Origin of the sequence: Ureibacillus sp. GCM10028918, assembly GCF_042666115.1 — a bacterium.
In the GTDB taxonomy this organism is placed as follows: domain Bacteria; phylum Bacillota; class Bacilli; order Bacillales_A; family Planococcaceae; genus Ureibacillus.
The window spans coordinates 692056-922741 of sequence record NZ_JBHTFK010000005.1 but is presented as its reverse complement, the minus strand read 5'-3'; the positions used below and the strand labels follow the sequence as shown (position 1 = coordinate 922741).

194 protein-coding genes, 2 pseudogenes and 1 other annotated feature (2 of these 197 running past the window's edge) are annotated in these 230686 nt (G+C 36.7%); of the genes and pseudogenes, 150 read left to right on the top strand and 46 right to left on the bottom strand.

Annotated elements, in window-relative coordinates:
- From ACFQU5_RS07545 to ACFQU5_RS07400, 30 genes are all read left to right on the top strand, one after another.
- On the top strand, nucleotides 1–108 hold the end of the coding sequence (locus ACFQU5_RS07545) for an L-threonylcarbamoyladenylate synthase (protein ID WP_390286328.1). 927 nt of this gene lie to the left of the window's left edge; only the last 108 of its 1035 coding nucleotides appear in the window; its start codon lies beyond the left edge, outside the window; the stop codon is at nucleotides 106–108.
- 312 nt (nucleotides 109–420) lie between these two features.
- Nucleotides 421–927 (top strand): manganese efflux pump MntP, encoded by a 507-nt coding sequence (locus ACFQU5_RS07540; RefSeq protein ID WP_390286326.1) that lies wholly within the window; start codon nucleotides 421–423, stop codon nucleotides 925–927.
- A gap of 23 nt (nucleotides 928–950) precedes the next feature.
- Entirely contained in the window at nucleotides 951–1400 is a 450-nt protein-coding gene (locus tag ACFQU5_RS07535; protein WP_390286324.1) for a low molecular weight protein arginine phosphatase, read from the top strand.
- On the top strand, nucleotides 1400–2695 hold the full coding sequence (locus ACFQU5_RS07530) for a methyl-accepting chemotaxis protein (RefSeq protein WP_390286322.1): 1296 nt from the start codon (nucleotides 1400–1402) through the stop codon (nucleotides 2693–2695). The genes ACFQU5_RS07535 and ACFQU5_RS07530 overlap by 1 nt, the downstream gene beginning before the upstream one ends.
- A gap of 294 nt (nucleotides 2696–2989) precedes the next feature.
- On the top strand, nucleotides 2990–3427 hold the full coding sequence (gene rpiB, locus ACFQU5_RS07525; protein WP_390286320.1) for a ribose 5-phosphate isomerase B: 438 nt from the start codon (nucleotides 2990–2992) through the stop codon (nucleotides 3425–3427).
- Nucleotides 3428–3436: 9 nt separating this feature from the next.
- A complete protein-coding gene (locus tag ACFQU5_RS07520) occupies nucleotides 3437–3994 on the top strand; it encodes a TIGR01440 family protein (RefSeq protein WP_390286318.1) in 558 nt (185 codons plus the stop codon).
- Between the two features lie 119 nt (nucleotides 3995–4113).
- Entirely contained in the window at nucleotides 4114–5373 is a 1260-nt protein-coding gene (locus ACFQU5_RS07515) for a serine hydroxymethyltransferase (protein WP_390286316.1), read from the top strand.
- 787 nt (nucleotides 5374–6160) lie between these two features.
- Nucleotides 6161–6790, top strand: coding sequence for a uracil phosphoribosyltransferase (gene upp, locus ACFQU5_RS07510; RefSeq protein WP_390286314.1), 630 nt, complete (start codon nucleotides 6161–6163; stop codon nucleotides 6788–6790).
- Nucleotides 6791–7025: 235 nt separating this feature from the next.
- Entirely contained in the window at nucleotides 7026–8147 is a 1122-nt protein-coding gene (wecB, locus tag ACFQU5_RS07505; protein WP_390286312.1) for a non-hydrolyzing UDP-N-acetylglucosamine 2-epimerase, read from the top strand.
- Nucleotides 8148–8671: 524 nt separating this feature from the next.
- Nucleotides 8672–9043 carry an ATP synthase subunit I gene (locus ACFQU5_RS07500; RefSeq protein ID WP_390286310.1) on the top strand — a complete coding sequence of 124 codons (372 nt, stop codon included), beginning with the start codon at nucleotides 8672–8674 and terminating at the stop codon, nucleotides 9041–9043.
- 30 nt (nucleotides 9044–9073) lie between these two features.
- A complete protein-coding gene (gene atpB, locus ACFQU5_RS07495) occupies nucleotides 9074–9787 on the top strand; it encodes a F0F1 ATP synthase subunit A (protein WP_390286308.1) in 714 nt (237 codons plus the stop codon).
- Between the two features lie 74 nt (nucleotides 9788–9861).
- Nucleotides 9862–10074 (top strand): F0F1 ATP synthase subunit C, encoded by a 213-nt coding sequence (gene atpE, locus ACFQU5_RS07490; protein WP_036200106.1) that lies wholly within the window; start codon nucleotides 9862–9864, stop codon nucleotides 10072–10074.
- Nucleotides 10075–10278: 204 nt separating this feature from the next.
- A complete protein-coding gene (gene atpF / locus ACFQU5_RS07485) occupies nucleotides 10279–10800 on the top strand; it encodes a F0F1 ATP synthase subunit B (protein ID WP_390286306.1) in 522 nt (173 codons plus the stop codon).
- Nucleotides 10797–11330, top strand: a complete 534-nt coding sequence (locus tag ACFQU5_RS07480; protein WP_390286304.1) for a F0F1 ATP synthase subunit delta — start codon at nucleotides 10797–10799, stop codon at nucleotides 11328–11330. The genes atpF and ACFQU5_RS07480 overlap by 4 nt, the downstream gene beginning before the upstream one ends.
- Before the next feature lie 27 nt (nucleotides 11331–11357).
- Nucleotides 11358–12866 carry a F0F1 ATP synthase subunit alpha gene (atpA, locus tag ACFQU5_RS07475; RefSeq protein WP_390286302.1) on the top strand — a complete coding sequence of 503 codons (1509 nt, stop codon included), beginning with the start codon at nucleotides 11358–11360 and terminating at the stop codon, nucleotides 12864–12866.
- A 55-nt stretch (nucleotides 12867–12921) separates the two neighbouring features.
- Nucleotides 12922–13785 (top strand): ATP synthase F1 subunit gamma, encoded by an 864-nt coding sequence (gene atpG / locus ACFQU5_RS07470; RefSeq protein WP_390286300.1) that lies wholly within the window; start codon nucleotides 12922–12924, stop codon nucleotides 13783–13785.
- A 117-nt stretch (nucleotides 13786–13902) separates the two neighbouring features.
- Entirely contained in the window at nucleotides 13903–15318 is a 1416-nt protein-coding gene (atpD, locus tag ACFQU5_RS07465; RefSeq protein ID WP_390286298.1) for a F0F1 ATP synthase subunit beta, read from the top strand.
- 24 nt (nucleotides 15319–15342) lie between these two features.
- Nucleotides 15343–15750: a F0F1 ATP synthase subunit epsilon gene (locus ACFQU5_RS07460; protein WP_390286296.1), complete on the top strand. Its 408-nt coding sequence runs from the start codon at nucleotides 15343–15345 to the stop codon at nucleotides 15748–15750.
- 162 nt (nucleotides 15751–15912) lie between these two features.
- A complete protein-coding gene (locus tag ACFQU5_RS07455) occupies nucleotides 15913–16155 on the top strand; it encodes a DUF1146 family protein (RefSeq protein WP_390286294.1) in 243 nt (80 codons plus the stop codon).
- A gap of 680 nt (nucleotides 16156–16835) precedes the next feature.
- Nucleotides 16836–18158, top strand: a complete 1323-nt coding sequence (murA, locus tag ACFQU5_RS07450; protein WP_390286292.1) for a UDP-N-acetylglucosamine 1-carboxyvinyltransferase — start codon at nucleotides 16836–16838, stop codon at nucleotides 18156–18158.
- Nucleotides 18159–18582: 424 nt separating this feature from the next.
- Nucleotides 18583–19548 carry a stage II sporulation protein D gene (spoIID, locus tag ACFQU5_RS07445; RefSeq protein ID WP_390286290.1) on the top strand — a complete coding sequence of 322 codons (966 nt, stop codon included), beginning with the start codon at nucleotides 18583–18585 and terminating at the stop codon, nucleotides 19546–19548.
- 67 nt (nucleotides 19549–19615) lie between these two features.
- Entirely contained in the window at nucleotides 19616–20275 is a 660-nt protein-coding gene (locus tag ACFQU5_RS07440) for a peptidoglycan DD-metalloendopeptidase family protein (protein WP_390286288.1), read from the top strand.
- A 440-nt stretch (nucleotides 20276–20715) separates the two neighbouring features.
- Nucleotides 20716–20970: a sporulation transcriptional regulator SpoIIID gene (locus tag ACFQU5_RS07435; RefSeq protein WP_036200116.1), complete on the top strand. Its 255-nt coding sequence runs from the start codon at nucleotides 20716–20718 to the stop codon at nucleotides 20968–20970.
- A gap of 264 nt (nucleotides 20971–21234) precedes the next feature.
- Nucleotides 21235–22233, top strand: coding sequence for a rod shape-determining protein (gene mreB, locus ACFQU5_RS07430; protein ID WP_390286285.1), 999 nt, complete (start codon nucleotides 21235–21237; stop codon nucleotides 22231–22233).
- A 121-nt stretch (nucleotides 22234–22354) separates the two neighbouring features.
- A complete protein-coding gene (locus ACFQU5_RS07425) occupies nucleotides 22355–23191 on the top strand; it encodes a flagellar hook-basal body protein (RefSeq protein WP_390286283.1) in 837 nt (278 codons plus the stop codon).
- Nucleotides 23192–23208: 17 nt separating this feature from the next.
- On the top strand, nucleotides 23209–24048 hold the full coding sequence (locus ACFQU5_RS07420; RefSeq protein WP_390286281.1) for a flagellar hook-basal body protein: 840 nt from the start codon (nucleotides 23209–23211) through the stop codon (nucleotides 24046–24048).
- 35 nt (nucleotides 24049–24083) lie between these two features.
- Complete coding sequence (locus tag ACFQU5_RS07415; RefSeq protein ID WP_390286279.1) at nucleotides 24084–24365, top strand: DNA-directed RNA polymerase subunit beta; 282 nt, start codon at nucleotides 24084–24086, stop codon at nucleotides 24363–24365.
- A 132-nt stretch (nucleotides 24366–24497) separates the two neighbouring features.
- Nucleotides 24498–24935 (top strand): 3-hydroxyacyl-ACP dehydratase FabZ, encoded by a 438-nt coding sequence (gene fabZ, locus ACFQU5_RS07410; RefSeq protein WP_390286277.1) that lies wholly within the window; start codon nucleotides 24498–24500, stop codon nucleotides 24933–24935.
- A gap of 198 nt (nucleotides 24936–25133) precedes the next feature.
- A complete protein-coding gene (locus ACFQU5_RS07405) occupies nucleotides 25134–25526 on the top strand; it encodes a hypothetical protein (RefSeq protein ID WP_390286275.1) in 393 nt (130 codons plus the stop codon).
- 145 nt (nucleotides 25527–25671) lie between these two features.
- Nucleotides 25672–26064 carry a hypothetical protein gene (locus tag ACFQU5_RS07400; protein WP_390286273.1) on the top strand — a complete coding sequence of 131 codons (393 nt, stop codon included), beginning with the start codon at nucleotides 25672–25674 and terminating at the stop codon, nucleotides 26062–26064.
- Between the two features lie 130 nt (nucleotides 26065–26194).
- Here ACFQU5_RS07400 and ACFQU5_RS07395 read toward each other — a convergent pair whose 3' ends face one another.
- Nucleotides 26195–26620, bottom strand: a complete 426-nt coding sequence (locus tag ACFQU5_RS07395) for a YwpF family protein (RefSeq protein WP_390286271.1) — start codon at nucleotides 26618–26620, stop codon at nucleotides 26195–26197.
- 252 nt (nucleotides 26621–26872) lie between these two features.
- Between ACFQU5_RS07395 and ACFQU5_RS07390 the strand changes: the two genes are divergently transcribed.
- On the top strand, nucleotides 26873–27283 hold the full coding sequence (locus tag ACFQU5_RS07390) for a single-stranded DNA-binding protein (RefSeq protein WP_390286269.1): 411 nt from the start codon (nucleotides 26873–26875) through the stop codon (nucleotides 27281–27283).
- Nucleotides 27284–27777: 494 nt separating this feature from the next.
- Here the strand turns inward: ACFQU5_RS07390 and ACFQU5_RS07385 are convergent, their stop codons facing one another.
- Together ACFQU5_RS07385 and ACFQU5_RS07380 are read right to left on the bottom strand one after the other, a co-directional pair.
- Entirely contained in the window at nucleotides 27778–30615 is a 2838-nt protein-coding gene (locus ACFQU5_RS07385) for a DEAD/DEAH box helicase (protein ID WP_390286267.1), read from the bottom strand.
- A complete protein-coding gene (locus ACFQU5_RS07380) occupies nucleotides 30612–32210 on the bottom strand; it encodes a hypothetical protein (protein ID WP_390286265.1) in 1599 nt (532 codons plus the stop codon). Before ACFQU5_RS07380 ends, ACFQU5_RS07385 begins: the two co-directional genes overlap by 4 nt.
- A 501-nt stretch (nucleotides 32211–32711) precedes the next feature.
- On the opposite strand from ACFQU5_RS07380, the gene ACFQU5_RS07375 reads away from it, so the two are divergent.
- On the top strand, nucleotides 32712–33188 hold the full coding sequence (locus ACFQU5_RS07375) for an IDEAL domain-containing protein (RefSeq protein WP_390286263.1): 477 nt from the start codon (nucleotides 32712–32714) through the stop codon (nucleotides 33186–33188).
- Between the two features lie 292 nt (nucleotides 33189–33480).
- Here ACFQU5_RS07375 and csaB read toward each other — a convergent pair whose 3' ends face one another.
- From csaB to ACFQU5_RS07350, 5 genes and pseudogenes are all read right to left on the bottom strand, one after another.
- On the bottom strand, nucleotides 33481–34554 hold the full coding sequence (csaB, locus tag ACFQU5_RS07370; protein WP_390286261.1) for a polysaccharide pyruvyl transferase CsaB: 1074 nt from the start codon (nucleotides 34552–34554) through the stop codon (nucleotides 33481–33483).
- Nucleotides 34554–36362, bottom strand: a pseudogene (locus tag ACFQU5_RS07365) (DUF5693 family protein); the annotation flags it as partial. The gene csaB and the pseudogene ACFQU5_RS07365, both read right to left, overlap by 1 nt.
- A gap of 165 nt (nucleotides 36363–36527) precedes the next feature.
- A pseudogene (locus ACFQU5_RS07360) lies at nucleotides 36528–38081 on the bottom strand (putative polysaccharide biosynthesis protein); the annotation flags it as partial.
- Nucleotides 38078–38818, bottom strand: coding sequence for a WecB/TagA/CpsF family glycosyltransferase (locus ACFQU5_RS07355; RefSeq protein WP_390286259.1), 741 nt, complete (start codon nucleotides 38816–38818; stop codon nucleotides 38078–38080). The gene ACFQU5_RS07355 and the pseudogene ACFQU5_RS07360, both read right to left, overlap by 4 nt.
- Before the next feature lie 175 nt (nucleotides 38819–38993).
- Entirely contained in the window at nucleotides 38994–40934 is a 1941-nt protein-coding gene (locus ACFQU5_RS07350; RefSeq protein WP_390286257.1) for an S-layer homology domain-containing protein, read from the bottom strand.
- 284 nt (nucleotides 40935–41218) lie between these two features.
- On the opposite strand from ACFQU5_RS07350, the gene ACFQU5_RS07345 reads away from it, so the two are divergent.
- The 8 genes from ACFQU5_RS07345 (at nucleotide 41219) to ACFQU5_RS07310 (ending at nucleotide 51700) form a co-directional block, all read left to right on the top strand.
- On the top strand, nucleotides 41219–42637 hold the full coding sequence (locus ACFQU5_RS07345) for an N-acetylmuramoyl-L-alanine amidase (RefSeq protein WP_390286255.1): 1419 nt from the start codon (nucleotides 41219–41221) through the stop codon (nucleotides 42635–42637).
- Between the two features lie 413 nt (nucleotides 42638–43050).
- The gene (locus ACFQU5_RS07340; protein ID WP_390286253.1) at nucleotides 43051–43290 is read left to right on the top strand and encodes a hypothetical protein; all 240 of its coding nucleotides are present in this window, start codon (nucleotides 43051–43053) and stop codon (nucleotides 43288–43290) included.
- A 537-nt stretch (nucleotides 43291–43827) separates the two neighbouring features.
- Nucleotides 43828–47316: an S-layer homology domain-containing protein gene (locus ACFQU5_RS07335; RefSeq protein WP_390286251.1), complete on the top strand. Its 3489-nt coding sequence runs from the start codon at nucleotides 43828–43830 to the stop codon at nucleotides 47314–47316.
- A gap of 1690 nt (nucleotides 47317–49006) precedes the next feature.
- The gene (locus ACFQU5_RS07330) at nucleotides 49007–49822 is read left to right on the top strand and encodes a leucine-rich repeat domain-containing protein (RefSeq protein ID WP_390286249.1); all 816 of its coding nucleotides are present in this window, start codon (nucleotides 49007–49009) and stop codon (nucleotides 49820–49822) included.
- 569 nt (nucleotides 49823–50391) lie between these two features.
- Nucleotides 50392–50640 carry a hypothetical protein gene (locus tag ACFQU5_RS07325; RefSeq protein WP_390286247.1) on the top strand — a complete coding sequence of 83 codons (249 nt, stop codon included), beginning with the start codon at nucleotides 50392–50394 and terminating at the stop codon, nucleotides 50638–50640.
- Nucleotides 50633–50908 (top strand): helix-turn-helix domain-containing protein, encoded by a 276-nt coding sequence (locus ACFQU5_RS07320; RefSeq protein WP_390286245.1) that lies wholly within the window; start codon nucleotides 50633–50635, stop codon nucleotides 50906–50908. The genes ACFQU5_RS07325 and ACFQU5_RS07320 overlap by 8 nt, the downstream gene beginning before the upstream one ends.
- The gene (locus tag ACFQU5_RS07315) at nucleotides 50905–51282 is read left to right on the top strand and encodes a hypothetical protein (RefSeq protein ID WP_390286243.1); all 378 of its coding nucleotides are present in this window, start codon (nucleotides 50905–50907) and stop codon (nucleotides 51280–51282) included. The genes ACFQU5_RS07320 and ACFQU5_RS07315 overlap by 4 nt, the downstream gene beginning before the upstream one ends.
- A gap of 226 nt (nucleotides 51283–51508) precedes the next feature.
- Nucleotides 51509–51700 carry a hypothetical protein gene (locus tag ACFQU5_RS07310; protein ID WP_390286241.1) on the top strand — a complete coding sequence of 64 codons (192 nt, stop codon included), beginning with the start codon at nucleotides 51509–51511 and terminating at the stop codon, nucleotides 51698–51700.
- A gap of 88 nt (nucleotides 51701–51788) precedes the next feature.
- Here ACFQU5_RS07310 and ACFQU5_RS07305 read toward each other — a convergent pair whose 3' ends face one another.
- The 5 genes from ACFQU5_RS07305 to recJ form a co-directional block, all read right to left on the bottom strand.
- Nucleotides 51789–52127, bottom strand: a complete 339-nt coding sequence (locus ACFQU5_RS07305; RefSeq protein WP_390286239.1) for a hypothetical protein — start codon at nucleotides 52125–52127, stop codon at nucleotides 51789–51791.
- Between the two features lie 223 nt (nucleotides 52128–52350).
- Complete coding sequence (locus ACFQU5_RS07300; RefSeq protein ID WP_390286237.1) at nucleotides 52351–54531, bottom strand: hypothetical protein; 2181 nt, start codon at nucleotides 54529–54531, stop codon at nucleotides 52351–52353.
- A 521-nt stretch (nucleotides 54532–55052) separates the two neighbouring features.
- Complete coding sequence (locus tag ACFQU5_RS07295; protein WP_390286235.1) at nucleotides 55053–55949, bottom strand: tyrosine-type recombinase/integrase; 897 nt, start codon at nucleotides 55947–55949, stop codon at nucleotides 55053–55055.
- A 75-nt stretch (nucleotides 55950–56024) separates the two neighbouring features.
- Nucleotides 56025–56918: a helix-turn-helix domain-containing protein gene (locus ACFQU5_RS07290; RefSeq protein ID WP_390286233.1), complete on the bottom strand. Its 894-nt coding sequence runs from the start codon at nucleotides 56916–56918 to the stop codon at nucleotides 56025–56027.
- Nucleotides 56919–56971: 53 nt separating this feature from the next.
- Nucleotides 56972–58621: a single-stranded-DNA-specific exonuclease RecJ gene (gene recJ, locus ACFQU5_RS07285; RefSeq protein ID WP_390286231.1), complete on the bottom strand. Its 1650-nt coding sequence runs from the start codon at nucleotides 58619–58621 to the stop codon at nucleotides 56972–56974.
- A 236-nt stretch (nucleotides 58622–58857) separates the two neighbouring features.
- Here recJ and ACFQU5_RS07280 point away from each other — a divergent pair, with 236 nt between their 5' ends.
- The 10 genes from ACFQU5_RS07280 (at nucleotide 58858) to ACFQU5_RS07235 (ending at nucleotide 71994) form a co-directional block, all read left to right on the top strand.
- Nucleotides 58858–59265: a hypothetical protein gene (locus ACFQU5_RS07280; protein WP_390286229.1), complete on the top strand. Its 408-nt coding sequence runs from the start codon at nucleotides 58858–58860 to the stop codon at nucleotides 59263–59265.
- 390 nt (nucleotides 59266–59655) lie between these two features.
- Nucleotides 59656–60504 carry a hypothetical protein gene (locus ACFQU5_RS07275; RefSeq protein WP_390286227.1) on the top strand — a complete coding sequence of 283 codons (849 nt, stop codon included), beginning with the start codon at nucleotides 59656–59658 and terminating at the stop codon, nucleotides 60502–60504.
- A 293-nt stretch (nucleotides 60505–60797) separates the two neighbouring features.
- The gene (locus ACFQU5_RS07270; RefSeq protein WP_390286225.1) at nucleotides 60798–61328 is read left to right on the top strand and encodes a lecithin retinol acyltransferase family protein; all 531 of its coding nucleotides are present in this window, start codon (nucleotides 60798–60800) and stop codon (nucleotides 61326–61328) included.
- A 401-nt stretch (nucleotides 61329–61729) separates the two neighbouring features.
- Nucleotides 61730–62539 (top strand): DUF4839 domain-containing protein, encoded by an 810-nt coding sequence (locus ACFQU5_RS07265; protein WP_390286223.1) that lies wholly within the window; start codon nucleotides 61730–61732, stop codon nucleotides 62537–62539.
- 189 nt (nucleotides 62540–62728) lie between these two features.
- Entirely contained in the window at nucleotides 62729–62953 is a 225-nt protein-coding gene (locus tag ACFQU5_RS07260; protein ID WP_390286221.1) for an SHOCT domain-containing protein, read from the top strand.
- A gap of 359 nt (nucleotides 62954–63312) precedes the next feature.
- Nucleotides 63313–64284, top strand: a complete 972-nt coding sequence (locus tag ACFQU5_RS07255) for an HNH endonuclease (protein WP_390286219.1) — start codon at nucleotides 63313–63315, stop codon at nucleotides 64282–64284.
- 210 nt (nucleotides 64285–64494) lie between these two features.
- Complete coding sequence (locus ACFQU5_RS07250; protein ID WP_390286217.1) at nucleotides 64495–65358, top strand: hypothetical protein; 864 nt, start codon at nucleotides 64495–64497, stop codon at nucleotides 65356–65358.
- A 647-nt stretch (nucleotides 65359–66005) separates the two neighbouring features.
- The gene (locus ACFQU5_RS07245) at nucleotides 66006–67403 is read left to right on the top strand and encodes a WG repeat-containing protein (RefSeq protein ID WP_390286215.1); all 1398 of its coding nucleotides are present in this window, start codon (nucleotides 66006–66008) and stop codon (nucleotides 67401–67403) included.
- A 471-nt stretch (nucleotides 67404–67874) separates the two neighbouring features.
- Complete coding sequence (locus ACFQU5_RS07240; RefSeq protein ID WP_390286213.1) at nucleotides 67875–68435, top strand: copper amine oxidase N-terminal domain-containing protein; 561 nt, start codon at nucleotides 67875–67877, stop codon at nucleotides 68433–68435.
- A 1498-nt stretch (nucleotides 68436–69933) separates the two neighbouring features.
- Complete coding sequence (locus ACFQU5_RS07235; protein ID WP_390286211.1) at nucleotides 69934–71994, top strand: hypothetical protein; 2061 nt, start codon at nucleotides 69934–69936, stop codon at nucleotides 71992–71994.
- A 369-nt stretch (nucleotides 71995–72363) separates the two neighbouring features.
- Here the strand turns inward: ACFQU5_RS07235 and ACFQU5_RS07230 are convergent, their stop codons facing one another.
- The gene (locus ACFQU5_RS07230; RefSeq protein WP_390286209.1) at nucleotides 72364–72666 is read right to left on the bottom strand and encodes an integrase core domain-containing protein; all 303 of its coding nucleotides are present in this window, start codon (nucleotides 72664–72666) and stop codon (nucleotides 72364–72366) included.
- A gap of 284 nt (nucleotides 72667–72950) precedes the next feature.
- Complete coding sequence (locus tag ACFQU5_RS07225; protein ID WP_390286207.1) at nucleotides 72951–74048, bottom strand: integrase core domain-containing protein; 1098 nt, start codon at nucleotides 74046–74048, stop codon at nucleotides 72951–72953.
- A gap of 217 nt (nucleotides 74049–74265) precedes the next feature.
- Between ACFQU5_RS07225 and ACFQU5_RS07220 the strand changes: the two genes are divergently transcribed.
- From ACFQU5_RS07220 to ACFQU5_RS07205, 4 genes are all read left to right on the top strand, one after another.
- Entirely contained in the window at nucleotides 74266–75075 is an 810-nt protein-coding gene (locus ACFQU5_RS07220) for a stalk domain-containing protein (RefSeq protein ID WP_390286205.1), read from the top strand.
- A 116-nt stretch (nucleotides 75076–75191) separates the two neighbouring features.
- Nucleotides 75192–75791, top strand: coding sequence for an S-layer homology domain-containing protein (locus tag ACFQU5_RS07215; RefSeq protein ID WP_390286554.1), 600 nt, complete (start codon nucleotides 75192–75194; stop codon nucleotides 75789–75791).
- 799 nt (nucleotides 75792–76590) lie between these two features.
- Nucleotides 76591–78351, top strand: coding sequence for a methyl-accepting chemotaxis protein (locus ACFQU5_RS07210; protein ID WP_390286203.1), 1761 nt, complete (start codon nucleotides 76591–76593; stop codon nucleotides 78349–78351).
- Nucleotides 78352–78686: 335 nt separating this feature from the next.
- Nucleotides 78687–80033 carry a TraB/GumN family protein gene (locus ACFQU5_RS07205; RefSeq protein ID WP_390286201.1) on the top strand — a complete coding sequence of 449 codons (1347 nt, stop codon included), beginning with the start codon at nucleotides 78687–78689 and terminating at the stop codon, nucleotides 80031–80033.
- A gap of 102 nt (nucleotides 80034–80135) precedes the next feature.
- On the opposite strand, the gene ACFQU5_RS07200 is transcribed toward ACFQU5_RS07205, so the two are convergent.
- The gene (locus ACFQU5_RS07200; protein WP_390286199.1) at nucleotides 80136–80942 is read right to left on the bottom strand and encodes a GIY-YIG nuclease family protein; all 807 of its coding nucleotides are present in this window, start codon (nucleotides 80940–80942) and stop codon (nucleotides 80136–80138) included.
- Nucleotides 80943–81157: 215 nt separating this feature from the next.
- On the opposite strand from ACFQU5_RS07200, the gene ACFQU5_RS07195 reads away from it, so the two are divergent.
- Together ACFQU5_RS07195 and ACFQU5_RS07190 are read left to right on the top strand one after the other, a co-directional pair.
- Nucleotides 81158–82021, top strand: a complete 864-nt coding sequence (locus ACFQU5_RS07195; RefSeq protein ID WP_390286197.1) for a hypothetical protein — start codon at nucleotides 81158–81160, stop codon at nucleotides 82019–82021.
- Between the two features lie 461 nt (nucleotides 82022–82482).
- Nucleotides 82483–85329, top strand: coding sequence for an S-layer homology domain-containing protein (locus ACFQU5_RS07190; RefSeq protein ID WP_390286195.1), 2847 nt, complete (start codon nucleotides 82483–82485; stop codon nucleotides 85327–85329).
- Between the two features lie 555 nt (nucleotides 85330–85884).
- On the opposite strand, the gene ACFQU5_RS07185 is transcribed toward ACFQU5_RS07190, so the two are convergent.
- Entirely contained in the window at nucleotides 85885–86109 is a 225-nt protein-coding gene (locus tag ACFQU5_RS07185; protein ID WP_390286193.1) for an S-layer homology domain-containing protein, read from the bottom strand.
- On the opposite strand from ACFQU5_RS07185, the gene ACFQU5_RS07180 reads away from it, so the two are divergent.
- The gene (locus tag ACFQU5_RS07180) at nucleotides 86038–86613 is read left to right on the top strand and encodes an S-layer homology domain-containing protein (RefSeq protein ID WP_390286191.1); all 576 of its coding nucleotides are present in this window, start codon (nucleotides 86038–86040) and stop codon (nucleotides 86611–86613) included. The genes ACFQU5_RS07185 and ACFQU5_RS07180 overlap by 72 nt on opposite strands.
- Nucleotides 86614–86897: 284 nt before the next feature.
- Nucleotides 86898–90311, top strand: a complete 3414-nt coding sequence (locus ACFQU5_RS07175) for a chitobiase/beta-hexosaminidase C-terminal domain-containing protein (protein WP_390286189.1) — start codon at nucleotides 86898–86900, stop codon at nucleotides 90309–90311.
- A gap of 175 nt (nucleotides 90312–90486) precedes the next feature.
- On the opposite strand, the gene ACFQU5_RS07170 is transcribed toward ACFQU5_RS07175, so the two are convergent.
- Nucleotides 90487–91941 carry a carbon starvation CstA family protein gene (locus ACFQU5_RS07170; protein WP_390286187.1) on the bottom strand — a complete coding sequence of 485 codons (1455 nt, stop codon included), beginning with the start codon at nucleotides 91939–91941 and terminating at the stop codon, nucleotides 90487–90489.
- Between the two features lie 148 nt (nucleotides 91942–92089).
- On the opposite strand from ACFQU5_RS07170, the gene ACFQU5_RS07165 reads away from it, so the two are divergent.
- Both ACFQU5_RS07165 and ACFQU5_RS07160 read left to right on the top strand, forming a co-directional pair.
- Entirely contained in the window at nucleotides 92090–92608 is a 519-nt protein-coding gene (locus tag ACFQU5_RS07165; RefSeq protein WP_390286185.1) for a vWA domain-containing protein, read from the top strand.
- 129 nt (nucleotides 92609–92737) lie between these two features.
- Complete coding sequence (locus tag ACFQU5_RS07160) at nucleotides 92738–94252, top strand: glycosyl hydrolase (RefSeq protein WP_390286183.1); 1515 nt, start codon at nucleotides 92738–92740, stop codon at nucleotides 94250–94252.
- A 107-nt stretch (nucleotides 94253–94359) separates the two neighbouring features.
- Here ACFQU5_RS07160 and ACFQU5_RS07155 read toward each other — a convergent pair whose 3' ends face one another.
- Complete coding sequence (locus tag ACFQU5_RS07155; RefSeq protein WP_390286181.1) at nucleotides 94360–94848, bottom strand: hypothetical protein; 489 nt, start codon at nucleotides 94846–94848, stop codon at nucleotides 94360–94362.
- Between the two features lie 385 nt (nucleotides 94849–95233).
- On the opposite strand from ACFQU5_RS07155, the gene ACFQU5_RS07150 reads away from it, so the two are divergent.
- Nucleotides 95234–97729, top strand: coding sequence for an S-layer homology domain-containing protein (locus ACFQU5_RS07150; protein WP_390286179.1), 2496 nt, complete (start codon nucleotides 95234–95236; stop codon nucleotides 97727–97729).
- Nucleotides 97730–97932: 203 nt separating this feature from the next.
- On the opposite strand, the gene ACFQU5_RS07145 is transcribed toward ACFQU5_RS07150, so the two are convergent.
- Entirely contained in the window at nucleotides 97933–99843 is a 1911-nt protein-coding gene (locus ACFQU5_RS07145; protein WP_390286177.1) for a copper amine oxidase N-terminal domain-containing protein, read from the bottom strand.
- Between the two features lie 406 nt (nucleotides 99844–100249).
- Between ACFQU5_RS07145 and ACFQU5_RS07140 the strand changes: the two genes are divergently transcribed.
- Complete coding sequence (locus ACFQU5_RS07140; RefSeq protein WP_390286175.1) at nucleotides 100250–102124, top strand: FAD-dependent oxidoreductase; 1875 nt, start codon at nucleotides 100250–100252, stop codon at nucleotides 102122–102124.
- 145 nt (nucleotides 102125–102269) lie between these two features.
- Here ACFQU5_RS07140 and ACFQU5_RS07135 read toward each other — a convergent pair whose 3' ends face one another.
- Both ACFQU5_RS07135 and ACFQU5_RS07130 read right to left on the bottom strand, forming a co-directional pair.
- Nucleotides 102270–102458 (bottom strand): hypothetical protein, encoded by a 189-nt coding sequence (locus ACFQU5_RS07135; protein ID WP_390286173.1) that lies wholly within the window; start codon nucleotides 102456–102458, stop codon nucleotides 102270–102272.
- A 304-nt stretch (nucleotides 102459–102762) separates the two neighbouring features.
- Nucleotides 102763–104490: an LTA synthase family protein gene (locus ACFQU5_RS07130; protein ID WP_390286171.1), complete on the bottom strand. Its 1728-nt coding sequence runs from the start codon at nucleotides 104488–104490 to the stop codon at nucleotides 102763–102765.
- 645 nt (nucleotides 104491–105135) lie between these two features.
- Here ACFQU5_RS07130 and ACFQU5_RS07125 point away from each other — a divergent pair.
- The 3 genes from ACFQU5_RS07125 (at nucleotide 105136) to ACFQU5_RS07115 (ending at nucleotide 108240) form a co-directional block, all read left to right on the top strand.
- Nucleotides 105136–106056 (top strand): C40 family peptidase, encoded by a 921-nt coding sequence (locus ACFQU5_RS07125; protein WP_390286169.1) that lies wholly within the window; start codon nucleotides 105136–105138, stop codon nucleotides 106054–106056.
- A gap of 258 nt (nucleotides 106057–106314) precedes the next feature.
- A complete protein-coding gene (locus tag ACFQU5_RS07120; RefSeq protein ID WP_390286167.1) occupies nucleotides 106315–107385 on the top strand; it encodes a CAP and S-layer homology domain-containing protein in 1071 nt (356 codons plus the stop codon).
- Between the two features lie 273 nt (nucleotides 107386–107658).
- Complete coding sequence (locus tag ACFQU5_RS07115) at nucleotides 107659–108240, top strand: TetR/AcrR family transcriptional regulator (RefSeq protein WP_390286165.1); 582 nt, start codon at nucleotides 107659–107661, stop codon at nucleotides 108238–108240.
- Nucleotides 108241–108358: 118 nt separating this feature from the next.
- Here ACFQU5_RS07115 and ACFQU5_RS07110 read toward each other — a convergent pair whose 3' ends face one another.
- On the bottom strand, nucleotides 108359–109723 hold the full coding sequence (locus tag ACFQU5_RS07110) for a S41 family peptidase (RefSeq protein WP_390286163.1): 1365 nt from the start codon (nucleotides 109721–109723) through the stop codon (nucleotides 108359–108361).
- Between the two features lie 143 nt (nucleotides 109724–109866).
- Complete coding sequence (brnQ, locus tag ACFQU5_RS07105) at nucleotides 109867–111168, bottom strand: branched-chain amino acid transport system II carrier protein (protein ID WP_390286161.1); 1302 nt, start codon at nucleotides 111166–111168, stop codon at nucleotides 109867–109869.
- Nucleotides 111169–111512: 344 nt separating this feature from the next.
- Here brnQ and ACFQU5_RS07100 point away from each other — a divergent pair, with 344 nt between their 5' ends.
- Nucleotides 111513–112688 (top strand): C40 family peptidase, encoded by a 1176-nt coding sequence (locus ACFQU5_RS07100; RefSeq protein ID WP_390286159.1) that lies wholly within the window; start codon nucleotides 111513–111515, stop codon nucleotides 112686–112688.
- Between the two features lie 276 nt (nucleotides 112689–112964).
- Here the strand turns inward: ACFQU5_RS07100 and ACFQU5_RS07095 are convergent, their stop codons facing one another.
- Together ACFQU5_RS07095 and secA2 are read right to left on the bottom strand one after the other, a co-directional pair.
- Nucleotides 112965–113870 carry an accessory Sec system S-layer assembly protein gene (locus tag ACFQU5_RS07095; protein WP_390286157.1) on the bottom strand — a complete coding sequence of 302 codons (906 nt, stop codon included), beginning with the start codon at nucleotides 113868–113870 and terminating at the stop codon, nucleotides 112965–112967.
- 2 nt (nucleotides 113871–113872) lie between these two features.
- On the bottom strand, nucleotides 113873–116233 hold the full coding sequence (gene secA2 / locus ACFQU5_RS07090; RefSeq protein WP_390286155.1) for an accessory Sec system translocase SecA2: 2361 nt from the start codon (nucleotides 116231–116233) through the stop codon (nucleotides 113873–113875).
- A 293-nt stretch (nucleotides 116234–116526) separates the two neighbouring features.
- On the opposite strand from secA2, the gene ACFQU5_RS07085 reads away from it, so the two are divergent.
- Nucleotides 116527–117597 (top strand): glycosyltransferase family 4 protein, encoded by a 1071-nt coding sequence (locus ACFQU5_RS07085; protein ID WP_390286153.1) that lies wholly within the window; start codon nucleotides 116527–116529, stop codon nucleotides 117595–117597.
- Between the two features lie 366 nt (nucleotides 117598–117963).
- On the opposite strand, the gene ACFQU5_RS07080 is transcribed toward ACFQU5_RS07085, so the two are convergent.
- Both ACFQU5_RS07080 and ACFQU5_RS07075 read right to left on the bottom strand, forming a co-directional pair.
- Nucleotides 117964–119025, bottom strand: coding sequence for an LCP family protein (locus ACFQU5_RS07080; protein ID WP_390286151.1), 1062 nt, complete (start codon nucleotides 119023–119025; stop codon nucleotides 117964–117966).
- Between the two features lie 332 nt (nucleotides 119026–119357).
- Nucleotides 119358–119990 carry a YigZ family protein gene (locus ACFQU5_RS07075; RefSeq protein ID WP_390286149.1) on the bottom strand — a complete coding sequence of 211 codons (633 nt, stop codon included), beginning with the start codon at nucleotides 119988–119990 and terminating at the stop codon, nucleotides 119358–119360.
- A gap of 176 nt (nucleotides 119991–120166) precedes the next feature.
- On the opposite strand from ACFQU5_RS07075, the gene ACFQU5_RS07070 reads away from it, so the two are divergent.
- The 20 genes from ACFQU5_RS07070 (at nucleotide 120167) to ACFQU5_RS06975 (ending at nucleotide 139259) form a co-directional block, all read left to right on the top strand.
- Complete coding sequence (locus tag ACFQU5_RS07070) at nucleotides 120167–121333, top strand: sensor histidine kinase (RefSeq protein WP_390286147.1); 1167 nt, start codon at nucleotides 120167–120169, stop codon at nucleotides 121331–121333.
- Between the two features lie 34 nt (nucleotides 121334–121367).
- Nucleotides 121368–122042 (top strand): response regulator transcription factor, encoded by a 675-nt coding sequence (locus ACFQU5_RS07065; RefSeq protein WP_390286552.1) that lies wholly within the window; start codon nucleotides 121368–121370, stop codon nucleotides 122040–122042.
- Nucleotides 122043–122320: 278 nt separating this feature from the next.
- A complete protein-coding gene (locus ACFQU5_RS07060; RefSeq protein WP_390286145.1) occupies nucleotides 122321–122860 on the top strand; it encodes a DUF4440 domain-containing protein in 540 nt (179 codons plus the stop codon).
- 228 nt (nucleotides 122861–123088) lie between these two features.
- Complete coding sequence (locus ACFQU5_RS07055) at nucleotides 123089–123934, top strand: DegV family protein (protein WP_390286143.1); 846 nt, start codon at nucleotides 123089–123091, stop codon at nucleotides 123932–123934.
- A gap of 221 nt (nucleotides 123935–124155) precedes the next feature.
- The gene (locus tag ACFQU5_RS07050; protein ID WP_390286141.1) at nucleotides 124156–125598 is read left to right on the top strand and encodes an ATP-dependent helicase ComFA; all 1443 of its coding nucleotides are present in this window, start codon (nucleotides 124156–124158) and stop codon (nucleotides 125596–125598) included.
- Entirely contained in the window at nucleotides 125585–126196 is a 612-nt protein-coding gene (locus tag ACFQU5_RS07045; protein ID WP_390286139.1) for a ComF family protein, read from the top strand. Before ACFQU5_RS07050 ends, ACFQU5_RS07045 begins: the two co-directional genes overlap by 14 nt.
- A 106-nt stretch (nucleotides 126197–126302) precedes the next feature.
- Complete coding sequence (locus ACFQU5_RS07040; protein WP_390286137.1) at nucleotides 126303–126713, top strand: TIGR03826 family flagellar region protein; 411 nt, start codon at nucleotides 126303–126305, stop codon at nucleotides 126711–126713.
- A 167-nt stretch (nucleotides 126714–126880) separates the two neighbouring features.
- Nucleotides 126881–127144, top strand: coding sequence for a flagellar biosynthesis anti-sigma factor FlgM (gene flgM / locus ACFQU5_RS07035; protein ID WP_390286135.1), 264 nt, complete (start codon nucleotides 126881–126883; stop codon nucleotides 127142–127144).
- 33 nt (nucleotides 127145–127177) lie between these two features.
- Nucleotides 127178–127678: a flagellar protein FlgN gene (locus ACFQU5_RS07030; protein ID WP_390286133.1), complete on the top strand. Its 501-nt coding sequence runs from the start codon at nucleotides 127178–127180 to the stop codon at nucleotides 127676–127678.
- Nucleotides 127679–127725: 47 nt separating this feature from the next.
- Nucleotides 127726–129393, top strand: a complete 1668-nt coding sequence (flgK, locus tag ACFQU5_RS07025; RefSeq protein WP_390286131.1) for a flagellar hook-associated protein FlgK — start codon at nucleotides 127726–127728, stop codon at nucleotides 129391–129393.
- Nucleotides 129394–129445: 52 nt separating this feature from the next.
- Entirely contained in the window at nucleotides 129446–130447 is a 1002-nt protein-coding gene (gene flgL, locus ACFQU5_RS07020; protein ID WP_390286129.1) for a flagellar hook-associated protein FlgL, read from the top strand.
- A 61-nt stretch (nucleotides 130448–130508) separates the two neighbouring features.
- Complete coding sequence (locus ACFQU5_RS07015; RefSeq protein WP_390286126.1) at nucleotides 130509–131060, top strand: DUF6470 family protein; 552 nt, start codon at nucleotides 130509–130511, stop codon at nucleotides 131058–131060.
- A 15-nt stretch (nucleotides 131061–131075) separates the two neighbouring features.
- Nucleotides 131076–131510 (top strand): flagellar assembly protein FliW, encoded by a 435-nt coding sequence (gene fliW, locus ACFQU5_RS07010; protein ID WP_390286124.1) that lies wholly within the window; start codon nucleotides 131076–131078, stop codon nucleotides 131508–131510.
- A complete protein-coding gene (csrA, locus tag ACFQU5_RS07005; RefSeq protein WP_390286122.1) occupies nucleotides 131511–131729 on the top strand; it encodes a carbon storage regulator CsrA in 219 nt (72 codons plus the stop codon). It begins immediately after the preceding gene.
- Between the two features lie 160 nt (nucleotides 131730–131889).
- Nucleotides 131890–133023 (top strand): flagellin N-terminal helical domain-containing protein, encoded by a 1134-nt coding sequence (locus tag ACFQU5_RS07000; RefSeq protein ID WP_390286120.1) that lies wholly within the window; start codon nucleotides 131890–131892, stop codon nucleotides 133021–133023.
- 74 nt (nucleotides 133024–133097) lie between these two features.
- Nucleotides 133098–133427, top strand: coding sequence for a hypothetical protein (locus ACFQU5_RS06995; protein WP_390286118.1), 330 nt, complete (start codon nucleotides 133098–133100; stop codon nucleotides 133425–133427).
- Nucleotides 133420–136389, top strand: coding sequence for a glycosyltransferase (locus ACFQU5_RS06990; protein WP_390286116.1), 2970 nt, complete (start codon nucleotides 133420–133422; stop codon nucleotides 136387–136389). Before ACFQU5_RS06995 ends, ACFQU5_RS06990 begins: the two co-directional genes overlap by 8 nt.
- Nucleotides 136390–136533: 144 nt before the next feature.
- Nucleotides 136534–137721, top strand: a complete 1188-nt coding sequence (locus tag ACFQU5_RS06985; RefSeq protein ID WP_390286114.1) for an N-acetyl sugar amidotransferase — start codon at nucleotides 136534–136536, stop codon at nucleotides 137719–137721.
- A 2-nt stretch (nucleotides 137722–137723) separates the two neighbouring features.
- Complete coding sequence (hisH, locus tag ACFQU5_RS06980) at nucleotides 137724–138332, top strand: imidazole glycerol phosphate synthase subunit HisH (protein ID WP_390286112.1); 609 nt, start codon at nucleotides 137724–137726, stop codon at nucleotides 138330–138332.
- 165 nt (nucleotides 138333–138497) lie between these two features.
- On the top strand, nucleotides 138498–139259 hold the full coding sequence (locus tag ACFQU5_RS06975; RefSeq protein ID WP_390286110.1) for an AglZ/HisF2 family acetamidino modification protein: 762 nt from the start codon (nucleotides 138498–138500) through the stop codon (nucleotides 139257–139259).
- Between the two features lie 338 nt (nucleotides 139260–139597).
- Here the strand turns inward: ACFQU5_RS06975 and ACFQU5_RS06970 are convergent, their stop codons facing one another.
- The 7 genes from ACFQU5_RS06970 to ACFQU5_RS06940 are packed head-to-tail and all read right to left on the bottom strand — an operon-like array spanning nucleotide 139598 to nucleotide 146548.
- Nucleotides 139598–140260: a NeuD/PglB/VioB family sugar acetyltransferase gene (locus ACFQU5_RS06970; protein WP_390286108.1), complete on the bottom strand. Its 663-nt coding sequence runs from the start codon at nucleotides 140258–140260 to the stop codon at nucleotides 139598–139600.
- An 18-nt stretch (nucleotides 140261–140278) separates the two neighbouring features.
- A complete protein-coding gene (locus tag ACFQU5_RS06965) occupies nucleotides 140279–141391 on the bottom strand; it encodes a DegT/DnrJ/EryC1/StrS family aminotransferase (protein ID WP_390286106.1) in 1113 nt (370 codons plus the stop codon).
- A 2-nt stretch (nucleotides 141392–141393) separates the two neighbouring features.
- On the bottom strand, nucleotides 141394–142359 hold the full coding sequence (locus tag ACFQU5_RS06960) for an NAD-dependent epimerase/dehydratase family protein (RefSeq protein ID WP_390286104.1): 966 nt from the start codon (nucleotides 142357–142359) through the stop codon (nucleotides 141394–141396).
- A 39-nt stretch (nucleotides 142360–142398) separates the two neighbouring features.
- Nucleotides 142399–143526: a DegT/DnrJ/EryC1/StrS family aminotransferase gene (locus ACFQU5_RS06955; protein WP_390286102.1), complete on the bottom strand. Its 1128-nt coding sequence runs from the start codon at nucleotides 143524–143526 to the stop codon at nucleotides 142399–142401.
- Between the two features lie 22 nt (nucleotides 143527–143548).
- On the bottom strand, nucleotides 143549–144124 hold the full coding sequence (locus ACFQU5_RS06950; protein WP_390286100.1) for an acyltransferase: 576 nt from the start codon (nucleotides 144122–144124) through the stop codon (nucleotides 143549–143551).
- Nucleotides 144124–145203, bottom strand: a complete 1080-nt coding sequence (locus ACFQU5_RS06945; protein ID WP_390286098.1) for a Gfo/Idh/MocA family protein — start codon at nucleotides 145201–145203, stop codon at nucleotides 144124–144126. Before ACFQU5_RS06945 ends, ACFQU5_RS06950 begins: the two co-directional genes overlap by 1 nt.
- A gap of 10 nt (nucleotides 145204–145213) precedes the next feature.
- A complete protein-coding gene (locus ACFQU5_RS06940) occupies nucleotides 145214–146548 on the bottom strand; it encodes a nucleotide sugar dehydrogenase (protein ID WP_390286096.1) in 1335 nt (444 codons plus the stop codon).
- A 237-nt stretch (nucleotides 146549–146785) separates the two neighbouring features.
- On the opposite strand from ACFQU5_RS06940, the gene ACFQU5_RS06935 reads away from it, so the two are divergent.
- The gene (locus tag ACFQU5_RS06935; RefSeq protein WP_390286094.1) at nucleotides 146786–148402 is read left to right on the top strand and encodes a flagellinolysin; all 1617 of its coding nucleotides are present in this window, start codon (nucleotides 146786–146788) and stop codon (nucleotides 148400–148402) included.
- Between the two features lie 161 nt (nucleotides 148403–148563).
- Here ACFQU5_RS06935 and ACFQU5_RS06930 read toward each other — a convergent pair whose 3' ends face one another.
- The gene (locus ACFQU5_RS06930; RefSeq protein ID WP_390286092.1) at nucleotides 148564–149922 is read right to left on the bottom strand and encodes an IS1182 family transposase; all 1359 of its coding nucleotides are present in this window, start codon (nucleotides 149920–149922) and stop codon (nucleotides 148564–148566) included.
- Between the two features lie 383 nt (nucleotides 149923–150305).
- Between ACFQU5_RS06930 and ACFQU5_RS06925 the strand changes: the two genes are divergently transcribed.
- From ACFQU5_RS06925 to ACFQU5_RS06815, 23 genes are all read left to right on the top strand, one after another.
- On the top strand, nucleotides 150306–150659 hold the full coding sequence (locus ACFQU5_RS06925) for a flagellar protein FlaG (RefSeq protein WP_390286090.1): 354 nt from the start codon (nucleotides 150306–150308) through the stop codon (nucleotides 150657–150659).
- 17 nt (nucleotides 150660–150676) lie between these two features.
- Nucleotides 150677–152188 (top strand): flagellar hook-associated protein 2, encoded by a 1512-nt coding sequence (locus tag ACFQU5_RS06920; RefSeq protein ID WP_390286088.1) that lies wholly within the window; start codon nucleotides 150677–150679, stop codon nucleotides 152186–152188.
- Between the two features lie 42 nt (nucleotides 152189–152230).
- Nucleotides 152231–152632 (top strand): flagellar export chaperone FliS, encoded by a 402-nt coding sequence (gene fliS / locus ACFQU5_RS06915; RefSeq protein WP_390286086.1) that lies wholly within the window; start codon nucleotides 152231–152233, stop codon nucleotides 152630–152632.
- Nucleotides 152629–152982, top strand: a complete 354-nt coding sequence (fliT, locus tag ACFQU5_RS06910; RefSeq protein ID WP_390286084.1) for a flagellar protein FliT — start codon at nucleotides 152629–152631, stop codon at nucleotides 152980–152982. The genes fliS and fliT overlap by 4 nt, the downstream gene beginning before the upstream one ends.
- A gap of 234 nt (nucleotides 152983–153216) precedes the next feature.
- The gene (locus tag ACFQU5_RS06905; protein ID WP_390286082.1) at nucleotides 153217–153606 is read left to right on the top strand and encodes a PilZ domain-containing protein; all 390 of its coding nucleotides are present in this window, start codon (nucleotides 153217–153219) and stop codon (nucleotides 153604–153606) included.
- A 284-nt stretch (nucleotides 153607–153890) separates the two neighbouring features.
- Nucleotides 153891–154445: a ribosome hibernation-promoting factor, HPF/YfiA family gene (hpf, locus tag ACFQU5_RS06900; protein WP_390286080.1), complete on the top strand. Its 555-nt coding sequence runs from the start codon at nucleotides 153891–153893 to the stop codon at nucleotides 154443–154445.
- A 272-nt stretch (nucleotides 154446–154717) separates the two neighbouring features.
- On the top strand, nucleotides 154718–155017 hold the full coding sequence (locus tag ACFQU5_RS06895; RefSeq protein ID WP_390286078.1) for a hypothetical protein: 300 nt from the start codon (nucleotides 154718–154720) through the stop codon (nucleotides 155015–155017).
- Nucleotides 155018–155040: 23 nt separating this feature from the next.
- A complete protein-coding gene (locus ACFQU5_RS06890) occupies nucleotides 155041–155598 on the top strand; it encodes a hypothetical protein (RefSeq protein ID WP_390286076.1) in 558 nt (185 codons plus the stop codon).
- A gap of 540 nt (nucleotides 155599–156138) precedes the next feature.
- The gene (gene cpaB / locus ACFQU5_RS06885) at nucleotides 156139–156930 is read left to right on the top strand and encodes a Flp pilus assembly protein CpaB (protein WP_390286074.1); all 792 of its coding nucleotides are present in this window, start codon (nucleotides 156139–156141) and stop codon (nucleotides 156928–156930) included.
- 18 nt (nucleotides 156931–156948) lie between these two features.
- Nucleotides 156949–158109: an AAA family ATPase gene (locus ACFQU5_RS06880; RefSeq protein WP_390286072.1), complete on the top strand. Its 1161-nt coding sequence runs from the start codon at nucleotides 156949–156951 to the stop codon at nucleotides 158107–158109.
- 12 nt (nucleotides 158110–158121) lie between these two features.
- On the top strand, nucleotides 158122–159471 hold the full coding sequence (locus ACFQU5_RS06875) for a TadA family conjugal transfer-associated ATPase (protein WP_390286070.1): 1350 nt from the start codon (nucleotides 158122–158124) through the stop codon (nucleotides 159469–159471).
- Nucleotides 159468–160394: a type II secretion system F family protein gene (locus tag ACFQU5_RS06870; protein ID WP_390286068.1), complete on the top strand. Its 927-nt coding sequence runs from the start codon at nucleotides 159468–159470 to the stop codon at nucleotides 160392–160394. The genes ACFQU5_RS06875 and ACFQU5_RS06870 overlap by 4 nt, the downstream gene beginning before the upstream one ends.
- Nucleotides 160395–160398: 4 nt before the next feature.
- The gene (locus ACFQU5_RS06865; protein ID WP_390286066.1) at nucleotides 160399–161331 is read left to right on the top strand and encodes a type II secretion system F family protein; all 933 of its coding nucleotides are present in this window, start codon (nucleotides 160399–160401) and stop codon (nucleotides 161329–161331) included.
- 16 nt (nucleotides 161332–161347) lie between these two features.
- Complete coding sequence (locus ACFQU5_RS06860; protein ID WP_390286064.1) at nucleotides 161348–161557, top strand: hypothetical protein; 210 nt, start codon at nucleotides 161348–161350, stop codon at nucleotides 161555–161557.
- 82 nt (nucleotides 161558–161639) lie between these two features.
- Nucleotides 161640–163049 (top strand): vWA domain-containing protein, encoded by a 1410-nt coding sequence (locus tag ACFQU5_RS06855; protein WP_390286062.1) that lies wholly within the window; start codon nucleotides 161640–161642, stop codon nucleotides 163047–163049.
- Between the two features lie 60 nt (nucleotides 163050–163109).
- Nucleotides 163110–164789, top strand: coding sequence for a hypothetical protein (locus tag ACFQU5_RS06850; RefSeq protein WP_390286060.1), 1680 nt, complete (start codon nucleotides 163110–163112; stop codon nucleotides 164787–164789).
- A gap of 210 nt (nucleotides 164790–164999) precedes the next feature.
- Complete coding sequence (locus ACFQU5_RS06845) at nucleotides 165000–165374, top strand: hypothetical protein (RefSeq protein WP_390286058.1); 375 nt, start codon at nucleotides 165000–165002, stop codon at nucleotides 165372–165374.
- Nucleotides 165371–166039, top strand: coding sequence for a hypothetical protein (locus ACFQU5_RS06840; protein ID WP_390286056.1), 669 nt, complete (start codon nucleotides 165371–165373; stop codon nucleotides 166037–166039). Before ACFQU5_RS06845 ends, ACFQU5_RS06840 begins: the two co-directional genes overlap by 4 nt.
- 494 nt (nucleotides 166040–166533) lie before the next feature.
- Complete coding sequence (locus ACFQU5_RS06835; protein ID WP_390286054.1) at nucleotides 166534–167133, top strand: hypothetical protein; 600 nt, start codon at nucleotides 166534–166536, stop codon at nucleotides 167131–167133.
- Nucleotides 167134–167321: 188 nt separating this feature from the next.
- Nucleotides 167322–167714: a TadE/TadG family type IV pilus assembly protein gene (locus ACFQU5_RS06830; RefSeq protein WP_390286052.1), complete on the top strand. Its 393-nt coding sequence runs from the start codon at nucleotides 167322–167324 to the stop codon at nucleotides 167712–167714.
- Nucleotides 167711–168406: a pilus assembly protein TadG-related protein gene (locus ACFQU5_RS06825; protein ID WP_390286050.1), complete on the top strand. Its 696-nt coding sequence runs from the start codon at nucleotides 167711–167713 to the stop codon at nucleotides 168404–168406. The genes ACFQU5_RS06830 and ACFQU5_RS06825 overlap by 4 nt, the downstream gene beginning before the upstream one ends.
- A gap of 132 nt (nucleotides 168407–168538) precedes the next feature.
- A complete protein-coding gene (locus ACFQU5_RS06820) occupies nucleotides 168539–168748 on the top strand; it encodes a helix-turn-helix transcriptional regulator (RefSeq protein ID WP_390286048.1) in 210 nt (69 codons plus the stop codon).
- Nucleotides 168741–169043: a hypothetical protein gene (locus ACFQU5_RS06815; protein WP_390286046.1), complete on the top strand. Its 303-nt coding sequence runs from the start codon at nucleotides 168741–168743 to the stop codon at nucleotides 169041–169043. The genes ACFQU5_RS06820 and ACFQU5_RS06815 overlap by 8 nt, the downstream gene beginning before the upstream one ends.
- Nucleotides 169044–169176: 133 nt before the next feature.
- On the opposite strand, the gene ACFQU5_RS06810 is transcribed toward ACFQU5_RS06815, so the two are convergent.
- Nucleotides 169177–169602: a VOC family protein gene (locus ACFQU5_RS06810; RefSeq protein WP_390286044.1), complete on the bottom strand. Its 426-nt coding sequence runs from the start codon at nucleotides 169600–169602 to the stop codon at nucleotides 169177–169179.
- A gap of 242 nt (nucleotides 169603–169844) precedes the next feature.
- Between ACFQU5_RS06810 and secA the strand changes: the two genes are divergently transcribed.
- Nucleotides 169845–172349, top strand: a complete 2505-nt coding sequence (gene secA / locus ACFQU5_RS06805; RefSeq protein ID WP_390286042.1) for a preprotein translocase subunit SecA — start codon at nucleotides 169845–169847, stop codon at nucleotides 172347–172349.
- A 134-nt stretch (nucleotides 172350–172483) separates the two neighbouring features.
- A protein-coding gene (prfB, locus tag ACFQU5_RS06800) for a peptide chain release factor 2 (RefSeq protein ID WP_390286550.1) occupies nucleotides 172484–173588 on the top strand; the annotation gives its coding sequence in 2 pieces (ribosomal slippage) (nucleotides 172484–172555 and nucleotides 172557–173588; 1104 coding nt in all).
- A 76-nt stretch (nucleotides 173589–173664) separates the two neighbouring features.
- Here prfB and ACFQU5_RS06795 read toward each other — a convergent pair.
- Complete coding sequence (locus ACFQU5_RS06795; RefSeq protein WP_390286040.1) at nucleotides 173665–173892, bottom strand: hypothetical protein; 228 nt, start codon at nucleotides 173890–173892, stop codon at nucleotides 173665–173667.
- Between the two features lie 260 nt (nucleotides 173893–174152).
- On the opposite strand from ACFQU5_RS06795, the gene ACFQU5_RS06790 reads away from it, so the two are divergent.
- Nucleotides 174153–174545 carry a YhjD family protein gene (locus tag ACFQU5_RS06790; RefSeq protein ID WP_390286038.1) on the top strand — a complete coding sequence of 131 codons (393 nt, stop codon included), beginning with the start codon at nucleotides 174153–174155 and terminating at the stop codon, nucleotides 174543–174545.
- Here the strand turns inward: ACFQU5_RS06790 and ACFQU5_RS06785 are convergent.
- The gene (locus ACFQU5_RS06785) at nucleotides 174517–175173 is read right to left on the bottom strand and encodes a competence protein ComK (protein ID WP_390286036.1); all 657 of its coding nucleotides are present in this window, start codon (nucleotides 175171–175173) and stop codon (nucleotides 174517–174519) included. The genes ACFQU5_RS06790 and ACFQU5_RS06785 overlap by 29 nt on opposite strands.
- A 286-nt stretch (nucleotides 175174–175459) precedes the next feature.
- Here ACFQU5_RS06785 and ACFQU5_RS06780 point away from each other — a divergent pair, with 286 nt between their 5' ends.
- From ACFQU5_RS06780 to ACFQU5_RS06715, 14 genes are all read left to right on the top strand, one after another.
- On the top strand, nucleotides 175460–175726 hold the full coding sequence (locus ACFQU5_RS06780) for an IDEAL domain-containing protein (protein WP_390286034.1): 267 nt from the start codon (nucleotides 175460–175462) through the stop codon (nucleotides 175724–175726).
- A 165-nt stretch (nucleotides 175727–175891) separates the two neighbouring features.
- Nucleotides 175892–176884 carry a LacI family DNA-binding transcriptional regulator gene (locus ACFQU5_RS06775; RefSeq protein ID WP_390286032.1) on the top strand — a complete coding sequence of 331 codons (993 nt, stop codon included), beginning with the start codon at nucleotides 175892–175894 and terminating at the stop codon, nucleotides 176882–176884.
- A 185-nt stretch (nucleotides 176885–177069) separates the two neighbouring features.
- Entirely contained in the window at nucleotides 177070–178512 is a 1443-nt protein-coding gene (locus ACFQU5_RS06770; RefSeq protein WP_390286030.1) for a hypothetical protein, read from the top strand.
- A complete protein-coding gene (locus tag ACFQU5_RS06765) occupies nucleotides 178466–179935 on the top strand; it encodes an aldehyde dehydrogenase family protein (RefSeq protein WP_390286028.1) in 1470 nt (489 codons plus the stop codon). Before ACFQU5_RS06770 ends, ACFQU5_RS06765 begins: the two co-directional genes overlap by 47 nt.
- A gap of 15 nt (nucleotides 179936–179950) precedes the next feature.
- A complete protein-coding gene (locus ACFQU5_RS06760; RefSeq protein ID WP_390286026.1) occupies nucleotides 179951–181141 on the top strand; it encodes an iron-containing alcohol dehydrogenase in 1191 nt (396 codons plus the stop codon).
- A gap of 261 nt (nucleotides 181142–181402) precedes the next feature.
- Nucleotides 181403–183382, top strand: coding sequence for an excinuclease ABC subunit UvrB (uvrB, locus tag ACFQU5_RS06755; protein WP_390286024.1), 1980 nt, complete (start codon nucleotides 181403–181405; stop codon nucleotides 183380–183382).
- A gap of 6 nt (nucleotides 183383–183388) precedes the next feature.
- Nucleotides 183389–186256, top strand: a complete 2868-nt coding sequence (uvrA, locus tag ACFQU5_RS06750; protein WP_390286022.1) for an excinuclease ABC subunit UvrA — start codon at nucleotides 183389–183391, stop codon at nucleotides 186254–186256.
- A gap of 187 nt (nucleotides 186257–186443) precedes the next feature.
- A complete protein-coding gene (locus ACFQU5_RS06745; RefSeq protein WP_390286020.1) occupies nucleotides 186444–187652 on the top strand; it encodes a DUF4097 family beta strand repeat-containing protein in 1209 nt (402 codons plus the stop codon).
- Nucleotides 187653–187974: 322 nt separating this feature from the next.
- Nucleotides 187975–188661 (top strand): cell division ATP-binding protein FtsE, encoded by a 687-nt coding sequence (gene ftsE, locus ACFQU5_RS06740; RefSeq protein WP_390286018.1) that lies wholly within the window; start codon nucleotides 187975–187977, stop codon nucleotides 188659–188661.
- Nucleotides 188651–189547: a permease-like cell division protein FtsX gene (gene ftsX, locus ACFQU5_RS06735; protein ID WP_390286016.1), complete on the top strand. Its 897-nt coding sequence runs from the start codon at nucleotides 188651–188653 to the stop codon at nucleotides 189545–189547. Before ftsE ends, ftsX begins: the two co-directional genes overlap by 11 nt.
- A 75-nt stretch (nucleotides 189548–189622) precedes the next feature.
- The gene (locus ACFQU5_RS06730; RefSeq protein WP_390286014.1) at nucleotides 189623–190924 is read left to right on the top strand and encodes a murein hydrolase activator EnvC family protein; all 1302 of its coding nucleotides are present in this window, start codon (nucleotides 189623–189625) and stop codon (nucleotides 190922–190924) included.
- A 188-nt stretch (nucleotides 190925–191112) separates the two neighbouring features.
- On the top strand, nucleotides 191113–191697 hold the full coding sequence (locus ACFQU5_RS06725; protein WP_390286012.1) for a peroxiredoxin family protein: 585 nt from the start codon (nucleotides 191113–191115) through the stop codon (nucleotides 191695–191697).
- A gap of 152 nt (nucleotides 191698–191849) precedes the next feature.
- Nucleotides 191850–193292: a S41 family peptidase gene (locus tag ACFQU5_RS06720; protein WP_390286010.1), complete on the top strand. Its 1443-nt coding sequence runs from the start codon at nucleotides 191850–191852 to the stop codon at nucleotides 193290–193292.
- A 153-nt stretch (nucleotides 193293–193445) separates the two neighbouring features.
- Entirely contained in the window at nucleotides 193446–194615 is a 1170-nt protein-coding gene (locus ACFQU5_RS06715; RefSeq protein ID WP_390286008.1) for a PDZ domain-containing protein, read from the top strand.
- 122 nt (nucleotides 194616–194737) lie between these two features.
- Here ACFQU5_RS06715 and ACFQU5_RS06710 read toward each other — a convergent pair whose 3' ends face one another.
- Entirely contained in the window at nucleotides 194738–195061 is a 324-nt protein-coding gene (locus ACFQU5_RS06710; RefSeq protein ID WP_390286006.1) for an AzlD domain-containing protein, read from the bottom strand.
- The gene (locus ACFQU5_RS06705) at nucleotides 195058–195750 is read right to left on the bottom strand and encodes an AzlC family ABC transporter permease (RefSeq protein WP_390286548.1); all 693 of its coding nucleotides are present in this window, start codon (nucleotides 195748–195750) and stop codon (nucleotides 195058–195060) included. Before ACFQU5_RS06705 ends, ACFQU5_RS06710 begins: the two co-directional genes overlap by 4 nt.
- Nucleotides 195751–196193: 443 nt before the next feature.
- Between ACFQU5_RS06705 and ACFQU5_RS06700 the strand changes: the two genes are divergently transcribed.
- The 12 genes from ACFQU5_RS06700 to ACFQU5_RS06645 all read left to right on the top strand — a co-directional run bounded on the left by ACFQU5_RS06700 (nucleotide 196194) and on the right by ACFQU5_RS06645 (nucleotide 215674).
- Nucleotides 196194–196844: a TVP38/TMEM64 family protein gene (locus ACFQU5_RS06700; protein ID WP_390286004.1), complete on the top strand. Its 651-nt coding sequence runs from the start codon at nucleotides 196194–196196 to the stop codon at nucleotides 196842–196844.
- 173 nt (nucleotides 196845–197017) lie between these two features.
- On the top strand, nucleotides 197018–200539 hold the full coding sequence (gene addB, locus ACFQU5_RS06695; RefSeq protein ID WP_390286002.1) for a helicase-exonuclease AddAB subunit AddB: 3522 nt from the start codon (nucleotides 197018–197020) through the stop codon (nucleotides 200537–200539).
- Nucleotides 200520–204236 carry a helicase-exonuclease AddAB subunit AddA gene (gene addA / locus ACFQU5_RS06690; protein ID WP_390285999.1) on the top strand — a complete coding sequence of 1239 codons (3717 nt, stop codon included), beginning with the start codon at nucleotides 200520–200522 and terminating at the stop codon, nucleotides 204234–204236. The genes addB and addA overlap by 20 nt, the downstream gene beginning before the upstream one ends.
- A gap of 218 nt (nucleotides 204237–204454) precedes the next feature.
- The gene (locus ACFQU5_RS06685; protein WP_390285997.1) at nucleotides 204455–205609 is read left to right on the top strand and encodes a DUF418 domain-containing protein; all 1155 of its coding nucleotides are present in this window, start codon (nucleotides 204455–204457) and stop codon (nucleotides 205607–205609) included.
- 187 nt (nucleotides 205610–205796) lie between these two features.
- Entirely contained in the window at nucleotides 205797–206699 is a 903-nt protein-coding gene (locus ACFQU5_RS06680) for a fumarylacetoacetate hydrolase family protein (protein ID WP_390285995.1), read from the top strand.
- Nucleotides 206700–206853: 154 nt separating this feature from the next.
- Entirely contained in the window at nucleotides 206854–207219 is a 366-nt protein-coding gene (locus ACFQU5_RS06675; RefSeq protein ID WP_390285993.1) for a YisL family protein, read from the top strand.
- A gap of 839 nt (nucleotides 207220–208058) precedes the next feature.
- Nucleotides 208059–209513 carry an alpha-amylase family glycosyl hydrolase gene (locus tag ACFQU5_RS06670; RefSeq protein ID WP_390285991.1) on the top strand — a complete coding sequence of 485 codons (1455 nt, stop codon included), beginning with the start codon at nucleotides 208059–208061 and terminating at the stop codon, nucleotides 209511–209513.
- Nucleotides 209514–209834: 321 nt separating this feature from the next.
- On the top strand, nucleotides 209835–210863 hold the full coding sequence (locus ACFQU5_RS06665) for an ABC transporter ATP-binding protein (RefSeq protein WP_390285989.1): 1029 nt from the start codon (nucleotides 209835–209837) through the stop codon (nucleotides 210861–210863).
- A complete protein-coding gene (locus ACFQU5_RS06660) occupies nucleotides 210841–211788 on the top strand; it encodes an ATP-binding cassette domain-containing protein (RefSeq protein WP_390285987.1) in 948 nt (315 codons plus the stop codon). Before ACFQU5_RS06665 ends, ACFQU5_RS06660 begins: the two co-directional genes overlap by 23 nt.
- A gap of 2 nt (nucleotides 211789–211790) precedes the next feature.
- Complete coding sequence (gene opp4B / locus ACFQU5_RS06655; protein WP_390285985.1) at nucleotides 211791–212753, top strand: oligopeptide ABC transporter permease; 963 nt, start codon at nucleotides 211791–211793, stop codon at nucleotides 212751–212753.
- Between the two features lie 32 nt (nucleotides 212754–212785).
- Nucleotides 212786–213694, top strand: coding sequence for an ABC transporter permease (locus ACFQU5_RS06650; protein ID WP_390285982.1), 909 nt, complete (start codon nucleotides 212786–212788; stop codon nucleotides 213692–213694).
- Between the two features lie 153 nt (nucleotides 213695–213847).
- Nucleotides 213848–215674 (top strand): oligopeptide ABC transporter substrate-binding protein, encoded by a 1827-nt coding sequence (locus ACFQU5_RS06645; RefSeq protein WP_390285980.1) that lies wholly within the window; start codon nucleotides 213848–213850, stop codon nucleotides 215672–215674.
- Between the two features lie 116 nt (nucleotides 215675–215790).
- On the opposite strand, the gene ACFQU5_RS06640 is transcribed toward ACFQU5_RS06645, so the two are convergent.
- Complete coding sequence (locus ACFQU5_RS06640; protein WP_390285978.1) at nucleotides 215791–216642, bottom strand: DegV family protein; 852 nt, start codon at nucleotides 216640–216642, stop codon at nucleotides 215791–215793.
- Nucleotides 216643–216722: 80 nt separating this feature from the next.
- On the bottom strand, nucleotides 216723–217529 hold the full coding sequence (locus ACFQU5_RS06635; RefSeq protein ID WP_390285976.1) for a Cof-type HAD-IIB family hydrolase: 807 nt from the start codon (nucleotides 217527–217529) through the stop codon (nucleotides 216723–216725).
- 213 nt (nucleotides 217530–217742) lie between these two features.
- Here ACFQU5_RS06635 and ACFQU5_RS06630 point away from each other — a divergent pair, with 213 nt between their 5' ends.
- From ACFQU5_RS06630 to ACFQU5_RS06620, 3 genes are all read left to right on the top strand, one after another.
- A complete protein-coding gene (locus tag ACFQU5_RS06630) occupies nucleotides 217743–218504 on the top strand; it encodes a serine aminopeptidase domain-containing protein (protein ID WP_390285974.1) in 762 nt (253 codons plus the stop codon).
- A 56-nt stretch (nucleotides 218505–218560) separates the two neighbouring features.
- Nucleotides 218561–218875, top strand: a complete 315-nt coding sequence (locus tag ACFQU5_RS06625; RefSeq protein WP_390286546.1) for a metal-sulfur cluster assembly factor — start codon at nucleotides 218561–218563, stop codon at nucleotides 218873–218875.
- A 207-nt stretch (nucleotides 218876–219082) separates the two neighbouring features.
- The gene (locus ACFQU5_RS06620) at nucleotides 219083–220222 is read left to right on the top strand and encodes a zinc-dependent alcohol dehydrogenase (protein WP_390285972.1); all 1140 of its coding nucleotides are present in this window, start codon (nucleotides 219083–219085) and stop codon (nucleotides 220220–220222) included.
- A gap of 298 nt (nucleotides 220223–220520) precedes the next feature.
- Here ACFQU5_RS06620 and ACFQU5_RS06615 read toward each other — a convergent pair whose 3' ends face one another.
- Entirely contained in the window at nucleotides 220521–220814 is a 294-nt protein-coding gene (locus ACFQU5_RS06615; protein WP_390285970.1) for a Crp/Fnr family transcriptional regulator, read from the bottom strand.
- Between the two features lie 263 nt (nucleotides 220815–221077).
- Here ACFQU5_RS06615 and ACFQU5_RS06610 point away from each other — a divergent pair, with 263 nt between their 5' ends.
- Entirely contained in the window at nucleotides 221078–223207 is a 2130-nt protein-coding gene (locus ACFQU5_RS06610) for an ATP-dependent Clp protease ATP-binding subunit (protein ID WP_390285968.1), read from the top strand.
- 114 nt (nucleotides 223208–223321) lie between these two features.
- Here the strand turns inward: ACFQU5_RS06610 and ACFQU5_RS06605 are convergent, their stop codons facing one another.
- Nucleotides 223322–223513, bottom strand: coding sequence for a DUF2929 family protein (locus ACFQU5_RS06605; protein ID WP_390285966.1), 192 nt, complete (start codon nucleotides 223511–223513; stop codon nucleotides 223322–223324).
- A gap of 191 nt (nucleotides 223514–223704) precedes the next feature.
- Between ACFQU5_RS06605 and ACFQU5_RS06600 the strand changes: the two genes are divergently transcribed.
- The 3 genes from ACFQU5_RS06600 to ACFQU5_RS06590 all read left to right on the top strand — a co-directional run bounded on the left by ACFQU5_RS06600 (nucleotide 223705) and on the right by ACFQU5_RS06590 (nucleotide 226572).
- A complete protein-coding gene (locus tag ACFQU5_RS06600; RefSeq protein ID WP_390285964.1) occupies nucleotides 223705–224643 on the top strand; it encodes a beta-ketoacyl-ACP synthase III in 939 nt (312 codons plus the stop codon).
- Between the two features lie 53 nt (nucleotides 224644–224696).
- A complete protein-coding gene (gene fabF, locus ACFQU5_RS06595) occupies nucleotides 224697–225932 on the top strand; it encodes a beta-ketoacyl-ACP synthase II (RefSeq protein ID WP_390285962.1) in 1236 nt (411 codons plus the stop codon).
- 421 nt (nucleotides 225933–226353) lie between these two features.
- On the top strand, nucleotides 226354–226572 hold the full coding sequence (locus ACFQU5_RS06590) for a hypothetical protein (protein ID WP_390285960.1): 219 nt from the start codon (nucleotides 226354–226356) through the stop codon (nucleotides 226570–226572).
- On the opposite strand, the gene trpS is transcribed toward ACFQU5_RS06590, so the two are convergent.
- Entirely contained in the window at nucleotides 226526–227515 is a 990-nt protein-coding gene (trpS, locus tag ACFQU5_RS06585; RefSeq protein WP_390285958.1) for a tryptophan--tRNA ligase, read from the bottom strand. The two genes, ACFQU5_RS06590 and trpS, sit on opposite strands and share 47 nt — an antisense overlap.
- Nucleotides 227516–227575: 60 nt before the next feature.
- Nucleotides 227576–227786: a binding site (T-box leader), on the bottom strand.
- 528 nt (nucleotides 227787–228314) lie between these two features.
- Between trpS and spxA the strand changes: the two genes are divergently transcribed.
- The 3 genes from spxA to ACFQU5_RS06570 all read left to right on the top strand — a co-directional run.
- On the top strand, nucleotides 228315–228710 hold the full coding sequence (gene spxA, locus ACFQU5_RS06580; protein WP_181418012.1) for a transcriptional regulator SpxA: 396 nt from the start codon (nucleotides 228315–228317) through the stop codon (nucleotides 228708–228710).
- A gap of 477 nt (nucleotides 228711–229187) precedes the next feature.
- Nucleotides 229188–229838 (top strand): adaptor protein MecA, encoded by a 651-nt coding sequence (gene mecA, locus ACFQU5_RS06575; RefSeq protein WP_390285956.1) that lies wholly within the window; start codon nucleotides 229188–229190, stop codon nucleotides 229836–229838.
- A 237-nt stretch (nucleotides 229839–230075) separates the two neighbouring features.
- Nucleotides 230076–230686, top strand: the 5' portion of a protein-coding gene (locus ACFQU5_RS06570; protein WP_390285954.1) for a competence protein CoiA. 517 nt of this gene lie beyond the right edge of the window; 611 of the gene's 1128 nt are visible here — the first part of the coding sequence; its start codon is at nucleotides 230076–230078; the stop codon falls past the right edge of the window.

The following is a 230686-nucleotide window of genomic DNA, read 5'->3' as shown; positions in this document are numbered from 1 at the left end:
ACGGAAGCAACCCTTATATTAGCTACAACTACAACAACAGAAGGCGTTGGTGCAGCCATCATGAATCGACTAGAAAAAGCTGCTGGTGGTAAATGGTATAACCGATAAAATAAAAGCTTGCTTTTGTCTTGGGACAAAAGTGAAGCTTTTTTTATTTTTGGATAAAAATGGATAATAATTGATTCATTCATGGGGTCTATTTAAACTGTGTATTCAGATTGTTTTTTTGTAAACTTAGTTTGGCTTTTTATTAATAAATTCAATGCAATTTAAGTAGACTAAGAGGATTGTCTCAATATACAACTTTATTAAATTATGTAGGCGTTTTGCACTTAATGCAAGATGGACAAGATTCCATTGATAATGAATTAGGACGGGGCATAAGATAGTATAAAACTTATAAAGGAAAGAGGAGTGTTTTTGCAAGAAATACTTACGGGACTTATTGTAGCACTAGATGTAGTGGCTCTTTATTTACTGCTACCAGATGTAAAGCAGCGGTTCTTGCTATCAATGTGGACAGCTCTTCTACATATGATTTTCCCGATTATTGGTTTTACAGTAGGAAGTTGGATGGTAAATATTCTTCTGCAATGGTCCAATTTAGTTTCGAGTATTTTACTGTTTTCGATTGGGTTACAGTTGATCCTTTCGACAAGAAATCGTCAAACAATCGTGATTCCTATCACAATTTTAGCAATAACAGCAAGTTTAGACACCTTTTCAGTAAGCATATCTTTTGGTATGCTAAATTTAGAAAAGTATTTATTTATCCTCAGTGCAGGTATATGGACTTTTGCACTATCTTACATTTCTTTATATCTGGCAAAAAGTCGTCTGAAAATAAAAGGCGATGCTCTAAAATGGATCGCAGGTATGGCGCTAATTATCATTAGTGTTTATACATTCATTTATCATATCGAATAATTTAAAAGAAAGAGTGGACGCACGTGAATATTTATTTCATTTGTACGGGTAATACATGTAGAAGTCCTATGGCAGAAGCTATTTTAAGTAATAAAAAACTTGACGGGGTACAAGTGAAGTCAGCAGGTATCTATGCATTGGAAGGAGGAGAAATTTCAGAGAATGCGAAAGCTATAATTGAACAGGAGCAAATACCCTATTTTCATATTACTTCCCAAGTAAAGCAAGAGGATATTGAATGGGCAGATATAATTTTAACAATGACTCTAGCTCACAAAAATATGATTTTGCTTTCTTATCCGAATGCTCAAGGCAAAACATTTACACTGAAAGAATACGTAGTTCCCTTCAGCTCTAAAGATGTTTCCGATCCGTTTGGCGGCGATCTTACTACGTACAAACATACTTATCTAGAATTAAACCGATTAATAGACGAATTAGTGATGAAAATTTCTGGAGGTAACTCTAAATAATGAAGAATAAAACAACATTCAGCTTACGCAAAAAATTAGTTTTATTTGTAGGTATATTAGCATTCGTTACGTATTCAACGAGTTTTGTATTTATACACTATCTTCACCCAATATTCTTCTCGCAGTTTATTGAAAGTAAAAGAGTTTTTGAAATTCTTACATACGTTCTAGGAATCACATGGTCTTGTATCTTAGCAGCTATATTCAGTGTCATTTTAATAAAATCGTTACAACAGCTTGAAAAATCAGCAACTTTAGTAGCAGAGGGGAAAATAGGGCGAGAGGTGAATGTGCCAAACTCTCGTGATGAAATCGCATCCGTTGCTGAAGCGTTCCAATTGATGGTGACAAACCTTCGACAAATGGTGGAAAGTATCGAAGGCAACTTTAACAAAACGAACGAAATCATCATTGAACTGTCGGAACAAACATCATCTGCTTCACGCAAAGCGGAAGGGATTGCGCAGACAGTCAGCCAAATTTCCCTAGGTGCAGAAGGTTCAGCCGTTGCTGTTCAAGATACTGCCGAAGCGATTGAGGATGTACGATTGTTAGCATCGGAAGTAAATACGCGTGCACTTAATTCGGCCAATCACTCCAAGGAAATTATACATAACTTAAAAACTACAACAGATTCGATTCAAGGATTAGTGTCGAGTATCCAACAAATTGCACAAGGCAATGAAAAAGCCCTTGGCAATATTCATCAGCTTGAAAAGAATGCGGAACAAATTGAACGCATCATCGGATTGGTAGGGGATATTGCGGCACAAACAAATCTTTTAGCCCTAAATGCCTCCATTGAAGCAGCGCGTGCTGGAGAACATGGTAAAGGCTTTGCAGTCGTTGCAGAAGAAGTTCGTAGTTTAGCGGACGAAAGTGCAAAAGCGGTACAAGGCATTACTAGTTTAATTCAAACAATGCAAGAAAATGTAGCAATTGTTGTAAACCAAATGAATGAACAAGTAAGTTTTGCAGTAAAGGAATCTTCGAAGGTTTCAAAAACTACAGAAACTGTAGAAGGAATGGCTACCAGTGTGCGGGAAATGGCGGATGCAGTGGTGACGATTTCCCAACTAGTAGAAAAACAAATGGTCAACATCGAAACAACTGCACGCCAATCCCAGGAAGTGGCGGCAATCGCTGAGCAAACTTCGGCTGGAGCCCAGGAAGTTCGTGAATCAACAGAAGAACAAGCCTATGCAATCGAACAAGTCGAAAACCTATCCAAAGATTTGAAGCGCCAATCCGAAGAACTATACAAAATGATCCAACAATTCGACCGCTCGAACTAATAGACAAAATCTCATGCTTTGATGGCATGAGGTTTTTTTTTGTGTGAGAATCCCACGGAAAGTTTTCTGAATTGTACAGGAATTGTTTGTGCGCCTGGCACCCAAACAATTCAAACACGAATTATATGAAAGAAATTTCAAGGATTTTAGGTCAAAATATGAACGAATATTACTCTATAAACATTAATATTCGTATTTCGGTTAAAATATTATATAAAAGTTTATAAAATACATGTAATTATTTCAAATTTAGTGGTAAACTGTTCATGACAATACACACTAGGAGGTAACGTAGTGAAAATTGCAATTTCTTCAGACCACGGTGGAAATAACTTACGAAAAGAAATTATGTCACTATTAGATGAACTTAACATTGGCTATCAGGATTTTGGTCCACAGTCTAGTGATTCAGTTGACTATCCTGATTTTGCAAAGCCGGTAGCAGATGGAGTAGCAAGTGGTGAATTTGAACGTGGAATATTGATTTGCGGAACTGGCATCGGTATGTCAATAGCTGCAAATAAAGTAAAAGGCATTCGTTGTGCACTTGTTCATGATGTGTTCAGTGCTAAGGCAACTCGCTGTCACAACGATTCAAATATTTTAGCAATGGGTGAACGTGTCATTGGTCCTGGCTTAGCGGTTGAAATCGTAAAAGCTTGGTTAGGTACAGAGTTTGAAGGTGGCCGTCATACGCGCCGAATTGAAAAAATTACAGAGCTTGAAGGGTAAGAGGTTACCATGACTTCATTACAACAAGTACAATCACAATTGTCCCAGTTGCTATATGAATTAGAACAACAGGTAAGTTTTGCACCAAACCAGCTTTTCGTCATCGGTTGCTCAACATCTGAAATAGCCGGCTCCCGCATTGGTACTTCCGGTGCCATCGAGATAGCGGAAATACTGTTTGAAGAGTTTTCGAAATTTGCTAACAAACATAATCTTTATTTAGTCTTCCAAGGGTGTGAGCACATTAATCGCGCCTTGACAATGGAAGCAAAAGCAGCTCAAATGTATTCATTGGAACCAGTTACAGTCGTTCCTGTCAAACGTGCAGGCGGTTCAATGTCTGCCTATGCTTACACAAAACTAGAAAATCCGGTTGTTGTTGAACATGTTCGTGCACACGCTGGCATTGATCTTGGGCAAACGCTTATAGGGATGCATCTAAAAGAAGTGGCGATTCCAGTTCGGACGTCCATTCGTCAAATTGGGGAAGCGATTGTTACTATAGCAAAAACGCGTCCAAAATTAATCGGTGGAGAAAGGGCTTCTTACAATAGAACTGTAGAATAGCTCACATACACACGAATATACAGAAAAGTTAGATCAGGTAGTATCAATTTGGGATAAAAATCCGAAAATAGGATTTTTCATTAATAAAAAAATGAAAGAATTTTAGGGGGATTTAGACAATGGCTTATGAAAAAATTGCAGCACAAGATAACGCGGTATTAGAAGGTATTTTAGCAGAGAAAAAACGTCAGCAAGCTAACATCGAATTAATCGCATCAGAGAACATCGTTTCTGAAGCAGTTATGGAAGCTCAAGGATCAGTATTAACAAACAAATATGCTGAAGGTTACCCAGGTAAACGTTACTATGGTGGATGTGAGCATGTGGACGTTGTGGAAGATATCGCTCGAGATCGTGTGAAACAGATCTTCGGCGCTGAATATGCAAACGTTCAACCGCACTCCGGTGCACAAGCAAATATGGCTGTATACTACACAGTGCTTGAACAAGGCGATACAGTTCTTGGTATGAACCTTTCACATGGTGGTCATTTAACTCATGGATCTCCTGTAAACTTCTCTGGTGTACAATATAAATTTGTAGAATACGGTGTGACAAAAGATACTCATGTAATTGATTATGAAGATGTTCGTGCAAAAGCTTTAGAACATAAGCCAAAGTTAATCGTTGCTGGTGCTTCTGCTTATCCACGTGAAATTGACTTCAAAAAATTCCGTGAGATTGCTGATGAAGTTGGCGCATATTTCATGGTAGACATGGCTCATATTGCAGGTTTAGTAGCAACTGGCGAACACCAATCTCCAGTACCTTACGCAGATTTCGTAACTTCTACTACACATAAAACATTACGTGGTCCTCGCGGTGGATTAATTTTAACTTCTGAAGAATGGGGTAAAAAGATTGATAAATCCGTATTCCCTGGGATTCAAGGCGGTCCATTAATGCACGTAATCGCTGCAAAAGCTGTAGCATTTGGGGAAGCATTACAACCGGAATTCAAAGATTACGCGAAGCAAATTAAAGCTAATGCAAATGCACTTGCTGAAACTTTAGTTTCTGAAGGTTTAGAGCTTGTATCTGGTGGTACAGATAACCACTTATTATTAGTAAACGTAAAATCAGTTGGACTAACTGGTAAAGTGGCTGAAAAAGTGCTTGATGAAGTAGGACTTACAACAAATAAAAACACAATCCCTTACGATGAAGAAAAACCATTCGTAACTTCTGGTATCCGTCTTGGAACGGCAGCTGTAACAAGCCGCGGCTTCAAAGTAGAAGACCTGAAAGAGGTAGGTTTAATCATTGCGAAACTTCTTAAAAATCCAGAAGACGAAGCAGTAAAACAAGAAGCAACAGACCGCGTAAAAGTACTAACTGATAAATACCCAATCTACGAAGAGTTAGTAACAAATATTTAATGGTTGTAGCTAGTGAGGAAATCACTCACTAGCTTTTTTTGCGCAGATTTTTAGTGATGAGTTAGATAACCACTAATTTTATGAGATAGATAGAATGTAGGAGAAAATCGTTAGAAGTTTGTCCGATTAGAACTTGTATAGTGGCGAATCCAAGCTCCAATAACTCTGATTTGTCCGATTAGGCCTTGTATAGTGACAAATCCAAGCTCCAATAACTCTGATTTGTCCAATTAGAGCTTGTATAGTGACGAATCCTTGCTCCAATAACTCCGATTTGTCCGATTAGAACTTGTATAGTGGCGAATCCAAGCTCAAACATTATCAATAAATCAACTTATTCAGTAATCTCTAAGCATTGTCGAGGACAGTTTAATAATCAAAGTATCAAAATCAGCTCACAAGAAGCATTTTCACTTAAACACCAACGAATAAAATACCGAACCCGAAGAAAAGAAAACTAGTCTAAACTCTCGAGTAATCCCTCTATCAAAAGAAACCTCTAAATTCTATGCCCGCATAAACATAAAGAAACCGCTAACCAAGGAAACACGTCAATTGCTTGGGTTCATCTAGCGAAACAAAACAAATTACACTGCATACATCCTCGAATTAACTACAAGCGCCAGCACGCAGAGTATCCGAAAAGACATAGAACTTCCGAAAAACCCATTCGACATATTGTTTTATGTTATGACTTTTTTTGATATACTAGGCTAGATACAGTGAAGCTACATTTAGTTGGGAGAAATCTCGCTTAATGTCAGGTTACAAAAAGGAGCGAAATCAATTGAGCAAAGTATATGTATTTGACCACCCATTAATCCAACATAAGTTAACTTATATTCGTGATAAAAACACGGGAACAAAGGAATTTCGTGAGCTTGTTGACGAAGTGTCAACATTAATGGCTTTTGAAATTACGCGAGATATGCCACTAGAAGAAATTGAAATTGAAACACCAGTAACAGTCTCAAAAACAAAAGTACTTTCTGGTAAAAAAATTGCCATTGTTCCAATCTTGCGTGCGGGAATCGGGATGGTTGACGGTGTACTTAAACTGATTCCAGCTGCTAAAGTTGGACATATCGGATTATACCGTGATCCAGAAACGTTAAAACCTGTTGAATACTACGCAAAACTTCCAGCTGATGTGGAAGAACGCGACTTCATCATCGTTGACCCAATGCTTGCAACGGGTGGTTCAGCAGTAGAAGCGATTAATTCATTAAAAACGCGTGGTGCAAAAAATATTAAATTCATGTGCTTAATTGCAGCTCCAGAAGGTGTACAAGCCATCCAAGAATCACACCCGGACGTAGATATTTATATCGCAGCACTTGATGAAAAATTAAATGACCACGGTTATATCGTTCCTGGTTTAGGGGATGCTGGCGACCGCTTATTTGGCACTAAGTAATTCCACTAAAATTTATTGCGGCGGAAATAATTAAAAAAATGGCGGATATACCGGTGAAACTGGCGGATATTTCTCTCAAATCTGCGGATAAACTTCTATAACTAGCGGATAAACTTCACTCTAATTCTAGAAAAACATCCGCCAACCTAACCAAACATCTAATAACATTAATTAAAATACGACCTTCTCTTATAATAGGAAGGTCGTAAACTATTTGAAGGACGGTGCATTTCAATTGAGTAAAAAATGGAAGGTAATGACGATTTTTGGAACAAGACCGGAAGCGATTAAAATGGCCCCGCTTGTTTTGGAATTACAGAAACACCCTGAACAAATTGAGTCAATTGTGACAGTTACTGCTCAACATCGTCAAATGCTGGACCAAGTATTAGAGACATTTAATATTAAACCTGATTACGATTTAAATATTATGAAGGATCGTCAAACATTAATTGATGTGACGACAAATGCTCTTCATGGCTTAGATCGTGTAATGAAGGAAGCACAACCTGATATTGTTTTAGTTCACGGAGATACAACGACTACTTTTGTTGGAAGCTTGGCTGCATTCTATAATCAAATTGCAATCGGCCATATTGAAGCAGGATTGCGTACAGGCAACAAATATTCACCTTATCCAGAAGAAATGAATCGCCAACTGACTGGGGTTATGGCAGATTTACATTTTGCTCCAACTGAAAACTCGAAAGAAAATCTGTTGAAAGAAAATAAAGAAGAAAAAGTGATATTTGTTACAGGAAATACAGCAATTGATGCATTAAAAACAACTGTTAGTGAAAACTATAGCCATCCGGTTTTAGAAAAATTAGGAGATGACCGTATGATTCTTCTAACTGCTCATCGCAGGGAAAACCTTGGACAACCAATGCGTAATATGTTTAAGGCGATAAAACGACTATTAGCTGAGCATGAAGACGTTCAAGTTGTATATCCTGTTCATTTGAATCCAGCTGTTCGGGAAGTAGCAGATGAAATTTTAGGAAATGAACCTCGCATTCATCTGATTGAGCCTCTAGAGGTGTTTGATTTCCATAACTTTGCTGCACGTTCGTTTGTGATCTTGACGGATTCTGGTGGTGTACAAGAAGAAGCGCCTTCTTTAGGAAAACCTGTTTTAGTATTGCGAGATACGACGGAACGCCCGGAAGGTATTGCAGCAGGAACTTTAAAACTGGCGGGTACAGAAGAAGAAACAATCTATAAGTTGGCTAAAGAATTATTAGAGGACGGCGCTGCTTATGAATCAATGGCACAAGCGTCTAATCCATATGGAGATGGCCATGCCTCGAAACGTATTGTAGAAGCGTTGATTAGTTTCTTCGAAAAAGGTCAATAATAAGGCTCATTACAGAAATGTTGTTATTAAAATGATGTTTCTGGCAAAATTTTGATGAAAAGTCTATTTTATTTACTAAAGAAAGTAGTTTTAATCTTTTTGTTTTTATTTCTAACACAAATTTGTCAAGAATTTGACAACATTTCAGTTCTTGTGAAGTTTTTCACCTGAACCAATTGACATCAATTTACCCCTATTGTATGCTTACAAAGGGTAAGAATGATAAGGGTTTAATGGGAACAATTAACCCCCTAAACACTTGTTATATCAAGTTTCTACTAGATTGACAGTTGAAACTATTCAACGTCAATTTGCAACGTTTTCAGGCGTCTGGCATTTATGAGTTTACAGCAAAGAGAACTTTGAATAATAGAAAATTCTCATTTAAACGAGGAGATTTTACTATTTTCTTTTGTTTATTCGACAATAGTTGAAAACGCCTGTAAATCATTCGCAACGCTTGATTCCAAAAGTAGAGAACGATTTAAACTTTACTCGAAAAAGATTTGGGAGATAAATTGCCAATGCTAGATTTGCATCACATTTTCGCTATGCAGAAGAAAGCGTTATTTTTTTTGCTCGCTCTTTGTGCATTAGGATGGGGATTTACCTCGTACCCTCCAGTATTTGCTGGTATTGCTGTCGGTGCTTGCTTTGGTACATATAACTTTTGGATTCTTGTTCGAAGAATGGACAAGTTTGATCGTTCCATTAGTGAAGGGAAAAAAACAGTATCACTCGGTTCAGCTTTACGCTTTGGATCAGGTATTGCAGCAGTCGCTATCGCAATTACGTTGCCACAATATTTTCATCTAATTAGCACAGTGATAGGGCTAATGATTCCATACGTTTTCCTATTTATAGGAGTAATCGTATCGTCGGTTAAAAACAAATAACGTAACAAAGAAAGTGAGGTGAATGCAAGAATGGATCATTTAGCTCCAGAGCTAGAGATAGGCTTTTTAACTTTCAACTTATCCACAGTCTTAATGCTTCTAGTTACAGCAATTATCGTATTTTTAATCGCGTTTATTGCAACACGCAACCTAAAGCTTAAACCAACGGGGATGCAAAACTTCATGGAATGGGTGATGGATTTCGTTAAAGGAATCATCAAAAACAACATGGATTGGAAAACTGGTGGTAGATTCCATATTTTAGGGATTACCCTAATTATGTTTATCGCTGTAGCAAACTTATTAGGTTTACCGTTTTCGGGAATCAGTTACGATGGTTATCTATGGTGGAAATCACCAACTGCCGACCCTACAGTAACTTTAACTTTAGCATCAATGATTACTGTTTTAGCAACTTACTATGGTATCAAGATGCGTGGTACTAAGCATTATTTCGGGACATTCGTCCAACCAATGTCATTTTTATTACCGTTGAAAATTATCGAGGAATTTGCGAACACATTAACGCTGGGTCTTCGTCTTTACGGTAACATCTACGCTGGTGAGATTTTACTTGCTTTAATTGCAGGTATTGCCGGAACAGGAGTAGTAGGCTTCCTAGGTGGTCTTATCCCTGGTATGGCGTGGATAGGATTCTCTATCTTCATTGGCTTTATCCAAGCCTTTATCTTCACAATGTTAACAATGGTTTACTTATCTCACAAAGTGAGTGCAGACCATTAATATAAAGCTTTTAGTGTAAAACATTAGATGCTTAAAACAAAAAATAACAAACAATTCCAAGGAGGAAATATTCAATGGGTTTATTAGCAGCAGCAATCGCAATCGGTTTAGGTGCACTTGGTGCAGGTATTGGTAACGGTCTTATCGTTTCACGTACAGTAGAAGGTATCGCTCGTCAACCAGAGGCTCGTGGCGTTCTTCAAACTACAATGTTCATCGGGGTAGCATTAGTTGAGGCCCTACCGATCATCGCAGTAGTAGTAGCATTCATCGTAATGAACCGATAATTGTCGGCTCAAGATTACATGTGGCGAAGATGATTCCACAAGAAGAAGCTTCGCCATTCCTTTTGTTTAAAATGCAAGTCTTTTATTAACTTGAAAGTAAAGAAGTACAAAACATAGATCTTATAAAATGTTTCGATCGTCTAATAGATGAACTTATACGGAACTATATAATTTTTGATAGCTCTTGAAGGGAGTGAAACAATCGTGAATTTGGATTACCTAGTACTAGGTGCTGGTGCCCACGGATTTAATGGTGGGGATGTATTAGCAACACTTTTAATCTTCCTAATTTTAATGGCGCTGCTTAAGAAATTCGCTTGGGGTCCATTAATGGGCATTATGCAACAACGTGAAGAGTTAGTCGCAGGAGAAATCGAAGCAGCTGAAAACGCTCGCATCGAATCTGCGAAAGCTTTAGAAGAACAAAAAGTTCTTTTAAAAGAAGCTCGCACAGAAGCACAAGCAATTATTGAAAGTGCTAAAAAACAAGGCGAAGTTCAACGTGATGAAATTATTACTGCGGCTCGTACTGAAGCGAATCGCTTAAAAGAATCAGCTGTTCGTGAAATCGAAACTGAGAAAGAAAAAGCAATCGCTGCAGTTCGTGATGAAGTCGTTTCATTATCAGTTCTTGCTGCATCTAAAGTTCTTGGGAAAGAAATTTCTGAAGAGGACAATAGCGCACTAATTAAAGAAACGATTGCGAAGGCAGGCGAAGCGAAATGAGTTCGACAATAGCTAATCGTTATGCTGAAGCTTTGTTTCAATTAGCATTGGAAAAACAAATTGTTGCGGAAGTTAACGCTGATTTAGAAGAGTTAGTGAAAGGGATTGAAACAACTCCTGAGTTAGTTTCACTACTTACAACTCCTAAATTTTCAATTGAACGCAAAAAACAAATTGTTGCTGAAGTTTTTGCTAATGCAAATCCAATCGTAGTAAATACGCTTGTACTTCTTATTGAAAAAAAGCGTTTTAATGAGATTGGAAATTTAGCGAAAAGCTTTAAACAACTAGCAGCACAAGCTCAAGGTTCTGCTGAAGCAACAGTTTTCTCTACGCGCGCACTTACTGATCAGGAAAAAGATGAAATTTCTTCTTCTTTCGGTAAATTGGTGGGTAAAGAAAAACTTACTATTACAAACGTAATCGAACCATCAATTCTTGGTGGAGTTCGTGTTCAAATCGGTAACTACATTTTTGATAACACAGTAGCTAGCAAGCTAGATAATCTTAAACGTACGTTAGTTGGTTAATTAAAAGAAATGTGAGAGGTGACATTCATGGGCATCAAGGCTGAAGAAATCAGCGTGCTGATAAAAAAGCAGATTGAAAACTATCAATCTGATCTAGAAGTAAGCGAAGTTGGTACTGTAATCACAGTTGGTGACGGTATTGCTCGTGCTCATGGCCTCGACAACTGCATGGCCGGAGAATTATTAGAGTTCTCTAACGGTGTAATGGGTATGGCACAAAACCTTGAAGAAGGTAACGTTGGTATCGTTATCTTAGGTAACTACCTAGGCATTAAAGAAGGCGATGAAGTACGTCGAACTGGCCGTATTATGGAAGTACCAGTTGGTGAAGAACTAATTGGTCGCGTTGTTAACCCACTTGGTCAACCAGTGGATGGACAAGGCCCAATCAATACTACAAAATCTCGTCCTATCGAAAGCCCAGCTTTCGGTGTAATGGCTCGTAAATCTGTACACGAACCATTACAAACAGGTATCAAAGCGATTGACGCTCTTGTACCAATCGGTCGTGGTCAACGTGAGTTAATCATCGGGGACCGTCAAATTGGTAAAACTTCAATTGCAATTGACACAATCCTTAACCAAGCAGACCAAGATATGATCTGTATCTATGTTGCGATTGGTCAAAAAGAATCAACTGTTCGTGGTGTTGTTGAAACACTTCGTAAAAACGGTGCTCTAGATTACACAATCGTAGTAACTGCATCTGCTTCTCAACCAGCTCCATTATTATACCTAGCTCCTTATGCTGGTGTATCTATGGCTGAAGAGTTCATGTTACAAGGTAAACACGTATTAATCGTATATGATGATTTATCTAAACAAGCAGCAGCTTACCGTGAGCTTTCATTATTATTACGTCGTCCTCCAGGTCGTGAAGCTTACCCTGGTGACGTATTCTACTTACACAGTCGTTTATTAGAACGTGCTGCGAAATTAAACGAAACATATCAAAATGGTTCGATTACAGCACTTCCATTCGTTGAGACACAAGCTGGGGATATCTCTGCATACATCCCAACTAACGTTATCTCAATCACTGATGGGCAAATTTTCTTACAAGCAGATCTATTCCACTCAGGTGTACGTCCAGCGATCAACGCCGGTCTTTCTGTATCACGTGTAGGTGGTTCTGCTCAAATTAAAGCGATGAAAAAAGTTGCTGGTACACTACGTCTTGACTTAGCTGCTTACCGTGAACTTGAATCATTCGCACAATTTGGTTCTGATTTAGATAAAGCAACTCTTGCTAAACTTGAGCGTGGTAAGCGTACGGTTGAAGTTCTTAAACAAGACCTAAACAAACCAATCAAAGTTGAAAAGCAAGTAACAATTCTTTATGCATTAACTCGTGGTTTCTTAGATGATATCCCTGTACAAGATATCGTTCGCTTCGAAGCTGAATTATACAGCTGGTTAGATGTAAACCACACAAACGTTTTAGATCATATTCGCACTACAAAAGAACTTGCATCTGATGCTGAAATGGCAGCTGCTCTTAATGAGTTCAAAAAGACTTTTGCTAAATCAGAATAAGTTCTGTCCGTACAATGTGTTTTGTGATTAAAAACGAAAAGGTGGTGAAATACCAGTGGCAAATTTACGTGAAATAAAAACTCGTATTACTTCAACAAAGAAAACGAGTCAAATGACGAAAGCCATGCAAATGGTTTCTGCTTCTAAGAGTAAACGTGCAGAGTCAAATGCAAAGAAATATGTTCCTTACATGGAAAAAGTACAAGACGTTGTTGCTGCAATCGCTTCAGGTGCAACTGATGCATCGCACCCAATGTTAACATCTCGCCCAGTTAAGAAAACAGCTTATCTTGTAATTGGTTCTGACCGTGGTCTTGCAGGTGCATATAACTCAAGTATCTTACGTCAATTAGAACGCACGCTAAAAGAACGTCATAAATCACAAGATGAATATGTGATTTTTGCAGTCGGTCGTGTTGCTCGTGATTATTTTGTAAAACGTGAATTCAACGTAATAGATAGTATTGTTGGTTTACCGGACCAACCTTCATTCTCTGACGTGAAACAAATCGCTCGTAAAGCTGTTGGTATGTTCGCTGACGGTACATATGATGAACTTTATATGTACTATAACCACTTTGTCAGTGTTATTTCACAAGAAGTTACTGAGAAAAAGGTATTACCTATCACTGATTTAGCTCCAGCTTCAGAAGGCGTATCTGCTTCATATGAATTCGAACCATCAGGTGATGCAATTCTTGAAGTATTACTTCCACAATACGCTGAAAGCTTGATTTATGGTGCTTTATTAGATGGTAAAGCTAGTGAACATGCTGCTCGAATGACAGCGATGAAAACAGCAACAGATAATGCTAACGACATTGTTAGAGATTTATCACTTGTATATAACCGTGCGCGTCAAGCGGCGATTACACAGGAAATTACAGAAATCGTTGGTGGAGCTGCAGCCTTAGAATAGGGCTGCTACTCTCCAACGAGTGTTTATAAAAGGAAGAAAAGCGGGATCATCAATTGCCTTACATAGTTAGTCAATTCGAGCCGCTCGGACACCCAACTCGATAGGAGGTACACAAGAATGAACATAGGACACGTTATTCAAGTAATGGGTCCCGTTGTAGACGTAAAATTCAGCAACGGTCAATTACCAGCAATCTATAACGCCTTAACTGTTAAGATTGAGCGTCGTAATGGAGAAGTTGAAACTTTAACTCTTGAAGTTGCTCTTCACCTTGGTGACGATTCTGTTCGTACAATTGCCATGTCTTCTACGGACGGGTTACAACGTGGAGCAGAAACAACAGATTTAGGTCAAGCAATCTCTGTACCGGTTGGTGATGTAACTTTAGGACGTGTATTCAACGTACTAGGTGAAGTTATCGACTTAGGAGAAGAAATTCCAACAGCAGCTCGTCGTGATTCAATTCACCGCGAAGCGCCAAAATTTGATGAATTAACTACAGAAGTACAAATCCTTGAAACAGGGATTAAAGTAGTAGACTTATTAGCTCCTTATATCAAAGGTGGTAAAGTAGGTTTATTCGGTGGTGCCGGTGTAGGTAAAACTGTATTAATTCAAGAGTTAATCAACAACATCGCTCAAGGTCACGGTGGTATCTCGGTATTCGCTGGTGTAGGTGAGCGTACTCGTGAAGGGAACGACTTATTCCACGAGATGAGTGACTCTGGCGTTATTAGCAAAACATCAATGGTATTCGGTCAAATGAATGAGCCACCTGGTGCACGTATGCGTGTAGCATTAACTGGTCTTACAATGGCTGAATTCTTCCGTGATGAGCAAGGACAAGACGTTCTTTTATTCATCGATAACATCTTCCGCTTCACTCAAGCAGGTTCGGAAGTATCTGCCCTATTAGGTCGTATGCCTTCTGCGGTAGGTTACCAACCAACTCTTGCTACTGAAATGGGTAACTTGCAAGAACGTATTACATCAACAAACAAAGGTTCTGTTACATCGATCCAAGCGATCTATGTACCAGCCGATGACTATACTGACCCAGCCCCAGCTACAACTTTCGCTCACTTAGATGCAACTACTAACTTAGAGCGTAAATTATCTGAGATGGGTATCTACCCTGCGGTGGATCCATTAGCTTCAACTTCTCGTGCTTTATCACCTGAAATCGTTGGTGAAGAACACTATGCTGTTGCTCGTGGCGTTCAAATGACGTTACAACGTTATAACGAATTACAAGATATCATCGCCATCCTAGGTATGGACGAGTTATCTGACGAAGATAAGCAAACAGTTGAACGTGCTCGTCGTATTCAATTCTTCTTATCTCAAAACTTCCACGTTGCTGAACAATTCACTGGTCAAAAAGGATCTTTTGTAAACGTAAAAGATACTGTTCGTTCATTCAAGGAAATCCTTGAAGGTAAATACGATCATTTACCAGAAGATGCGTTCCGTTTAGTTGGTAGCATTGAAGAGGTAGTAGAAAAAGCGAAAAGCATGGGCGTAGAGGTATAATCTGCGGACGAAAGGAGCAAAAATATGAAGACAGTTAAAGTCAATATTGTTACTCCCGACGGCCCAGTATACGATTCAGAAGTCGCAATGGTTATCGCTAAAACAGTTTCAGGTGAAATTGGGGTTCTTCCAGGACATATTCCTACAGTTGCCCCACTTGCAATTGGTGCTGTTACACTTAAAAAAGAAGACGGTTCACAAGAACGTGTAGCCGTTGGTGGTGGTTTCATTGAAATACGTCCTGAACAAATTTCAATATTAGCTCCTTCTGCAGAATTAGCAGCTAATATCGACATTAATCGTGCAAAAGAATCTCTTGCACGTGCAGAGCAACGTCTTCAAAAGAAACAAGATGACATCGATTTCAAACGCGCTGAGCTAGCTTTAAACCGTGCGATTAATCGTATCAGCGTTCATGAGGGTAATATGTAAATTCATATAAAAGCGGACGGGTAACTGTCCGCTTTTTTAGTGAATAGATATATCTTTTACATTTCTGTGAAAGATGTTACAACAACTCGACCTTTTTTGGTCGGGTTGTGTTTTTGTAGCAAGCATGTACAGAATCTAATTTAGCTTCGAGGAGGTTTTGAAATGGAAGTATACCAAACTTTAGGTATTCAGGCCGTTATGGGTTTGGTTTCCCATATCTTTTTTATTGCCATTACCTTTTACGCTTTACAAGCTTTTCGATTAGAACAACTATTTAAAAAAGGAAAGGTTTTTCAAATTCAGCTAATTTATATTTTATTAAGTATCGCAATTGGATCGGCTGTGTCCAATTTTCTAATTGACTTTACCTCTTGGTCACGACAATTACCATACATTTTTTCTTAAAATTAGGGTAACTGTTGAAATAGGGCAATTTATATATCTTGTAAGGACAAATGACAATTCGTTTTTCGTTACATAATATATATAAGAAGTTCTATTCCAAATACATACTTTTTAAAAATGCAAAGCAAAACAAATAATATTTCATATGTATTTTATGATGAATTGCCAAATACTTGGCGAAATAATAGTTTTTTGAATATTTCCTGGGTAATATTGTTGAAATATGTTTTAGGACTTTTTTCTTGGGTATATATCAAGCAAGCGCTAAATAATTTTTTCGAAGTATTACGGCATATAAAATTCACAAATATGTTTAAATGAGCGTAATATAAGTTGTAGAATATTATTAAAATTTAGGGTAAAATAGTGATTTGGATGCTTGTTAAGCAATTCATTTAGCAGTACTATATTGATAGTTTTTGTGAATTATAACTTCATTCATTTTTACTTACATGACAAAATATGAAATAAAAAAGTTGAAAATTAAATTCAAAAAATTAAAAGTTACTTGATGAATGGGGTTAAAGCCTTTAGCGATTTATGAAAATATTGGCGAAAATAATCGAGCAATCTCGAACAAGTTCGGGTAAGCTCAATGCCAGCAAATTCACCAAGGCTATTATGATAACCAATCAACAAGGTTTGACAGTTTTGGACAATTGAATTCGGAGGGACGAATTGTGGAGAAAATTATCGTTACGGGAGGCCAGAAGTTACGAGGTATCGTAAAAGTAGAAGGAGCCAAAAACGCCGTACTACCAATCCTAGCAGCTTCATTGTTAGCTTCAAAGAATAAGAATATTATTAGAGACGTTCCGAATCTAGCGGATGTTCATACAATAAATGAAGTACTAAAAAGCCTAAATGCAGATGTTGCATATAACGTAGAAAAAAATGAAATTCATATCAATGCAGAAAAACAACTATCTAGTGAAGCACAGTTTGAATATGTAAGTAAAATGCGTGCTTCCATATTAGTGATGGGTTCATTATTAGCGCGTAATGGATATGCCCGTGTAGCATTACCTGGAGGTTGTGCAATCGGATCACGACCAATTGAGCTGCATTTAAAAGGGTTCGAAGCAATGGGGGCTAAAATCTCATTTGGCCATGGTTACGTCGAAGCAAAAACAGTCGATGGACTAAAGGGTGCCGATATCTATTTAGATTTCCCAAGTGTAGGAGCAACAGAGAATATTATGACTGCCGCTGCTTTAGCGAAAGGGACAACAATTATTGAAAACGCAGCTAAAGAGCCAGAGATTGTTGACTTAGCGAACTTTATAAATGGAATGGGTGGCCGTGTAATCGGTGCGGGTACGGATACAATCCGTATAGAAGGAGTAAGAGAATTAGGTGGTACAACTCATCACATCATTCCTGATCGTATCGAAGCGGGTACTTTTATGGTTGCAGCAGCTATTACGCGTGGAGATGTCTTCATTGAAAATGCAGTACCAGAGCATATGTCTGCTTTAATTGCGAAATTACGTGAAATGGGTGTAGAAGTAATTGAAGAGGGTGAAGGATTAAGAATCCGTGCAAATCATCCACTGAAAGCTGTAGATCTGAAAACAATGCCTCATCCTGGTTTCCCGACAGATATGCAAGCTCAAATGATGGCGTTATTATTAACAGCGGATGGTACTAGTATTATTACTGAGACCGTGTTCGAAAATCGATTCATGCATGTAGAAGAATTCCGCCGTATGAACGCCTTAGCTAAAATTGAAGGTCGTACTGTATTCATCGAAGGTCCTGTTAAATTACAGGGTGCTGAAGTTTCAGCAACAGATTTACGTGCTGCAGCAGCACTAATTTTAACTGGTCTTGTGTCTGAAGGGATAACACGTGTCACGAAGTTAACTCACTTAGATCGTGGATATGTTGATTTCCATAAAAAATTAGCTTCTTTAGGTGCCATCATCGAACGTGTAAATGATGATGAACTAATAGTAGAAGAGATAAATGCAGAATCTAAAGAACAGGTTGTTGAAATTTAACCTAATCTTTAAAGAAGCAGGTACATTTTCATTTTAATCAAGCATACGTACCTAAAAGAACAATTAGAACTGATAATGTGAAAATTTTACGACAAAATCTTAAAAAAGATTTTGTCGTTTTTTTAAGATTAAACTTCTTTTTACAAAGAAAGTTATTTAACTAAGAGACGTAGCCTATTTAAGTTAAGTTGCGTACTTTATAAAAAGTGGTTGGCCTTTCAATAAACCGCTGCTGCTCTTGGCAGCATGACCAACATCGTGTTTGTCCTAAGAGAAGTCGTAGAGATCATGACATGTTTATTCGAGCTCCATTAGTGCTTAAACCGTTCACCTAATCAGTTTCTATATAAGTATTTCTTTTGCCATTCAAATTTTTATAATAAATACAGATATAATTCCTTGATTCCAGGCATAAGTAATATGTATGAAAAAAATAAAAAATTATAAGAACCCAATAATGGTCGTATCAGTCATAGGCTTTGTTATTGCACTTTTTTTCTTTCCTTTTCTTTTCATGAAGTCTGAACAAAAATCTGAAGCAGCTCCACAAAAGTCGGCGACAACAAACACATCTGCCAATGCCTGCGCCCTTACGATTCAGGTGAGTGGGAGTGATATTCCTATTGATCTGGAAGAGTATGTGGTAGGAGTAGTAGCTGCAGAAATGCCTGTTGGTTTTAATCTTGAAGCATTAAAAGCCCAGGCTATTGCAGCAAGGACCTATGTGTTGAAGTCAACAAACTTTGGACAAGCCCAAATTGAACCGACAGTTGCCAAACAAGTATTTTATGATGAGGATACTAGGAAAGAAAATTGGAATGATGCATATGAGGATTATGAAAAGAAAGTACGTGAGGCTGTTGAAAGTACACGCGGTGAGGTTATTCAATATAATGGAGAACTCATAACAGCGATGTTCCATTCGATGAGTAATGGAATGACAGAGAGCTCTGTGAACTATAGTGGTACAGAACTGCCTTACCTGCAATCTGTTTCGAGTACTGATTTTCAATATGCGGATAATTATGAAACTACGTCCACTTTTACAATTGAAGAATGGAACAGCAAATTAAATACACAATCGACAATAGAGGAAATTAAACAGATTCGTTTGCAAAAAAATAATACCGGGAGGGTAGAGACTGTTAGTTTGAAAGGGCATGAGTGGACAGGCCGTGATTTTAGAACTCTATTAGGCTTACGTTCTACGGATTTCCAAATCAAAGCACAAAATGGACAAGTCACCGTTATTACAGAAGGTTACGGACATGGTGTCGGCATGAGCCAGTATGGAGCAGATGCAATGGCGGATAATGGTTCTACTGCCCATGAAATTATTAATCATTACTATCAAAATACAAGCATTGAAAAAATAAATTGTGAAAATTAAGGATTTTTTTCCAAAAAGTGAATAGAAATGTAAAATATTGTTCACACTTCAATCAGAGGTGATGAACATGAGAGAAGAAAAACAAATTAAGGCTTCTCCTAACAAAAACGGTTGGCAAAAAAAGCCATGGTTTTGGCCGTCAGTTTATGCAGCGATTGCTGTCGTATTAATCGGTCTAATTTTCAGTTATAATGCGCTTATTGGGGATGAGGAAGAAACAGAAGTGGTCCAAGATGGAACGGCTTCTGAGGATTCAACAGTCATTGAGACAAATGCTCGCACTGAAAACTTGAAATATCCTTTCAGTGAAGAAGCATTAGACAGCTTAGAAGTTTTGCAAGACTTCTATGATGTAACTGCTGATGCAGAAACGAGAGAAAAGGCACTTTTAGTGTTTAATCAAACATTCTCTACTTCATCGGGAGTATCCTTGTCTGTGAACAACGAGCCATTTGAAGTACTTGCTGCCATGAGCGGCGAGGTAACTGAAGTAAAACTTGATGAATTTACTGGAAATGAAATCGTGTTAACACATCCGAATGGAATGGAAACACGTTACAGCTCTGTTTCAGACATACTAGTAAAACAAGGCGATAAAGTAACTCAAGGTCAACCTTTAGCTACTACAATCGAAAATGAATGGAATCCAACAGCAGGAATCCATCTCCACTTCCAAGTGCTGCAAGATGGAGAACATGTTAACCCACGAAATTTCTTAGCTTTCTAATGAATGAAACTTTGCCATCTCTTTGAAAATTGAGGTGGAAACCCTTTTGTTGCCCAATTCTTGTGACCGAAGATAAGCAGCTGGTAAACGCTGCTCATCTTCAAAATTGCATGCTAGGCTTAATGCTCAAAGGTTCAGGCAATAAGTTCGTGTATTGCAGTTGAAGATCAATAAAATTGTACAAGCAATGATGAACGCCCAATGAATGCTCAAAGACGTGAAACCTTTTCACTTTTCTTACGTCTCAGGAGATTATTGGGCGTTTTTGAAGTTTTCTTGTAAAAAATAGTTCTGAAATTTCGAAAAACCTCATATTGTGAATAAACGTTAAATCGCTAGTTGCAAACGTCCATGAAACACTCACAATATAAACACGTCGAAAAAAACACCTCTCGTTAGCAAAACGGCACATTCTTATATCCGATAGAAAGGAAGAGAACGTGCACGAGCACATTCGGCATCGCTGCGTTCGACTTGGGGAGCTGCTTATTGAAACAGGTGAAACGGTTCGTGTCCTCGCGAAAATGACGGGTTATTCCAAAAGTACTGTTCATAAAGACCTAACTGAACGATTATTCTTAGTTAATGAACAATTAGCAAATGAAGTCAAAGAAATCTTAGCATATCACAAATCAATTCGTCATTTACGAGGAGGAGAGGCGACACGCAAGAAATGGCAGTCCCAAAACTATTGAAAAAGCATTTAGTTTGGCTTTCAAAAGTCAACTAAGTGCTTTTTTACTATGTGTGCCTAAAACGCTTTGAGTGCCTGGCAAACACACAATAGTGAATTTTCAGAATTATCTTTGAATTTTGCGTGTGTCAGGTACGTATTGCACCAGCCACTTCCAGTATAAATAAAGGTGTAATTGGTATGTGAATATGATAAAATAATCTAGATAAATGTATATACTAGCACGTGTATAATGTTGGAATTGGCAGGAAGGAGAAATTATTAAATGTTTTCTAAAGATATTGGGATTGATTTAGGAACGGCAAATGTGCTCATCTATGTGAAAGGAAAAGGAATTGTATTGAATGAGCCATCTGTTGTTGCAATCGATAAGAATACGAAAAAAGTATTAGCTGTTGGTGAAGAAGCACGTCAAATGGTCGGTCGTACCCCTGGGAATATTGTAGCAATTCGTCCATTAAAAGATGGTGTAATTGCGGATTTCGATGTGACTGAAGCTATGTTAAAATATTTTATAAATAAGTTAGACTTGAAGGGATTTTTCTCAAAGCCACGTATTCTTATTTGCTGTCCAACAAACATTACTAGCGTGGAACAAAAAGCAATTAGAGAAGCTGCGGAGAAATCTGGCGGCAAAAAAGTATACTTAGAGGAAGAACCAAAAGTAGCTGCAATTGGTGCGGGCATGGATATTTTCCAACCGAGCGGCAATATGGTGGTAGATATCGGCGGCGGTACTACAGACGTAGCTGTTCTTTCTATGGGCGATATCGTTACAAGCGAGTCAATCAAGGTAGCTGGAGATGTTTTTGATAACGATATTCTGCAATACATAAAAAAACAATATAAACTGTTAATCGGTGAACGTACGGCTGAAGCCATCAAGATGAATATCGGTACCGTTTATCCGGGCAGCCGTGAAGAATCAATGGAAATTCGCGGGCGTGACATGGTAACAGGATTACCAAGAACTATAGAAATCCACTCGATTGAAATCGAAAAAGCTTTACATGAGTCGGTTTCACTAATTGTTCAATCAGCCAAAAATGTACTAGAAAAAACACCACCTGAATTATCAGCTGATATTATTGATCGCGGTGTTTGCATCACAGGTGGCGGTGCTTTATTACATGGCATGGATCAATTACTGACACAGGAGTTAAAGGTTCCTGTATTTGTAGCCGAAAACCCAATGGATTGTGTAGCTGTTGGGACAGGTTTAATGCTGGATAACATCGACCGTTCTCCAGGATCACGTATTTAAGAGCATCCATCTGAATTATAGGAAGATTCTGTTGAAGTCTTGTAAAGTTGCAAGAAATGAAAAAGGTCAAGTTGATGGTACATCTGACTTATTACAAAAATACTTTTAGAGGTGAAAAAAATTGTTTAAAGGGTTTTATACTGTCGCAACGGGTATGGTGTCTCAACAAAGAAAAACAGAAATAATTACGAACAATATGGCGAATGCCAATACACCTGGTTTTAAGTCAGATCAATCAACAATCCGTTCATTTCCCGATATGCTGATGTCTGCTGTAGGGAGAACAAATCTTCCAACTGAAAATAATCTAAGTTTTGGGCAGATTCAGCAAATTGGTTCGGTCAATACAGGTGTATACTTGCAGGAAACGCTAGCAAACTATGCACAGGGGTCAATTTATGAAACAAGCCAAAATACGGACGTGGCCCTAATTAACGGTGCAATGCCCATGGATGAGGAATCTGGTCAAGCAGGGACAATCTTCTTCCGCCTAGAACACCCGGAAGGCGGAGAAGCATATACACGTAACGGGAACTTCACATTGGATGGAGAAGGCTACTTGATTAATGCTCAGGGGCTATATGTTCTTTCGTCTGAAGGCGAAAGAATCCAGTTGCCGAATGATCAATTCAACCTTACAGATGAAGGAAATATACTTGTAAATGATCAACTTGCTGCATCACTTGGTGTATCTTTTTCGGCGAATCCCAACACATTATTGAAACAAGATAATGGTTTATATCGTTCAATAGATGGAACAAATTTACCTAGCGCTTTAGATCAAGAAGGGGTTAGTTTCTCTATGCAACAAAGTTACCTGGAAGGTTCGAATGTCGATTCTGCTCAATCCATGACAGACCTTTTAACAGCGTATCGCGCCTTTGAAGCCAACCAAAAAGTATTGCAAGCCTATGATAAAAGCATGGAAAAAGCCGTAAATGAAATTGGAAGAGTATAGGATAGGGAGGGAAAATCATGCTTCGTACAATGATTACAGCAACAAACACATTAGGGCAGTTGCAAAGTCAAATTGATACAATCAGTAATAATATTGCAAATAGTAATACTGCGGGTTACAAAGCAAAAGAAGCCACTTTTTCTGAACTTCTTTACCAACAATTCAACAATGACCAATTAGATCCGACTGTTCGAAATTCACCGGTTGGAATACGCTACGGTGTTGGTGCTTATCTTGGACAAATTCAAACAAACTTTACTCAAGGTGGCCTACAAACAACTGATCGTGATCTAGACTTAGCTTTCACAAAAGAAAAACAATATTTTAATATTTTGATGCCGGATGGCGAAAATGGTCAAAGAACGGTTTACTCTCGTCAAGGGGATTTCTATGTAACGCCAGTCGAAAATGGACAAGCAATGCTTGTTAATGGTGATGGTTACTCTGTAGCTGATTCGAATGGAGACGCCATTTATTTCCCGGATAATGTAAGCAATTTTAGCTTATCAAATGATGGCACATTAGGCGTAAATTACCCAGACGGCGACACGCTGACTTTTGAATTGGGCATAACAGAAGTACAAACACCTCAAGTGATGGAGCATGTTTCGGATACATATATCGCATTGCCATCTAACTTTAATGAGTTAGGCTATAATGAGGCTGACATTCTAATAGATTTACAAGGAGCCGCTCGTACGGAAGTTGGGATGACAAACGGAACACTCGAGTTATCAAACGTAGATCTATCAACAGAAATGTCGAATTTGATTAATGCACAACGAAATTATCAATTCAGTTCCCGCGCAATTTCAATTGCCGATCAAATGCTAGGTTTGATTAATGGGATAAGATAATCGTTAAATGTAAATTTTTTTAAAGGGAGACGGCCATGACAAACGAAGTGAAAAGTGAATCAACACAGCCGAAAGTTCCTCAGAAAGAAAAGAAAGAAAAAAGAAGCGAGAAAAATCAAGAGAAACCAATGCGTTGGTATAATCTTCGACTGATACCAATTTGGTTAAGAATCATCCTCGTCCTTGCCTTACTAATCATTGCTGGTGCCGCTGGATTAATGATTGGTTTTGGAGTAATCGGGAACGGGGAACCGTTGGATGCACTCAAACAAGATACATGGCAGCATATGTTGGATATAATAAACGGTAAAGAATAGAGAATTATAACTACAATTCGAATCATTGGCTAGAATGGCTTGTAGTATTTTTTTCTATTCTACTTTTTCATGTGCGTTTTCTTTAATATTAATACAACTTAACTTACATAGGGATTAAAGGGGGATTTTGCAATGTTAACAGCTGAACAAATTCAAGAAATTTTGCCACACCGATACCCATTTTTATTAGTGGACCGTATTTTAGAGGTCGAAGAAGGAAAACGTGCTGTAGGTATTAAAAATGTTTCAATCAATGAAGAATTTTTCAATGGGCACTTTCCAGGATATCCAGTAATGCCTGGTGTTTTAATCGTCGAAGCACTAGCACAAGTAGGTGGAGTGGCTTTGTTAAAATCTGAGGAATTCAAAGGCCGCCTAGCATTCCTAACTGGAATCGATAACTGTCGCTTTAAACGTCAAGTAGTTCCTGGAGACCAATTAAAATTAGAGGTTGAATTTGTAAAACTGCGCGGTGCGATGGGGAAAGGCCATGCGATAGCGACAGTAGATGGGGAACTGGTTTGTGAAACGGATATCTTGTTTGCAATTGGTCCAGTTCAACCGAAATAGCCTAAAATGAAACACAACTCTATTTTGTCAGTATAATTATGTAAAACTGTGTTTTAAATACACTAAGAAGGATTTTATAGTGGGTACGTGTATTTGCATTTTACTAATAAAGGCAGTAAAATAAAAACTTGATGTCAGGATGACAGATGTAGTTAAAGGTATGATGGGGCTTTTTGAAACGTAGGAGGTTTTAAATTAATGTATAAACAGTTATCTTCAGGCGTAAAGATAAGCATTACTCGATCGATCTCGACGTCTTTTGAATTATATTTAGCGAGTATTGGATGGGATGAGGACAAATTTTCAATGGAAGAATTCATGAAAATTTGGCAAAAATATTTTACCGAGAATGCAGCTTGGTTTGATAAAGTGCCTCAGGATGTTTTACTGAGCCAGGAATTTCATGAAGAACTGGCACAGAAAATAGATGAAGTCATTGCCAAGATTTTAAATGAAAAGCCAACAAAAAAGCAAATAGATTCAATTGAAAAAATGCAAAAGCAATTGGGAACGAACTTTACATATGAATGTAAAGCAGAAGCTGCATATGTAGAACAGCAGTTAAAAGAACAGCTTACAAAAGAAGACTAACTTTTCTTTAAGTGTAATGATTTTGTAAAAGAGCCAAAATCTTTGGCTTCTTTTTCATGGATAGTTCCTTGCTTTCTCGGGTACTCTATGACTAATCACAGTCCTGTTGTGATGGAGTATAATCTGAAAGGGAGGGAACTTTTTTATGTGGAAAAAACCAATGTTAGCAGTAGTGCTCGGGTCAGCTTTATTGGTCGGTTGTAATAATGCAGCGGAAGAGGATGCTGTAAACGACGTTGAGGATGTTGGAGAGGATGTCGGTCAGGACGTCAATGAAGGCGTAAACGACGTACAAGAAGGTGTGGACGACATGCTTGAAGGTGACTCCTATGGTAACGGTGATGGTGACGGAAATAACAATAATACCGAAGTTAATGATCTAGGGGAAGACTTAAACGGTGACACGGGTACTCTTGAAAATAATAACAGCACCGTTGATGAAGACGGTGTTTCAAATAGTAATGGTGCTGGCCAAAACCAAACTGGCGATGTAACGAACAACGACGAACGTGTCGATAACGAAAACGAAAATCAATAATACATCGAAGGTTTTGGTTAGTTCCATCAAATCGCCTCAATTATTGGGGCGATTTTTTTCTGCAAAAAGAAGACCCCGCATAAAAAAAACTCAAAAAAAGATTAGGCATGTAAATGCACACCTAATCAGTCTACGATTCTTTCAAACGAGGTCTCTCACGCATTCCTTTTTTGAAGCGTGTCATTAACTCTTCGCTCGACAAATTCTCGCTCAACAATGATTTTAACAATGCTTCTGCATACTTACTTCGTCGTGTTTTGATCGTTCCTTTTAATAAGACGGTGATTTTTTCCCCAATATCTTGAATATCGCTGACCTTCACTTTAAAAGGAGCCGGCTCATTATCAGGAAATGAAATGATGACATGGACTTCAAACAATTCATCTGATTCTTTGAGGTTTTCAAATATTGATTGGTATTCTTTGGAAAGAAATAACTCTAAAATCCACGATTTACGGCTGTTCTCCTGATTGATTACAATGCCGTCGACAATGGGAATATTCATCCCGCCTTGTTCATTTATCAAGTCAAAGGATAGCAATTTAAACGTCTTCATAGCGACCCCCCAGTAATTTTTCAACTTATATAAGTATAACATAGAAAAACTGCGAAAATTAATATTTGGCCCTTACAATTTTGTGACTACAAAGCTTAGAGCCACAATGGTTTGAGTCCATATGATACTTTTTTGATATGTCGATATTTAAATTTCTGAGTCGATAATAATAGGCAAAATCTACTTTTCGGGTTTTGCCAAATTCGCACCGCTTAGTTTATGATGGTCTCATAAAGAAAGGAGGTGGAAGGAATGAACCAAGTCGGACTAGTCGGTCGGTTTACGAGAGATCCTATTCTCAAGACATTTTCAGGAAATCGAGTACAGACTCATTTTGTCCTGGCAATCAATCGCAACTACCGAAATAATGAAGGAAACGTAGATGCAGATTTCGTTACTTGCATAGCATGGGGAAGGCTTGCAGAACGAATTGTCAACTATTGTGGAAAAGGCTCTTTGGTAGGAATAAGCGGTCGGTTGCAAACCAGGTCATTCACAAACAAGGAAAATGTAAAAGTTTTTACAACAGAAGTTATTTTAGATGATGTCCGATTCTTTATTTTAAAGTCGCCTGAAAACAAAAGTGGGACAACCCAAAACAACTTAGATGTGCCAAATGACTTTGTTCTCCCGGAACAAGTGGCAAATACGCCTGTTCCTTAGAATCAAGGCAATAGTAAGGATTAATGCAAGTTGATATTAATAGCTGAGCTAATGTTGTAGAGGTATCAAAGGAAAGAAAATTCTTAAAAAACGTAAGTGTCTCATCTCTCCTAAAAAGTGTTTACTAAAAACTCTCCTAGAAATTCAAGTTATTTCACATCTCAGATTCAAAAATACCCTAACTCAAAATTGAACGAAGAATTAAATAAAAAGACTCTCTTTTATGTTTGTGTCCTTAAAACTTATTACTAGATCAGAAAACTCCCTTCCAAAAAATTCTACTATCACTAAACCATCCTCGATTACAAACTGCTGGAAAGGAGGTGATAAAAAAATCACTGCTGCAGACCGCACAGTAGTGACGCCATTTCTCCTAAGCTCTACATAGTAGAGAACAACAATTTAATATGGATAAACCGATAATGGATAACGAGAGACTGCAAAACAGAGTCGATTAGTATCTTACTACCAATCGACTCTGTTTCACTTTATTATTATTTCAGTGCATGTGTATCGAGCATTAATAAATCCATTAATTCATCTTCTTGCAGCTCGGTTAACCAATTGCTTGATTGAATCAATTCTTCCGAAAGGGCAGATTTAATTTCAATCATTTTATCAATTTTTTCTTCAATTGTTCCGATGGTGATGAATTTATGAACCTGAACAAATTGTGTTTGACCTATTCTGTATGCTCGGTCTGTTGCTTGATTTTCCACCGCGGGATTCCACCAACGATCCGCATGCAATACGTGATTTGCAGCAGTTAGGTTGAGACCTGTCCCTCCAGCTTTCAATGACAGTAGGAAAATTGGGAACTCACCTGCCTGGAAACTATCGACAAGATTATCTCGTTGCTGCTTTGGCATGCTGCCAGTTAAGAATGGAATATCAATATTGTAAAGCTCCGAGAAACAATGCTGTAATAACTGGCCCATACCAATATACTGCGTGAAAATTAAGCATTGCTCGCCATTGTCCACGATATCGGCCGCGAGCTCGACAATGCGCTTTAGCTTGATGGATCGATTTAAAAGCGTTTTCGCATCATCTAAAGGTTCTTTCAGATATAAAGCTGGATGATTACATAACTGTTTTAGCTTGCTCAACATTTGTAAAATACGACCTTTTTTCTCAAATGCCGTCATAACCTCAAGCTGTGCCAGTGTATCCTCTATATACCCTTCATAAAGAGCAGCTTGTTCACTTGTTAACCCACAGAATTCCTTCGTTTCTTGCTTTTCAGGCAAATTCAGCATTAAATCAGGATCATTTTTTGTACGACGCATCAGGAACGGGCGAATTTTTGTACGTAAAATTTCCTTATGACGATCGGATTCTTCACGTTCAATTGGAACAATGAATTGCTCCTGGAACTTCCCGAAACTCCCCAAATATCCCTTGTGAATGAAATCGAAAATTGCCCAAAGCTCAGATAGTCTATTTTCGATTGGAGTCCCGGTTAAAGCAATATGATGCTTGCCGTTTAATCGACGAATCGCCTTGGATTGTAAGGTCTGCATGTTCTTAATATTTTGGGCTTCATCTAATGTCACGGTTGCCCAATCAATATGTTGTAAAAACTCAATATCTTGTGAAATCGTTCCATAAGTAGAGAGTACAACATTTGGTTTTTCTCTTTGTAGCACGTATCTAAGCTCGGAGTCTTTTATGCGGTTTGCACCATAATGAGTCATCACTTTTAATGATGGCGCAAAGCGGTCAAGTTCTTTTTGCCAGTTTCCTAAAACAGAAGTAGGACAAATAATAATCGTAGGATCGGTTTCATTTAACTTCTCAACCGTATATAAAAGATAACTAATCATTTGAACCGTTTTGCCAAGTCCCATATCATCCGCTAGCACGGCACCAAACTTTTGCTCTCGCATAAATGTCATCCATTCAAAACCTTCTTGCTGGTAAGGACGCAATTCTGCATGCAGTCCAGTAGGCTGGGGGATAGAAGGAAGTCCCTTTTTCGTCGTCAGCTGGTCTACATATTCCTGTAAGGAACGCTGCATTTCAAAAGCGAATAGTGGATCATCGGATTCGGAATCCTCCTCTTCTAATGGAGCAGAAAGCTCATTTGGCAACTCACGGAATAACAGCTCTCGCACTGTCCAGTTTTCTTCCTCTGCCTTATCCATTAGCTCGCGAATTTCATTCATCCAATTCACATCCATACGGAACCATTCATCGCCGATTCGCACAAATTCTCGATTTTCATCGACAATTTTTCGGAATTCCTCCGCATTGATTTCTTCTCCATTGACAGAAAGCTGCCATTTGAAGGCTAAAATATCATCCAACCCTGCGACAGATTTTTGTGACTGATTACTCGCACTCACACGGACGCGCATTTTCGTCTGCTTTAATTCACGCAACCATGCAGGTAAAACGACCTCAAAGCCAAGTGCACTAAGCTTAGCAAAGTCATCTCGCAATAACTTGCGAACATCCCCATCATCTATGGTTGTATGTATAAACGTGTCGGGGGAAACATGATAAGCACTTAAATCCACCAGCTCAAGTATTTGTGACTGTTGGTTCACAATTTCGTCCGCAAATTCCAGCCACTTCTCGGGAAGTGCTTTTTCTACAGGCAACTGTCTTTTGCGGACTGCCGGTGTCCATAGCTTTGTTGTTTTTGTTGAGCTAAGAACCGTTTCTAAAAGCCATTCTGATGAATTTTCCTCCGGTTCACTTAAACGGATTGCAACTTTAAGATTACCTAGTGAACGGTCCTTATTTAATGGCCATCCTCCATTTTTAAAGAAAGGAAGCAGTGCTGGCAAATCCCTAGGATGTAAACTTGCAAAGGCTAATTTTTGATAAGCTGCTTGTGTCAGAAGGGACTCATATTCATGTAATGGTATATCTTTATCTTTCGTAAATGCTCGGACAAACTCATCTTCCAAAAAGCCTTCAGGCAGCTGAAAAGTAAATGTCAATTCACCCGATTCTTTTTCATCCGTAACTACGTAATCCCATAGCGCACTGTTGTTCCAAAGGAGCTGGATTCCTTTCATCGCAGCGAGCAGCTTATCAGATTGGTCATCATCTCCCTTTAATTGAATAAAGGGATGTTTATATAATGGTGACAATAAATCAACGAGCTCCACTGTCGTTAATCGAAGATCGGTATCAGTTACATTTGCATTTAAACCAAAGAAATTAGGTTCATATCGAAAAAATAATTGTCTTGTCCAGTTTATGGGAGACATGGGTGTATGATCGTCATTGAATGCTGTGACAGAAAAGAAAGCTGGTGTGAGTTCTTCTATAGATATTCGAATTATTTTCGTAAAAGGGGTTTGTTGAATTTCTGTCATACCAGTAGATTTCCTTTCTCTAATTCTTCCTGTAAGGCACGTAACCGTTTATATTGTTCACGTACTGTATGGATATAATCAGTCCAAAAGTTGGTTTTCCCACATTTTTTTGAAGCAGATTTCATCATTTTCCAAATTCGAACAGCTTGTTTATAGTTCATTCTTGATTTTTGCTTCACTTCTTCAAGTGCATAGAAATGATATAGCGGCAATGTCACTTCCGGTGCCTCTTCAATAACTTCCTTCAGCCCGCATGTTTCTAAATAAGAAATCGAGGATGGATATAATTGATGAAGGGCAACCCACTCTTCGTAGCGCTTCTCCTTCAGCAAATAATGGGAATAGGGTTGAACGCCATAAGTGCCAAATGCGGAATAGAGCATCAGTTCTTCCTGTTCCGAAAGCACGATATGATCATATAAAACATGAATTCTCCTCACATACATTTGTCGTTGATGTGGCGGAAGATAGCCATTAATATACTCATTTAAAAGCGGAAGCATGGCCTTTAAAATTAATTCAGTAGCAATTTCATCATGACGGGAAGACGCAAACTTAGCCAGTCCAAAATAGACACTCATCTGGTCTGAAGATATGCTTTCTAAATGCTGTTTTAATGAATCATAATCTTTTAATAGTATATGAAAAACATTATATACAGGCGAGAGTGGCACTTCTTCACTTAATTTTAGCTTTAACTCGTCGTTTTCAACGTAACTTTTAAGGATTTCTAATTCTTCTTGGGCACGTCTTTTTTCGATAAATACAGTATCCCAAAATAATAAATAGATATTTAATCTTCTACCGATATAGTGATGTCTTTCCAGTAAAAATTTCCTTATCAAAACTTGCAATGCATCAAAAAATGGATCTGTTGCGAAAAGTCGCGATTTCCCGGACAGTTCATCAATTGTATTTTGGATAGCTTCGAACCGACGATCGAAAAAATATTCAAAGTAGTCACCGCTATTATAATTCTTATTAGATTGATTTAAATGTTGCCAAATTTTATCCAATATCGCAATTTCCATAAACAACTTGTAAATAGGCTGCCATTCCCGTTCAAAAGGGAGATGTTTTCTTAGTTTGGTGTGTGCGTTTTCTGAAATGCTAGAAATCAGGTGCTTCTCAATTTGACGTCCTTCTGGCAACAGATGGGTCATTACTTCGTCTACCATGGCAAGCCAGTTTTCCGGAGTACGGTCCGATGCAAGCATGTGCAGATTGATACTTTTTTTCGTCCGCCATTTTCCAGCCCAGTCTTGAACAGAGCCAATATATTGAAATAAAGCCAGGATGACACTAACCTTATGGCGACACCACTCTTCCTGAGGGCAGTCACAGCTAATTTCATTCGTTTTAAAATTAACGCTGACATGTGTTAGTCGGACATCCTGTACAGATGCATAAAGCGTAGTGGTAGCAGGAATATAGCGTTCTAAATTTACTGATTTATTCCGTACTGCAAAGAGTGCGCGGCGTACAAGTTCCTCGTCTTCAGTGACAGATGGATGTAAAGATTGCTCGATATGTTCTAGTTGAGTTCGAATGAATGCAGCTTGTTCCCATGCAAGTGTTGAAATCGATAAACCCATAGTAATACGCTCCTTAGAAAAACACAGAACATCGATGAACTATGTTTTTTCTTTTGACTTATTGAAAATTTTTGAACTTCGTCTAAAAAAGTCTGTCCTTCCATTATAACTTGAAAAGGCGGGAATGATAAGCAAAACAGAAATTTTGTAAAAAGGTTACCACGAATCGGTTTGAAACGGATAAAAATGGGAATATGTATTCTACGTAAATTTGTAAAACAAAGGTTTGCCAGCTCGTATGCAAATTGATTTACAAATATCGATAAAATTAGTAACAATCTGCTAGTTTGAAAAGCGAAAAGTATGGAGAATATAGCATTAACGAGCTATAAAATTCGTATGATAAGTAAACGCATTGTAGATGGCTGCCACTCGTGCGGCTTACCGGATAATACATATGAATATTTATTCAGCATTCATTTAGTATTGAAATCGCTTACACGTACTAAAAACTGGGAATTGATATAATTATCAAAAAAATCCCAAATAGGAGGGGATAGCATGATTCAAGTACAGTTTATGAAACCTTTTTATACGAAAGTAAATGGAAAGACGCTACGCTTAGTATTCGCTTATCAATATTTTTCAATTGTTAAGGATGATGAGTTGTATCATTTTGTTCCGGTGGAAGGGAAGGAAATGATTATCGATCTTGAAACAAAGCAAATCGAAAATCTGTCAGAGATTTTTGTGTTCCAACGCGGAAATCGTTTTATTCGTTTACCTTTATATCAGTTGCTTTTAATTTCTAACGTGCATGAACATTTAACTCCTATCTTAGATCAAGCCACAACACCAGAAGATAAAACCAATAGTGTACAAAAAGAGCAAAGTGAAACAGAAATCCAAATAATGATTCGCGAACTCGAGGAACAAAATTTAGAGCATCTAATCAACCAAGCACTCGAAAATCGCGACGAAAAACGCTTCTACGAACTAGCATCGCAAAAAACAAAACTGCATGAGGCAAATAAATAGTGAAGACTCTTGTCTGTGTGGGCAGACGGAGTACGAGTAGAGCAAAAGCACCTGAATCGTTTGATTTCAGGTGCTTTTGTTGTAATGGGTATTGCTAAAATAATACCCAGAGCTTGAAGTGTCGAAAATAATTGATAAAGTGGCGGATATTCGACAAAAAGTGGCGGAAATATTCATGAAAGTGTCGGATTTATACTGAATTCGACTGATATCCCCGATTCATAACCCACACTCCATTCAACAAAAAAGAAGAGCCCTATTTCAAGGACTCTTCTTTCTATCTTCATTAGTATCACTTAGCAAATACATCTAAAGCCATTTTTGCAGTGTCGAGTGCTTGACTCTGTATAGGTTGAATCGTGGCTTTCATTTTAGCCCCAAGAGTATCTCGATTTTCAAGCATGCTTACCGATTGTTCGTACAGTTGATTGCCATTCCAGTTGTCTTGTTCGACGTGGCCGATAATCGGTTGCCCGGCAATTTTTGCAAAGGCGTCGATTTTCGGGTCGTATGAAATAGCGATAAACGGTGTGTAGAAAATACTTGAAAAGATGAGAGAATGAAGTCTCATGCCAATTAATAGTTTCGACTGGCCGATAATCGCGATTTTTTCTTCAATGGATAAATCTGAAGGAGCAACCATGCTTTTTTCCTTCATCAGTTCCCCGAATTCCTTCGACGTTTTTTCATCGTGCTCACCGTGCATCGGGACAAATACGATTGTTTCCCCGTGGCGTGCTAGTTGGTCTAAGCCAGCAACAATTTTTTGTTTGTAGTCAACCGTTGTTGGCCAATCTCTCACACTTACCGAGATATAATTAGTCAACTCAGCACCCTCAAGCCATTCACTACGGAAACTGCTACCATACAGCCCTGTAACCGGATCTGGTACAAGCCCAATCGATTTCTTAACTCCAATGCTCTCAAGAAGCTTTTTAGAATCTTCATCTCTGACAGTAATGTGATCCACTTTGTTTAAAGTGTTTCGCACAATCAGCTTACTGATTCCTTTATTGATTGGCCCCATTCCTTGTGCGTAGACAAATACAGGTTTCTTGTTCATTTTCGCTATTTGCATGATGCCGGAATAATAGGGGATGGATTTCATGCCGGTTTGGTCTTGCAGTAAGCTGCCGCCGCCACTGATTAACCCATCCGCATTTTTAATGGCAGTGTTGACTTCTTTCATCTTCCAGCGGTTGACTGCCTGGACGCCATACGTTTTTTCCGTTGACTCTGGGTTATTCGATAACACGGTAATTACAATGTCACTTTGTAGCTTTCTCAATGCACTAATGATGGAGAAGAGGATGGCCTCATCTCCAACATTATCAAAACCATAATAGCCAGATAAAACGACATGCACTATGACCACCTCGTTTTTGCTTTAGTAAAGTAGTGGACTGCAATTTTGAAAATCACGATGAATACAAGACCGATCACAAATCCTAGTACTGTACTGTAAAGCGTACGTAATAACGAAACAGATACAGGAATGTGTAAGTGCGTGAATGTATTCATGATGGATAGGAATCCAATGACACCAGGAATAAGTAAAATTGTTCCCCATTTTTTGCTAATGCCCATCACGTAAAGTGCTAGTACGAAGAATGGGAAGCCGATTAGGAATTCCTTCGTTCTTGGGCGTACATATAGTGCATTTTCTAGCCATTGTCTAAACGCTAATTCCAATTCACTTACTGAACCGGAGTTGCCAGTTCGGCCGATATAGAAGTAGCCAACTGCTGCTACGACCATCAACACTAAGATATGCCAGTATTTAACTTCTTTATTTAGTAATGTTACCGATGTATTAAGCGAGCCTTTTAAGCCGTTCTTCGAAATTTCATAAACCTGGAATAAAGCGAATAAAACAATTCCTGCAATAGGAATCACATAAACAAGCTTCACGCCTCTAAATACTTCATAACCTGTAACAAAGCCGTTGCCGTTTAATAAGCCAATAACAATGTAGATCCCAATTAAGCTGATCGCAATCCCTTTTACATATTGGACGAAAATATCTCGAATGCGAGTAGAACCGTTCGCTGATTTAATCACGGCATAAATTGGCGTTAATACCGCAATAATTAAGGCGAATGCTTGTAGGAACAATACGCGATTCAGTACAAAATAAGCGACCGCCAATAATGCCATAAAGAGAACTGCCAGAATTCGCAGTTTGTTCACTTTGATTAGCTCAGAGATTAAATACATGAAGATCATGCCTGCTAATAATATCAGAGCCGTCACCCATGCTGGAACAGAGATTTTCTCAAAATGCTTCGGTGCACCTAAAGTAAAGTGGCTCGGCATTTTGTCTTGAACCTCTGTTAAGTAAAGAACTGCCTCATCCAGATTTTCTTCGGCATTTCCTATTGTTTTAATGTGATAGAAAATCGATTTGATATTACGTTCTTTCACTGCTCGCGTTGTGCGATCAACACTTTCCGTAACCGTTAAGTTGGTTTGTTTGTTCACATCAATACTATGTAAACGAATCATGTCATACTCGAAAGTTTTCGCTAAATCATATTCTCCTTTAAGCTGGCTTCCTTCAATTGTATAGAAGCTATAGCCTGCTTGTTGCAGATCTTGAATCCAAGCACTTCTAATTTGGTCAGGGTGCCCAAATCCAATCACTTCTGTACCTGAACCTAAAAGTCCAAGTTTATTGTTATCCTTCATTTCCACTAATTGTTGAACGATTTTCGAAATGGCTGCGTCACTTTCCATATTCGTCGTTCTAAAGACAACCATTAAGCCTTGTGCATCCAGATGGTCAACTACAGATTGATCGTATCCGAAAGGCATGTCCACTTCGAAGTGTTCAGTTGAACTTGGGATGAAGTAGAAAGGTTTTCCAGCAACCGTCACTTCTTCCGTTTGAAGATTTTCTGTTATAAAGTCTTGATAATAGGCTTCTTCTGGAATTGTTACATAATAGCCTGTTTCCTCAGTATCGACAGACCCTTCATACTCAGTAAAGAGTAAGCTGTCTGCAAGTTCATTTTCTTCATAAACCGATAGTACGTTTTGTTCTTCCAGATTTTCTAAAGACACCGGCTCAATGCTTACGGAAGTCAGTCCTGCATCCGCTAACGTTGAAAGTACTTCATCAGCCGTTAAATCACTTTCTTCTACGACAGTCGCGATTTCATTATATGGAATAATCACTTCGTAGTTGTCGTTTGCTGATTCTGCGTGCCACCTGTTGATGATTCCAGGGATAGAAACAATCAGAATTAGGAGAAGGATCCCCCACAGCCACTTTTGTTTAATCATTAACTTGTTCTTCCTCTCATTCGTTTGCGATGGTTTCCCATCAGGTTGTTTTCCATTAAAACGTTTCCCGATGATTGGGAGTTGTTTGATATCTTCATTGTTAATTGCGCGTGTGAACCATAGGGCACCGAAGTAAATCGATCCTCCAAGAAGTATTGCTACAAAGACGTACCCCATAGCTACTATTCTTGACCAGCTCGCAATGTCAAACCATAATGTCGGGAGTCCGATTACTGCCCCCATCAATAGTGAAGCAAAGATGATTTTCACGATACTGCCATTGATAAATGAAAAACGCATCCTCTTATAGATGAAAACTGTATTGACGATAAATAAAACAAAATACACCAATAATGTAGAGAATGCAGCCCCATCTAATCCATAGGATGGGATCAAGAAAATGTTCGCAAATATCTTTAGCAATACGCCACTGATAATAATGATGGCCCCTGCTCTTGCAGAGTTCATCCCTTGCAGAATGCCAGTCCCTAGAATCGTCAGGGAAGTGAAGACAGAACTTAGGTTAATAATTGCAAGCATCGTGCTGCCTTCAAGATTGGTGAACAAAGCAAGGTTTAAAGGAAGTGTAAGTGCAAATAGCCCGAGTGCTGCTGGCCAAGAAATGAGATGGGTTAAACGATGTGTCCGTTCAATAATTGCACGTGTTCCAAGTAAATCATTTTCAGCTAATTTCTTTGTGATTAGCGGGACAAGCGGCAAAATAATCGACGAAGCGAAAATCGTTGCGATTTGGACAAGTGTAAGTCCTCGTCCGTAAATCCCATATTGATAAGTGATTTCATCATGCTCGACACCGGCATTTCTTAACCCGTATGTAACCGTAAAGGAGTCGACAAAGTTGAATAAAGCCATTGTTACCGATCCAATGGCAATCGGAAGCGATATTTTTAAGATGACTTTACTCCAAGACTTGAATTGCCCCATCGTGACCTTTTGGGAAGAGGTTACTTTTACCGAAGAACGGGTATATTGAATCCGTAAATAGAGCAATGAGGCAAGGGCACCGATTACAGAGCCAATCATGACACCACCAGATACGATTTCTGTGGAATAATCCATTGCCACTAAAATATACGACACAAATAAGATTAAGCAGACGCGAACAAGCTGTTCAATCACCTGGGAAATCGCAGTCGGCTGCATATTTCCGAATCCTTGGAAATAACCTCGGTAGACGGCCATATAAGGGGCCACTAATAACGTGAGGGCAACGACGATTAAAGTAAGTTTAACTTCAGGACCACCTAAAGCGTTGGCAATGAAGCCCGAGAAGCCCATAATAACCGCAAAGCTCAACACACCAAAGCATAAAGTCAAAATACTCGCTGTAAAGTAAATTTCTTTTACTTTATGATGCTCGTTTTTCAGCTGAGCCTCGGCAATCAGCTTTGAAATGGCAATGGGAATTCCAGCAACTGACAAATAAAGTGCCACCATATAGACGGGATACACGGCTGTAAAGATCCCAAGTACCTCGTCTCCGGCAATGTTTTGTAACGGGATGCGGAAAATGCTTCCTAACACTTTGGAAAGAAGGGTAGCGATTGTCAGGATAATTGTACTTTTTACCAATGTGGACTGACTCATCTACTAGACCCCTGACCTTTGCCTTTTAACTGATACACCTTGATGGCAAATCGAGGAAGAGCAAGCATTCGTTTAAAGCGAGTTGGTTGGGAAAGCAGGCGATATAGCCATTCAAGATTCATTTTTTGCCAAATGACTGGTGCACGTTTGACTGTTCCGGCAATGACATCGAATGAACCACCCACACCCATGAATACACCGTGCGTGAATTTATCGAGATTTTCTGAAATCCATTTTTCTTGTCTTGGTACACCTAAAGCCACAAAGACTAAATCAGGTTTTGTTTGTATGATTCTTTCGGAAATATCGTTATCTTCCCAATTGAAATAGCCATCCTGATAGCCGACTACTTCGACATTCGGGTAGGTTGCATGAATATTGTCGACAGCCTTTTGCAATGTGTCGTTTTGTGCACCTAATAGGAAGATTTTATAATGTTTCTGATTGCCAGTTTCCAGTAGCTGAATCATCGAGTCATAGCCTGTTACACGTTCTGGCAATGATTCGCCGAGAATTTGCGCGGCTTTGACAACACCAATGCCATCTGCACAAATATACGTGGCTTTGTCGAGATACTGCTTAAATTGCGGATTTTCATTTGCGGTCATCACTACTTCTGGATTCGCAGTGACAACAAACGTTTTTTCTTTTTGTTGAATTCGATTTTCTAATAAGGAAACAAAGCCTTTTTGATCAATATGTAAAAAAGGGACACCCATTATTGTGACTTGCTTCATATAGTACTCAAACCTTTCTATTAATACCTGTTTTACGCAAACTATCATACCATAAATGGCATCAGTACAGTTAATTTTCGAAAGACATTGAAAAATGGGGAAGTATGTAGAAAAAAACTCCCTCGAATAATCGAAGGAGTTTGTAGAGGACTGCTGATTAACGCCATCAAGTCAGTTAAGGAGTAGTTACAGGAACGTTAGTTTGTGCAGGTTGTTCGATGTAATCTCCTGATACCCACCCAGGTTCCTGATTATAAAGCACTTTATACCAACTACCATCTTTAATATATTGGCCGTTCTCGTCTTTCACACCAAGAATATAGCTGCCACCTTTGGCCATTCCGATAATTCTGCTAGTTGTATTTGGCTCGAATCGAACGTTAAGACCCGACGTGTTGTTTTTAATTTTTAAAGCATCTGGGAAAGTTAAGTATTGTCCAGAAACCCATCCTGTTTTACCGTTCGCTGTGATTTTGTACCAGCCACCGTTTTCACCAAGTACAGTAACTTCTGTATCGTTCGCTAATGTTGCCATCACCGTTCCGTATACAGGGTACGTTCTGAAATTCAATGGAATTGTTGGTGATACAACTTTTCCTGTAGCACCATTTAAAGTCGGATATACAACATATTGATTTTCCACGCTAGGCTTTGGAGACGTAGCCGGTTGCCCCTGATAAGTTGGCACTTCAAATACTAATTTCGTCGTTTTATCAGCACCAGTTATCTCATAAATGTCACGGATCTTATCTCCTTGGAGAATCGCCCACATTACATGAGTTGCATATTGATGGTCAGTCGGTTTAGCAGGATTCCAACGCATTTCATATAATGTGTCTTGTCCGATGCCGATATACTTTTCTTTTACAAAGGATGCACCGCCAATAATTGCTTGTTTGACAGTAAACCAGCCGTTTTTATAGGCTGTTTCGGAACCATATTTATTTGGATTTTTGTCAACTGCACCAATGCCGTATACATTATAGGTTTTTTTGATGTTCGTTAAGTTTGCTCTATTCTGAGCCGTGACCATTTCTGGGTTGCCTTGTGCATTAAGCCCCACTTCAATCCCCATGGCTAAAGCTGATGCTCCTTTACCCGTTTCATGCAGTGCATGGGACATTAAATAAGCAGCATTAACGCTAAAATCCTTTCCTGCTTGAATAAATGCATCGGCCGTGTTTGCTAAATTACCCATACCATTTAAAACTTGAGTGTTAATAACTGTAGTATTCAACCCTTCTACCGGAGTAGAGAGTTTTAAAAACTGATAGAATTCTCCACTACCCTTTTGGAAGTTGCTTGGATTCATATAATAAGCAACTAAAGAATCAGTTGCAGTAAATAATCCAGCTCCGTCTACTTTAGGACTATTGTTCGCTTGCAGGGATAGAGCAGTTGAAAAATTAGAAGGATAGGAAACCGTTACATACTCTTTGCCAGGAACAACAACTGGAGTTTCAGGTTGTTCCACTGGCGGATTTACAGGAGTTTCATCTGAATTTTCTTCAGCCTTTAATACACGATAAATCACTGTTGAAGCTTCTGCACGTGTTGCATTGGCACTCGGGCTGAATGTGTTGTTTTCACGACCAAAAAGTATGTTTGATCCTACTGCATATTGAATGGATTCCTTTGCCCATGATGCAATTTGAGCATTGTCGTTAAATGAAATAGACGATTTTGTCGTCTCAACGCCCGCATAATCTAAAGCCCGCTTAATCATAACAGCCATTTCCTGACGATTAATCTTCGCGTTCGGGTTGAATTTACCATTTCCGACACCAGCGATTAAATTGTGAGAAGCCGCTAGATTAACAGAAGAATAAAACCAATCTCCTTGATTCACATCTGTAAAACGAACAGTAGAAGACTTCGGAGATAACTCTAAAGCTCTTACTAGAAAACTAGCAAATTCTGCACGCGTTACATCATTATTCGGTAAATAGTTCCCATTTTGGTCCCCAGCTAAAATCTTTTGATTGATGAGATAGTTCATTTCTGTATATGCCCAGTGATTTGAGATGTTTTCAGCATGTGTTGTACCAGGTGAGGCGGTTAGTACTGCTGAAGCAAATAGTCCAAACCCTAATGCAAGTGATAATCTTTTATTCATTTCATTTCTCCCCTCAAAAATATATTATGCTATATATAAATCTACCAAAATATGAGACAAAAATATAGGGAAGATTTTAATTTAGTTGGAAGGGGAGTGAGTAGCCTCAATTTGAATAGGTTCTAGGGCGTGCACCTTGGCTCCTATAAACGATTCTAACCTTTTCCAATTCTAAACTAGTAGTATTCTACCGTTATGCTGATAAATGTCGAAAGTCTTGCTGAAATATGGTATATTTTGAATATCTTTAATAGAAATCAAAAATATAGTAAGGAGCTTAAAGAATGGAAAAAGGAAGGATCGGTTATTGGTTTATCCTCTTGTTGGTATGTTTGATTCTGGTACCAAATCAGTCAGTTTCTGCGAGCACTCTTTCTGATATACCCCAAACCTATGAGAAAGAGATTAACTATTTAATAGGAAAGAACATCGTAACAGGTTATGAAGATGGGGAGTTTAAACCAAACAAATTAGTAACTAGACAAGAAGCCGCGACAATGATTGGGAAAGCTTTAAATTTAGACGGAGCCAAGCCAAGGCAAACCGTGTTTAGTGATGTAAAAGCAGATTCATATGCTTCTGGCTACATCCAAGCAGCTTATGACAAGAACATTATTAATGGCTATGAGGACGGAACATTTGGGCCAACGAAAAATATGACACGTTTAGAAATGGCCTACTTGATTACAAGTGCATTTAAATTAACTGCTTCAAGTGATTTTTCATATGCAGATATGCCATCATCATCCAATGCAGCGAAAGCTATATCGAGTGTGACAAGTGCTGGAATTACAAATGGCTATGAAGATGGAACTTTCCGACCGAATAATTCCATTACACGATTGGAATTTGCTATCATGCTGGCACGTGCACTTAATCCGGAGTATAGAATCGAGCCGGTAAAGCCAAGTGAGCCAAAACCAACAGAACCAAACGAGCCGGGTGAAACTACTGAAGGTCAAACTATGTATGTAACAGTTGCCAGCCTGAATGTTCGAAGTGGTCCGGGCACGAGTTATGCAAAAGTTGGCTCTCTAACGAAGGGCAATGAAATTACTGCCTACGAAAAGACCGGAGATTGGGTTTACATGACGAGCAGTAAAGTTTCAGGCTATGTACATACTGGTTATCTTTCTTCTAAAAAGCCGAGCTTGACTAAAGTAATTGCCATTGACCCAGGTCATGGCGGGCACGATCCTGGTGCGGTAGGCAATGGACTATATGAAAAAAACTTAACCCTTGGTGTAGCTCTTCACTTAAGAGATTATTTAAATAATGCGGGCATCAAAGTCGTGATGACACGTTCAACAGATAAGTTTATTGCGTTGGAAGACAGAGTAACGATTGCCGAAAATGCTGGTGCGGATACATTTGTGAGTCTTCATATGAACGCAGCAACAAGTTCTGCGAGTGGAACAGAAACGTATTATACAACTTCTGGTACTGCTTCAAGAGCAGAATCAAGTAAAGCATTGGCACAATTCATTCAAGGCAGATTAGTAGATGCAATCGGATCCAAGGATCGCGGTGAAAAAACAGCCAACTATAAAGTAATATACAAAAATCCACTTCCATCCGTACTGGTGGAAATGGGCTTCATCTCCAATAAGGAAGAAGCAAACTACATTAACAATCATCAAAAAGAAACTGCCTATGCGATTTATCTAGGAATCCAAGATTACTATAAATGGTTAGGGCAATAAGAAAAGTGAACAGTTTAGCCTCCGTCAGCTCTTTAAAGCAGACGGGGTTTTTTTTATAAGTGATGCAGCTAGACTTTTCTACAAACTTAAAAACTTATAACTTTTTATTTTCAATCTAAAGACAAGACATCATTTTACCTACAGTACTGGTAAGATGCGGCTTGTCTTTTTTTAATTTGATATAAATTCTTAAAAAAGCGAACAGTTGGCGATTATAGTAGGATGTTTTGAAAAATACCCCTTCCTGAATTTTGCAAATTGTTCTGAAAATAAGGTTCAAACGTGAGAGCTAGTTGGACATGTATAATATCCAGGTTAAACAGATCATATTAGTTTTTAGCGCAAAATAGGGCATAAAGGCGGGAGCAGATATAGTTGTCAGTCTGGAGATGAAGTAGCAGGTAGTACGGCAAGTGAAACAGAGACGTATTATACAAATGCAAATACTGCTTCAAGAGCAGAATCAAGGATTAATTCATTCGATACAGATTAGTGAATGCAAAAAGTCAAAGGATGGGCGTGAAAAAACGCCAATTAAAGTAATATACAAAAACCCGCTTCCATCCGATTTATTCGAGATTTTCACCATCAAGAATAAGAAAGAAGCCAATTACATTAATAATCATAAAACACAGCTTATGCCATTTATTTAGGAATAGATGACTACTAAATGTTGCTGAAAAAAAAGGAGACAAGACGTCAATTAACCTATGAAATTGGTAAAATGAGTCTTGTCTTTTTTTTGTAATAATTGACATAAATTCTTAAAATAAGCATACAATTGGTAAGTATTGTGTTAAAATAAAAGGGTATTTTGGAAAAATATTCTTGTAAATATTAATGAAACCATTGGGAGAGTAAGGCTCAAGAGAAATGGTTGAGTGGAAATTTGTAGTATCCATATTAACCAAATGTTACTAATTTTATTAGCAATCTTTGGATAGATTCTCAAAAATTGAATTAGTTGCTTGAATTTAGAAATTCCTAGTGTTATACTTTCGTAGTAAGTAAATGATTCTACTAAGAGGTAATATGTCATATTACTTGTTTAGCAGATTTACTACAGAATTTACTTTGTGTTCCTTATTATTCCAGAGAACTATAATACATAATACTATTAGTTTTTAAACTAGTAATATAGTTTTCATAGAATAATATGACTTTTAAAGAATCCAGGGAGGAATAAATGAATGACAAAGCAAAACAAAGGTCGTAAATTATTCGCGACAACAGCAACAGCAGCATTAGTTGCATCAGCAATCGTACCAGTAGCATCAGCTGCGGTATTAAACGACATCGATAGCGTGCCATCTTGGGCAAAAGACGCTGTTCAAAAATTAGCTGACAACGGCGTATTAGAGGGAGATACTAAAGGTAACTTCAATCCAAGCGGTATTGTAACTCGTGCACAAGCTGCTCAAATTTTCTACAAAGAGTTAGGTCTAACTGCTGAAGGATCTGAAAACTTCTCTGACGTAGAACCAGGTCAATGGTGGTACCAAGCAGTTGTTGCTACTTCTCCAGAATTATTCGAAGGTCGCGGAAACGGTGCATTTGCACCTAAAGCTGAGTTAACTCGTGCAGAAGCTGCAAAAGTTATCGTAGCTGCTTACGGTTTAACTGGTTCAGCTGACCTTTCTACATTCGATGATGCTTCTAGCGTAAAAGCTTGGGCTCAAGACGCTTTCTCTGCTGCAGTTGCAAACGGCGTAATCAACGGTAAAGGAACTAAATTAGCTCCTAACGATTCAATCACTCGTGCTGAATTCGCAACTATGGTAGCTCGTGCAAGCGAATCTGCAGTAGCTACTGGTGTAGAATCAGTAACTGCAATTAACTCTACAACTGTTGAAGTTGATTTCGAAGATGCAATCGAAGATATCAACACGATCGGATTTGCAATCGAAGGTTTAACTGTAACTAACGCTGTAGTAAAACAAACTGACTCTTCTGTAGCTGTATTAACTACATCTGCTCAAGAAGGCGGTAAAGAATATACAGTAACTAACGCTGGTGAAAAACTTGGTACATTTGAAGGTGTATCTGCTGTATTACCAACTGCTGTTAAAACTACAGTTGCTTCTCAACAAGGGATTATCGGTAAAGAAGTAACTTTATCTGCAGAAGTAACAGTTGCATCTGGTCAATCTAAAGCTGGTATTCCTGTAACTTTCAACATTACTAATAACGCTAAAAATAACGAAACTATCGAAGTAGAAGCATTAACTAACGCAGAAGGTATCGCTTCATACTCATATACTCGTTACTATGATGGAACTGATTCAGTAGCATCATACGCTACAGACAAATCAAGTGTTAAAGATTCAGCTAAAGTTTACTGGTCTGACGAAGCACTTTTAACTATCAAATCAGATACAGAAAAAACTGAGTTAGACAACGCAGATTCAGTTGAATACACTGTAAATTCATCAACAGGTGCTGATTTTGCTTTCGTAGCATTTAAAGAAAACTTAAATGTTGATATCGAAGATGTTAAAGAAAATGCATATGTAACTGATGCACTTGGTTTCAGCAGTGACGATAACGAACTTGATCTTGATGTAGATGGTGACTCTTTAAATGATGACTCTCAATATACGTATATTGACGGTAAAGTTACTAAAGAACTTTCAGGTGCTGATGTATTCCCATACCTAGAAGATGCAGATGACTATCAATTAGTTGTTGTAAAGCTTGATTCTAAAGGTGAAGGTAGTTTCACAGTAACTGGTGAAAATGCTGATAAAGTAACACCAATCGTATACCTTCCAGAAACAGATTCAGGAATCTGGACAAAAACAGCATTACAAGCAGAAGCAACTGGTGTATCATTTGATAACGAACAAGATATGACGTTAACACTTGAAGCAAAAGGTGTTGAAAGAGCAGCTGCTGTTGATGGTTTAGATAGCGAATCTGCAATCGAAGCTAGATATGATGGTGACGATTATAACATTGGTGGTCGTTCATATACTGCGAAATTAGTTGATGAAGATAAAGACGCAGTAGATGGTACTAAGGTATCTGTAGTAGTACCAAAAGATAAACTAAGCAAAGGTACTGATAAAGAAGTTTGGTTAATCGACGAAAATGCTAAAACAGCAGAAGATGCAGTAACTAAAGTTGAAGCAGACAAACCAATCACATTAACAACTAATAACAGTGGTGCAGTAAACTTCCGCTTAGTTGGTGAAGAATCTGCATTTGCAACACCTACAGTTTACTATGACAATGGTGATGACAAAGGTGAATTAGATTCAGACGATTTACAAGCAACAGATGAACGCGTTGTCTTTGATGATGCAGAATTCGGAGCTGCTGAGGCATATATTGAAGATAAAAACGGCAATACAGTTACAGCTTTACCAGTCGGTGAAGAAGGTACAGTATACTATGAATCTGTAGATCAAAACGGTAATCTGTATGTAGATGGTTCAGTTGAAGGAAAAGAAGCATCATTTATTATTAAAGCTGAAAAAGGTTCTGTAGAAGTTGATGGAGATACAGTTGCTGTTGATGAATCTGTAACAATTAAGCCAAAATTCAGCAAAGCTGGAGTAGCGAGTGTTACAATTAAGGCTACTGATGATGCAGAAGTATCAATTAAACTTTCATCTAAAGATCCTAAAATTGCTTCAAAATCACTTTCTCTAGAATTTGATGGTCGTCTATTAACTGTACCAGCTTCTCATACAGACGTTTTAACAAAAGCTGGACAAATTGATACTGATGAAAACACAATTACATTTGAAGGATATCGTGAAATCGAATATTCAACTTCAAATATTACCAATGAAAGTAACGGATCTGTAGAACACCTTACATCTTCTCAGTTTGAAACATTAATTACTAATGGATTAGCTGCTGGAAAAGAATTCAAAATTAAAGCAGTGAAAAATGATGATGGTAAGTATACTATTACTGTTAAAACAGTTACGAATGGTGGAGTTACAACACCAGAAACTGGTGTAACTCAATCTGTATTAGATGAAGTTAATATTATTGGTGAAACAACTAAATCAGTAACTGAAACAAAAGTTGCTTTACGTTCTGTATCTAAGTTTGCAGCATTATCTGATGCAAATCAAACTACAGTTGCAAAAGCTATTAGTGAGAATGCACCATTTGCAAGTATCACGGCTTTAGAAAATGCTTTAAAAGCTCAATATGATCTTTTAGATGCAACAACAGCAGCCGACAAAGCTTTAAATGATGCAAAAGCAGCAGCAGCAACTTACACAGTAGCAGTGTTAGCAGATTACACTACTACAACTGCAACAGCACTAACAGATGCACTTAAATTAACAGAAACAACTACTCAGAATAAGGTAGATAAAGCAGCAGCTATTAACAAAGCTATTGCTGAATTAAAACCTGCAACTTTGGTAAGTGTTGATGATTTAGAATTAACATTTACACCACTAGTTGAAGGTGCAGATGTTGCCTTTGATGTTTTATCAGCTGTGTATACAGTAAAAGCAGATGGTACTACTCCAACTGGTACTACAGTTGGTGAAGCAGTGAAGGATTCTAATATCTTAACTGTTGTGGAAAATCAAACTGAAGCTGATGGAGATACTATTAAAGTTTCAGGTAAAGCTAATGGTGAGTCATTCACTTTAACATTAGAGTATGACGCAGATACAACTTCTTGGAAATCTGTGCCAGTAACTCCTTAATAAAAATAAACGAAACGTTACTTCATAAAATCATATTTATTGAATTAAAGAAGTGGAACAAACCTCATGATAATGCTTATTTAGCCTCTTGCATGAGGTTTTGTTCTAACTATTACTTCCAATTAGTGGGTGAAATACCTACTCTTGCTAACAGTCCAAGGCAAGTGCCTAATCCTCCTGCATCCAGTGAGACTCTATACCAGTTGAAGGGATGAAGTCAGGTGAAGTCGTACTCAAAATAATGAGGCGGGGTTCTTTAAAAGATGGCTATGGCTAGGAGACGAATCCATGTTAATCCAGGATGAGGTAGTGAATATTACGTAGAAGCTAGGAGTTTAGTATTCATCCTTATTTGTGAAATCAAGTAATGGCGATTAGAACAATTGACTGTTAAACTAGTCGTTCTCATTCCTGAAAAGTGGAAGCCTAAGGTCATCAAAAAAAGGGAAAGAAGTAATGGAACGTTTGAAGTCTTGCTAGAAGAGGTGGGTAAGCACCAGTGAAGCTAGTAAGATGGCGGCGGGTTCATAGTAGTGTCGATCGCTAGCCGTTTGTACTTGTATGGTAACATACGAGGAGGGTAAAACTAGCAGGAGCGAAGGAACCCAGTCAGTAGTAGATTTCTAATAAAACTTATTTCCCCAAAAGTAAGTTTAGGGTACCAATCATGTGTATGCATGATTGGTATCTTTTTGTAATTATAATAGTTAAGTAATTGCTCTATCTACTATTGACGGATCGCCGAATGCGCTGAAAGGCGCCTGTTCGGTGAAGGCTCGAATCGAAAGCTACAGTAAAGTAGTATAAGACGAGAATAGCTTACCACGACTATAATTACTTAGTGGAAATACAGTTAAATCCAGGTTCATAGAAGCAATATTCAGACACGTATTTTTTTCTTGTAATCCAATTTTCAAATAGAAAATATTAAAATAAAATGAGTTAATAAGTTCTAATGCCATCTCGGTGTTAGGACTTTTTTTATTCTGGAGTGAAGTTAATGAAAGAGAATTAGTACGACCCGTAAAACGTGTCAATATAGATTAGTTGAGATGAAGAAAAATATTAAATCAAGAATCGTCGGGTTCATTCCCCACATAACTGAGCTTTATTTTAATAATGAAGCAATGAAATGGTAAGAAAAATTCCCTTCTTATTAGTAAGTAATATGTATTGATTCAAATTAACTAGAAAAATTTGTGGTAATATGTTACAATTTTTATTGGGGAAATAAGTAAATATTGGTGATATAAAGCAGCTGCTGACGGATCGCCGAATGCGCTGAAAGGCGCCTGTTCGGTGAAGGCTCGAATCGAAAGCCACTAGTGTGGTATAAGACGAGAATAGCACAACAATAAATACAGCTGGAACTTACAACTTAACAAATGAAACTACTATTTATGGTACACCAGTTACTGGAAACGTTGTAATCAACTATACAGGTTCTGGTACATTAACAATTGATTCAAGTTTAGTAATTACTGGCGGAACACTTACAGTAAATGCAGAAAACGCAACTGTTAATAACTATGCAACTGCAGATGGTGGAATTTTTATTACTGATGTAAGCGCAAGCACATGGAATGAATATGCAAATGGAAATAGTTTAACTTTCAATGATCCAGATGCTGGAACCAACTTAAAGATTTATGGAAATGTAAATGATTTAACAGTTAATAGTAATGCAAATGTGAGTATTGCACCAAATGCAGCAATTGATAGATTAACTGTGACTGCTGAAAAAACTGTTGATATTACTAATGAAGGTACGATTCAACAAATTACTGGTACAGGTTCTATAACTCTTACGGGAAATGGAAACGTAGAAATTGTATCTAATGCTTCAGTGGCACTTCAATACGCGATTAATGCAAAAGAAAAATTTGAAGAAGCCAAGACAACTGGTAATTTAAATTGGGATACTCTTATCACTGCAATTCACTTCTATGAGGAAGCTAAAGAAATAGGTGCAGAAGTTTCGTCTTTAACTGAATACTATTCTTCTATCGCATCTTTGGATTTGAGTGAGAAATCTGAAAGTAACTATGATATCTCAACTGGGGCGCTTGTTTACTTTACAGGTCTGACTAAACTAGATTTATCCAAAACAGGAATTAAAGAGATTGGTGGATTAGTAAATCTTACTGACTTGGAAACTTTAGATATTTCAGGAAACGAAATTGAAGACCTCGGTGCATTAGCAAATATGAGTAATTTAAGTGAGCTTAATATTTCAAACACTAGCATTAAAGACATAAACGTTTTAGTTAAAGAGGATACTACAACACGTTTTGTAGACTTAATTAATCTACAAGCGCAAAATATCCCATCATTAACCTCTATCGCTGGTTTAGTTCATATTTCAATTAATGACGTTCAAACTGATAGTGTAACATGGGATTTTAGTGGTAGTGTACTAGCTGGTACAGATGCCCAAAATCATATTGACCAAATCAACGCTACCAAAGATGAAGCAAGTTTTATAGCACCAACTGTTACACAATAATCTAACAATAGGTAATTTAGACTCTGTAGGGATAAAATCCTTACAGAGTTTTTTGAGTGCTATATTTTCTGATGAAATGGTTGTTATCATCAATGCTAATTAAGCATTAGTTTTATAAATTAATTCAAGTGTATGACTGTAATCAAAACGCATATTTTCTGAACGTACCTTCCGATACTATAAATGTATCAAATTTAGGAATTGTTTTCTTATGCCAACAAGCAAAGTATCGATTGTTCCAGTCAAATTGGAACCACTCCAACTGCATCTAACTCTGTTTGTCGATCACCAGCTAAACCAATCTGCGTGATTCAAGCGAATCATCTAAAAATCTCCTTCTACCCTGACGTTAAGAAATATGTCGTTCAAACATCCCACTGTTCATACTGTTGCCTGCAAAAAATGTCTGTTGAGCTCTCTTTTTCGCGGAATTTGTGAATATTTCTGGTGAACATTTCATATGTATTAGTAAAGGTAGGTAAATGATAACGACTTTGTACAAGTTCCTCCTCCTGCATTACATACCTAATTTCAATTGGTATGGAAAATAATAAATGGGAGGAATATTAATGGAGATGGAGATTACAAATGAGGATTACAAGTTACTACAAGAAATGTTGGGAGAGGAAATCCGCAGCCAAGTAAATTGGTTAAAAACGAAAAAGGATCCTCAGTATAAGTTGTTTAATGCTGGACAAGTTAAAGCATTTGAACATGTCTTGGACCTTTTAGAAGTAAATGAGGAAAACAGAGAGGCGGTTATGGGTGACCACGAGTGTGGTCCCCTTATCCATGGGGGGATTGCGAGCAATGGTTGAGATTAATGATGTAATAATAAAGGAACTAGGATTGCAGCCTTCCATTGAACAATTTGAGTTTATTCCTGATGACTGGGTATTAACACCAATTGATGTGGCAAATTTAACAGGAATGAGTGCAATCACGATTAGAAGATGGTGTAGAGAAGGAAAAATTCCATCGTACCAATTTCAACGGAAATATGTTATTACAGGAAAGGAATTTAAGAAGTTCTTAAAAAGGGCCAAAATTCAAAGCAAATTCATACGAAGGATGAAAGAGTTGTGAGTTCAGAGTATGTTGTTTTGTCATTTTTTAAAAGCAAGCGTATACACTATCATTACGAAAAACCCACAATCATCTTTCCTTGTCCACACTGCGGCCTAGAAGCTAAAATGAATGCCATGATTGGTTTATGGAAATGTGAAGGATGTTTGCAGCAGGGGACGTTGGTCACATTAATGGAGATGATGGATGCAGATGGCAAAGAGCAAAGATTGCTTCAACATGTGAAGATATATAATCCAAAAGAGGAGTATCAGCTCATCAAGCGTTCCTTTGAAAGGTTAATCGAAGTACATGGTGACAGAGTGGAGAAATTATACAAAAGGGTGGAGAAGTTGATTGACTATCATCAAGAAGAAAAGCAACGTAGAAATTAACCTGTTTGGACGAGCCTGCTGATATGAAAAAGCAAGGCTCGTTTTTTTATATAAACTAATATGACGATTTATATCATTCTTTCGCGAAAAATGGGTATATTTCTAGTTGCTAATGCATAAATAATAGTAAAGAGTGGAAAATGAAACCAAGGTATAAATTGATCACCTTCCAGCATTACATACCGTTATTTTGGGTATGGAATATACTAGTTTAGGAGGAAGGTAGATGGAAACTACACAAATTGATTACAATCTTCTATTAGAAATGGTGGAGGACAAAATCCGTGATCAAGTAAATGAGTTAAAGACAAAAAGGGCTCCTTATCAAAATAGACTGTTCAATGCAGGGCAAATTAGAGCATTTGAACATGTCCTTAGTCTTTTGGCGGTAAATGATGATACTAGACAGGGTAATTAATAATAGGAGACCACATTATGTGGTCTCCTTCAAATGAATTAAAAGGGAACGAATAACGAATACATATTAATTTGAATAATAAATTCCATCACTCCTCATCCTCACCAAGTAACTCCAGGATAAGTTGAATTTTGTCATGTAGGTGGCTAATTGATTTTAGTCTCTTTTTTATAGAGGCAAGTTGTTCCTGAAATAACTTTTCCTTTATATCGATCCCTTTAACGATATAGGGATATTTGCTTTGATATTTAACTTGTCCATTTGTACAATATCTTCTTAATGTAATAACGGATTTCCCTGTTTTCTCTTCAAGATCTTCTAATGTGTATTCAAAATCATCAAAGATTTGATCGAAAAAATCGGGTAAATATTTGTAAGCGGGGACACCAAGGTCCCCTAGTATTTTTAAGAATTGCTGGTAGGTCATTAGATGCTATTCTCCTTTATCAGCAAGGCTTTTTAATGAGTCGAACATTTCCAATAAGGCATGTACACCTCATTAGTTGTGCGAGCCTTTCATCATATTTTTCTTCCATTGATTGCCGATTGATAGTAGTTGATTTTGATAATAATTGGTACATCTTTTTTAATACTGGCATTGATCCAATAGCTAGAGTTGGAAAGCATACAGAGAATTTTTGCTGTTTAATTTAAGACAGTTCCTTTCTTACTTTATTTTTTTTGGCGGTTAAATTTCGGACCTCTTCTTGCAATTTTTTTGCTCTGGCAATCCTTTCATCATTGGATAGACCTAACTTTTTATAGTAAGAAACCTTTCCAAGCTGTTTTAATTCCTCATTTAATTTCGAAATTTCCTCATCCAACTCGTCCAACTCTGCTTCGCATTTATGGTCCTTTTGATTTTCCTCCATCTGATTATGAGTAGCCTTCCTAGACATGTCTTCTTCCCATTCCTCCAACTCATTTTTATCGAGTGGAAAGTTTAATGCAGCATTGATAATGGTTGCATAAATATTTTCGGTTAAGTGCGCCTGGTAATTTTCTCGGTTGACCGACTTTATCCCCTTGTGCCGCGCATGGTATTCCGCAACCTTCTCCTTAGATTGCTCTAGTTTAGGGTCGTTGAAAAAAGTCTCATTCGCAATAAGGTTATTTCCAGTATGTCTGGTGTCATAACTTGAAAAATTCTTCAATTGCTCAGTTGAGAGAATATCAGCGAACATAGATTTGTTATTTGAGACCCATTCAAACATCGTTTTAGCATTTGCGTACTGTGCATTTGGGTTGAATTCGTCTGTATAGGGGCGAAAAAGGTAACCAGTTCCTTTATGCTCAGGGTACTTCTCGTACAACTCTGATAAATAATGGTTCACAATCCTAACGGCTCTTGGTACTAATAATAATCCGTATGGTCCAGAAGGAGATAAGTTCATTTTACTTATCTCACTTTGGATGGTAATCCTTGCAAATTGGTATCCATGAATGTCCTTTAGTTCTAATAGACCTGTTTTCTGATTCGGTTGAAGATCTTCAATCTTAAGCCTCCATAATTCAACGGGTCGAATGATTCCAAAAAAGGCTAGAGCAAACATCGCAGCACATTTCAACGGATATTGTAATTTACCACTATCATTTTCCAGTACCCTTCGGACGAGTGCGGCCACTACTTGTCGATTTAGGTAAACAGAACGGGATGTAGTGAGCCTCATCTGTTTTCTATTAACAGGCAAATATTTTTCAAAGGCTTCTTCAATAAAATCTGCTTTCCAAACTAATGCGGCAAAATCCGTTTCTGGCTTATAATCAGAAGAGGTGTTTGCCCTCTCATTGATTTTCTCCTTTTTTCGCATTAAGGTGTAGTAAAAGAGACCCAGGAAGGTATTTTTATAATTCATTCTGGTACGGGGAGATTTCCTTCCATGACTAATTGCTTGAATATCACTTTCCTTCAGGTCATCGAGCTGGAATAGGCTTGGATCATATTGAGGTAGTTCTTCTTCTGTTAAAGAGCGATAACCAAATCCGCTATCTGTTGTTACCCAGTAATTTTTAAGTCCGCTACGTGCACAAATAATCGAGTAAAAGATTCTTGTTAAAACATCTCGATGGTAAATAAACGCATCTTTCGTTAGAAACGCCTCATATCTAGCGTATTTTGTAAAGATAACCGTTGAATCCTTTCTATACTCAATATACTCGCTTATTAATTTCCGATGTTCTTCTGCTAGAAGCTGCCACAATGTGTTGGCATTCTCTTGCACATTTTTCTTTGCATTTTTACGAAGAGATTCTTTAATTTTCATGAAGTTCTCAGTTATCCACTTTTTATTCCAGCGAGTACGGCTCATCCGAGCAACATCAAAATTTCCTGCAAGTGAATAATTTTGAAAGATACTATAGGAAATGTTCATCTCCTTAGCTATATCCCCCAAACTCTTACAGTTTTCTGCAAATTCAATGGCCTTGTCCTTTTTTAATACATATTTGGGTACAAAGGTTTTCTTGTCTAAAGATGGCGCAACATCAATTCCTACTTTTACGATAAGATCATCCAGAAATCCTTTCTTTTCAAGTTGAACATATGTTTTATGGTCCATATTGGCTAACTCATAAAACTCTTTTTTTATGATTAACCCACCATATCGTTTACTGACATCCTCCCAGCCGAAACCATGTTTTTCTGCTAAAGTCACTGCTTTTTTTCTGATTTTCGTAAGTTGTACAGAAGAAAAGCCGAGTTGAGTAAGATCCTCCTTTTTCTCCAATAGAATACTGGAAACAGAATCATACCCATTTTCTAACAATAACTTTTTCTCCCTACTAGTGAGATCCATTTCGTCAATTTTTACCGCAAATAAAGTCGGTTCCATGCAAATTCACCTCAATGAAACATATGATTAAAACGATCATAATAGACTAGTTTTTTCGCCAAAGCTCAAAAGCTTTTGCGATAAAGTGACACCATTATGATCAAAATGATCGAATGCTGTAGAATTTTGGTAACATACAATCAAAAAAATATAGAAGAACTCGTGTTAAGTTTTGGAAGTATTTTAAGATCTTTGAGCGCATTTACATTTGCACGTGCTTACCAATAAAACCCTTTTATCAGTTTTCATTCATATAAAATGAAGACAATTAAATAATCTTTTTTCGTTCATTCCATCCCATTCTTTAACGAAAGGCTAAAACGAAAAACATAAAAATATAAAACAGAAAACAGAAAACGAAAAAAGAAAAAAGAAAAAACGAATTCTTTTTTGCTTTTTTGGTAAAGATAGAAGTACGAAATATATTTTTATCTATTTTGATTGAACGAAAAATATCTAAAATAGATATTTCATTCGTACTTCTATTTCAAGACTAGAGGAAAGTATGGTTTCCTTTAGGGTTAAAAATGATCTAACTTATTTAACTTTGACCGTAGATTTTCCACATTTAGCTTTTGATAACGGTCCGTAGCTCTTAGATCCGAATGTCCCAAAATTGTCGCAATGAATTTTTGGTTTACATCTAGCAGGGTCAAATGAGTTGCAGTTGAGTGCCGCAACAAATGTGGATAGACTCGCTTTTTAATACCTGCTTTGGCTGCAATCTTTTTGATATTTACACGGATACAAGCCCTGCTAACAGGTTGATTTTTTATCTTTGGAGAAGGGAATACATACTTTGAATGATTGTGTCTTGTTTCGATAAAATAATCAGCCAGAATAGGAATAACCGCCTCATGTAGGGGCAAATGCAGGTCCTTATCATTCTTTACTTTTGGAAAGTAAACCTTTTGTTGATCCAAATCAATATGCTCTTTTAGTAACTCTCGAATAGGGCTGATTCGACTACCCGTATAATAGGTAAGGCTAAAAAGGGCATGAAAGAAAGTTGAGTGTTCTTTCGCTGCTTGAAAAAAGGCTTCGATTTCTTCAAAAGACAACGGTTCAGGTAAAGGTGTATAAACCGCTTTGTGTCTGATTCGACCAGCGACATCCACTTTAAAATCCATTTCAAATACCAAAAATTTGTAGAAGGATTTCAGTGTGGATAGATGGCGTAAAATTGAATTGGGTGCCAAATTATCCTCTTCTAAAAAGGCGAGAAAATCTTGAATGTCCTCTTTCTGGATTTCTTCGGTTAGAATATTTCCTTTATACGTTTGAAAAAGGAAATCATCGAACCTGTTTAAATCCTTTTGGTAGGCGAGGATGGTATCGGCCGAATAATGCTGCCGCTTTAAGTACCTAAAAAACTTGTTAGCAAAAATGGGTAAATCATACGTGGGTGTGATTAACACCAGTTACCACTCCTTTCAATATAGGGTTACCAGTAGTATGTGCAAATTTTGCCGTATTATGTAAAGAAACCTCTGCTAAGAGGCAGAGACTTCCTGATTTGACTTTTCTTCTTTTAAAAATTGCTGAATATACCAATTTAGTTGGCTTTCGGTACATTGAACGCGATCCATTTGAATGCCGTTATCCAATAAATGCTTATATTTGTCCAATGTTGAATTAGCTGGGCTATACCAGATAAAGGTGGCGACCCTTTGTGGCTGTGTTAAGTGAGTAAACTCTTTGTCGTTTAAATAGCGGATGCTATATTCTCCCAGCCAGTTTTCAAATATTGAAATATGGCTTTGTTCAGGATATAAAAGAGAAACGATTAATGTTAAGTCACCAAAATAAATGTTGAAAAATACTTCTTTATCTTGGTGCAGAAAATAGCCGTTCAATTCCTTGTTTAACGGTTCAAAGGGCTCTTGAACCACTTTCTGTTGAATAAGATTAATCCAATTTCTTTTAACATCCATCACCATTTTTTTAACAGATGGCAAATCATACGGGGTTAAATATTGATAGAGTTGCTTTTGTAATTGCCCCTTGAATTCCTCGATGATTCTTTTACAAGCAGTTTCTTCGATTTTGGATAATAGTTCCATAAACCCGATAATATAATCAGGATAAGTTTGTGTCGTTGTGATTCTTTTTTTTTCCTGGTTTTGGTCTATCTGTACCACGAAATCCTTCTGATCTCTTAAATGAATAAGTTCATTGGAATCAATATTAAAGTATTCGGCCATTTTCTTTAAAAGTGGGTTGGAGCCATTCCGAGTTCCCTTTTCCAAAAATCCAATATAGGCATGACTAACACCGAGCTGATCTGCCAACAGTTCCTGGGTTAAATGGTTCTTTTTGCGCAATGATTTAATACGGTTTCCAAGAGGGGAAGGTATTGTTTCACATATTTTCTTTTCATTACTCATTTTCCATCTACACTCCCTACATATATTTTTGTGATGTTAAGGTTCGTAAAATCTTATCTCGCATCAACCAACAAAAAGTCATGCTTATCCGTTGAGTTGATTGTGTAAAGAAATTGGACCTTCTTTTTTGGCTTCAATCTTACCCCTTTGTAACGAAAAGCCCATATATTTCGATTAGCCACAGACAGCAAATAATGTTCGCTAGATTTTCCAAGTGGCCTGCAGCGGTCAAACCAAGATTCAGAGTAAAAGTGGGGTTTGGAATTTCCAATTCCAAAAGGCTCAAGCCGTTTGAATTCTTCTATTAGTTTGTCTGGAAACTGATAGATCGGTAATTTGTTTTGGAAATACACCTTGGGAATAACTCGCTCTTGGTGCTCGGCGGCTAAGTGAATAGCCCTACGAAAACTATCAATTTTACTTGATGATATCGTTAGCCCAGCCGCCGCTTGATGTCCTCCAAATTGCTCCAAATAACCATTGCACAATTCCATTGCTTTTATGATAGAGAAGTCTGTACCCTGGACACTTCGGCAAGAACCTTTCCCGTTCTCATTAAGGACGATTGCTGGTTTTAAATATTTTTCCGATATCCGTGAAGCTAATAATCCAATAATACCTTCATGGAAAGGGCCTTGAATGACAACGACATTATATTCTTCCAAGTGATGATCCTGAATAATGACTTCGGCTAATTCGAATTGTTCTTCGGTCATCCTTTTTCTTTGTGCATTGATGTGTATTAATTCAAGCAATTCTTCTGTTGAAAGGTCCCCGTTACACAAATAACGAGTGGATACATTTGGATCAGCAATCCGCCCGCATGCATTGAGTAAAGGACCAAATCCGAATCCAATGGTAGAACTGGTTACATATTTGTCAGGTAATTTTTTAAGAATCTTTTTGAAGATAGGTTTTGGTTGTTGATTTAATACTTTAAGTCCAAGCGCAACAATGGTACGATTTTCGCCAACGAGCGGCATCATATCGGCAACCGTTCCAATAGCAGCAAAGTCGAGAAATCCAATTAAATGCCTCTTCCATCCATCCCCTTTACAAATAGTTATTAATAGAGCTTGTACTACCTTTAACGCAACTCCAACACCAGCCAAATGTCTAAAAGGATAATCTTGATCTTCTCGCTTTGGGTTAATAAAGGCATAACAATCTGGATAACCCCGCAAAATTTCATGGTGGTCTGTTACAATAACATCTATTCCCATTTCCTTCGCTTTTGCCATGGCATCATGTGCGCTTGTTCCATTATCAACCGTAATGATTAACGAAACTTCTCCTGGTTTTATTTTTTCAAGAGCAGACCGTTTTAACCCATATCCTTCCGACCGTAGGGGAATTTGAAAGTCAATATTCGCACCTATGGAAGCCAACGCGCGATACAATAATGCAGTCGATGTTTGGCCATCACAATCATAATCCCCGAAAATCACAATCTTCTCCTGAAATCTAACAGCATCAATTATTCGTTGAATGGCCCTTTTCATATCCCGTAACATAAAGGGATCATGAAGCTGTTCCATGGATGGGTTAAGATAATCTTGAATTTCCCTTAGTGTTTTATATCCTTGGGAGTAAAGATAGTTCATTAATATATGGTCCAAATGAAAACGTCGTGAAAAATAACGAATATAAAAGCGTTCGGGATTACTGCGATGGAAAATGTTTTGATATTGCCATTCCTTCAATTAATCATCTCCTTAGCATTGGATATAATTGACCGCTTTCTCAAAAAATATTCATGTCTGGGTTACCTTTTAAAATTAGTAAGTATATGTGAGTGAAAATAAAAAATTTATATAACAGGATAATTATTTAAAATTGGGAAATAAATATAGCGAAAAAAATTGAGGATTTTTTATCCATGACTTAATCTTCAAGTTATAATATTGAAAAATATGGAAATTAAAAGAGGGGAATAATTATGTTAAAGTTAAAGATAGTGGAAAAATGGGCAATAAGAGAAAAAACAATGGATGTGGATAATACTACCGTAGCGCGGCTAGCCTTTAATTACCGTGATATCCAGGTATTTGATAACCTTGAGGCCGCCAAGAAAGAACATGATAATCTATTTTTATTTCGCATTTTTCAAATTCACAACTATGAATTGGCTTTGGATGAATGTTATTTAACGCTTGCGGAAGCGAAGGAGAAAATGGTAGAAATCGAAAATGAATCGATGGAGGAGGAGGAAGTATTCGAATATCTGGAGGAAATCGGTTATAACATTCGTTATGATGATGGTAGCTTTAATACTTATGTTGCTATCGAGATGGCTGTGAATGAGAGATTTCGATATCATGAAATACTAGATCGGTGGTTTAAGTAGATATGGAATTGAGTTAAACTAAGAAGTTTATTTTCTCTATTAAAATTAGAAGCCTGTTTGTAACGGGTTCGGATAGAAAACAATAAATAACAATGTAATTAGAGACACAATTTGCATATGAATTTGTGTCTCTTTTTTTGTTAATATATCACATTTATCTTATTTTCTTTTTCTACTAACGATGGCGATTATCCACCAGGAATTAACGTTTTTTAGTCGAAGTTATTGTATTAAAAGGGCGTTTAGTTGAGAGTGTTTTATTACTGTTGTTCAACAATAGACCAGATTGTTGAACAACATGGTATAACATAAATAAAAATTGGAAGAGTTCTACTTAGTTATAGAAATCAATAGAAAATGTTACCTATTCATCCATATGATGGTAATATTATGAAATATAAAATGAAAAAGGGGCTACTGGGAGTGAAAAAGAGAACAATTAGATTGTTAAGTGTATCTATATTAAGCATTGCACTATTGAGTGCTTGTGGCGACAACAATAAAGAAACAGCCAAACAAATAGTAGGAGAACTACAGGAGAAACGCTACGGACTAGCAAGTGATATTTATGATGAAAGTAAAAAAGAACTTTCAGTGGAAGATAAAGAGGCTCTGGATAAAGAGATATCATTAGCGATAATTGATTATTTAGAAACCAGTTATAGTGAAATGGAGTCAGGCAACATTAACAAAGCAACGTTTTATAATTCACTATATAAAATTAACCAAATAGGAATCGAGAATAGCGATTTGCTCTCTACTCTTGATAAGTATAATAAAAACGATGAAGAAAAAACATCAACGCAAGTTGTCAATACAGTTCCACAGCAAGTTAATAATGGTCAGGAACAATTAAAAATAGCATTTGAAAATGATTTGGTAGAATTCAACACTCTCTATGGTGAACTAGTATCGGTTGCAAAGCCAGTAGTAAAGGGACTAGCAAATGATCCTACCAGTGTGGATGAAGCTTCTATTTATGCAATGATTGATAAGCTAGAGGAATTTGTAGCGTATATGAAAATGAGGCCAGATTTTTCTAGTATTGAAAAATACGAGCAAACAAATAAGTATATCTTAGAGATGGCTGGTAGCCTTATTACAGCCTATTCATTTATGTCCAGTAATATGGAAAGTAAAAATTATGATTTAGTGATAGAAGGAATAGGAAAATTTACGGAAGCAGAAGAATATCTTGAAAAAGCATCAGAAATGTATGAACTAGAATCACAAAAATAAAATGTACTATTAACACACAATATGTTAATTGGTATGATTTTATAAAAAGGAACAAAATAAACATTTTTTCTTCAACATTGGGTGCAATTCTTGAGTAGAATTGTACTTATCTTCTTTTAATGCCAAACGAGAGTTTGGGTTCGTTTAGGCTTTTTTATATTGGCCTGTCTACTATTTTATCTGTCTATTAAACCACTGCTTTAAAAAAATTAACCAACAACTATTGGTTTGTTTGTTTCTATAGGAAATAGTGATACAATTAAGGGATATTTTAACAATTGGTGGTGGTTTTTATGTCATTATTTGGACTAATGTTTAGCAATAAAAAAGTCCGTAACGCTATTCAAGAAAAGGTTGAGGAAGTTGCCTATAATGTTAACCCTAATGTTGGAGATCTTGTAAATAAAGGTAACAAAATTCACAATAAAGCTATCGAAACTCAAGAACGCTTTGGCCAAACTTTACGCAATGGATTAGATAGTAAAGGGCTAGCTCCTTATTTACGCCGTTATTTAGGAAAAGATGCTGATGATTTACAGATAGGTGATCATCTATGGGTACAACGGTTTCAATATACACATCACGGTATCTATTATGGGGATGGTCAAGTAATACACTATTTAATCGAAGGTGTCACTGTTGATTCATTGGAAACCTTTGCCGATGGAAGTATTGTTCGCAGAAAGAATGCTTATCAAAGCCCAACGAATTATAGTCCTAATGAAATCATAACACGTGCGCAGTCAAGACTAGGAGAATACTCTTATAATTTAGTATTTAACAATTGTGAACATTTTTGCCGTTGGTGTAGGAAGGGTGACTAATTAAGATAATGAAATTTAGAAATTTTTTTGCAATTGTAGGAAGATTTATTAAATAGTTAAATAGTTGCTGATGAAGCAGTGTACTTAAACAAACAGCTGCTAAAGTGCAAAAGGGCCTATAAAGCATATAAAATAAACTTAATAAAGGTTCCCAAATGAAAGTTAGGGAACACACCAAAAAGCCATGAACGTTGTGAAAACATCGTTTCTTGGCTTTTCCTTTGAATATTGTTTTTACAGCTCTTTTATGCAAAGGTATATTCTTTCGTATCTTTCAAATTCACTATAATGAACTTGTTTTGGATGAATGTTATTTAACACTATATATTGTGTATGGAAAATAATAACAAGAACTCGTTATCTTCTGGTATGATTCAAGTATGATGACGAGGAGGAACAAAATGAAAAAGATAATTAGTATTTTTGTCGCTTGTATAATTATTACATTAATGGGGTGTTCTGAAAATTCAAATGGACATGAAGGTGAAGCAAAAACACCGTCAGGTTCAAGTATACAAGAAGGTAGAGATTACCAAGAGGTTGTTAATGAGTTTGAGGAAAAAGGGTTCAAGAACATTAAAACAGAAAAGCTAGAAGATTTAATAACAGGTTGGTTGACAAAAGATGGTGAAGTTGAATCTGTTTCGGTTGATGGAGATAAAGACTATTCGCCTGATGAATGGTACTCTAACGACGTAGAAGTAATCATTACATATCACACACATCCTAAAGAAGAGAAAAGTGAGACCGAAACTGCTGAGGAAAATAGTTCTCAGACAGATGACCGATCAACCAATGATACATCTGATGAAAGCAATCAGGAAATATTAACGGTAGAAAACAATGAAGATTTTGCAGCTGTCTTAGCAGTGAAGAATGAAGCTGATCCAATCATCGGTGAATTTGCAAAAAAATATGCAGGTAGAACCATTGAATTTGATGGATATATCGCAAATATGATGGAACATGGGAATTATAAAACACGATATAACATTTTAATTTTAGAGGGTGATTATGGTGGAACAACATTTAGTGGACCTAATTTTCAGTTCGAGGATGTCAATGTTGTTTCTGATTTAAATCTTTTTGGTTCTAACATACCAGATACTATAGGTATGGGACAAAATCTTCATATTACCGCTGTAGTGGAAGAATACAATGAAAATTCTGGACTTTTCTTGCTTGAGCCAGTTTCTACTGAAATAAGATAATGGTTATTGAAGAATAATTGTATGAGTAGGGTTATCACAGTGCTCATATAAAGAAATAATATACAATATTGCATATTACAGAGATCTTGCATAGACAACTATTAATAGACGATTAAGCTTAACGTAACCGTTGCAATATTATCAAAATTAAAGTCTAAACAATATATATCAGATTGGAGAATCGGTACTATGAGCGAATGGGATTTCCTATGGGATTTAAATGGAAAAGAACTTGAGGATGCAATGACATCTGGTGGCACAGCTAATGATTGGGCTTATGTTGAAGAACAAGAGAGAAAAAAGCGAAAGGCAGAGTGGGAAAATCTTAAGTCCTTGAGAGATGGTGGATTAATTTCGAAAGAAGAGTTTAAAAAAAGAAAAGCGGCTTTATTTTCTAGTGATATTAACGTTTAAGCGGGATTTTAATTGAGTGGGCTATTTGATTAGCCATAAAGCGATATTTGTTGCATAGTTGGATAGTTTTCAATAGAAAAAGTTCTTCCACAAACGAGCACAATTCTTGAATAGAATTGTGCCTTTTTCAGCTATAGGGCCATATTGTTGGACAAATATCGATAATTAATAATTAAATGTATTTGAGTCTGGGGTTCCAAAATGATAGTGCTAATATTCTTTGTAAATGTAAAAATTTGTTGAAGTAATAGACTTTAATACTATAATATTATTAAGGTGAAATTACCTAAAATTAGAAAGAGATAATATAAAATAGCATTAAGAATACAAAACTATTTTGTAAAAAGGCGGATATTGACTTGGCAGATATAAAAAAAACTGGTTCATTTTTAGGTAAAGTAGCAGGAACAATAACAGGCGAACCAATGAAATTTCTAGGAAAGAAATTAAATAATGAGTACATACAAGAAATTGGAGAAGAAGTAAAAAATGCTTCAACAAATACAGGTACAATCTTAGGAGGTATCGCCGAAGGTACTTGGAATACAGCTTCAGGACTAATTAACAAAGATGAACATAAACGTGAAGAGGGAATAAGTGAATTAAAGGATACTACAATTAAAACTGCTAAAGGTGTGGGATATTCAATTAAGAATACATATACAAGTGGAAAAAATGTTGTTCAAGGAGTAGTTTACAATGATAAAGAACAATTGATTAATGGGGCAAAAGAAATCGGAAAGACAGTTGCTGTTGCAACAATTGCAGTAGGCGTATTAGATGCATTAGACATAGTAGAGCTTGATGGTGTAGATGACCATGTACAAGCTGATACAATTGATAATACTATGGTGGATAATGGCACCTCTCCTGCAAGTGGAATAGAAGGAACTACTGGAAATGTTGAGATTCATCATCTTGAAACACGTAATGACGTTTTAGTAGGGGAATACCATCCTATAACTGGTATCGAATTTGAATCAAAAGTTGTCACGCTTCCTTCTGGAGAAGCTGTTGAGGGTGTTTTTCCTATATTTGAAAGTGAGTATACTGCAACACTTCCCCAATCGTTTTATCTTGAAAGTGATGGGACACAATTTTACACTGCTAATGAACAATTAGCAGAAGCGATTAATCAAGATGCTGAACTTGCTAGAGTATTTACAGATGAACAACTCGCACAAATATTAGCAAATGAAACGCCTGAAGGTTATACATGGCATCATAGTGAAGTACCTGGAGAAATGGAACTGGTTGATGAAGAGATTCATGCTGAAACAGGTCATATAGGTGGAAGAGAAATTTGGGGCGGAGGTTCGGAATTTAGGTAAAAAAATTCCTTATAACTGATTATCGGACCGAAAATTATATTACCGCACAAAATTTAGTGGAGGTTTGAACTGATACATTATTCTTATTTTGTTTAACTACTATTGCATAGTACAACTATACTATCCAATAGACAGATATGATGTTCAATAATCGGGCGCTTTCCTGTAAAAAGGGAAGTGTCCTTCGTGCTTATAAAAGGAGTGGAAATAATGATAGATTTTGTATTTTCAGGGGCAATGTCTGCAATCAAGACTTATAATGGTGTGCAAGATAAAAAGGAAATTGTAAATAAATTAATTAAATTAGAAGCTGAACAGACACGCTTGTTTGATATGTTTGCAAATGAAATTAAGGCTATTCAGGATGGCCCGTTTTACGTAGGTTTAACATATTTAGAAGAAGCAAGAGAAGACCATCGCGATGCAAAGGATTCTAAAAGAATGTTAAAAGATGCTTTGCAAGAGTTCATTAAAGCATATGGTATACAACGTGCAAAAATAAGAAAGACAGCGTTTGATATTCATTTTATGGGATTTGTTCAATCGTATATTAGCATTACCTGGTTAATGCTAGATTCACCAAAGGATGCACAAAATTGGATTGAGAAATCAATTGTTGCATTGCAAGAAGGGCAACGTTTATTTAAGAATGATCTTGCTAATTTAAATCAAGAGATTTCCGCGATTCAGATAGAAAGTAACCGATATGATCGCAAAGTAAATGACTCGATGATTCATGCAGGGTTAGATTTCTTCTTTGGAAATGAATCGTTAGAGATGAAAAAACGAAAAATTCCAGAGTATAGAAATCTAGTATCTCGTTATTCGAGAGCGCAAACGGAAAGTAATAAATATATGCTCGAAATGCAAGATTTACAAAAGCAAATTAAAATTGAAACATTAAAATATGAAGAGTCCAAAAGTGAAATTACAAGCAGAATAACAGGGATAATTGGAACTATAACGGATAGTCCGAAATCGTTTAGTGAAAAATTATCAAAAGATGCAATTTTATCGAATTTAAATAGTGATAGTCCGAAAGGGTTAATTAATAGGTTTAAAAATAAAAGTTAATGATACTATTCAATAGAATAATGTGATGTTCAACAATTGGGCATGAGGAATTAATTAGTGATGTGCAAGGCAATGAAATTATTTAATTTATTCCATTGGCAGCTGATTACAAAACATATTTTTGAAAGTGTTAGATGAAAATTTGGAACTTTTTATCAAAAAGACAAGCAGTTGGGGGGCTACTTGTTAAAAAGGTTGTGAAGATCTCTACTTTGAATATGTTTGCCCTATAAGCATTATGTTAAAGTAAAATCATCAACAAACGGGGCTTTCCTTGAATAAGGGAAGTCCTTTTTCATTAAACGGGCCATATTGTGAAGTAACATTCGATAAGTAAATTGGATGTTTATGTTTAAATTTAGGTGAGTTGTACTAATGAGGTGATTTAGTAAAACTATAAAAATACCTAGTCAACAATAAATATATTCTGATATAGTTATACTATATAACTTGGTAGATATGGTATTTATATACTACCAAGGAATCCAATCCTTTATTTTTACCATTTTAATTTATAGTGGGGATGCAGTAAAAAGTGTGAGAATTCAAATTCAACTATACTATCTTTAAATAGTATTAGAAAAATTACGGCATCCCCCTAAGTTAATTTAAAGGAAATAACTATTGCAACAAGGAGAAAAGCGAATATGAAAAATGGAAAATTATTAGCTTCATTATTAACTGTATCCGCCCTAATGGTAGGATGCAATCAACAAGAAACTAAACAAGAAGAAAAAGTAGAGGAAATTCAAGATAGCGCCAATGAGGAAGTTTCTACAGAGGCAACACTAGAAGAAGAAACACAAATGAGGCTTGTTGAACAAGGATTTGAAATTGAGCAACTTCATACATTCGAAAATGAAGATGTTATTTTATTAGAATTAATTCGTGAAGGTGACACTTATTATGCAATGATGAATGGCGACTACGAATGGGTTTTAAAACCAACAAACGAAATAAAGGATATGGAGTACAACGATTACCACGCATTACCCGAGTATGATCTAGTTGTTTATGAAACAGAAAAAGCTTCCATCATTCAAGGAGGACTCATTGCATTGGCAATTCAGGATGAACGTCCAAGAGAAGATGATGGATTGTTATGGGGTTATATGAATACAGAAGGGGAATGGGTAATTGAACCTCAATACCGTTCTGTTCAACAATTCTCTGATGGTATTGCAATTGTTGAAACTATTGAAGAAGATCGTGATGATTTGCAAAACTCACGTATGATTGCAATTGATAAAGAAGGTAATGAGCTATTCGAGATTTCAAAGAGTGTTGAAGGTGAAGAAATTGATTCGGATTCTTCAATTAGTTTTGATGTCTTTAAAAATGGATATCTGAAAACGAGCAAAGGTGTTTTCAATAAAAAAGGCGAATTGTTCTCTCTTGATTTCATACCAGAATTCAATGAGGTAGAGGATGGTTTCTTCAATGGTTATGAAGTAATTAAAGATCAAGTTGTTACGGTTATTGATAGTAAAATCAAAGTATTTTCGCTTCAAGGGAATTTAGTAAAAGAGTTCTCTTATCCTTCAACTGAAGATGTGCAATATACAAATAATGAAATATCTAATTACGATTTAAAATTATATACGAATACAAAGCTTGCTGAATCTGGCAAGTTTGTTATTAGAAGTAAAATATTAAATTTAGATGGTAAGGTTGTATTCGAAAGTGATAGTATGCGGATTGAAGATGATATTATCATAACAAGAAGTTTTAAAGGTGAAGAAGCTGTTTGGAACTTCTACGACTTAGATGGAAACCCAATCACAAATGCTGCTAATAAAGTAGGCATCCAATTAGAAGAATCATTTTATAATGACGAACCTCATTGGGAAAAAGGGAACGAATATTATAAGTTAATCTCTCCTAAAGGTGAAGAATTGATTGGTGAAGACCGAAAAGTTAGTACCGTACTGAGAGTTGGAGATCAAATTATTTGGGGTGGCGTGACAGACCCATCAACTTTAGAGGAAATTGATGTATTAATAAATACAAATACTTTAGAATTTATTAAAGAAGTCGATTTGTAAATTATAATAGGAGATAGTCTTCGGACTGTCTCTTTTATACGTAAATAATATTATTGATAGAAAATATCCAGAATGGTGAAAATGATTATTCTTACAATTTTTAACAAAGTCTAATACACTAGATTATAATTCGTCGCTTGCTAATTTCTCCGCTTTTAGCAACCTACATCATATCGACTAATTGACCATGTTTCAGCACTTTTAACAATTGATTTTTTATATTACGCTTCAGTAAATGCGAATGTTCCTACTTTATATTAATTATAGAACGATCTTTCGTTCGCGTTTTAACAATAGAAATAATACCTTTTATTGTTCATTCTAGAAGAACTTATTTATTAAATAATTTTACCTACAAACGTACACAGTATTGGCGGTAATGAAAGTCTATATAATTAGATATTTTTTCCTTTAAATATTGCTCTAGACACTAAATAGATTTATAATCTCTCTGGAGGTGTTTTGAATTTTATGAAGAAAAAGGTATTTTTAGCTCTTTTTATAATGCTTTTAACAGTGAGTGTCACTGCAATAGCAGCAACAAACATAACTTTAATTGTTAATGGAAAACAAGTTACTACAGCGAGTCCGAAAGTAGAAAACGGGACAACTTATGTACCTTTAAGAGCTGTTTCTGAAACATTAGGTGCAACTGTAAATTGGAATCAAAAAACTAAAACAGTTTCAATTTCACAAGCAGATCAAGTTTCATTAATTGGTACTTGGGAAGGTGTCTACACAGCTTCACAAGGTGAAACAAAAGCAACATTAGAATTCTCAAAGGATACGGTTGCAATCAAATTTGGACCAACTGAAACGAATACAAAGGTTCCAACTGGAGAAATTGTGGCTCTTTACGAGTATGACACGGTTACCAAAGGTATTAAAATTGAAGGTGTTAAATGGGTAACACAACCTTCTAATTATTCATTCGTAGATTTCAATGGCGCAATTTCAGGTAACCGCATGACGGGTGCAGTTATTTCGACTTCTAACGATTATATAGGAGATTTCTCCTTTGTAAAAAAATAAAAATCTCACTTTAAAAGTTTGATAGGGATTAAAAGGTACCTCATATGATAGACAAATTCAATAGTCTATCCTTATGGGGTACTTTTTTAAGGTTAAAGATTACACATTAAACTGCTGCATCAACTTACCGTAGAATTTCTAATAATAAAGGTAAGGCCTAAGTATGATATAGCCCATCTTTCGGGTTAATTTAATAATTCCCGAAAAAATGAGTGTTATTTCTAAGGAAAGAGTAAACAGTAAATAATACTGAAAAACGCTCAGATTAAACTAGTGAGCGTTTTTGCTTGCCATTTACATTGCCAATTTACTGTTAAAATGTATGTTAATTGGGTTGTTATTACATTGCTTTTAGGTTTTTTCTACCCATTAACCGAACCAGTTAGCCTGTGTGGCTCTTTTTTTCTGGGGCAAAAAGAAAACTTTAATTGAGGTTTAACAGGTCACGATCATAACGAGTGTTACAGTTATAACGATCATAACAATCACAGAATTAGCAATTAACTCTACAACTGTAGAAGTTGACTTTGAAGATGCAATCGAAGATATCAACACAATCGGATTTGCAATCGAAGGTTTAACTGTAACTAACGCTGTAGTAAAACAAACTGACTCTTCTGTAGCTGTATTAACTACATCTGCTCAAGAAGGCGGTAAAGAATACACAGTAACAAACGCTGGTACTAAACTTGGTACATTTGCAGGAGTATCTTCAGTATTACCAACTGCTGTTAGCACAACTGTTGCTTCTCAACAAGGTGTAATCGGTAAAGAAGTAACTGTATCTGCATCAGTAACAGTTGCTGAGGGTCAATCAAAAGCAGGTATCCCTGTAACTTTCAACATTACTAATGACACTAAAAACAACGAAACGATCGAAGTAGAAGCGTTCACTAATGCAGAAGGTATTGCTTCATACTCTTATACTCGTTACTATGATGGAACTGATTCAGTAGCAGCATACGCTACAGACAAAGCAAGTGTTAAGGATTCAGCTAAAGTTTACTGGTCTGACGAAGCACTTTTAACTATCAAATCAGATACAGAAAAATCTGAGTTAGATAACGCAGATTCAGTTGAATACACTGTAAACACAACAGAAGATGTTGATTATGTTTTCGTAGCATTTAAAGAAAACTTAAATGTTGATATCGAAGATGTTGCTGACGATGCTTATGTAACAGATGCTATCGGATTCAGCAGTGATGATGTTGAAATTGATTTAGACGTAGAAGAAGATTATGATGAAATTGATGCTGCTATCGGATCTAACGGTCTTGATGGAGAAAATCTATTCCCATACCTAGAAGATTCAAATGACTATCAATTAGTTATCGTTGAACTTGATTCTAAAGGTGAAGGTACTTTCACTGTAACTGGTGAAAATGCTGATAAAGTAACACCAATTGCATACCTTCCAAATACAGATTCAGGTGTATGGACAAAAACAGCATTACAAGCAGTAGCAGGAACTATCTCATTTGATAACGAGCAAGATATGAACTTATCAGTGGAAACAGATGGTGTTGAAAGAGCAGCTGCAGTAGATGGTTTAAATAGCATTGCTGCAATTGAAGCTAGATATGATGGTACTGAATATAACCTTGGTGGTCGTTCGTATTCTGCGAAATTAATCGACGAAGATAAAGACGCAGTAGATGATACTAAGGTATCTGTAGTAGTACCAAAAGATAAATTAAGCAAAGGTTCTGATAAAGAAGTTTGGTTAATCGACGAAAATGCTGACACAGATGATAAAAATGTATATCTAGTTGAAGCAGATAAAGAAATCGAATTAGAAACTAACAACAGTGGTGAAGTTAACTTCCGCTTAGTTGGTGAAGAATCTGCATTTGCAACACCTACAGTTTACTACGATAATGGTGATGACAAAGGCGAATTAGATACAGATGATTTACAAGATACTGGTGAACGCGTTGTCTTTGATGATGCTGAATTCGGAGCTTCTAAGGCATATATTAAAGATGCAAACGGTAATACAGTAACTTCATTACCAGCTGGTAAAACAGGTACAGTATACTATACATCTGTAGATCAAAACGGTAATCCATATGTAGATGGTTCAGTTGCAGGTAAAGAAGCATCATTTATTATCAAAGCTGAAAAAGGTTCTGTAAAAGTTGGTAACACAACTGTTGGAGTTGATGATTCTGAAACATTCAAACCAACATTCAACGAAGCTGGAGTAGCTAGTGTCAAAATTACGGCTGAAGATGATGCAGAAGTATCAATTAAACTTTCATCTAAGGACCCTAAAATTGCTTCAAAATCACTTTCTCTAGAATTCGATGGTAGTCTATTAACTGTACCAGATTCTCATACTGACTGGTTAACAGCATCTGGTCACATTGATACAGATGAAAATACTATCACTTTTGCTGGATATCGTGAGATTGAGTACTCAACTTCAAATATCAAAGATGAAAGAAGCGGATCTTTAGAGCCACTTACATCTTCTCAGTTTGAATCATTAATTACTACTGGTTTAGCTGGTACAACTGATTATAAAATTAAAGCAGTGAAAAATGAAGATGGTAAGTATACTCTTACTATTAAAGATGAAGATACAAATGGAATCGATGTAGCTGATCCAGTAGTTACACCTCCAGCAAGCAATACTGCACCAGTTGCTAAAACTGGTTTAGATACAAATGTTACTGCTACTTCTGCTACTAATGAATTAGTTTTAACAGCTAATCAACTAGCAACTGATGTAGATGCATTAGATACACTTACTATTAAAGGTGCTATTTCATCTAATACAACTGTTGCAACTGTTGCAGCTACAACTACTGGTATCACAGTTGATGCAAAAGCAACTGGTTCTTCTACAATTACTGTTGTAGTAACTGATGGAAAAGAAGATATCAATGTAACATTTAAAGTTGATGTTTCTACTGGTGCGGTTTCTGCTGTATCACAAACTGTTGCATATGTGCCTACATCAGATGCAACATCTGCAAAATATACTAGTGGAGCAATTACTTCAACACTTGCTGGTACTGCTGAAATAGTACTTGATATCGATGATGCATATACAACTCCAGTAGGCGAAACTATCTCATTAGCGGGATTATCAACTGCACAACAAGTAGCAGATGCAATTAATGCTGAATTCCCTGGTGTAGCAACAGTTTCTGGAGATCAAGTTGTTTTAACTAGTACAACTGATGGTATCTCATCTGAAATCGACATTACTTCTGTTACTGCTGCTCCATTTGTAGTAACTACAGTAAATGGTGTAAACGCTGTTACTACTGCAACAAAAGCACAATTCGCTTTCACTGTTGTTGCTTCTCCTGTTGTAGGTGAGGAAATTCAAATTGGTAATGAAACATTTACAGTAGTTTCTGGAACACCTGCAAATGATTTCGAAGTTCAATACGATGCTACTCCAGCAACATTTGCAACTAACTTGAAAAATGCAATCGCTGCAGATAGTACAGTATACAACGCTACAGTTTCAACAGCTACTATTACTTTAGAGCAACGTACAGCTTCTGCTGATTCAGCTCCAGTAGTAAAAGTTACAAAATAATATAATATTAAATATTGGGATAGTTATATCTATTAATATTTATAAACTCTGTTGAGAGAAATCTCTTCAGAGTTTTTTTGTCCTCTTTAAATACTTAATTTATGAAAAATGGTTTTTTCCACTAATTCCTTGATGTGTTCGGTCTCTGTTATAGTATTAGAGGATGTATTTGAGAAGCTGTCCCCTTCAAAAACTAAAATTCTAGTTGAATCACTTTATTTTTCATAGGGGGGCTCATTTTTTATACGATAATATGTAATTAGGTTGGACTATATGAAAAGAAAATAACTGTGGGAAATTGATAGGAGTTATAAAAGTGCATGACAAATAAGCCTTTCATTGAAGGCTTTTTAAAAAGTAATGAGGCTTTTATGCTTCTTTTTTGTATGTATGATAAAGACCATTCAACATAGGTGTTTTTCTAGTTTTGTTTCTGTTATGCTTGTCGGGCAAGGGTACTTTACCTTTAATGCCTTGATGTGTTCGATTCGTGTTGTAATAATCGTTTATGTATTCGTGAAGTATTTTACGTAAGTATAATTGGTTCAATAGAATGATGTAATCTAATAGTTCCCTCTTAATTGTACGAATGACTCTTTCTACATTTGGATTTTGCGATGTTGAACGATAAGCTGTTTTCTTAGAAGTGATTTCTGGAGATGATAAGAACATTTGAAATGCTTTAGATTGGAAAATCGAATCGTTATCATGAACAAGCTATTTCAGTACACATTCAAAATGCGTGGCGTTTCTAAATTGTTGGACTGTCCCCTTCAAAAATTAAAATTCTAGGTAAATTACTTTATTTCCCATAGAGTAATACATTTTTTTATTCCACAATCATTAACTATTCTGGTCAAAAAGTGAAGGCGTATATCCGAGGAAATTATGAGGAACTAAAAAAGTGCAAGACAAATAAACCTTTTGATAGAGGCTCAAAAAATACTAGTGAAGATTTATGCTGTCTTTTTGTATGTATGATAAAGACCGTTCAATACAGGTGTTGCTTCTAGTTTTGTTTCCGCTGCAGATGTCGGCATATAGATTGGCGAAGTAACTGGTGTCTTACCTTTAAGTCCTTGATGCGTCCGATTAGTGTTGTAATAGTCATTTATGTATTCATGAAGTAGTTTTCGCAGATGTAGTTGATTCAGTGGAATGATTTTATCTAATAGTTCTCGTTTAATCGTACCAATAACCCTTTCTGCATATGGATTTTGCCACGGTGAACGATAGGCCGTTCTCTTTGAAGTAATACTCGATGAAGATAAAAAGCGTTCAAATGCTTTGGAGCGGAAAATGGGATCGTTATCATGAACGAGATATTTTGGTACATCACCAAATGGCGTGGCGTTTCTAAATTGCTGGATAGTCCATTGTGCAGTTGGATTATAGGTAACGCCAAAACAAACAATTTTTCGAGTTTGATGATCAATAATCACCAATACATAAAGTACGCCAAAGGTTAACGTTGGAATTGTTAAGAAATCAGTTGCCCAAGTTATTGACTGATGATTTTTTAAAAATGTCTTCCATGATTGGATTTGCCTTTCAGTAGGTGGTTTTCGAGAGCTAGGAAGATACTTAGCAATTGTATTTGGTGCAGGAACATCTTTAATTCCAAGTAATCTAAGTTTTTCATGAATTTTCTCAGGTGATAATAATGAGTTCTCTTTGTGTATCTTTTTTATTAAGCCAATAGTTTCGAGAGAAGTTTTTGGACGTCCCAATTTCTTTGATTTTTGTTTCCAATAAAATTTGAAAGCTGTTCGATGCCATTTGATAACTGTTTCGGGTTTCACAGTGATTAAGTAATCTTTCCAGTTTTCTATGTGCTTTGAAAGCAATACCCAAAGTTGGCGAAAAGCTGGAGTCGGTCTTGGTTTTGGAAGTTTATATTTTTCGTATCGTTGTACATACAATGCTAGCTGACTTCTTAAAGCGATATTTTCCATTTTATTTGCATATGATGATTTTAAGTATAGGTGCAGAAATTTTAAAAAATAACGACACCATTCTTTTAAGAATAGTATCAACGAACGAGTAGCTGCCATTTCGAGTCCTCCCAGTGATTTACATACTTTTACCATTTATTCTATATAAACATTTATAGAACTTCTATAGCTCGAAGGAAGTTTGCGTTTAATATGACGATTCCGTACTATAAATTCTATAATTAAATGTAATATATAGAAAAATATATATTTACTACCAATATTTCTCATATTAATATATACTAAATATTGTAAAGAAAATGAGAGGTGGAATACTATGAATAAAAAAACGTTTACGAAAATGGGAAAAGGTATTGCTACAACAATGGTTGCTGGATTTATGCTATTTGCACAAACGAATGTCTCTGAAGCAGCTGTAATCTCGAAAAAAGTTGAGACAAACCCTCAAATTAAGATTTTAAATAATAGTGTTCAAGTATCTAAAGATGTAACGCCAATTATGGTTGATGGAACTACTTATCTACCTGTTCGCTCCTTATCTGGCGCCTTAAATATGAACGTTCGATGGGAAGGTTCAAGTAAATCTATCTACATAACGGATCCGAATGAATCATTATTAAGGAATGAACTACAAGCAAAGATAAATGAAATCTACAATTTAGAAAACTTCGTTAAAAATAAGGATAATAAGATTGCTGAATTAGAAAAAAACAGTAAAACGAAGGATGCTAAAATTACTGAATTAGAAGCAGCAAGTAAAACGAAAGATGCTAAAATAGCTGAATTAGAAAGACAATTAAAATTAAAATCTACTGCATCCCTTGATGATCTAGAAGATCAACTAAATGACGACTACGGCGGTTGGGAGGATCTGGAGTTAGACATTTCGTTAAATGGAGATGCAGACGATATCGAAGTAGAAATTGAAATCGATTTAGATGATAATGATAATAGCGACTGGTTAGAATTTTCAGATACGAAGATAGAAAGGTTCATCAATGCTATTGCAGACGATATTTGGGATGAATTCGAAGATGCAGAAATCACTGGCGAAGTAATTGATATTGCTGAAAATGAAGAGTTATTAGAATTCTCTGGTGAAGATGGAGATTTAGATATAAAGTAATTTTATGAACAAATAAATTGTTTATAGGTGGAGAAAAAATTTTATATTTTTCTCTGCCTTTTTAGTTTGCTGGATAGAAAGGAAAAAATAGGGGATTGGAATGAAAAAAATCCAAAATTAGTACTTACTACTTTGCTAATTACGAGCACCACCGTTCCAACATTAACTGTAGAAACAACTTTTTCAACCTAAATAACACGTATGCAAAGGATACCATTCTACAATTGGCAGAAGCAGGTATTATAAATGGTAAGGACGGTGGTAAATTTGACCCTACTGGCAAGATTATTAGACAAGACTTCGTTAGTATTTTAGCAAAAGCCCTTAACTTGGATGTTAATAATCCTCCACAAGAGACGACCTTCTCAGATGTCCCAGCTAATCATTATTCTTATAAATATGTTGAAGTTGCAGCTAATGCGGGTTTAATAAAAGGAAATGGTGAGGGAACATTTGGTACGGGACAAAACCTATCCAGGGAACAAATGACCGTTCTATTTGTAAGAACATTAGGTGTAGATGCAACGGGCTATGCTGATAAAATATCATTCAGTGATGCAGATCGGAATGAGGATTATGCAAAAGATGCTGTTGGATATGCCGTCGAGGATATGTTATTAAATGGCTATAATAATAAGTTCGATCCAAAGAGGAATGCCGAGCGTCAATTATACAGAAACGGCCTCCCAATCTGTGGAGGCTATTTTAATTGCTAAAAAAGTTTTCATAAGTAAGTCAAAAGAGTAGCCTAAAATATTTTATTCCTTTACCGATATCCTAAATGGAAATAATTTTAAAGGGGCAATAGTATTGGATATTAAGGATATCATTTCAAAAATTAATAAAACAGTGGATGAATTAGTTTACCACTGCAAGGAAGTACATTGAAGAAAATATTGAACTAGTCAATCAAAATCGAATTCATTTAAAAAGCAACGCGAGAGAAATTCTTAGGTTTTTAAATAATCAGATAGAGTCTGGTGAAAAACCGTTAACAAAAGCTGAAATTAATTTACTCAACACGCTTAACGTGTATGCAACGAGATTTGATATAAGAAGTATGAAGCGGAATTTAAAAGGAAATGAGCAATTACTTTTGAAAAAAGAGTCTATCAATTACCTAAATACCGATGCGCGGATTTTTTTTAGAAAGTATGGGCGCAATACATAAGCAATAGTTGATTTTACTAACCTTCAAAGTTTTTGGAGGTTTTTATTTTATTATTCAAAAAAACATTCTATGACACTAAGCAATATAATGGTATCTGCCGAGAATTAGATTTATCCGCTAAAAAAATTCGAGTTTCTTCTATCTTAATACTAATATATCTTTCTTCTATTGAAAGTATTGGATATTTTGCCGAAATATTACTAGAGTCCGCAAAAGATATTGAAAAGTAGCTTTAGTAGGAATATAATCATATATCGAATGGTCTATTTTAATAATTCTTTGGACTTAATAATATATTCGAAAATAGACTTTTGTCTATTAATTGAAATGTGAGGATGGTATGAATGAAATTTAACTTGCTTGCTTTTTTTACGGGAACGATTAAACGAAAGCTACTGACTGTTTCAATTCTACTACTAATCGTTCCTTTGCTTGTTTTGGGAGCGTTTAGTTATGAAAAGAGCAGTAGTAGTTTAGATGAATTGGGTCAAACGAATTTAAAAAATAGTGTAGAACATACGATTGAACTGATGAAGGTGCTCAATCAGCGAGTGGAGGAAGGCAACATTTCGCTTGAGGAAGCACAAGAAAAAGTAAGAATTGCAATATTGGGAGAAAAGGATGGAGAAGGTAAACGACCGATTAACAAAAATATTGATTTAGGTGAAAATGGCTATATGTTTGTTGCTGATCACCAAGGGACTTTGGTTGCCCACCCCGGTAAAGAGGGCCAGAACATTTGGGACACTAAAGATAAGAATGGTACATACTATGCACGGGAATATGTTGAAAGGGGAATCAATGGTGGAGGGTTTACCTATTTTATAGCTCCATTCATAGATAATCCAAATTCATACGGGGAAAAAGTTGCCTACTCCCAGGATTTCGCGGAATGGGGATGGGTAGTGGTGGCAGGTACGTATATGGTAGATTTTAATGCACCTGCAAGTGAAATTCTAACATTAAATGTAATTGTTACGGGTATAGCGTTACTCATTGGTATTGTGATTATTTGGCTATTCGCCAATAATGTAACGAATCCTATTAAAAAAGTAACGGAACAAATGACCCATATCGCGGATGGGAATTTAACGATTGGTGAACTGGACATCAGGTCAAAAGATGAAACTGGAAAATTAGCCAATGGACTCAATCATTTACATACGAACTTAAAAGATATGATACAAAATATTTCACAAGCTTCTCAAGCGATTTCGGGTCACAGTGAGGAGCTCACACAATCCGCAAATGAAGTAAAAGTCGGGACAGAGCAAGTCGCCAAAACAATGGAGGAAATTGCATCTGGTACAGAATCACAAGCGAGTCTGGCTGGTGAACTGTCGACTTCCATGGGCAGCTATGTCGAGAAAGTGGAAGAAGCGAATGACAATGGCGAAAAAATCTACCAGTCCTCAAATGAAGTATTAAAATTGACGGACAACGGCTCAGAATTGATGAGACAATCTGTTGAACAAATGACGACAATCGACCGCATCGTGAAAGATTCCGTTCAGAAAGTACAGCAGCTAGATAATCAATCCAATGAAATTTCTAAATTAGTAACCGTCATAAGAGAAGTTGCAGAACAAACAAATTTATTGGCTCTCAACGCAGCGATTGAGGCAGCTCGTGCTGGAGAACATGGGCGAGGATTTGCGGTTGTTGCAGAAGAAGTGAGAAAGCTTGCAGAAGAGGTATCCAAATCGGTAACGGATATCACAAAAATTGTAAGTAAAATTCAAAATGATACTTCTGGAGTGGTTGACTCATTGCAAATGGGGTATTCAGAAGTAGAGAAAGGAACCGACCAGCTGAAAACAACAGGCGAGACATTTAGAGTTATTAATGAGTCTGTTAAAGAGATGTCTTCCACTATTAGAGTCGTTAGTGATAACTTAACGCTGATGAAATCGACTAGCCAAGATATGAATTCATCCATTGAGGAGATTGCCGCTATCTCGGAACAATCGGCAGCTGGTGTCGAACAAACATCTGCCTCCACTCAGCAAACAAGCAGTTCAATGGAAGAGGTTGCTGCAAGTTCCGAAGAGCTTTCTAAACTGGCAATTGAGTTAAATGATTTGGTGGGGCAGTTTAGGGTTTAATTATTAGGCTTCTTTGTATAGTAAGGATTTTAATAGTTTTATATAACCCCCCTTAACAATGGAAGTGTTAGAGGGGTTATTTTTTGTGTTTAATCCTATAAAGGTAAGAGAAAATCAAGGTGGCGATAGTTTGAACATTTAAGTATTTAAATGTTCATTTCAATTAGAAGTAGTGGGAATAATTATATAGTTGATATTTCAAAAAAAGGAAAATTATGTTACGATGGTTAGGTGGTTTTTTACTAAGTAAGAGAATTATGGTTTTTTTATGCTGTGTAAAACACCTATGTGAGTTTCATATATATGAAACTAGTAAGTGGAAGGAGAATGGTCGGATGAAGAAAATGTACAAAAATCTGATTGCAACAATGCTCGGACTTGTGCTCATGTTATCAACGGTTGTACCGGCAATCCAAGCAGAAGAAGGCATTCCTGACGTTAGTCCTTGGGCAACCGAGATACTAAATGAAGGCGAAAAGTACGGAATTTTCTCAACGGATCTGTATTTTGACGGATTTAGAAGTGAGGTTTCCATTGAAAACCTTAATGAATTATTAGCCTTAACTGAGGATAAAATTGCATCCTTACAACTTGCTGAAAACAAAGAATTCAAACCAGCAAGCTTTCAAAAGAATACAACTAGAGAAGATATTATCAATCGCCTTTATAATATCGTTGCCCAATATGATTTACCAGTCGGCGACGATGCAGTAGCTTATATGACAGAACACCACATCTTAAGAGGTTCTGGCAAGGGACTAGACTTAGATAAGAAAGCAACGACGCAAGATGCAGTAGTGTTAGCTATTCGCGTAATCAAGGATACGTTCCACCTAGCAGACCAAGGTTCGAAAGGTGTGGCTTGGGTAGTTGAAGATGAAGATACGCAAGTGTACTTACTAGGTTCAATCCACTTAGGAACACCTGACCTATATCCATTCAACCAAAAATTATTAAATGCCTTTGAGGAATCAGATGCTTTATTAGTAGAAGCGAATATTCTAGATTTAGAAGCGCTTGATTACTATGCCGAAAAAGCAATGTATACGGACGGCACAACACTTAAAGATGCAGTAAGTGCAGAAACCTATGCAAAACTTGAAAAGGTTGCAAAGCTTTACGAGCTTCCAATGGAACAATTAGTGATCCAAAAACCTTGGATGTTATCCAGTTCTCTATCAACGCTAAGTATGGACGATGCTTTTGGGATTTCTCCAGAGGAAATGTCGATGCACGGAATTGATATGTATTTCTTACTAGATGCCATGGTTAAAGGAAAGCCAATCATCGAATTAGAGGGCACGAAAACACAAGTCGACTGGTTCGATGCGATTTCGCCTGAAGGTCAGGAACAGATGTTAGTCGACACTTTAGATGCTATTCTAGAGCCAGCTGCAGAGTCAGAAAATGATATGATGCAAGAATGGTTTGACAGCTGGAAAAAAGGCGACTTCGAACCGTTTGCAGCAAGCTTACAAGAGATGGAAGGCGACACTTCCGAATTTAACGCAATGCTGTTCGGTGAACGTGACGCGAACATGGCTGAAAAAATTACCACTCTATTAGAAGAGGAAGAAGGCACATACTTCGTAGTTGTAGGTGCTGGCCACTTCACAGTCGACAAAAACATCCGTTACCACCTTGAACAAGATGGCTATACAGTTGAGCCGTTTTATCAATAAGCTTGTTTATGGCGTTAGTTAAAGACAAAAGCGTATTTGAGGTGAACTCTCAAATACGCTTTTCCTTTTGGATAGTAAAAGGCACTATTTTATCATGGACACTTAGTTTTTATTTAACTGAATTTCATTGTAGGGTCCTCTGTTAACTGTTCCAAGTGTTTTTTTCCAAAGAGACTCTTTTTGGATAATTTCAGAATCAGTTCCCTCAATAAACTCGATTACGGAAAATAGAAGGGAATCGTAACCATTCTCTAAAACATATAAATTCAGATGATGAGCATTACCAAGAAACTCTAAATGGGCCATCCATCTACCAATAATCCCACCCGAACCATAGGCACTACCTATATACCGGCTCGTTCCATCGATAGAACGTTGTATGTAAATTCCGTTTTGACTCAATACTTTTTTCAACTTATTTTCTTCTGTTTTATCCTCCCAAATCGCAATAACTTCTTTCCAAGAAAAGGTTTGGCCAAAAACATCTTCCATAGAGGTGTCTACATCCGGTAACTTCAATCCTTCAAATTTGGATGTATGTGCAAGTCTACTAGTTGCTTTACTTTCCTTTATAACCTCGTCAGAAGTAAGAATTTCAGCAATAGTAGTTGCTAATTGAACAAAGTCGGCAACTTGATAATCAATATAATAGCTTTTAATCTTAACTACCCCTGGAAGGGATTCAAAAATTGTTTTTAAGCCTTCATTCAAATCTGGTGCATGATAAACTCTAAAAATGGTATTTGGTTCAGCATTCCATAACTCAAAAGATCTAATTTTATAGATATTCGTCTTCAAGCGATATGCCACCCAAGGCGTAGCTTCAAGAGTATTGTCCTCTCTTTTTTTAATCTCAAACAGACTAGCCAAACCACTTGAAACAAGAATGGATTCCAATAAATTAAACATAATCTTTTTTCTCCTTTAATATGTAATAGTTAAATTATAACAATTACAATGTGTGGATTGGTGATTTGTTTTGTTAGTCTGTTTGGATGCTGGTTGGGTGCCAGGCACACGTACAATTCTAAATATTTCGAGTGCCTGGCATCTAAAATAATCAAATTCCTGCTATTGTTCAATTGTGCTATAATACCAGTAATATAGTTAAAAGGTGGGATTTGATGAGATTTATACAATCTCAAGAGATTTCTGGAAGCCGAATTCCTACAGATGGTATGTATGTGGGTACCAAGAGTGGAGATAGTAGTCAAGAGAGTAGTTGGAAACTGGTTTTTGGAGATGAAGCGAGAAAAATTAACCCTCTTTTTGATGTGAAAGTCAAACGTGACGAGTTGATTATCAGTTCTATTCAGAATAATGATTGGTCTGAGTATAACAAGTTTGAAGCTGCACAACATCCTGCTTGGTATGAAGAAGTGAATGGGGAATACCAGCCCAACAAAATGTATTACGGGAACCTGATTGAGTCCAAAATAAATGCACTAAAAGAGGCCAAAGCCGAAAATGATAGTGAGAAAATTGAAATCTGGTCAAAAAACCTTAAAGAAGCGATTATCAACTTTAACAATGCGCCAGGAATCGTTCCTTACATAGTTGGTCTAAATCACAATGAGCAAACTGCAGCTGAAAATGGTGTTCCTGAACCTGGGGATGACTTTTTCGATAGCAAATGGAACTCATCAATCGTAGCTGATCAGGGGAAATTTGAACAAAACATGTGGTATGACAATGCATACCTTGCACAAAACCAAGACTTAAAACAACATGTTGAAACACTAGTCGCTGGAACTTTCCCGACTTCATGGGAATTAAATGAGGGAATTACAGTGGTGAATGCATCTGATGATTTTAGTAAATTGAAGGGGAACGATTCGGCTGAAAAGACAGAAGAAGTTGAACAATTAGCGAAAACAGCCTCTACAAATACTGATACGGATGAGACTAGTTTACAGTCCGTTTTATTACATAATTTAAAATTTGCCTTCAAGCCAAGCTTGAATGTTGTTGAAGCGTTATATAAATAAAAGAATTACCATTTATAGTACAGTATGCCAAAAAAGAGATGAATTCGATTCTTTGAATCAATTCGTCTTTTTTTTGTGGAATTATTATGTAAAAAAATAATTTAATAGAATTATCTATAGTGTTTTAAGAAAGGTGTAAATAATACTAGTAATTTGTTAAATTTTTATTAAAAAATTGGATATTTTATCCTTATTATCCAATGACCTAACAGTATTGTATTATTTTTGAGTATTTATTTATGATAAAAAATAGTATATTATTAGTTTGTAAGGCAAATGAGAGAAAAAATGGTAGGAAAAATACCAAAATTTTATTCGTTTGGTTTGCAATAGCTATTATAGCAATTAGTTTTATTCGTGAAAACTTGGGTATACATACATCGGAGAATATAGTAATCATCGAAGAATATGGTTTTCATAGAATAAACTTCAAAACTTTAACTTACGGGGGAATATTCATAATGTCTAAGAAACATAAATTATTCGCATCAACTGCAACTGCAGCATTAGTTGCTTCAGCAATCGTACCAGTAGCATCAGCTGCTGACTTAAACGACTTTGATAGCGTACCAGCATATGCACAAGAAGCGGTTCAACACTTAGCTGACAATAACATCTTACAAGGTGACGAGAACGGTAACTTCAATCCTTCTCAAACTTTAACTCGCGCACAAGCTGCAGAAGTTTTATCTAAAGCAAAAGGTTTAGAAGCTACAGGAATTGAAGACTTCTCTGACGTTAAAGAAGGCCAATGGTTCTACGATGCAGTAGTAGCAACTTCTCCAGAATTCTTCGAAGGTGACGGAACTGGCAAATTCAATCCAAACGCTCAATTAACTCGTGCACAAGCTGCAAAAGTTATCGTACTTGCTTATGGATTAACTGGTGAAGCTGACCTTTCTAACTACTCAGATCTTAAAGACGTTCCAGCTTGGGCTGAAGAATTCTTCGCAACAGCTGTAGAAAACAAAATCATCAATGGTAAAACTGCTACAACTTTAGCTCCTAACGCTAAAATCTCTCGCGCTGAATTCGCGACTATGGTTAAACGTGCAATGGATACAGAAGTTGAAGTAACTGTTGAATCTGTAAGTGCAGTTAACGACATCACTGTAAACGAAGGCGAAAAAGCTTCTTTACCAGAAACAGTAGAAGTTACACTTTCTAACGAAGAAAAAGCTCAAAATGAAGTTGAGTGGGATGTAACAAAATTAGATACAACTAAACCAGGCGTATACACAGTAAAAGGTGACGTAGCTGATACTGATCTTGAAGCTTCTGTGAAAGTTACTGTTGTAGCTGTAGCTCCTGAAGTAACTGGTGTGAGTGCGGTTAATTCAAAACAATTAGTTGTTACTTTTAATAAAGCAATTAAAGAATCAACAGTTATCTCTAATACAACTACTGGTGCATTAGTAGCTAATAGTGTAGCTGTTTCTCGTACAGTTGCTGATTCAAACAACCCAAATAAAAGTGTTACTTCTGTAACTGGTTCATTAAGTGAAGATGGTAAAACTTTAACATTAACAGCAGCTGCTTCAACTTACTTTGATGGTACTTATGCAATCGTACTTGCTGATTCTATTAAAGCTACTGATGCACAAAAGCTAGATGCATACGCTGGTACAGTAACTGCATCTGATAAAGTTGCACCAACAGTTTCAAAAGTAGAATTCAATCCTTCTACTGGAAACTTTGAAGTAACATTATCTGAGCCTGTTGCTTCTACTCCAGATGTATTACGTGTTAATGGAACACCTGTTTCTGGTCTAGCTCCAGTAGCAAACTCAAATAATACTAAATTTACAGTTGCTAAACCTGCAAGTATTGCTGCAGGAACTACAGCATCAATTCACTTAGCTGGTACAGCTGATTACGCTGGTAATATTTTAACAGCCTTCGATGGTAGCGTTGTTGTTTCTGACGATCAATCAGCAGTTCAAGTAGTTTCAACTACTCAAATTAGCTCAAACCAAGCTAAAATCGTATTAAACAAACCTATCGCAAGCAGTGATGATACAATTGATGCTGCAATTAGTGCACTAATCGATGGTCAATCAGTAACTGCTGCAAACGTTGCATTTGCAAAAGATACTACTGACAAATCAGGAAAAACTATCATTGCTACATTCAATACTGGTTACACTGCTCCAAATTACTTCTATGGTACGGCTTCAAGCAAAGATGTAACTTTCGTATTTGCAAATGAGCAAATCGTTGATGTATATGGCAAAAAACTCGGTACAGCTACTCAAACTGTTACAATGTCAAAAGATGTAACTGGTCCTAAAGCAGTATCTACAAAAGTTTCTACAGATGGAAGCTACATCGAAATTACTTTTGATGAAGTTATCTCAAACTTAGTTAAAGGCGCGGATAATTCTAATATTACACTTCGTAAAGATGGTGTAGCTGTTGCTATGAATGGTTCTGATGCTGATGTAGTAATCGCTGCTGATGAAAACGGAGACAACAAAGTATTAAGAATTTCTCCGGATGACACTGCAGATTTAACTGCTGGTACTTATACAGTTAGATTAGCTGCTGGTACTGTTGAAGACACTCATACTAATGATGCTGCTATCGTAAATGTAAATACTACTGTATCAGGTACAACTACTGATCTTACAGCTGCATTTGCAAACTTAGGCGGTAATAACAACCAATTCCAAGTTACTTTCAGTGAAGCTGTAGATAGCTCTGCACTTGAAAGAACTAACTATACTTTAGATGGAACTGTGTTACCGGAAGGAACAGACATCTACTTTGCAGATTCATCTAAAACTTTAGTTAACATCGTGTTACCTACTGATTCTGTTAACTTCGGAACTGTTGGTGGCTCAGCTTCTACAAACAATGCTCGTTTAGGAGTTTCTAAAGTAACAACTTCTGCTGGTAAAGTTGTAGTAACTAACTCTGCAACTGTTAAAGTTGAAGATAATACAGCAGCTGAATTACAATCTGCTTCTCTTGTTGGAAACAACATTATCAAACTTACATTTAATGAAAACTTATCTGCATTCTCTTCTTCAGATATTGCAGATATCATTGATGACCTAGTAATTACTGATGGTACAAATACATTTGCTGCTACTGCTGTTGCTTCAGGATCAGATGCTGCTACAGCTACTTCAAGTGTGTCTGGTAAGGACCTTATTATCACAGTAACACCTGGTGATTCTAACTGGGCTACAGTAACAGGTGCTTCATCTGTAACAGTAAAAACAGTTGACACTGGCGATGGTGATATTCAAGATGCTAACGGTGTAGAAGTTAAAGCTGATAAATCAGTTACTTTAACTAAATAATATACATTCAATAGGAAATCAGATTCTGATGTCCAGAACGTTAGTATAATAAATAAAGCTCTGTGGAGAAAAATCTCCTCAGAGCTTTTTTTTGAAAATTATTCTAAATGATTGTATTTTATTGAGCAACTGTTGAATTATGATATTTACACTTCCCTAAAATAATTTATAATGTTTTAAATTCCTAATACTCAACAATTATCAAACAATTCTCAAGCACTCAGTGAACTGTCTAACCAATAATCCCCTCCCAATCCTCCAATCTATTTAAAACTTTTTTTCTTCGTATATTTATGAATCGAATTATATACTATCAAGTATGTAAGTTGCTAGAACATAAAAAACAATTTGGGGGAAATAAATAAATGAAAAATACTACCACTTTTAAATATATGAATACGTAATGGAGCAGCAATAGTAGTTTCAGGGGTGGCTGTTGTGGCGCCAAACGCGACTGAAGCAAGTAAAAGTTTTCCGGATGTACAAACAAGTGATATTTATGTGTTGTTGGAATGTCTTTAAATTTTGGATCCGTCACGTTTTTCGTGTCTATGCTTAAGCTTTCGCTAAAATCACTGCAACTTCACAGCGAGTTACATTTCGTTCCGGACCATATGTACCACCCGGATACCCTTGAATTACTTCACGCTCTGTTAAATTCATAAACGCATCATAGAAATAATTATAACGAAATTGCGGCACTACAAAATGCAGGAAAGTGGAAGAAACGGAGAAGAAACAAATGAAATCAAAAATGGCTATAGTGATATTGAAAAACATTGGGCAAAAAATGAAATCTTAGCTGTTACAGGTGCTGGAATATTTAACGGTGTAAATCAGAAAGCATTTGCTCCAAATAAAAGCTTAACAAGAGTACAAACTGCGATTGTATTAAATAGGTTAGCAGGAAAGGAACTAGCAGGGACTAATTCCTCATATAAGGATGTAAGCGATTCTTCTCCTTATGCAAATGAAATTGCATGGGTAACAGAAAAGGAAATTATGAAGGGAATTAATGCTTCAACATTTGCTCCAAATCAGCCAATTACTAGAGAGGAATTTGCTGTAGCATTGTATAAATATTTAACCCAAAATGGCACAACGCTTGATTCAGACAGTGAAGATAAATATAAAGATGACGCAAAAATCAGTGAAGAATCCAAAAAAGCAGTTTATGAATTACAAGCAGCTGGAGTAATGTCAGGAAGCAACGGAAACTTTGATCCAAACCAACCAATAACACGTGCTGATGCAGCAGCCATTTTCTCAAAACTAATCCAATAACACCTAAAGTGCCAGGTACCCATTTCGGTGCCTGGCACTTTTACTTTTACGGAACAATTCAAAATACTTTGAGTGCCAGGCACACAAACAATTCTCACACAATTCCCGAATTTATAGGAAATATGGTAGAAAAGTAGAAATGGTTAAATAGAGTGAAGAAAAGTGTCTGTTTTTTTAGAATAATAGAAAGAGAAAGTGAATACTAAAATTTTCATAATATTCTAGTTCTAACAAAACAATTCTATAAATAGAAGAGGTGTCGGAAAAGTATGGAGAAGCGTAGATTGAACAAGTCCATGAATGTATTTGTAGCAGCAACTTTAACGGCTAGTGTTGCAGTCCCGGTAGTTCCAGTTTCTGTATCGGCAGAAACCGTTACAACCACTGATTTAATCATTTCAGAATACATTGAGGGAAGCAGTAATAATAAAGCTCTTGAAATTTACAACGGCACTGGTGCTCCAGTAGATTTAAGCCAATACAAGGTCGAACTTTACTCAAACGGGGGTTCAACTGCTCAATCTGTCACTTTATCAGGGACTTTAGAAAACGGCGCAACTTATGTCCTCTATAATAGTCAAGCGTCGGATGCATTAAAGGCAAAGGGAAATCTAAGTTCAGGAGTTGCCAACTTTAACGGTGATGATGCAATTGTTTTAAAGAAAAATGGTGCTGTCATTGATTCGATTGGACAAGTGGGTATCGATCCAGGTTCGTCATGGGGCACTGATGTGAAAACAGTGGATATGACTCTTGTTCGTAAAAACTCGATTGTATCAGGTGATACAAATCCTACAGATGAATTTGATCCTTCTACAGAATGGACAGGATATAATCAAGATACATTCAGTTACCTTGGAGTTCATGGTGAAGATGCAAATCCGGATGAAGGCGAAGAAATACCTGCACCGACAGAAGGAACAATTACTGAAGTCCGATCCCTTCCTAAAGGGAGCATAGTTACAACGACAGGTACTGTAACTGCAGTAATGGGTGCCACAACTTTTATTCAAGACGGTAATGCCGGGATAGTTTTATACGGATATGACTTGGGTCTTGCACCTGGTGACAAAATCCGTGCAACAGGAGAACTGACAGAATATCGTTCTTTACTTGAAATTAATGTGACACCTGAATCGGTAGAAGTGTTAGAAACAACTACTGTACCTGAACCAGAAGTCGTTACAGCCGAACAGCTACAGGAAAATAAAGAAGGAACACTTGTAACGGTTCAAAATGTGAGAATTGAAGCCTTAGCAAGTGGGAACTTCAAGGCTGTGGATGGCGAAGGGAATTCATTCGAGTTGCGACCAGAGGATTCTTCCTTACTTACTGTTGGGACGACCTATGAATCAATTACAGGAGTATTGGGTTCATATAATGATGTTTACCAACTAATCCCTCGCAGCATTGATGATATTGTTGAAGATTCTTCCATTGTAAGCCGAGTGGTGGCCACACCTGGGGAAGGGTTAATTCAACAAGGTTCTGCTATCACGTTAACGACTAAAACAGAGGGTGCCACAATTCATTACACAACGGATGGCAGTAAACCTACGGATGAAAGCCCTGTTTATAGCGGGCCAATCACGATTACAGAAGATACAACACTTAAAGCAATTGCTGTTAAAGAAGACCTGACAACTAGTGACGTAGCGGAATTTGACTTTCTCGTTCAACTTGAGGATATTCGAATTCATGATATTCAAGGGGAAGGTCATTATTCAAAATATGATGGTCTTCATGTAACGGACGTTGAAGGTATTGTCACATATGTGAATGGAAATGAATTTTATTTGCAAGATTTACAGCCGGATGATAACAGCAAAACATCTGAAGGGATTTTAGTATATAAAGGGTCCCACGGTGTCAAAGTGGGGGACATTCTTTCAGTGGATGGTACTGTCAAAGAATATGTGATGCCAGGATACTCTGAGCGATATACTACAGACTTACCTGTAACCGAGATTGCAGCATCTACGATTGAAGTGACAGGCACTGGAGAACTTCCAGAAGCAATCATTCTTGGGGAAGATGTTCAGCTGCCGACTGAAGTCATCGATAATGATGGACTTTCTGTATTTGACCCGGAGGAAGCTGGCATCGATTTATTTGAAAGCGTAGAAGGAATGCTTGTTGGGGTAAACAATCCAAAAGTTGTCGCCTTACAAAAATACGGTGAACTGACAGTGATTCCAGGCAGCATGGAAACAAACACTACTGGAGGTGGTTTACGTATTAGCGGAAATGACTATAACCCGGAAAGAATCACGATTAATATTGATGATGAAGATTATATTGCCAAAATGGGTGACTACTTTGAAGGTTCAATTCAAGGGGTCATGAGCTATGGCTATAGCTATTATCAAGTATTAAGCAACAAAGAGGACCTACCTGAGTTAATAGAAGGGCCAAACGAGCGAGAAACAACAACCCTTACCCCAGTAGAAGATAAATTAACGGTTGCATCCTATAATGTTGAAAACTTCTCAACGAAGACCGATGCCGACAAAGTGACAAAATTAGCAGAAGCAATCGTTGCCAATATGAAAACACCAGACATTATCGGATTAACGGAAGTACAAGATAATGATGGTGAGACAGATAGCGGAACGGTGGACGCCAGCCAAAGTGCACAAGTGTTAATCGATAAAATCGTTGCGTTAGGTGGCCCAGAATATGTTTATACAGATATTGCCCCTGCTGATAAACAGGAAGGTGGGGCACCTGGAGGCAATATTCGAGTAGGGTTCCTATATAATCCTGAAAGAGTAAAGTTGGCTGAAGGTACAAAAGGAACTGCTACAGAAGCGGTTGCTTATGAGGATGGTCAGTTAACATTAAATCCAGGTCGAATTGATCCGACAAATTCAGCTTTTGATAACAGCCGTGTACCTCTTGCTGCCCAGTTTGAGTTTAAAGGTGAAAATGTCATCGTCGTAGCGAACCACTTCAATTCGAAAGGTGGAGACCAACCGTTATACGGAAAAAACCAGCCACCAGTATTAAGCAGTGAAGTTCAGCGTATGCAGATTGCTGGCGTTGTAAATGGTTTTGTGAAGGATGTTTTAGCGGAAAATCCTGAGGCGAATGTCGTATTACTAGGAGACTTTAATGATTTTGAATTCTCGAATCCACTACAAACGTTAAAAGGGAATGAACTAACGAATATGATTGAATTGGTTCCTGCAGAAGAACGCTATTCTTATTCATACCAAGGAAATGCGCAAGTGTTAGATCATATCCTGGTTTCTAATAACTTGGCTTCCAATACGAAGGTAGACATTGTTCATATCAACTCCGCGTTCATGGAAGCACACGGTCGTGCAAGTGATCATGATCCTGTCATGGTTCAGATTGATTTAACGAAGTCCGAGCAGCCTGAAGAAGAGCCGGTTGATTTCGACAAAGTCTATGACTACAAAGGCTTATCGAAGAAAAAATTAACAATTCCTCAGAAAAATGTTTGGATTGGATTAGATGCGAAATCAAAAGTAAATGAAATTCGATTTAAAGGACAATATGTAGAACTTCAAGGGGAAGGATTCCAACATACAACCGTCATCTTTGAAGCGAAAAACCCTGGTGCAATTCTCGACCTAAACCAAACTAAGGTCAAAAAAATCATCATTGAAGGAAAAAATGTTAGTGAAATTCGCGGTGCACTTCCGGACCAAATTATCGAATATATTGATTGAGTTCCAGGCACATATACAACTTAAGACAATTTTGAAAGTTCACCCTCGAAAAGGCAATCCAAACTTGGATTGCCTTTTCTTTTCAACTCAATCCACAATTGTGTGTATGCTAGCACCCACACAATTCGTACGCACAAAAAAAGAATCCACTAGCTTCTTAGTGGATTCCTTCATATTAGTTTTGCGTTTGATACCCCGATACATCCTCATCCAGCAACAAGGATGTGCCGCGTTTTTTGTGTGCGGAGGCAAAGAAGATACCTACTAGCACGGCTGCTGCGACTAGACCTCCGATGAATGATGCATTCAGTGGAATACCGAAGCCCATTGTTGGTTCATATAAAATATATACGATTACCATGTAGGTCATGAAACTTGCTGGTACCGTTGCGATCCAGTGATTCTTTTTCGCTAGGAATAGATACATAGCACCTACCCAGAGAGCGATTACCGCGGTAACTTGGTTTGCCCAAGAGAAGTACTGCCATAAAATATTAAAATCGATTTTTGTTAAGCCATAAGAAATAACGAATAATGGAATGGCAATCCATAAACGGCTAGAGAATTTTGCTTGAGCGAATTTGAAGTATTCGGCAATAATCATACGAGCTGCGCGGAATGCTGTATCCCCCGAAGTAATTGGTAAAACAACTACACCTAAAATTGCTAAAGTACCACCAATTGAACCCATCATAAGTAGTGAAACTTCACTAACTACTGCAGCAGGACCACCCGCTGCTAACATTTCACTTAAGCCGCCATAACCATTGAATAAGCTCATTGAAGCTGCTGCCCAAATCATTGCGATAATACCTTCTGCAATCATCATACCATAGAAGATTTTACGGCCCTGGTTTTCATTTTGTGTTGTACGCGAGATAATCGGTGTTTGAGTTGCATGGAATCCTGATAAAGCACCACAAGTAATTGTAAAGAAAATCAATGGGAAAATCGGTAATTCTCCTGGGTGCATATTTTGGAACGAAAGCTCAGGAATTGGTGCACCAGTTACAACTAGTCCAATCCCAACACCTAATGCTGAAATAACTAAAAGTGCTCCGAAATATGGATATAAGCGCCCGATAATTTTATCTACTGGTAATAGTGTAGCTAAAATATAATAGAAGAAAATTACAGCAACGATAATGCCAAGTGCTATCTTTCCATCCATCAAGTTGCTAATTAGCATGGCAGGTGACGTAACGAATACCGTTCCTACTAATAATAAAAGTAATAGGGCGAAAACGTTTACAACATGTTTCATAAACTTTCCTAAAAACTTCGCCACTAACTCTGGTACGTGAGCCCCTTTATTTCGAATCGAAATCATACCAGTTAAGTAATCATGTACAGCGCCAGCGAAAATACATCCTACAACGATCCAGATAAATGCCACTGGACCATAAAGTGCCCCTGCAATTGGACCAAATACTGGCCCAGTTCCTGCAATGTTTAATAATTGAATTAATGAGTTCTTATATGTTGACATTGGAACATAATCAACGCCATCAGCATTCACATAAGCTGGTGTTGGTCGTTTTGGTTTCTCCCCGAAAACCTTTTCGACGTATTTGCCATAAGTAAAATACCCGGCGATCAAGATTACAATACACACTAGAAATGTAATCATTTTAAAATCCCCCATCCCTTTTGAATTTTCTCAATATTCTATCTCTAGGAAAATGATAGCATATAATGTTATATAACAACAATATTATTTTTGTAAAATTATATAACAGTTTACTAAAATAGTATTTGAAGATGATATAGTTTCGTTTATGATGAACTGTGAAGAGTGTGAATTATTACATGATCGTATTAGCATAAAGCAAGTTGTTCCTTTATGTAAAAAAGATTATGAAGCAGGAGGAACAACAGCACTTCTAGATGCAATTGGTATAACGTTACAAAAGATTCGAAATGCACAAGAAGAATCGCCAAAAGAGGAACGTCCAAAACAAGTTTTATTCGTCATCACAACTGATGGATTGGAAAACGCAAGTGTCGAGTATTCTTATGAAAAGGTAAAACAGTTAATTAAGAGACAAAAGGAACTCGGTTGGCAATTTATCTTCCTCGGTGCCAATATAGATGCAATCGGAACAGCATCTAGAATGGGGATTGATCGTGATTATGCTGTAGACTATCATGCCGATCGGGTTGGGACAGAAGTAAACTTCTCTGCGGTTTCTGAAACGGTAATACAGTGTCGTATGGAAGGGAAATTAATAATTGCTGGAAGGAGAAAATCGAAGCTGATTATAGTAATAGAAAGTAACAGTCTATTCAATTTTTAAGGATTTCACATGAAGTTTCTGGTAATAAAACAAGTCTAGTTTAAACATCAATAATGATGCTCACAATAAACGCAATTCCTTTATTTATCAAAGTTTGCTCAAAGAGAAATAATTGCAGGAGGGTACATTTTGAAGAAATTGATTATGACTGTTGGAATTGTATTAATATTAGCAAATTTTTATGGTACTCCTATTGAAGTTCAAGCAAACTCTGAAGAATCATTAAAAGCATCCATTACTGATGAAAGCTGGACGAATGCCGCAATCTTTAGTAAAAAGTTGGCTGTATATTATGATGAAGCAAAGCAATATCAAAAGGCAACGGAGTATTATATAGAGTCGGCAAATTACTGGACAAAAGCTGGACATCCTTCCTGGGGAATCCAGAACTTAATACGCGCAGATCATATAGGAACCGAAGTGGAATTATATATTGAACAACCAATTAGAGCAAAGCAATCCTTAGCAAAATTTGAACCAACAAGTGGAACATATCTTGGATTATTTTTGGCTGGAAAGAGGGAAAATGCGAACCCAGATCCGGTGGAAGAAATCTATGGTAAAAACCATGCAATTTATTTGACGTATACGACATGGGGAGAAAAGTATGCCGACACCAATACTTATTTCCCAATGAAGTTTGCAAATGAAGCCAAAAGAAATAACTCCGGCATTCAAATTGGATTTGAGCCAATGAACGGTTTGGATGAAGTGGTAGAAGGTGAGTATATCCGACAATTTGCTAGAGAAGCGAAGGCATCTGGCATTCCAGTATTCTTGCGATTTATGGGTGAAATGAATGGGGAGTGGGTACCGTGGAGTGGTGACCCGCAAAAATATATTGAGAAGTTCAGACTGGTCCATGACATTATGGAGCAAGAAGCACCAAATGTTGCAATGGTTTGGTCACCCAACTTTTTGCCTCGCCATAATATCAATCCTTATTATCCAGGTGATGATTATGTAGATTGGGTGGGCTTATCCTTATATACAATCCCATTTTCACATAATAAAGAGGTACTGGGCGGCAATCCTATTGACTATCTAAAACCAATTTACGATAAATATAGCCATAAACCGATGATGATCTCTGAAGGTGCCGTTTCTCATTATAGCTATCAATTGAAGAAAGATTTTTCAGATTGGGCAGCTGGCCAAATTGGAAACATGTATGGATTTTTACCAAGAATGTTCCCGCAGATTAAAGCAGTTACCTATTTTAACCTAGATAAACAAACAACCAATTATGATAATAAAAACAATAACTATGATTTAGGGGATAGTAAACTTGTCGATGAGGCCTACCAAAGAATCATTCAAAGCACATACTTTTTAGATCATCTAGCAATGGATAAGGAAAATGATTCGGTTCAATCGAAATATATTCCTATTACGGACGTGGAAAACCTATCTGGCGTGCGCAATGCCTTTATGTATGTAAAACTTCCTCTTGGTGTACAACCCTATTATGTAGCAGCTTATCAAGGGAAAAGAAAGTTGGGGGAATCGTATATCCAGCCGTGGGATTTGAAGCTTAATCTGAAGCAAATTAAACAAAATGAACCCATCACATTAGTCGCATTCGATGAAAACTTCAAACGCCTTGCAACTGAAACAGTCGTTTTAAGAAAAGAAAAGGAATAAAGTGAGTGAAATAAGAAGATCTCTGTCCTAGTAAATCAGAGATCTTTTTGTTTTTTTATAAATAAAAACAAGAAAGACTCTCGTACAAGTCCTTCTTGCTTTCCCAATTATGCAACGAATGGTTTCTTCATTTTGATTAATCCGTAAATATAAAAGAACAGGCTACCTGTGACGATTGTTAAGATAATGAAAAGAATCGACATACCTGGTTCACCCGTCCAGCGGTAAAACAGTCTATACATATAATAGATCCCTAGAACAATCAAGGCAATGGACGCTAAAATGCCGATAAATGGAATGATTTGCACAATTGCTAGCCCGATATAAATAAACATAAATATCAAGGATTCTTTTTTAATTTCTTCCATCGTTGTTTTGCTTGAACCGAATGCAAAAAGCAAATAAACATTCAAAAGCGGAATCCACGCCCAAAAGGCAATTTCCCCTAATTCGTTTGTTTTCGCTGTGAAATAGTAAATGAGTGCAGTAACCACATACCCTATTACAACCAATGCTAACGCAAAGAGTACAAACGCGAAAAATAAACCTCCATAAAAAACATCATACTCACTTGGGTACGTACCATAAGTAGACAAATCAACAACCTCTCCTTTATTAAAATACCTTACACTATATGTAATCAAAATATCGATTAATCCAAAAAAATGTCAGCACATTTTTATTCTTTTACAAGAAAGCTACGTTTGTCATATCTTGGAGATTGGACAAACGTAGCATTCTACTAATTTAATTGGCACAGTTATCATACCCCATAAACATCATTTACTCAATTTCCCTTCAAACCAAAGCATTCTTTTATTCTTTAATCTACCTATAAAATCCCGTGAATACTGCATTTATGAAACAACCAAACCAATCTAGGAAAACTATCCTATCTTTCTAGTTATCTGCCAAAATAGTATAAATGTATGTTATATTCAAGTTATCATTACATTTTTCTACATATTGGAGTGAATAAAATTGGTAAAAAAACTAGGAATGATTGTGATCGCATTCATTCTCATGCAGTTCTCTATTAATCTTTCAGTCGCCTCAGCCTCAGTTTTTGACAACAAAGTCTCGGAAAATAAGACAGAAGTGTCGCCTCAAGTTACCCATATCAAGCGTACCTATCAATCTAGTTCGACAAAAGAAGTAGTCCATATGCTGGATATTAATTTAGCAAATACATATACAAAGTTGGAAATCGGGCTTCCGAATCCAATAAATTCGTTAAAAACTACATCTAGCTTGGCAAAAGAATACAGCACATTAGGCCATCGTGTGGTAGGTGCGGTTAATGCCTCATATTTCATGGGAAATGGTGTTCCTGCGAATCTATTAGCACACAATAATGAAATTATGAATTATGGAATTTTAGGTGATGGAAACGAAAGCCCGACTCAAAATCCGATTGCTTTCGGAATTTCAAAATCAGGTAAAGCCATCATTGACTATTATAATGCGGATTTAAGTTTTACAGTGAATGGGAAAAAGTATCCGATTGATTTAATCAATAGTGAAAGAACTACGAACAAAACGGTATTATATACTCCTGGCAAAAAAAGTACAGGAACGAACCAATGGGGAATCGAAATCATTGCAAACTCTGCAACGCAAGATACAGCTACATTACATTTTGGAGATCAATTCTCAGGAGTTGTCTCAAATGTGACAGGTTATAATACTTCCGGGGATTCCGTTATCCCGAGTGATGGCTTTGTCATTTCAGTTCAAAATAAAGAGCTGGCCGCTGAAATTGCAGCTTCTGTTTCAGCAGGGGCAACAGTTGAGGTAGGTTTAGCAATCGATCCAAAATGGATGGATGCCGAGTACATTCTTGCGGCAGGTCCACTATTAGTAAAAGATAGTAAAGTGAATATTTCGATGTCTACTTCTTCTGAATTCGCTAAAACACGTGCCCCTCGTACGGCGGTAGCAATCGATTCAACTGGTACAAAAGTATTTTTAGTTACTGTTGATGGTAGACAAAGTGGATATAGTAATGGGACAAGTTTATCAGATTTAGCATCTTATCTCATTTCGCAAGGAGCCAGTGCCGCAATCAATTTAGATGGTGGCGGTTCTACAACAATGGTCGTGCGAAATCCAGGTGGATATACTCCTGCACTAGTCAACAGTCCATCGGATGGAAGTGAAAGACGTGTTTCGGCAATTTTGCAGGTCGTTAACACGGCACCACAAGGAACATTAAAATCTATGACTTTAGGAAGTATTCCAACTGAAGTCGTAAAAGATGGTTCTATTAACTTAAAAGTAGCTAGTGCTTATGATCAGTACTTGAACCCGATTGAAGTAGATTCTTCTAAAGTGAAGTGGTCTGTGGAAGGAAATATTGGTACGATTAACGGGACAACCTTTACGGCAACTGCTAAAGGGCAAGGGAAAATTATTGCACAATATGATGGGTTAACAGTTGAAAAATCTATAAATGTAATAGATATAGAAGATAAGATTTTACTAGATAGCTTTGACAGTGCTTCAAAATGGTCCTCATCAGCTGCCAAAGCTACAGCTTCTATTGCAAATAGTTCAAAATCAGAACCTTTTAGACAGGGTTCATCAAGCTTAAAGCTTACGTATGATTTCTCTAATTCAGAAACAGGTACAAAAGCAGCTTATGCAGTTGCAAAGTCACCTATTGCCATATCTGGACAACCTGATCATTTAGGTATCTGGGTATATGGTGATGGAGAAAATCACTGGTTACGAGGCGTGATTGTTGACGGATCAGGCTCAAAACATACCATTGATTTCACAGGGCAAGGCGAATTAAATTGGACAGGATGGAAATATGTTACGGCATCGATTCCATCAGATGCTACACTGCCATTAAAATTTGAACGCCTTTACGTTGCAGAACCTACTGCCTCAAATCAAAATAATGGAAAAGTCTATTTTGACCAATTACAAGCGGTGTATAGTGAAAATTACAAAGAACCAGCCTATACAGATGTAAGTAAAGATCACTGGGCATTAAGTTCAATTGAGAATTTGAATGGACAAGAATTGATTAAAGGGTATTTAGATGGAACATTTAAACCTACTAACTCAATTACCCGAGCAGAGGCGGCAACAATCATTGCAAGAGCCCTAAATCTTAAGTCTACAAAGTCGATAAGTTATTCAGACGTCAGTGCCTCTCATTATGCTGCAGAAGCCATCAGCGCTATTGCAGAAAAGGGCATTATGACTGGTCGAGAAGCAGGGAAGTTTACACCAAATGGTAAGCTGACTCGTGCCGAGGTGGCTACACTAATAAAGAGAGCGTACCTACTAAAAGGAACAACAACTGTAACGTATCGTGATTTGAAGTCAACTCATTGGGCATATGGAAGCATTCAAACGCTCGTAGCAAATGATTTGGCAAAAGGGTTTGAAGACAATACCTTTAGACCAGATGCCAGCATCTCACGCGCCGAATTCGCCACATTCCTAGATCGAGTAAATAAATAAACCAACTATAAAGGTGTCCAATCACACATATAAGCGATTCGGACACCTTTTTTAAATCCTATTTGAATTTTGAGTGATTTATGGATTGAATTGTTTGGGCGCCAGGCACGCAAACAATTCTCACACAATTCAATTTCCCTCAAAAAAACACCTTTCGCGTTGACCCGTATATGGTCACTGCGAAAGGTGTTACATTTTGCGAGTTATTCGGTTTCTACATAAACTGCTACGGGGAGGTTGCCTCCACCTGCGTGCATGATTTCTAATTGGATGATTTCTTCTTTACCGGCACCAATTACATGTTCAGGTAGTTGAACATAATTCACACCTGGGGTAATCGTAGGGATTAAGTAAACTGTGCCGTCATATTTAACGGCTCCGCTATATGAGCCACCTCTACCGGCAAGGCTAATTTTAATCGTTTGTTCTTCTTCATTTGGATTACTTACCGGGACATTCACCTTGTAAGTCATACCAAAATGACCTGGGTTTCCAATCGTACCGTTCATTTTTGTTAATGAATTTTCGGCAGTTAATAGGTTGTCTGTTTTTCCATTTGAAATATTATAACCCGTCTGTTTCGTACCGACTGTATAGGTCGGAAGCGTTGTTGAAATCGTTGAACTTGGCCATACACCTCTTGGATGCTTGTCATACAGAGAGACAACATCTGAGTGAATGCTAGTTAAATCTTCCCCATCATTCTTGCTTAACACAACGCGAATGATATATTTACTGTTCGCTCCGTTTAATGAACGGACATCAATATTATTTAAAAATCCTAAGGCTTTTTCTTCATCTAACAAATACGATTGAATTAGTTTCGTTTCACCAGGGGCAATCTTTATGCCATTTCCTTCTGCATTTTTTAAGTTCCCACTTAAAAAATTATCTGCTAAAGGTAAGCCAATATCATATTTGATGGAATTATCAGAACCGACTTTAGAGATGCCTTGCGCCTTAGTAATTTCAAGAGTATTTGCATCTGAGATATTTTCGATTGTAATGCCGATATTTGCTTTTGTACCAAGGTGATTTAAATGCCAACCAAAAATGCTATATTCTTTCTCTGCATTTTGAGCATCTACCTTATATTCTGCTAAAGTTGCTGTATCACCTGTAATGTGAGTTGGACTTAAATATTCAGGGTTGTCGCTCACAATGAGTTCTCTTTTACCTTCTAATGCAGCACTAGGAACTAATTGTGGAACATTCAATATACCATATGATAAATCTAATTTTTCACCTGAAAAAATATAATCATTGATCGAAATGTATAATTCTTGTTTCGTGCGATCATATTGTATTCTTCCACTGTTTGTTAGGGAATTGACAATAAAATGAACTGGAACGTAAATTTCTCCGTATTCCATAAAAGGTTTTTCAGCCATTTCCATGGATTGCCCGTCTACATATACTGTGTTACTGCCAATACTGAAGGTAAAAAGCGTATCGGCAACGAGTAATTCATATTCTTCTTTTGATAACCAAGCACCATATCCATTTTCAAGATAATATTCAAAGTATTTAGCCGGTATATATGTTCTTCCACCTCTTGTAATAATAGGTTCATCCATTAGAATCTTTGAATCATTCATATGTATTATATGCTGTACCGGCGGTATTTCAACTGGTGTATCGGGTGTATCTGGTGTTTCCTGTGAATCATTTAACTCAATCGTAACCTTCCGTTGACTCTGATCCCATGCTACTGTTCCATCTAAATTTTCACTGACAAAACGTAAAGGGATATAGGTTCTGTCTTTATACATCATCGCAGCTACTGGAACTAAAACACTTTCTCCGTCTACTTTTGCGTTTGTAGAGTTAATCGTTAGTTCAACAGTGTGTCCATTCTTATAACTGCTCGCTGTTAGTGATGCTTTGTCCCAACTTACTGTTGCCCCAATGGCTTCATAAAAATCTCGCATTGGTAGAAGAACATAACCAGACTTATTTAGTACTGGGTCGTCAAAAGTGATTGTTTCACCGTTCAACTCAATTGTAATCCCTTTCATGATAGGTGAAGCGTTTGCCGCAGATGCTTCGTTACTGAGGATCGAAAAAAATGCAATAAAACCAACTAGCGATACAAATAAAATTCTAAACATCATTACTATTCTCCTGACTTTAAATATATGTTTCATCATAACATAGTTCCTGTCGAAAATTCTGCATAATTCTTGAAGAAAAGGATGAAATACCTATTCACCTCGAGATACTAAATACAAAATTCGAAAAAGAAGAACTTAGCATATTTGTAATAATATACCACAATATATATTACCTAAACATGTCGGTTTATATCAAACATCCACTCTAAATGAAAATAATTACCAGGGGCACCGTCAGCTCCTATACTTTACCAAAAGGTCCATTTGCTAACTGCACACGCTAATAATGGTTGTTCTGTTTATTAATAATTAGGTAATAATAATCTTTAACTGATTTATCTCTGTTTGTCTAAAAAGGGATATTTTTTTTATTACCGTTAAATAGTTCATTTATTAGGAGGACATCATGACGAGGCGAAACATACTAATAACGGGCATATTTTGTTTACTGCTAATCGCGGCATATTTTGGGAACGGTATTTATAACAATAGGACAAGTGCCACCACTTCACCAGAATCGATTCCCTATGAAAAGCCTATTGCAATGAAACAGTTTGATGAGGAATATGATGTGATCGTTGTCGGAGGAGAACCAGAGGGAGTAGCTGCAGCGGTTTCTGCTGCAAGAAATGGTGCCAAAACTTTGCTGATTGAGAGGCGAGAAGAGCTAGGTGGATTATTTACTTTTGGAATGATGAATTTCTTGGATATCCCACAAGGAGCAGATGGCAAATCGGTCAGTCATGGCATTTTTGAGGAATGGCATAATCTAGTTGGGAAGGGAAGTACCTTTCATATCGAGACAGCAAAAGCGGCCTTTCAGAAATTAGTAGATAATGAGCAGCTTCTTTCTTTAACGACAAGTACGAATGTAGTTGAATCCATTATGAACGGAAACCAAGTCGTTGGTGTGAAACTGCAAAATGAAAACGGCAATTTTGAGGTGAATGGAAAAACATTTATCGATGCTACGCAAGATGCGGATTTTGCCGTAATGACCAAGGTGCCCTATTTTATAGGTGGTAAGGACGTCGGTGTCGAAGATAAAAAAATGGCGGTAACATTGATGCTTCATCTAAAGAATGTCAACTGGGATAAAGTAAAAGAAACCGCATTAATAGGAAAGTTTGGAGAGGCTGAAGTAACAGACCAAGCTGCATGGGGGTTCTCTCATTTGCATTATGAGTATAAACCGGTCGAACAGAATACGCGTCTAAGAGGGCTAAACCTGGCAAAGGTAGGGGACGAGTATTACATTAATGCGCTGCAAATTTTTGGAATCGATGGATTGGATGAAAGCTCAAAGGATGCCGCCATTGAAAAAGGCAAAAAAGAAACGAAGCACATTCTTCAATTTTTACAAAAGGAATTCCCCGGCTTTGAAAAAGTGGAAGTAGCAAGTTATCCACCGGAATTGTATGTAAGAGAAACGAGACATATTTGGGCGGAGTATCAACTACCAATGGCAGACGTTTGGACGAATCGAGATCATTGGGACAATATCGGTTATGGCGCCTATCCAGTAGATGTACAAGCTCAAACCCCCCAGGATTATGGGTTTGTCTTGGCTGATCCGAAACAGTACGCAATCCCGTTTCGTTCATTGGTACCGAAGGAGATTGATGGGATTCTAGTGGTGGGTCGTGCAGCGGGCTTCTCTTCTCTAGCTGCAGGCAGTGCGCGAATTGTACCAACAGGAATGGTGACAGGACAAGCAGCAGGAACAGCTGCAGCATTATCTGTGGGGGTAAATCAATCGTTTCGAGACATGAGCAAAGATACAAAGATGATCGAAACACTTCGGACAAAGTTAGATGAACAAGGCGCTTTTGTTGACCATATAAGCACGGACTATCCACATATGGGGGAATGGTTTGATCAATCCATACAACAACTACTGAATTACGGACTTGTTTCAGCCGGCTATTCCAATGATTTAAAAATTGAAAATGACGCAACGAAACATAGCTTTGTGAAACTTTTAAAAGAGACAATTGAACGAACGGCTCCAAAGGAAAATACTGAGCTCCGCAAAAAAATTACTACTATATATAACAATGAGATGGCTAAAGAAAATAGGCTGCTCCAGTTAGCGGATGCTACACAAATACTAACGGCATTAGTAAATGACAAAGAACAGACTGCGAGCTGGCAGGGGTTAATTGATCAAGGGGTAATAGGTGGAAAAGCTGCTGAAAATATATCAAGCGAGAATCACAATATTAAATTTAAAGAAATGTATGCGATTTGTGCTGAAATGATTAGGTATGTAAAAGAATAATAAAGGAAGAGGGAATCCTGTACTTTTTGGGGATAGCCTCTCTTTTTTGAGTTCGGATATATCTTTTCATAACAATATTTTCTTCCTATATAAAAAGCTATCTATAAAAAGCAGATAGCTCATTCTACTATTATAAGTAGTAACCTTACTTAAATTTATCAACGTTTTCAACATAAAAATCAATATAACCACAGTTTGAGCAAACATAACAGGGGTTAATAGAACTCATCGTTTCAGCGGTAGGCTTCACATCCGCTTTGTAAATTCTAATCGGAAAGCTATCTATTACTGCTTCAACCATAATCGAATTGCACTTTGAACAATTTTTATCCATTCCTGATCCCTCCTATTGTAGGTTTTTTGATAGAGTCTTTTAAAAGTAAAAACATTCATAATAATCTTATATTTATTCTAACATAAAAAGAGATCTACCCTTAATTTTTCTCAAAAAAGCCAGTAATGACATAATGAATTACAAGAGAAATAGCACCCTAATTTTGCATTTTGGCAACAACAATTGCCAAAATACTCATTAGGGTGCTCAATACTTTGATTGGATTTATCTTTCATGTATTCAGTTACCGGGTTAATTTATATCTATTTACAATAATCCTCTATCTACGATATGACTGACTCTCCTATTCCTTCTCAGGCAAACTATTCAAATACCGGTCGGAAAGCTGAAGGATTTCCTTCATTCGTTGATAATCTTCCTCATATTGCGAATACTCCTGTACTGGCTTCAACGTGCGGATATCAAACGCTTCTCCATCTTCGAACCCTGCATCAGGTCTATAGGCGATTTCCGTATTAAAGAAAGACCCGGTTGGCATGTAATATCGCATACCAAATAGGTTGTTTGGGTAGTTAATCAAATCCTGGCCAAAATGAACTAAGTGATTCAAAGGCAAACCTAATAAATTCGAAACAGTAGGCATGATATCCACCTGGCCACCAATTGTTTCATTGATTTCCCCCAGGTGTGCGTCTCCTAACGTAATCATCAAAGGAACATTTAACTGATTGAGTAGATGATAGTCATGTCCCAGCAACTCCGCCAATAAGGCACTCTCCGTTTTTTGCATTGAACTTTTTTGTAAACCAAAGTGGTCCCCGTACAAAACGAGCATCGTATCCTCCCACATGCCAGCTTCCTTAAGCCCGGCAACAAAGTTCCCCAACATTTGATCTGTATAATGAATCGCTTTTAAATAATCTCCGACAATGTTGCCATTGAAATGCTCCGGAAGTTGTAGTGTATTTTTTTCTACCGGAATTTGGAATGGGTGATGGCTAGAAAGTGTAATGAAATGAGCAAAAAAGTTTTGATGATTATCATGTAATTTTTGCAGCTCAGGTAATGCTTTTGTATATAACACTTCATCAGAAGGACCGATTCCAATCACATCCTCCTGACCAAAAAATTCTTTATCATAATACTGATCGAATCCAAGGGAGGGGTATAGCTCGTCTCGATTCCAAAACGTAACATCATTTGCATGGAATGTTAAAGAAGTATACCCATTTTCTTTTAGAAGTTTAGGAAAACTTGGAAGTATTCTATTTCCATATGTTTCAGTTGTTGCTTCCATACCAGTCGGATACAGAGAAGTATTGAATATAAACTCGGCATCTGAAGTATTGCCAGGTCCAATTTGCTGATAGATATTCGGGAAGTAAATACTTTTTTCCATTAATGTATTTAAAAAAGGAGTAATCGGTTGTCCATTCACTTCTAAATCTAATGTGAAATCCTGAAATGCCTCCAGCTGAATTGCAATGATATTTTTCCCTTTGGCAGCTCCGAAATATTGTAATTCACCTTCCGCTAAAGGCGATATTTCTTTGATTTCTTCTATTATATTAGGAAGTTGTTTCAGTTCTTCTGCTGTAAATTGGATTGCTTCATTCGTTAGATAATTTTTTACGCCAAAAATCTCGTAGGTAATGAGCCCTTGTTTTTTAGCGGCTGTTACAGAATTCGCGATTTCTACATTCTTCTGACTATATAGGAGCAGGGCAGATGCTGCGATTCCTAGCAACAAAACACCGAGTGGGAATCGAGGACTGTATTTAAACACAATATTCTGTGCTTTTTTTCGGTTCAATAAGACAATTAAAATTAGGATGATGAAATCAATATATAATACTCCATAAATCGGCTGGAATAGTTGGAAAACACTATCTCGAATCGCGCCAACTTGATTGAGTAGTGAAAAAGCATGAATCGTCACAATATAGCCAAAGTAATTATGATAAACGAGAATGACTGTTAACAGTAAAGTAAGAACAAGATCTAAAAAAAGATAAATTATTTTCTTCACTTTGTGTGATGGAATCAGCTCGACTAATCCAAATATGATCAATAAATAACAAAGCTCGACGAAAAATGTCTGAAAAAAATGTATTTCATCAAACAAAAGACTTCTAGTAAAAATAAATTTTAAAATCAATATGGGTGTAAAGATAAAAAAAAGAGGATGGTTCCTCAAAATTAGGTTTTTAAGCAATATGATTCACACCTTAATATAATTTGTAAAGATTATGTTTTGTAATTATTAATGTTTTGTAAATTCGAGTGAGTACAATAAGTTTATTTTGAGCTAAAATGTTCGAAATGATTAGCGAATTTGGATGAAATCTTTCATTAAATTTAAAAATCCTTTGGAGGCACCGTTTCCTCACAAAGGATTTTTTATTTTTTAGGTTTATTGAGAACGTTGAAATTTTATGGGGGAAATCTGAAGAAATAAATAAAAAGTATAGAAAATTCTAAGTAACAATACGTCGAAATGAGACAATTATATTACAGGAATATTACAAAACGAGATGCTAACTCGTTAGTTTACTTGTTTAATAGGGTTTTTAGCTAGTTTATGCCGAAATATCGTTCGACGTTTTTTGCAGTAAAACGTTACACAAATGAAAAATTACTACTCTATTTTTTATGTTACTCTTTTACTAGAGCAAAAAGACGGAAAATGGTTATTTTGAAGGGAGCATTTCGCTACATGAAGAAAAGATGGTTACTACCTGTATTCGCATCATTAATGTTATTAGCAAGTCCTTTTACAAATGATGCAGAAGCAGCTACAAATAAAGAATTAACTACTACAGCGTATAAATATATTGGAGTACCTTATTCTTATGGAGGTACAACTACTAATGGATTTGACTGTTCAGGTTTTACTCAAAGAGTATTTTCTGACTTAGGAATCAACTTAGGTCGTACAACATCTGCGCAATATTCAACAGGGAATGCTGTGTCTAAAAGCAATCTAGCAGTAGGTGACTTGGTATTCTTTAATACATCTGGAAGAGGCGTATCTCATGTTGGGATTTTTGTTGGCAACGGTCAATTCGTTCATTCTTCTTCAAGTAAAGGAGTAACAGTTTCTAAGCTTAGTGAATCTTATTGGGCGAATCGCTATCTTGGTGCAAAACAAATAGCAAAGTTCCCAGCTGAAGTGGTTGCAAAAAAAGTTGAAGAAGTAAAATCTGTCGCGATTGACTTTTCAATCTACGCTTCTCGTGCAGAAGTAGCTAACCAACTTGCTAAAGCATTAAACCTAGATACTTCCGATACAACTTCAACGTTTTCTGATGTGAAATCATCAGATAAGTATGCTGGTGCAATTACTGCACTTCAAAATGCAGGTATTTTCCAAGGTGATGAAAATGCTAAATTTAATTCAAATTCACCTATCACACGTGCTGAAATGTCAAAAGTTTTGGTACTAGCATTCGATTTAACATTACAGGACAACACAATTCAATTTACTGATGTGAAAAAAGGTAATTGGGCATATGATTATGTTAATAACTTAGCATCAAACAAAGTAACTCTTGGTATAGGCAATGGGGCATTTGGTGCAAAAGATAATGTAACTTTAACTCAATTGGATTTATTCATTGAACGAGCAATGAACTAAACTCATTAAGTAAATAGTTTAATAGTTAATTAACCTTGGAGAGGCTGTTTCTTAACACCTCTCTTTTTCTATGTTATGAACTTCTACTATTAGATAGACCATAGAGTATCCAAAAACAATAAAGAGAGATAAAATTATTTTTCTAGTATTGTATATAATTTAATATAAAACGGTTTTTGTGTTAAATTATGGTATATAATGTAAGGGAAGCATTCGTGCTTATTAATTATATTTTAACCAGCAAGGGTGGTTACCTAAATGAAACATGATCTCTTTAAGAAGATGATTATTTCTTATATCTTCATCTTCATGTTCGCAACTTCTGTAGAAGCGAGCTCGTCTCATGAGAAACTTTATAGTGATATTTCTTCTAATCATTGGGCATTTGAATCGATTTCAACAATGAAAGAATTGAACATCATGTCTGAACTAAGCAATGGAAAGTTTTATCCGAATCAGTACATTACTAGAGCAGACGCAGTACAGTTTATTTTTAATACATTAAACCTGGAAAAAACTACAGAAACTCAATTCTTATTTAAAGATGTACCCGAAAATGCAACATATAAACATGCTTTATATAAATTAACTAGCCTCGGGATTATTCAGGATACTGAAAAGTTTAATCCCAACGATTCTTTAACTCGTGCCCAACTTTGTAAAATTATTAGTCTTTCATTTAATATAGTGGTAGACCAGAAAAACCATTCTTCATTTAGAGATTTATCTTCAACGCATTGGGCAAAGAATTATATTGAATCGTTGGCAGATATTCAGATTGTAAAAGGTACAACTAAGGATTCTTTTTCACCAAATCAAAAAGTAACAAGAGCTCAAATGGCCATTTTTTTAGACCGCTCAATGACATTTCACAGTGAACTCGCTTCAAATGAAGTGATTTATGACTTTTTACAAAAGGATTATATCCAAACAATTGATCAACACCCAAAATGGTCATCGAAGGTCATAGAATTAGTGAATATAGAGCGTGAAAAACAAGGATTAGCCCCGTTGCAATATGATAGTAAACTAGCTCAGCTTGCTGTCATTAAAGGAAATGATATGCTTAATCGAAAATACTTCGACCACTATTCAAAATATTATGGATATGCTTGGGATATGGCTGGAATATTCGACTATTCCTTTACGAGTATTGGGGAAAATCTAGCGAAGAACTCTACTTCACCTGAATCAGTAGTAAAGGCTTGGCTGAAATCTACCTCTCATAAAAATAATATGTTAAATAAAATTCATACGAATACGGGTGTTGCCTGTGTTGAGAGTGATGATGGGGATATTTATTGGGTACAGCTTTTCTCAACAAAATAGCACTTATAAATTAATATCTAAAAAATAAAGATTTCACAATGACGTATTACTTGAAGCAAAAAGCATCATTTATGGTGCTTTTTTTATTTAGAGGAAAAATTACCTATGGATTGTATATTTTTTTTCTTTACACAGTTACTGTAGAAATATCTTGGGGTAATCTCACTAAGACTAAAGTCTTTATTATATTCTAGAAATATATTATAATATTATTAACAGTGTAATAGTGAAAAGTTAAGTTAGTAATAACAAGGATAAGGTGGAAAGAGTAATATGGCGCGTGGAAGGAAAGTAAACTCAAACGGTGAAAAAAGCAAACAATTACTTCGTGATAAAGCAATCGAGTTATTCTCAACTAACGGTTACTATCAAACTAAAATTAGTGATATTGTAAAAGCGGCAGAGGTTACGCAGCCTACCTTTTACTTATACTTCGAAAGTAAAGATTCTTTATTTCTTGATCTTAATCAACAATTTCAAAATGATTTATTTAATATACTGGAAGAACAACATGTACAGCAGGATACCCAGTTTCAAAAAGTAGTTGAAAATTTACTGCATTATTTTGCTTCAAATCCGTTGCTTACAAAGATCGGGTTATACCAATCAGAAGAATCCCACATTGTGAAAGAAAAGCTAGTGGAGAAATTTGAAACAATTCTTAAGGGTCAAGTTGAGAAATATCCAAACTTGCAACGAAATGATATACATATTGTTTCCCAAAGTTTAATGGGCTCTATTGAGCGTTTAACCAATACTTTTTTATTAACAAACAAAAAATCGGCAAAAGAACTTGCAGAAGACCTATTCTCGATTTATTTTGTAAAAGAAGATGCACTAGTAGTTGCTAGATAGAATATAGAAATCCCCACTGGAGAGAGTTCATTCTTTCGGTGGGGATTTTTTTAGCTCTCTCAAAGATAACCACATAGAAGAACACAACCCGAATGTTGATCGAGTTGTGTTTTTCTCATTATTGTACAGTGACTTTTAAGTAAAAACCATTGGTCATTGGTCTTCCGTTCAAGTCTTTTATTGTTGGTTCAACTAATAAAATATATTCTTTCCCTTTTTCAAGAGGGGATGTTGGCGTCACACTGATTTGTTTTCCTGATACTTTCAAGGAAACGTCTACTTCCGAACCGCCTAGTTCAACTAACTTAACAGAGGAAGAGGCTATAGTAGAGCTGATTTCTTTATTGAAATTAACAGTAAATGTTTTGGTTGTCGGCACATTCAACAAACTTTTAATTTCTTTATAGTTTTTTAGATTTTCCACTATGCTATCGTAATGTGCTTGATACAAAGGGTTGGTTGCCGTGGTAATGTTGGGTGCAACCCCTACATTTTTTACAACTGTTCCACTCGGACCGAAAAATTCCCCAACAGTAAGCTTTAAAATACTTTCATCAGCTAGCTCGTAAAAAGTCTGCATTGTTCCTTTTCCATAGGTTTGCTCACCGTAAAGAATGGCAGAATGTTGGTCAAGTAATGCAGCTGCTGTCATTTCGGATGCACTTGCACTATATCGATTGACTAAAAGTCGTGTTTTTGTAGGGAATTCAACGCCTTGTTGGCTAGCACGTACCAATCCGGATTTTGTTGCAAGCTTGATCTTATATGCATAAGTCGCACCAGGGAACATGCCGATTAATTTCTCGGCTGTTACCACATAGCCGCCACTATTGTTTTGTAAGTCGACAATAAAAGAAGTAGCTCCTTGATCTAATAGATTCGAATAGCTATTAGCAACTTCTTCTGCTGCGTTTTCAGAAAAAGAATTGATTGAAATATATCCAACATTTCCGTACATAAGTTCAGAAATCACATTTGGCAGCGAAAAGGAGCGACGTTTAATCATTTCGTTGACTGTTTGGCCATTTGTTTTTAATAATTCGATTTCAACAATTGAATTTTCTTCACCTACTATAAGGGTTTGGGCCTCTTCAATACTCATCTCATTAGTAGGTTGACCATTCACTTTTGTAATAATATCCCCAGCTTCAAAACCTGAAGAATGGGCACTCCCATTATCGATGACATCGACGATTAGGATTCCTTTTTCGTGTTTTTCAATCACAATCCCGATTCCAACCGTTTCCATTTCGATTGCATTTGTAAAAGATTCATATTCTTCTTTTGAAAAATAATCCGAATAAGGGTCCAGCATGTCTATGACTTCTTCAATTGATGTGGCACTATTTAAATCCCCATTAATTTCACCGACATAATCACTTTTAATAATCGCTTTTACATCATCTAAAATAGCTGCATAAGTATGAAAAGGCAGTGAAAAGGATAATAGTATTGCTAAAAACATGGGTGCAAATCGCTTCATGAACAAAACTCCTCTTATCATAAGAATACTATTATTATACACTCAAATTAATAGAATAGATGTTTCCTTCTGAAATATATGATTATTGCAATAAAAAAGTCCTAGAGATTTTTAAAAGAAACCTCTAGGACTTTTGGAGTTTTTTACTTTCTAGTAAGTAGGTGAATAATCCATCCGATGACCAATCCAACAATTGCTGGTACAAGCCAACCAATGCTTTGATCATAAAGCGGTAATTTACTTAAAATGTTTTCATACCAGCTAATGCTAAAGCCTGCTGTTTTAATGCCATCGTATAAACTAACTAGTGCCGTGGCGATTAGAGCTAAGCTATAAACAATTGGTGCACGGTTGAAGAGTTGATCGAATAATACTAAGAACATTAAAACAATCGCGATTGGATAGATGAACATCAATACTGGTAAAGTAATTGAAAGTAGTTTTGATAATCCAAAGTTTGAAATGACGAAACTAAATAATGTAAAGATTACAGCTAGCGCTTTATAAGAAAACTTTGGAAATAGCTTATTGAAAAATGACGCGTTTGCTGAAACCAATCCTACCGCCGTTGTGATACAAGCTAATATAATAACGGCAGATAAAATGATATTTCCGAAACTGCCATATAGTACTCTGGCAGATTGAGCGATAATTGTGCCGCCATCCCCGATATACCCAATAGAGTCAATACTTGTTGCCCCAATATATTCAAGTGAAATATAAACAAAGGCTAAACCAAGTGCAGCAACAATCCCTGCAAAAATTGTTGTTTTTACTTGTTTTGAACGATCCTTAATGCCTTTTGCTTGCAAGGATTGTACAATTACAATCCCGAATACAAGAGAAGCAAGTACATCCATTGTTAAATAACCTTGGATAAAGCTTTCAGAGAATGCATTTGTTGTATACACGCCATGTGGCTCACCAAAATCCCCCATAGGTGTAATAAACGCTTTAATCGCAAGTAAAGCAATGACAATCAATAAAGCGGGTGTTAATACTTTACCGATTCGGTCCACTAATTTTGTCGGGTTCAATGATAGATATAGAACAATTGCAAAGAAAAGTAAGGACGTGATCAGTAAGGCGCTGGAAGTTGCTGACTCAGATAAAAATGGAGCAATCCCGATTTCATATGTCACGGCACCAGTACGAGGAATCGCAAATAATGGTCCGATTGATAAATAAATAACAGATGTAAAAATAATGCTGAATACGGGGTGAATCCGATTCGCCACAACTTGCAAATCTCCACCGTTTTTTGCTACCGCAATAATTCCGATTAATGGTAAACCTACACCTGTAATAAGGAAGCCAATTATTGATGGAATAAAGTTTGTTCCGGCATTTTGTCCCAATTCCGGTGGGAAAATAATATTACCTGCACCTAGAAATAACGCAAAAAGCATAAATCCAACTGCAAGATTCTCTTTCATGAACTTCATAAAAAACAAAATCCTTTCTGATTGAAAAGCAAAAACTTTCAAAAAATTTATCGCAAAATTCGACATCACAAGGTTGTATTATAGCACATATGAACCACGAATTAAATAGAATATTTATATTCTTTTCATTTACTTATTAAAATATTAGCAGTTATCAAAAAATACTATTTGAATCGTAACGCTAATGGATGGTGGAAGAAGGGGTTGATAGACAATTAGCAGAATGAATAGGAAAGTAAATCGTAGAGGAGTGCATGTTTTTTTGTAAAACCCGATAGAAAATTGTCATTAAAATAGTTATGATGGAAATAGAGAGATAGTTTTCTAGAAAGGGTGAGATGAGAATGTTGCAGAAAAATAAATTACTACTACTGAGTACTGCCGTAATTGCAACAGCTGCTATTGTAGCCCCGATGGCAGAGGCTTCAAGTTATACCGTTAGTAAAGGAGATAACTTAACCAAAATTGCGAATGTCAACAAAACCACAGTAAGCCAACTGAAGCAATGGAACAATTTAAAAAATGATTTCCTTTATGTAGGACAGGTACTGACTGTTAATGCGGGGAAGCAGCCAGTTGCTTCGAATAAACCAGTTGCCTCGAGCAAGCAAACCGTAACTCAAAAAGCACCGACAGCACCCAAAGCACCTGTTGTGACGAATTCAACTGCTTCTACTTATACAGTTGTCAAAGGGGACAACTTATCAAATATTGCTAGAGCAGTAAACACGACAGTGGCCAATATAAAAAAATGGAACGGGTTAAGCAGTGATGCGATTTTTGTAGGTCAAAAACTCAAGATTGGCAATGGCAAGGTTACTTCATCTACACCACAAGGGTCACAATCAAACAGTTCCGGTCCTGTATCAACTACTAGTATGCAGACTTATCAAGTAGCGAAGGGTGACTCTTTATCGAAAATTGCTACTAAATTTAACGTAAGCGTAGCAGATATTAAGAGTTGGAATCAATTTAACTCTGACTTAATCTATGTTGGACAAGTATTAAAAGTAAACAGCTCATCTAGCCAGGGTGAATCTGAGGCTGTGCTAGATTCAAAGGAAGTCAGTCTATCCGATCAGCGGATTGATGCTAAGATATCGCAAGAGAAGCCGATAAAAAATAGTGTGACTGCTAATGGACAAGCAATCTATTCAGAAGTACTTGATCTTGCCCGTTCTTTAATCGGTACCCCTTATTTATTCTCGGGAAACACCCCTGCCGGTTTTGATTGCAGTGGATTTGTAAAGTATGTTTATTCAAATGCCGGGGTGGATTTGCTGAGAAAAAGCAGTAATGACTACTTTATGAAAGATACGACGATCGTCGAGAACCCACTTCCAGGGGACATTATCTTCTTCAAAAATACGTATATTGAAGGAATTTCTCACATGGGCATTTACATAGGAGACAATCAATTTATTCACGCAGGTAGCAGCGGGGTTCAAGTCGCAAAACTCTCTTACGACTACTGGTCGTCAAAATTTGTAGCGTTCAAGCGATTTAATCAGGTAAAGTAGTGGGAGATCTAAAGTTTTTAATTTAATTTATTAAAGGGACGCAAGGATGTGGAATATTAGCATTCTTGCGTTTTTTAATTAGAGAAGGGGTAGTTGGCGGAAATATATGAGAAAGAGGCGGATATTCGACAAAAATTGGCGGGAATATTTATAAAAGTGGCGGATAAACATTCAAATTTGGCGGATAACCCGGTTTTTCTAAAACCTTAACAGAGGCTAAACAAAAAAGATGACCCAGAAAACTGTCTTTTCAACAATTTTTGAGTCACCATCTTCTTATTTTTGCTGTTGAGTTACTCTCGCGCTCCAACGAGATAAATCGAATTCTTCTTTTGACACAAGGTCTTCAGGGAAGATGAATGTCCAAGGTTTTGTAGAGTTGGGTTGCACTGATAGAGCTGGGTCTAATCTAAATGAACCTTTTGCTACTAATTGGCCATTCGCATCAACAATTTCTAATGGAAGCTGCTCGATGTTGATTGCTTTGTTATTGCCGTTTCGAATAAAGATGGAAGTAACCAAGCTTTTATCGTCATGGACTTTTGCTTGTAGGCCTGTAAAGTTTACTTCGTTTTTGCCTAGCTTCGGTAAATCTTTGACAATATTTTTCAATGCTTCTTGTTGATCTTCTGGAAGTTGTTTTTTCCATGTTTCGTCTAGATCCAATTGGTGGCCTCTTAACGAAATCAGATTAAAAGCGATCTTCCATCCTTCTTCTGGCACTTCATCAGCTGCTACCGTGCTTTTTTCAAAGGTAAATACCCAAGGTCGTGCACTTTTGGCAGGAATCTTGCCAAGTTCAGCAAAGTTGAAACTTTTTGAAGCGATTTGTTTATCTTCTTTATCTAATAGAAGTAATTCAATTTCGCCAAGTTGAATCGCTTGGTTTAATGAAGAACGTACGAAAGCTTTTACATTCCAAGCTTTTGTTCGCGGGTCCACTTCAATATTGATGGCTGCTAAAGATAATTGATTTATTTTTAATGGCTGTAATTCATTTGCCAAGAAATTGAAAATATATTTTTGCTCCTGAGGAACATGCCAGTCTGGGTGGAAAGATAGCTTTGTTTCTACAGTATTAGCATTACCTGCTTGGTCTGCAGTTTGGCCCAATTCCTTAGAATCGATGGCACTATCTGTTCCGACCTTGTCTGTCTTTTTGAAAAATGAAAATAAACCCACTGTTATTCCTCCTCTGAATTACTTAACTTCTTCATAAATGTTACGAGTTCTACTACGATTGAACGACGAAGTTCTTGATAGTTTTTACCGAAGAGTTCTAGTCCTTCATTTTGATAAATACGCATTGGGTCTTCTTGTTGGTAGCGGCGTAGCCCAATTCCCTCTTTTAGATGCGTCATTTGTTCTAAATGGCGAACCCACATTGAATCGATAAAGCCAAGCATCACACGAGGGACAATTTGCATAACCGCCTCATTTTCCTCGAAGCTTTCAATCGTTTGCAGTAACTCATCCAGTGATGGTTGAATCGATTGTAATATACGTTTTACTTTTGTTTCTTCTCTATCAATCGATACAGGAGTTAAGAAAAGGGAATTCACACTCTCTTCCATTTTATCGTAATCCCATTCGATTGGATCGAGTTCTTCTGGTGCGTTATCACGAACCGCAAAATCAATTGTTTCATTTAACATCGTTTTTAACCGGCCAATTAAATCGTCATGCTTTAAAACATTGTCGCGCAGGTTGTAAATTACTCGACGTTGGTCATTGATGACATCATCTAATTTTAAGTTGTATTCACGCATAGAGAAGTGCGAACCTTCGACGATACGCTGTGTACGATCTACTAATTCTATTACTTCTTTGTTTGTCACGCGTCCAGTATCGTCTGCAACGAGTTTCTTTTGGAACTTTTCTATCTCTTCACTAGCATAGCGGCGGAACATATCGTCTTCTAATGAGATGATGAATTGACTTTCACCTGGATCTCCTTGACGCCCTGAACGTCCGCGTAATTGGTTGTCAACACGACGACTTTCATGTTTTTCCGTCCCAATTACATAAAGACCGCCAAGTTCGGCTACACCTTCACCAAGAACTATATCGGTACCGCGTCCAGCCATATTCGTTGCAACTGTAATACGGCTCTTTTGACCAGCTTGTGAAATCAGTTCCACTTCTTGTTCCACTGTTTTCGCATTCAATAACTGAAAGGATAAGCCCATTTTATCTAAATAGCTTGCAACTTTTTCCGATTGCAGAATCGATGTTGTCCCGATTAAGATAGGTTGTCCTTTTTGGTGTCTTGAAATGGTTTCTTGTGCGACACGCTCATATTTTTGGTCGGATTTTTCGAAAACGATATCCGGCTGGTCCATACGAATTCGAGGACGGTTTGTTGGAATTTGAATAACGCTCATTCCGTAAACTTCTTTAAATTCTTGTTCTTGCGTTTTACCTGTACCCGTCATACCAGCTAGTTTTGGATACATACGGAAGTAGTTTTGAACCGTAATTTGTGCTTGTGCTTTATTTTCTTCCGAAATCGTTACGCCTTCTTTGGCTTCTATTGCTTGGTGCAGGCCATCCGACAGTGAACGACCTTCCAAAATACGCCCTGTAAACATATCAACTAACTCAATTTTATCGTCTTTTACTATGTAATCTACATCACGCTCAAACATCACGTGTGCTCTAACTGCTTGAATGACATAGTGATATAGTGTTTGGTGCTCTAAATCGTATAAATTATCTACACCAAAAGCAGCTTCGACTTTTTCAATCCCTGTATCTGTAAGGGAAGTGGCCTTTGTTTCTTCATCAAAATCGTAGTCTTCATCTTTTTTGAAGCGTTTCGCCAGTCTTGATGCAATGTGGTGCAAATCTTCATTGGAAGACATTTTACCAGCAATAATCAACGGTGTTTTCGCTTCATCAATTAACACGGAGTCTACTTCGTCAATGATTGCAAAGTGGTATGGACGTTGCACTTTATCGGCAATTGTATGGGCCATATTATCACGTAAGTAGTCAAAACCGAATTCAGTGCCTACCCCATAGGTAATATCCGCATTGTACGCGTCCTTTTTTTGTTTCGGCTCCATCATTGGGACGTTTAAACCAACAGTAAGACCAAGGAAACGATGAATTTGACCGATCAACTCAAAGTCACGCTTTGCTAAATAATCGTTTACCGTGATGACATGTACGCCTTTTCCTTCTAATGCCCGAACATAAGAGGGTAGGGAAGCAACCAATGTTTTCCCTTCACCTGTAGGCATTTCAGAGATATTGCCTTCAGTCAAGACAAGCCCACCAATTAGCTGTACATCGAAATGACGCATATTAAGCACACGTTTTGCTGTTTCACGAACTACCGCAAAGGCATCAGGTACGATTTGATTAATTTCTTCGCCCTTTTGTAACCTTTCTTTAAATAAAAACGTCATGTTTTTTAACTCATCATCTGTCATCTGAGAGTATTTTGCTTCAAGATGATTAATTTGATCTACAATTTTATAGTATCTTTTTAATTCTCGAGAACTGGTTTTTTCCTTGTTTCGATTAAAAATTGAGAACATTCTTTTACGCTCCTTTAAGAATCGTCTAGTTGAACACTAGATACATAGTTATTCTATCAAATTTTAGAATGTATGACTACTTCAGGTGAAGGGAAAACTGAGGGATGTAAGAATAACGACAAAAAAATTAGTTAACGTAAGTATTTCCTAAATTCTGGAATGTTACCGAGCTTTAATAAATTTGTCTCAATTGTTCCTTTTTTGTAAACGAGAAAAGCTATATTTTCGCAGGACTTCATGCTATAATAATCTAGATTTATGGTGCATATATATTATTTTTGAGGAGGAGAGACATGCTTTATGTGTCTTTAATCGTGGCGCTAATAGTAGCCATTTTAATTACTCCATTAGTGAAACGATTAGCATTCCGTATTGGTGCAGTGGATGCGCCAAATTATCGTAAAGTACACTCGCGGATTATGCCTCGACTTGGTGGTTTAGCTATATTTATCGCTTTTATAGTTGGACTAGCTATACTAAGACCAGTTCCAGATGTCCCAGAAGGAGTAAATCCATTTTTAATCCCATTATCGATTGTGTTGGGAGCTACGGTTATTGTCATTACCGGAATTATAGATGACATGCGTGAAATTTCGGCAAAGGCTAAAATGCTTGGCCAGTTAGTCGCTGGATGTATTATTGTCTTTGTTGGTGGTATACAAATTGAAGTCATTAATTTACCATTTGGTGGTTCGTTGGATTTTGGATTCTTAAGTATTCCATTTACAATTTTATGGATTGTAGGAATTACGAATGCGATTAATTTAATTGATGGACTTGATGGACTTGCAGCTGGTGTTTCAACAATTGCCCTAATTACATTAGCTTGTATGGCTTTAATCATGGGGAATGTATTTGTTTTGGCAACAGCAGCTATTTTAGCTTGTAGTACGTTAGGATTTTTATTCTATAATTTCCACCCAGCGAAAATTTTCATGGGTGACACAGGGGCATTATTTTTAGGGTTTATGATTGCAGTGCTTTCATTACTTGGATTTAAAGGTTTTACAATCGTTTCATTCATTATCCCTGTCATTATGCTTGGGGTGCCGATTTCCGATACTTTCTTTGCAATCGTTCGCCGTATACGAAACGGACAGAAATGGTCAGATCCAGATAAGTCACACTTGCATCACCGTTTAATTGATATGGGCTTTTCGCATCGAAATTCTGTATTGATTATTTATGGGATTGCTGCTTTGTTCGGCATTGCCGCGATCATCTTCTCGATGGCAAAGATTTGGGGAGCTATCCTGTTAGTAACTGTCCTATTAGTCGCCATCGAACTATTCGTTGAAGTCATCGGACTAGCAGGCAAAAATTATCGCCCACTCATTAACCTCGTACGAATATTTAATAAGTAAATTCAAACATAAAACAAGAACCACTCCCAAGTATCGTTAGCATAACGATATTGAGGGAGTGGCTTTTTTTGTGGTGTTGGTGGTTGTGTACATGTGTGGAATTGGATTTGTGTGGGTGACAGGCACAGACAAATCCGAAACAATTCAGAATCATTCGGGTGCCAGGCACAGAAACAATTCTCACACAATTCATGAAAAAAACCCATGAAGAAGATTTCTTCACGGGTTTACTTAAATGAGTTTGAAAAGTGTCTAGCTACAGCGCCAAGCCCCTCGAGGTCGCTTCGGTACCTCCCACGTGCGCAAGCACACCCTTGTCAGGTCCCTCCAGCGCTTGTCGGGCTAAGCATGGCGCTTGCGCTTTTCTTATCTTGTCGTCACATCGTCAATTGGGTCCGAAGCGTTTTCTGTTGTGTCCGTTCCCGAGATGCTTGAGGCATCTGGGATTAATTCAAGATGACTTTGCAGGATGTGCTGTGTTTCAGCTAATGATTCTTCGTCCAATTGGTAATAATATGTACCAGTAGACATGTCATCATATCCATTTAAAGTTAATGCATCAATTTGAGGAATACCTTCAGTGAAGTAACTGAAGAAGGATTTCATTTCATCAAATGTCATATCTGTTTTCATATTGTCCCCAATGGCTTCCAAAATATCATCGTATTTTGAAATCGATGTTAATGATGAAGCTTTTTGGGCGATGGCTTTAATAATGTCTTGCTGGCGTTGACCGCGCATAATATCGCTATCATGTTTACGCGTTCTTGCTAAAGCAAGGGCTTCACTACCGTTTAACTCTTGTAAACCGGGTTCTAAGTAAATGGACTTGTTATCATTTTCATCCAACTCATAAAATGCATAAGGAATATCGACATCGACTTCAATTCCACCAAGTGCATCAATAACTTCGATGAATGCATTGAAGTTCATTCGTACATAATAATCTACAGGGATATCAAATAATTCCTCTACTGTTTCAATTGATGCAAGAGTTCCACCAAATGCATGAGCATGCGTAATTTTGTCTTCATCGTCAATATAAGGAATATACACGTAAGAATCACGCGGAATGCTGACAAGCTTAACCGTTTTTGCTTCATTGTTTAAAGTGGCCAAGACTAATGCATCCGAACGGGAATGGTCTGCACCTTGACCTCTTTCTTCACTATCATCGACACCAACGAAAAGGACAGAGACATTATCTTGTACAGGTTCTACCTTTGCTTGACGCTTATCCGATATTTCGCGATCGACTTCTTCGTAGGAATTATCGACTGCTTTTTCTGCTTTCTTTGTTATGTAGACGCCATATGCCGTGACACATAATAATAAAGAGGCCGACAATAATAAAAGTATCTTTAAAACAAACGAAAATTTTCTTTTCGGCTTTTTCTCTTTAACTGTTCTCAAATCTGATCTTTTCATCTAAACTCTCCTCTAATTGTAGGAATTGCATTTATTTATAGTAGGAAATAGCCGTTTAATTTCTTTTTAGTATGTCGAAGATTGTCCTGATTATCTGTGGTAAAACTTTCGTAACTAGAAAAGTGCCGACAACTAAACCAATACGACTAATTATACTATGATGTCGAATTACAGTAAAATAGATTTTAAGTTACCTATCAAAAAAAATTAATAGATTAATGAGATTAATAGTTTGAAATATGTATGACTTCGCGTCGACCCTTACTCTAATGATATGAGTAAAGGATTTGTCGAAATTAAATTCGAAAAATCCTTCACCCTGAAATCGATGGTTAAATTACAAATTCCACAAACTTTTTATCGATACAAGTAATCATGGACTGACCGTTTGTTAGCTCTGTAACCCAGTTTGTGAAATTTTCCTCCTCGTCCTTTAGCACATCGACAAGGACTTCGACATTTTCAGCGTACTGTATTTCGTTTAGGACGTAGTTGGAGTTGCGAATCTCGTTTTCAACTTTTCCTAACCAAGTATAGTCTATGGAAATTTTCATAACGTGATGCAATTTTCGCTCCACTACTTGAGCTGCATCTATTCCTTCTGTTGTTGCTTTTCCATATGCACGGATTAAACCGCCGCCACCGAGCTTGATGCCTCCGAAATATCTAGTTACAACTACGACAGTGTCCTTTAACCCTTGTTTTTTTAACACTTCTAGCATAGGGACGCCAGCAGTGCCGCTAGGTTCCCCGTCATCGTTGGCTTTTTGTATTTGGTCGTGTTCGCCAACCATATAGCAAGAGCAATTATGGTTTGCACTGGAATGCTTCTTTTTTATGCTTTCGATAAATTCAATCGCCTCTTCTTCTGTTTCCGCACGGTTTACATAAGCAATGAAACGTGATTTAGAAATCACAATTTCTCTCTCTCCCAAGCCTTTTACAGATTTATAGTCATTTCGCATTATGCTATCTCCTTTTTATTACAAAAAATGAAAGATTCTATAGTAGTATATTTACTTAAATTTTATAACTAAAATGTTATAATATTAAATAACAATTACAGTTACTGGTTTTTCATTTCAAGACCTAGAATTATTGTTATACTATATATTAACACCAATTGGATTGGGGTAAAGGTATGTTTTCAAACGAGAAAGTTGATATTGGCTCGCTTGATGTGATTTTTAATCGAATGATTGAAACCATAACAAGTTCAAAAAATGATATATTCATTATTAGTGAGCAAAGCCGTAGCAGCTTTGAAGAGTTAAAAGAAGAAGTGGAATCCATTAAGCTAAAAATCAAACTAATCATAGATGAAAGTGATGATTTAGAGAAAAGAACCCAGCTTGCTAAATTACGTCTAGTAGAAGTGAGCAAGAATTTCAATCTGTACACTGAGGAACAAGTGCGTGAAGCTTACGAAACAGCAAATGATCTCCAAATTCGTTTATCTCTTACACGTTCTGAAGAAAAGCGGCTACGTGAAAAGAGGGACGATCTAGAACGTCGAATAAGAATATTATATGATACGATTGAACGTGCTGAAAATATTGTGGACCAAGTAAATGTTGTCTTAAATTATTTAACGACGGATTTAAAAAATGTCAGTCTTGCATTAGAAAATGCTAAAATTAAACAAGACTTCGGCATAAAAATTATTGCAGCACAAGAAAAGGAAAGAAAACGATTATCCCGTGAAATTCACGATGGTCCAGCCCAAATGATGGCCAATGTCCTAATGCGCTCTGATTTAATTGATAGAACGTATAGAGAAAAAGGCATGGAAGCTGCGATTAAGGAAATCGCCGAGTTAAAGAAGACAGTAAGAAATGCCTTGTCGGAGGTTCGTCGTATTATTTACGATTTGCGCCCGATGGCACTCGATGATTTGGGAATCGTACCGACATTAAAAAAATATTTATCCACTATAATGGAATACAATCCAGGTGTTCAAGTTCACTTCCAAACGTTTAGCGATGAAAAAAGACTGCCTTCTGATTATGAGGTTTCGATTTTCCGCTTAGTTCAGGAAAGTGTAAACAATGCCATAAAGCATGGTAAATCACCGGATATATGGGTAAAAATAGAGTGGCTTAGCAAGCAAGTCAGCATTTTAGTCAAGGACAATGGCACTGGCTTCGATAAAAAAGCTGCAAGAGACCAATCCTTTGGCATTATCGGCATGAAGGAAAGAGTCGATTTACTAAAAGGAACAATGGAAATCCAAAGTAGTCCGGGTAATGGGACAAGTATTCTATTCAAGATCCCTTTACCTGAAAATATACTAAAAATCGAAAATTAAATAGAAAGCCACTGTAGGGGGAAAAGGATTTATGATGACGAAAATTATTATTATTGATGATCACCAATTATTCCGTGAAGGAGTAAAACGAATTTTAGATTTTGAAGATACATTTGAAGTAGTTGCTGAAGGCGATGATGGAGCGGATGTGCTAAATCTATACCAAAACAACTTACCAGACGTTGTCTTAATGGATATTAATATGCCAGGAAAGAATGGTGTAGAAGCAACTTCAGAGCTTGTTGCAGAATTCCCGGATGCAAAAGTGATTATGCTTTCGATTCATGACGATGAATCTTACGTAACACATGCACTTAGATCTGGTGCTCTAGGGTACATGCTAAAGGAAATGGATGCGGATGAAATCGTGGAAGCGATTAAAGTCGTAGCGAACGGTGGGTCTTACTTACATCCGAAAGTAACGAAAAACTTGGTAGCGGAATTCCGTCGCTTAAGCGAGCATGAAAATAAAGGCAACTTCCACCAAACGGAAATTCGCCGTCCATTCCACTTACTAACTAAACGTGAGTGCGAGGTCCTTCAATTATTAACTGATGGACAATCGAACCGTACAATCGGTGAAACTTTATTCATCTCGGAAAAAACAGTAAAAAACCACGTATCAAGCATTTTACAAAAAATGAACGTAAACGACCGTACACAAGCAGTAGTGACTGCCATTAAAAATGGTTGGGTAGAAGTTCGATAAAATTCATGTGAATTCCAATTGACGATTAATTTCGTTGATTGGGATTTTTTTGTTTTGTGGAGGGAATGGTTAGAATAAGAAAAGCGAGTAATATTACTTCGAGGTCAATTTAAGTATTCTGGAAATTAGATATTCGGAAACAATTTGAGTATCAAAAACGTCCTAGAAACGGTAACATAACAAATGATAAAAAAATATTACACTTTCGAGTATATATTACTAAATTAGCCACAGTTTGACAATCATGCTACAATAATTACGCGGGAGGTAATAAGTTTATGAAAAAATGGTTAATGCTAGCTTTAGCGCTATTTATGCTAAGTGCTTGTAACAATACAGAAGATAGTAAGACAGAAGACCTTACAGCAAGTACAGAAGAAACTGAAAGTGAAAATGAAATTGGTTTTGAAGTATTAGGCGATGAAATCGAAGAGGCTACAAATATTCCAAAAGAAGAACAAGAAGCAATTCTGGCGGCCTTTGATGAATATATTGCAGCATTTAATGCAAAAGACATCGATCGCTATGTCCAAACCCTCTCGAAAAATCCAAAGGGCTTTGAATACCAAGAAGATGTAGATGCCGCAAAACAAGCGTTTGCGGAGTATGATATTGAGCGAACAGCAAAAGACACAACGATTGTAAAGTACAGTGAAGAAGAAGCGCAGGTCTATGCCAATCTAGACATCCAAATGACTGAAATCGAAACAAATGCGGCATTAGCAAGCAGTGGACGACAAGTAACCGTCTTTGTAAAAGAAGACGACGCCTGGAAGGTGACAAGCGTCTATTATATTGGGAATGACTCTGCACAGTAAGAGAATTTTGTAATATAGTTTTTGGGAAATGTAGGATTTTGTCTTACGAAAGTTTCCAAAAAGATAAAGTGTTTCGTGTACAATTGTTTTTAACGTATACGAAGCACTTTTTTGTATTGGATTTAACTAAATTGTTGAAATATTTAATTTCAGGATTTTGTCTTATAGGTCATTCACAAAGCAACACGAAGTACGGTAAAATATGGACAATAGGAGAGTGGAGTATCCATGAGCATTGCAGTCATTACAGACAGTACAGCATATTTAAGCGAAGAGGAAAGAGAACGTTACAACATTCGAATGATTCCTCTTAGTGTGAATTTAGAAGATGGAAGTTACGAAGAGGAAGTAGAAATCACTTCTTCTGAATTTTATGATAAAATCCGCATGTCAAAGTCATTTCCAAAAACAACACAACCAGCAGTAGGGAAATTTGTTGAATTATTTGAAGAGCTTTCAAAAGAGTATGATGAAGTCATTTCGATCCATCTATCAAGCGGAATCAGCGGTACATATCAAGGTGCTGCCCAAGCCGGCCAGATGGTAGAAGGCATCAAAGTACATACATTTGATAGCGAAATCTCTTGTGCACCACAAGGCTACTTTGCGTTGAAGGCTGGAGAAATGGCCGAGCAAGGTGCAACAAGCGATCAAATCCTTGCTACATTAGAAGAAATGAAGCGTTTAATGCATGCCTATTTCGTTGTCGATGACCTAGCTCACCTGCAACGTGGTGGCAGACTTTCAGCCGCAGCTGCCCTTGTAGGTGGCCTATTGCAAGTAAAGCCGATCCTTTGCTTTGAAGAAAAAGTAATCGTGCCATTCGAAAAAATTCGTACCAAGAAAAAAGCTCTGCGCCGCGTCGAAGACTTACTAGCAGAGGATGCCATGAAAGGCGACAAATACATCGCCACTGTTATCCACGCCAACTGCGAAGAAGATGGACGTGAATGGATGAACCAGCTGGCTGAGAACTATCCAAATGTGGAATTTAACCTGAGCTACTTCGGTCCGGTAATTGGGACGCATCTTGGTGAAGGTTCACTGGGACTTGGTTGGGTGAAGAAGGTTTAGTTTTTTAAGTTAAAGTGGTGCAGTCTCTACGGATGTTGTAGGGGCTGTTTTGATGGGGGCGGGTTTCGTTTGAGCCCAGATTCTTTAAACAGGAGGAAAAAGTTACCGGACAGATTTTAAAGTTTACCAGACACTATTCTCTATTTACCGGACACTTTTTCAAAAATATCGGACACTTTTTAAAATTTATCGGACATTTAAATCATTAAAGGAGCTGAAAAATGATTTTTAAACTATCTAAAGCTTATAAGTACGCAACCTATCGAGGAATCATTATCGAACCCCAAATCCGTGATTTCTTTTCCGGACGAATCTGGACGCGTAAGAATACTCCATTCACGCAAACAAAAATTGACACTTATATTCTCCGAAACTACTTTACTACAAAACCAGGCCTTACAATCAAAAAGAAAGGGCTCATCTTCCAAGGACAACATTTCACCTGTAATCGTTGTCGAAATGAAATCCAACTAGAATTCATTCTATACAATTGCGCAAAATGTGAGGAACAGTGTGTCTACTGCAGGCATTGTATCAACATGGGGCGTGTGACAAGCTGCACGGAGTTGATCACATGGAATGGACCACAGCCACTCACGCACAAAAATCATATTTTAGATTGGAACGGTACTTTCACTGAAGCTCAAAATGAGGCAGCCAACCAGCTCACAAATAGCATAAAACATAGACGCAATCACCTAATCCATGCAGTCTGTGGAGCAGGGAAAACTGAGATTCTGTTTCCAGCCGTTCTTAATGCTTTAAATAGGGGGCTACGAGTATGTATTGCTACACCCCGCACAGATGTAGTACTAGAACTATTCCCTCGTTTTCAAAAAGTATTTCCAAATACCACTTTACACGCCTTATACGGCAACTCACCTCAACAAACAGGCTTCCCTCAATTAGTACTCTCAACAACGCATCAACTCTTTCGGTTCGAGGATGCCTTCGATGTCGTCATTGTCGATGAAGCCGACGCGTTTCCTTATACTTTTGATCAAGCTCTACAAAAAGCAGTATACAAAGTAAAGAAAGAGCGTGCACCAATCGCTTTAGTCACAGCTACACCATCTCCACAAATCCTAGCAAGAATGAAAAAAGAAAACTGGGGCTACTCCTTTATTCCAAAGAGATATCATGAACATCCGTTGCCGGTTCCGCGGTACGAGTCCCTATGGTCATATGACAAGGTGATTAAAAAGGGAAGAATCCCGCGAAAGCTTTTAGAATGGAGCGAAACAAAACTATCAAATAAAGAACCTTTCCTCATTTTCTTCCCAACCATCCAGTTAATGCAGCTGGCCCTTCCGCTATTTCAACAACTAAACGAAGATATAGTGAGTGTTCATGCGGAAGATGCCAATCGGAAGGAGAAGGTAATGAAACTTCGAAACGAAGAAATACCGGGCCTCCTCACAACAACAATCCTGGAAAGAGGCATCACCATCAAAAACGTTCAGGTAGCGGTTGTAGGTGCAGAATCTAAGATCTTCACATCTAGTGCCCTTATTCAAATTAGTGGGCGAGTTGGACGAAATGTAGCATTTCCAAAAGGAGATATTGTATTTTTCCATCATGGCATCACGGCTGAAATGGATGAAGCACGCAATGAAATTCTTAGACTTAATAAAGAAGGGTTTGGTAAAAATGAAGCGTTATGAAGTACAAAACTGTCTATTATGCAATGGTCCTCTTGATGAGCCGGTTTCTTGGAAAATGCTATTAACAAATCAGTTTCCGAGAACTATTTGTCTACATTGTGAAGAGAAGTTTGAACCCTACGGAGCCCAAGCCGACGTCGAATCCCTCATCTCACTTTATAAATATAACAATCAAATGAAAGATTACTTACACCGCTACAAATTCATGCACGATGTACTTCTTGCAAAGGTTTTCCGACACGAAATTCACCATCACCTGTCTAAGAAAAAAGCAATCATTATCCCGATTTCCCTGCACCCCGAGAAACTAAAGGAAAGAACATTCTCGCACGTTGATGAACTTCTAAATGAAGCCAACATTCCTTATGAACATTACCTCAAAAAACTTACAACCGAGTCTCAAGCAGGAAAAACACGAGAAGAAAGATTAAATGCCCCACAAATATTTGCCCTAAAAGAGAGCCATTACCCTCAAAATAAGGACTTCATTCTAGTCGATGACATCTACACAACTGGCACGACCATTAATCAAGCTAAGAAAATCTTACTAGATGCCGGGGCGAAATCTGTGACTGCATTTACATTGATTAGAAGGTAAATATTAACTTTCTGTGAAAACGGTTAAGAAATTCTAAAATCAGCCGATGAATCGAGTAAGAGTAATAATCAAAATGAAATATGTGTTTAATAACGGAGGAATCAGCATGGCTGAATTACGAAATTGTCCTACTTGTGGAGAATTCTTTAACTTCACAGGGATTAGGGATGTTTGCCATAAATGTGTGCAAAAAGAAGATGAAAAGTATCAAATTGTGTATAGCTTTCTACGTAAACGTGAAAATCGTGCAGCAACAGTTGAAAGAATTGTAGAAGTGACTGGGGTAGAGGAAGAGCTACTTTATAAATGGGTTCGCAAAAATCGACTCCACCCAGCAATGTTCCCAAATTTAGGGTATCCATGTGACAACTGTGGACATATTACAAACAAAGGTAAGCTTTGTGAAAAATGTCAAGATGAATTGAAATCGGATTTACGTACCTTCGAAGCGGCAAAAGAATTTAGAGAAAATATTGCTAACAGTGAAAAGGGAGCTTATTTATCTGAAAAGAAATAAGTGAATGGTTTAGCTCACATAAATGCTTAAATTACTATGAATTGTACTAATAAGATATAATTCATAGTGAGAAAGCATTAAATGTGAGTTTTTTCATTGAAACCGTTAATAATTTTAAATTTAAACCGAAATTAACAATATAGACAAAACTGCAAGGAGGGATTAGGATGAAAATTACATCTTTTGGTGTGAATTCAATTAACCCATATAACAAGCAACAAAAAAGTTTAAAAGCAGCTGAAAGTAAAAGTACTGTTTCTACTGATAAAATCGAAATTTCATCTGCAGCTAAGGAAATGTCAGCATCTTCAACATATAACTCTGAGCGCGCACAAAAAATTCAAAAGCTCAAAGAAGAAATTAAATCGGGTACTTATCAAGTAGATTCTCGAAGAGTGGCTGAGGATATGTTTAATTACTATCGTAAGTAAAAACGACACAATGAATAAAAAGGAGCTCAAACTATGTCTGTCCGACCAATTATCTCTATTTTAGAGAAGCTTGAAAAAATGCATCAAAGTTTGCTTAAGCTTGCTAATCAAAAAACCGAGCTTGTCAAAAAGGGCGACATGGATGGGCTCGACACCATCATTAAAAACGAGCAATCACATGTAGCAGCAATCGAAGTACTTGAGAAACAGCGTCAGCAAATGGTAACGGATTACCTTCGAGCAAAAGGAATTGCTCTTTCTGACACACCAACTGTCGCTCGAGTAATCGAAGCTGCTGAATTGGAAGAAGAACGCCATCAATTAGATGAAATAAGCCAGCAACTTATGTCTGTTATCGATGACTTGCGAAAACAGAATGATTTAAACCAAAAACTCGTATTTCAATCCTTGCAATTTGTAAATATGTCGTTGGATATGCTACAACCTCGTCCGGAGGAAATCAACTATTCGGGCAAATCAGCTCGTGGTGAAACTACGGCTCCAAAGAAATCAATGTTTGATTCGCAGGCATAATCAGAACAAATGCAACATTTCATTTTATAACTAAAGGAGGAGTCTTCATGCGCTCCACATTTATGGGACTTGAAACAAGTAAACGCGGTCTTTATACTCAGCAAAGTGCTTTGTATACAACAGGTCATAATATATCAAACGCCAACACTTTAGGCTACTCTCGCCAACGTGTTAATATGTCACCGACATTAGGGTACCCTGGTGTTGGATTAAATGCTCCAATGACAGCAGGATTCATCGGTACTGGTGTAGAAGCCGAATCTGTGCAGCGTATCCGCGACCAATTTATCGATCGCCAATATAGACAAGAAACAAATAAATTAGGCTATTATGAATCCCGCACAAACGCCATTTCCCAAATGGAAGATATTATGGCGGAGCCATCTGAATATGGCCTCAATGAAGCCTTCAATCTATTCTGGAGTTCTTTACAAGATGTAAGTACAAATCCGGAAGATGCCGCATCGCGTAAAGTGGCCATTCAAAGAGCGGAACTTCTAGCAGATTCATTTAATTACCTTGATACTCAATTAAAAAAGATTCAAGGGAATTTAGGAAATGAGATAGATGTTTCTACAAATCGTGTTAATTCAATAGTAAAGCAAATTGCAGAAATCAATAAACAAATTCAAGCTATTGAGCCAAATGGCTACATGCCAAATGATCTATATGATTCCCGAGATACATTACTAGATGAATTGAATGAATATCTCCCTGTTTCTGTGTCAACGGTTAAATCTGGTGGGAATGCCTTAGATATAGCTGAAGGTAGCTATACAATTTCATATAATGATACAAATGGCAACGAAATTGTCCTTGTACAAGGGAAAGAGTATGTTCAATTATCTGCAATGGGTGTAGATTCAAATGGAGCAACTGGTGAAATTACCGGTGAAGAACCACTTAAACTTTTCTCGCATTTTTCAACTGATAAAACGATTGATAAAACATCTGGAACAATAACTAGCAACCAACAGGCCATTGTTTATGATGATCTGCAACCTTCAAAAGGGAAGTTGCTTTCGTTAATCGATTCGTACGGCTATACACATGCAAATAATAATATGGATGGAACGGTTAGTTATACCGCTTCTATTAATTTTGAAGGTTATTATACAAATATGTTGAATGATCTAAGTAAGTTGGCGAATACCTTTGTGAATGCGTTCAATAAGGTACATCAAGCTGGACATCCATTAGACGATTCTTCTCTAAATGGAGCACCATTCAATACATTTGAAGTATTCCAAATAACAAGCGATGGGAAAGTAGAGGTAACTGATCTAATAATCAAAAACCCTTCATTATTAGCTGCTTCAAGTAAAGAAAATGAAGAGGGGAATGGTAATTGGGCAATTGAATTGGCTAACTTGCAATTCTTGGGATTGAATGAACAAACGGAAGTAATCTTGGATGAATCCATAGATTTTGCTGGAATGGATTTAGATGGAGCAACATTTCAAAGTTTTTATGAAAGTTTAATTGGACAACTAGGTGTAGATGGACAAGAAGCAGAACGGATGCACTACAATACAGAAACTATTCGCATGACAGTGGAAAACAATCGGTCATCTATGAGCTCCGTGTCTCTCGATGAAGAAATGACAAATATGATTACTTTCCAGCAAGCGTATAACGCTAATGCTCGGATGATTACTGTGATAGATGAAACATTAGATAAAATTATTAATGGACTGGGTCGAGCTGGATTGTAAAGATATTTAGATTTAAGCACCGCGAATTTTTAAAGTTGAAGGAGTACTCACGATGCGTGTAACACAATCAATGTTATCGAATAACATGTTGAGGAATTTAAGCAATAGTTACGGTAAAATGTCTGAATTGCAAAATCAAATTACTACAGGCAAAAAAATAACAAAACCGTCTCAAGATCCTGTTGTTGCAATTAAAGGAATGAGTTATCGTACAGATTTAAATAAAGTTGAACAATTTGATCGAAATATATCCCAAGTTTATTCTTGGTTGGATTCATCGGATGATGCACTTGGCCAAGTGGGGGATGCCATGACGAGAGTAAAGGAGTTAGCGGTACAAGCTGCCAATGATACAAACACTGTCGATGATCGAAAAAAAATACAAATCGAGATTAATCAAATCCGTACCCAAATTCAGGATGTAGCGAATACAAAAGTTGCTGACAAGTATATTTTCAGTGGTACAAACACCCATAAACCTGTCTACGTAGAGGCTGTTGGGGATGATGGCAAATCCTATCGTGTACTGAATCAAGTGCAATTAGATAATAATGGAAATCAAACTTATCCTGTTGATGCTGATGGAAATCCAATTACTTTAACTGATCCGATTACATCGGCAGATGGAGCGGTAAAAATGGAAGTGTTTGACGGTATTCAATTACAAGTAAATACATCCAATGCAGTCGATTTATTTAAAAAAGTGGATGAGCTAATGTCAAAAATTTCAATCGCATTAGAAGAAGCTGATGGTGAAGAAATTGGTAATTTCTTAGGTGGGTTAGCAGATGGGACAGATGATACTTTATCTGAAGTACAAAATAAAGTATTGGAGAATCGTGCCGATGTGGGTGCCCGTCAGAATCGTGTGGAAATGATGGAGAGTCGTCTTTCTACACATAGAATAAATGTTACAGAACAAATGTCAAAAAATGAAGATATCGACTATGAAGAAGCTATAACGAATATGATTACACAGGAATCTATTCACAATGCAGCATTGTCTGTGGGTTCTAAAATTATACAGGCAACTTTAGTGGATTTCTTAAGATAATTTTCAAAAAAGCGTATGTACATTTATATGTTCATACGCTTTCTTTAAAGGGTGAGATAAATTGAATATACCAAAGCTCTTAATCCAATCAACCGATGCAAAAGTAGGTTTGTCCATACAACAACCCAAACAACATATTCAGCAACCACCTGCTGAGTTGCAAATCAAGCAACCTTCAGCAGAAATATCTATAAGTGTAGAAAAGGGTCAATTATTTATTGATGCGTCACAGGCTAGAAGTGAATATGGATTTAAGACAATACAAGAATTAGAGAAAATGGCAGCAAAAAAGGGATATCAAGACTTATTGGATGGTATCGCAAGAAGGGCAAGAGAAGGGGGTCAGTTAATGAGTATTGGAAAAAACAACAATGCACTACAATCTATTGCCAAGTCCAAAACATCACCCAACTCAAAATCTCTAGGAATTGTATTTATACCAAGTGCAAAGGTAAAACTTGACTATAAACCAGCGGAAGTTGATATAAACGTACAAACAAAAGAACCGATTATAAATGCAAAAATCAATAAACCAATTCACAATTATACACCAGGAAAGGTAAATGTAGATTTAATACAATATCCTTCCTTAAAAATTGATTGGTTAGTGTAAGGGGGAATAGAAATAGTGATTATTGAAACAGATTATTTGGGGAAAATTGAAATTGACCCTTGCAATATTATCAAGTTTGAACATGGCATTCCAGGATTTGAAGAAGAAAAAGAGTTTATACTGTTATCAATCGATGAGCAAAGTGCCTTTCAAATGTTGCAATCGGTAAACAATCATACCCTGGCCTTTGTTGTCATAGATCCAGCATATATAATTTTAGACTATAGTTTTAATTTAGAGGAATCCATTGTCCATTCACTAGAAATACAAGAAGAACAAGAAGTTGCAGTTTATTCGATTGTTTCATTAAAAGATACAATCCCCAATTCAACCATTAATTTAAAAGCTCCAATTATTATCAACAAGACGAACAATAAGGCGAAGCAAGTCATCTTAGATAAAGAGGAATACACAACGCGTCACCGAATCGGTACAGAAAGAGGTGTATAAATGTTAATCCTATCGAGAAAAGCTGGAGAAACGATTTGGATAGGGGAAGAAGTTGAAATCGTTATATCTGAAGTGAAAGGTGAACAAGTAAAGATTGGCATCCGTGCACCTCGAAATGTCGATATTATCCGTGGAGAACTAAGGGAAGATGTGTCAGCATCTAATACTGAAGCAGTAATTAAGAATTTTAGTCTATTTAATGATAGAAGTAGTAAATAATACTAATAAAAATTTATTATAAAAAACTATTAAACATCCTATACATCCTCCGATATTAATTATGTAAGCAAGGATGAATAGTACGGCCGGCTAGATTCCTTGTCTATAAAAATAGCTGCCCACAAGGATGTGGGCAATCGATTCCAGGGAGGAACAAATAATGAGAATTAATCATAATATCGCAGCTTTAAACACAAGCCGTCAATTAGGTATTGCAAACAACAACCAAGCTAAATCTATGGAGAAATTATCTTCTGGTTTACGTATTAACCGTGCAGGAGACGATGCTGCAGGTTTAGCAATCTCTGAAAAAATGCGTGCTCAAGTTCGTGGTTTAGACCAAGCTTCTTCAAACGCACAAGATGGTATCTCTTTAATCCAAACAGCTGAAGGTGCATTAAACGAAACTCACTCAATCTTACAACGTATGCGTGAATTAGCTGTGCAAGCGTCTAACGATACAAACACTGATACAGACCGTAAAGAACTTCAAAAAGAAGTAGATCAATTAGTAGAAGAAATCGATCGTATTGCAAATACTACTGAGTTCAATACAAAAAAACTACTTAACGGTGACTTAAAAGGAGTTACAGATGCAGCTCAATCTGTTAAGTTTGATGAAAGATCTAATGAAACTGTTTTCGCTTCTATTTCAGGTGCAACTGCTACAGTTAGCGCTGATCACACATATAATGTAGAGATTAGTTCTGCAACTGCATCAGGTACTTACACATTCACTTGGAGAGATGAAGAAGGTAACACAGGTACAGTTACTGGTTCAAACGGTACGGCTATTACTATTGGTGATGCTGTAGTTACACTTGGCTCTGCTTTAAGCTCTGGATCAATTGGTGAGGAAGCAACTTTCACTACACGTAAAGCGGTTTCGGAATTAGCTGATAATTCATTAACTTACCAAATCGGTGCAAACTCTTCACAAACAATGAAAGTTTCAATTGGAGATATGGATGCAACTGCACTTAAAGTTAATAAAATTAACGTAAGTAGTTCTCAAGCTTCTGAAGCTTCAATTTCTGCTATTAATCATGCGATTGAATCAGTTTCGGCTCAACGTTCAAAATTAGGTGCTTTCCAAAACCGATTAGAGCACACTATTAACAACTTAGGTACTTCATCTGAGAACTTAACAGCAGCAGAATCTCGTATCCGTGATGTTGATATGGCTAAAGAAATGATGAACCAAACAAAAGAATCTATCTTGGCTCAAGCTTCACAAGCTATGTTGGCTCAAGCTAACCAAAAACCACAAGCAGTACTTCAATTATTACAATAATAAATATTTTATAATAAATTATAAATAATAAGGCTGACTAATAATTTAGTCAGCTTTTTTTAAAGGACGATATTATGGATATTCAATTATTAGAACTAAAAATTTCTTTAAAGGAATTAATTAAGAATTTGATTTTCCGAGTCGATGATGTGTGTCAAAATATTAAAAACAATGAAGAAGAGCGTTTGAAATTTTGGCTAGAAGATTTATCCATGTTAACAGAAGTAACAATAATTTTATCTCAAAGAAATATTGTAGATTTTGATATGGATTTATTTAATGAAAAAGTTGAACTACTATTGGAAAAAATTGGAAGTCAAGATTTTCTTTTCGTTGAAGAAATTCTACAGTTTGAAATTAAACCACTATTAGTTTATTGGGATGGATGTATAGCAAATGACTAAGAAAATTAGTATCTGTATGATTGTCAAGGATGAGGAAAAAAATTTACGTAGATGTTTAGAAAGTTTAACGCCGTTATTAAATCGTAATTATACGGAATTAATTATTGTTGATACGGGATCATCAGATAACACCATTGATATTGCAAAAGAATATACAAATCAAGTTTATTTTCACGAGTGGAGTGGAAACTTTTCGGATATGAGAAATATTTCTCTTTCTTATGCAGTTGGAGATTGGATATTTATTATTGATGCTGACGAAGAATTAGAAACCCCTGAAAAACTAATTGCTTTAATAGAAAGTAATAATATTAATAATTTTAAAACAATTAGAATTCGAGAGAAGCATTTATTGTCAAGTGAAGGAAAAAAATGTGTAACTCATATTCAAGAACGCTTATTTAAAAATGATGGAAAATTCCAATATAGAGGGACCATTCATAATCAACCAATCTATCAACATCCAGTACTAAATACAGATATTTGGCTTAAACATTATGGGTATATTAATGATGATAAGGAGCTAATGGAAAAAAAGTTTGAAAGAACTGCAAATATGTTAAGGAAAGAGTTGGAGAGAGAACCTGAAAATGTTTACTATCGTTTCCAATTAGCTCGATCTTACATGATGCATGGTGAGTATGTTGTTGCGTTGGAGGAAATCACGAAAGCATATAAAGATATGAAAAGTCAAGATAAAGAGCTAATTGTTCATAGATATTATGTTTTTGGTGAATTTGCTCGTATGGCGTTATATGCTAAAAAGTATAAGGATGTTATTGAAATAGGTAAAGAAGGAATAAGATATAGCGAAAATTACTTAGATTTATATTATTACATAGGACATGCATATTTAGATTTAAAAGAAAATGAAAAAGGACTAGAATATTTAGAAAAATATTTCGAATTATATATTAAATATAATAAAAACGAGTTAGATGTATCTCGCTTTACAGCTGTTGAAATGTATTCACTTGAAGAGACTAGTTTTGAGAGAACATTAAATCGTGTCGTCTCAACTATCTATAAAGACCCATTAATGATTGGAAAAAATATTGACAATTATAATAGGTACCTTAAGGAAACAGGCAATAAAATTTTAAGATATAAAGTGTTGTCCCAATTAATGATTGTAGATGGAAATTATTCTGGTTTAGTTGATGTTTATAATTCAGTAGAGAGTGAACAAGTTTATCCATTTATAAACTACTTAGAAACATTAAAGAAGGATTTAAGTGATAAAGATAAAATGGAGATGGAACAATTGTTTTCTTCTCTTGACGGAGATTTTGGATTACTTAATCTGATTAGATTATCTAATAGTCCAACTAAACATCTAATAGATTTTATAAATCAATATGACATCATTAAATATTCGGATGATGTAATAATCGAATTTGTTAAGTACTTAATTAATAGTAATATCTTGTATAAATTTTTCAAAAAGCTTGATAATGTTACAATGAAAAAAATAGTAAAAGTGTTAATAGATAATGAAAATAAAATAGATTATTTTATTAACAGCTTAAGAACTGATTTTAGATTTAATGATTTCCAAAATAATAGAATATTTTTAGCAATAGCCAATGTGATACTTTTATCAGAAATTGAAGAAATCAAAATTAAACCAATGAATACAATTGAAAATTTAAAAGATATTTTTTATAAATATATTGAAAAGGGAATAGAAAATATCAATTTCAGATATAATATTGATCGAATAAGATTAATCTATAATACAAATGAAAATAGCGAAGAAAAGTTTTTAATGATAATGTACTTATACTCAATACATCAAAAGAATGGAAATAAATCATTAGCATTAAAATACCTTAAAGAAGCTGGAGAAGTATATCCATATTTTGCTACATTTTTAACGATGATAGTGAATTCTATAAAAGAAGAGATAAAAGTCGAAGAAGTTCGTGATTCTTTTAATTATATGAAAAATCAAAAAAGTATCAAAGTACTACATGGTACTATTGAAATTGCTGGACAAATGAATACCTTGGTAAATGGTTTAAACCATTTAGAAAATGTAACAGCTACTGCATTAGATTATTATCCTAGCTATTTAAGTTATGGAAATGCGAATCTAATTGATCTAATGAAATTAGAAAATAAAACTGCTGAAACACAAAAAATACTTGAATCAGCAATTGATACATTTGATATATTCCATTTTCATTATAATAGGTCTTTATTAACTAATTTATCGGATATCCCATTATTAAAGGAATCTAATAAAAAGATATTTATGCATAACTGGGGTTCAGATGTTAGGTTGTTGTCGACTGCGAAAAAGCTAACGCCATATGCTAAAACAAAAAATGAAAATGAAGCATATATTATTAATCAATTAGAATACTTAGGAAACTACATTGATGATTGTATTGTTGGTGATGCTGAATTATATGAATATGTAAAAGATTTTTATAAACGTGTTCATTTTGTTAGACAAGCTTTAGATATAAGTCAATATAGTCCTACTCCAAACTTTAAATTTAGAAAAACTAAACCTGTTATCGTTCATGCACCAACTTCTTCCGATTTTAAAGGCACCAATACAGTTCATGCTGTTATCGAAAACTTAAAACTAAAGTATGATATTGAATATAAATTGGTAAAAAATATGTCTCATGATGAAGCCAAAGAGATATATCGCGGTGCAGATATTATTATTGATGAGCTTCACAGTTTAGGACATGGAATTTTATCACTTGAAGTAATGGCTATGGAGAAGCCTGTTATTACTAGTATAAGTGACTTTATGTCTGATTTTTATCCAAAAGAAATTCCAATAGTATCTGCTAATCCAGATACTCTAGAAGAAAAAGTTGAGCTATTAATAAATGACTGGGAAATGCGTAAAGAGTTAGGTATTCAAGGAAGAAAATATGTCGAAAAATACCATGATCATAAAAAAATTGCACTTGATTTATTGAATATATATAATGCGTAGATTAATATTATCTTTACTATCTAAAGAGTTACCTTTAAATGGTAACTTTTTTAGATTCTTTTTTATAAACTAAATTCATTTTTTTACGATAATATAAGTAGAGAACACACATATAAAAAGCATTATTATTTATTGGAGGATGTAATGGGAAATACAATTATACAAAAAGGAAAAGAAAAGCAGATTTGCAGTCGATGCATTTATGATGAAACTGTAAATGGTATTTATTTTGATGATAATGGAGTATGTAACTTTTGTCATACAATGGAAAACTTTCTAGAAAAGTATCAGACAGGTAAACCAGAAGGAAAGAAAAAATTAGAAAGAATTATTAGTCAAATCAAAATTGATGGTAAAGGAAAGAAGTATGACTGTGTAATCGGTGTATCTGGAGGGACAGATTCTTCATTCTTATTGGCTAAGTTAATAGAGTGGGGATTAAGACCTTTAGCTGTTCATTACGATAATACATGGAATACTGCCATAGCAACGGAGAATATTAGAAAGGTTCTTGGAAAGCTTAATGTAGATCTCTATACATATGTTGTTGATAATAAAGAAGCAGATGATATTTTCCAATCTTTTATGAAGGCAGGTGTTCCTGAACTTGATGCATCAACTGATTTAGCATTGGCAGAAGTAATGTACAGAGCGGCTGCAAAATTTAATGTTAAATATGTTATTGAAGGGCACTCCTTTGTTACAGAAGGAATAGCACCTATTGGAAGTATGTATTTTGATGGGAAGTATATTAAGTCGATACACAAACTTTTTGGAAAACTTCCGATGAAAACCTATCCATTAATGAATTTTTCTGCAATGATGAAGTGGACGCTACTGAAGAGAATTAAGAAGATTCGTCCTTTTTGGTATATAGACTATAATAAAGAAGATGCAAGGAATTACCTTCAAAATGAGTTTAATTGGGAGTACTATGGTGGTCATCATCTGGAAAACAGAATTACTGCTTTTCAACATTCCTATTTTAACTATTATAAGTTTGGAATTGATAATCGAAATTTAAGTTTAGCTGCGTCAGCGAGATCAAGATTAATGCCAAGGAATGAAGCTATTGATATATACTATAATCAACCTCCATTTATTGAAGATGGACTTATTGATTATTTTAAAGAGAGAATGGGTTTGTCAGATGAGCAATTTGAGAAACTTATGAATGTTCCAAACAAGAACTATAAAAATTATAAAACGTATAAGTCACTATTTGAAGCACTAAGACCACTTTTTTATTTGTTAGCTAAAGCAAATCTTGTTCCTATGAGTTTTTATATCAAATATACGTCAAAAGATAATATGACCCAAAGGAAGTATTGAATATGATAACAATTGTTGATTATGGATTAGGTAATGTTGGTTCAGTAGTTAATATGTTTAAACGTTTAGGTGTTAAAACAGTTGTAACATCCGAAAGAAGTGAAATTGAGCAGGCTACAAAGTTGTTATTACCTGGTGTAGGGCATTTTGATGCAGCAATGAAGCGTATAAAAGAATTAGATCTTCAAGGGGTATTAGAAGAAAAGGTAATAGAAGAAAAAATACCGATTCTAGGAATCTGTTTGGGTATGCAGCTATTAACTAATGGTAGTGAAGAGGGAATACATAGAGGGTTCGGATGGATAGATGCAGAAACCAAGAAATTCAGCTTCGAAAATTTAGATTTAAAGGTCCCTCATATGGGATGGAATCTGGTAGGTATTTCCAACTCCTGCCAACTTACAAGAGATTTCGAAGAAGATTTTCGATATTATTTTGTTCATTCTTATTATGTAAAAGTGAAAGAAACTGTTCATTCAATGTTGAAAACTAATTATGGGATTGAATATGATTCTGGAATCTACAAAGACAATATTTATGGTGTACAGTTTCATCCTGAAAAAAGTCATAAATATGGCCTGAAATTGTTAGAGAACTTCGCCGGAATTTAACTTATGATGTGTTCTCGTACTATAACTGTTTTAAATGCACTAAGATTTTTATAGATAAAAATCAGCTTAATTTATTAAATAAACAATTAGTAGGAGATGATGTTTATAATCCCTACTAATTGATATTTTACTTATGGATGTTTAATGTGAAAGGATAATAAGATTATGCTACGTACACGAATAATACCTTGTTTATTGCTAAAAGAGAATTCGCTTGTAAAAACTGTTGAATTTGATAAATTAACCTATGTAGGAGATCCACTAAACACGTGTCGTATCTTTAATGAATTAGAAGTTGATGAGATGATGATACTTGATATCACTTCCAGTATTGGGAACAAGGAACCAAATTATCAAGTACTCGAATCTCTTGTTAGCGAATGTTTTATGCCACTATCCTATGGTGGAGGGGTAACTTCATTAAAAACGGCAGAAAGATTATTTAGGATGGGTTTTGAAAAAGTGGTATTGAACAGTATTCTTTTCAAAAATCCTAAAATTGTTAGTGATATTGCAAATGTTTTTGGAAATCAGAGTGTTATTGTTTCGATAGATGTTCGAAAAAGTATTTTTAGAGGATACGAAGTCTATTCACATTCAGGTACTAAGAAACAAAAGGTAAATATAAAAGAATGGACTAAATACCTAGAAGAAATAGGGGCTGGTGAAATCTTGCTAACAAATATTGATAGGGAAGGTTCATGGAAGGGGTTTGATTTATCTCTAGTTAAATCAATTTCAGATTCTGTTCGTATTCCAGTTATTGCTCATGGTGGTGCTGGAAATATAAAACATATTGAAGATGCAGTTAAAGTTGGAAAAGCCTCTGCAGTCGGTTTGGGTAGTATGGTCACATTCCAAAGTGAGGGTATGGGGGTATTAGTTAATTTTCCTGACAAGAAAAAATTAGTAAGTAAACTTGTTTGAGTATTATCTAGAAAATTAAGGCTTCGGTTGCTCTAATTATTGTAAGAGTTAAATAACCCTCACCACCTAATTTTATCGTATTTTGGGATAATCACATCAACTTTAATGCGATGCATTTTATCAATATCCAGATACAAAACAGATGAGGTAACACATCCAAATCAAGTGGGTAGGAATCTAGTGTGAAAACTTGGTGTAATTAAAATCAAGTAATTATCCAAGTATGTACAGAAAGAAGAGATTACTACATTTCGATACAAGAATTTATCGATTCAAAAAAGCTAAATAAGTGATACAACAATGCCTACCTAAACTATTAGGTAGGCATTGTTGTAGGCTCACTTGTTTAGAGTGCTTCGTAATTTTATAGCAGGGTTCCCGACCATTACAGAATTTTCCTTAACATCTGTTAAAACATTACTCCCCATTCCAATTAATGAATTTTCCCCTATTTCTACACTACCGATAATTGAACTATTTGTACCTAAGTAACAAGAACTATTGACTGTTACACCACCTGAAATGTTAACTCCGCTTGCGATACATGTATAGTCTTTAATAATAACATCATGATTTAGCACTGAATTTGGGAGAATAATAACATGGTTCCCGACTCTCACATTTGATGTAATCGTTACATTTTGGAAAACAACACTACCCTTACCTAGAGATGACATTCTCGATACACTCGCAGATGGGTGTATTAAGGTTTCAAATCGTTCTATTGGTATCTGTGTTCCCGTGAGTATATTTTCCTTATAATAAAAATTTCTTTCACTTCCTATACCATTAATAAAGAAATGATTAGTTTGGTATTTAATTGCATCACTTAGTGGACCAAGTACTTTTACTCCGTAGATTGTTTTACCCCATTGTTCTGGATTATCATCCAAAAAACCAGAACAATGGTAAGTGAATTTAGTTTTATTTATATCATTGATAATATCAAGTATATCTATGCAGTTTCCGCCTGTTCCAAAAATAATAATTTTTTTAATCATAATTCTCCTATTTTTAAATTAATATATTAATGATTTCAAGTTATCACAAATATACTGAATTTCATTAATACTTAATTCTGAATGTAAGGGAAGTGCTAATCCTGATTCAAAAAGATTCTTTGCAACAGGATAATCGTTTGAATCAAAATTATATTTATCTCTATAATATGAAAGCATGTGAATAGCTTGCGCTCCAAGGTTTGTTTCTATGTTTTTCAGTTTCAGGTTTTTAATAATTTCAGCTCTCTTAATATTAGAATTAATTACTACCATAAATGTTTGCCAGGCATGTCCCTCAAAAGGTTTCGGAAGTTGGATACTTTTATCACCTTTTAATTGCTTAAGGTAATAATCCACTAAGATTTTTCTCTGAGCAAGCCAACTATTAAAGGTTTTAAGTTGATGTGTTCCTAAAACTGCTTGGAATTCTGTCATTCTATAATTGAAGCCAGGTAATATAAAATCCATGGTACCATCAGCTTCTTTAATAACCCCATGGTTACGAAGTAAATTCATTTTTTTTAAAAGTTGTGGATTGTTAGTAACTACAACACCGCCTTCACCTGTGGTAATTGCTTTTCTTGGGTGGCAAGAGAAGCATCCAATATCCCCAAATGTACCAACATGTTGTTCATTCCATTTGGTACCTAGAGCACAGGCTGCATCTTCAATTACAAATAGTTGGAATTTATAAGCAATCTCCAAAATTTTAGTCATATTTGCTGGTGCCCCAAATTCATGCACAACAATAATCGCTCTTAGTCTTTCTTTATCCTTATAATTAAGAATCGATTCTTCAAGTTTTTCTGGATCTATATTATAAGTAAATGGATCAACATCTACTAACACTGTTTTAGCTTTTTGAATCTCAACTACATTTGCAGTTGCCGGATAGGTAAATGCAGGGACTAAGACTGCATCATTTTCACCGATATCAAGTGCTGCTAGTGCTACATGTAATGCAGCAGTACCACTAGACACAGCTAAAACTCCTTGTGTACCAATGTAGTCTTTTAACCCTTCTTCAAACTCTTTAACATGTTGACCCTGAACAAGCATACCTGATCTTAATACTTCAGAGACATCTTGGATTGCTTCTTCACTAATAATAGGTTGTGATAATTTAATCATAGTTAATCTATTCCTTTAAAATATTCTGCTGTCTTTAAAATACCTTCTTCTAAATCAACCTTTGCTTCAAAATCCAATAAATTCTTGGCTTTGTCAATTTGTGGAATACGTAGTTCTATATCAGCAGAATGTTTTTGAGTGAAAATTATTCTCGAGTTTGAGTTTAGAACTCTAATTATGGTATTTGCTAAACCATAGATAGTAGTTACAGTTCTAGAGTTACCAATATTAAATGATTCACCGATAGCTTCATCATAAACTAATGATTTAATTACTCCCTCAACCATATCATCTACATAACACCATGCTCTGATTTGTGTACCATCTCCATGAATTTCAATATCTTCGTTTTTCAATGCTTTCAAAATAAAAGTTCTAAGAGCTCCTTCTCCAACTTGACTAGGTCCATATACATTAAAGGGTCTAACTGTTACTGTTGGTAAATTATATTGTTTATAATAAGCATAGGCCATATGTTCTTCAGCAAGTTTACTTACAGCATATGTCCAACGAGCTTCTCCAACAGCACCTAAAACTGTCGGACTTGTTTCTTCAGATTTAAACGCTAATTGTCCGAATACTTCGCTTGTACTAAAGCATACAACACGCTTACAGTCATCAAGAGTTCTAGCTGCTTCTAGTAAATTTGAGGATCCTATCATATTTACTTGCATTGTTTTTACTGGGTTTTTTATAACAGTATCTATTCCTGCAATTCCAGCACAATGAATAACATAATTTGATCCTAAAATACTTTCTTTTAAATGCTCTAAATCTAAGATGTCCCCTTTAATTACAGTTAAGTTAGGATGACCTTTAAAATTTTTATTTTTTAACGCGTCACGATTGAAAGTATCATAAATAATAACTTTATTGTTTTCTATTAGTTCTTCAGCTAGTGTGGAGCCAATAAATCCTGCACCTCCTGTAATGAAAATGGTATTATTTTTTATTTTTGTTTTATTCATTTTAACGAACCCTTCTTATTATGTAATTAGTTTTAGTTATTAACTAAAGTATTTAGTAATTATTTCACAAATATATTCGATTTCATTTGGTTTAGTATAAGGATGCATAGGAAGGGATAATACAGAATCACAAATCTCATTACTAACTGTAAATACAGTATTGTCATATATCAGATTTGTAAATGCTCCTTGCTTATGCAAAGGCTTAATATAATACACCATACTTGGAATGCCATGTTCTTTCAGAAAAGACTGTAAACCATCTCGTTCTTTTTTACTTTTTAATTTAATTGTATATTGGGCAAAACTAGAGTAGTATCCCCCAGGAATAATAGGAGTTTCTACAATACCATTTAATCTTTCAGTATACAGTTTATATACGTGATTGACATCATCTAACTCGTGATCGGTAAAGGCTTTTAATTTTACTTTTAGAATTGCTGCTTGAATACTGTCCAGCCTAGAATTAACACCGATTCGTACATTGTCGTACTTATTTTCACCTTTTCCGTGTATTTTTAATGAGTTAATTAAATCAGCTAAGTCTTCGTCATTCGTAAATATTGCTCCTCCGTCCCCATAGCATCCTAAAGGTTTAGCTGGAAAGAATGAAGTGGTTGCAGCATTCCCGAAACTACCTGCTTTTTTCCCATTAATATGTCCACCAAACCCTTGAGCAGCGTCTTCTAAAACTAATAAATTATATTTTATTGCAATTTTTTCGATTTCAGGATAATTTGCTGGTAAGCCAAACAAATCAACAGGGATTATTACCCTCGGAGTTAGTTTTCCTTCCTCGAGGGTTTTTAGAATAGTATTTTCTAGTTTTATAGGATCGATATTAAATGTATCTCTATCGACATCAACAAAAACTGGTGTTGCCCCGCTAAAAGCAACAACTTCACCTGTTGAGAAGAAGGTGAAATCCGGTACGAAAACAGCATCACCTTCTTTGATCCCCCAAGCCATTAATACAAGGGACATAGCGTCTGTTCCATTTGCACACGTGATACAATGTTTGACACCTATGTAGTCTGCTAGTTGTTCTTCCAGTTCTGTTACTTCTTTACCACCTATAAAATTGGCGTCATTTAATACCGTTTGAATTGCAGAATCTATTTCCGCTTTGTATGTTTGGTACTGTGCTTTCAAATCTCTAAATTCCAAAGTTCTAACAACTCCAAATAAATTATTTAGTGTCTACTGCAAATAGTTTTAGTTGTCCATTCGATAACGTATATTCTCTTTGGCAATCTAAACAATTTAAATCTTCTTTAAGAACAAATCCACACTCACATACCCAGCCTTTTTGTTTTGCGGGCACTCCAATCATTAGAGCATAATCAGGAACGTCGGTAGTAACTACTGCGCCTGAAGCTATCATTGCAAATCTACCAATTGTATTACCGCAAACGATTGTAGCATTGGCACCTATTGATGCTCCGTGTTTTACTAGGGTTTTTTTATACCCTTCAACACCTTTTGGGTAGTTGCTTCTAGGAGTTAAATCATTAGTAAATACCATTGACGGACCACAAAAAACATAATCCTCAATTTCAACCCCCTCATAGACAGATACGTTGTTTTGTATTTTAACTCCATTTCCAATAATAACATTATTCCCGATATTAACGTTCTGGCCGAATGAACAATTCGTTCCTACTCTTGCTCCACTTTGGATGTGACAGAAATGCCATACTTTTGAGTCAGGACCAATATGAACATTTTCATCTATATAACTGCTTTCATGAACAAAATAATTCATTAATTAAATCTTCCTTTAAAATCTATTGTGCTACATTTATCCATAGGCAATCTCACACTTTTTCCTTCAGCAGCTGATTTGTATATTGCTAAAACAAGCTCGAGAGCTCTTCTTCCATCTTCTGCTGTTACATAAGGATCTCGATCAGTCTGTATTGCCACTATTACGTCCGTATAAAGGGGGATATGCCCAAAACCATAAACACTTGGAGGATTTTCATGATATTTTTCTTTTACTTCATCTGGATTATCCAAGTTATCTGCAAAATGCCATTCCTCTATAATATTGACAGATTTTCCTCCAGCTTTAACAGTTCCTTTTTCACCAAAAAGGTATAATGTTTCTTCTAGGTTCTTTGGAAATATATTTGTTGTGCCTTCGATTACTCCATAGCTGCCATTTACAAATTTAACAAGAGCTAAACCTAAATCTTCAGCTTCGATATAATCATGATTAAGATTATCTGTCATTCCGATTACTTCCACGATGTCGTCACCCATCATCCATCGCAGTAAATCGATATTATGAATACATTGATTCATTAATGCTCCACCATCTTGTTCCCATGAACCGCGCCAAGGTGCTTGTTTGTAGTAGTTCTCGCCACGATTCCAACGAATATTTGCTGTTCCATGCAGCATTCTTCCAAAACGATTCTCTTCAACTGCTTCTCGAATCTTTTGGATGGATTTGTTAAATCGATTTTGATGACAAGCACTTACTTTTACATGTTTTTCATTTGCTCTTTTAATTATTTCATCTGCGTCTTCTAGTGAAAGTGCAATAGGCTTTTCAATAATTATATTACACCCAAAATCAATACAGTCTAATGCGATTTGAGCGTGGGAGCCACTTTCAGTACAAATCGCTACTAAATCTGGTTTCTCGTCTTTTAGCATTTCTTTATAATCTAAGTATTGTTTGGTTGTAGGTTGAAGATTGAAATTATTAAATTTCTCCTCCATTTTTTCATGTAATAAATCACATATAGCCACAATTTCGAGATTGTTCTCAATCGCCGCTGCGATATGGTTAGGTGATATTCTTCCGCATCCAATTAATGCATATTTTAGGCTCATTATTTGTCTCCTATAAAAGCTCTATATTTTCTCTTTTTTCTACGTGTTTCATGGCATTTTTTGTATCAAAAATTGCTTTGGCGTGTTGTTGAACAAAGTTATAATCCACATTAGTATGGGCTGTAGTGATGATAACTAGATCTGCCTGTTCAATTGATTTTGAAGTCAATGCAATTTCGCCAACTCTAAGAATGCCATCTTTATAAAACTGATTTACGTAAGAATCATAGTATTTCACTTCAGCACCTAATTGTTCCAGTATTTCTAATACTTCAATAGCAGGGCTTTCTCTATAGTCGTCGATGTCTTGTTTATATGCAACGCCAAGTATCAGAACTTTTGCACCGTTAACAGCTTTTTTAAACGTGTTAAGAATTTTGCTAGCACGTTCTACACAATATTCAGGCATACGGTCATTAATCATCATGGAAGATTCAATCATTGATGTATGAAAACCATATTCCCTTGCTTTCCATGACAAGTAGTATGGATCTAAAGGAATACAGTGACCACCGAGTCCTGGTCCAGGATAGAATGCTTGAAATCCATAAGGCTTTGTTTTGGCAGCATCAATTACCTCCCAAAGATTAATCTCCATTTTATTACACAACATGGCAAGTTCGTTGATAAGTCCAATATTTACATTTCGATATGTATTCTCAAGGATTTTTTCCATTTCTGCAATAGCTGGAGAAGATACTCGATGAATAGGTGCTTCTAATATGCTTTCATAGAGTGTTGCTGCAACTTCTGTACAGGTTGGAGTTATGCCTCCAACAACTTTAGGTGTGTTTTTTGTTTTATATATTAGATTTCCCGGATCTACCCGTTCCGGTGAAAAGGCAAGATAAAAATCGACTCCACATTTCAAACCTGACCTTTCCAAGATAGGCTTTACTATTTCTTCTGTTGTACCTGGATAAGTAGTAGATTCTAAAACGATTAACATATCTTTATGCATATAAGGGACAATGCTTTCTGCGGAAGCTTCTACATAACTAATATCAGGCTGCTGATGTTCATCAAGTGGGGTAGGAACACAAATACAAACACAATCAGCCATAGCAACTTCTGCAAAATCTGTTGTAGCAGATAGTAGACCAGTTGAGACTAATTCGTTAAGATCTTCATTAACGACATCCCCGATATAATTTTCACCTTTGTTTACCATTTCTACTCTAGACTTTTGAATATCAAACCCAATTGTTCTAAATCCGGATTTAGCCTTTTCAACTGCAAGAGGCAAACCTACATATCCTAAGCCGATAACTCCGAGGGTGGCTGTTTTATTCAATAATTTATTTATAATATCACTCCGAACAGGAGTGGATTGAAGTAATACCATAATTTATCCTCCTAGTAAATTCAACACTAAAATTGTTTCTTAATATTAGTATCGACTATTATATTGGTTTTGTTAATCTATTAATATATGGATTCTTTGTTAAATCTCAATTATTGAAATAATGCTACGAAAATAAATAATATTAGGCTTATGATTTAAGAATATTTTGATTGGTTTAAAATATTCAAATTCTCTACCGATAATAAAAAGGATAAGAAAAATAAGGTGGCGAAACTCATGAAAATAAACCATAATATAACTTCGCTAAATGTATATAACAAACTTAATATAGCAAATTCATCGCAAGGAAAATCTATGGAGAAACTATCTTCAGGTTTACGTATAAATAGAGCAGGTGACGATGCTGCAGGATTAGCAATTTCAGAAAAAATGCGAGCGCAAATTAGAGGGCTGGCACGTGAACAACAAAATATGCAAGATGGTATCTCGTTAATTCAAACTGCTGAAGGTGGGCTACAGGAAATCCATTCATTATTACAGCGTGGTCGTGAATTATCAGTACAAGCTAAAAATGATACTTTAACGGATTCGGATCGTGAAGCTGTTCAAGTCGAAATTGATGAAATTGTTAAGGAAGTGGATCGTATTGCGAATACAACAGAATTTAATACGATATATGTCCTAAATGTGAAATCTTCTAATGATCAACAACAAGAAAAGTTAGCTGTAGAGGCATTGCAAAAATATTGGTTGAAAAATAGTGAGGATTTAATATCTACACACTTTGGTTTAACTGCAGATGGAGCTCCACTTGACATCCAATTTATTAAAAATTCTGGTGATGATCGAGTAGCCTGGGTATCGGGTTCATACTATGTTGCGAGTTCCGATGGAAGATACTTCAATCAAAAATTAGTCCTTGATATGAGTGATTTTTCACCAGTTGAGATGCCAAATGGTGGTGGCTCATGGATATCTAATGACCGTATTATTGGGCATGAAATGGTTCATGCAGTAATGGGAAGAACAACGAATATGAGAGATCTCCCTACATGGTTTGTAGAAGGAACAGCTGAATTTATAGCAGGTGCAGATGAACGCTTAAAAGGTGACTCGAACAATGGGACAGATTTTGATCAGTTGAAGAATCAAATCGAGAATTGGGATAGCACTAGTGCAGATTATTCTGCTGCTTATGCAGCTGTGAAGTATTTGGATGCACAGATTACAGGTGGTATTAAATCTTTGTTTGACCAAATTAAAGTAGCTGAAGTTGGTGGTCCTGAAGAAACTTTAGATAATGCATTGACAAACTTAATAGGAATGGATGTTGCATCATTCATCTCAAATTTTAAGGCAAATGCAACACTGGCAAATTCTAATATTAATTTATCTGATCAAGATACAGGTGCTATTGGTGGCGGAGATGATTCTAGTACGATTCCCGATGCTCTCAATGCAGATTTAACGAATCCTTTAGCTGGTTTTGTTGAAAATTGGCCAACTTTTGAAGATACACCATCTTCAACTTTACAATTAGGCAAATTTATTAATGTTGGATTAACTGATGCTTCAAGTAAATCCTTAGGAATAGATAATATAAATATCCTAAGTAAAACAGATGATAACATTTCTATCTTTGATGGAGCGATTACTTATGTCTCATCAGAACGAGCTAAATTAGGAGCCTATCAGAATCGCCTTGAAAAAGCGATGTCTGTAGCTGCTAATTCTGAAGAAAATCTAACAAGTGCAGAATCAAGAATTCGTGATGTTGATATGGCAAACGAAATGATGAGACAAACAAAACAATCTATTCTTGCCCAAGCTGCACAAGCAATGTTGGCTCAAGCAAACCAACAGCCTAATAGTGTATTACAATTAATTAGTTAAAAAGTAAGAAAAAATTAAGCCCACCTATGAATAGGTGGGCTCAGATTGTCGACAAAAGACCTTCAGAATGGTCTCATTCTGAAGGTCTTTTGTATTTTTAGAGGACTTTTGGGTATTTTACAATCTTATCTTAAGGAAAAGTACTCTACGAGTATTCTTATTTAGACCATTTCTGGAGCTTGCCATGTCCAATTGGCAAGCTTCTTTAAATTCATGGCAGCAAAAGTAAGCATCGCCTGCATGGACAATTTTTTTATCCCACGTAGGGTTGTCCATCGCATACCATGCTTTTCTTTGGCATCCGCAAAGACACGTTCAATCGTTTCTTTACGTCTTGCATATATTTGTTTGATCTCGTTTTGATGACGAAGATGATCCGCTTCCTCTACATGTTCTGCCCAAATATGACGCTCAATGATTTTCCGGTGATCCTTACTATTCGTACATTGAGTAAGCAAAGGACAGGTTGCACATAGAGAAGGGTTTGATTTGTATTGGCGTTTACCTTCTTTAGTGGTAGTGGAATATTTAAGAACTTGCCCTTCCGGACAAAGGTAACAATCATAGTACTCGTCATATACATAATCGTGTTTCCGTAAAAATCCATCCTTCGTTTTTGGACGTGTATAAGGGAGTGCAGGTTGAATCTCTTGGTCAAATAAGAATTTAGTAATCGCAGGAGTTTTATAAGCAGCATCGGCAGCAACAGCAAGTGGCTTTTTCACTTTTTCCATAATCTTTTCAACAAGTGGCTGAAGCATATGACTATCATGAACATTCCCAGGTGTCACAATCGATCCAAGTATAAATCCATAACGATCAGCTGCAGCATGGAATGAATAAGCAAACTGTTTCGTTCTTTCATCTTTTACATAGTATCCACTTTCAGGATCTGTCGTACTTTGCTTAATTTCCTTCACTTCTTCTTTTTCAAATTTATCAGGTGGAAATGGCTTCTTCCCGTGATTGATACGATCTTGATTCAACTCTTCTTGAAGTTTGGCTTCATATGCACGAGTCTCTTTACGAACAATCTTCTTTTCGAATTTACGTTTATTCGCACTCGCTTTTACATGAGTTGAATCGATGAAGACATGGTCAGCACTTAGTAATCCCTTATCTGCAATTTCTTTAAGAATACGATAGAAAATCTGTTCAAAGATTTCAGTATCTTGGAATCGACGTTCATAATTTTTACCGAAGGTAGAAAAGTGCGGGATTTCTGAATGAAAGCCAAACCCTAAAAACCAGCGATACGCCATATTGGTTTCAATTTCTTTTATTGTCTGACGCATTGAACGAATTCCAAATACATATTGCACAAATGTCATTTTAATTAATACAACCGGATCTACACTAGGTCTACCTAGGGTAGAATACAGTGGTTCTACTAGTGAATAGATGAAAGAAAAATCAATAGCGGACTCAAGCTTTCTGACAAGATGGTCTTGTGGTACAAGTTGCTCAATTGTAATCATCTCGATTTGATCGCGTTCATTTATTTGATTTTTCGACATCATTTCCATTCACCTCAACCTATATTTAGAAAGTAGTTGATTGTAGTGTAGGCGGCGACTCCTGCGGGACAAGCGTGACGGCCGATACCCCGCAGGAGCACAGCGACGAGGAGGATTGGCCCACGCCCGCGGAAAGCGTCCGCCGAAACGGAAATCAACTAACTCTATTTTCAAAAGCAATTAATTTTATTTTATAAGAAAAAAGACTGTAGGCAAACTCGAAAATTCGAGTTTGTCTACAGTCTGAGCCCACCTATGAATAGGTGGGCTTTCCTTTAGTAATACGTTAAGAGACAAGTAGAAAAATTAATTTTTTAAGACTCAAACTATCTATAATTTTGCCGATATAAATAATAATTAAACTGTTGAGAGGGGTAATCATATTTATGGTGAATCGTATTTCGGATAGTCTTTATATGACTTCTAAAAAAGAAGAAAAAGTTAAACCCCAAGTTTCATCTATAAATAATCAGATTGAAACCAAAATTCATGAAAACTCAACAGAAGATATTTTACCCGCGGATAAAGCTAAACAAATGACAGAGAGCTTGAATACCTTACTTGAAACTACAAATACCAAACTAAGATATGAGTTTCATGATGAACTAGAAAAATACTATGTGACAATAGTAGATACGAAAACAGATAAAGTTATTCAAGAAATTCCCAACAAAAAGTTAATGGATATGTATTCAGCTATGTTGGATTTTCTAGGTTTGTTTATTGATAAAAAAATTTAAGAAGTTGGTGATTTATTATGCCTTTGAGAATTAGTGGACTTGCAAGTGGTATGGATACCGAAACAATGGTTAAGGAACTGATGACTGCAGAACGTCTCCCTTTAGATAAAATAAATAAAAAGAAACAATATACGGAGTGGCAAAGAGATGATTATCGTGCAGTAAACCGTTCTTTATATGATTTCCGTAATTTAACAAGTGATACAATGTTAAAGCAAGCAACGTTCATTAAAAAAGCAGTTTCATCTTCTGCCCCAGATGATGTATCTATTAAGAATATAAATTCTGTAAGTGATTTCTCAGGAAAAATTAATGTTAAACAACTTGCGGAAGCAGCTTCAATGCAAAGTTCTGACAAAGTAGTGGACTCTGAAGATGCTTTGTCAAAAAAGTTATCTGAGCTAGGAATCACAACAGTACCTTCCTCGTTTACTATTAGAAGTATTAAAGAAGATGGAACACTTGACAGTGGGTATGAAGTGAAAATTAGTAGTGATTCTACACTTAAAAGCGTAATAGATGATATTAATAAAAATTCAAATGTAAATGCCTTTTATGATTCTTATACCGGAAAACTAGCCTTTACAGCTAAAAATAGTGGAAATGTTGAAGGTGGAAACGAAATTGAGTTTTCAGGCAATTATAGTTTCTTAAAAGTTGATCAGAATAATACAATAGCAGCAGACCCTGCCAACGCTAGAGGAAATGTGGGGAAAAACGCAATATTTACTTTTAATGGATTAGAAACTCAAAGGCAATCTAATACATTTAATATAAATGGTTTCGAAATCACTTTAAAACAAGCAAGAGAAACAGATATTACCTTTAGTTCTGAACCGGATGTCGATGCTATTTTAGAATCGGTAACAAAATTTATAGATGAATATAACAAGCTAATAGCAGATTTAAATACTCAAATCCGTGAAACCAAAAACCGGGATTATGAACCTCTAACTGATGCTGAAAAAGAAGAACTGTCAGAAGATCAAATTGAAAAATGGGAAGAAAAAGCGCGAAGTGGTACCTTGAAAAATGATAGCATTATTTCAAGTGTTTTAAACAAGATGCGTTCTTCATTATCAAATAGTGTAAATGGAGTATCAGGTGCTACTATATTAAGTGAAATCGGAATTACAACTTCCAATAATTATTTAGATAATGGTAAGTTATCGATTGATGAAACGAAACTTAGACAAGCAATTTCTGAAGATCCTAATCAAGTTTATGAATTATTTGCAGCAGATGGTGATAAAGATTCTGAAAAAGGACTAGCTAGACGTTTAACATCTGCATTAGATGATGCCCGAAAACAAATTACAGAAAAAGCAGGCTCAGATTCTGCGATCAATAACAATTTCGCGCTTGGTCAATTATTAAATAATTACGACGACCAAATTAAACGCTTTGAAGACCGTTTAGAACAGGTGGAAAATCGATATTGGAAGCAATTCTCAGCTATGGAAACTGCAATTCAAAAGGCAAATTCACAATCTTCCTATCTTGCAGGAATGTTCAATACAGGTTACTAATTATTATTTGAAATGAAATGATTAATTTAAGGAGTGCTAAAGTTGGCAGCAAATAATCCATATAAATCATACCAACAGAATAGTGTCTTACAGTCTACACCAGGTGAACTAACATTAATGTTATATAATGGTTGTTTAAAATTCCTTAACATGGCTAAAAAGGGAATTGAAAACAATAATATAGAAATGAAAAATATTAATATACAAAAGTCACAAAATATACTTCGAGAATTAATGATTACTTTAGATATGTCAGTTCCAGTTTCTGAATCTCTACAGGTGCTATATGAATATATGATTCATCAGTTGGTTGAGGCTAATATTAAAAATGACCCAACGTTAATTGATGAAGTTTCAGGGTATATTACTGAATTTAAAGAAACATGGAAACAAGTTATTCAAATGAATAGACAGCAACAATATACTTCTGTTGGTGAAATATGATTCGTGAGAGCTTAAAAGAATGGGAAACTATTACTGAAGTATTATTACAAATCTTAGAAAGTAATGTCAGTAAAAATCGTGAATACGTTATTCAACAGATAGACGAATTGTTAGAAAAAAGGGAAATTATTAAGAGCGATATCTTGCCACCGTTTAATAGTGATGAAATGATTTTTGGACAAAAATTATTGAATTTAGAAGAAGAGCTAGCGGATAAGTTAAATGACTTTGCTAAAAACATAAGTGGAGATTTAGAAGTAAACCAAAAGAGAAAGACCTCTTTGCATGCGTATTTGAACCCTTATAATAAGGTCTTTAGAGATGGTACTTTTTATGATGCAAAGAAATAAATGATTATAATCATTTAAATTTAAATAAGTATAAAAGCCTTACATTCGAAGCACTTGATGTAAGGCTTTTATTTTGTCTAAAGGCTATTCTTTAGACATTTGAATTATTTTTAAATAAAAATTTAGAATTACTATTCCTGGGTTAACAAAAGGAATTTATAGTCAAAAGTTATATAGACAGAAGAATATACATTCGTTACCTTGGAATAGGAAATTTTTTAGGAGGAAACACCTATGCATTTTAAGAGGCAAGAAGGGTTTCGTTTTGTTTTTAATGAGCCGATTGAAGCAAGTTTTAGATTATTAGTGAACGGACAGCCTGTGGAAGCTTTGGGGAGTTGTCCTGGCCAAATATTAGATGTAAGTCCGCGAGGCGTGAAGATGTTTTCAGAAGTGAAGTTTGGGGAATACCTAAATAAGGCTACCCTACAAGTCGAATTGCAATTTGTGTTGGATGTGACGACGATTCAAGCGGTTGGAGAAATTGTTTGGCGTAAGCCCTTTGGTCGAGGTAATCAATACGGCATATTGTTTCAAGCCCAAAAGAATATTGATGAACTCATTATTAGTGAGATGAAGCTTCGACGTAAAAAAGAGGTATTACAATCCAAACAAAATCGATAAAAACTAAATAAATTTATCGACACAAATTGCTGCATTACCATTTCTTTGTACAAATTACAGGTTAGTTCTTTTATTTATATTCTCCTAAAGAGAGGTATTAACAATGGAATGTAAACAAATTCTGAAAACGAAAAAACGTAAGAGATGAATTTTTTCTAAAATATTTGTTAAAAGTATGTGAATGAAATTGTCGAAAGATGAAAAAGATTCTCTAGTAGTGGTAGGATTTTTTGAACCTATGGCGAATATATATTTACATAGGTGTAATAAAAGGAGGAGTTTACATGATTAACTTTAACATTCGTGGTGAAAACATTGAGGTAACTCCAGCGATACGCGAGTACGTTGAAAACAAGATTGAGAAAATCGAACGTTATTTCAGTGAAGGCGTAGATGCTAATGCAAACGTGAATTTAAAAGTTTACAATGGCAAGCAAACGAAAATAGAAGTAACGATTCCTTTGAAGAACCTCACACTGCGTGCAGAAGAGCGTCATGATGATATGTATGCAGCAATCGATTTAATCGTAGACAAACTTGAGCGCCAAATTCGCAAGCACAAAACGAAGGTCAACCGTAAATTCCGTGAAAGTACAGGCATCTATTTCGCACAAGAAGCATTCAACGGAACTGCCGCAACCGCTACAGAAGAAGATGAAGAATTCACAGTTGTGCGTACGAAGCAATTCGACCTAAAACCAATGGATCAAGAAGAAGCAATTCTTCAAATGAATCTTCTTGGACATGATTTCTTCGTCTATACTGATTCTGAATCAGATGAGACGAACATTGTCTATAAACGCCGTGACGGAAAATACGGCTTAATTGAAACGAATTAATTTTAAATACGAAAATAATTATCTTATCGGCCCTTGCAAATGCAAGGGTCTTTTTTCTTTGGAGCAAACATGGAATCTTACTCAATTATCATTTATCACAATAGCTATTGAAATTTTACATGGTTTGCGCTTAATTGAACATACTGAATAGGAATTATTATCACAAAACATTGAAGCATTTTTCATATAGGAGTGAAATCGGTGTAGTCATCTTGTTGAGGATGGAAGATTCGGTAGGACTTTCTGTTGCAATTTTTTAAAGGAGGATTGAAATGGCTGTCATATTGAAGTGGGTTTCTGGTGGACTGGAAGCCTTGTTGGGAATCCCCATACTTGGAGGGACAATAATCATTGCCCTCTCTTATTTCCCCTTACTAGTTATGTTAATCCTTCATATTGCCACATTAATTGTTTGTAAGAAAGAAGGCAAAAGCAAAGTTGGGAGTATTTTGGGGATTGTTACAAACCTCCTTGCTTGGATTCCTTTTTTAGGAATGGCAATGCATATTATTACGGCTGTGATTTTATTGGTTACTGCGTATCAAGATGGGAAGAAGAATTCATTTGGATAATAAATAAAGGAGCGCATACAAAAATGAGAAATTTATTGCTATTTATAACTGTTATCGGAGCCATGTTGCTAGCTGCTTGTGGTGGGGATAATGAAACAGCGATTGACTCAACAGTTAAAACGAACGAGGAGCAAACAACCGGGGATACTGCAACTGAAAATGCAACTGAAACTGAAACAGAAGGCGGGGAAGAAGCTGCACCTGCTGAAGAGGAAGTATCAGAAGTAATTGTAGATGATGCCAACGTAACAATTACGTATCAAGGAACTACGACACAAGAGGACGATATCTTTGGAAAAACAGCATCGATCAAGTTCCAAATCGTCAATAAACTGGGCAATTCCATTGAGGTGCAATCAAGAGAACTATCAACAGACAATGTCATGGTAGATGAGACATTGATTGCTTATTCTGAAACAGTTGCTGCTGGGAAAACGGCAAACACAAGTATAGAAATTTCAGAATATGAAGGATATGATTTCCCTACTTTTAATGAAAATATCGAACTTACACTAATCGTTATGAACGGGGATACATGGGATACCATCGCTGAATACCCGGTCAATATTTCAGTGAAATAAACATTCGTAACTGGGATATTACTATAACAACGCACAAATGCTGTAACATCTGCATTTGTGCGTTTTGATTTTGTCGCAAAATGAAGAGCATTTAATGTGGTCAATATTCTATTTCATTGCACAGCAAATTCTCACTTCACCATCATAATCCTTCCCTCATTTTCCACAAACCGCTCTTTCCCAACTACTTCGAACCTATTTATCTTCAATTCGAACTACCTAAAAAAATAAAAAAATATGGAAAATCATACTTTTTTCATAGTTTCTATCGATAGAATATGTCATCTGACCCCATTTACCAATTCATTCGACAAAATACAACAATATTATCGAAAAAAATCAAATAGAATTTCCAACACTCGAAACTATCTGCTCATGCCTAATTATCTATAAATCTAGCTATGAAATTTCGCCCAGCTTTGACAACTTTTTTTACTTATCTATACTAAAAACTGTAAAAAAGTGTTTTGTTAATAACAAAAGAACTTTAGAAATGCCAAATCAAACTAAAAAATTGTGTATTAGAAGGTAGGGGAATTTGTGTTAGAGGCAAAACGACGTGCGGCCATTTTTCTTTTACTTGCGTTTATCTTAGCGGCCGTCGCAGGCTACTTAGTATTGGAAAAGGTCAAACAACTAAATGCAGAGCTTGGGGGGATGGTAGAAGTTTATGTTTCCAATGGAGATATCCCTGCTCGTACATTACTTCAATCGAATCAACTAACCAAGATGGAAATTCCTCAAAAATTCCTAACAGCATCTCATGTTACAGATGAAAATGACATCCTCGGTCAGGTATCGGTTGTTCCTTTAGAAAAAGGGGATATGATTACGCAAAATATGCTGAAGAGTTATTCCAACCTTCAAAATGAAAATAATCGTCTTGTTGCGCTATATCGAACAGATAAAATTCAGTTCGACCAGGAAATCGCTGCACTCGATCGAGTAGATATTGTTGTATCGATTGAAAAAGAAGGAAACAAAAGTACTGAGCTTTTCATGAAAGATGTGGCTGTTTCTTTTGCACAAGGGACAGGTGAGAAATTTGCAGGGATTGGGGTTGAAGTTTCCTCAGAGGATGCAACCAAGCTGATTCATATGCAAAACTATGCAGAATACATACGTGTGCTTAAGGCGAATGTTGGGCAGGACGATGAGGTATCACAAGAGGAAGTCAAAGAAGAGGTTCCAGCAGAATCCACTAAACCAGCAACGACTGAACCTAAAACAGAAGACGCACAAAACACGCAAAAGGATCCTGCTGCAAAAACAAATACTGAAGAACCGCAAGCCCCAAAAACGAATGCACAATCTTCAGAAGGAAATTCGTAAGGGGAGGGGGAGTCAAGTATGGAGAACAAATTAAATTTATTAATTGTTAGTGACGATAGCTTGCTTCGTCAACAGCTTCAAACGATTGCAGAAAACACAGGAGAAAATGTACTGACTGCCACTACATCTGACGCTATTCGAGAAATGAATCGTGAAACCAGGGATATTGTCATGATGACTCAGCCTGAAACGGATGTGGCGATTGACCTTGTTCAATCGATGAAGCAAATCAATAGCTCCGTTTTGATCATTTTTATTGCTGATCGAACAGACTTTGTATTGTTGCGGAATATGATGCGTGCCGGAGTGGATGAGTTTTTTGTATTCCCTGAGGAAACTTCGCTCTTTACAAGTCGATTCCCTACAACAGTAAAAAATTATTCAATTACGAAAAACTCAAGAGAAACGGGATCCTCCATTTCTTTTGGTCGAGGGAGAGGGCAAATTTACTCTTTCTATAGTGGAAAAGGTGGTAGCGGAAGATCGGTTATTTCTTCGGTACTGGCACAAACACTGAAGCTCGAATCCACGGCTGAAGTCATTTTGATTGATTTAAATGGGCAATATGGAGGGGTTGAATCGATGTTTTCGATTGAATCGAACCGGTCCATAGCAGATCTTTTACCCGTAATTGAGGAACTAAATGAAAGTCATATCCGAAACGTGTCCAAAACGGAGCAGCATTCCAAGCTTGAAATATTAGTAAGCCCGATTGATGCGGAAGTGGCGGAAACTTTAGGAGAAGAATTTGTCGCGAAGTTACTGAGAACCTCAAGACGTGCTTTTGATTATGTGATTATTGATTTGCCTTCTACCTTGAACGGCTCGGTCATCACTGCGATGGAGGAGTCAGATAAGATTTTCTATGTGCTGACACCAGATACGCCGGCATTGCGTGTGTTGAAACATTATGAAGAGTTAGCCGCACGCATCGGCATGAATTTAGTGGGGAAAATGGAAGTGATTCTAAACCACATTGCCAAGGAAAATGAAGTGCAGGAAAAGGATTTGAAGAATGTACTACGTTACCCGATTGCGGCAACGCTCCGTAAGGACATTAAGGGATTGCAGCCTTTTGTCAACAAGGGAGAGCCGGTTCGCAAGGTTGTAAAGGAAAGGAAGCTTATTCCTTTTGCTAAGGACATTCGGAAGTTTTCTCGGGAAATTTTGAAACCATAAGGGGGTATCGTGATGGCTTCAATTTTTGAAAGAAGAAAAGAATTGGCTTCACAAAAGAAGACTGTTTCCTATCAATACGATAACCATCTTGTAGATGAACTAGTAGAACACTATAAATCGCGTTTACTGCGCGATACCAATTTAGAAGCATTAACACAGCTATCGCAAGGTGAAATGCGGCTGAAAATTGAGCAGTATGTGTCTCAATTTATGTCGGAAGAGCGGGTGGTCATCTCCCGCCATGATAAGGAGCTGCTCGTTACTCGGATCTTGGATGAATCGGTTGGTTTAGGTCCGCTTGAGCCACTGATCAATGATCCGACGATTACAGAGATTTTAATCAACGGCTATAACGAAGTCCATGTGGAACGAAAAGGGAAGCTGGAGCAAGTCGATATCAGTTTCCGTGATGATGAACATGTTCGCCATATCGTTGACCGAATTGTTGCACCACTCGGACGCCGAATTGATGAAAGTTCGCCCATGGTAGATGCCCGCTTACCTGATGGAAGCCGTGTAAATGCAGTTATTCCGCCGGTGTCTCTAAATGGGACGCTTGTTTCCATCCGAAAGTTCCGAGCCGAGCCATTCCAAATGGATGATTTACTCGAGTTTAGTTCGCTTGATGACAATATGGCGTTTTTCATCGACTGTGTTGTAAAGGCGAAGATGAACATGCTCATTTCCGGTGGTACTGGTTCAGGGAAAACGACCTTACTGAATGTTGCAGCAAGCTCGATCCCAAATTTTGAACGAGTGATTACCATTGAGGATTCGGCGGAGCTTCGCCTGAATCGTTCCAATGTTGTAGGGATGGAGGCTCGCCCCGCTAACGTGGAGGGTAAAGGGGAAATCACCATCCGTAATCTCGTGCGAAATGCTCTTCGGATGCGTCCTGACAGAATTATCGTCGGGGAAGTTCGTAGTGGAGAAGCCTTTGACATGCTTCAAGCGATGAACACGGGTCACGAAGGGTCGATTACCACAGTCCATGCCAATACGCCGGATGATGCGTTACGACGTGTTGAATCCATGGTGATCATGGCAGGGATGGACCTCCCATCTTCCATCATTCGTGAGTTCATCGTCGGGGCATTGGACATTATTATTCAAGCAACAAGATTAACAGATGGTACACGTAAAATCGTATCCATCTCGGAAGTGCAAAAGCATGAAGATGGCTCTTCAGAAATTGTTGAAATTTTCACCTTTAAGCGAATTGGGATGACAGAGGATGGAGATGTCATTGGGTATTTTACTCCAACGGGAAGGAAGCCTAAATGTCTCGAACGCATTCGCATGTTCGGCATTGAAATTTCGGAATCCATCTTTAGACCCCAGCCGCAGGAGGTGATTGTATGACCGCTGCAGCGATTGCAGGAGGAGCAGTCCTTTTGCTCATTATTGGATTTTATAATCTATTAGGCTATCGAAAAGAGAAGAAGGAATGGAGAAAGAAGACACACCAGTTCTACCGTGAAGGGGAAAAACGAAAAAGTGTCATCGTTTTGTGGGGGACAAAATTTGACCAAACCGAAACGGCAAAAGAGATGGAAGGTAAGTTGCAGGATGCCAATATTCCTTTTACGCCATCTGAATTTTGCGGGGCGTTAATCGTTTCGTACATGGGGATTTTGTTTGTTCTCGTAAACTTTTTCAATGTTCCTCTTTTGATTGCCATTGTCCTGTCTCTCTTGTTACTTGAGGCAGGAAGAAGAATGCTCTTTAAAATCAGGAAAGACCGAAGAAGACAAATCTTGGTGGATCAATTGCCTGATATTTGTCGCCTGCTCGCCAATTCCACACGATCTGGTATGACGTTAAATCAAGGAATTCAACTGGTCGCAAAGGAAATGGCGGAACCGGCAAAAAGTGAGTTTAAAAATCTAGCTCATGAATTGTCTTTAGGGATTGATTTTGGGAGTGCCATTCGAACATTGGAAAAGCGTATTGACAATAAAGAGTTTCATCTTTTTACCGCGACCCTACTTATTCAAAAACGAGCGGGTGGGAATTTATACGCCGTCTTAGATGAAATGAGTCAAACGCTTGATGACCGCAAGCTCCTGAAACAGGAAATTAAAACGATGACAGCTGAACATAAGTATATCGCATACATTGTTCCCGTCATTCCAATCTTTCTTGTCCTGATGATGAACAATGTAGTGGATGGGTTCCTGGATGCCCTATTTTCAGGGGTGGGATTGATTCTATTTGCAATATTTGTTGCAGGAACTGTCGCTACGTTCTTCATTATCAATAAGATTACAAATATTAGGGTGTGACAAAATGGATGGAATTATCGCAATCACCATCATACTTACCGTATTCTTCATTGGTGTATCACTTCGAGCAATCTATGTATATCTCACAAAGCGTCGTGAACTAAAAACGACCGTTTCCGACACCTTGTATGTGTTCGATGGCTTTCAAAAGAAAGAAAGTCGCAAGGAAAAATTCTTAGCAAAGATGCTTCACTTTGCAGATGATTTTTCGGAGCTGGGGCAACGTATTAATTTCTTCAGTGAAAATGCGGATGTGAAAAAGTGGATTATTCAGGCGGGCTACCCATATGGCATAACGGTTGAAAGATTCCAAGGTTTGAAGATTTTCCTTCTTATCATTGGGGTACTAATCGGCGGAATCATGCTATTGATTGGATTTCCATTCTCGCAATTTATGGTCATTCTTTTGCCCATCGCCGGATTTGCAAGTGCCATTCTTTGGATTCGCTCTAAAGCAAAGGCACGTCAAGATGAAATATCATACCAATTACCCGATTTTCTCGACACGATGAGTGTAACATTGCAGGCCGGTGTTGGGTTAACGCAAGCATTGCGAGATATTGTGCCGTATTTTATAGGGCCGATCAAAGAAGAGTTCGAGCGGTTTCTTCAAGAAATTAGTGTCGGTGTCCCGAGAGTGGAAGCCTACCGATTATTGCTCGAACGTAATGAATCAAAGGAGTTTCAGATTCTAATCAAATCTTTAATTCAAGGGGAGCGGTTGGGTGTCCCGATTGCCGCCTCTTTTAAACAACAAGCCGAGGAAATGAGAAAGCTGAAGAAAGAAATGATTAAGGAAAAAGCCGCAAAAGCCTCACCGAAAGTGACGCTGGTCACAACCTTTCTGATTTTGCCTTCCTCGCTCATCTTAATTGGCGGGTTGATGATTATAAATATGTTTAACCAAAATAGCGGGATTTTCGATTTATTAAAATAAAAGGAGAGAAAAAAACATGAAAAAGTATATGCAAGGATTAGCAGTAAATTTAATGGCGCCGGTGAAAAACGAAAAAGGTGCACAATCATTAGAATGGTTAGGGTTAGCAGCACTATTGATTTTAGTGTTGGGGATTATTTCAACTGCTGTTAGTGGTCAATCTGGTTCCATCTCAAGTTTGATTGGAAGTATTATTTCAAAGATCAGCGGAATGGTAGGATCTTGATTTCTAAATCTTAGCATTTCTCGAGGAAGCTATACCTGAAAGGAACAGTTATGGTGTCCTTATAAAGTGGGAGTTGAAACTAATGCAAAATCGAATCAGCATACTATTAATTCTAGTATTACTTCTTGTAGCTGGATGCAGCAATAAAGAAACTGAAAAAGCAGAAGCAGAAGACCAGGAAACAACTCAGACAGAAGAAAATTCAGAGACAGACGTTGAAAAGCAACCTGTTGAGGTGGAGGAAGACGAAGAAGTAAATAAAGAGGTCATTGTAGGCCCTCCCCTTCCAACAAGCTTAGAAGAGTTGGAACAATTACCCTCAGGTTATACAAAATACATCAGTACGCTTGAAGAGGAAGGTAGACAGTTAACGAATGAATTAACGAAAAATCTTCCCGACATTTCGGGCAATCCAACAACCGAGGAATTAGATCGATACTATGAGGCCATTTTATCAGTCTATCAACAAGATTATGTAGGTCCGGGAGATTTGCTTGAAAGTATGAAATTTCAATCGATCGGTAATCCAGAAATTAAGGATTCTCGTTATCAGTTTAAAGAAAATTTAAATGTGATGGTCATTTTGGATGCTTCAGGGAGTATGGCGAATACTGAAGGCAGTGTAACACGTATGGATGCTGCTAAAAAAGCAATTACGGAATTCGTGAAAGGCTTACCGGAAGATGCAAATGTCGGTTTGCGAATTTATGGACAAAAAGGGTCAGGAAAAAATGAAGATAGAGCATTGTCCTGCAGCAGTAGTGAATTGGTTTATCCTTTAAGTACTTATAATCCTGCAAATTTTGAGCAATCTCTTTCAAAGGCAACACCAGCTGGCTGGACGCCAATTGGATTAGCTTTAAAAGAGGCGCAAAAAGATTTAGCTGCATTTAAAGGAGATACGAATACAAATATTGTTTATTTAGTAAGTGACGGGATTTCAACTTGTGATGATGATCCAGTTGGAACTGCAAAATCGCTCTATGATTCTGACATTACACCACTTGTCAATGTTATTGGCTTTAATGTAGACCAAGAAGGCCAAAAACAACTGCAGGAAATTGCAGGAGCAACAGAGGGAACGTATCAAAATGTTACTGATGCTCAAGGACTTCAAGAGCAATTGAATGAAGCGAGTAAGGTTGCTGAGAAATGGGCTCAATGGAAAACCTCCCAGGAAGGCTGGCTGGATTTCTATAAAGTCGATAATTCGCTAGATATTTTTGGTTATCACGCTGGGGAATTCAAGAAATGGGTAGACGAAGGGCAGGCAGTTGGTTTTACTCTTACGTATTTATATCAACATGAAGATAAGATGTCTGCAGAATCCCATGATTATTTAAAAAAGAAGAATACGGAATATCACGATTGGATTGTAGAGCAATACGATCTTCTTCGAGACGATTTAGAAGCAATGAATGAAACGAATTATAACGAAGCAGTAAAACAACTAGAGGAAAAATATCTTAACAACACAAGTAGCACCTCTTAAAAGTTTTAGAGTTTTAAGAATACAAGAGACACACCTTAAAAAGAAAAGTGAGGTGAAAGTGTGAAAGGAAGCAACTTCCGCAGAGTAATTGCAATATTTATGATTGCGTTTGTGTTGTTCTGGTCCGCAATACCCTCTATTAGTATGGCCTTTTTCATAACGCCGGGAAATGCAATCACACCGGGGCAGGCAATTACACCAGGCCAACCGATTACAGGCGGACAGTTTATCATGCCAGGACAAGTGATTACTCCGGGTACAGCTATAAGAGGTGGAAATGCTTATCAAGGAGGCCCCTATTTACAAGGCGGGAATGCGGCAGTTTCAGGGCAGCCATTAATTCCATCTTATCAAGGCAGTAATGGTCAATGGATCATTCCGAACATTGCGGGCTCCTTACCGATTAATAACCCGATTACACCTGGTGATGCCATAACAGGAGGGCAGGGTCTTTCTGGTGGGCAGGCGGTAAATGGCGGAAATGCAAATGGTGGTGGCACTGGCCCAACCGGCGGAAATGCGGTAAACGGTGGTGATGGAAGCTCTTCAGGTAATTCAATCACAGGTGGAGAACCTGCTCAAGGTGGGGAAGGTGCCACTGGTGGCGATGCATTAAATGGAGGAGATGGTTCTGCAACTGGTGATTCAATCACTGGAGGTGACCCAACTCAAGGTGGTAATGGTCCAACTGGAGGAAACGGTCCAACTGGTGGTAATTCACCGACTGGAGGGGATTCTGGTCAGAGTGGAGAAGGCCCGACTGGTGGTAATGGGACAACAGGAGGTAATTCACCGACAGGAGGAGAAGGTCCAACATCTGGAGATGCAGGTGGTTCTGGTGATTCGGGCGGGGATGGATCGAGTGACATCCCTTCAGCATTAAATACATTGGTTCCAACAACGGATACCTCTAGAGGAACACCTGGGGTAATAGCAGGAGCTTTCCAGGATGCAAATCGCTTTATTACATCATTTGGTAAAACCTTTGTTGAAGGTCTTACAGCAACCTATGCCGGTTATAGATTTACTGAATTAGCATCTGGAAATTATAAGGTAGTCAGCAATCGAGCAGTGCAAAATCCTGTACTGGATTATTTTTATAATAGCTTTAAAAAATATGACTTAGGTAATCGGCAAGCATATATGCCGGTTGGTGGAGCCAATCCACGACCGCATAAGATTGATAGTTTTTTCCAAAGCAAGAATTTAACTAATTGGAGTACGCCTTCAAGCTTTGTCAAAACAACATGGAATAGCTTGAAAACAGGTATGAATGAGAGTTTTAATGTCTTTTCAAAGAAATTTTATGCTCCGTCCAATATGATGAAACTAAATGGACCCGTGAATATCATCGCATCAGCCTTTAATAGTGTATACGATTATGGTTGGGGCGAAAAGAAGAGCACAGGAATATTATCTTCTAATTTTGCCGCTGATTTAACAGTTGATTTAGCAGTAGGTGCTGGTACGACAGCTCTTTCCAGCGTCCTTTCCAGTGCTGTAGGTGGAGCTGTAGCAGGTTCAGCGTTCCCTGGTGTTGGAACAGTTGTGGGAGCGGTTGTCGGACTCGGCGCAGGCTTAATCTCGACCTATCTCATCAATGGTACAAAAACAGGAGATAACGCGAAAAAATGGGTAAGCGGTAAGCTAAGTTCGGCATATCGTAAAGTAGGAAAAGGGATAAAAGATGGTTGGAATGGATTAGCAAATGGTGCTAAAAAGCTTTTTGGCTTTGGATAACTATATGCAGTTAATTCCGTACTTTTAGGCAATGTTGGGATGGAATTCACCCCGTTATAATTTATCTTCAATCAGGGGCAGTAACTTCCACTGATTGAAGATAGGTCTGGCGGTTGATGAGGAAATCCCAATAGCTTTAGCTATTGGGTTACATTAACAAAACTTCCTTTACAAAAACATAAGATTGACAAGAAATGTAGGTGTATAAAAATGTTTAACACAATTAAGTTTTTTCAAGCTGTAGGGGCTTCTTTTCTGGTGACAATCATCGTTTCCTTTATATTAGGCTTTTTTCAATTTGGCAGTTACGGACTTTTTCTTTTTGTTCAAACCATCATAACGTATGGAAGTATGGGCTTCTTTGCCTCTAGATTGAACACTGAAACCCCTTATACCGCTGCTTATTTGGGAGCAATTTTTATGTCCTTTATTAGCATACTTTTCTCTCATTTTGTGTTGCATGTTTATATATTTACTGACCCGAATGGAATTGCGAGAAGTATGTCACTTGCTGTTTTGGTTAGTTTGCTATTTGCATACATCACTACTCTTATTAGAACGAAAAGAGAAGAGGTCCTCCCATGATTCGTGAAATATTTGATATCTATAATCGTAATTGGAGTCAAATAACGTTTTGGTCAATACTTATTATCTTGCCAGTAACGGTGATTACGTTTTTAAGCATGATATATGTATCAGGTTCTGAAAGTTCAATAGCACCTCATTACTTTTCAGGTCTCGCAATTTTCCTAAACTTTATTTTATGTATTCCACCCTTTGTGAAAATGGTGATGGTGGATCGTCAGGATGAAACTGTAAAACCAGCTGATGGAATCGCATTTTTCTGTAAGCAATTTGGATTACTTCTTGTTGTATCAAGTATTTTATATTTCATTGCTTTTATTGGAATGTATTTGTTGTTTATTCCCACAGTAGTCGCTTTGATTTTGTTATTAGTTTTCCCATTCTTTTCAGAAGGTCGTAGCATTCGGGAAATTTTCTATCAATCTGCTATAGCGATAAAAAGAGAGAATATTGCTCTGATAGGAGACATCTTGGTTATCGTATTTGTTAACTTGGGGATATGGCTAATTGTTTTGTTGTTTTTGGAGCAGTACGATAATAACCTACTCGCATTTTTACTAATCCGCAGTATAATCAATATTTTTATCTTCCCCTTTTTCTATATCTACTTAACACTAAGATTCCGAAAAAATTCAGCTAATTTGCTTGCTGATGAAAGATGGTGATGAAACCTATGGAAAAATTACTAAACGCAAATCAGGGGGCAGTAATGGATTTTAAGAAGTTCAATCTGTTCATTATGATTCTCCTATCGTTTATTACGCTGGGGGCTTACATAGGGATTTGGTTTTTACAGCATAAACATCATTTTCTGCAATTTTCTCAAAGGACGAAGCTCTACTTTGGATGGTGGAAGTTTTTCACTATTTTCTCCTTTGTTTTTCTGCTAATCAAGTTGTTCGGACCGATGGTGTTAAGTGAGTATGGTATAGTGAATATCCAATCTTATGAAACAATCTTCAATTTCTTTTTTATAGGGTTACTTTTCTATTCTATTTTTAGATTGAAGGAGTGTTTAGAAGAGGAATATGATTTGTACCTGAATAAATATTTACTCTTTTTTTTCCATGTTTTTTATATTCAATTTAAATTAAATGGAGTACATTCAACTTCCAAGCAACAAAGTTAAGAAAATATCTCATAAATGGAGGCGGATGTATTGAAAAAAAAGGATTCTCATTTTGTTGAGTTTAAGAATAATCGAGTGTTTATTACGTTGATTTTGCATGTGGTAATAGGGCTTCTATGCAGCTTTGTCCCAGAAGAAAACGCAGGGCTATGGATTGGAATCAATATAGCACTAGCCATTGTTTTTGCACTAGTCAATTATATGATCTGGTTATTCCATAAAAATAATAGTAAGCGTTACTTTTCATTACATACCTTTGTCATGCTATTGGGGATTGCTTTCTATATGATGTCTCCTGCCTTTAGAGCGCTTTATCCATCAATCATTTTTTGGTTGTTGTTGCTTATTACCCTCGTATTAGTCGGTTTCTTAATCATTAAATATGATGCAGTAACCAATGCTTTTGTAAACCCAGGGGATTCATGGTTTATAAAGATTTTAGGCATGTATGGAGGAATAATCTTTGTCGCTGGTGGACTTCTTTGGGCTTACATGAATGCAACAGAGACCGGTCCATTTGTTCCGGTAGCGATTATTTTATTTTTCATCGGAATTTTCCTATTGATGATTGCACCGATTATGCTGTCAACACCTGATCGAGTGAAAGAATTAGAAAAGCCAAGATACTAGTTTTTAATTTTCGCAGCACTGCATTTTTGGGAGTGAAGGTATTGATCCAAGTACATAAAGCAGCCATGATTTCTTTTTTCTTGCCAGTGTAAAATGTGGGAAACTGGTCAAATAGATTTCACAGTTCTACATCAGAGGAATGGTCTTATATATTACCTAAAATTGTTTAGCCAAGGAGGCGATTCGAATTGAAAGTAAGAAAACTCCTAAAAGAAGAAAGAGGTTCGCTTTCCATTGAGTTTCTAGGAATTCTTCCATTATATTTCTTGCTTTTTCTACTTCTTTGGCAAGTGGTGGCTTCAGGCTATGCCGTGATTAGTTTAAAAGCTGCTGCATCTGATGGAGCACAAGTTTATGCGGTGTCAGGAGACGAAATGGAAGCAAAAGCTGTTATTTATGAAGCCATAGGCAGTTCGTCTATTTTGCAAGTTTACGAGCCTGATATTGATCCTATCGGTAATGGTCTATTTGTAGTTAATGTCTCGGCTAAACACCCACTCGTCTTTCTGCCAGATAGCATTGCTAATTTAGCATCAATAACCATTGATTCTAAAGCGACAGGAAAGGTGCTCGTTCCATGAAGCAATTAGAGAATGAAAAAGTTGCGTTACGGCAAGTGGAAACAGGTAGTGCTAGAGGGGCATTGAAACATGTTAGCAATGAAAAGGGGAGCGCCGCCATCTTCTTGCTGTGGATCATGACGGTCATCATTGTCCTGACAGTCATCATTGTCAATATTGCCAAGGTGTATGCCGTTAAGCAACAGGCATCCACTGCTGCTCAGCTAGGAGCCTTTGCTGCAACAAGCGAGATTTTGTTGGCGACAGAGGAAGGCATAAAGGAGTTCGATGAATACATGATGGAAAAAGCCCTTGAAGCAGGGGTAGAATATGAACCATTATGGGACGAAATTGATGAGCGAAAAGATAGCTATATGGCAAGTGATGTTGGGGAACAGGAAGCCTATATTAAAGCTTTAAATGAAATTTTGCCAGGCAGCCTCGGGAATCCGATTTTAAAAGGGTACCTTTTTATAGATTCTGCCCTCAGTACGAAAATATATAGTACAGTTCAAAACGTCGTTAGAGAAAACGAAGGCAATGAAGAACATCTCGAGATTGTCATCTCAGAGGAAAAATACCGAGTCGAAGTCAAAACCGATGCTACTTACGAAACAATCGGAAGTGGGGAATATATTGATTCCTTCCAAAAAGACATTCCGGAAATCGGATACGGACCGGAATTATCCTATCTACAATATGTACTAAATTAAAATGACTCCAAAAGAATCCACATTCTTTCGGAGCCATTTTTTGTGTACCGGGCACTCGCACAACTATCTTGACATATAATGGAATGTAAAGTATCCTTTACGTAAAGGTTGCTTTACATTTGAGGTGAGAATTTGCAAAACCGCATCAAAGATTTACGCCAAAAGCATGATTTGACCCAAGATGAGTTCGCCGAAAAACTCGAAGTTTCTAGGCAAACCATTATTTCTCTTGAAAAAGGCCGGTATAACCCGTCGCTCATTCTTGCTTATAAAATTGCTAAATTGTTCGAAATGCAAATTGAAGATGTGTTTATTTTTGAGGAGGGAAAGAAAAATGGATAACTTTTGGGTAGCATTGTTATTTTGGATTGGTTTAGCGGTAGTTGTAGTCAGCGCTTTTTATCTTCCGAGAAGGATGATGAAAAAGAAAAAACAATATGATGAGAGATTGGTTATAAACGATCATTTAGCACGCTCATATAGCTGGATGGGTTCGTTGGGTATTATTTTTATTGTTTGGTTTTTATCGCTTGTAGTTTTTCATTCCCTCATTGCTTTTTGGTTAATAACAGTAATTTATGTAGGTCACATGCTTTCTTATGCAATAGGTGCGGCCATTGCAAATGGGAGAAACTGAACTATAAAATATATATTTCATCAAGCATTTAGAGTATTTAGCTGTGTTCGACTTAACACAAAATAAAATAAAAAAGCCTGCCTTTCAAAACGAGTTCGGTGAAAGGTAGGCTTACTTTTTATTAAGCTCGAAATTAAAATTGTTCCCCGCTATCCAAGCTTACTTGCCATTCAATGCCAAACTTGTCCTTAACTGCCCCATAGCACTTGCTCCAGAAGGTTTCTTGCAGCTCCATTGTTACCGTGCCGCCTTCTTTTAATCTTTCAAAGCTTGAGCGAATGATGTCTTCATCATCACTTACTACAGCTAGGGAGATATTGTTTCCTGCAACAAATGGAGAACCAGGCCAAGTATCTGAGAACATGACACGGCTTCCAAGAATGTCTAATCTAGTATGCATCACCAAATTCTTTGCCTCTTCAGGAATTTCAAAGTTTGGATCTTTTGGTGCATCGCCAAACGTCATAATATTGGGCTTTTCCGTCTTGAATACCTGTGCATAAAATTCCGCAGCTTCACGACAATTCCCAGCAAAATTCAAATAGACCTCGATTGCCATCCTATACACTCCTAACAATTAGAATAATTTAACTGTGGCATATCCATCACCAACTAGTCAAAAAATCCACTCCATTCAATTAACAAAATTTATAAAATTCAAAATTGTATGAGTGCCTGGCACCCAAAATAATCTAAATTGTTTGTGTGCAAGGCATTCATATAATATGTACGTACATTTGCACCGACTCTATAGGAAATGATAAAATGGAAATTGAGACTATATGGGAAGTGAAAAAATCCATGGCAAACATTTTAAATAAAATTTTTGATCCGAATAAAAAAGAAGTTAAGAAATTAACGAAAGTTGCTGATCAAGTAGAAGCATATGCTTCTCAAATGGAACAACTGAATGACGAAGACTTAAAAGAAAAAACCACCGAATTTAAAGAACGCTATCAAAATGGTGAAACAATCGAACAATTGCTGCCAGAAGCGTTTGCTGTTTGTCGTGAAGCATCACGCCGCGTACTTGGCATGTATCCATTCCGCGTACAAATAATGGGTGCTGCCACTTTAAATGAAGGTAATATTGCGGAAATGAAAACAGGGGAAGGGAAAACATTAACTTCCACAATGTCAGTTTATTTAAACGCTCTTACTGGAAAAGGTGTGCACGTTGTAACGGTCAACGAATATCTTGCTACTCGTGATGCTACTGAAATGGGTGAGCTTTATAATTTCCTTGGTTTAACAGTGGGCTTGAATTTAAATAGCCTGACAAAGGATGAAAAACGGGAAGCTTACGCAGCAGACATTACATATAGTACAAATAACGAGCTTGGCTTCGACTATTTACGCGATAACATGGTTGTGTACAAGGAAGAGCGCGTACAGCGTCCCCTGCACTATGCCGTAATTGACGAAGTTGACTCCATCTTGATCGATGAAGCACGTACACCACTTATTATTTCTGGACAAGCTGGTAAAACAGCGCAGCTTTACGTTCAATCCAATATGTTTGTAAGTAGATTGCAAGCTGAAGAAGATTTCACGTATGATGAAACAACAAAAGGCGTTACTTTAACGGAAAACGGTATTGGTAAAGCCGAAAAAGCATTTGGCATTGATAATCTATTTGATTTAACACATGTGCGTTTATTACATGCGATTAACCAATCCTTAAAAGCACATGTTTCCATGCACCGTGATGTGGATTATGTTGTGCAAGAAGGCGAAATTATCATCGTTGATGGATTTACTGGCCGTTTAATGAAAGGTCGACGCTATTCTGATGGGCTTCACCAAGCAATTGAAGCAAAAGAAGCGGTAGATATTCAAAATGAATCGATGACAATGGCAACGATTACGTTCCAAAACTATTTCCGTATGTACGAAAAATTATCTGGTATGACTGGTACCGCGAAAACAGAAGAAGAAGAATTCCGTAATATTTACAATATGCAGGTTGTGGTTATTCCAACGAACAAACCAATTGCCCGTGATGACAAGCCGGATTTAATTTTCGCTACGATGAACGGTAAATATAGTGCAGTTGCGGCAGAAATCGCAGAGCGCCATAAAAAGGGACAACCCGTTTTAGTTGGTACTGTAGCGATTGAGACATCTGAAATCATCTCGAATTTATTGGATAAACATAAAATTCCGCATAATGTGTTAAATGCGAAGAATCATGAACGTGAAGCCGAAATTATCGCCAATGCAGGGAATAAAGGTGCTGTAACGATTGCCACAAACATGGCCGGCCGTGGTACCGACATTAAGTTGGGTGAAGGTGTGCTAGACCTTGGTGGGTTAGCTGTAATTGGTACAGAGCGACACGAATCACGCCGTATCGATAATCAGCTGCGCGGCCGTTCTGGTCGTCAAGGGGATCCGGGGGTTACGCAATTTTATTTATCTCTCGAAGATGATCTTATGCGTCGTTTTGGTTCCGATAAAATGAAAGCGATGATGACTAGACTTGGGATGGATGATAATCAGCCAATCCAATCGGGTATGGTATCAAAAGCAGTAGAATCAGCACAAAAACGTGTAGAAGGTAATAACTTTGACGCTCGTAAACGTCTATTGCAATATGACGATGTGTTGCGTCAGCAACGTGAGGTTATTTATAAAGAACGTCGCGATGTGCTTGAAACTGAAAACATGCGTGCCCTTGTTGAGTCGATGATTCAAGAATCCATCGAAAATATTGTCGCTGTTCATACACAAGGCGATCAAAAAGATTGGAACTTAAAATCGCTTGAAGATTATATCCAAGCGAATTTATTAGAAGAAGGTGCCGTTGAAGCAAGTGATTTTGAAGGGAAGTCATCTGAAGAAATCATTGCATTTATTTATGGAGAGGTTCAAAAACGCTACGATGAGAAAGAAGAAATGTTAACTCCAGAGCGTATGCGTGAATTTGAAAAAGTCATTTTACTTCGTTCAATTGATACAAAATGGATTGATCATATTGATGCGATGGACCAATTGCGTCAAGGGATTCACCTGCGTGCTTATGGACAAACAGATCCATTGCGTGAATACGAACAAGAAGGCTTTGCGATGTTCGAGGACATGGTCTCTGCAATTCGCGAGGATGTAACGAAATATGCAATGAAAGCGCAAATTCGCAGCAACCTGGAACGTGAACAAGTGGCAAAAGGACAAGCTGTAAATCCAAAAGAAGAAGCAGCACCAAAGAAAAAGCAACCTGTTCGTAAAGTGGAGAACATAGGTCGTAATAACCCTTGCCCATGCGGTAGCGGCAAAAAATATAAAAACTGTCATGGTGCTGAATAAGCCCCAAGATTAGTTTCACTACAACTACAACTACAAGTTAAGAAACAAACTTTTGAACCGCAGTCTTCTTTTCATCATGATCAGATGATGCGGTTCTCACAGGTTTAATATAAGAGTACGGAGGATTTTAAATGATCGAATTATCGGAAGTAAGAAATGTTTTGGAAACTACAGCCTCGAAATTGGCGGACTTCAGGGGGTCTCTTTGACTTAGAAAACAAAGAGGCACGTATTCAGGAACTAGACGAAATGATGCTTACGCCGGATTTTTGGAATGACCAAAATGGTGCTCAAACCGTCATTAATGAAGCAAATGGATTAAAAGCCATTGTCAATGAATTTAATGATCTGGTGACAACCCATGAAAATCTGGATATGACATTGGAACTTTTAAAAGAAGAGCCAGATGAAGATCTCCAAGAGGAGTTAGGCAGCGAGCTTGAAGACTTCCAACGTAAAATGGACGGCTTTGAGTTGCAAATGCTTTTAAGTGAGCCTTACGACAAAAATAATGCCATTTTAGAGTTGCACCCAGGTGCGGGTGGTACAGAATCACAAGACTGGGGTTCGATGCTGTTGCGTATGTATACGCGTTGGGCTGAAAAACATGGCTTTAAAGTAGAGACAATGGATTATTTACCAGGTGATGAAGCGGGAATTAAATCTGTAACGCTGTTAATTCAAGGGCATAATGCATATGGCTACTTAAAAGCCGAAAAAGGGGTACACCGTTTAGTGCGCATTTCACCTTTTGACTCTGCAGGCAGACGCCATACTTCCTTCGTTTCATGCGATATCATGCCAGAGTTTAATAATGAAATTGAAATTGATATTCGTACGGAAGATTTGAAAATTGATACGTATCGTGCAACAGGTGCGGGTGGTCAGCATATTAATACGACGGACTCAGCTGTTCGTATTACGCATATCCCGACAGGCGTGGTGGTATCCTGCCAAGCGGAACGTTCACAAATCAAAAACCGTGAAAAAGCGATGAACATGTTAAAAGCAAAATTATACCAACTTGAGATCGAGAAACAACAAGCTGAGCTTGATGCGATTCGTGGAGAACAAAAAGAAATTGGCTGGGGTTCTCAAATTCGTTCGTATGTCTTCCATCCGTATTCTATGGTAAAAGATCACCGTACAACTTTTGAAACTGGAAACGTTCAAGGGGTAATGGATGGCGACTTAGATGATTTCATCAATGCTTATCTTCGTTCACGTATTGGGCAATAAATAAAAAATTAAACCTTTTTGGCAAGGGAATAAACTTTGCTAAAAAGGTTTAATTTAATTTTGAAGTTAGCTGTACCTAAAGCATATTGTTTTCTTCTTTTATAAGAAAGATGTCCGCTTTGATGGAATTGAATTCAGTTGCTAAAATGCCAATTCTTACTTCTACCTTTTTAATTTTTTCAAGAAGTTCTGCATGGTTTCCATCCACTTTTTGACTAAGTTCGTCTATTTTTTGATTGAGTTCGTGATATTGATGGTCCATTTTATCTGATAGTTCTAAAACGGCTTGTAAAATTTGCTCCATTTTTAGCTTTCTCCTTCTCTTTTTTTTTTCTGCCTAGTAATATCTTTTATTATGCTCCATCTAAGGTGCAAATAAAATCGGTTATATAGCAAAATTAATTTTAATCGTTGATATTTATAAAATATACTTTTACATACCCTAAACATCTCAACTTTAATTGCCTAATTATCCTTTATTTACCTCCATATCACAATTGCATTATTTTAAATATGTTGTAATATAATAATAGGAACAAACGTTCTATTAATAGGAGGGGTTTGATGGCACATATTCCCATTGAAACTGTCTCATATCTAGAAGCAGCTATATATTTACCGATGCTGCTTATCGTTTTAGAAAAAGATTATGCACAAATAGAGGCAGGGCAGTTTAAATTAAAGCGACCATATATTTCTTTGATTGATGAAGCAAGAAAACACGCAGAAATTGATTTGAGAGAAACAAAGGCGTATTTAAAAATTCATCAATTAAAAGTGGTTCAGGGTAAACGAGACGAAATGTTTACAGAGTATCAATTTCATTATAAGCAAGTTATGGATGTTAGAAGATATTCGAATATACGCTTAAGGAACCATGTTGAAGATTTACTCAAGTTTTACTTAAATAAAGCTTCAAATATTAATGCTAGTCAAAAGGATCAAAAGGTTCGTTGAGTTTCTTGGCATCCTTATTTTCAGTAAATTTGATAGGTTCAATAGGTTCAGTAGATTTAAGAGAATTATAAATCGCGGAGTAATCAGAAATTTCAGCGAACCCTATAGATTGCAAAGGATTTTGAGGTTGATTTAATTCGTTTCGAATTATAATTCTTTGATTAGAAGCATGTTTTAGAAGCATTGTTGCAGCAACGTATTGGGCACAAAAAGATGAATAATTAATTTGAAGTTCAAACTCTTTTCCATCTATCAAGGTGATTTGTGTAAAATCTTTGAGGCGTCGGATGTTGGCAATGGCATGTAGACCAACCCAAATGTTGTTTGGTGAAGATGGAGAAAAAAGAGGGAAGAATACATTCGGTATTCCATCATGAGTAATAATAACTGGTAATTTGTGCTTCGCTTTTCCAAGGACGGATTTTGAGAAGTTCTTGGCATGAGTATAGTTATATCCTAACACTTCACAGGATTTTCTAACTATGTAAAGAGGCTTTCGTTCAACAACGTATTCTCCGTTTTTATCATAAACATGACAGTAAAGTTTTTCCCCGCGCTTAATAGGCATCATTAAATACGTATTAAAAGAAATCCGGTATGACTCGATAAGAATAATATTTTTTTGCATAATTACTCCTCCTTTAAATGATTTCATAATGCTATATAACCGATTTAATAAAATCATAATATGAATTTTTTACCATTTCAATTGAAAAAATTTGACAAATTTTTGAAATAATATTTCGGAAGCAAAATTACTATTTTAACGTGCGAAACAGTGGAAATTGAAAGCACCAGCATATAGATAGGTATTTCTTCTCTAAAGATTGAAAAAGTATATCTATTTTTCAGAAAATATTGCAAATTGACAACCAATTTTTTATAATAGAAAAAAGGGAATCGGGGTGATATCGATGGATAAATATTATTCATACACAGATTTTCTTAAGGCAGTTGGGAACTATCAACATGCAAACGAATCTGAAAAGTTATTGAATGACATTTATTTGGACTTGTTTTTGAACCGTATGCAAAGATTACAAAGAATTGAACAGCTGAAAGATCTCATCGATAATGCATTGGATGAAAGAAACAAAGAAGCTTTTTATAAGTACACGAAAGAGCTAAGTGAATTACAAGAAACTCAAGAAATGGAAGAGACACAAGAGTCCGTAATGTAGATGAAAACAATATTTAAAAAGTCGCCATGACAGGTAATGATCCCTAATTTCACTCGGAATAGGGGGCTGAACTATAGGCGACTTTTTTGTATTTGGAAAACAATATTAAATATCGTCTCTGTATAGTAAAATAACACTAAAAGTCATAAAAGGAGGGGCTTGTCTTTGGTATCATCAAAAGACGTTGCAAAATATGCTGGAGTATCTCAAACGACAGTTTCCAGAGTACTTAATACACCCGAGTTAGTAAAACAGCCTACCGTGGACAAGGTAATGAAAGCAATTCAGGAACTAAACTATATACCCAATGCTAATGCACGTTCCCTCGTACAAAAAAGAACTGATACGATTGTATTGCTATCAGGACCACTACATAATCCCTTTTTTGTTGATACGACAACGGCAATTGTAAATTATGCAAACACAAAAGGTTACCGTGTGAACGTTCAGTTTGTAAATGATGATAAGCTTTCTGAAGCATATGCGACAGCAATTGAACAAAAAGTGGATGGGCTAATTTTATCTTGTATTTTAATTGATGATCCCATATTTGAAACATTGGAAAATATGAATATTCCATTCATCACATATAACCGAAAACACAAAAGGAATAGGCACTTTGTAGAAATTGATAATTTTAAGGCAGGATACTTAACTGCCCAACATTTGATTGAACTTGGGCATCGAAATATTGGATGGATTAGCGGTCCATTGACTGTGAGCACTTTTCATAACCGATATCATGGATTTATAAAAGCATTAGAAGATTACAATATAAAAATTCCGGAAGAAAATATACTTCATACAGATACCTCAAAAAAAGAGGTTAGTACGGCATTCAATAATCTAATGAGCCTTGGCAAGCGTCCAACAGCAATAAGTGCCGGATCTGATTCGTTGGCATTATTCTTGATGGATGATGCAATTTCAATTGGCATGAAGGTACCGGAAGATTTGAGTATTATTGGAATTGATAATGTGGATATTAGTAAGCATGCATCCATCAGGCTAACAACAATTGGCAGTATTTCAGAAGAAAACCTGGGCTTTTTAGCAATTAAAAGATTAATTGAATTGATTGAAAATAAAAAAAATGATTGCGTTAAAATCACAGAATCTGTTAAAGTGTTTAATAGAAGTACGACAAGGGAAATATAAAACAGACTTTTTGAAGGTTTGTTTATATTTTAGGAGTAAAATGAATACGTAACCATTATCGGGGAGTATTTTTTTATGTAAAAATGGTTACGTATTCATTTCTGAATATAACAAAGGGAGGTTTATTTCTTAAATATTTTTTCATTGAAATGTAAGGGGTTACATTAGAAAAGGGGAGAAAGATTATGTTATGGAAAAAACGCCAATACGGTGAAGAAGCACCATATATACCAGCAGGTACTTTTAAGATTCGCTTACCTTTCATTCATTATCGTTTTGAATGGCCGGATTATGTGCAGGGGTTATTAATGTGTGCTGTTGATCTAGGAGCGATTACACTATTAGGTCAACACTTAGGAATGCCATTTGAGGTTGCTTTAGCGGTAGTTGTAATAAACGGGCTATTCTATTTATTGCATCATATATTGGGAGACCCAGTTATTCCAGGTTGGATTACACCAGCAATTCCTCTGATCGTGTTATTTGTTACTCAATTTGATGAGGGTCCAGATCGGATCTATGCATTAATCGCCTTTCAGCTCTGCTTAGGTATATTATCCATTCTACTGGGTGTTACAGGGTTAGCAAGTAAGGTAGTTCATATGGTTCCAAATGCCATCAAAGCGGGAATAATATTGGGTGCAGGTATTGGAGCTGTTACTTCGGTATTTGGAGAAACTGGACAATTTGGCACATTCCCATTTACAATCACAATTTGTATTGGTTTTGCATTTTTTCTAACGTTTTCAAAACCCTTTGAAAAAATAAGAAAAAATAATAAAGGATTTTTATTTACATTATTAGGGAATCTCGGAATCCTTCCAGCTATTTTCCTGGCTGTTATTGTTGCTCCATTGTTTGGAGAGGCAAAATGGCCAGATATCCAATGGGGATTCAGTAAACCGGATTTTGCTACTTTATGGTCGGAATATACTGTTTTTGGATTAGGGATTCCAGATGCATCCTTCTTCTTACAAGCATTACCGGCTGTACTTGCAACTTATTTAGTTGTTTTCGGTGACGTGCTTAAGACAAAGGCATTGCTTTCTGAATCAGATATCGCAAGAACTGATGAAAAGGTTGATTACAATCCAAACCGTGCACATTTAATCTTTGGCGGGAGAAATGCAATAATGAGTATTCTTGGTCCAGATATTACAATGTGTGGACCAATGTGGGCAGCGATGCAGGTTGTCGTTATTGAACGCTTTAAAGAGGGTAAAAAAGCAATGAATTCCCTATTTGGAGGAATCGGTTCTTTCCGTTGGGGTACAAATACAGGTCTATTGTTATTGCCAATTGTAAGTTTAGTTCAGCCTATTCTCAGTGTTGCTTTAGCATTGACATTGCTTGTCCAAGGATATGTAAGTGTTCGAATTGGCGTTATGCAGGCTCGAAGCCAACGTGATTTAGGAATAGCCGGAATTGTTGCTGCGCTACTTGTAATCAAAGGTGCGTCATGGGCTTTTGGCGTAGGAATTATCCTATGCATTTTACTTTATGGTAAGGACTTCTTTAAAGGAGAAGTGGACAATACATTTTTAAAGGATCTTCAAAACGAGAAAGGGGAATTGAATCAAGATGGAAAAACAAATCACGAATCAGAACGAGAAACCGTTGAAGTCTAGTACTCTCGAAAAAAAATACTATGTAAATGGAGAATGGAAAACTGCAGAAAAAGCAGCAGAGCTTTATTCACCATATACGAAAGAAATTATTGCCTACATCCCGCAAGCTACTCGTAGCGAAGTTGAGGAAGTAATTGATATAGCCAACGATACAAGGGAAGAGATGGAGAAATTAACTGCTTATGAAAGAGCATCAATCCTAGAGCATATTGCACAACTTTTCCAAGAAAATCGCATGAAAGCAGCGGAAATCATTTCAATAGAAGCAGCTAAACCAATGAAATTTGCATTGGGTGAGATTGATCGCACAATCGAAACATATAAATTTGCTGCGGAAGAAGCGAAACGATTAACAGGAGAAATGATCCCGATGGATGCGGCCAAAAATGGCGCCAATCGTTTCGGTTATACAATCGAAGAGCCACTAGGAGTTATTGGAGCTATTACGCCATTTAATTTCCCGCAAAACTTAGTAGCTCATAAAGTAGGACCAGCGATAGCAGCAGGCAATACCATTGTCTTAAAACCAGCATCACAAACCCCTCTTTCAGCTTTGTTTTTGGCAGAGTTGATTGATCAAACAGCCTTGCCTAAAGGAGCATTCAATGTTGTTACAGGTAGTGGTAGAACGGTAGGGGATGCATTAGTTGAAAGTAATAAGGTGAAAATGATTACTTTTACTGGAAGTCCAGCAGTAGGTATTGGTATTCGGGAAAAAGCAGGTTTGAAAAAGGTCGCATTAGAACTTGGTTCAAACGCAGGGTTAATCATTGATCAGGGCGTAGATTTAACGCAAATTGTACCTAAATGTGTGACGGGTGCATTTTCAAATCAAGGTCAAGTTTGTATTTCACTGCAACGAACGTATGTGATGGAAGAGCTGTTCGATGATTTTATTGCCCAATTTGCTGCAGCTACAAAAGAATTAATCATAGGCAATCCATTAGATGAAAAAACAGATGTTTCAGCAATGATTCACCATGCCGAACAAGAGCGTGCCCTAAGTTGGGTAGAAGAAGCGGTTGAAAATGGGGCTGAAATAATCATAGGTGGAAAAATTGAAAATGATGTCTTTATGCCAACAATTTTAACAAATGTTGCTTCAGAATTAAAAGTTTCATGTCAAGAAGTGTTTGCTCCGATTGTCATTGTGAATCGCATTTCCTCAATCGAAGAAGGCATTGCTGCAATTAATGATTCTAACTATGGATTACAGGCGGGTATCTTTACAAATGATATTCAAACTGCATTCAAAGCCTCTAAAAAGCTCCAAGTTGGGGGAATTATGATTAATGATGTTCCTACTTACCGTGTAGATCAAATGCCATACGGTGGTGTGAAAGAAAGTGGAACAGGAAAAGAAGGATTGAAATACGCTATTCACGAAATGACAGAAACCAAATTAGTTGTTTGGAATCAATAAAAAGGAGTGACAACGATGGCTGAAAAAATTATATTTCCTCCCATTAGCTATACAGGGTGGGGTTCTCTATCTCATCTATTAGAAGAAGTTAAAAGATTTAATGCAAAAAAAATTCTTGTAATTACAGACCCCTTCTTACAAAATATCGGGATTACGAATAAAGTCACGGATCCTCTGAATGAAGCTGGCTATGAAACAGAAATATATAGTGAAGTGGTACCGGAGCCTCCATTGGCAATAGGGGAAAAGCTAGTTGCATTCACGCGTGACAGTCAATTTGATATGGTGATCGGTGTTGGTGGTGGTAGTGCACTCGACTTAGCAAAGCTTGCTGGTGTACTAGCTTCACATGAAGGAAAAGTTGAAGAGTATTTAAATTTAACAGGATCAAAAAAAATTACGAATAAAGGCATTCCAACCATTTTGATTCCTACAACATCAGGAACAGGCTCAGAGGTGACAAATATCTCCGTCCTATCCCTTGAGACAACAAAAGATGTTGTAACACATGATTATTTAGTAGCCGATGTCGCAATTGTTGACCCGGCCTTAACGATTTCTTTACCACCAAAAGTAACAGCTGCTACTGGAGTGGATGCGTTAACACATGCTGTTGAAGCATACATTTCAAAAAACGCGAGCCCAGTGTCGGATGCTCTCGCTTTACAAGCGATTAGCCTAATAAGCAATTCCATTCGCACAGCATTTTTAAACGGTGAGGACAAACAAGCTCGTACAGATATGAGCTATGGAAGCTACCTTGCTGGATTAGCATTTTTCAATGCAGGAGTTGCAGGTGTACATGCATTGGCCTATCCACTTGGTGGCCAATTCCATATTGCTCATGGTGATTCTAATGCAGTATTGCTTCCATATGTAATGGGGTATATTCGTCAAAGCTGCGAAAAACGCATGAAGGATATTTATGATGCAATGGGCTTTAGTTCGGTTAACCTTTCGCAGGAGGAAGCATCCTATCGTTGTGTAGCCGAATTGAAGAGATTGGTGGAGGATGTACAGATTCCATCAACTCTGCAAGGTTTCGATATAGGTGAAGATGCTTTAGAAAGTTTAGCAACTGATGCAATTGAGCAAAAACGAATTTTGGCACGGAGTCCAATGCCATTGCATTATGATGATATATTTGCAATTTATAAAGCTGCATTTGATGGAGAAATTGTAGAAATCATGAATCAAGAAAAGTAATTTATAACTTTATAAAATGATTGAGTAAAACTCCAAAAGCGAATGGTAGTAGCTTTTGGAGTTTGTTTTATTTTAGTACCGTTTGTACCATACTAGAAAATAATGCTAAAAGTTTGGTTAAAACATTGAATATCGGCAAAATAAACACTACATAACTAAACTTAGAATGAACTAGGAATATACGTTCGCATATTTCTCGTAATTTTATAATGGATATGCTAAAATGAATATACAAGATTTGGATGGAAGGACGAACGAAAAATGAGCACTTTTGACTTACAATCCTCATACCAACCGAGTGGGGATCAGCCGAATGCCATAAAAGAGCTAGTTAAAGGCGTTCAAGAGGGAAAACGAAAACAAACGCTACTCGGAGCAACAGGTACAGGTAAAACATTTACCATTTCCAATGTGATCAAGGAAGTAAAAAAGCCAACGCTAGTAATTGCACACAATAAAACGTTGGCAGGACAGCTTTATAGTGAATTCAAACAATTTTTCCCCAACAATGCCGTAGAATACTTTGTTAGTTACTACGACTACTTTCAGCCAGAAGCGTATGTACCGCAAACAGATACATACATCGAAAAAGACTCCAGTATTAATGACGAAATCGATAAACTAAGACACTCTGCAACATCGGCACTATTTGAAAGAGATGATGTGATTATCATCGCTTCAGTTTCCTGTATTTATGGTTTAGGGAATCCGGAAGAATATCGGGAAATGGTTGTATCAGTGCGAACAGGTATGGAATTAGAACGAAATCAATTATTGCGAAAATTAGTAGATATTCAGTATGAAAGAAATGATGTCAATTTTACCAGGGGGACATTCCGTGTAAGAGGGGATGTGGTAGAAATCTTCCCGGCATCCCGAGATGAAAAGTGTCTGCGTGTGGAATTTTTCGGAGATGAAATTGACCGAATTCGTGAGGTAGATGCCCTGACAGGCGAGATTTTAGGTGATCGGGACCATGTGGCAATCTTCCCGGCATCCCACTTCGTAACACGTGAAGAAAAAATGCTGAAAGCCATTGAAAATATTGAAGTAGAGCTGGAGCATCAATTAGAAAAATTCCGTACAGAAGATAAATTATTGGAAGCACAACGTCTAGAACAACGTACAAACTACGATTTAGAAATGATGCGTGAAATGGGATTCTGTTCTGGAATAGAAAACTATTCACGTCATTTAACATTAAGAGAAGCAGGTGCAACACCATATACACTGCTGGATTACTTCCCGAAAGATTTTTTATTGGTTGTGGATGAAAGTCACGTAACATTACCGCAAATTCGAGGGATGTTTAACGGCGACCAAGCTCGCAAAGGAGTATTAGTAGATCACGGATTCCGTTTGCCATCTGCACTCGATAACAGACCGTTGAGATTTGAAGAGTTTGAAGAACATATTAGTCAGGCGATTTTTGTATCTGCAACACCCGGCCCTTATGAACTTGAGCATACACCTGAAATGGTCGAACAAATTATACGGCCAACAGGTTTACTGGATCCAACCATTGATGTTCGACCGATAGAAGGACAAATTGATGATTTGATTGATGAAATTAACGAACGGGTAAGAAAACAAGAGCGGGTGCTGATTACAACCCTAACGAAAAAAATGTCTGAGGATTTGACGGATTACTTAAAGGAATTGGGTATTAAAGTAGAGTATCTCCATTCAGAAGTAAAAACACTTGAGCGAATAGAAATTTTAAGAGAACTGCGTAAAGGAACCTATGATGTATTAGTAGGAATAAACTTACTGCGAGAAGGATTGGATATTCCCGAAGTTTCTCTAGTCGCCATACTTGATGCAGATAAAGAAGGGTTTTTACGTTCTGAACGTTCACTTATCCAAACAATGGGACGTGCTGCCCGAAATTCCAATGGGCATGTCATTATGTATGCAGATCATATAACGGATTCTATGAGAAAAGCGATTGATGAAACAAAACGTCGTCGTACAATTCAGGAAAATTATAATAAAGAGCATGGCATTACTCCGCAGACAATTCAGAAAAAAATCCCGGAAATAATTCGAGCGACACAAGCGGCGGAAGCAGAAGAGACATACGTTACAAAGGTAACGAAGGGCAAGAAGATGACAAAGTCCGAAATCGAGAAACTTGTTGCATCGCTTGAGGTGGAAATGAAAGAAGCCGCAAAAGCACTTGATTTTGAACGTGCAGCAGAATTGAGAGATACAATATTTGAACTGAAGGTAGAGGGATAATAGATCGTGAAAAATACTGAAATAGTAGTGCAAGGTGCACGTTCAAATAATTTGAAAAATATTAATGTCACAATCCCGCGCGATAAGCTTGTTGTCGTAACAGGATTATCTGGATCGGGAAAGTCTTCACTGGCATTTGATACGATATACGCAGAAGGACAACGCCGCTATGTTGAGTCCCTTTCTGCATATGCACGACAGTTTTTAGGTCAAATGGATAAGCCAGATGTTGACTCGATTGAAGGATTATCTCCAGCCATTTCGATTGACCAAAAAACAACGAGCAAAAACCCTCGTTCTACTGTAGGGACAGTTACGGAAATTTATGATTATTTACGGCTGCTATTTGCACGGATTGGTAAGCCGATTTGTCCAAATCATGGCATAGAAATTGCCTCCCAAACCATTGAACAAATGGTAGACCGATTATTAGAATATCCAGAACGAACAAAAATGCAATTGTTGGCGCCTGTTGTATCTGGTCGTAAGGGTGCTCATGTAAAATTGCTTGAGGATTTAAAAAAGCAAGGATATGTACGCGTACGTGTAGATGGAGAAATGCAGGATTTAGATGACTCGATAGAACTAGATAAAAATAAAAAACATAATATTGAAGTTGTAATAGACCGTGTTGTGATTAAAGAAGGCATTTCTTCGCGATTATTTGAGTCTCTTGAAGCAGCTTGTAACATAGCGGATGGTAAGGTGCTAGTGGATGTCATGGAGCATGAGGAATTATTATTTAGCGAACATCATGCCTGTCCACTATGTGGATTCTCAATAGGTGAACTAGAGCCGCGTATGTTTTCTTTCAACAGTCCATTTGGTGCATGTCCTTCATGTGATGGACTTGGGTCGAAACAAGAGGTTGACTTGGATTTATTAATTCCGGATTGGGAGAGAACGTTGGAGGAACATGCAATCGCTGCATGGGAACCTACAAGCTCGCAATATTATCCCCAACTATTAAAAGCCGTATGTACACATTACGGAATTGCAATGGATGTGCCGGTATCACAATTGCCAACTAGTCAAATGGATAAAATTTTATATGGATCTGGCAGTGAAAGAATTCATTTCTATTATGAAAATGAATATGGCAGTGTTCATAACAAAGAGATTGAATTTGAAGGAGTCGTTCGCAATATTGAGCGACGTTTCCGTGATTCGACTTCAGATTATGTTCGGGAGCAAATGCAAAAATACATGACAGAACAAGCTTGTCCATCATGTAAAGGTTATCGATTAAGACCCGAGACACTGGCTGTAAAAGTAGAAGGGTTACATATTGCAGAAGCAACACGACATTCAGTTGGTGATATGTATGGATTTTTCTCCAATTTAACACTTACAGAAAAAGAGATGCAGATAGCTAAACTTATCATTCGTGAAATAACAGAGAGACTTAGCTTTTTGATTAATGTTGGATTAGATTACCTGACTCTTTCTCGCTCTGCTGGTACATTATCAGGGGGAGAGGCACAAAGGATTCGACTTGCGACACAAATCGGTTCACGTTTATCTGGAGTTCTGTATATTCTGGATGAGCCCTCCATTGGATTGCACCAACGAGATAATGACCGTCTAGTGGCAACAATGCAAGACATGCGTGATTTAGGAAACACATTAATCGTTGTGGAGCATGACGAAGATACTATGATGGCTGCGGATTATTTAATCGATGTTGGACCTGGAGCTGGTGTTCATGGCGGTGAAATTGTTGCTGCTGGTACACCGGAAGAAGTGATGAACAATCCCGCATCAATTACTGGACAATATTTAAGCGGAAAAAAATTCATCCCACTTCCAATCGAACGCCGAAAATCAGATGGGCGAAAAATTACGATTAAAGGTGCTACAGAAAACAATTTAAAAAATGTAAAAGTGGATATTCCTTTAGGACAATTTGTCGCTGTGACGGGGGTATCGGGATCAGGCAAATCCACATTAATCAACGAGATTCTATATAAAGCACTTGCTCATAAATTAAATCGTGCGCGAACGAAACCGGGTGCCCATAAAGAAATAACAGGGATCGAGCATTTGGAAAAGGTTATTGACATAGACCAATCTCCAATCGGTCGAACACCTCGTTCGAATCCAGCAACCTACACAGGTGTATTTGATGATATCCGTGACCTTTTTGCATCGACTAATGAAGCAAAAGTGCGCGGTTATAAAAAGGGCCGCTTTAGCTTTAATGTTAAAGGTGGCCGCTGTGAAGCGTGTAGCGGAGATGGGATCATCCGAATCGAGATGCACTTCCTGCCAGACGTTTATGTACCATGTGAAGTGTGTCATGGAAAACGCTATAATCGTGAAACATTAGAAGTACGATATAAAGAAAAAAATATAGCTGAACTTTTAGATATGACTATTGAAGATGCAGTGGTATTCTTTGAGAATGTTCCAAAAATCCAAAGAAAACTCCAAACAATTGTAGATGTAGGACTCGGCTATATGAAGCTTGGACAACCTGCAACCACTCTTTCAGGGGGGGAAGCACAGCGTGTGAAATTAGCTTCAGAATTACATCGACGTTCAACGGGGAAATCCATCTATATTTTAGATGAACCGACTACAGGTCTTCATGCACATGATATATCACGACTTCTGAAAGTTCTACAAAGACTGGTGGAAAATGGCGATACAGTCCTGGTGATTGAGCATAACTTAGACGTTATTAAAACAGCAGATTATTTAATTGACTTAGGTCCAGAGGGTGGAGAAAAGGGTGGTACAATTTTAGCCACAGGTACACCAGAAGATATCGCCTCAAATGAACAGTCGTATACTGGACGCTACTTAAAAACAGTTTTAGAACGCGATCGAAAACGAATGGACTCCTTACTAGCAGAAGCATCGAATAAATAAGTTATTAATTGTTTCGGTTATGAAGTGTGAGGCAATGTTCACCAAAATAAACGATATAAGAATTAATTATAAGAGAAAATTAACGATTTAACATTTAATTGTCGAAATTTAAAAGCAGAAAATGAAACTTTTTGCCCTCCCTCAGCGTATAACTAAATATACAAATAGAGGGAGGCTTTTTTTTATCATGGAAAACGAACGAAAACGCATTTTAAAATTGGTTGAAAACGGAACAATCTCAGCTGAAGAGGCAATTGTTTTACTTGAATCGTTAACAAAAGAACAAAACTCCACTCAACATTCAATCGTTCCTCTGACAAAGAGTACAGATGAAGCACAAAGTAACGGTGCGACACAACAACAGACAAATAATGAAGAAAAGAAATCTAAAACAACCGGCTTTGAAGACATCTTTGGCAAAGCATTCAATAATAAAGAAGCAAACAAAAAAATGGATGAATTTATGAATGATTTAAAACAAGATTTATCTCAATTTAGTGATCGAGTAATGGGATTGATGAACACAACCTTTACTAAAATTAAAGACTTTGATCTAGAATTTCCATTTGGTGAAAAAGTTCAGTTTGATAAAAACTATGCCTTCGAGGCTAGCGAAGTAAAGGGAATCGAGATTGACATTCCAAACGGGAAAGTGGACCTTGTTAAATCGGAAAGTGAAGCATTACTAGTGGAAACACAAGTGAAAACGTCGCTTATTGACCATGATGAGGAAAAAACGAAAGCCCAATTTGAAGAAAAGTTTGTGCACTTAACGAATGGCAAATTGACAATTTCTGTTACGACAAAGATGTCTCAAGTATCTTTACGCTTAGTCGTACCAGAACAATTATATGATATTGTGTTAATCCGTTTATTAAATGGAGGCGTGACGATTCAAAACCTAGAATCGAAGTTATTAAAAGTAAAAACTTATAATGGGGCTGTAAAAGTGGATGAATCCTCCTTCCAACATGCTAATATTGAAACCGGTAATGGGGCAATTGAGCTTCGACATGTAAAAGGAGAAAATTTAGAAGCAGAAACAGTAAACGGACGTATCTATATCGATGGGGAATTACAAGAAGTCGAAGCAGAATCTGTAAACGGTGCAGTTGTTATTACAACAAACGCAAAAGATGCTCGTAAAGTAAAAGCACAAACTGTTGCGGGTGCAGTTGAACTATATGTACCTAAATCTCTATCATTAGATGGACAAGTGGCAACTAACTTCGGAAAAGCTGATGTAGGTTTACCGGATGTTGAAACGAGATCGGAAGAAGATCAATTCTTCCTTAAAACATATCACTTTGATAAAATAATCGACAATGCGAATATATTAAAACTAAACGGTGAATCACGAACAGGCACAATTATCGTTCGATACATCGCAGAATAACTAAAAAAAACGAATCGTAATACGCGGTTCGTTTTTTTATGTGGATAAATCCCATTTTATGAAAGCTTTCACTTGCTAATGAATATGAAATGAAAACGTGTAAATGGAAATGTTTTTTTGTCTATTTATGGAATTTGAAATAGATTAAAGAAATAAAATAGTGCTTTTATCATGGAAAATGCTGAAATTTGTTCAATACTTTCCATGGTACCTAGAAATATGAAATGAAAATGTAATAAAATCTGAGTAAATGAGTGCTATAATGGATGTTGAGTGAAAAAATCTATTTAATAGAAACTTGAAACTTAGGTGGTTTTATCAAATGATTCAAATGAATAATGTTATAAAGAAATATCCAAATGGTGTTGTTGCAGCAAATGGAATTTCTGTTGATATAAAAAAAGGTGAATTTGTCTATGTAGTTGGCCCAAGTGGTGCTGGTAAATCTACTTTTATAAAATTAATGTATCGTGAGGAAAAACCTACTTCTGGTGATGTCGTAATTGCGGGAATGAATTTAACAAATCTAAAAAATCGACAAGTTCCGCACTTAAGACGTCAATTAGGGGTAGTCTTTCAGGATTTCAAACTACTTCCTCGATTAAATGTATATGAAAATGTCGCATTCGCTTTGGAAGTAATTGAGGAAAATCCAAAAGACATCAGAAAACGAGTGATGGAAGTATTAGACTTGGTTGGCTTGAAGCACAAGGTGCGCATGTTCCCAAATGAGCTTTCTGGTGGAGAACAACAACGCGTTTCAATTGCACGATCAATTGTAAATATGCCGAAAGTTGTTATAGCGGACGAGCCTACCGGTAACCTCGACCCCGAAACGTCTTGGGAAATTATGAATATATTCGAAGAGATAAATGCAAGAGGTACAACAATTGTTATGGCGACGCATAACCGTGAAATTGTTAATACCATTAGAAGACGAGTGATTGCCATTGAAGGCGGCTTAATTGTGCGTGATGTATACGGAGGTGACTACGGCTATGAAGGGTAGAACAATCCGACGACATTTTCGTGAAAGTATAAAGTCACTTGGCCGTAACGGTTGGATGACGTTTGCATCCATCAGTGCGGTAACAGTTACCCTGCTATTAGTTGGTGTCTTTACAATCATCATGATGAACTTAAACAAAGTGGCAGATGATATCGAAAAAGATGTAGAAATTAAAGTGTTAATTGAAATCTTTGCAGATCCTGCAGAAGCAAAAGCAGCTGAAGATAAACTTATGAAAGAAATAAAAAGTTTACCTGGTGTTGCAGATGTTGTGTATTCATCTAAAGAACAAGAGCTTGATTTATTGATTGAAAGTTATGGAGAAGATCTAAGTCTATTTGAACAAAGTAATCCATTAAACAATGTTCTTTATGTAAAAGCAAAAGAACCTCAACAAACAGTGAATATAGCGAAGCAAATTGAAAAATTCGATAATATAAATGACGTTAAGTATGGGGAAGAAAAGGTTGGTAAACTATTTAACTTCTTAAATACAAGTAGAAATGTCGGTTTAGTCCTTATTGTAGGCTTACTCTTTACAGCAATCTTTTTAATTTCGAATACAATTCGAATTACAATCATTGCCCGTAAAGATGAGATTGAAATTATGAAACTAGTGGGTGCAACGAACTCTTTCGTTCGAATTCCATTTGTAATAGAAGGAATGTGGCTTGGAATTCTGGGTGCTATTATTCCAATGACAGTGGTATCAATTGTTTATGTTAATATTTATAAAATTATTCAACCAAAATTGAACGGTGAATTATTACAGTTACTTGATGTAACACCGCTACTTTATCAAGTCAATGCACTAATCCTAGGCATGGGTGTCTTAATCGGGATATGGGGAAGCTTTATGTCCGTTAGAAAATTCTTAAAGGTATAAATATGCCCGCATTGCGAAAAAAGTAGAATAAAAAAGTAGAAACTTGTGTAAGAAAGTGGAAAGGGGTCTTAATCTGTGAAAATAAGTAAAAAGCCATTCCGAATTATAATGTCAGCTGCCGTACTTGTACTTGCTATCCAAATGCCCGTTACATATGCTGCTAGTTTATCAGATTTAAAAGAAGAAAAATCTGAGGTAGAGCAACAAAAAAGTCAATTAAATAGTAATATCAAAGAAAAAACATCCGAGATTAATACAATCGAAGCTAAACAAAAGAAGCTATTAGATCAAATTACAAAATTAACAGACGAAATTACAAATACAAATAATGAAATCTCTACAGTCAAACAAGAAATCGAGGTAACAGCTGGTGAAATTGAAACATTGAAAGCTGATATCGTTGCACTGCAAGAGAAAATCGATCAACGAGATGAACTGCTTGCAGAACGTGCACGTGCACTTCAAGCAAATGGTTCTGTTGGTTTTCTTGATGTGTTGCTTGGAGCTAATAGTTTTGTAGATTTCATCGACCGTTATTCAGCGGTTAATACTTTAATGGATGCTGATCGCCAAATCATGAAAGAACAAAAGGAAGATCAGAAAAAATTAGAGGAACAAAAGGCAACTTTAGAAAATAAGAAACAAGAACTAGAATCTAAAAAAGCAGAGCTTGATAGTTTAAAAGCATCTCTAAATTCACAAAAAGAAGAGAAAGATAACTTGATAGATGAACTAGAGGCTCAGCAAAAACAAATCGCTAGTGAAAAACAAGCATTAGAAGAAAAATATGAAGAAGCAGTAGAAATCAGTGATGAAATTAATGCTCAAATTGCAGCTGAGCAAAAAAGGCTTTTGGAAATCGCTCGCCAACAAGAGGCAGCTAGGAAAGCAGCAGCAGCAGCAAATAATGTTAATAACAATGTAAGTAGTGGCGGTGGTGGTTCCGCACCAGCAGTTTCGGCAGGAAATTGGACAAAACCTGCGAATGGTCGTTATACAAGTCCTTATGGTGCTCGTATTCACCCAATTTCAGGAAGTTATAAATTCCATTACGGAATCGATATCGCAAACGGTATAGGTACTCCTATTGTAGCAGCGGCAGACGGAGTTGTTTCATATGCAGGAAGTCTTTCTACATACGGCAATGTTGTGATGGTTACACATTCAATTGATGGACAGATCTTCACGTCTCTTTATGCTCACCTAAGCTCAATTCATGTGGGTGTTGGAACTCAAGTTTCAAAAGGTCAACAAATTGCAGGCATGGGCAGCACAGGGGCTTCTACAGGATCTCACTTACACTTTGAAATTCATGTAGGTACATGGGTAAGCCAAAGTGTAGGAAGCGTAAATCCATTAAATTATATTTCACTATAATAGTTACAAAAGCAGGCTAGGACATGTTTGTCTCAATTAGCCTGCTTTTATTGTGTCTGATAACACACAAATCATTTCTTAATATTCGACATTTATGATATTCTGATGATGGTTAAGACAGAGAAAACCATTATAAAGTTTTTCTCGCTCTTTTCAAAATGTATTTTTCTATCTTGGAGGGTGGAAAATTGAAAAAAAAAGCAATTGGACTTAGTGTAGTGATGGTACTCGTTGTCATAATGCTGGGTACTTATATAAAAAATCAAATAGAAGCAAGCGAAGCTATTTCTGAACAAACGGTATCCTATGAAATGAACCTGGACCAAGAAGAAGGGCTGGAAAAAGGACAAATAGCACCAAATTTTACATTGCAAACATTAACAGGTGAGACTTTTACTCTGTCCGAATTAAAAGGCAAGAAAGTCATCCTAAACTTCTGGGCAAGCTGGTGTCCACCTTGTAAAAAAGAAATGCCCCATCTTCAAAAGTATTATGAAGAGGATGCAAAAGATGATAATGCGGTTATTGTTGGCGTTAACATTACCCATGCAGAAAGATCGGTGGACCAAATCAAAACCGTACAGCAATTTGTGGATAGTTTTGACCTAACATTTCCAATCCCGCTAATGGAGGAAGAAGGGGTCGACAAGCTTTATCAAATTATTACCATTCCTTCAACCTTTATGATTGATACTGAAGGACGCATACAGCAGCAAATCATAGGTCCGCTTGATCAGAGTGCCCTAAGAGATTATGTGAAAAATTTAGATTGAGCGAGTTGTCGCTATCTTTTTTTAAAAATAACACATTCATTTAAACAAAATACTTATTTACTTACTAGAATGTATTTCAAAATATAAAAATCGGCATTTCCAGGTGTTATCCCTTTTTGTTTTTTCATAGAGTGAACGAGAGGGGGTAAACAATGAGGAAAAGTCGATTTTTTTTATTAATTGCAGCGGTTTGTTTAATCATAGCTGGATTTATATTTTGGCAAAATTCGAAAACAACTGTGGTAAGAGGAACGAAGGTAAGTGATGTTGCTGTCATTGACCAAGCCTATTCTCTAATTACAGAAAACTCTGTATATGGTACGAACGAAGCTGCATTGATTGAAGGGGCAATAAGAGGTATGGCCGGTGCGATTAAAGACCCGTATAGTACGTACTATACTGAAAAGGAAGCGGCATTGCATAAGCAGACTTTGGCTGGACAACGCGTAGGGATAGGGATAGAAATCACGGAAAGAAACGGAAAATTCATCGTTGTTTCACCTGTCAAATCGTCTCCAGCAGAGAAAGCCGGAATTCGTCCTTATGATGAAATTGTACAAGTAGATGAAGAAAGACTTGATGGAAAAACAATTGGTGAGTTGATGCAAATGATTCAAGGGGAAGCTGGCCAAAAAGTAAATCTTGTTTTATACCGACCAAGTACAGAACGTCACATTAAAGTTAGTGTTGAACGCGCTGAAATCAATAATGATACAGTAGCTTCGAAGGTGATTTCCGTTGATGATACAAATATTGGCTATGTATCTATATCAATGTTTGGAGAAAAAACTGCAGAAGAATGGGTAGAAGCGACAACTAAATTAATAAGTGAAGATGTTAAAGGAATTATTGTAGATCTCCGTGATAATCCGGGTGGATATTTACATAGCGTAGCAGCTGTTGTAAGTAGCATTGAAAAGGATAATTCTGTTTTTGCCTATATGCAGAATGGGAAAGGGGCTATGGAGCCTTTAAAAACATCGAAACTTGAAGTAGATGATTTTTATTTGGAAAAAATGAAAAAATATCCAATCGTTATTCTGCAAAACGAAGGTAGCGCATCGGCAAGTGAAGTAATGGCAGGGGCAGTTCAAAGCTGGAAACGTGCATTGATTGTTGGATCAAAAAGCTTTGGTAAAGGAACTGTTCAAGAAACATGGGGTCTTGATAATGGTGGAGAATTAAAATTATCGACAAATAAATGGCTGACACCTGAGAGAAATTGGATTCATGGAAAAGGAATCAAAGCAGATATTGAAGCGGAACCGCATCCTTTATTTTCCCTTGAAATTATTCCTTTAACTGGGGAATATGCTGAAGGGGATTTCAAGGAAGAGATTGCTTATACTCAAAAAGTTTTAAGTGGACTTGGCTATAGTATTACTAGAACGGATGGTTTCTATGATGAAGACACGGCTGAGGCGGTTGTGCTTTATCGTGAGAAAAATGAACTGAAAGATGGACGCCATATGGATGATGAATTCTTTGCAAGTATCAGAGAGCAGGTTACATCCTATAAAGAAAATGCTGAAAATGATGCACAATTAAACATGGGGATTAGTGTGATGATGAATCGCTTAAAAGGTGATATATAGCTATCTTGAAAGATGGGCAAAAAATCCTCTATGCAATGAATGCAAGTTTGCAGGAAAAATACAATTTTATGCCGAAATAGTCAGATTCTATCTACGCAATTGATTGCTCGTTTGATACAATGACATTAGTTAGTGTAAACGGGCGGTGGAAAAATGGTTACTGAAATATTAATAGAGGTTGCTAGAGCAATTGGACGATTATTTATGAATCCAATTTTTTATATAGCAATAATCATGGCTATCTATTTAGGCTATCGTCGAGTAAAAAGGGAAAGAAAGTTTTTCCATATTCGTATTTTATGGGGATGGTCTGAAGCGATAGGGTTATTGAAGGAAGGAATACTTATTTCCTTATGTATTTCCATTCTTTCAATCGGCTTTGGATTAACATTGCCAATTCAATTTTTATATGTTGCGACAATTATCAGCTTCATCGCACTTATTATTTACGTCTTTCATTTTCTTTCGCCGATTATACTATTCACATTAAGTTTTGTGACACTTTTCTTATTTAACCATTTTAATGTGTCCATCAACTTATTGGGAATAGAAATTAATGGTGTGAGTACGAATAAAGGCTTAGCCGTAACAGTGGCAGTACTAGCAGGATTATTACTGGTTGCAGAAGGAATGCTAATTCGTAAATACGGTGCTCAATATGCGTCGCCAATTGTGGAAAGCTCTAAAAGAGGATTGAAAGCTGTAGCCTTTTTAAGTAAGAAAATTTGGGTGCTGCCGATCTTTTTTGTCATTCCAGGGAATGTAATCGATGCTTATTTCCCATGGTGGCCACAAATTTCTTTGGATTCTGTACAGTTTTCTCTTGTTCTATTTCCAATGATTATAGGTTTCCAACAGATGAGTCGACATACTTTACCGGTTTATTTATATCCGAAAATCGGTCGTGCCGTTATTATTTTAGGGGAATTAGTCATCATTGGTGGACTTGTTGCTTATTTTGTTCCATTTGTAGGATATGTGATGCTAATCACCGGTCTAGTTGCACGAATATGCATTGCTATTCGTTTTGTAGCGCGTGAACAGAAGGATGTTTATGCAGTATCCGCGAAATCAAGTGGTGTCATGATTGCAGGTGTATTGCCTAATTCGCCGGCAGAAAAGATGGGGCTGGATGTCGGGGAAATTATACGAAAAGTGAATGGTGTAGAGGTTCATAGTGAACGGGAGTTGTATGAAGCATTGCAAATTAATGCTGCGCATTGTCGCTTGGAAGTCCTGAACCATCAAAATGAAGTTCGGTTAACCCAACATGTTGTCTATCACGGTGATCACCATCGTATTGGGCTGTTAGTGGCAGAATAGTAATAACTATATCGATTGAATAAAAAGAGCGAGGACTATAAAACGTCTTCGCTCTTTTAGATTTTGTGATGATTATTGAAGTGCTTTAATTGAAATATGCCTATTGTACAAGAATAAGTCACCTAAATGATTAACCTCAAAATCGCCATCGTAACTACTCCGACGATAACAGTTTTGGACAAGCTTTTTGTCCAGATGGCTACGATTAGAGTAGGAACAAAAGCTGCTAAGTTTAGCCAATCAAAGGTCACGAAATTTCCTTCTGCGTGAAAAAGTGATTCTAACACAAGAGCACTCAGAATACAGACAGGTATGTAAGCTAACCAACGCAGCACGACGTCCGGTAATTGTATGTTTCGAACTAACATAAAAGGGGTGACTCGTGGAATCCAAGTGACAAGAGCACAACCGAGCATCAATAATAACATTTCTAATGATATACTCATTTTTCTGTTGCCACCCCAATCGTAGCAACAATCATTGTTGCAATTAGTACTGCTAAGTGCCCCGGCAAGAAATATAAAAAAGCATACAGAAGGATAGCCATCAATGCGATTAACTTTAAGTAGTGCATGAGTTTGCTTTTCCCGACACTACTTAAGTTCAGCACTAGCAATGCACTAAACATAGCGAGAAGGGCAAAGTCTAATCCCCAGTCTTCTGCATTTGGCAACCATTTGCCAATTATTCCTCCAACCGTACATGATGCAATCCACGCAAGGTAAGCAGTTAGGTTCAAACCGTCCATCCAATTGCCGCCTAGATGTTTATCCTTCATCACCTTTGTAACAGCGACACCAAATGTTTCATCGGTTAATAATGTACCAAAACCAATATTACGCAGCGGTGAATATCGTGTTAAATGAGGAGCGACCGTAAGAGACATTAGAAAATGACGTAAATTCACGACAAAAGTTGTAATAATAATGACCGAAAATGGTGCACCTGCTACATATAAACCGCAAAAAATAAATTGTGCAGATCCGGCATAGACAAGTACGGATAAGAGAAAAATCTCAAGCACTGAAAGGTTTGAAGTGATACCAATCACACCGAAAGCTATGCCGATGCTAATATAGCCTAATAGGGTTGGAATACAATCTTTAATTCCTTGTGAGAATGAATCGGTTGTCATCGTTGACTCGTTTAAATTTAAGTGGGTACTCAATTTCGTTTATTCCTTTCTAGAAAAAATTCAGTCTTGTTATTTACTAAAATAGTAACATTAATAAAGACTTCCATGTAAAGTAAATCTGTATTTCAAGAAAATAGGAACTAAATACAACTTATACCGTTATTTATGTCAGATTAGTGATATTACTTTAAAAATCCATTCTACTATATTAAAATCATATAAAAAATATTGGTAGATTTCATTTGAAGACCGTTTTTTTTGGGAATAGAAAGATAAAAAGAGTAGCAATAATATCGAATTAACGGTTTAATTTTGGATAATCTTGCAAAAGATAGTAACAATAAATTTTCCCGAGGTATGCGATGGTTTCAGACAAGGAGCAGGCTTTATAAAGCTGATAAGTATATGCAATCATTAGTCCATAATAGCTGGAGGTGGAACATGTGAACGATTTTTTTACAGTAGAAAATATTGAAAATTTAGCAGCACATTATCGGACACTTGGACCGCTAATTGGTATTTTGCTTCCATTCATTGAGGCCTTTCTTCCATTCCTTCCATTAGTAGTGATTGTTGTTGCTAATGCAAGCTCCTATGGGTTATGGATAGGGTTTTTGCTGTCATGGATAGGAACCGTACTTGGCTCCTATGTTGTTTTCTTACTTGTCCGGAGATTTGGCAGACATCCACGGCTTCAAGTTTTTATAGGGAAGGAAAAGGTGCAAAAACTGATCAAATGGGTTGATATGAGAGGGTTAAGCCCGTTGTTCATCCTACTTTGTTTTCCTTTCACACCATCGGTCCTTGTGAATATCGTAGCGGGTCTTTCTAATATCAAGAAAAAGTATTATTTGATTGCTATTATGGCAGGTAAATTCGTCATGATTGCGAGTATGAGCGTACTTGGCTATGACTTAAAGGCGCTCTTAACAGACCCCATTAAATTAATTTTTGCAGGTGTGGGGATTTTCCTATTATGGGTTGTTGGTAAGGCAATCGAAAAACATTTAAATAAAAAAGTTGAGAAAGACTTAAGAGCAGAAGCGGATAAAAAAAAGATGAAAATGTCTGTTAAGAAGGAGCGATTACTATGATCGCTCTTTTTTAATTCAAAAAACGATAGTTATGATAAAAAAGTTATTATAATAGATAGATAACGTTCATTTTTATACAATTACTAATAGATTTTAAAGTAGTGGATAGTAATGAAACGAACGTATATTCTGTTATAATAGATGTAATAATTCCAAGGAAAGAAGGGAACGTCATGTCGTTACGAGTCATAAGTGGACGAGCCGGTACAGGAAAGTCTACTTTAATACACCAGGAAATCGTAAAAGAATTAAAGGAACGACCTTTAGGCTCCCAGATTTACTTAATCGTTCCGGACCAAATGTCGTACCAGGCAGAATATGTACTCACTAATCAATATGACATAGAAGGAATTATTCGAGCTCAGGTTATGACGTTTAAGCGCTTAGCGTGGTATATCTTACAGGAAACAGGTGGAATAGCGAAGGAACAAATCGATAAAATTGGTTATCGAATGCTCATTCGTCGTTTGCTTGCAGAAAATAAAGAGCAATTTTCATTATTCCGTCAAGCGGCGGATAAACGTGGATTTACAAAGGAAATTGAGCTGCTTATAAAAGAGTTTAGCCAATATAACATTGACAGTGAGACTTTAAATGAAGCAATCAGCAAATTAGAAGATACATCAGCTCCCAATACGTTAATCGCTAAAGCAAAAGATTTACAGTTGATTTTAACAAAATTAGAAGAAGTACTAGGGGATGGATTTGTTGATAGTGAAGGGTACTATCCAGTCCTGCTTGAACAACTCCAAAACTCACAAAATATAAGAGAAGCACATATTTATATTGATGGTTTTACAGCCTTCACAGTAAGAGAGTTTGAAATTGTTAAACAGTTGATGTCGTTAGCTAAAAGAGTGACAGTCATTCTGCCTTTTGAGGATCCTAACGACAAGTATGATGACCAAGCTGTATTTTATCGACCGGCTGTTATGTACGATAAATTACTTCAGGAAGCATATAAATTTCAAATTGAAGTTGAACCTCTTATTCATTTAGAAAATAATTATCGTTTTCATAATCATGATTTACAGCATGTTGAAGAGCAATTTCATAAAGCAGTTGCAGCACCAATTCAAGCGGATGGCTATGTGCAGATAATTGAAGGTGCGAACCGACGAGCAGAGATACATGCAATTGCCCGGGAAATATGTCGAATTGTAAAAGATGAAGGAATGCGATACCGGGATATCGGGATTATGTATCGGCAATCGGATATATACGATCCATTAATTCAAACCATTTTTGCTCAATATGATATCCCTACTTTTACAAATGAAAAAAAGACAATGCTGCATCATCCATTAATTGAATTTAGTCGATCAATTTTGGAAGTGGTGACGTCAAATTGGCAGTACGAGCCAGTTTTTAGAAGCGTAAAAACGGATTTGTTCTTTCCGTTAAAAAGTGATTTGAAAGCAATGCGAGAAAAGGCTGACCTCTTTGAAAACTTTATTATCGCGCAGGGAATTTATGGTTATCGGTGGTTTGAGGATTCCAGATGGTTTTACAAAAAATATCGTGGTTTAGAATTTTACTCTAAAAAACAAACCGATGAAGAAATTGAAATGCAAAAACTAATAGATGAAATGAGAGAAATCATCAAGGCGCCCTTGGAAAGACTTCAAGAAAAATTAAAGAAGGCACAAACTGGTCGAGAAATCGCTACGGCACTCTATAGCTGCATAGATGAGTTGAAAGTTTACGAGAAATTGCAGGAATTAAAAAGTACTGAATTACAAGAGCAAGACCTGCATGGCGCCAGTGAACATGACCAAGCTTGGAATCGTTGGATCAATGTTTTAGAACAATTTGCCCTTCTGTTTGGTGATCAAAAACTGACACTTGAGGAAGCCGCACAAATATTGGATGAAGGTTTTGATACGCTACATTTTTCTAAAATTCCACCTTCAGTAGACGAAGTAACGGTTTCAACAGTTGAATTTTCCCGATTTGATAACAAAAAGACCGTGTTTGTCATTGGCGTAAATGATGGTGTGTATCCGATGCGTATGGATTATGAAGGATTAATAACTGATGTAGAAAGAGGTTGGTTTGCAGAAATAGATACCGAGTTATCACCTACTTCCAAACATCGTCTTTTACAAGAATCTTTATTAATTTATCGTGCTTTTTCTTCTCCAACTGACAGATTATATGTCACTTATTCTAGTTCAGATGAAGAAAGTAAAGCTTTACTGCCTTCTCTCTATATTAATCGTTTGCATAAGCTGTTCGAGGTGGATGGAGTCAAAACATGTCCACATACCCGAGTACTGAATGATCCGATTGAAGAACTAGATTCAAGTAAAGCACTTTCTTACATGCAGCATCCTAGAACTTCATTAGCCTATTTAATGATGCAATTACGACAGGCGGAGTATTCCCAGCAGTTAGCACCAGAATGGATGGCGTTAAAGGCATTTTATGAACAAGATCATGAGTGGAAGTATGCCCTGCAAGCTGTCATGAGACCACTGGTAAAGAAAAATGTTGCAGAAAAACTAACAGCTGAAGTAACCGAAAGCTTATACGGAACCGAGTTAACTTCGAGTGTGTCTCGCGTCGAAAAGTTTTATCGCTGTCCTTTTTCACATTTTTCGACCTATGGCTTGAGATTAGAAGAAAGGGCAGTTTACCGACTTGAAAACTTTGCAATGGGTGATTTATTCCATGAGGCATTGAAATGGATCACGCTTGAAACAGAACGTTTAAATTTACAGTGGAATAAATTATCGAAAGTGCAATGCAGCCAGCTTGCTCGACAAGCAGTTGAACATATCGTACCCGTTTTTTCACATCAAATTTTATTAAGTAGTGCTCGCTATCGTTATATACAACGAAAATTAATGAGAATTGTAGAAAGAACGATGATGGCACTATCCCAGCATGCTAAAAATTCCTTCTTTAAGCCGGTTGCGATTGAAGCGGCATTTGGTCCTAATGAAAAACTGCCACCATTAGAAATTGATTTGTCGGGCGGAAAAAAAATGCGCATTCAAGGTCGTATCGATCGAATTGATCGTGCGAAAATTGGAGATAAATCTTATCTGCGTGTCATTGACTATAAATCTTCTAGTCGTGACCTGGATTTAAATGAGGTCTATCATGGGATTTCACTACAGCTATTAACGTATTTAGATGTCGCCGTTGAAAATTCGGATGTTTGGTTTGATGGAGATGTGGATCCAGCGGGCGTATTGTATGTGCATGTCCATAATCCCATCTTGAAAATGGAGCAAGAAGTAGATGAGGTAACACTTGAGTTGGAACGTTTAAGGAAGTATCGCATGAAGGGGCTTCTATCCGAAAATACGGAATCGTTAATTGCAATGGACGAGGAGTTGGAGATTGACGGAAAGTCAAAAATTGTTCCAGTACAAATAAATAAAGATGGCACTGCATCCACTCATTTTTCCAGCATTGTACAACCTAGTGAAATGGGCCAGATTAAACAATACGTTCGACATAAACATAAAGTAGCGGGAGAGGGTATTTTAAGCGGTGAAACGGGGATTCAGCCATATCGTTTAAAAGGACGTACAGCCTGTGACTTCTGTAGTTTTAAATCAGTATGTCAATTTGACACAACCGACCAGGAGCAATTCTACCATCAACTACAGGCAGACAAACCGATTAACATTGTTTCAAAAATAAGAGAGGAGATGAAGAACAATGGGGCTGATAATTCCTGAAAAACGACCTGATGTTACCTGGACAGATGAACAATGGAAGGCGATCTGGGCTACTGGACAAGACACGCTTGTTTCGGCAGCCGCTGGTTCAGGTAAAACAGCAGTACTAATAAACCGAATGATCGAAAAGGTCATTTCGAGTGAAAATCCCATAGATGTTGATGAACTTCTTGTTGTAACCTTTACAAATGCTTCGGCAGCCGAGATGCGGCATCGTATGGCAGAAGCATTGGAAAAAGAGATTGCCAAGGATCCTGGTAATCAGCATTTACGACGCCAGCTAAGCTTAGTGAACAAAGCTCAAATTTCTACCCTGCACTCCTTTTGTTTAGCCATTGTTCGCCAATATGCCTATCTTATTGAAATCGACCCTGGTTTTAGAATTGCCAATGATGGCGAATCTGCTTTATTGCGTGATGATGTTTTAGCAGAGGTGCTGGAAGAGGCCTATGACCAAAAGGATGAAGAGAAAGTAAATGCAGTTTATCGTTTAGTCGATAGCTTTACATCAGATCGCGATGACCAAGCAATCGAAACATTAATTGATAAATTGTATGACACGTCAAGGGTACATCCAGAACCAACAAGATGGTTACAATCCTTACCTAATCAATATGATTTACCTGAAAATATTACAATTGATGAGCTAGACTTCATAGAACCATTAAAAAATTCAATTAAGTTTAGTCTGGAAGAAGCTCTTGCACATATCGAAGAAGTCCGTCAGTATTCTTTGAAGCCAGATGGTCCATATAACTATGGAGAAACGGCTCGACTTGATAGTGAATTAATTGAGGAAGCAAGACGAATACTTTCGCATGGAACTTGGCAGCAAGCATATGACTTCTTTGCCAAATTAAAATGGTCTACATTAGCAAGAATGCCAAAGGATAGCTGTGACCCGGAACTTCAAAAAAAGGCGAAGAAGAAAAGAGACCAAGCCAAAGACGTAGTGAAACAACTTAAAGAATCTTTCTTCTTGCGTAAACCGGAACGCCTGCTACAAGAGATTCGATTGATGGCACCGATTATTGAGACATTAGTCGAATTAACGGAAAGCTTTAGTGAGAAGTTTAAAGCCGCAAAGCTTCAAAGAGGGCTTGTGGACTTTTCGGATTTAGAACATTACGCTCTTGAAATATTAACAGTCGAAGAGAATGGAGAATTACATCCATCACCTGTCGCATTAGATTTTAAAGAAAAATTTAAAGAAGTATTGGTCGATGAATACCAAGATACAAATATGCTGCAAGAAACGATACTACAGCTCGTCAAAAGTGGCAGCGAAATTGATGGGAACTTATTTATGGTGGGCGATGTAAAACAGTCCATCTATCGGTTCCGACTTGCTGAACCAATGCTCTTTTTAAATAAATACAATCAGTTTGACGAAGACCCCATTTCAAATGGCTTGAAAATTGACTTGAATGCAAACTTTCGTAGCCGAAAAGAAGTACTCCATGCGACGAACTTTGTCTTCGAACAAATAATGGGCGAGACGGTAGGGGAAATCCACTATGATGAAAAAGCGGGACTAAAACCAGGTGCTCCTTATAATGATGTAGATATGCCGATTGAATTAGCCATTCTTTATGAAGAAACAGAAGATTCTATACAAACTGAAGAAGCAGAAATGGAAGCGTCAATAGACGAAGAAATCAAAAAATCGCAAGCAGAAGCACGTTTTATTATTAAACGAATTCGTGAACTTATTGACAGTGGGGCCACCGTTTATGATGCCAAACAAAAGGATCCGACAAAACGCATCCGACCAATGCAATATAGCGATATTGTTATTTTAATGCGTTCTATGACTTGGTCGAATGATTTGGTTGAAGAGTTTAAGTCTGCCGGTATTCCTTTATATGCAGAATCTTCAAAAGGGTATTTTGAAGCATTAGAAGTCATGGTTATGTTAAATGTGTTAAAGATTGTCGATAATCCTTACCAGGACATTCCATTAGCTTCTGTTTTAAGAGCGCCATTTATTGGCTGTACAGAAAATGAATTGGCAAAAATACGCCTTGTTAACCGAAAGGCACCGTACTATGATGCAGTAAAACAATTTGTTGAAGAAGAACAGTCAGGTCTTAATATTGACACAGCGGTAAAATTACAGAAGTTTTTAAACCAACTAGATTCCTGGAGAAATTTAGCGCGGAGAGGTTCTTTATCCGACTTGATATGGAAAATCTATATCGACACGAATTACTATGAAATGGTTGGTGCTATGACGAACGGAAAACAACGTCAAGCAAACTTAAGAACCTTGCATGACCGTGCCTTAATGTATGAGAAAACATCCTTCCGTGGTTTGTTCCGATTTTTACGATTTATCGATCGTATGCGGTCTCGTGGAGATGATCTAGGTGTTGCCAAGTCCATAGGGGAAAAGGATGACGTAGTACGACTCGTAACAATTCATTCATCTAAAGGGCTTGAGTTTCCAGTTGTATTTGCTGCTGGATTGGGCCGCAATTTTAACCAAATGGATTTTACCAATCCATACCTCTTTGACCAACAATTTGGACTGGCTGTAAAGGCAATTGACCCTGATGATCGAATCATGTATACATCACTGCCGTTTTTAGCAATGAAAGAAAAGAAAATTCTCGAATTAAAGGCTGAAGAAATGCGGATATTGTATGTGGCCATGACACGTGCAAAGGAAAAATTGATCCTGGTAGGTTCAGTGAAAGATTGGGAAAAAGTTCGTTCTAATTGGGTGGAAGTACAACCTCTTCCAACGGATGTTATGTTGCCGGAGTATATACGTGCGCGTGCTAAAAATTACTTGGACTGGATTGGACCAGCAGTAGCAAGGCATGAGTCCTTTAAATCATTCAGTGATGAGGAATACCGTGCGATTGACCATGAGACTAAATGGGTGATCACACCATTAGCGAACACGTCCTTTATGAATAGTTACTATTCGGAAGAGAACGTTGATTTGGCAGAACAGGCAGAACATAAGGTTGATGAAACATTGATCAGTAAATTAAAGAACCGATTTACTACACCTTATCCTTATAATAGCTCTGTAACAAAAAAATCTAAAACGAGTGTTTCTGAAATAAAACGGATAGAGACATTGCAGCGTGAGGAAGAACCTGAGACACATGTCATGCAATCCTCTTTGGTTTCAGCAAAGAAAAGACCTCTGTTTTTACAAGAAAAAAAATTATCTGCAACCGAGATTGGTACAGTAGTTCATACAGTGATGCAGCATGCACCTCAAGAAGGATTCTCTAATATAGAAGAAATTAAAGTCTACTTAAATTTGTTAGTCGAAAGAAAGTTGCTATCAGCAGATGAAATCCAAGTTGTTGACCCTGAAAAAGTAGTTCAATTCTTTTTAAGTAATATTGGACAGCGTTTTAGTCGTGCAAAACAATTGCATCGAGAGATACCTTTTACTTTAAGTATGAAAGATGAAGAGGGAGATTCCCAAATCGTTCAAGGGATCTTGGATTGTTTGTTTGAAGATGAGGATGGCAAATGGGTTTTGCTTGATTATAAAACAGATAGAATCTTACCTGCGTTTTCAGAAGAACCTTATTTAACGAATGAAATGAAGAAACGCTATGGTGTTCAATTAAGAATCTATAGTAAGGCGATCGAGTCAATTTTACAAGTGAAAGTCGATGAAAAAGTGTTGTATTTATACAATGCTGAAAAAGAAATTCGACTAGAATAACTTAAACGTTGCGGGGAGGAAAGGGTCGGCTCGATAATAAAAAATGTTCTTGAGTTGATGGGTGAGGCACCCTGACCTGTATGCGAGGGTTTAATCAATAGTCTGTGGCCTATTAATTTTTACAAAATTAATAGGCTTTTTATAAAACGAAGTTGGTTTATCATGTAAAATAACCTTAGGTAAGTTATTAATCTGTTATTCGAAAAGGAGAACCCATTGTGAATTTTCAACCCACGACTTTAAATGAGAGAGTCGATTCTCTTGATATTTTGCGCGGATTTAGTTTGCTAGGAATTTTACTGGTGAATATGTTCGCGTTCTATTTACCGATGCCTCATATTGATTTGGGTAATTGGTTCACCGAAGCCAAAGATATCATTTGGCATCAAACGTTGGACATTTATGTTCAAAGTAGTTTTTATCCTTTATTCTCCATGCTTTTTGGCTATGGGCTTGCAATGCAATATATGAAGGCTGAAAGAACAGGCATTAACTTTTATAAATTTGCTCCGAAAAGATTGGTGATACTCTTTATTCTTGGTATACTGCATGCCTTTTTCATTTGGTGGGGAGATATTTTAACGATGTACGCATTTTGCGCATTTTTCCTCATTTTATTTCTTCGCTTCGGTAGTGGCTGGCTGTTAACTTTTGGAGTAGTGATTAATGGAATCATGCAGCTATTTTTTATTGGTATTTTTGTATTATCAGGGATGTCAAATATGGAGGTTGAAGAACTGGCAGTTGACATTACAATGATTAATAATGCGGTCACTGCCTATGGAATCGGGAGCTGGACAGATGCTTTCCTTCAAAGGTTGGATGACTTGTCGGTTCAAATGGGGCTCAGTATGTGGATTACCTCGTTATTGACAATTTTACCGTATATGTTGATTGGTGCAGCCTTCGCAAAATGGCGTCTTATAGAAAGAGGGAAAGAACTAAAGGGTCTTTGGATAACATTGACGCTTATTTGTTTAGCTTTAGGACTTTTCATAAAAAGTGCGCCATTTACATTTACTCGTACTTACTTGCTGGACTATTTAAAAGTGTATGTAGGCGGTCCGATTCTATCAATCGGCTATATTGGTGTGATTGTTTGCCTTTGTATGATTCCGATAGTGCCAAAGCTTCTTAAACCACTGGCCAAGGCTGGCCGCATGTCCCTTACTCTTTATATCATGCAATCCATTATCTGTTCATTAGTATTTTATAACTTTGGATTAGGCTTATATGGAGAAGTAGATGTTCAAATGGGGACATTTATAGCTATTGGCATATTTGTCATCCAAGTCATTTTTGCAGAGCTTTGGTTTACTAAGTTTAAACAGGGGCCTTTAGAGCTTGCCGTTAAGAAATTAACTTATAGATAATTATATATAATGCTAAACTATTCTTTTAATAAGCTCAGTAGTACTCACAGAAAATTTGATAAAAATTTCTTATTTGAGATATGAGCATTTTCAGAAAATTTGATGTATGATGAAACTAATCTCGCATTCATTTAATAGATTTTAAGAATGTGAAGATAACAAAGGAAAAAAGAAGGAGCCTTTATTTATGAAGATTTTATCGTTCAAATTAAATGGAGAAGTGAAATTCGGTCCGAAAGTAAAAAAAGAAGAAGCGGTTTGGGATGTTCTAGCGATACAAGAGGAACTTAAAATTCTCCCTTCTTTTCCAACACAGATTATTGATGGAATTGCGTTAGGTTTTGACTTTGTTGAACAAATTCGTAAATTAGTTGAAGCTGCAGACAAATCAGAACAAGTTGCACAATTTAAGCATTCCTTTTCTGATATAGAATGGCTATCACCTATTCCTCGCACACCAAAAAATATTATATGCATTGGTAAAAACTATAATGAGCATGCAAAAGAAATGGGGGCAGAAGCAGCTCCTCAAGATCTTGTAGTGTTTACAAAGTCACCAACTTCAATTGCAGCAGATGAGCAAGTGCTGTCAATCCATGAAGGAAAAACGAATTCACTAGATTACGAGGGTGAATTAGCGATAGTAATCGGAAAAAAAGGAAAAGATATCCCAAAAAATCTTGCCTTTGATTATATTTTTGGCTACACAATCGCAAATGACCTGACTGCCCGTGATTTACAAGAGCGCCACAAACAATTTTTCTTAGGAAAAAGTTTAGATGGGACATGTCCACTAGGGCCATATATCGTTTCAAAAGATGAAATCACGGATCCTCAAAATTTAACAGTTGTGACTAAAGTCAATGGGGAAATTCGACAAAATGGTTCAACAGCGGATATGGTATTCCCTATTGAAGAATTAGTTTCCATTCTTTCAACATATGTAACACTTGAGCCTGGCGATGTGATTTTGACAGGTACGCCTGCTGGGGTTGGCAAAGGCATGAATCCGCCGACTTTCTTGAAATCTGGGGATGAAGTTAAGGTTTCAATTCAAGGAATTGGGACACTTTCGAATCGTTTTGAATAAACATAAACCATGAAATGTCTAGTAAAATGCCTTTTCCAATCTTAAAAATTAGTAAATAATTGTACAATAAAGTAAATAAAGACTTTAACAATTGAACACTCAAACATCCCTATGGTAGGATATTGCTGACAAAGAAAAATAAGGTGGGAATATAATGGACTTATTAACAGGCTCAACACATCTACACATTACCACTTGGGTAGTTGCATTAATACTATTTTTCGTGGCAGCCTTTGCATCAAAATCCAAAGGGATTCACATGGTATTGCGTTTGTTCTATATTTTAGTCATTATTACTGGTGGCGCATTATTTATCGAGGCAATGGATTATGGACAAGGCATGCTATATGGCATTAAATTCATTTTAGGTATTATCGTAATCGGTATGATGGAAATGGTATTAGTACGACAAGCTAAAAACAAATCAACTACAATGTTCTGGGTACTATTTGCAATTTCCTTATTCGCCGTATTATTTATGGGCTTCAAATTACAAATGGGTTTCAATTTCCTAGCTTAATCAAAAAGCAATTAATCGCAAAGTACTTGGTGCTTTGCGATTTTTTATTGAACTTTTTTTCTCTTCACAAGTAAGGTGAAAGACAGTTTTACGTGCGATGCAGTGGAAAATGTCTTTCATAAGGAAGATGAAAGACATTTTAGTGAGTGAACCAGTCGAAAGTGTCTTTCATAAGGAAGATGAAGGACATGATTATGAGTGAACCAGTGGAAAATGTCTTTCATAAGGAAGATGAAGGACATTTCTGTGAGTGAACCGGTGGAAAGTGTCTTTCATAAGGAAGATGAAGGACATTTTTATGAGTGAAGCAATCGAAAGTGTCTTTCAAAAGGAAGATGAAGAACATTATTAGGAGTGAACCAGTCGAAAGTGTCTTTCATAAGGAAGATGAAGGACATTTTAGTGTGTGAACAATTGGAAAGTGTCTTTCATAAGGAAGATGAAGGACATTTAGTGAGTGAACCAGTCAAAAGTGTCTATCATTCGAAAAACTCAGATAAGTTGACTTTGTTCCACCTGAATTCCTCCATACATTTAGGATACAAAACAGCTCACGATTACTAACAACGATAAATTTTATTACACAGGATAGATTAATATTAAAAATAGAAGGGGAAATTAAGTATTATACATATTGTCACGTTTCTGTCGCATTTAGCAATGTAAATAGCTATTTTCCTAGCAAAAGATAGCAGAGTCTCTTTTTTTTTTGGTAAAATGGCGATGGTATGTTTTTAACTTCATTCAATTATAAGTACTTTCTTTTAATGAATAGAGTTACAGCCCGGACCAATACAGGTACAAAGTAGGCCAGGGCACATTTGATAGGAGAGATAATTTTGAAACTTACAAAATGGATTAGCGCCACAGTAGCGTCAGCTTTAGTTGCTGCATCATTTTCTTTAACAACCGTTGTAAATGCACAAGAAACAAGAACGATTGCAGATGAAACAATATATGATTTATTAGTAGACCGTTATTTTAACGCGACTGCAGAAAACGATTACAATGCAGATCCAAAAGACAACACTCAATTTGCCGGTGGGGACTTTAGAGGGTTAATTGATAAATTCTCACTAATAACAGATTTAGGATATAGTATTGTCTCAATAGGATCTATTTTCAAAACCGAAAAATATGACGGATCCATGGTAACAAGTTACGATGAAATTGAACCGCATTTTGGTACAGCTAAAGAACTGGAAGCCGTTATTGATACGTATAGTCAAAGTAACGTCAAAGTAATGATCGACTTCCCATTGACCAATGTAAGTGAAAATCATGAATGGGCACAAGATCCAGCAAAAGCGGAGTGGCTGGCAAGTAGTTCAGAAGGCAAAGTACAGTGGGATTTGCAAAATGAGGAAGTACAGCAAGCTTTACTTGATGCTGTAGTAGAATTTGCTTCCGCTTATAAATTTGGCGGCGTTCGATTAACAAACCTAGATAATGCTGATACTGAATTTTTAAATGAAATAATAGCTGCCATTAAAGCTGTTAACGAGAATCTTTATGTCATTACAAACGAAGAAAGCGATGCCAATTTTGATGCGAACTATTCTTCGGAAACTACTGAAGCTTTCCGAAATGTCTACAAGAATGTAGACCAAGATTCATCCAATCTTTTAACTAATATCGAAGCTTACGCAAAAGGGGAGCAAACCCCTACTCAACTTATGCTAGATAATCTATTAACAGACCGTTTTACATTAACGAATGAAGCCTATCCTCCAACTAGAACAAGACTTGGGATTGTTGCGACACTACTTTTGCCAGGCGTTCCAGTAACTCAATACGGTACAGAACTGGTTATGAATGGTGAAGCAGGACCGGAAGCGCATCAGCTTTACAATTTCAAAACAGACGAAGAAATGACTGACTTTATTGGAGATGTTCAAACATTACGCTCGCAATCTGAAACTTTAAGAAACGGTGAATTTAAGTTGCTTAAAAATGAAGATGGCTATTTAGCATTTGAACGTTTCTCAGAAGAGGAAAGATGGATTGTTGTAATCAATAATACTGGTAAAACAACAAGAATTGATATATCAGAAGAAGAAATTGGTACTGGCAAAGAGCTTCTCGCATTATTGGACAGCGATACGATCCGAGTAAATAAGGATGGAAATTATCCAATTATCCTTGACCGGGAAATTGTTGAGATTTTCCAAGTGAAGGATGAAAAAGGAATTAATAAAGGCTATTTAGCAGCATTAGCTGTTGTCTATATATTATTTATTAGTTTTGTTATAGCCATCATTAAACGGGGTAAAAGATTAAGAACTGAACAATAATAGAGTATGAAAGGCAAAATTACTTCAGTAATTTTGCCTTTTTTCATTTCAAAAAATTAATATATTGATAAAATTTTATGTGAATTTTAGGGAGATAATGTGCTTTTCCTAGCAGGTTTGAATCAATTTTTAGTTATTTCTGAAAAATAAAACTAAAATTTATTGACTTCAATTGTTACAGGAATATATAATTTATTGCAAGAATACAAAAAAATTGATAATTTAAGAAATTCTTAATAATTTGAAGATATTGCATACTATAAAAATTTGTAAAATTCAAATTAATAGTATTCACCATGATTACTAGAAAGGAGAGTTAATTTGAAAGATAATGAACTTTTAAAGATTAATAACTTACATACTGGATTTCGGATTAAGGATACATTTTATGATGCCGTAGATGGCGTCTCATTAACAGTAAAGAAAAATGAAATACTTGCAATCGTAGGTGAATCAGGATGTGGTAAAAGTACACTTGCAACATCCATTATGGGTCTATATGACCAGAATAAAACTCGCGTACAAGGCGAAATCATGTTTGATAATAAAAACTTGGCAGCTCTTTCAGAAGAGGAAATGAATGATATTCGTGGTTTTCAAATTAGTATGATCTTCCAAGATCCGCTTTCGGCATTAAATCCCCTAATGCGTATCGGAGAGCAAATTGAAGAGGGTCTAGTCTATCATACGACCTTAAACAAGACTGAACGAGATAGCAGAGTTCTAGAATTATTGCAGCAAGTAGGGATTCGCAATCCAGAACGTGTTGCAAGACAGTTCCCCCATCAGTTATCTGGTGGAATGAGACAAAGGGTCATCATTGCAATCGCAATTGCTTGTAAGCCTCAAATCATTATTGCGGATGAGCCTACTACAGCACTGGACGTTACGATTCAAGCACAAATTCTGGACTTATTGATTGAATTACAAGCAGAAACAGAAGCGGGAATTATATTAATTACGCATGATTTGGGTGTTGTTGCTGAAGTTGCAGACCGTGTGGCGGTTATGTATGCAGGTGAAATCATTGAAGAAGCAGCTGTAGAGGAATTGTTTGCAAATCCTAAACACCCGTATACTCGTTCTTTGTTCAACTCAATACCTCAGATGAATTCACAGTCTGATCGATTAAATGTAATAGAAGGAATTGTTCCTTCATTAATGAATCTTCCGCGCTCTGGCTGTCGGTTCTCTTCCCGTATTCCTTGGATATCTGGAGAAGTTCATGAGGAAAATCCAGCACTTCATGAAATTTCACCAGGACATTTTGTTCGTTGCACATGTTGGAAAGAGTTTCATTTTAAAACGGATAAAGGGGGCGGGACACATGAGCTTTATGCAAATAAATGATTTAAAAGTTCACTATCCTGTTCGCGGCGGTTTCTTCAATACTGTTATTGATCAAGTACTTGCAGTTGATGGTATTACGATGGAGTTTGAAAGAGGAAAAGCATATGGATTAGTTGGCGAATCAGGCTGTGGTAAATCCACAACCGGAAAAGCATTGATTGGTCTGGAAAAGATTACGAACGGAAATATCATTTACGAAGGTGAAAACGTAACGAATAAAAGAAGAAATCGAAAATCTTCATTTAACCGTGATGTTCAAATGATTTTCCAAGATGCACATTCAAGCTTAAATCCTCGTAAACGTGTAAAGGACATTATTGCAGAACCAATTCGCAATTTCTTAAACCTTACGCCAAAAGAGGAAGAGCGAAAAATTAGTGAATTATTGGAAATCGTTGGGATGCCGGAAGATGCAAAGCTTAAATATCCACATGAATTTTCTGGAGGTCAAAAGCAACGACTTGGGATTGCTCGTGCGATCGCAACAAATCCAAAACTAATCATTGCAGACGAACCAGTTTCAGCACTTGACCTATCTGTACAAGCACAAGTATTGAACTTCATGAAGGATATCCAAAATGAATTTGGCTTGAGCTATTTATTTATATCCCACGATTTAGGTGTTGTTAAACATATGTGCGATCATATTTCCATAATGTATAAAGGTAGATTTGTAGAAACGGGTACAAAAGATGATATTTATGCAAACCCTCAGCATATATACACAAAACGTCTACTTTCCGCAATACCGGAAGTATCTCCGGCGGGAAGAGAAAATCGAAAACGTGAAAGAATCCGTGTAGAACAAAATTATCAAGCAGAGCATAAAAACTATTTTGATGAAAATGAACGTGTATTTGATTTAATGCAAGTCTCAAACACTCATTATGTTGCAGCTACTTCACAAGTGAAGGGGGTCTTGTAGAGATGTGGAAAACGATTGTAAGAAGATTTCTAATCATGATTCCTCAATTGTTCGTATTGAGTGTGATCATCTTCGTCTTAGCAAAATTTATGCCTGGTGATCCGTTTACAGGATTAATTACACCTCAAACCGATCCTGCTCGTATCGCCGAGTTAACCGAAAAAGCAGGATTAAATGATCCGTGGCATATTCAGTATATGAGATGGATAGGAAATGCCTTCCAAGGGGATTTTGGTCTTAGTTATACGTTTAAACGCGATGTTGCAGATTTAATTGGGGAACGTGCACTAAATACGTTTTGGTTATCGTTATTGAGTGTGTTTTTACTCTATTTAATCGCTATCCCTTTAGGTATTTTAGCAGGAAGATATCAGAACTCTCGTCTAGATAAAACAATTGTAATGTATAGTTTCGTTACATATGCAATTCCTACATTTGTTTTAGGATTAATCTTCCTATTCTTGTTTGGTTACAAATTGGAATGGTTCCCTACAAGCGGGAGTGTAGATGTTAAGTATGATCCGGGTACGGTTAGTTATTTCTGGAATAAATTCTATCATATTTTACTGCCATCCATTACTTATGCAATCTTGGGAACTACAGGGATTATTCAATATTTGCGTTCTGAAATTATCGATGCAAAAGCAATGGATTATGTGCGAACTGCACGAAGTAAAGGGATTCCTATGAGAAAAGTATATTCAAAACATATTTTCCGTAATTCTTTACTTCCGATTGCCGCGTTTTTAGGATTTACGATAACAGGATTATTGGGTGGCTCGATTTTTATTGAAACGATTTTTGGTTACCCTGGTATGGGACAGTTATTTGTAAGTTCAATTTCTTCACGTGATTATAGTGTGATTACAGCACTAGTTATGTTATTTGGATTCTTAGCTCTTTTAGGTAGTCTATTATCCGACATTATTATGAGTATTGTTGACCCTCGCATTAGGATTGAATAGACAAAACTAAAAAAAGTTAAGGAGGATCCAAAATGGCAAAGAAAAATAAAAATACTGGAAACAACAACTATTTAAACTCTCCTCCTACTGGAATGCAGGTAGTTTTTCGAGAGTTTATGAAAGATAAATTAGCGATGTTCTCACTAATCATGTTAGTGATCGTGATTCTAGGTATCTTTTTATGGGCATGGCTAGGGATAGATCAACAACAGTTACTGCGTGTTAGCTTAAGAGATAAGTTTGGAGAACCGGGTGAGAAATTTTTACTGGGTGCTGACGAAGGCGGTAAGGATATCATTGGGCAATTAATTGTCGGTGCAAGAAACTCAATGACAATTGCAATTGCTATTACCCTGATTACAGGTATATTTGGTGTTGCAGTAGGTTTGATTTGCGGTTACTTTGGCGGATGGATCGATAATCTATTTATGCGGATTATTGACTTCTTCATTACCATCCCACAATTAATGTTAATTATTGTGTTTATCACAGTCGTTCCAAAATATTCAGTATGGGCATTTATTTTAATTATGAGTCTCTTTTTGTGGACAGGAACAGCGCGTCTTGTTCGTTCCAAGGCCCTATCAGAAAGTAGACGAGATTATGTACAGGCTTCTAAAACACTCGGTACAAATGATTTTGTCATTATCGTCCGAGAAATACTGCCGAATTTAAGTTCAATCATCATTGTTGAAATGACGTTAAACTTTGCAGGAAATGTTGGGATAGAAACAGGTCTATCTTACTTGGGATTCGGATTGCCGCTCTCAACCCCTTCATTAGGAACTTTGGTGGCGAGTGCGAATAATCCGCTTGTATTGCAACAGTACTGGTGGGTATGGCTGCCTGCAGCATTATTCATCTTGTTGATGATGTTAGGCATCAACTATGTGGGGCAAGCATTAAGAAGAGCAGCGGACTCACGTCAACGGTTAGGGTAAGGGAACAAGTTTCGGTTTATAATATCTGAAAATTCCATGTTTTTAAATTATTGATGCGAAACAGGGGTACCACCATATTTACAATATGAAAGTAAATATGTTTTATTATAAATAAATCTTATCGGTACAAATAAGAAAAAGGGAGGAAAAGAAATGAAGAAAACTAAGTGGTCATTACTAGCATTGCTATTATCCGTATTACTAGTTCTTGCAGCATGTAGTGGTGGAGATGAAGAACCAACAACTGAAGAACCAGAAGAAACATCGACAGAAGAGACAACTGATGGGGAAACACCAGCTGAGAATTCAGGTGATCTATTTGAAGTTGCAGTAACAAACGAAGGCGAAGCAATCGAGGGTGGAACACTTCAAGTTGCAATGGTAAAAGATGAGCCTTTCCAAGGAATCTTCAACTGGGAGCTTTATGAAGATGCTTATGATGCAGACTTAATGGAGTGGATGTCAAACTCTCTATTTGATGTTGATGCAAACTTTATGATTACTGATGAAGGGATCGCATCTCTAGAGGTTGACCAAGAAAACAATAAAGCAACTGTTAAAATTCGCGAAGGTGTAAAATGGTCTGACGGTGAACCGTTAACAATCGAAGACGTCATTTTACCTTACCATATTATTGGCCACAAAGATTACACTGGTGTACGTTATGATACTCAATTCCAAAACATCATTGGAGCTGAAGAGTACCATGCAGGTACTGCAGAAACAATTTCAGGTCTTAAACAAATTGATGATTTAACATTGGAAATTAGCTTTAAACAATTATCGCCATCTATTTTCTACGGTGGTGATGGACTATGGACTTACGCTGCTCCAGCTCATCAAATCGCTGATATTCCAGTAGGTGAATTAGTCGAGTCTGATGCAGTTCGTAAAAACCCTGTAACATTAGGGGCATTCAAGATTGATAAAATTGTACCAGGTGAATCCGTATCTTTCGTGAAAAACGAAAATTATTGGGAAGGTGCACCAAAACTTGACGGAGTTATAGTTAAAGTGGTTCCAACAAGCTCAATCTCAGTAGCAATTGAATCAGGCGATTATGATTTAATCCAATACTTCAATGCAACAAAAATGGCAGAAATTAAAGACCTTGAAAACATTTCAATTTTAGGTCGTCCAGAGCTTTACTATTCTTACCTTGGTTTCAAAGTAGGTAAATTCGATACAGTAGAAGGTAAAGTAGTTACCGATCTGGAAGGCTCAAAAATGGGTAACCTACAATTGCGCCAAGCAATGGGGTATGCTTTAGATATCGAACAAGTATCTGAAGTATTCTATGAAAACTTGCGTGAACGTGCAAATTCTTTAATTCCACCAGTATTTGAAGCATTCTATGATGCTGAATTAACTGGATACACTTATGATCCAGAAAAAGCAATCGCTTTATTGGATGAAGCAGGTTATGAAGATGTTGATGGCGACGGATTCCGTGAAGATCCAAACGGTCAACCGTTGGAAATTAAATTAGCTTCTATGGCAAGTGATGCAACGCAAGAAGAGATTATCTCATTCTACCTGCAAAACTGGGCTGATGTTGGCTTAAATGTTACATTATCTACTGGTCGTTTAATCGAATTCAACGCATTCTATGAAATGGTAGAAGCAGATGACCCAGAAATCGATATCTTCATGGGTGCTTGGGGAACTGGTACAAACCCATCTCCATCAGGGTTATATGGTGAAGTGGATGCATTTAACTTCAGCCGTTATACTTCAGAAGAATTACAATCTGCTATAACAGCAATCGACTCTCCTGAAGCATTTGACACTGAGTTCCGTGCTGAGCAGTTCAAAATCTTCCAACAACATATCGAAGAAGTTGCAACAACTATTCCGATGCAATTCCGTTATGAAATCTTTCCAGTTAACAAACGTGTGAAAAACTTCAGTGTTGACTATGCAGATGAAACTGAATTACATGAAATCGAATTAGTTGCTGAAGAACCAGTGGCTAACTAATTGCAACAATAGGGTGAATCCGGAGTATAAACTCTCTGGATTCATCTTTTTTATCGTGTGAAATAAGTATTTCCATTAAAAAACGAGCTGTTCCGTTTAGAAACAACTCGAAAAAATTAATAATCTTTATCTGTAAAGAAAATAGCAATTGTGCCTGGACCTGCATGCGCCCCGATACTTGAACCAACCGTTGTGATTTCAAAGGATTTGGGATGTAATTTCTCTTCGATTAAATTTTGTACCTCTTTGGCAAATTCTAAATCATCTCCATGGCTAATTCCGACTTTCTTGTTGGAGAAATCGCCGCCACGTTCTGACATAAGGTCGATTATACGATTAATCGCCTTTTTACGGCCTCGAATTTTTTCAAGTGGAATCAATTTTCCGTCCTCTACATGTAGAATCGGTTTGATGCTCAGCAGCCCGCCGATGAAAGCACTCGATTTTGAAAGCCTACCTCCTGCTGCTAAGTAGCTTAAGTTTTCAACTGTAAAGAGGTGAATCATATGCTCAGCCATATGAGTGATTTTTTGAGCTGTTTCGTCACATGACAGCCCCTGTTCCCGTAGTTGAACGGCTTCTTGTACAAGGATGCCGAGTCCAAATGAAACACACTTGGTATCAATAATTTTTAGTTTGAAATTTGGGTAATTTTCGCGTACTTGAGATGCAATCATCATGGCAGTGCTATATGTACCCGATAAATTCGAAGATAAGGCAATATAAATACCTTCTTCATTATTTTTTGCAAGAGCTTCGAACTTATTCAAGAAAAGCTCTGGCGACACTTGTGAAGTTTTAGGAACTACACCTTCTCGCATTGCATCATAAACAACTTTCGGGTCAATATCCAAAATATCGTTGTACACCTGATTGTTTAAATCCACTCGCAGCGTTAAAAGCTCTACATTATTCTCAGTGTAAAATTCTTTAGGCAAGTCACAACCGCTATCTGCAAAAATTTTCATATCCATACCCCCTTTGAACATTTATTTTTTTAAATTCTTCATTAATTTTGTTCGAGAAAAAAGAAAAACTTTTTCTATATTTACAATTTTAGTCTTTCGATCAGGAACTTGGCAATGCCATCTTCGTTATTGCTTAAAGTTATTTCGTTCGCAATATTTTTCAGCTCATCAATTCCATTTGACATTGCTACGCCAAGTCCTGCATATTCAAGCATTTCTAAATCGTTATCCTCGTCTCCAAAAGCAATGATTCGATCGCGCGGGATATTCAGATCTTTTGCAATATGAGAAATTCCAACAGCTTTATTTAATCCTTTTTTTACGATTTCAACGATATGGAATGGAGCGCCCCAACGTCGATGTTCGATTAGTTCGGCGTGCACGCTTTCTAAATGGTCACGTATTATTGGTACATTTGCTTCTTCTGCATGGATTAGTAAACTTGTTGGATCTTCATTTAAACTGCCTCTTAGGTTTCCAATTGTCACGCGAGGGTCGCCCATATTGAAAATATCCATCATGCGATTATCCTCATTATGGATAAATACATCGTCCAGCACTTCAGCAATTAAATTCTCATATTGATATTTATCTACTGAGTCCACAACATCATGAACGACACTGAGATCAATTGGAGAATGGATCATCTTCCATGCATTATTCGTAGGATGGTGAACAAGGGCACCGTTAAAGTTAACAATTGGGGTAGTTAACATCAGTTCATTATAATACAGCTGGCTGGCACGGAATGGTCGGCCAGTAGCAATCATGACTTGATGTCCTGCTTCTCTTGCTTTGAATAAAGTCATTTTTGTTTTGTCGGATATTTTTTTCTCATCCGTTAATAAAGTGCCATCTAAATCTAATACAATTAAATGTTGTTTCATGAAGGAAATCTCCTTTCTGTCTGTTTAAATTTTATCCTTTTGGATATATTTAGTCAAAATTTGAAAATCTGATTTCTATATTTAGCAAAAGTTTTTCACCAATGATATGATTGTTATCGATAGTTTTTTCTATCATGGACAAAAATATTTGCCTTAGAAAAACTATTCAGGAAATAAAATAGATGTTACGAACCAATTTAGGGGTGAAAGAAAATGTATGTTCAAGATGATATGTGGAAAGGGATACCTTTATTACATGTTTATGATAATTCAATGAATAAACAAACGCCTGTGGTCATTTTTCTTCATGGCTTTCAAAGTGCAAAAGAGCATAATTTACATTACGCCTATCAATTAGTACAAAATGGTGTACGTGTCATCATGCCAGATGCCCATTTGCATGGAGTACGCAGCGAAAACCTTTCTGGAGTGGACATGAATATGCGCTTTTGGGAGATTGTCGTAAATTCTATTCATGAAGTGAATACAATCTATGAAGAACTAAAAGCACGCGGATATAGTGATTCTAGTATTGGTATAGCTGGCTCATCTATGGGTGGAATTGTTGCAGCAGGCTGTTTAAATTCTTATGATTGGATAAATGCTGCTGCAATATGTATGGGAGCTCCTGGGTATGTAGAGTTAGCTAATTGGCAGCTGAATCAATTTGAAGCATCAGGAATTAAATTACCATTCGATGAAAAGCAAAAAGAGGAAATCCTAAATCATTTAGCAGAATATGATATAACAAAAAATCCGAAACGATTCAACCAACGACCTGTGATTTTTTGGCATGGGCATAAAGATGGGACTGTACCATTCAAAAATACATATCATTTTTATTCACAAATGCGTTCACACTATGAGCAATCACCTGAAAAATTAGTTTTCATTGAATCAAAAACTTCGGGACATAAAGTTCCGCGCAGTGGTGTACTTGCTGTCACATCGTTTCTTTCACAACATTTGGCATAAGGATATTCATTTGCTATGATAAGATTATCACTATAGAGAGAGGGGAAATGAAGAAAATGGCAATTAGCGAAGATATGAAAGAAAGCATGTTAGGTGCTTTAGAAAATGTAATTGATCCTGAGCTGGGCATTGATATCGTCAACTTAGGTTTAGTATATGATGTAGATTTAGATGAAGAGGGTTTAGCTACTGTAACAATGACACTAACATCTATGGGGTGCCCGCTTGGTCCAGTTATCGTAGATCAAGTAAACACTGCATTAGGTGAGCTGCCAGAAGTGAAAAAAGTAGATGTCAACATCGTTTGGCAGCCAACATGGTCGAAAGACATGATGTCACGTTATGCAAAAATGGCATTAGGAATTCGATAAAACATAATAAACGAGCAACATTGAATAATTTGCTCTTTAAACTGTAGACAAACTAAATCCGGTTTGCCTGCAGTTTTTTTAATATCAATCAAAATACATACTAAAAATTGGCTGCATGAAATTAATATGATTACCTTGCACAAATAAGGGAAGTAAAAAAATAGGTTTGTTTGTTTGAAAATCACTTGTAAACTGGAGGTTTTTAATATGAAAGCTGTTACTTTCCAAGGTGCTAAAGATATGCAGGTAAAAGAGGTAGCCGATCCCAAGATTGAAAAAAGTGACGATATAATTATCCGAGTGACGTCCACAGCCATTTGCGGATCAGACCTACACATCTACCAAGGAGCCCTTCCGGCATCAAAAGACTATGTTGTTGGTCATGAACCAATGGGGATTGTTGAAGAAGTCGGTCCCAATGTAGAGAAAGTAAAAAAAGGAGACCGCGTAGTACTGCCATTTAATATCTCTTGTGGTCACTGTCATTATTGCGAGAATGATATGGAAAGTCAATGTGACAACTCAAATCCGAATCCACATGTCGATACAGGCGGATATTTCGGATTTACAGAACGCTACGGAGGTTATCAAGGTGGACAAGCCGAATTGCTTCGCGTACCCTTCGGTAACTTTGTGCCATTTGTTATTCCTAAATCCGTAGAACTTGAAGATGAGTCCTTGCTCTTTATGTCGGACGTACTCCCAACTGCCTACTGGAGTGTAGAAAGTGGGGGCGTAAAAAAAGGAGATACAGTAGTTGTCTTGGGCTGTGGTCCAATCGGTTTAATGACCCAGAAATTTGCCTGGATGAAAGGTGCAAAACGTGTGATTGCAGTTGATAATGTACCATATCGCTTAAATCATGCGAAGAAAATGAATAATGTTGAAATTATCAACTTCGATGATCACGAGGATACAGGGGACTATATTGCCGAGATAACAAAAGGCGGGGCAGATGTGGTAATTGATTGCGTAGGGATGGATGGTAAAAAGAATCCCCTGGAAGTGGTTGAACAAAAATTAAAACTGTCAGGCGGTACAACAAGTGCGATTCGTATTGGAATGAAGGCAATTAAAAAGTTTGGTACATTACAAATTACTGGTGTGTATGGTTCTATGTACAATCACTTCCCATTAGGCAATTTGTTTGAACGAAATATTATTCTAAAGATGGGTCAAGCTCCCGTTATCCATTACATGCCAATGCTGTTTGACATGATTAAAGAGGGAAAGATCGACCCTACTGAAATCATCACTCATAAAGTTCCATTAGATCTAGCAAGTGAAGCATACAAGACATTTAATGACCACGAAGACGAGTGTATTAAAGTCGTGTTGAAACCTTAAAACTTTTCTGGTCTTTCAAAAAATTTAAGAGGCTGGGACATAACCCGAAAACACCATTTTCCTAAAGTAGGAAAATGGTGTTTTCTTGATATAGCTAAAATTGATTTCCGTTGCGGTGATTGTCATCCCCATTAAGCGATTTTCCATAAGTATTTGATAAACGAATTAGAGTATTTTGCCATGGATCACTAAATCACGAATTAAGCTTTGATTCTTTAAATTTTTATTTTGAATCCATTTTAAGTACTCAATCATTAAGGCAGGTTGGTCAGTTAAAACCAGTTCTAGAGAATGTTTGTTAAGTATTATGATTTCTGAGTTGAATAGCCTTTGCTGTATTTGAATGGAAGGTAGTTGGGCCGAACAAAGAACTTTCACCAATGATATTATTTTTTCCGCATACACGAAAGGTAAGTTCTTTACCATTTTCAGTTTCCTTACTTATTTGAATGGAACCATTTTTAATAAAGAATAAATCTCCCGCACTTTCGCCCTCATGGAAAATAAAATTCCCTTTTTCCACTTTGAGATGTATACCATGCTCTTCAAATAGTTGATAAATCCCCATTGATAATGGTTCAGTTAAGTCCATCCGTTCACATCCTTTATATAAAATCCTGCCTAGGCATCAACATCAATCGCTAAAAAGTATTTTCAATATATAATATCACATGAAACGAAGGACAATTGTAAACTCTTAGTGCCGATTTTTGCATTTCTAAAGTAGACAGATTATAATTAAAATAGTCAAAAAAGGTCAAACATATTAGGGAATGGCTCGTTCTATAAAATTGGGCGAGCCTGAATCTGTGATGATAGATGTTAGAGATAAAAAATTTGAAAGGGTGTTTAAGGATGCAATTTCAACAGCAAGACAATCGTAGTCCATTAGAACAATTTGGTCGCAATTTAATTGAAGAAGTTAAAAATGGGAAGATGGATCCTGTCATTGGTCGTGATGAAGAAATTCGTAATGTCATTCGAATCCTATCAAGGAAAACTAAAAACAATCCCATTCTTATAGGTGAACCAGGTGTTGGTAAAACGGCTATTGTTGAAGGACTGGCACAGCGAATTGTACGAAAAGATGTTCCGGAAGGGTTAAAAAATTGTATTTTATATGAACTGGATATGAGTGCTTTAATTGCTGGGGCAAGCTACCGGGGGCAATTTGAAGAACGTCTAAAAGGAGTTCTTAAAGAAGTTAAAGATTCGGAAGGCCAAATCATTTTATTTATCGACGAAATCCATACAATTGTTGGCGCGGGTAAAACAGAAGGGGCTATGGATGCAGGAAATATGCTTAAACCAATGTTGGCGCGTGGGGAGCTCCACTGTATTGGAGCGACTACTCTAGATGAATATCGTATGTATATTGAAAAAGATCCCGCCCTTGAACGTAGATTCCAGCAGGTCATTGTAAGAGAGCCATCTATTGAAGACACGGTCTCTATTTTGCGTGGCTTGAAGGAGCGCTTTGAATTACACCACGGTGTTCGAATCCATGACCGCGCTATTATTGCGGCAGCCGAGCTTTCTAATCGTTATATAACGGAACGATTCTTACCTGATAAGGCAATTGATTTAATCGATGAGGCTTGTGCCATGATTCGAACAGAAATTGATTCGATGCCACATGAGTTGGATCTTGTAACTCGCCGTGTCATGCAGCTTGAAATTGAGGAACAAGCATTAACAAAAGAAAAGGATGAAGCGAGTAAAAAACGTCTAGAAGCATTGCGTTTGGAATTGGCTTCATTAAAAGAGTCCACTGACAAGATTCGAAAACAATGGGAAGAAGAAAAGCAGGGCCTGCAAATTATTCAAAAAAAACGCGAGCAATTAGATAGCTATCGCCGAGATTTAGAAGATGCGGAAAGTAAATATGACTTAAATAAAGCAGCCGAGCTTCGTCACGGTAAAATCCCGACTTTAGAAAAGGAACTATCAACATTGGAAGAAGAGTTGACAGTCGGTTCTGATTCAAGAATACTACGAGAGGAAGTAACTGGTGATGAAATTGCGTCCATTATTTCAAGATGGACAGGCATTCCAGTTACAAAGCTTGTTGAGGGCGAAAGAGAAAAATTATTACGTTTAAAAGATACTTTACATGAACGTGTTGTTGGCCAAGATATGGCAGTAAAACTGGTCACTGAATCGGTGTGGCGTGCTCGGTCAGGAATAAAAGATCCTAATAGACCAATCGGTTCGTTTATTTTCCTGGGTCCTACTGGAGTAGGGAAGACGGAACTTGCTAAAGCATTAGCCTCACAGTTATTTGATTCAGAGGATCATTTTATTCGCATTGATATGAGTGAATATATGGAAAAGCATAGTGTATCTCGTCTTGTCGGAGCGCCTCCGGGTTATATTGGTTATGAAGAAGGCGGACAGTTAACAGAAGCAGTGCGACGAAATCCATACTCAGTAGTGTTGCTAGACGAAATCGAAAAAGCACATCCGGATGTCGCAAATATTTTACTTCAAATTTTAGATGACGGTCGAATAACGGACAGTCAAGGAAGGTTAGTGAACTTTACAAATACAGTTGTGATTATGACATCTAATATTGGTTCACATTATTTGCTTGAAACCAACACAAAACAGCAACAATCCATAGAAGATTTAGTGATGGCTGAATTGCGTACCCATTTCAAACCAGAGCTGCTAAATCGTGTTGATGACATTATTATGTTCCATGCATTAAGTAAAGAACACTTCCATGCAATTGCCTGGAAATATGTTGGTCATTTACAGGAACGTGTAGCACAGCAAGAGATTGAGCTAATAGTTAGTAAAGAGGCAGTAGATTGGATTGTTGAACACGGCATCGATCCGCAATTTGGAGCAAGACCATTAAAACGCTTTATTCAACGCAATGTAGAAACTGCTGTAGCAAAAGAGTTATTAAAAGGAGAAGTTCTCCCGGGAGAAAGTTTACATGTTACATTGGAGAATAACCAATTACTCGTGAAGAAATAGAAAACGTGTGAATAATAAAAAACTTGGGTAGCTCAATAATAATAAGAGCTGCCCAATTATATTTTAAGTTGGAAAAAATAAAAGCACTTCGATTAGAAGTGCTAAAATTCAATATTAGTGATGATCTGCTTCCGGTGTTGGTTCGTTTGGAATAATTGCACTAATGATAAATATTAAAATTGTAACAATAACGCCAAGAATTAAACTAGTTGAAACAACAAATGGTACAGCTAAAATTGAACTTACAACATAATTTAGCATTAACATTAACAGTACAGACCAAACTAAAGTCATTACATATTGCATTCATTTCACCTCTATAAAACAATTTTAAATAGTATTCCAATTTTCATCTTATTTATCATAACATATACATTCCTAAAAAAGAACTACAAACTTAAGAACAAATCGTGAATAAAAGGTTGAGGTTATTTTTTTTATGAGCTATAATTATGACCAAGTACTAAATGTTAGTAGTAAAACGGGGGGATTTAAAAATGAATGCAGGGATTATTGGATTAGGGAAATATGTTCCAGAGAAGGTCCTAACAAATTTTGATTTAGAAAAAACAATAGATACAAATGATGAATGGATTCGTACAAGAACTGGTATAGAAGAAAGAAGAATCGCTGGGGACGAAGAGAATACTTCTGATTTAGCTATCGCCGCTGCGAAAAAAGCGTTGGAAAATGCGAATATAACAGCAGATCAGGTTGGATTGATATTAGTTGCTACGGTAACGCCAGACCGTGCTTTTCCAAGTGTAGCATGTCAAATACAGGAAAATCTAGGTGCTGTTAATGCAGCAGCAATGGATGTTTCGGCAGCATGTTCAGGATTTATTTATGCACTTGCTACTGCAAAACAATTTATTGAAAGCAAGAGTTATCAATATGTCTTAGTAGTAGGTGTTGAAAAGTTATCGAAAGTGACAGACTGGAATGATCGAAACACTGCAGTATTATTCGGCGATGGTGCGTGTGCTGCGGTTGTAGGTGAAGTGAGTGAAGGTAGAGGAATCTTGTCATTTGAATTAGGTGCAGATGGAACAGGCGGTAAACACTTATTCTTAAATGATGAGCAGACAATTTCGATGAACGGACGAGAAGTGTTCAAATTTGCTGTTAGACAAATGGGTGAATCGGCAGTTTCAGTTTTGGATAAGGCTGGATTAACAAAAGAGGATGTCGATCTACTCATTCCTCATCAAGCAAATATTCGTATAATGGAAGCATCCCGTGAAAGACTTGAACTACCGGATGAAAAACTATCTAAACATATCCACAAATACGGAAATACATCATCAGCTTCTATCGGACTTGCTTTGGCAGATGAATTAGAAGATGGTAGAATCAAAGATGATGATATTCTTGTTTTAGTCGGTTTTGGTGGCGGCCTAACTTGGGGTGGAGCAGTCATTAAATGGGGTAAATAATATCTTTTAAAACCGTACATGTATACTAAAACCTAAGGGGGATTTGAAGAACTATGAAAAAAAGAGTAGTAATTACAGGAATTGGTGCTGTTACACCTCTAGGAAATACGATAGAAGAAACATGGGAAAACCTAATCGAAGGGAAATCCGGTGTTGGACCTTTAACTCGACTAGATGCTGAAAAATTCCCTGTAAAAATAGCGGCAGAAGTGAAAGATTTTGACATTGAACAATATATCGAGAAAAAAGAAGCTAGAAAAATGGACCGTTTCACTCACTATGCTTTAGCAGCTTCTATTATGGCCATGAAAGATTCGGGTTTAACAATTACAGAAGATATCGCTCCACGCGTAGGTGTTTGGATTGGCTCTGGTATTGGCGGGATGGAAACTTATGAGAACCAATATATCACATTCCAAGAACGTGGTGTACGCCGAGTTAGCCCATTCTTTGTCCCAATGATGATTCCAAATATGGCATCGGGTCAAGTTTCGATTCACTTTGGAGCTAAGGGTATTAATTCTTGTTCCGTGACTGCATGTGCATCAGGAACGAACTCAATTGGAGATGCATTTAAAGTAATTCAGCGTGGGGATGCAGATGCAATGATTACAGGTGGTGCCGAGGCACCAATCGTGAATATGGCCGTTGCTGGATTCTGTTCAAGTACAGCACTTTCCCTAAATCCGGATGCTGATATTGCATCGCGTCCATTTGATGCGAACCGAGATGGATTTGTCATTGGTGAAGGCGCGGGTATATTAGTGTTAGAAGAGTACGAATTTGCCAAAGCACGCGGCGCTAAAATCTATGCTGAAGTTGTTGGCTATGGTTCAACAGGAGATGCCCATCATATTACAGCTCCTGCTCCAGAAGGGGAAGGTGCAGCTAGAGCAATTCGTCAAGCATTAGAGGATGGTGGCGTAGATCCTACACAAGTGGGTTATATCAATGCACATGGAACTAGTACACCATATAATGATCTATTTGAAACAAAAGCTGTAAAATCAGTATTTGGCGACCATGCTTATAATCTAGGGATGAGCTCAACAAAATCAATGACTGGCCATTTACTTGGAGCAGCTGGTGGGGTAGAAGCGATCTTTACGGCATTAGCCTTAAAAGAAGGCATATTACCTCCAACTATTAATTTAACAACTCCAGATCCAGAATGTGATTTAGATTATATTCCAAATACTGCGCGTAACCAGTTTGTAGAATATGGCATGAGTAACTCACTTGGCTTTGGTGGACATAATGCAAGTTTAGTCTTAAAAAAGGTCGATTAATTGGATAAAATAGATTTTTAAATGGAAATATCGGAAGTTCGGCGAGCACCTTCGCTTTTCTTGTCTAGCTGCAGGTGCTAGCTCCTCGCGCAACTAGAATCCGTCAGCAAGGATTAGAAAACTTGGCTGATTGCAAAGGATTTTGCAATCAGCTTTTTTGCACTTATGCAGATTAGAAAAGGATTAGCCATTCTATATCTGCCAAAAAGCGTCCTTTTGTCGATTCTTCCAATTGTTGGGGCTCACAGGATGTGAGTCATGTCGACGAAGCAACAGGACGTTGCGCTTTCGTCGACGCGGAGCTGGGCGAGCACCTTCCGCTTTTCTAATAATTGTCGATAAGTTAAATGCCTTTAGCGAAAAGCTAAAGGCATTTTTGTGTTGGTAAATGAATATTTAGTTAGTAAAGGGGATGGTGGACATGTTTCGATTTATGTTGTTTTTATTTAGTTATGGCATCTGTGTCATGTCTGTAGGTAATTTACTGCTTTATTTAAATTATCGTACGCTTGGTTATTCATGGTCAGCTGTTTGGGCCTTTATCATTGGCACCCATGAGCTGTATTTAGCTATTGTGTCAATCGTTGTGCTGTTTATCTTGATTTTCGACCTAATCCCATCGCGTTTTCCATTCTTGTAATCGTTTTGGAAGCAATGGCATTCGCCTTTTCTGCACCAACATCCAGGATTTTATCTAATTCGCTTGATTCAATTAACTCGTTAAAGCGTTGTTGAATCGGTTCTAAATGCTCGATAAGACTTGTTGCAACGCCTTCTTTAAAGGCACCATAACCTAAGCCATCATATTTTTGTACAAGAGTTGGGATGTCAATGCCCGTAACCGCAGATTCGATTGTTAATAGGTTCGAAACACCAGGTTTGTTAACTTCATCAAATACTACATAACCATCTGAATCCGTTACAGCGGATTTAATTTTCTTCTCAATTTGTTTTGGTGTATCCAGGAATCGAATAGTTGCTTTTGTATTTGGATCAGATTTACTCATTTTCTTAGTAGGCTCTTGTAAAGATTTAATACGAGCGCCAGCTTTTGGTAATTGGATTTCCGGAATAACAAATACGTCACCAAAACGTTTGTTAAAGCGCTCTGCGAGATCTCGAGTTAACTCGATATGTTGTTTTTGGTCATCCCCAACTGGCACGATATTTGTGTTATATAGAAGAATATCCCCTGCCATTAATGGTGGATAAGTTAATAGACCGGCAGCTACCGATTCTTTTCCATCTGATTTATCCTTATATTGCGTCATGCGCTCTAGTTCACCGATAGTAGCTACACATTGTAGCATCCAGCCAGCTTGTGCATGGGCAGGAACTTCTGATTGAATAAATAAAGTCGCTTTTTCTGGATCAATTCCTGTAGCTAGATAAGTAGCTGCTAGTGTACGGATATTTGAGCGCAATTCCTTTGGATCCTGGGGAACTGTAATCGCATGCTGATCAACGATACAATAAATAGCATTTCCTTCATCTTGAAGTGAGGGAAATTGCATAAAAGCTCCGATATAGTTGCCTAAAGTGATAACGCCTGTTGGTTGAACACCTGAAAAAATGGTTTTCATTATAAATCCTCCTAAGTTAATATAAAATAAAAAAACATCATACGTCCTTACGTTTTCACGTAAAGGGACGAATGATGTTAAAATCCGCGGTACCACCCAGTTTGTCAAAAAATGACCACTTAGACTTCGTAACGTGAAGTAAACGTGCTTTACTACTCATTTCATAAAGCCACTCAAAAGTCCATTCCAAATGCTCCGTCTTCTGTTTGCACCAACCACAGATTCTCTTTGCACGGGAGGCAAATGTACTACTCTTTATCATTGTTTTTTCAATTCATTTAACTTTGATTCTAAAACACACCTGTAGTGCACATCAAAAAGTCATCTTAAATAATTATATAAAAAATCTTATACAAAAACAGTTTCAAAAGCAAATTTATTTTCTTTTTATTTTTGGAATGAAATTGCGCTCGTTTGGGTAATAATTGTATCGTGAAAGATAATTATTTTCTTTTCGTGAAAACCTTGTAAAATGAAGGTTTAATTAACAGAAAGTTATGATTTCTTCTCGATTAATGTCGACTAATTGAGAATTTGATTTATCGCTATTATTATGTTTACTTTAAGCGACTAAAGGGAATATAGCTTGTGTACTATAACAAAGATAGGGATTTTCTGCATGAGCCAGAAGAAAGAAGTATAATTAATATTGTGTTTGCTATCTTTTTTATATGTAAGCTATATCCAAAACCCTAAGATTATTGTATAATTAAGTCATTGTTTTAATTAAACTAATTCTAAATTAATAAAAACTGATATAGATAATTCAAATCCCGCTCTGAAAGGAAGTGTAATAATGATCGTAACATTATTTACGTCACCAAGTTGTACCTCATGCCGAAAAGCAAAAGCATGGTTAGAAGAGCATGAAATTGCTTATAGGGAACGTAATATTTTTTCTGAACCGTTAACAATCAGTGAAATTAAAGAAATTTTAAGAATGACTGAAGATGGAACAGATGAAATTATCTCGACTCGTTCTAAAATATTCCAAAAACTAAATGTTGATGTTGAAAGTTTGCCACTTCAACAATTATATGAGTTAATTCAAGAGTATCCAGGATTACTTCGTCGCCCAATCATTTTAGACGAAAAACGCTTACAAGTTGGGTATAATGAAGATGAAATTCGACGCTTCCTACCTAGAAAAGTTCGCGCATTCCAATTACTTGAAGCACAAAAAATGGTTAATTAATCATTTCTAGGAATATTCTTGCGAGTACATCGATAAAATCCAATAACACTGGATTTTATCGTTTTTATTTTTACATCAATTTTTATCTATCTTAAAAGTAACCAAGCATAGGCGCCAGAAAATCTATACCTTTTTTTCTCCAGTGAAACGTTACATATTTTAGAAGATGAGGGAGAAAATTTACTCTTTATTGATTAAGTTTTGAATGCTTTCTACTTGATTTCACATGCTGAGTCATCTACAATTTCAATATTCAATTTATTTTATTTTGCAGTGTTTTTTTCTTTTCATTTTAAATAGGTAATCATACAATAGAATTATAGAATAAAGCATAGAAATATAGAAAAGGTTTTATTCTTTAACAAGCTGTAATGTATGGCAGTTTTGAATTGTTTGGTTAAACTTTAGCAATCCAAAACATACTAAGGACGCTTTCTTTGTTTTTCAACGAATGACTGTGAAGGGAGTTGAAGTCTAATGGACATCGAACGCGTAAACGAAAATACAATAAAGCTCTTTATTACTTACCGTGATATTGAGGACCGCGGATATAGTCGCGAAGAAATTTGGTACAACAGATCAAAAGGGGAAGAACTTTTTTGGGATATGATTGGCGAAATTAATACAGAAGATTACTTCGACCTTGATGGACCTATTTGGATTCATGTAAATGCTTCAGAGCATGGTCTTGAAGTGATTGTAACAAGAGCTAATATAAACTCAGATGGGGATTCCAACTCCTTGCTATCAAGTTTCGAGGAGCACCGTGATGCCGCACATAAAAATATAGATGAATCTATTTTTGAGTCCTATGATGATGAAGATATAAATCATCTTGGCCTTAATAATATATCTCTTTATAAATTCAAGGACATTGATGAAATTATTCCAGTTGCGAACCGACTAGTATCATTTGGATTACAGTCTTCACTGTATAAATTTGAGAACTATTATTACCTAGCAGTTGATTTCACAAATGTTGAAGAAAACCAAGAACGCATGGATATCCGTTCTATCATCAATGAATATCTAACTGGTTCTAAATTGACTATTTATCGTATACAAGAATATGGTGAAACAATTATGGAACAAGATTGTTTTGAAACAGTAATTCAATACTTTGCATAAATAAGTGAACTTCAACCAGAAGATATATCTGCATTGTTTGTTAAAAGGGTCACCATCTTTCTTAAATCAATAGAACTTGAAATTAGTGACCGTTAATACTTAAATCGAGGTGTCTTAATCCTAAGGCATCTCTTTTTTTGTCTAAAAAAAGTCTCAAAAGATAAATTTGCTTATTACTGACTAAATATATTGAAACTTTATCTGGTCCCTTTTAGAATAAACATAAGGAGGTATTCAATGCTTGTAGCTTATACAGAAAAAAATGAGCCCTTTGTTTTAAATTCAAGCATGCCTCAAACAACATTATACCAGCTCCGAAAGTCAAAAAAGTTTTACTGTCCACTATGTAAACAACAGCTATTATTTAAAATTGGTTCACTAAAGATTCCCCATTTTGCCCATTATTCAAAAAGTAGTTGTGAAGCTCAGTTTTCAGATAGAGAATCTGAAATGCATTTGAAAGGAAAAGAGCAATTATATAGTCTATTTAATGCATTAAAATTGGAAGCACAATTAGAGCCCTATTTACCTAGTATTCAGCAAAGACCAGATATCTTGTTTAAGCTAAAAGGTAATGATGATCAACGAATTGCCGTTGAATTTCAATGCAGCCCAATATCTTTAGAGAAATTATTGGAACGCAATAACGGATATAAGCGTGAGGGAATTTCACCCATTTGGATTCCCAGTACACCCAATAAAATTGTGAAAAAAGGTATCCAAAGAATTTCACTTAATAAAAATTATCAACAATTTAGAGAAGTAACTCATCCTTCATATATTATGACGTACAACCCGGCAGTGCGACAGTTTTTTTATATCTCCAATCTAATCTACTTACATGGAAA

Coding starts and splice junctions, on each gene's coding strand:
- ACFQU5_RS07530 (WP_390286322.1), top strand. CDS start 1,400: ATGAAGAATAAAACAACATTCAGCTTACGCAAAAAATTAGTTTTATTT.
- ACFQU5_RS07520 (WP_390286318.1), top strand. CDS start 3,437: ATGACTTCATTACAACAAGTACAATCACAATTGTCCCAGTTGCTATAT.
- ACFQU5_RS07515 (WP_390286316.1), top strand. CDS start 4,114: ATGGCTTATGAAAAAATTGCAGCACAAGATAACGCGGTATTAGAAGGT.
- ACFQU5_RS07500 (WP_390286310.1), top strand. CDS start 8,672: ATGCTAGATTTGCATCACATTTTCGCTATGCAGAAGAAAGCGTTATTT.
- atpB (WP_390286308.1), top strand. CDS start 9,074: ATGGATCATTTAGCTCCAGAGCTAGAGATAGGCTTTTTAACTTTCAAC.
- atpE (WP_036200106.1), top strand. CDS start 9,862: ATGGGTTTATTAGCAGCAGCAATCGCAATCGGTTTAGGTGCACTTGGT.
- ACFQU5_RS07480 (WP_390286304.1), top strand. CDS start 10,797: ATGAGTTCGACAATAGCTAATCGTTATGCTGAAGCTTTGTTTCAATTA.
- atpA (WP_390286302.1), top strand. CDS start 11,358: ATGGGCATCAAGGCTGAAGAAATCAGCGTGCTGATAAAAAAGCAGATT.
- atpD (WP_390286298.1), top strand. CDS start 13,903: ATGAACATAGGACACGTTATTCAAGTAATGGGTCCCGTTGTAGACGTA.
- ACFQU5_RS07460 (WP_390286296.1), top strand. CDS start 15,343: ATGAAGACAGTTAAAGTCAATATTGTTACTCCCGACGGCCCAGTATAC.
- ACFQU5_RS07455 (WP_390286294.1), top strand. CDS start 15,913: ATGGAAGTATACCAAACTTTAGGTATTCAGGCCGTTATGGGTTTGGTT.
- spoIID (WP_390286290.1), top strand. CDS start 18,583: ATGAAAAAAATAAAAAATTATAAGAACCCAATAATGGTCGTATCAGTC.
- ACFQU5_RS07440 (WP_390286288.1), top strand. CDS start 19,616: ATGAGAGAAGAAAAACAAATTAAGGCTTCTCCTAACAAAAACGGTTGG.
- mreB (WP_390286285.1), top strand. CDS start 21,235: ATGTTTTCTAAAGATATTGGGATTGATTTAGGAACGGCAAATGTGCTC.
- ACFQU5_RS07420 (WP_390286281.1), top strand. CDS start 23,209: ATGCTTCGTACAATGATTACAGCAACAAACACATTAGGGCAGTTGCAA.
- ACFQU5_RS07415 (WP_390286279.1), top strand. CDS start 24,084: ATGACAAACGAAGTGAAAAGTGAATCAACACAGCCGAAAGTTCCTCAG.
- fabZ (WP_390286277.1), top strand. CDS start 24,498: ATGTTAACAGCTGAACAAATTCAAGAAATTTTGCCACACCGATACCCA.
- ACFQU5_RS07405 (WP_390286275.1), top strand. CDS start 25,134: ATGTATAAACAGTTATCTTCAGGCGTAAAGATAAGCATTACTCGATCG.
- ACFQU5_RS07400 (WP_390286273.1), top strand. CDS start 25,672: ATGTGGAAAAAACCAATGTTAGCAGTAGTGCTCGGGTCAGCTTTATTG.
- ACFQU5_RS07395 (WP_390286271.1), bottom strand. CDS start 26,620: ATGAAGACGTTTAAATTGCTATCCTTTGACTTGATAAATGAACAAGGC.
- ACFQU5_RS07390 (WP_390286269.1), top strand. CDS start 26,873: ATGAACCAAGTCGGACTAGTCGGTCGGTTTACGAGAGATCCTATTCTC.
- ACFQU5_RS07385 (WP_390286267.1), bottom strand. CDS start 30,615: ATGACAGAAATTCAACAAACCCCTTTTACGAAAATAATTCGAATATCT.
- ACFQU5_RS07380 (WP_390286265.1), bottom strand. CDS start 32,210: ATGGGTTTATCGATTTCAACACTTGCATGGGAACAAGCTGCATTCATT.
- ACFQU5_RS07375 (WP_390286263.1), top strand. CDS start 32,712: ATGATTCAAGTACAGTTTATGAAACCTTTTTATACGAAAGTAAATGGA.
- ACFQU5_RS07355 (WP_390286259.1), bottom strand. CDS start 38,818: ATGAAGCAAGTCACAATAATGGGTGTCCCTTTTTTACATATTGATCAA.
- ACFQU5_RS07350 (WP_390286257.1), bottom strand. CDS start 40,934: ATGAATAAAAGATTATCACTTGCATTAGGGTTTGGACTATTTGCTTCA.
- ACFQU5_RS07345 (WP_390286255.1), top strand. CDS start 41,219: ATGGAAAAAGGAAGGATCGGTTATTGGTTTATCCTCTTGTTGGTATGT.
- ACFQU5_RS07335 (WP_390286251.1), top strand. CDS start 43,828: ATGACAAAGCAAAACAAAGGTCGTAAATTATTCGCGACAACAGCAACA.
- ACFQU5_RS07325 (WP_390286247.1), top strand. CDS start 50,392: ATGGAGATGGAGATTACAAATGAGGATTACAAGTTACTACAAGAAATG.
- ACFQU5_RS07320 (WP_390286245.1), top strand. CDS start 50,633: ATGGTTGAGATTAATGATGTAATAATAAAGGAACTAGGATTGCAGCCT.
- ACFQU5_RS07310 (WP_390286241.1), top strand. CDS start 51,509: ATGGAAACTACACAAATTGATTACAATCTTCTATTAGAAATGGTGGAG.
- ACFQU5_RS07305 (WP_390286239.1), bottom strand. CDS start 52,127: ATGACCTACCAGCAATTCTTAAAAATACTAGGGGACCTTGGTGTCCCC.
- ACFQU5_RS07300 (WP_390286237.1), bottom strand. CDS start 54,531: ATGGAACCGACTTTATTTGCGGTAAAAATTGACGAAATGGATCTCACT.
- ACFQU5_RS07290 (WP_390286233.1), bottom strand. CDS start 56,918: ATGAGTAATGAAAAGAAAATATGTGAAACAATACCTTCCCCTCTTGGA.
- ACFQU5_RS07280 (WP_390286229.1), top strand. CDS start 58,858: ATGTTAAAGTTAAAGATAGTGGAAAAATGGGCAATAAGAGAAAAAACA.
- ACFQU5_RS07275 (WP_390286227.1), top strand. CDS start 59,656: ATGAAATATAAAATGAAAAAGGGGCTACTGGGAGTGAAAAAGAGAACA.
- ACFQU5_RS07270 (WP_390286225.1), top strand. CDS start 60,798: ATGTCATTATTTGGACTAATGTTTAGCAATAAAAAAGTCCGTAACGCT.
- ACFQU5_RS07265 (WP_390286223.1), top strand. CDS start 61,730: ATGAAAAAGATAATTAGTATTTTTGTCGCTTGTATAATTATTACATTA.
- ACFQU5_RS07260 (WP_390286221.1), top strand. CDS start 62,729: ATGAGCGAATGGGATTTCCTATGGGATTTAAATGGAAAAGAACTTGAG.
- ACFQU5_RS07250 (WP_390286217.1), top strand. CDS start 64,495: ATGATAGATTTTGTATTTTCAGGGGCAATGTCTGCAATCAAGACTTAT.
- ACFQU5_RS07245 (WP_390286215.1), top strand. CDS start 66,006: ATGAAAAATGGAAAATTATTAGCTTCATTATTAACTGTATCCGCCCTA.
- ACFQU5_RS07240 (WP_390286213.1), top strand. CDS start 67,875: ATGAAGAAAAAGGTATTTTTAGCTCTTTTTATAATGCTTTTAACAGTG.
- ACFQU5_RS07235 (WP_390286211.1), top strand. CDS start 69,934: ATGAACTTATCAGTGGAAACAGATGGTGTTGAAAGAGCAGCTGCAGTA.
- ACFQU5_RS07230 (WP_390286209.1), bottom strand. CDS start 72,666: ATGTTCTTATCATCTCCAGAAATCACTTCTAAGAAAACAGCTTATCGT.
- ACFQU5_RS07225 (WP_390286207.1), bottom strand. CDS start 74,048: ATGGCAGCTACTCGTTCGTTGATACTATTCTTAAAAGAATGGTGTCGT.
- ACFQU5_RS07220 (WP_390286205.1), top strand. CDS start 74,266: ATGAATAAAAAAACGTTTACGAAAATGGGAAAAGGTATTGCTACAACA.
- ACFQU5_RS07210 (WP_390286203.1), top strand. CDS start 76,591: ATGAAATTTAACTTGCTTGCTTTTTTTACGGGAACGATTAAACGAAAG.
- ACFQU5_RS07205 (WP_390286201.1), top strand. CDS start 78,687: ATGAAGAAAATGTACAAAAATCTGATTGCAACAATGCTCGGACTTGTG.
- ACFQU5_RS07200 (WP_390286199.1), bottom strand. CDS start 80,942: ATGTTTAATTTATTGGAATCCATTCTTGTTTCAAGTGGTTTGGCTAGT.
- ACFQU5_RS07195 (WP_390286197.1), top strand. CDS start 81,158: ATGAGATTTATACAATCTCAAGAGATTTCTGGAAGCCGAATTCCTACA.
- ACFQU5_RS07190 (WP_390286195.1), top strand. CDS start 82,483: ATGTCTAAGAAACATAAATTATTCGCATCAACTGCAACTGCAGCATTA.
- ACFQU5_RS07180 (WP_390286191.1), top strand. CDS start 86,038: ATGCAGGAAAGTGGAAGAAACGGAGAAGAAACAAATGAAATCAAAAAT.
- ACFQU5_RS07185 (WP_390286193.1), bottom strand. CDS start 86,109: ATGTTTTTCAATATCACTATAGCCATTTTTGATTTCATTTGTTTCTTC.
- ACFQU5_RS07170 (WP_390286187.1), bottom strand. CDS start 91,941: ATGATTACATTTCTAGTGTGTATTGTAATCTTGATCGCCGGGTATTTT.
- ACFQU5_RS07165 (WP_390286185.1), top strand. CDS start 92,090: ATGATGAACTGTGAAGAGTGTGAATTATTACATGATCGTATTAGCATA.
- ACFQU5_RS07145 (WP_390286177.1), bottom strand. CDS start 99,843: ATGATGTTTAGAATTTTATTTGTATCGCTAGTTGGTTTTATTGCATTT.
- ACFQU5_RS07140 (WP_390286175.1), top strand. CDS start 100,250: ATGACGAGGCGAAACATACTAATAACGGGCATATTTTGTTTACTGCTA.
- ACFQU5_RS07135 (WP_390286173.1), bottom strand. CDS start 102,458: ATGGATAAAAATTGTTCAAAGTGCAATTCGATTATGGTTGAAGCAGTA.
- ACFQU5_RS07125 (WP_390286169.1), top strand. CDS start 105,136: ATGAAGAAAAGATGGTTACTACCTGTATTCGCATCATTAATGTTATTA.
- ACFQU5_RS07120 (WP_390286167.1), top strand. CDS start 106,315: ATGAAACATGATCTCTTTAAGAAGATGATTATTTCTTATATCTTCATC.
- ACFQU5_RS07115 (WP_390286165.1), top strand. CDS start 107,659: ATGGCGCGTGGAAGGAAAGTAAACTCAAACGGTGAAAAAAGCAAACAA.
- ACFQU5_RS07110 (WP_390286163.1), bottom strand. CDS start 109,723: ATGAAGCGATTTGCACCCATGTTTTTAGCAATACTATTATCCTTTTCA.
- brnQ (WP_390286161.1), bottom strand. CDS start 111,168: ATGAAGTTCATGAAAGAGAATCTTGCAGTTGGATTTATGCTTTTTGCG.
- ACFQU5_RS07100 (WP_390286159.1), top strand. CDS start 111,513: ATGTTGCAGAAAAATAAATTACTACTACTGAGTACTGCCGTAATTGCA.
- secA2 (WP_390286155.1), bottom strand. CDS start 116,233: ATGTTCTCAATTTTTAATCGAAACAAGGAAAAAACCAGTTCTCGAGAA.
- ACFQU5_RS07085 (WP_390286153.1), top strand. CDS start 116,527: ATGCTTTATGTGTCTTTAATCGTGGCGCTAATAGTAGCCATTTTAATT.
- ACFQU5_RS07080 (WP_390286151.1), bottom strand. CDS start 119,025: ATGAAAAGATCAGATTTGAGAACAGTTAAAGAGAAAAAGCCGAAAAGA.
- ACFQU5_RS07075 (WP_390286149.1), bottom strand. CDS start 119,990: ATGCGAAATGACTATAAATCTGTAAAAGGCTTGGGAGAGAGAGAAATT.
- ACFQU5_RS07070 (WP_390286147.1), top strand. CDS start 120,167: ATGTTTTCAAACGAGAAAGTTGATATTGGCTCGCTTGATGTGATTTTT.
- ACFQU5_RS07065 (WP_390286552.1), top strand. CDS start 121,368: ATGACGAAAATTATTATTATTGATGATCACCAATTATTCCGTGAAGGA.
- ACFQU5_RS07060 (WP_390286145.1), top strand. CDS start 122,321: ATGAAAAAATGGTTAATGCTAGCTTTAGCGCTATTTATGCTAAGTGCT.
- ACFQU5_RS07055 (WP_390286143.1), top strand. CDS start 123,089: ATGAGCATTGCAGTCATTACAGACAGTACAGCATATTTAAGCGAAGAG.
- ACFQU5_RS07050 (WP_390286141.1), top strand. CDS start 124,156: ATGATTTTTAAACTATCTAAAGCTTATAAGTACGCAACCTATCGAGGA.
- ACFQU5_RS07045 (WP_390286139.1), top strand. CDS start 125,585: ATGAAGCGTTATGAAGTACAAAACTGTCTATTATGCAATGGTCCTCTT.
- ACFQU5_RS07040 (WP_390286137.1), top strand. CDS start 126,303: ATGGCTGAATTACGAAATTGTCCTACTTGTGGAGAATTCTTTAACTTC.
- flgM (WP_390286135.1), top strand. CDS start 126,881: ATGAAAATTACATCTTTTGGTGTGAATTCAATTAACCCATATAACAAG.
- ACFQU5_RS07030 (WP_390286133.1), top strand. CDS start 127,178: ATGTCTGTCCGACCAATTATCTCTATTTTAGAGAAGCTTGAAAAAATG.
- flgK (WP_390286131.1), top strand. CDS start 127,726: ATGCGCTCCACATTTATGGGACTTGAAACAAGTAAACGCGGTCTTTAT.
- flgL (WP_390286129.1), top strand. CDS start 129,446: ATGCGTGTAACACAATCAATGTTATCGAATAACATGTTGAGGAATTTA.
- csrA (WP_390286122.1), top strand. CDS start 131,511: ATGTTAATCCTATCGAGAAAAGCTGGAGAAACGATTTGGATAGGGGAA.
- ACFQU5_RS07000 (WP_390286120.1), top strand. CDS start 131,890: ATGAGAATTAATCATAATATCGCAGCTTTAAACACAAGCCGTCAATTA.
- ACFQU5_RS06995 (WP_390286118.1), top strand. CDS start 133,098: ATGGATATTCAATTATTAGAACTAAAAATTTCTTTAAAGGAATTAATT.
- ACFQU5_RS06990 (WP_390286116.1), top strand. CDS start 133,420: ATGACTAAGAAAATTAGTATCTGTATGATTGTCAAGGATGAGGAAAAA.
- ACFQU5_RS06985 (WP_390286114.1), top strand. CDS start 136,534: ATGGGAAATACAATTATACAAAAAGGAAAAGAAAAGCAGATTTGCAGT.
- hisH (WP_390286112.1), top strand. CDS start 137,724: ATGATAACAATTGTTGATTATGGATTAGGTAATGTTGGTTCAGTAGTT.
- ACFQU5_RS06975 (WP_390286110.1), top strand. CDS start 138,498: ATGCTACGTACACGAATAATACCTTGTTTATTGCTAAAAGAGAATTCG.
- ACFQU5_RS06970 (WP_390286108.1), bottom strand. CDS start 140,260: ATGATTAAAAAAATTATTATTTTTGGAACAGGCGGAAACTGCATAGAT.
- ACFQU5_RS06965 (WP_390286106.1), bottom strand. CDS start 141,391: ATGATTAAATTATCACAACCTATTATTAGTGAAGAAGCAATCCAAGAT.
- ACFQU5_RS06960 (WP_390286104.1), bottom strand. CDS start 142,359: ATGAATAAAACAAAAATAAAAAATAATACCATTTTCATTACAGGAGGT.
- ACFQU5_RS06950 (WP_390286100.1), bottom strand. CDS start 144,124: ATGAATTATTTTGTTCATGAAAGCAGTTATATAGATGAAAATGTTCAT.
- ACFQU5_RS06945 (WP_390286098.1), bottom strand. CDS start 145,203: ATGAGCCTAAAATATGCATTAATTGGATGCGGAAGAATATCACCTAAC.
- ACFQU5_RS06940 (WP_390286096.1), bottom strand. CDS start 146,548: ATGGTATTACTTCAATCCACTCCTGTTCGGAGTGATATTATAAATAAA.
- ACFQU5_RS06935 (WP_390286094.1), top strand. CDS start 146,786: ATGAAAATAAACCATAATATAACTTCGCTAAATGTATATAACAAACTT.
- ACFQU5_RS06930 (WP_390286092.1), bottom strand. CDS start 149,922: ATGATGTCGAAAAATCAAATAAATGAACGCGATCAAATCGAGATGATT.
- ACFQU5_RS06925 (WP_390286090.1), top strand. CDS start 150,306: ATGGTGAATCGTATTTCGGATAGTCTTTATATGACTTCTAAAAAAGAA.
- ACFQU5_RS06920 (WP_390286088.1), top strand. CDS start 150,677: ATGCCTTTGAGAATTAGTGGACTTGCAAGTGGTATGGATACCGAAACA.
- fliT (WP_390286084.1), top strand. CDS start 152,629: ATGATTCGTGAGAGCTTAAAAGAATGGGAAACTATTACTGAAGTATTA.
- ACFQU5_RS06905 (WP_390286082.1), top strand. CDS start 153,217: ATGCATTTTAAGAGGCAAGAAGGGTTTCGTTTTGTTTTTAATGAGCCG.
- hpf (WP_390286080.1), top strand. CDS start 153,891: ATGATTAACTTTAACATTCGTGGTGAAAACATTGAGGTAACTCCAGCG.
- ACFQU5_RS06895 (WP_390286078.1), top strand. CDS start 154,718: ATGGCTGTCATATTGAAGTGGGTTTCTGGTGGACTGGAAGCCTTGTTG.
- ACFQU5_RS06890 (WP_390286076.1), top strand. CDS start 155,041: ATGAGAAATTTATTGCTATTTATAACTGTTATCGGAGCCATGTTGCTA.
- ACFQU5_RS06880 (WP_390286072.1), top strand. CDS start 156,949: ATGGAGAACAAATTAAATTTATTAATTGTTAGTGACGATAGCTTGCTT.
- ACFQU5_RS06875 (WP_390286070.1), top strand. CDS start 158,122: ATGGCTTCAATTTTTGAAAGAAGAAAAGAATTGGCTTCACAAAAGAAG.
- ACFQU5_RS06870 (WP_390286068.1), top strand. CDS start 159,468: ATGACCGCTGCAGCGATTGCAGGAGGAGCAGTCCTTTTGCTCATTATT.
- ACFQU5_RS06865 (WP_390286066.1), top strand. CDS start 160,399: ATGGATGGAATTATCGCAATCACCATCATACTTACCGTATTCTTCATT.
- ACFQU5_RS06860 (WP_390286064.1), top strand. CDS start 161,348: ATGAAAAAGTATATGCAAGGATTAGCAGTAAATTTAATGGCGCCGGTG.
- ACFQU5_RS06855 (WP_390286062.1), top strand. CDS start 161,640: ATGCAAAATCGAATCAGCATACTATTAATTCTAGTATTACTTCTTGTA.
- ACFQU5_RS06845 (WP_390286058.1), top strand. CDS start 165,000: ATGTTTAACACAATTAAGTTTTTTCAAGCTGTAGGGGCTTCTTTTCTG.
- ACFQU5_RS06840 (WP_390286056.1), top strand. CDS start 165,371: ATGATTCGTGAAATATTTGATATCTATAATCGTAATTGGAGTCAAATA.
- ACFQU5_RS06825 (WP_390286050.1), top strand. CDS start 167,711: ATGAAGCAATTAGAGAATGAAAAAGTTGCGTTACGGCAAGTGGAAACA.
- ACFQU5_RS06815 (WP_390286046.1), top strand. CDS start 168,741: ATGGATAACTTTTGGGTAGCATTGTTATTTTGGATTGGTTTAGCGGTA.
- ACFQU5_RS06810 (WP_390286044.1), bottom strand. CDS start 169,602: ATGGCAATCGAGGTCTATTTGAATTTTGCTGGGAATTGTCGTGAAGCT.
- secA (WP_390286042.1), top strand. CDS start 169,845: ATGGCAAACATTTTAAATAAAATTTTTGATCCGAATAAAAAAGAAGTT.
- ACFQU5_RS06795 (WP_390286040.1), bottom strand. CDS start 173,892: ATGGAGCAAATTTTACAAGCCGTTTTAGAACTATCAGATAAAATGGAC.
- ACFQU5_RS06790 (WP_390286038.1), top strand. CDS start 174,153: ATGGCACATATTCCCATTGAAACTGTCTCATATCTAGAAGCAGCTATA.
- ACFQU5_RS06785 (WP_390286036.1), bottom strand. CDS start 175,173: ATGCAAAAAAATATTATTCTTATCGAGTCATACCGGATTTCTTTTAAT.
- ACFQU5_RS06780 (WP_390286034.1), top strand. CDS start 175,460: ATGGATAAATATTATTCATACACAGATTTTCTTAAGGCAGTTGGGAAC.
- ACFQU5_RS06770 (WP_390286030.1), top strand. CDS start 177,070: ATGTTATGGAAAAAACGCCAATACGGTGAAGAAGCACCATATATACCA.
- ACFQU5_RS06765 (WP_390286028.1), top strand. CDS start 178,466: ATGGAAAAACAAATCACGAATCAGAACGAGAAACCGTTGAAGTCTAGT.
- ACFQU5_RS06760 (WP_390286026.1), top strand. CDS start 179,951: ATGGCTGAAAAAATTATATTTCCTCCCATTAGCTATACAGGGTGGGGT.
- uvrB (WP_390286024.1), top strand. CDS start 181,403: ATGAGCACTTTTGACTTACAATCCTCATACCAACCGAGTGGGGATCAG.
- ACFQU5_RS06745 (WP_390286020.1), top strand. CDS start 186,444: ATGGAAAACGAACGAAAACGCATTTTAAAATTGGTTGAAAACGGAACA.
- ftsE (WP_390286018.1), top strand. CDS start 187,975: ATGATTCAAATGAATAATGTTATAAAGAAATATCCAAATGGTGTTGTT.
- ftsX (WP_390286016.1), top strand. CDS start 188,651: ATGAAGGGTAGAACAATCCGACGACATTTTCGTGAAAGTATAAAGTCA.
- ACFQU5_RS06720 (WP_390286010.1), top strand. CDS start 191,850: ATGAGGAAAAGTCGATTTTTTTTATTAATTGCAGCGGTTTGTTTAATC.
- ACFQU5_RS06715 (WP_390286008.1), top strand. CDS start 193,446: ATGGTTACTGAAATATTAATAGAGGTTGCTAGAGCAATTGGACGATTA.
- ACFQU5_RS06710 (WP_390286006.1), bottom strand. CDS start 195,061: ATGAGTATATCATTAGAAATGTTATTATTGATGCTCGGTTGTGCTCTT.
- ACFQU5_RS06705 (WP_390286548.1), bottom strand. CDS start 195,750: ATGACAACCGATTCATTCTCACAAGGAATTAAAGATTGTATTCCAACC.
- addB (WP_390286002.1), top strand. CDS start 197,018: ATGTCGTTACGAGTCATAAGTGGACGAGCCGGTACAGGAAAGTCTACT.
- addA (WP_390285999.1), top strand. CDS start 200,520: ATGGGGCTGATAATTCCTGAAAAACGACCTGATGTTACCTGGACAGAT.
- ACFQU5_RS06680 (WP_390285995.1), top strand. CDS start 205,797: ATGAAGATTTTATCGTTCAAATTAAATGGAGAAGTGAAATTCGGTCCG.
- ACFQU5_RS06675 (WP_390285993.1), top strand. CDS start 206,854: ATGGACTTATTAACAGGCTCAACACATCTACACATTACCACTTGGGTA.
- ACFQU5_RS06660 (WP_390285987.1), top strand. CDS start 210,841: ATGAGCTTTATGCAAATAAATGATTTAAAAGTTCACTATCCTGTTCGC.
- opp4B (WP_390285985.1), top strand. CDS start 211,791: ATGTGGAAAACGATTGTAAGAAGATTTCTAATCATGATTCCTCAATTG.
- ACFQU5_RS06650 (WP_390285982.1), top strand. CDS start 212,786: ATGGCAAAGAAAAATAAAAATACTGGAAACAACAACTATTTAAACTCT.
- ACFQU5_RS06645 (WP_390285980.1), top strand. CDS start 213,848: ATGAAGAAAACTAAGTGGTCATTACTAGCATTGCTATTATCCGTATTA.
- ACFQU5_RS06640 (WP_390285978.1), bottom strand. CDS start 216,642: ATGAAAATTTTTGCAGATAGCGGTTGTGACTTGCCTAAAGAATTTTAC.
- ACFQU5_RS06635 (WP_390285976.1), bottom strand. CDS start 217,529: ATGAAACAACATTTAATTGTATTAGATTTAGATGGCACTTTATTAACG.
- ACFQU5_RS06630 (WP_390285974.1), top strand. CDS start 217,743: ATGTATGTTCAAGATGATATGTGGAAAGGGATACCTTTATTACATGTT.
- ACFQU5_RS06625 (WP_390286546.1), top strand. CDS start 218,561: ATGGCAATTAGCGAAGATATGAAAGAAAGCATGTTAGGTGCTTTAGAA.
- ACFQU5_RS06620 (WP_390285972.1), top strand. CDS start 219,083: ATGAAAGCTGTTACTTTCCAAGGTGCTAAAGATATGCAGGTAAAAGAG.
- ACFQU5_RS06615 (WP_390285970.1), bottom strand. CDS start 220,814: ATGGACTTAACTGAACCATTATCAATGGGGATTTATCAACTATTTGAA.
- ACFQU5_RS06610 (WP_390285968.1), top strand. CDS start 221,078: ATGCAATTTCAACAGCAAGACAATCGTAGTCCATTAGAACAATTTGGT.
- ACFQU5_RS06605 (WP_390285966.1), bottom strand. CDS start 223,513: ATGCAATATGTAATGACTTTAGTTTGGTCTGTACTGTTAATGTTAATG.
- ACFQU5_RS06600 (WP_390285964.1), top strand. CDS start 223,705: ATGAATGCAGGGATTATTGGATTAGGGAAATATGTTCCAGAGAAGGTC.
- fabF (WP_390285962.1), top strand. CDS start 224,697: ATGAAAAAAAGAGTAGTAATTACAGGAATTGGTGCTGTTACACCTCTA.
- ACFQU5_RS06590 (WP_390285960.1), top strand. CDS start 226,354: ATGTTTCGATTTATGTTGTTTTTATTTAGTTATGGCATCTGTGTCATG.
- trpS (WP_390285958.1), bottom strand. CDS start 227,515: ATGAAAACCATTTTTTCAGGTGTTCAACCAACAGGCGTTATCACTTTA.
- mecA (WP_390285956.1), top strand. CDS start 229,188: ATGGACATCGAACGCGTAAACGAAAATACAATAAAGCTCTTTATTACT.